The following is a 189,886-nucleotide window of genomic DNA, read 5'->3' as shown; positions in this document are numbered from 1 at the left end:
ACAACTCGAAACACTCGGCTACGGCGTCACCCTCACCGACCTCCCACAAGCCAGCTGAGAGGACCGTGACTGGGCTTATCTACGTACCAGTCGGCGCGTCATGACGCGCCGACTCGGCGTTGTTGACCGTGACGCGGATCACAGCTGCTCGTTGAAGCGGTCATGCGCCCGTTTCTGCTGAGCCTTCTCGCTGCTGTCGCACTCGTCCTGGTCCCGATCTCGCCATCCGCCGCGGCGGGGCCGAGCCGGACCGGGCTCCCGCTTCCGGGCTCGCCCTACGGCGATCCAGCCGGGTCCAACGACTGGGCGTGCGCGCCGTCGGCGGCCCGCCCGACGCCGGTGATCCTGGTGCACGGCACCTTCGGCGACCGCCGCTCGCTGCTGGATCCGATCTCGCTGGCCATGAAGCGGGCCGGCTTCTGCGTCTACTCGTTCGACTACGGCAACCGTGCGACCGGAGACATCCGGGACTCGGCCGCTCACCTGGGTGAGTTCATCGAGCGCGTACGCGAGGTCACCGACGCCGACAAGGTGTCCCTCGTCGGTCACTCCCAGGGTGGGATGATGCCGCGTTACTACATCAAGAACCTCGGTGGCGCCGCCCACGTCGAGGACCTGGTCGGCCTCGCCCCCTCCAACCACGGCACGACCATCGTCTTGGACGGGACGGCGTTCGGGGCCACTGGCCTGTGCCAGTCCTGTGCTCAGCAGGCAGCCGGCTCTCAGTTCCTCGCCGACCTGAATGCCGGCGACGAGACCCTGGGCGACATCTCCTACACCCAGATCGTCACCGCCACCGATGAGGTGGTCGTGCCCCACACCTCCGGCTTCCTCGCCGAGGGCCCGAACACCACCAACGTACGCATCCAGGACGCGTGCGCCCTCGACCTCTCCGACCACCTGCTCATCCCGATGAGCACCTCCGCCATCGCCTTCACCCTCGACGCGCTCACCCACGAAGGCCCCGCATCCCCGGCCCTGAAGACCTGCTGACCGTCGTTGGGAGAGCACGTCCCTGGCGACGTGGTCACCAGATGGTGTGGATGGAGTCGTATGCCTGCAGTCGGCTGTCCTTGGTCACCAGGGGAAGGTTCTCGAGCATGCTCTGAGCTGCGAGCATGCGGTCGAACGGGTCGCGGTGGTCCCAGTCGAGCTCTCCGGCGAGGCGTGAGTGGTTGAAATCCATCGGGAGCCGCTCGAGGACATGAAGACGTGTGCGGTCCTCGAAGGTGGCTTCCAGGGTCCCTCCGCCGGGGAGCTTGGTGAGCCGAGCCTTGGTGGAGATCTCCCAAAGACTTGCCGCCGAGACGAACACCTCGGTGTCGATGTCGATGACGGCCTCGTAGGCAGTGGTGCTGAGCCGGTCGGGGTCACTCACCAGCCAGATGTAGACATGAGTGTCGAGGAGGACCCGCTCATAGGTCTTCATCGAGCGAGCCCTCCCAGGCGGCGATCTCGTCGTCGGGGAGCGGGTCGAAGAACTCATCGGGGACGCTTACGCGCAGGCCGCCGAGAACCCGCCTGGTCGGCCGCTCGATCGGCACCAGGCGTGCGACGGCATGGTCGCCGCGGGCGATGATGACCTGGCCGCCCGCCTCGACCTCGGTGAGCAGGCTCGAGAGGTGTGTCTTCGCCTCCTGCACCTTCACGACATGTGCTGCATCCATGCGTCCACGGTAAGTTGGTCAACCAGGTTGGTCAACCCGTGGCCGCGGCCCGCTGAGGAGGACTGGATGCATCTGGATCTGGTGACGTTCGTCGTTCCCGACTACGACGAGGCAGTGGCGTTCTTCCGCGACGTTCTCGGCTTCGAGGTCACCGAGGATGCGCCTTCGACCACGAACGACGGCCGCCCGAAGCGATGGGTGGTCGTACGTCCGCCGGGCGGCGGCACCGGCTTTCTGCTCGCCCGGGCCGACGGGCCGGCACAGGCCGAGAGGGTCGGTGATCAGACCGGCGGCCGGGTCACTTTCTTCCTGCGGGTGGACGATTTCGCGGCGGCGTACGAGCAGCTGGTCTCCGCCGGGATCGAGCTCGTCGGGCCGGTGCGCGAGGAGCCTTATGGCACCCTCCAGGTCTTCAAGGACCCCTTCGGCAACCTGTGGGACCTGCTGGCGGGCTGACTCTCTACGGGGTGGGCGAGGCGTAGTAGCGGCAGCGGTGGTGCTCGGTGAAGCCGAGGCCCTCGTAGAGCGCGATGCCGGGGGCGTTGTTGGTCTCCACGTGCAGCCAGGCGGCGCGGGCGCCGCGTTCGGCGCCCCACTCGAGCAGGGTGGCGAGGGCCTTCGTGGCGAGGCCTTGGCGGCGGTGTGGCTCAGCGACCTCGAGGTCGTGGATGGCCAGCCAGTCGCGTTCCATCGTGCCCATGATCCGGGCGGTGTCGCCGAGGGTGATCAGGACCTGTGCGTCGTTCGCCTGGACCTCGACGCGGGCGTCCTCGACGGGCGGAGGCAGCAGGCGGCGGGTGGCGGCGAGCCCGGCGAGATGGAAGCCGACGGTCACGTCCTCGACCCAGCCGCGCGCGACCACGGCCTCCTCGACCGTCGAGCCGACCTCGATCTTCACCCGCGGGCGCTTGTGGCGGCTGCGGTAGTAGTTCTCGACCTTGTCGATCGCCACGCCCAGCCCGATGCCGGGGTCGCCGATCGCCAGCGCCGAGTTGGGGCGCCGGCGGACCGAGACCTCGTGGTCGAAGAGCACCCACTCGCCCAACGGCTCCGAGGTGGTGCCGGGGAAGATCGCGGCGCTGAGGAGTTCGGCCTCGCGTACCCCGATCCGCAGGCGTACGTTGGGCCGCTGCGGCACCGGTTTGCCGGAGACGATCTCGGCGACGGGCACGCTCACCCGCTCCCCGGACTCACGCTCGATGACGGCGGTGCCGTCGGCCCAGGACGTACAGACTCCGAGGATGTCGGTGAAGGCGGGACCGCCGGTGGGGCCGATCTCGCCGGGGACGAGGCGACGGATGACGATCCGCTTGCCGACGACATGTGGTCCCAGGAGATGAGCAGGCACGTGGGGATACTAGGCTGTTCCCTGAAGGGCCAGTCGTGCCCCTCTGACTTTCGTGATACCCCGCTTGGAGGAGCCCCGAATGACGTACGTCATCGCCCAGCCCTGTGTTGACGTGAAGGACAAGGCTTGCGTCGACGAATGTCCGGTGGACTGCATCTACGAGGGCAAGCGGATGCTCTACATCCACCCCGACGAGTGTGTCGACTGCGGCGCCTGCGAGCCGGTGTGCCCGCCCGAGGCGATCTTCTACGAGGACGACACCCCGGAGGAGTGGAAGGAGTACTACGACGCCAACGTCAAGTTCTTCGACGACCTCGGTTCGCCCGGTGGTGCCGCCCGCATGGGTGAGATCGACAAGGACCACCCGTTCGTCGCCGCGCTGCCCCCGCAGAACCAGGAATGATGCCGGCCTCGATCCCAGTCTCGCAGCGGCTGCCCGACTTCCCCTGGGACAAGCTCGCTCCCTTCAAGGAGAAGGCGTCCGCGCACCCTGACGGGCTGGTCGACCTCTCGGTCGGGACTCCGGTCGACTCGACCCCCGCGGTGGTGCAGAACGCGCTCCGTGCCGCCGCCGACTCCCCGGGCTACCCGACCACGATCGGCACGCCCGCGGTACGTCAGGCTGCGATCGACTGGCTCGCGCGCAACCACGGGGTCGACGGCCTCGGGCTGGACAACGTGCTGCCGGTGATCGGCTCCAAGGAGCTGATCGGCTCGCTGCCGCTGCACCTCGGCGTCGGGCAGGGTGACCTGGTCGCCTACCCGGAGCTCGCCTACCCGACGTACGAGGTATCCGCGGCTCTCGTCGGCGCCGACACCGTCGCCACCGACTCGCTGGTCGCGTTGGGCCCGAAGGCGCCGAAGATCCTGTGGATCAACTCGCCCTCCAACCCGAGCGGCCGGGTGCTCCCGGTCGAGCACCTGCGCAAGACGGTCGAGTGGGCGCGCGAGCGCGGCACGCTGCTGATCTCCGACGAGTGCTACATCGAGTGCGCCTGGGACGCTGAGCCGATCTCGGTGCTCCACCCGGACGTCTGTGGCGGATCCTACGAGGGCATCCTCGCCGTCCACTCGCTCTCCAAGCGCTCCAACCTCGCGGGCTACCGCTGCGCCTTCGTCGCCGGTGACGCCTCGGTCCTCGGTGAGGTCCTCGCGGTCCGCAAGAACCTCGGCCTGCAGATGCCCGGACCCCAACAGGTCGCCATGGTGACCGCGCTGGGCGATGACCAGCACGCCAAGGAGCAGCACGCCCGCTACGCCGCTCGGCGCGCCAAGCTCAAGGCGGCGCTGGAGTCGGCCGGCTTCCGCATCGATCACTCCGAGGCATCCCTGTACCTGTGGTCACGGCGCCCGATCTCCGGGGGCGACGAGGACTGCTGGGCCACCGTCGAATGGCTCGCCGAGCGCGGCATCCTCGCCGCCCCCGGCACCTTCTACGGCCGCGCCGGCCAGTCCCATGTCCGGATCGCCTTCACCGCCACCGACGAGCGCGTCGACGCGGCCGTCGCCCGCCTCACGGCATAGCCCGGGCGGGTTTGCCCCATACGTGAAGATTGGTGGAGTGAGCGCACAGCCGGGGACCCCGACGGGCCCGCCGACCATCCCGCCCCCGGGTCCGCGGCCTCCTGCGCCGGGCTCGCACGGGCCGAGGATCCCCGAGCCGGCGCGCAAGGCGCTGCGCAAGTCGGCGCGGGAAGCCCGCAAGCAGCTGCGGCCGGTGCGCAAGCACCTCATCGTCCTCGGCGTCGTGATCGCCGTCGCCCTGGTCTTCGCCGGCCTGCGGCTCCTCGGCGTCGGGGTCGGCGGCATCCCGGTTCTCGCCCGCGAGGTCTGCACCGTGACCTCCGAAGGCGAGACCTACGACCTCTCCTCCGAGCAGGCCGAGCGTGCCTCGGCGATCGCCGCCCAGGCCGTACGCCGCGGCCTCCCCGCCCGCGCGGCCTCTGTCGTGCTGGCGGTCGAGCTCGCCGACCACTCGCTCGAGCGGGATCCGGCGAAGGCGGCCGGCCTCTACGACCGGCTCTCCGGGGTCGCCGACTACCGCCAGCAGTCCGTCCCGGGCGTCGCCCAGCAGATCGGCGACGGCTCGCGCGACAGCTACCGCGACGCCGAGCCCGAGGCGCGGGCCCTGGCCTCGGCGCTGACCGGCAACACCCCTGAGGCGTTCTCGTGCGTCGTCAAGGGCGGCGCCGAGGAGGTCCCGGACAGGCTCAGCGGCGCCGGGCTCACCTCGCGTGCGGAGGCGCTGCGCGAGGACGTACGCAGTGTCTACGGGGGCGTCCCCGATGGCGGCTTCCAGCCCGGCGGCGTCACCACCGGACACATGGTCGGCTCGGCCCACTACGAGGGCCGCGCGGTCGACTACTTCTTCCGGCCCATCAACGCCCGCAACAACATCAGAGGCTGGTCGCTGGCGCAGTACCTCGTCGCCAACGCCGACCGCCTCGACATCGAGACCGTCATCTACGACGACCGCATCTGGACCAAGTTCCGCTCCGGCGCCGGCTGGCGCGACTACGAGGTCCCGCCCCGCGGCGGCGACCAGGCCATCCTCGAGCACCGCGACCACGTGCACGTCGACGTAGCCGACTGACGAGAAGTCCCCCGCGTCGGTCGAGAAGTCGCCCGCGTCGGTCGAGGCGTCACCCGCGTCGGCCGAGGCGTCGCCCGCGTCGGTCGAGGCGTCACCGGCGTCGGTCGAGGCGTCACCCGCTGCCATCTCGCGCGACCGGAGCGACGTCTCGCCCGACCTAACTGACGTCTCGCCCGACCTAACTGACGCCTCGCCCGACCTAGCTGACGTCTCGCGCGACGGGGGTGACGCCTCGGCAGGGTCAGGCGAGGGTGACGACGATCTGGTCGTCGTCGACCTCGGGGGTGTCGGCCCACTCCTCGTCCTTGCCGGCGGACCAGGTGCGGCCGTCGTAGGCGATGGAGGTGGCGCCGAACTCGCTGGCCCGGGCGAGTACGTAGTGCGCGACGGCCCAGCCGTTGCGCTGGCCGGTCTCGCCGGCGTCGACGGGGATGACCACCGTGCTGCCGTCGACCCGGGCTCGGCCGACCATCTGGCCGAGCAGCTGGTTGACCTCGGTCTTGGTGGCCTGGGGCTTGCCGGAGCCGGCCTCGGGCTCGTCGATCCGGCAGGTCAGTGCGGCGGGGGAGTAGCCGGTGATCGCGGAGGCGATGGCGCGGCCCTCGCCCTCGTGGTCGGCGTACGCCTCGGGGTAGGCCGAGCGCTGCACCTCCTGCGCCGCCTCGGTGACCACCATGTCCTCATAGCCCTCGATCTTCACCAGCGCGTCGTAGAACTTGTTGGTGGCGTAGACCGGGTCCTGGACCTGCTCCTCGGTGCCCCAGCCCATCGACGGGCGCTGCTGGAAGAGGCCGAGCGAGTCCCGGTCACCGTGGCTGATGTTGTAGAGCTTCGACTCCTGGATCGCGGTCGCGATCGCGATCGTCGCCGCCCGTGCGGGCAGGCCGCGCTTGAGCCCGAGCGCCGTGATCACGGCGGCGTTGCCCATCTGCTCGGGGTCGAAGCGCGCCTCGTACTCGCCCGCGACCGCCGTGCACTGCTGCAGGTCGGGCAGGATCGAGTCCAGCTTGTCCGTCGCGGCTTGGACCACCCAGTAGATGCCGCCGGCGATCACGCTGAGCACCACCAGGGCGGTGAGAAGCTTCTTCAACTCGGCACTCTGCTCTTCGGGCTCTTCGGTGAGAGTCAGTTGGCGTGGAGGGCGGCGTTGAGCTCGATGCCCTCGCCCTTCCACGGAACTGCCTCGATGGCGCCGCTGACCGAGTTGCGGCGGAAGAGGATGTTGGAGGCGCCGGAGAGCTCGCCGGCCTTCGTCACGGTGCCGTCGGGGAGCGTGACCTTGGTCCCGTACGTCACGTAGCACCCGGCCTCCACCACGGCGTCGTCACCGAGGGAGATGCCGATGCCGGAGTTGGCACCGAGCAGGCAGCGCTGGCCGATGGAGATGACGGCCTTGCCGCCACCGGAGAGCGTGCCCATGATCGAGGCGCCGCCACCGACGTCGGAGCCGTCGCCGACGACGACACCGCCGGAGATCCGGCCCTCGACCATCGAGGCGCCGAGGGTGCCGGCGTTGAAGTTGACGAAGCCCTCGTGCATCACGGTGGTGCCGGAGGCCAGGTGGGCGCCGAGACGGACGCGGTCGGCGTCGCCGATGCGAATCCCCGAGGGCACGACGTAGTCGACCATCCGCGGGAACTTGTCCACTCCGTAGACGGTCACGTGCTGGCCCGCGGCGCGCAGCCGGGCGCGGGTGAGCTCGAAGCCGTCGACGGCGCACGGGCCGGCGCTGGTCCACACCACGTTGGTGAGCAGGCCGAAGATGCCGTCGAGGTTCTGCCCGTGCGGCTGCACGAGGCGGTGGGAGAGGAGGTGGAGTCGCAGCCAGACGTCCTCGGTGGTCTCGGGCGCGGTCTCGAGGTCCTTGACCTCGACCAGGGCGACCCGCTGGGTGACCTGACGCACCTCGTCGGCGCCCTCGAGCGCGGTCAGCTCGGCCGGCGCCGTCGCGTCGGCGGGCTTCTCGCCAAGCTGCGGGGCGGGGAACCACACGTCGAGGACGGAGTTGTCGGCGGCGTACGTCACGAGGCCGAAGCCCCAAGCTGCATTCGTCACGGGGCGCAGTCTAGTGGCCGAGCCTGAGCGGTCCCTTATCGACGGTCTCGACGTGCGAACATGGACGGGTGAGCGAGCGTCAGCGAGTGAACCAACAAGACAACACGCGACCGCGTCCGTATTCTGGCGCCTGCGCTACGGAGGTGGTCGCGTGAGCAAGAAGAGTGCGCCGCCGATGCCCCAGCTCCTCCAGGCCGAGGACGGCACCTGGACCCTGGAGATCCCCGGCGTGGCGACCAGCAAGGGTCATCCGGCGCCGGAGTGGGCGATGGCCAAGGGCGTCGAGGTCGTCCGCCGCGCCGCCTCCGACATCGTCCGCAGCTGGATCAACGGCAAGCCGGTGAGCGACGCCGAGAAGCAGGTGGTCCTGCTCGTCACCCGAGGTGACTCGCAGGTGTACGCCTGGCTCGACGCCGCCTTCGCCGACGACAGCCCCCGCTAGACCGCTAGCAGCAGCGGGCCTGCGGGTTGTGCTCCTTCTCGTCGGCCCGGTGACGCTCGAACGCGCGCCGGCTCATCGGCTCGACGCAGTCGCGCTCGCACCGGGCGACGTACTCGTCCCACTTGGCCTCCCCGGTCGCCTGGCGGAGCAGCCGCCAGGCGCCGGAGACACGCTCGGCGAGCAGACTCATGAGACCGGCGCCTTCTGGGAGGCCTCCCACTCGCGTACAGCCTCCTTCTCCTCCTTGGTGGCGAAGAAGTCGGAGGGCGCGACGATCTTCGACTCGACCTTCGGGACCTCGGTGGTCGGCAGCCCGCCGGCGCGGATCGCCTTGACCACGGTCACCGCGGCACCGGCGACGATCACGATCACCAGCAGCGCGAACGCTGCCTGCAGGATGCCGGACTGGGTCGAGTTGTAGATGATCTGGTCGACGTCCGCGGGGGTCTTCGCAACCCCGTAGAGCTCACCGGCGTCGCGTGCCTCGCGCGCGGCGGAGGCCTGGGCGAAGTAGCCGATCGCGGGGTTGTCGCTGAACACCTTCTGCCAGCTCGCCGTCATGGTGACGATGAGGTCCCAGACCAGCGGGATGCCCGGCACCCACGCCCACTTGAGCTTGCCGTGCTTGATCAGCAGCGTCGTGGCCAGCGTCAGCGCGACCGCGGCGAGGAGCTGGTTGGCGATGCCGAAGAGCGGGAACAGCTGGTTGATCCCCCCGAGCGGGTCACCGACGCCGATCCAGAGCATGTAGCCCCAGGCCAGTACGACCAGCGCGGAGGCCGACCAGGCCGCCGGCCGCCAGGAGGTGTCGGCGTAGCGCTTCCAGACGTTGCCGATCGTGTCCTGGAGCATGAACCGGCCCACGCGGGTTCCGGCGTCGACGGCGGTCAGGATGAAGAGCGCCTCGAACATGATCGCGAAGTGGTACCAGAAGGCGGCCAGGCCGCCACCGAACGCCTCGGTGAAGATCAGCGACATCCCGAACGCCAGGGTCGGGGCGCCACCGGTGCGGGAGATGATCGTCTCCTCCACGCTGGCCGCGGCGGCCTCGAGGTCGGCCGGGGTGATCGTGAAGCCGAGCCCGTTGACGAAGGCGGCCGCGGTCTCCGGGGTGCCGCCGGTGGCGCCCAAGGAGGCGTTCATCGAGAAGTAGATGCCCTGGTCGATCACCGAGGCGGCGATGAGGGCGGAGATCGCGACGAACGACTCCATCAGCATGCCGCCGTAGCCGATCATGCGGACCTGCGACTCCTTGGCGACCATCTTCGGCGTCGTCCCTGAGGCGATCAAGGCGTGGAAGCCGGAGAGGGCGCCGCAGGCGATGGTGATGAAGACGAATGGGAACAGCTTGCCGGCGAAGACCGGACCCTCGCCGTTGGTGGCGAAGTCGGTGACGGCCTCGTTCTGCAGCACGGGGGCCGCGAGGACCAGGCCCACGGCGAGCAGCACGATGACGCCCACCTTCATGAAGGTGGAGAGGTAGTCACGCGGCGTGAGCAGCATCCACACCGGGAGGATCGAGGCGACGAAGCCATAGACGACCAGACAGATCACCAGCGTCTCGTGGGAGAGGGTCAGGGCGTTGGCCAGGCCCATCTCCTCGACGTACCCACCACCGATGATCGCCAGAAGCAGCAGCGCGACGCCGACGACTGTCACCTCGCTGACGCGGCCGGGGCGCAGGTAGCGCAGGTAGAAGCCCATGAAGAGCGCGATCGGGATGGTGAGACCGATTGAGAAGACACCCCACGGCGACTCCGCGAGCGCATTGACGACGACCAGCGCGAGCACCGCCAGGATGATGATCATGATCGCGAAGACGGCGATCAGCGCGGCCACGCCGGCGACGGTGCCGATCTCCTCACGCACCATCTGACCGAGGCTCTTGCCGTCGCGGCGCATCGAGAAGAACATCACGACCATGTCCTGCACGGCACCGGCGAAGATGACGCCGACGATGATCCAGATCGTGCCCGGCAGGTAACCCATCTGCGCGGCCAGCACCGGGCCGACCAGCGGGCCGGCGCCGGCGATCGCGGCGAAGTGGTGCCCGAAGAGCACTCGCCGGTCGGTGACGTCGAAGTCCTGCCCGTTCTCCAGCCGCTCGGCCGGGGTGGCCCGGGTGTCGTCGACCTTCAGCACCTTGTTGGCGATGAACTTCGAGTAGAACCGGTAGGCGATCGCGTACGAGGCCAGCGCGGCGAACAGGATCCACAGCGCCGAGACCTCCTCGCCTCGGGACAGGGCGAGCATGGCCCAGCAGACGGCGCCGACGACAGCGACGGCGGTCCAGATGAAGATGGCCCTCCAGTTACGGGGCGCGTTGGGCCCGGACCCTGGGCCCGAGCTGGTGGGGTTGGCGGTCGACGTCGACATGGTCTCCCTCTGATTCAGCGCGGTAACGGTCGTTGTGACCGCTGTCTCAGCCTAGTCTCAGGAAACCGCCCGGTGGGCGGGGGAGGGGCTACTGCCCGGTACGCCCGTCGATGACCTCGCGCAGCAGGTCGGCGTGACCTGCGTGGCGGGCGTACTCCTCGATCATGTGGACCAGGATGTCGCGGATGCTGGTCGGCTCGTCGCCGCGGCCGACGTCACGGGTCTCGCCGAGCACCGAGTCGTCGATCGAGTCGAGCCACTCGTCCGCCGCCGCGACCTGCTCGCGCCAGCTCGCGAACGCCTCGTCGACCGACTCCTGGGTCGGCTCCACCTTGTGGAACCCGCCGGTGGGGTCGTCGGCATCGAACCGCGGCAGCTCGAGGTTCTCCTTCAGCACCCGCTGGAACCAGCTGTGCTCGACCCGCGCCATGTGGCGGATCAGTCCGAGCAGACTGAGGTCGCTCGGCGGCACGCTCTGCTTGACCAGGTCCTCCGGACCGAGGCCCTCGCACTTGAGCTCGAGGGTGAGCCGGTAGTGGCGCAGGTAGTCCCGGTAGGTCGCCAGCTCCCCGACGGCCTGCTGGTCCTGGTGGCGTGGATCCTCGCCCTCGGGAAGCCAGATTCCGCCGAAGCCCACCTGTCGCTGATCACTGCTCATGGGCCCACCCTCGCGGAACGAGCGTCCCCGCGCCAAATGAATTCAGCGGCCAGCGACTTCAGCCGGTGAAGCTGGGCGGTCGCTTCTCCAGGAACGCGTTGATGCCCTCGCGGCCCGAGGCCGAGCCACCGAGCGCGGAGATCGACTGCGCCTCGCGGCGCAGCGCCGACTCGGGGTTGGGGTCGGCGACGTCGCGGATCAGGTGCTTGGTGCTCGCCAGCGCCTCTGGCGAGCCGGCGAGGAGGGTCGCGACGACCTCGTCGATCGCGGCGGCGAGCTCCTCGGCCGGTACGACGCGCGCGACCAGCCCGGCCTCGAGCGCCTCGGTCGCCGAGAGCATGTCGCCGAGCAGGGTCAGCCGCAGCACCCGGTGCAGGCCCAGGGTGTGCACGAGGAGCGACCCGCCGCCGTCGACCGACAGCCCCACCTTCGCGTAGGCCAGGCTGAACTTCGCCTTGTCGGCCGCGATCACGATGTCCGCGGCTGCGGCCAGCGGGAACCCGACCCCCGCCGCGGTGCCCTGGACGGCGCTGACCACGATCGCGTCGCAGCGTACGAGCTCGGTGATGATCCGGTTGGCGCCCTCGGCGAGCTCGAGGATGAACGGCCCCAGGTCGTCGGCGGCGGCGAACCCGGCCAGGTCACCGCCGACAGAGAAGTACCTCCCCTCCGCCGCCAGCACGATCACCCGCGCCGAGTCCGCCTTCGCGCGCAAGATCGCCGCCAGCATCTCCGCGCCCGCCTCAGGCTTGAACACGTTGCCCCGGTCCGGGTTGGTCATCGTGATGCGGGCGCAACCGTCGGCGTACTCGTAGCGAATCAGGCTCATGCGCGCATCCTGCCAGGTGCCCCGACGAGGTGTCCGAACTATGGTCGCGACGTGATCACGGTGCGCCGGGTGGCGGTTGAAGAGACGTATGCGCTGAGGGCGAAGGTGTTGCGCAACGGTGGGCCGCCGGAGGCGGCGAGGGTGCCGGGGGATGACGGCCCCGAGGTTGCTACGTACGGGGCGCTGGATGTGGACGGGAGTCTGATCGGGTGCGTCGGGCTCTTCCCGGAAGCATGTCCTGACCTGGCCGGACACCTCGATAAGGGGTGGCGGATCCGGGGGATGGCGACGGCGGACGGATGGCGCGGCAAGGGCGTCGGGGCCGAGGTGCTGCAGGCGGCGCTGGACCATGTCGCGGCCAGGGGCGGCGGGCTGGTCTGGTGCAACGCGCGTACGCCGGCGGCAGCCTTCTACAAGAGGGCCGGGTTCGTCGAGATCGGTGAGCCGTGGGATGACCCCGAGATCGGTCCGCACGTGCGGATGTGGCGCGCGGTGTAATCGGGTTCGCGTGGCGGGCGCCGGGCGGCGTACTCTCTTCCTTACAGGCGTTCGAGCCGTCATCAGCGGCGAGCCCCGGGAAGAAAGCCTCCAGGTAGATCGAAGGCAAGTAGAACCCGGCGGGAGTGGCCCGTCACAGCCGAGAATGAGTGGCCCTGGTTTCGACAAGCTCAACCACCGGTGGAGCATGACCGACCAGGACAAGCAGGGTGGTACCGCGGTCGAAAGATCGTCCCTGTGGTGAAGACAACCCACTACCACCCAGCAGGAGATGCGTCGATGGCCTATCCGAAGGTCAACTCAGCCAAAGTCCCGGCCAGCCCACGCTTCCCGGAGATCGAGACGCAGATTCTCGATTACTGGAAGAAGGACGGGACCTTCCAGGCGAGCATCGACAACCGTGACGCCGGGGAGAACGGCGAGAACGAGTTCGTCTTCTACGACGGGCCGCCGTTCGCCAACGGCCTGCCGCACTACGGCCACCTGCTGACCGGTTATGTGAAGGACATCGTCCCGCGCTACCAGACGATGCGCGGCAAGCGCGTCGAGCGGCGCTTCGGATGGGACACCCACGGCCTGCCCGCCGAGCTCGAGGCGATGCGCCAGCTCGGCCTGAAGACGACCGACGAGATCGTCGAGATGGGCATCGACAAGTTCAACGCGGCCAGCCGTGCCTCAGTGCTGAAGTACACCGGCGAGTGGCGCGACTACGTCACCCGCCAGGCGCGCTGGGTGGACTTCGACCACGACTACAAGACGCTCAACCCCGACTACATGGAGTCGGTGATCTGGGCCTTCAAGACGCTCTTTGACAAGGGCCTGGTCTACGAGGGCTTCCGTGTCCTGCCCTACTGCTGGCAGGACGAGACTCCGCTGTCCAACCACGAGCTGCGGATGGACGACGACGTCTACAAGGACCGCCAGGACCCAGCGGTCACCGTGGGCTATGCGATCGATGCCACCGGTGAGGACGAGGTCCTCGACAACGCCCACATCCTGATCTGGACCACCACGCCGTGGACCCTGCCGTCCAACCTCGCCGTGATGGTCGGCTCCGAGATCGACTACGTCGTGGTCGAGGGCCCGGTCCCGGGCACCGACAAGACGGCTAAGTACGTCCTCGCGGAGGCTCGCCTGGGGGCGTACCAGAAGGAGCTCTTCCCGGACGCCGACGAGGCGACGGTCCTGGGCCGCTACAAGGGCTCCGAGCTGCTCGGCCGCACCTATCAACCGCCGTTCTCCTACTACGCCGGTCACCAGAACGCCTTCCGGGTCGTGGCCGCCGACGACGCCGTCACCACCACGGACGGCACCGGGGTCGTCCACACCGCCGGTGCGTTCGGTGAGGTCGACAAGGAGGTGACCGACCGCGAGAACATCGAGGCGGTCATGCCGGTCGGCAAGGACGGGCGTTTCACCGCGCCGGTGGTCGACTACGCCGGTGTCCAGGTCTTCGACGCCAACTTGGCGATCATCGACCACCTCAAGGCGGTCACCCGCGGCGAGGCCGGCGGATCGGTGACCGAGGGCACGATCCTGCTGCGCCGCGAGTCCTACAACCACTCCTACCCGCACTGCTGGCGCTGCCGTCAGCCGCTGATCTACAAGGGCGTGAGCAGCTGGTTCGTCGAGGTCACCAAGATCAAGGACCGGATGCTCGAGCTCAACCAGCAGATCCGCTGGGTCCCCGAGCACATCCAGGACGGCCAGTTCGGCAAGTGGCTGGAGAACGCCCGCGACTGGTCGATCACCCGCAACCGCTTCTGGGGCTCGCCGGTGCCGGTGTGGAAGTCCGACGACCCGGCCTACCCGCGCCTGGACGTCTACGGCTCGTTCGCCGAGTTGGAGCGCGACTTCGGCACCCTTCCCAAGGACGCCGACGGCAACCCCGACCTGCACCGTCCGTACGTCGACGACCTGGTCCGTCCCAACCCGGACGACCCGACCGGCAAGTCGATGATGCGCCGGGTCTCCGACGTCCTCGACGTCTGGTTCGACTCCGGGTCGATGTCGTTCGCGCAGAACCATGTCCCGTTCGAGAACGAGGAGTGGTTCCAGCACCACTTCCCGGGCGACTTCATCGTGGAGTACATCGGCCAGACCCGCGGCTGGTTCTACACCCTGCACATCCTGGCGACCGCGCTCTTCGACCGTCCGGCGTTCTCGAGCTGCATCAGCCACGGCATCGTGCTGGGCTCCGACGGCCAGAAGATGTCCAAGAGCCTGCGCAACTACCCCGACGTCAACGAGGTCTTCGACCGCGACGGCGCCGACGCGATGCGCTGGTTCCTGATGTCCTCGCCCATCCTTCGCGGCGGCAACCTGGTCGTCACCGAGCAGGGCATCCGAGACTCCGTACGCCAGGTGATGATCCCGCTGTGGAACAGCTGGTACTTCTTCCAGCTCTACGCCAACGCGGCCAACGTGGAGACCACCGGCTCGACGGCGTCCACGGACCCGCTGGACCGCTACGTCCTGGCCAAGCTGCGCGACTACGTCGCCGAGATGACCTCGGCGATGGACGACTACTACGTCGCCGAGGCCTGCGAGGCGACCCAGCGGTTCATCGACGTGCTCACGAACTGGTACATCCGGCGTAGCCGTGAGCGGTTCTGGAACGAGGAGAAGGCCGCCTTCGACACCCTCTACACGGTGCTGGAGACGGTGAACCGCCTGGTCGCGCCGCTGCTGCCGCTGACCACCGAGGAGATCTGGCGCGGTCTGACCGGCGGCCGCTCGGTGCACCTGGCCGACTACCCGGTCGTCGAGGACCTTCCTGCTGATGACGACCTGGTCGCCCGGATGGACGCGGTCCGCGCGGTCTGCTCCTCGACCTCCGCGCTGCGGAAGGCGCGCAAGCTCCGCAACCGCCTGCCGCTCGCCGGCCTGACGGTCGTCGGTGCCGACATCGCCGGCTTCGAGGAGATCGTCGCCGACGAGGTCAACGTCAAGTCCGTCCGGCTGCTCGCGGCCGACTCGGAGGAGGCCGGCACCTACGGCATCGAGCAGCGGCTCGCCGTCAACGCCCGCGCCGCCGGGCCGCGGCTTGGCAAGGACGTACAGAAGGCCATCAAGGGCTCCAAGTCCGGCGACTGGTCGGTCGACGAGTCCGGTGTGGTCGTGGCCGGTGGCCTGACCCTGGAGGAGGGTGAATACACCCTGGAGACGGTCGCCGGTGCTGCTTCCGACGACATCGCCGTCTCGATGCTGCCCACCGGGTTCATCGTGCTGGACACGGTCGTCACCCCCGAGCTCGCCGCCGAGGGCCTCGCCCGCGACCTGATCCGCGCGGTCCAGCAGGCCCGCAAGGACTCCGGCCTCAACGTCGAGGACCGCATCACCCTGTCGGTGACCGGCTCCGAGACCGTACGCCAGGCAGCCACCACCCATGCCGACCTCATCGCCCGCGAGACCCTCGCCACGACGTACGACGTCGTCGACTCGCTCGAGGGCAACCCGGTCGACCTCGGTGACGGCGAAAAGGCCCAGCTCGCGGTCGCCAAGGCCTGACGATCGTTGAACCCTAGGAGGGCGAGTCACGCCAGACGTGACTCGCCCTCCTAGGGTTCCTCCATGTCGGAGCCGCTGGTCGGGGATGCACGAGGACTGCCGTTCGAGGAGGCCAGTCTGGACGTGGCACTTCTCCTCGGTCCGCTCTACCACTTGGCCGAGCGTGAGGACCGGCTGCGGGCGCTCGGGGAGGCGATCCGGGTGGTGAAGCCGGGCGGATGGGTCATCGCCGCTGCGATCCCGAGACTGGCAAGACTTGTTGCGATGTCAGGTGGGGCTGGTGTGCCGCGGGGGTGGAAAGACCTGATCGAGCATGGATCCTCGCCTGCGGTAGGACGATTCCCGGGCGGACATTTCCACACCAGCGGCCGAACTGGCAGGGGAGTTGAGCGATGCGGGGTTGCAGGAGGTCGAGGTGGTGGGCGTCGAACCACCTCCTCGCGATCGGCCGGCGACCTTAGGAAGGTCTGGACCCCTTACATGGGATAACTGGGAGTGTGGAGAACTCGGGGGTCACCAGCGGTCACGTGGATGTCTGGGAGCGGGAGCATGCCGCCAGGCTGATGGAGGCGCAGCGGCGCCAGCAGGACGGCGTGCTCAGCCATGCTCAGCTCACGGCAGGCGGGGTGACCCGGGCTGACCTGATCAGGATGCAGCGGCGCAAGGAGATCGTGCGGGTGCATCCGCGGGTGTACGTCGACCACACCGGTCCGCTCACCTGGCACCAGCGTGCCTGGTCCGCCGTGCTTTACGCCGGACCTGCCTACCTGTGCGGTCCGAGTGTCGAGGCGCCTCGAACGGAGAGGCCGCTCCAGCCCGGAATGCTCCCTGATCCGATCCACGTCGCGATCGACCAGTCCCGCCGGGTCATGCCCCAGCCCGGCATCGTGATCCACCGCCTCACCAACCTCGAGACCCATGCCCATGGCGGCGTCCCGCCACGTCTGAAGCTGGAGGACAACGCGCTGGCGATGGCGCACGACGCCCGCTCGGAGGTCGACGCGATTGCCAGTCTCGCCGACGTCGCTGCGCGGACTCATGTCACGGCCGGATCGCTCCGTGGGGCGCTGAGTCGGTTCCCGTCACTGCGCCGCCGTGCCTGGATCGCCAAGATCATCGACGATCTGGAGTCCGGCACGAACTCCGTTCTCGAGCACGGCTATCTCACCAAGGTCGAGCGTGTCCACGGGCTGCCACGGTCCGAGCGACAGACGGTCCGGGCGATGCCGAAGGGCAGTCAGTTCCGGGACGTGGAGTACGTGGCGTACGGGCTGGTCGTCGAGCTCGACGGAGCGTTGGGTCATGACACCTGGCGCGATCAGGCCCGCGATGCCGACCGGGTGCTCGACGACCTCGCAGCCACCGGCACCGTGACCGCGCGACTGCGCTGGCACCAAGTATTCGAGACACCATGCCGTACCGCACAGAGCATCGCGAGAGTCCTGGCATCTCGTGGCTGGACGGACTCTACGAGGGCATGTGGCGACGCCTGCCTGATACCGCGGCAACCCTAGGAGACTTGATCACGGCAGACGTGATCGGGTCTCCTAGGGTCATCGAGAACGACGGCGCGGATCACCTGTTCGCACCTATCGTTGAACCGTGGAGAGGCCCACGCTCAAGGAGCTCGCCGTCCAGGCGCTGTCGTCGGTGGAGCACGGCTACGACCTGCTGGCGCCGAAGTTCGACGCGACCCCGTTCCGGACGCCGGACTGGATGCTGGCCGCGACGATCACCGCGCTGCGGGAGTACGGGCCGTTCGAGCGAGGGCTCGATGTGTGCACCGGCACCGGGGCGGGGCTGGAGATGCTCGCGGAGGCGACCGCGGAGCGGCCGACGGGGGTCGATTTCAGCGTCGGGATGCTCGAGCAGGCCAGGGCCGCGCACCCCGACGCCGATCTGGTTCGGGCGGATGCTCGCGCGCTGCCGTTCGAGGCTGCGTACGACCTGGTGGTGAGCTTCGGGGCGCTGGGGCACTTCCTGCCGGAGGAGCGGCCGGAGCTCTTCGACGGCATCCGTCGGGCGCTGCGGCCGGGCGGGGTGTTCGCGCTGCCGGTCAGCAGGGCGCCGGGGCCGACCCACCCGGCCTACTGGCTGCTCTCCGGCTTCGACCTGGTGATGCGGGTGCGCAACGCGGTGTGGCGGCCGAAGTTCGTCATGTACTACCGCACCCATCCCAGGCCGGCGCTCTTCGCCGACCTGGCCAACGCCGGGTTCACGGTCACCACGACGCCGATGCCCGGTGTCGGCGAGCTGATCATCGCTCGCCGAGCACCGGGCTGACGTCCGCAGACATCTCAGGCGCGGCGCGGGTTGCGCTCCGCCAGCCGCGCGGCGATCACGGGGACGATCACGACCGCGGCGACGAGGTGGGAGATCACCAGCATGATGTTGGTGGCGTAGGAGTCGGTGACGGCGACCAGGCTGGGCACGATCGAGAGCGCGGTCAGGGTCCAGGCGGTGCGCTTCCAGGTGGAGCGGGGGCGCTTGGCGAAGCGGTCCAGGCACACGGCGATGATGATGCCGATCAGACCGAGCTCGGCGACGGCCCAGGCGAGCCCGGTCGCGGGAATCGCGGCGGGCTCGACGCCGGTGCCGGGGAGGGCGACGTTGAACGGCACCCCGACGGCACGGGCGAAGAACTCGAAGACGCCGGTCACCAGGGCGCCGACAAGGACGGCGGTGACGCTGACGAGCCAGACGGGCATCCGCGCTGCGAACTGACCGCGGGTGGAGGTCGTGGCCTGGGTGTAGGTGCTGGTGCTCATGGTGGTGCCTCTCGTCCTGTGGTGGTGGTTTGTCGCGGTCCGTGTGGCCGCTTCTCACTCACTCCACGAACGGCTCGACACCGATCCGACAGGTTCCCGGAAAAAAGTTCTGCACGACGAAGATCACACCCTCCGGGGCTTTCATCCGAAGGTAAGTTAGGTGAGCCTTAACCGGCATGACCCGCAAACCTCGGATCGCGAAGCTGCTGAGCCCCCTGATCGGGCTGTTCGGCCTCCTGTTCATCGCCAGTGGCGCCGCCACCTACTACCTGGCCCACACCCAGCTGAAGGCGCAGGAGATCACCGTCGCTGACGACGCCTCCTTCCTCGCCGGAGACAACGTCGACGGCCCGTTCTCGGCCTACGCCCAGGCAGCCACCGTCGAGAAGCACGCCCTGGGGATCACCAAGGGCAAGACGTACGCCGAGCTCGAACAGGAGGACCCGATCCGCGCACTCGCGGCGGAGTCGTCGTTCGTACGCGCCTCTCTGCTGACCGCGGTCACCGCCTTCGGCCTCTCGGCGCTGGTCGCGGGCCTGGGCGTCGTGCTGCTCTTCGTCGCCTTCGCGATCGGGTCGCTGACCCGAGCCGTCGCACCGGCGAAGAAGAAGTCCGCGGAGGAGCCCGACGGCCTCGAGCCGGCCACCGTCTGACCCCCACCCATTCGCCAATGGGCCCGGGAAGGCATCGCCTTCCCGGGCCCGTTCTCCCGTTCTCAGCCCAGGCGCCGGAACGCGCGGACGGAGAGCGGGACGAGGACCGCCAGCAGGACCGCGGGCCAGGCCAGCGCCAGGAGCGTCGCGTGGTCGGCGAGCACGCCGGAGGTGATCCCGGTCGGGTTGCCGAAGAGGTCGCGACAGGCCGTGGCGGTCGCCGAGACCGGGTTCCAGGCGGCCAGGAAGCCGAGCCAGCCGGGCATCGTCTCGGGCGAGACGAACAGGCTCGAGCAGAACCCCAGCGGCCACACCAGCACCTGCACCATCGTCAGCGCACCCTCCATCCGCAGGGTCAGCCCGAGGAAGATGCCCAGCCACAGCATCGCCAGCCGCAGCCAGAGCAACAGTCCGACCGCGGCGACCGCCTCGAGGAACGAGCCGTCGATCCGCCACCCGATCAGCAGCCCGCCGAGCATCAGGACGCCCAGCTGGACCGCCGAGTTGCCCAGGTCGGCGATCGCCCGCCCCAGCGGCACAGCGAGACCGCTCATCGGCAGCGAGCGGAACCGGTTGGTGACGCCGCGCTTGGTGTCCTCGGTGACCACGGCCATGGTGCCGTCGATGCCGAACATCATCGTCAGCGCGAGCACTCCGGGCAGCAGATAGGGCAGGTACGACCCGCCGCCCGGCATCTCGATCGCGCCGCCGAACAGGTAGCCGAAGATCAGCAGCATCATGATCGCGAACAGGATCCCGAAGACCGGTCCCCACGGCTCGCGCTGCCAGTGCTTGAGGTCGCGGAGCGTGATCACCCAGGTCTGGGTCACGGTCTGTCGGAGGGTTGATGCGATGGCCGTCATCGGGCGGCTCCTTCAGGATCGGGTACGTGGCCGGGGGCGGTCAGGTGGAGGAACACCTCGTCCAGGGTCGGTCTGCGCAGCAGCACGTCGTCGACCGTGATGCCGGCGGAGTCGAGGGTGCGTACGACCTCCACGACCGCGGCACCGCCGCCGGCCTCCCCGGCCTCGACGGTGACCTCGTGCCGGTCGGGGTCGACGACGGCGGCGGAGCCGAGGACGCCGGCCATCCGGGCGAGGTCGTCCGGCCCGGTCGCGGTGATGATCACCCGGTCGCCGCCGAGATCGCTCTTGAGGGCCGACGGGGTGCCCTCGGCGATCACTCGGCCCGCGCCGAGCACGGTGACCATGCCGGCGAGCTGGTCGGCCTCGTCCAGGTACTGGGTGGTCAGCAGCACCGTCGTCCCATCGGCGACCACCTGCCGCACCATCTCCCAGACCTCGTGACGGCCGCGCGGGTCCAGCCCGGTGGTCGGCTCGTCGAGGAAGAGGATCCGCGGACGGGTGACCAGGCCGGCGGCGATGTCGAGGCGCCGCCGCATCCCGCCGGAGTAGCCCGAGACCTTCCTGTCGGCGGCCTCGGTGAGGCCGAAGGCGTCGAGGAGCTCGCCGGCGCGGCGTACGGCATCGGGTTTCGAGAGGCCGTGCAGACGGCCGAACATCACCAGGTTCTCCCGGCCGTGGAGGGCCGCGTCGAGCGCGGCGCTCTGCCCGACCAGGCCGATCGTGGAGCGGACCCGGGCGGGGTGACGTACGGCGTCGTGGCCGCCGACGCGCACCTCACCGGCGTCGGGCCGGGTCAGGGTCGCGAAGACGTTCACCGCGGTCGACTTGCCGGCGCCGTTGGGGCCCAGCAGGGCGTGCACGGTGCCGGCGGCGACCTCGAGGTCGAGGCCGTCGAGCGCCTGGGTGTCGCGGTAGCGCTTGCGCACGCCGCGCGCGGACAGGGGAGTCGAGGTCATCGGCCCACCTCGATCCGGAACACGCCGCAGCGGCCGGTGACGGCCTCGAACGCCTCCGGCGTCAACGCCGTGACCACGCCGGCGTCGAGCATGATCTTCGCGCCGTCCGTCATCCGCTCCGGCCAGGCCCGGAGCACGGTCAACGCCTCCTCGCCCTCGACCTCCACGAGACACACCTCCTCGGTGTCCTTGCCGATCCGCAGGGTGGCGCGACCGGCGGCGGCACGTACGTTGCGGGCCCAGTCGGCTCCCGGAAAGCCCTCGAGCAGATAGCGGCGTCCGTCCAGGTCCAGGACCGAGAGCGGGGTGCTGCGGGGTTTGCCGCTCGCGCGGCCCGGCGCGGTGAGCACCGGCAGATCCTTCATCCCGATCCCGGTCTTCGACAGGGTCATGAAGACCTTGTTCATCGGCTTGAGCCAGCGCGGCGGCACTGGCTTCGCGTCGTTCGGCATACACGTTCCTCCAATTTCGTACGCTGTACGAAGATGTCAACGGAGTGACTGTAGCATTTGTTCCGTACGACGTACGAAATTATTTCGGATGAGGTTACGATGAGCGACGTGCCGGACCAGCCAGACCAGTCGGACCCCTCCCTGCGCCTGCTGTGGCGCCATCGGTCGGGTGCGCGCGAGGAGCCGAAGACCAAGCGCGGCCCGAAGCAGAAGGTGAGCGTCGACGAGATCGTCGACGCCGCGATCGACCTGGCCGACGCCGAGGGCCTTGCCGCCGTCACGATGCGCGCGATCGCGCAGCGCTTCGGCCTGGGGGCGATGACGCTCTACTCCTACGTGCCCAACCGGGACGCGCTGCTGGTGCTCATGGCCGACCAGGTGACCGGCCGCGCCGAGCTCCCGGAGCTGCCCGAGGATCCGCGCAAGCGCCTCGAGCTGGTCGCCAACCTCACCCACGACGAGCTCCGGGCCCATCCGTGGCTGCTCGAGGTGCAGGACGTACGCCCCTGGCTCGGGCCCAACATGAGCGACCGCTACGAGTGGCAGCTGCAGGCCGTCGACGGTCTCGGGCTCTCCGACCTGGAGATGGACCAGACGGTCGCCGTGCTGATCGGCTTCGCGGGCAACATCGCCCGCAGCGAGCTCATGAAGCGCCGCGCCGAGCAGGTCACCGGGATGACCGAGTCCGAGTGGTGGGAGGCCAACTACGACACGCTGAGCGAGGTCATGGCGGGCGCCCACTATCCGCTCGCCAACCGGGTCGGCACCGCCGCCGGCGAGGCCTATCAGGCGGCCAGCGACCCCGCGCGCGAGCTCGACTACGGGCTGGCCCGGATCATCGACGGCGTGCTCGCGCACGTCGGCCGCCGGTCGACCGGTGCGGCCGACGAACTCTCATGAAGGGCTGGTTGACTAGCGCCTGTGACAACCAGTCCTGACACTCCCGAGATCGACCTGACGACCGACGTGGTGACGCTGACCCGGCAGCTGATGGACATCAACTCGGTGAGCCTCGACGAGCTCGAGCTGGCCGACGCCGTGGAGCGGGCGCTGGCTGCGTACGACCACCTCGTCGTCGAGCGGCGCGGCAACTCGATCGTGGCGCGCACCGACCTCGGCCTCCCCGAGCGCGTCGTCATCGCAGGCCACCTCGACACGGTGCCGGTCAACGGCAACTTCCCGAGCCGCCTCGACGAGGCCACCGGCATCCTGCACGGCCTCGGCGCGTGCGACATGAAGTCCGGCGACGCGGTGATCCTCAAGCTCGCCGCGACCCTCCGGACGCCCAACCGCGACGTGACGTACGTCTTCTATGACGCTGAGGAGATCGAGGCCGTCCACAACGGCCTCGGCAAGCTCGCGGCCAGCGAGCCCGACCTGCTCGCCGGAGACTTCGCGATCCTGATGGAGCCCTCGAACGCCGGCGTCGAGGCCGGCTGCCAGGGCACGCTGCGGGTCGAGGTGCGCACCACCGGCGAGCGTTCCCACAGCGCCCGTTCGTGGCGCGGCGTCAACGCGATCCACAAGGCCGGCGAGGTGCTGCGTCGCCTGGAGTCGTACGTCCCGCGCAAGCCGGTCATCGACGGGCTGGAGTATCACGAGGGCCTCAACGCGGTCTTCGTCGCCGGGGGAGTGGCAGGCAACGTGATCCCGGACGAGTGCGTCGTCACCGTCAACTACCGCTTCGCACCGGACCGCAGCGAGGAGGAGGCGCTGGCGTTCGTGACCGAGTTCTTCGAGGGCTACGACATCACCCTGACCGACTCGGCCCCGGGCGCGCTGCCGGGCCTGGGCCGTCCCGCGGCCAAGGCCTTCATCGAGGCGGTCGGCGGCGAGGTCGGACCCAAGTTCGGCTGGACCGATGTGGCGCGGTTCACGGTTCTCGGCATACCGGCGGTCAACTATGGTCCAGGTGACCCGATGTTCGCCCACAAGGCCGACGAGCACGTGCGGATCTCCGAGATCACCGCGTGCGAGCTGGCCCTTCGTGATTGGTTGACCGCATGACCCGACGCAGCGGCTCCGGCCCACGCCCCACCAAGGGGCGCCCCGCCGGCAGCACCACCGACCAGCGACTGCTGGACAGCTCCGGCCACGGCGACTGGGTCCACACCGATCCATGGAGGGTCATGAAGATCCAGGCCGAGTTCGTCGAGGGGTTCAACGACCTCTCCGAGATCGGCCCGGCGATCAGCGTCTTCGGGTCGGCGCGCACGCCCCAGGACCACCCGACCTACGCCCAGGCCGAGGCGGTCGGCCGCGGCCTGGCCGAGGCCGGCTTCGTGGTGATCACCGGCGGTGGCCCGGGCACGATGGAGGCGGCCAACAAGGGCGCTCTCGAGGCCGGTGGCGAGTCGATCGGACTCGGCATCGAGCTGCCCTTCGAGGCCAGGCTCAACGACTACGTCAGCTTCGGGCTCAACTTCCGCTACTTCTTCGTGCGGAAGATGATGTTCGTGAAGTACTCCCAGGGCTACATCGTCATGCCCGGCGGGCTCGGCACCATGGACGAGCTCTTCGAGGCGATGACGCTCTCCCAGACCCAGAAGATCACCCAGTTCCCGATCGTGCTGATGGGCGTGGAGCACTGGCAGGGACTGCTCGACTGGATGCGCGAGACGATGCTGGCCGACGGACGGATCAAGCAGAGCGACCTGGACATGATCACCCTCACCGACGACGTGGACGAGGCGGTCGAGCTGATGTTGAAGGCGCGTGACTGAGGCGATGGGTTGGATCTTCGCGGCACTCATCGTGCTGGCTCTCGGAGGAGTCGCCCTCGTAGCCGCCGGGACAGGCGCGCCGATGGGGGAGGAGTACGGCGACCAGCCCGACGCTCTGGTGCCCCGCGACCGCGTCCTGGAGGCCTCAGACCTGCGTCACGTACGTTTCTCGGTGGCCTTCCGCGGCTACCGGATGGACGAGGTGGACGCGCTGATCGCCCGCCTTGCCGAGGAGGCAGAATGGCGTGAGTCGACCGCGGCCGGGGATACCGGAGCCGAGGTCGGAGTCGGGGGACTCACATCACATACGCCCGAGCCCGATTCGGGCTCGCCCGACGTCTAGGACAGAATCGCTGCCGTGAGCTTCGCTGCCGTACTCGTCTACGCCGTGACCGCCCTGGTCGCGGTGATCGTCGCGCTCACCTATCTGAAGCCACATCTCCTGCAGCCGCAGGAGGCGGGGCTGCCGCCCAAGATCCACCTGTACGCCGGCGCAGCCGGGCTGCTGATCTGGGTCCTCTTCCTCGCCTCGCCGTCGTCGTTCTTCCTCGGCGGCGACATCCCGGGCGTGATCGGGCTCTTCGGGATCTGGCTCGCCGCGATCGCGGGCCTCTACCTGCTCGCCCGCCGGCTCAAGGAGCAGCGCGCCGCAGCCTCCGGCCACGACGACTACGCCTATGACGACGGATACGACGACTACGCCGAGGAGTACGCCGAGGACGGCTACGCCTACGACGAGACCGGCTATGCAGAGGCCGGTTACGACGACTACGCCGAGCCCGACAGCCGGGCGGGCCACGCGGACCCGCGCCGACCGGTTCAGCAGCCTGTTCCTCAGCCCGTCGCGCAGCAGGGACGTCCGGCAGAACGCCGGCCCGAGCCCCGGCGAGCAGCCTCGGGTGTCGAGGAGACCGCCGTGATGGCGCCGATCGAGCGTGGCCCCTCGCCTGCGCCGCCGCCAGCCCCAGCCCCAGCCCCAGCCCCAGCCCCGGCCCCTGCCCCCGCTCCTGCTCCGACGCGGGACGGCCAGATCGGTCGCCGCGTGGCCGGGCGGCAGACACCGCCCCCGCCCGCACCGCAGCCCGCACCGCAGCCCCAGCCCGCCCCGCAGCGGCCTCCGCGACGGGCAGCCGCACCCCAGCCGCCGGCACCCCAGCAGCCCGTACGTCACCAGCCCGCGCCCCAGCCGCCGGTCCCGGAGGCTCCCGCCCGGCCGCGGCAGGACCGCCCGGCTCCCGCGCGACCCGCACAGGAGCGGCGAGCCCCGGAGCAGCCGATGCGTGAGCGTCCGGCACCCCAGCGACCCGCCCAACAGCGTCCCGACCCGCAGCGTCCCGACGCCCAGCGTCCGGCGCCTCAGCGTCCTGCGCCTCAGCGCCCGGCGCCCGAGCAGCCCCAGCCGAGTCAGGGCGAGCCGGGCCGGAGCGGCCAGGACCCGTGGGGTCGCCGTCAGGAGCCGCCGCAGCGCCGCTCGCGCGGCTACGACGATCGCTACGACGACCGCCGCAACGACAGCCACGACGAGTTCGCCGACCGCCGCTACCGGCGCGACAGCAGCTACTCCGACTACCCGGGTCAGCAGCAGCCCAGCCCGCCGCGCGCACCGCGCCCCGCACCCCGGCCCGCCCCGCAGCCGGCACCCCAACCCGCACCTGCGCCTGCGCCGCCGCCTGCGCCGAGCCGGCCGTCCGGCCGCCAGGCGGGGCAGCAGCCCGAGACGTACGATCCCTACTCCTTCGAGTCCTACGGACCGGGCGACCGGGACCGGGGCCGTGACCGGACCGAGCCCCCTGCCCCGACCCCGCCCGCGCCCGAGGCGCAGCCCCGTCCGCGGCGGCGGGACCAGGGCTACGACGAGCCGGCCCACGCCGGATACGAGCAGGGCTACGACCAGGCGTACGCGCAGGGCTACGACTACGACGAGGCCTACGACCGTGGCTATGACGAGCGCTACGACGAGCGTTACGACGATGCCTACGACGATGCCTACGACCGGTCCCTCGGAGGCGACCGCCGGGACCGGGACGGAGCTTTCCACGAGTCCCCCGCAGTGGCCATCGTGGTCCACCTCACGCTGGTGATCCTCGCGATCTGGCTGACCTGGGCCTACGGAACCTCGGTCATCTGACAGGTTCGAAGGCAGGTCAACCCGCCGAAACTCCCACCTTGCCGTCAGGTCTGCTGACCTGATGAGGGATAATGGACGTGCAATGCGCGCTCCGAGGCCATCCGGCAGGTGAGCGCCGACACGCGAGACACGGAAGAAGGTGCCGCATGGCGGCGATGAAGCCGCGGACGGGAGACGGTCCGCTGGAGGTCACCAAGGAAGGTCGGGGCATCGTGATGCGCGTCCCGCTCGAGGGTGGTGGCCGGTTGGTCGTCGAACTGAACGCCGAAGAGGCCGCTGCGCTCGGCGAAGAGATCAAAGGTCTTGGGCTGAACGCGTAGATGACCACAACGCTGCCGTCACCGGCTCTGCCGTCGCAGGTCGGGCCGCCCACCTTCACCCTCAATCCGCTCGGCCCGGAGAGTCTCGATGCCGAGATCATCGCGCTCCCGGTCATCCCGGGCGAGGACGAGTTGGTCATCGGTCCTGGGGCCGCCGACCTCGGCGACCACCACGACCTCCTGGGTCATCTCGAGTTCGAAGGTGCCACCGGCAGTGCCGGCGAGGTGACGACGTACGCCGTCACCGGCTCCGGCACCTTGCGGCAGATCCTCCTGATCGGTGTCGGAGCGCAACGTCGCGACGACTTCCGGCGTGCGGGGGCCGCGCTGGCTCGAGCCGTGCGGGATCGGTCCGAGGTGGTCACGACCATTCCGGCGGCCGACCCGGAGGTCGGGCTGGAGCCGTTCGTGGCCGGCGCGACGCTGGGGTCATTCCTCTTCCACTGGCGCTCCGAGGGTGCGCCGTGGAAGCCGGTGGAGACGATCACTCTGGCCGACCTCGGCGATGACCAGGCGGCAGCGTTGGACCGGGCCCAGGCGATCGCGCGCGCCAGCTGGCGCGCGAGGTTCTTCTCCTCGGTCCCGAGCAACTTGAAGAATCCGGGCTGGCTCGCAGATCAGGCGACGACACTGGCAGGCGAGACCGGCCTGAAGGTCACCGTCTGGGACGAGGACCAGCTCGCAGCGGAAGGCTTCGGAGGCATCGTCGCGGTCGGCCAAGGCTCGGCGACCCCGCCGAGGCTGATCCGGCTCGACTACACGCCCCGCAAGTCGGGTCGGTTGAACTCCTTGAAGACGGCCCCGACGGTGGTGCTGGTCGGCAAGGGCATCACCTTCGACACCGGCGGGCTCAACATCAAGCCCGGCGACGGCATGCTCAACATGAAGCGCGACATGACCGGCGGCGCGGTGGTGCTCGCGGTGATGTCGGCGCTGGCCGAGATCGGCTGCCCGGTCAAGGTGGTCGGCCTCATCGCTGCCGCCGAGAACGCCATCTCCGGCTCGGCGTTGCGCCCCGGCGACGTGGTCACCCACTACGGCGGCCGCACCTCCGAGGTCACCAACACCGACGCGGAGGGCCGTCTCGTGCTGGCCGACGCGATGGCGTACGCGGTGGACAAGCTCAAGCCGGCCGCCCTCGTCGACATCGCCACCCTCACCGGTGCGATGCGGGTGGCGCTCGGGCAGACGATGGCCGGCTACTTCGCCGACGACGACGCGCTGGCGACGCTGCTGGCCGAGGCGTCCGATGTCTCCGGCGAGACGCTGTGGCGGATGCCGTTGGTCGCCGACTACGAGGACAAGCTCTCCTCGAAGGTCGCCGACGCCGACAACGCCCCCGGCGGGCCCGGCGCCATCACCGCCGCGCTCTTCCTGCACCACTTCACCGGTGGCATCCCGTGGGCCCACATCGACGTCGCCTGCGGTGATGCGTACGCCGACGTCCACGAGCTCACCCCCGGTCCCACCGGTTTCGGTGCCCGGGTCCTCCTCAGCTGGCTGGCGAGCGCGGACCCGCTCTCCGGCGTCGGTTCCTGACGAGACGTCACCCGCGTCGGCCGAGAGGTCACGTACGTCGGCCGAGATGGCACCCAGGTGCCGCCTCGGCCGACGGGGGTGACGCTTCGCGCGGTTACTCCCCCGCTCGACCTCGCTCCGGTTGTCTCGGCTAGGACTTGCGGGCGAGCAGCAGGCCGTCGCCCACCGGTAGCAGCAGCGGTATCAGGCCGTCGTTGTCGGCGACCTGCTGGTTGAGCTCGCGGATGGTGGCGGTCTCCTCGTCGCGTACGGATGGGTCGGCCACCCGGTCGTGCCACAGCGCGTTGTCGAAGGCGACGACGCCGCCGGGACGGAGCAGGCGCAGGGCTTCCTTGAGGTAGGCCGAGTATTCGGTCTTGTCGCCGTCGACGAACACCAGGTCGTAGTGGTTGTCGGTGAGCCGGGGGAGTACGTCGAGGGCGGCACCGGCGATGCACCGCGCCTGCCGCTGGCCGAAACCGGCCTCGGTGAAGCTCTGGCGGGCCAGCCGCTGATGCTCGGTCTCGATGTCGACCGTGGTCAGGACCCCCTCGGGGCGCATGCCGCGCAGCAGCCACAGCCCGGAGACGCCTGTGCCGGTGCCGACCTCGACGACGTTCTTGGCGTCGAGGACGGAGGCGAGGAATCGCAGCGCCGCACCGCCGCCCGGCCCGATGGGTGCGACTCCGACCTCCTCGGCCCGGGATCGGGCGGCTGCGAGGAGGTCGTCCTCCGCGACGAACTCGTCGGCGTAGGTCCAACTTGCGGTCGAAACAGGGCTGGTCACACCGCAAAACCTAACCTGTTTCGCGCAACGGTGCGGGAACGCCTGATCCAACTTGTGCGTTGGAAGAGCACAGGAAGAGGAAAAATAGGAGCCTCACAGGCAACTCTCAGCCCTTCCGGTCCCGGGGGATCTAACGTAGGAGATGTCAGCGATCAGCGAGACGGACGACAGGAGCACCATGACCGCGGAGCCCACGCAGACCCCGACCGTAGAGCCGGGTGTTCCGACGTGGGACGAGATCGTGGAGAAGCACTCCGACCGGGTCTACCGGCTCGCCTACCGTCTCACCGGCAACCGCCACGACGCCGAGGACCTCACCCAAGAGGTCTTCGTTCGCGTCTTCCGCTCTCTCGACACCTACAGCCCCGGCACCTTCGAGGGCTGGCTGCACCGGATCACCACCAACCTCTTCCTCGACCAGGCCCGTCGTAAGCAGCGGATCCGCTTCGATGCCCTCTCCGACGAGCGCGCCTCGCGCCTGACGAGCAGCGGCCCGACGCCCGACGTGGCCTATACCGACCAGCGCTTCGATGACGACATCGAGCGTGCGCTGGCGACGCTGCCGCCCGACTTCCGGGCCGCGGTCGTGCTCTGTGACGTGGAGGGGCTCTCCTACGAGGAGATCTCCGAGATCCTCGGTGCCAAGCTCGGCACCGTCCGCTCGCGTATCCACCGCGGCCGGGCGATGCTCCGTGACAACCTCGCCCACCGCGCTCCGCGCGGCGGACGCCTGCGTCACTCCGGGCCCAAGGTGTTGTGGGGCGGGGCTTCATGAGTCTTCTCGGCAACCATCTCGGCGCACGCACCAGCGCTCTTCTCGACGGGCAGCTTCCCGCAGCGGAGGAGGAGCGCGCCTGGGCGCACGTGCACCAGTGCTGCGCCTGCCGCCGCGCCGTGGAGCGTGAGGGCTGGCTCAAGCGACGCCTGGCCGGTCTCAGCGTCGACCCCGGCGTCACCGCACCGGCCGACCTGAAGGGCTCGCTCCGCGGCGGTGCCCTGGCCGCCTCTGTGTGGCCCGCCGACGACCTGGACGAGACCTACTCCGACCCCCGGTCGATGCGGCGTACGTTGGTGATGGTCGCCGCCGGTGGCGGTGCTGTCGGAGCCGCCGTCTTCGGCATGTTCACCTTCGCCGCCGCGCCGGCCGACGCGCCGGTTCCCAGGAATCTCCCGGTCACCGCGGTCACCCAGGTCCCGGGCGCTCCGGGCGCTCCCGTCGTCGCCCACGTACGCCGCTGAGCACTGGTCCGGCGACCCGACACGAGACCCGGGCTGCCCATTGTTGGGGCGAGTGGGAAGAATGGGTGTCGTGACGCAGGAACCACAAGACGACCAGTCTCGGCCGATCTCCCGTTGGGCACCGCCCTCCGACGTGCCCCCGGCCGGGCAGTCGTCCCCTGACGACCTTGTCGACGACGAGCGGGACACGGCCGAGGTGCCGTTGCCGGGTATGCCGAGACCCGCCGTCGAGCCGGTTCCGGCCGCCGACACCGCTCCGCTGCCGCCCATGGTGCCGCCACCGCCGGGCGGTTCCCTGCCCGGGTTCGACACCCCGCCTGCGCCACCACCGTCCTCACCCCGGACCGACTCCTCGCAGCGACGCCGGATCCCCGGCCCGATCTGGGCGCTCGCGGCGGCCGTCGCGTTCCTGCTCGGCGTGCTGGGCGGCTATGCCGGCGGCGTACTCGAGGACCAGGACGACATGTCGAGCCTGGCCGGCGGTGGTCTCGACCCGGGCTCGATCGAGACCGACGCGCCCCTGGAGGGCGGCGACGCCAGCATCGTGAAGGTGGCCGCGACGCTGCTGCCCTCGACGGTGCAGATCTTCGCCGAGTACCAGGGTGTGGAGGACGCCGCGACCGGCTCCGGTTTCATCTTCGACCGGAACGGCCACGTGGTGACCAACAACCACGTGGTCGCCGACGCCGCCAAGGCCAAGGGCAGCATCGAGGTGGTCGACCACAAGGGCCGCCGCTACAAGGCGGACGTGGTCGGGCGCAGCGCGGTCTACGACCTCGCGGTCCTCGACGTGCCCGAGGTCAAGGAGCTCGAGCCGGCCTCGCTCGGCAGCACGTCACGGCTGAGGATCGGTGAGGGCGTCGTCGCCATCGGGTCGCCGCTCGGACTCAGCTCCACGGTGACCTCGGGCATCGTCAGTGCGCTCCAGCGCCCGGTGAGCACCGGGCAGACCGAGGACGACACCTCCTACATCAACGCCGTCCAGACCGACGCGGCGATCAACCCCGGCAACTCCGGTGGTCCGCTGGTCAACCTCGTCGGCCAGGTGATCGGGGTCAACTCGGCCATCGCGACCGCGGGCGGGGGAGAGGGCGGAGAGGGCGGCAGCATCGGCGTCGGCTTCGCGATCCCGATCGACCAGGTCAAGGTGACCGCCGCGCAGATCCTGAAGACCGGCAAGGCGACCTACCCGATCGTGGGCGCCTCCGTCGACGTGCAGGCCGCCGACCACAACGGAGCTCTGATCTCGGTGGTCGATGCCGGCTCGCCGGCCGCCGCCGGTGGGCTCAAGGACGGCGACCGGGTCACCAAGGTGGGAGACGTCACCGTCACCGACGGGATCGGCATGATCGTCGCCATCCGTGCTCACCAGCCGGGCGAGACGGTCGAGTTCACGGTGATGCGCAACGGCGCCCGCCACGAGCTCAAGATCAAGCTCGAGGCGCAGACCGAGAACCTCGCCTGACCAGTGGTGCGTCCCAGAAGTTCCTAGGCGCTTCGCGCCGCCATGGCACGCACTTGGCTGCGTTGGCGCCGCTCGGAAGACGCCGGTATGACTTCGCGGCGCCGCCTTGCCATGCACGCACCCTGACGACGCCAAGCATCCAGGAACTTCCAGGACGCACCACTAGAAAAGACGCGAAGAGCTGCTCGGCAGGATGCCCGGCAGCTCTTCGCGTTGTTGTGGGGAAGGTTTAGTTGTGGGGGTTGAGGTTGCTTTGACTCAAGAAGCGTCCGGCGTGGCGGCGGGCGCAGCAGGCTCGGCCTCGACGAACGGGTGGTCGGCCACAAAGGCCTTGGTCTGCGAGTACATGTCATCGATGAACTTCTCGAGGACGCTGGACTCAACGCGCCACTGGCCGCGCCCGCCGATCTTGATGGCGGGGAGCTCACCACGGCGGACAAGGGCATAGACCTGTGCGCTCGAGGTGTTGAGCACCTCGGCGACGTCGGCAAGAGTCAGGAAGCGGGGGGTACCAGACATAAGGATCAGTCTCCCAGACTCTGCAAGCGGCCGTAAACCATCGCGCCAACCTGTTAGTCCGCATTAGGTACAGTTGCGCTGCTTTGTGGATGCGTGGTGGGTGAACCGTGAAGCAGAGACGCGCTAGGCGGCGAACAGCAGATACAACCCACCAACAGTGAAGCCGACCATCGTGAGCAGAAGCGGGATCTGCCCGGTCACCAGGTGCTGCGGCGGAAGCACCTGGAGCGCTCGGATGTGGGCCGACCAGACTCCCAGCACGTGTCCGGTGATCACCGCTGCCACCTTGATGACGGCCAGCAGCGTGGCGTGGAAGGCGAAGAAGTAGGAGACCGGCATGTCCGCGGTTCCGAACCAGTCGCTTCCGTTTCCGAACGGATCCGAGGCGTTGCGCAGCGTCGCCAGCCCGCTCTCCCAGAAGTAGCTGAGGTAGTGGGCCACGACGTAGCCGACGATGATCGGCACCAGCGAAGGCGCCAGCTCGCCGGGCAGCGCCCGGCGTGGCACGTCACCGACACCGGTCAGCATCGTCCCGAGGCAATAGAACCCGGCCACGAGCAGCGGGAACGCGATCAGGGCGACGTTGCTGATCAGGTAGGCGGTGTTGGCCGACATCTCGGGGTTCTGTACGAACTGGAGCCACGTCGGCGACTCCCGATAGGAGTCGTAGACGATCGTGCCGAAGAGCACCGAGACGACCGCGACCAGCCCCGGGGTCGGACGCAGGGTGTCCAGGTTGCCGAGCGGCGTCCGCAGGACCAGGTTGCCGGCCCGCGTACGTCCCCACACCGACAGGCGCGCGGTCAGCGACGAGTAGACCTCGAACGGGTCGCAGCGCTCCAGGAACTTCTCGCCGAAGAGCACGCCGCCGAGGATCATCACGGCCAGGTAGACGGCCAGCCAGAGGCGTACGGGGCCGAGGTAGTTGTTCTCCGGGTAGACCAGCTCGAGCCAGGCGAAGGCGAGCAGCGTGAACGCCGCCGGCCAGTAGCCGAGGCGCTCGGGCAGGCGCAGCGGCGGATCGCCGGCGCCGCGCAGCCACGTCAGTCCGGCCACGATCGTGCGGGCCGGGCTGATCGCCCTGAAGACCCGTCCGAAGAGCAGGGAGAACGGGACGAGGCCGACCCACAGCCAGACGTACGTCATCCCGAAGATGGGGTTGTTGGCGTTGTCGGAGCCGGCGAAGGCGACCAGCACGAAGTAGGCGAAGATCAGCAGTCCGACGACGCGCCACAGTGCGGTCCAGGCGGGGGAGTCGACGACACGCCCGAGACGGGGGACCGGCCAGCCGCGTGGGTTGCGGCTCTGCGGATTTCCTGGGCCAACCAGTTGGCCCTCGGCGGCGCGCTTGGTGGTCAGCACCAGCAGCCCGAAGGAGACGAGAAGGGCGAGGACTGCGCCCGCGATGACGTACTCGAGCGGCAGTGGGAGGTCTTGGCGACCACCCACGCCGTGCGTGAGGATCCCCGAGGAAAGGTTCACTGCACCTCGAGGGTGACGATGGTCTTGCCGAGGGTGTGTGACTCCACCTCGTACTGACCAGGGATCTCGAACGCGCCCAGGCTGATCCGCGTGGTGCCCACGCCGTAGGCGGCAGACTGCTCCGGATCGGAGTGCACGTGGATCTCGCCGGCAGCGTCGGCGGTCACATCGAGCTCGACTCCGTGGCCGACGGGGACGTCGATCTGGGTCCCGTGCGGGTCGACCGAGTCACCGGAGAAGTTGATACCGACGACCACCGGGTCGCTGTCGTTGCTGGGCTCGGTGGCGACGTCGTTTCCGCAGGCTGTCGCGACGGACGCGATCCCGCAGATTGCTGCCACGACCGCGATTATCCGGGCCGTGAGGCGCATTGCTCCCCCGTTTCGTGGGCTAAGTTCAAGCTGGCGTCTGCCACAATCGCACATGAACCAAAGAGGGGGCTGAGAGGGCATGAGTGATCGGCTGAAGGCGCGCGAGGTGGCCTTCCTGGACGGGGAGACGATCGCCGTTCCGCATCAGGTGGCGAGCATCGAGATCATCGAGCCGAAGGCCGAGGGCTTCGACTACGGCGCCTTCCTCGAGCACGTCGAGGACAGGCTCTCCTTCGTGCCCCGCTACCGCCAACGGGTCCGTGTCGTGCCCGGCCGCATCGCCTACCCGGTCTGGGCGGACGACGACCGTTTCGACCTCACCTACCACGTACGCCGCTCCGCGCTGCCCCGTCCGGGCTCGATGGATCAGCTCCTCGACCTCGCCGGACGGATCGTCTCCCGGCCCCTGGACCGCTCCCGGCCGCTGTGGGAGCTGTACGTCATCGAGGGGCTGGCCGGCGACCGGGTCGCGCTGATCACCAAGACCCACCAGGCGCTGGTGGACGGCGCCGAGACCGTCGACCTGGTCCAACTGCTCCTCGACGACAAGCCCGAGGTCGGGCCGGTCGTGCCGGACCTGTGGGAGCCGCCCGAGCCGCAGTCGAGCGCGCGTCTGGTCGCCGGCGCGGTCTTCGACGCGGTCACCTCGGTCAGCGGCCTGACGGACACGGCACGCAGCCTGGGCGGCTCCGCCCTGGGCCGGGTCACCGGCGTGGCCAAGGACGTCCAGAACGCGGGCGTCGGCATCGCCCGGGTGCTCACCCGCCGGGCTCCTGAGCGGCCGACGCCGCTCAACGGGACGCTCTCCCAGCAGCGGCTCGTGGTCACGCTCCAGGCCGACCTGGCCGACTTCCGTCGCATCCGGGACACCCACGGCGGCACCGTCAACGACGTCATCCTGGCTGCCGTCACCGGCGGTCTGCGCGCCTGGCTGATGACCCGGCAGCAGTCCCTGGCCGGCGTACGCCAGGTGCCGGCGCTGGTGCCGGTCTCGGTGATCGACGAGGAGCTCGACCCGACCCAGCTCGGCTCCGCGGTGGCGCCCCACTTCGTGGTGCTCCCGGTGGCAGAGCCGTCGCCGGTGGTCCGTCTCCACCAGGTGTCGTACTCCTTCGAGCAGCACCAGGCCAACGCCCGCACGGTCAGTGCGCAGCGGCTGGCCGGGATCAGCGGCTTCGCCCCGGCGACCTTCCACGTGGTCGGCTCCCGGGTGGCCGCCGAGAGCGAGCACGACTACCTGCTCTCGGTGTGCAACGTGCCCGGCCCGCAGGAGCCGCGCTATGCGGCCGGCTCCCGGCTGGTCGCCTCCTATCCCATCCACCCGCTGGCCGAGGGGCACACCCTCGCGATCGGGGTGACCTCCTACGACGGCCAGGTCTTCTTCGCGATCACCGCCGACCGTGACCTGGTGCCCGATGCGTCACTGGTCGGACAGTGCATCAGCGAGGCCCTCGACGAGCTGCTCGACACAGTCTCCGGACGCCGCTTCCGTGCGCCCCGAGGTCTGCGTGTCGTCAAGAACTCCGGCGAGTGAGGCAGAATCCGACCCGTGACCCGTATCTACGTACCCGCCACGCTGGAGCTCCTCGCTGACTGGTACGCCAAGGGCGAGCTGCCCGGCACCGCCGACGGCTACGCGGCCCCCGACGACAGCGAAGAGGCAGAGTACGCCGCACTGATGAGCGCCGCCGACGACTCGGCGGCGCTCCTGGCCGGTCCCGGCCGCAGAGTCGTGGTCGTCATCGACGCTCCGGCCGCGCTGGGTGACCAGGTGGTGCCGCTCAAGCTCGTCGTCGCGGTCCATGCCGACCTGGCGGACCGGCCTGCCGACGCCGACCCCGACGAGGACCTGGGCTGGTTCGCGACCCAGGAGATCCCGCAGCTCATCGGGTGATCGACGCCGGCGCCGGCTCAGGCCGGGGTCACTCCTCCTCGCCCCACCAGGTCTCGGTGTCGACGCCCTGGTAGGGCGGGACCTTGACGGTGCGGGCACCGGCCTTGCCGCCGATGGTGATGGTGCGGTGGCTGACGTTGTTCGACCGGGTCCGCTCGTAGAGGTTTCCGTCGGGGTTGACGGTGACCTTGATCCGGTACGTACCGTTCTTGACCTTGCTCAGATCGAAGGCCTGGGTCTGGGCCTGATTGTAGGTGTCACCCCAGCCCGTCGGCATGCTCTCCCGAAGCCAGAGTGCGGACTTCTCGCCACAGGCCGACTCCAGACCGGTCTGGCTGGGCCGCAGCGTCGCGCCGGGCACGGTCAGGTCCACCGGGTCGGTGGGGGCGAGGCACCAGGACTGCTTGCCGCTCGTCGAGACGACCTTGTCCTTGGCGTCGACCAGCTCGTACTTGGCGAAGTCGAGGAAGTGCCAGTGGTTGTGCTCGGGCGCCTCGTGGAACTCCATGGTGCCCGTCTTCTTGATCCCGACCTGCTCGCCGTCGCGGTAGAACATCTGGTAGGCGTCCATCACCGGCGCGGTGCCGCGGCGGAAGCCCTCCACGATCATCGGTGCGGGGCCGGCGTTCCACTCGTTGGCGGCGAAGTTGAGGCGGTCGGTGCCGCCCTCGTCGACCTCGGTCGAGATCTGCCACGCGGGCAGCGAGACGAGGTCGGGCAGGGTGTCCTTCTTGGGCTTGCCCGGCTTGATGGCGCCGAGAGTGCCGCCCAGCGGGAGTCGGCCCCGACCGTTCTCGCCGCCCTCCAGCGACTCTCGCGGCACCACGGTGCGAGCGCCCTGGTCGTCATCGGCTCCGTGTGCCGCCATGATGCCCACGCCACCTTCGCCCTCGCCCTCGCAGCCGCCGTTGGGGCAGCCGTCGACGATGACCAGGTTCTGCTTGGCGCTGCGGCTGGCCTTCGGCAGCCCGAGGAAGTCGGCGACGGGCTTGCTGATGCTCATCGTCATCGTGAGCTTGGTCTCGCCCTTGGTCGCGAACTCGAGGTCGGAGACGGTCGGGACCGCCATGCCCCGCTCGATCCCGTACAGGATGCCCTTGGTGAACCAGTTGCCGCCGCAGAACTCGGGGTAGACGGGGCCGGTGGCGCCGTCGGTCTGCACGCGCTGGCGGTCGTAGCCGCCCGGACACAGCGGCCGGCTCTCGTCGAGGACCACCTTGCCGGCCTTGTTCTTGAGCGTGACCCGAAGGCCGTCCTTGAAGCCCTTCATCCCGTCGACGATCGAGGCGGGCGCGGTCGTGGTGGTGCGCTTCTTGCCCCGGATGACGGTCTTCGTCAGCTTGACCGGCTTGTCGTAGGCCGAGTGGCTGGCCCGGAACTCGAAGGCCGCGTCATAGGCGGCCAGCCAGACGGACGGCTGGATGTACGCCGTTCCCTCCCAGGCCTCCACCTCGACGGTGTCGGTTGCGGCGACGAGCTTCAGTGTTCCCTTGCCGGTGGTGCCGCTCGCGGGACCGGAGTTCGCCGTCACCGTCGTGGTGACGACGAGCGCGGCTGCCACCAGCCCGATGCCGGCCGAGACCAGCTGTCGCGTGCGAGTACGACGTTTGAGCATCGAGATGTCCCCTCATGAGTGGCCCGAATCCCTCCTGATCCGAGACCTGATGCCCGGCAATGTATTGCCGGGCACATATGGGGACGGTTAGCTTTTCAGCTCGGTTGCATCAGACCGGTGAGATTCTCACCGAGACAGGTACGCCGCGCCGACCGCCTGCTCGAGGTCGAAGGCCTTGAGCATCAGCTCCTCGACGTACTCCTCGAGCTTGGCTCCGACCAGCGGCACGGGCACCTTGATGTTCAGCCGCACGCTCTCGGTGGTGCGTCCGTCGGACTCGGACAGCGAGATGTTGCCGCGCAAGGTGGCCAGGCCGCCGGGGACGGTGATGTCGACGACGGCGACTGTGTCGGAGGACCAGACCTCGCTCTGATGGACGGTGAGATCGCCGGAGACGATTCGCTTCGCGAAGGAGGGTACGCCGACGGTCGACTGCACCCGGTCGATCCGGACCTCCCGCGGCGCACCGCCGACGGTCACCCGGCGACGGAGCGCTCCCTGAGCGTCGGCGACTCGCTCGCGGAAACCCGGGTCAGCGAGCATCGCGGAGACCTCGCCCATGCGGGCGTCGTACACGAGCTCGTGCTGAAGGGTCGTCGTCATTGCCGAATCCTTTGGGGCTTCTGCGGGTTGGGGCTGGGGATGAGGGGTCAGGCGGCGAGCCAGCGGGTGCCCACCTCGTGCTCCTTCTCGAGCGCCTTCTTGAAGATCGAGAGGATGAGATCCTCCAGCTTTCCGCTGACCAGGGGCACATTCACCGTAGCGGTCAGGGTGACCGTCTCGATGGTCTTCGTGCCGTTCTCGGCCACCCGGGCGATGCCTGAGAGCGAGCCCGGCTTGCCTGGCAGGGTGACCTTGAGGTCGCCGGAGGTGAAGTCGGCCGACCAGATCTCGTCCTGGTGGACCTCGATGGTGTCGCCGACGAACTTCTTCGCGAACCCGGGCACCCCGCTGACCGCCTGGGCGTAGCGGATGCTCACCGTCGAACCGGTGATCGCCACGCTCCTGGACAGCGCGCGCTGGGCGTCGCAGACCTGCTCGCGGAACGCCGCGTCGGCGAGCATCCCGGAGACGGCTGCGATCGGCGCGTCGTAGGCCAGATCGACCGACAGCTTTTTGCTCACGCGACCCCCTCCGTAGCGCAAGCGCCAGAATACGGACGCGGTCGCGTCGTGTTTTCGTCGTTCACTCGCTGGCGCTCGCTCATAACCACACATCATGACGCCTAGTGCGGCCAGAGTCATCAGCGGAGCGGCCGAGAGAACGGACACATTCCAGGAGTATGCTCTTTACCCCCAGGCCAGTGGGAGGTCGTGAGCCTATGACTCACATCGGCGATTCCTTCGGATGCAGCCGCCTACTCAGAGCCCTCGCGGGATACCGTGACAGGTGTGTCAACGGAGACGCATATCAAACCTGTCCAAGCTCAGCAGAACGTCCAGCAGTTCCGCCTGCCGAGCACCACCTACTTCCGCCACGTAGCCCCCGAGGAGCTCACCGGCCGCAGCGAGGCTGATCTCGCCGGCGCGGTGGGATCGCATCTGGCGCTGGCAGCGAACCGCCCGCAGGGCACCGCCGCCGTGCGCATCCTCACCCCGACCACCGCCGCAGACGGTTGGTCCGCCGGAGGCCGCAGCGTCGTCGAGATCGTCGTCGACGACATGCCCTACCTCGTGGACTCGGTCAAGACCGAGCTCTACCGTCGTGGCCTCGACGTACATCTGGTCGTCCACCCCGTCATCGACGTCGCCCGTGACGTGACCGGTGCGCTCGAGGGGGTGAACGAAGGCGACATCAGCGAGTCCTGGATGCACATCGAGATCGACCGTCTGGCCCCCGACGCCGCCAAGGAGATCGTCTCGGGCCTCGAGGGAGTCCTCGAGGACGTACGCGAGGTCGTCGAGGACGAGCCGAGGCTGCACCGCCGGCTGGCGGAGATCGCGGCCGGTCTGCGCTACACCCCGCCCAACAGCGTGCCGCGCGAGGAGGCCTCCGAGGCCGCCGAGCTGCTGGCCTGGCTGGCCGAGGACCACTTCCTGCTGACCGGCTACCGCGAGTACCGCCTCGACGGCGACTACCTGCGCGGTCGCTCCGGCACCGGCCTGGGCATCCTGCGCGCCGACCCGCCGCAGGCCCCCGACCACGGCAAGATGCCGCCCAAGGTCGCCGCCCACGCCCGCGACAAGGTCATGCTCGTCCTGGCGAAGGCCAACTCCCGCTCGACCGTCGGGGAGCCCGCCTACCTCGACCACGTCGGCATCAAGATCTTCAACGCCGCCGGTGAGGTGATCGGCGAGCACCGTTTCCTCGGCCTCTTCACCACCAAGGCGGCTCGCCAGTCGGTGACCCGGATCCCGGTCGTACGCGGCAAGGTCGCCGCGGTCCTCGACCACACCGGCTACGACGCCCGCAGCCATACCGGCAAGGCGATGCTCGACGCGATGGAGTCCTACCCTCGCGAGGAGCTGTTCCACGCCTCCACCGAGGAGCTGATGGACCTGGCCGAGGCCGCGCTGGGAGCGATCGAGCGTCGCATCCTGCGGGTGGCCGTCCGGCCCGACACGTACGGTCGCTATGTCTCGGTGCTCGTCTCGCTGCCGCGTGACCGCTACAACACGACGGTTCGCGAGCGGTTCTCGAAGGTGCTTCTCGACGCGCTCGGCGGCACCGACCTGGAGTTCACCGTACGCATCAGCGAGTCGACCACCGCCCGGGTGCACTTCGTGGTGCACGGCACCACCGAGTCGCTGGGGAAGGCCCTGGACACCCCGGGGCTGGTCGACAGCCTCGAGTCGCGGCTGCGCAAGGCCGCGCGGAGCTGGCGCGACGACCTGGTCAGCGCGGTCATCGCCCATGCCGGCGAGGACGGCGCGGCCCGGCTCTCGCACGTGCTCGACGCGTTCCCGGAGGCCTACAAGGAGGACTTCGACGCCGACACCGGCGCCGCCGACCTGACCCGGCTCGAGATGCTCTCGCACCAGGGTGAGGCGGTCGACTTCTCCTTCTACAAGGACCCGGAGAGCCCTGGCGGTTTCCGGATCAAGATCTACCGCACCGGTGGTCCGCTCTCGCTGTCCCTGATGCTTCCGATCCTGTCCTCGTTCGGCTTCGAGGTCACCGACGAGCGGCCCTACGATCTCGAGGGCGTCGGCACCTCCGGTTCGGAGGAGTGGTTCATCTACGACTTCGGCCTCGCCTACGCCGACACCCCGGTCGGCACGCCCACGCAGCTGGTCGCGGCGCTGCACCAGGCCTGGTCGGGACGCAGCGAGATCGACGGGCTGAACGCGCTCGTCCTGGCGGGACTCGACCACGGTCAGGTCACCATGCTGCGTGCCTACGGCCGTTACCTGCGCCAGGCCGGCACCCCGAACTCGTTCTTCTCGATCGGCAACGCGCTGTGCACCAACCCGGGGATCGCCCGGCAGATCGTGGAGCTGTTCGAGACCCGTTTCGACCCCTCGCTCACCACGCGTGACGAGACGAAGCGGGCCGAGGCGATCATCGAGGCTCTCGATGACGTTGCGAGCCTGGACCAGGACCGGATCCTGCGCAGCTACGTCTCCACGATCCTGGCGACGACGCGGACGAACTATTACCGCGGCCGGAGCTACCTCGCGTTCAAGTTCGACCCGCAGCAGGTTCCCGACCTGCCGCTGCCGCGGCCGGCGTACGAGATCTTCGTCTACTCGCCCGACGTCGAGGGTGTGCACCTGCGCTTCGACCCCGTGGCCCGTGGCGGCCTGCGGTGGAGCGACCGGCGCGACGACTTCCGCACCGAGGTGCTCGGGCTGGCGAAGGCGCAGCAGGTCAAGAACACCGTGATCGTGCCGGGCGGCGCGAAGGGTGGCTTCGTCCCCAAGGGCGTCGCCGGTCCGGACGCGTACGTCACGTTCCTGCGTGGCCTGCTCGACGTCACCGACAACCGGGTGGACGGTGAGATCGTGCCGCCGGCCGACGTGGTGCGCCACGACAGCGACGACTCCTACCTGGTCGTCGCCGCCGACAAGGGCACCGCGACGTTCTCCGACCTGGCCAACTCGGTCGCGGCGGAGTACGACTTCTGGCTCGGCGACGCGTTCGCCTCCGGCGGCTCGGCGGGCTATGACCACAAGGCCATGGGCATCACCTCGCGTGGGGCCTGGGTCTCGGTGCAGCACCACTTCAAGCGGCTCGGCATCGACCCGCAGACCGACGAGATCACCGCGGTCGGCGTCGGGGACATGTCCGGTGACGTCTTCGGCAACGGCATGCTGCGCTCGGATCGCATCCGGCTCGTGGCCGCCTTCGACCACCGGCACATCTTCATCGACCCCACGCCCGACGCGGCGGCGGGATTCCAGGAGCGGAAGCGGCTCTTCGAGATGCCCCGGTCGACCTGGGAGTCCTACGACAACTCACTGATCTCGGCGGGCGGCGGCGTGTGGTCGCGGCAGCTGAAGTGGGTGCCGATCAGCTCCGAGGTGCGACAGGCGCTCGGTCTGGCGACCGACGTCAAGCGGCTCACCCCGCAGGAGCTCATCAGCGCGATCCTGCGCGCTCCGGTCGACCTGCTGTGGAACGGCGGGATCGGGACGTACGTCAAGGCGTCCAGCGAGACCGACGACGACGCCGGTGACCACGCCAACGACGGGGTCCGTGTCGACGCCGCCGAGCTGCGGGTGCGGGTCGTCGGTGAGGGTGGCAACCTGGGCATCACCCAGGCCGGCCGCGTCGAGTTCGCCCGCAAGGGTGGGCTGATCAACACCGACGCGATCGACAACTCCGCCGGTGTCGGCACCTCCGACCACGAGGTCAACCTCAAGATCCTGCTGGACCGAGAGGTACGCGCGGGCTCGCTGACGCTGGCCGCGCGTGACGAGCTCCTCGAGGAGATGACCGACGAGGTCGCCGCGCTGGTGCTCGCTCACAACGAGGCCCACAACGTGACCCTCACCCGTGCGGTCGCCTCGGCCCCGCAGCTCCTGGAGGCTCACGAGCGCCAGATCGCGGAGTGGGTCACGGCCGGGCTGCTCGACCGCGAGGTGGAGGGCCTGCCCTCCTCGACCGAGGTCGCCCGCCGCCTGGAGGCGGGGGAGGGGCTCACCGCCCCCGAGCTGGCCGTGATGCTCGCCTGGACCAAGATCGTGCGCCGACGCGAGCTGGTCGCCGCGGGTCTTCCCGACCCGGCAGCGGATCCGGAGATGACGGAGCGTCTGGTGGCCTACTTCCCGACCGCGATCCGCGAGCGGTTCCCCGAGGCCATCGTGGATCACCCGCTGCGGTGGGAGATCTGGGCGACCTCGGCGCTCAACGAGGAGGTCAACCTCGCATTCGGGACGCTCGACGCGCTGTCACGGTGAGCACCGTGCCGGCGAGCAGGAGCGAGATGCCGAGCGCGGCGAACACCCACGACGGGCCGCCGGTCTCGGGCAGCGAGCTCTGAGGTGAGGTTTCCGTCGGCGGTCCCGGGGTCGGGGCCGTCGGCGGATTCTCATTTCCACCGGGGATCGGCACGTCGGTCGGATCCGGCGTCGGTGTCGGATCCGGAGTCGGGTCCGGGGTGGGCGTCGGGTCCGGCGTCGGGGTCGGGTCCGGCGTAGGAGTCGGGTCCGGCGTGGGGCTCGGCGAGGGGACCTCGTCGACCCGGAAGTCCTGTCCGCCTCGGATCTCGCCGGCCGAGGTGATCGTGACCGTACGCGAGGTCTCACCCACGACCCGCATCCCATCGGGTGCGGTGACGGTGATGGTGTAGTCGCCCGGCGGGAGGTCCTCGACGATGTAGCCGCCCGCCTCGTCGGTGGTGGCGGTGACCGGGCCATTGGGCCCCTCGACGGTGACGGTGACGCCGGAGACCGGGTCTCCGGTGGAGGCGTCGGTGACCCGCCCGGCGATCGTGCCGGGGCGGGTGAGGTCGAAGTCGACCCCGGTCACGTCGCTCGTGGCCACGGTGACGGGTCGCGTGGTGGCGCCGGTGTAGCCCTCGGGTGCCTCGATCTCGGCGGTGTAGTCGCCGGGCGGTACCCCGTCGAGCCGGTAGTTGCCGTCACCGTCGGTGACGGTGGTGATCGGGTCGCCGCCGCCCGCGGGGACCAGGCGCACCTGGACGCCGCCGAGCCCGCTGCCGCCGCCGGTCACGGTGCCGGAGACGCTGGCCAGCTGGTTGACCACGAAGTCCTGGTCCGTGATCGGGCCGTCGTCGACGGTGATGTCGGAGCGGGTCGTACCGTCGGGACCCGCGGTGTAGCCGTCGGGCACCGTCAGGGTCAGCGAGTAGCCGGTGTCGACCGCGTTGTCGTCGAAGAGATAGGTGCCGTCGGTGCCGGTGGTCGTGGTCGGGGTGGTCCCGTCGGGCCGGGTGAGGGTCACGGTCGCGCCCGGGACCGGAGCGCCGGCATCGTCGCGTACGGTGCCGCTGATCGCCTGCGGGATCACCTGCCGCACCTCGAAGTCGGCCCGGGAGGCGGGGTCGCCGTCCTCGCCGCGGTTGCTGGCGGTCGCCTCGGTCTGCCCGACGATCGCACATCCGTCGGGCCGGCTCAGCCGGACGGTGTAGCCGTCCTGGGTGGCGAACTCGCCGAAGGAGTAGGTGCCATCGGCGGTGGGGCTCGTGGTGGCCAGGGTCTCCCCGTAGGGCGAGACGAGGGTGAGCACCGAGCTCTCGACCGGGCACGACCCCGAGGTCGACACGTCGGAGACCATGCCGCCGATCGGCCGCGCCCGGCTCACGAACCAGGTCTGGTAGACCGGGAACCCGGCCCTGCGGGTGAAGACGAAGGTCAGGCTGGTGATCCGGATGTCGGGCTCGTACCAGCCGCTGGCGCCGTTCGTGTCGGTGGCGGTGGGGTTGCCGGTCAGCGTCGAGGTGGCCGGGTTCCAGGTCGGCTGGTCGGCGCCGCCGGCGTAGTTGAACGAACCCTGGAACCACGAGGAGATCTCCGCGGTCGGAACCTCCTCGCCGTTCTCGTCGGTCGCCTGGACCTGGACCTGGTCGGAGTCGATGTCACCGAGCACGAACGCCCAGCCGGTGTCGGGCGTGGGGCTCTCGAAGGCGTACGTCGTGGTCGAGGCGCCGGTCGGGGTGTCGGCCCTCGGGCGCAGGTTGATGTAGGCCGACCCGCGGCTCGATCCGTACTTCGCTCCTGGTGGCGTGCTGGCGTCGAGGAACGTGCTCGCGCCGCTGGGAAGGGCGACGTTGGCCCGGGAGTCGCTGGCCATCTGGGCCGCGGGGAAGCCCGCAGACCGCTGGGTCATCGTCGTGGAGTAGTCGTTGGACGTCCCGGAGATGGGCGCCCACTCGGCCCACGAGTCGGTCGCGGCATGAGCCGGTCCTGGAGACAGCAGCGTGACGAACACGCCGGCCAGAAGTGCCAACGCCAGACAGGCCCGGTTGAACATGCGAGGGGATCCTTTGCTTCCGAGGAGCAAAACGTTGCGTTGGGGGACTTGACGAAGGTTATCCCTGCGGAACCGCATTTTTACGCTCTGAAGCGCGTGTGTGGCCGAGGTTGTCGTCGTTCGAGGACAGGGACTGCCAGTCCGCGGGGCGCGGGATCGACCGCACGGAGCGAGCGAGTGTGGGGATGAGGGCGGCGAGAGCGACCAGCGCCGTGACCGCGAGGACCGCGGTGGTGCCGTCGGTGACGGCGAGCAGTGCCCCGGCCAGGGCGGGTGCCAGCGGGATCGAGAGCATGGAGACGAACTGGGCCGCTGACTGAACGCGTCCGACCAGCTCCGGTGGGGTGATCGCCATCCGGTACGCCGCGACGCCGGCGTTGCCTGCAGGGTTGAGGAAGAGGCCGACGGAGACCGCCAGAGCCATCACTGCGGGGTGGGTCCAGAACGCGAGGGGGATCGAGAGCGGCACGAAGCTCCACGCGACCAGGGCGGTGAGCCTGCCCGTCGGGATCTTGTCGATGAGCCAGGGAGCGACCAGCGCGCCGAGGATCCCGCACGCTCCGATCGCCGCCTCGGCCAACCCGATCTGCCAGGCCGGGAACCCGGCCTCGATCAGTCGCAGCAGGGCCATGAAGAAGAGCGCGTTGACAGCCAGGTTGGCGGCGGGCCCGAAGAAGAGCAGCGTACGCAGGAACGGCTGCTGCCAGCTGTAGCGCAGTCCCGCGACCAGGTCTGCCGAGGCCTTCTCGTGAGGCGCGTGGGCGCGGGCCGGCGGTGCCGAGAGGTCGGCTCGGACGCGTCCGAGGAGCAGCCAGCCGGCGGCGTACGCGATGGCATTTCCGGCGAACGGCGCCCAGCGGGTGAAGCCGAGCAGCACCCCGCCGAGCGGCCCGCCCAGGAGTCCGGCGATGTGCTGGCGTGCCTGCTGCTGGGAGAGGGCCGTCGGGAGATCGTCGGCCGCGACGACCGATCTGATCGCTGAGTTCTCGGCCGGGAGGAAGAGCCCGTTGAGCGCTCCGGTGAGGAGGGCGACGAGGAGCAGGTGGGGGAGGGTGAGCGAGCCGAGGATCCCGGCGATGGCCAGCGAGGCGAACAGGACGGTGCCCGAGCCGTGGGCGAACCGCATGATCCGCAGCCGATGGCGCCGGTCGGCGATCACCCCGGCGGGCAGCAGCATCCCCACCATCCCGACGAGATGGATCGCCTCCGCGGCCGCTGCCCAGAAGGCGGATCCGGTCATCGCGTAGGCGACCAGGGGCATCGCGAAGAGGCTCACCCGGGTGCCGAGCTCGGCGACGGTGGCACCGATCCACAGGGCGGTGAAGTCGTGGTTGCGGGCGAGCTCGCGATAGGAGGGCATACCCGCACCATAAGGTGCGCAACATCTGTTGCGCAATAAGTATTGCGGAATTCTGTAGACTGCCGACATGGCTACGTACGACGACCCGCGGATCCTGCGGGCGATCGCCCACCCGACCCGCAACCGGGTGCTGCACGAGCTGTCCGCTGCGGGGTCCCTCCGTGCCGCAGATGTCGCCCAGCGCACCGGCATCCCGGCCAACCAGGCCAGCTTCCATCTGCGGCAGCTGGCGAAGTACGGCCTGGTGGAGATCGACCCCGACGCCGGCCGGGACAAGCGCGACCGGGTCTGGCGGCTCACCGACGACGACATCACCATCAGCCCCAGAGACATGGTCCAGCAGCCGGGAGGCGAGGCGGCGTACACGGTGTTTCAGCGCAGCTCCGTCGCCTGGGGCCACCACCTGGTCGACGAGGCCTTCAAGGTCCCTCCGGAGACCGAAGACGATCCTGCCAAGCGGTACGTGTCGGAGTCGTCCCTGCGGCTGACCAGCGACGAGGCCCTCCAGCTGCAGCAGGAGCTGAACCAGGTCGTCGCGCGCTACCGCGACACCGGCCGCCAGCCTTCTGGCGAGGAGCGGGACCTCTACTCGGTCTACCAGATCGTCCAGCCGATGCCGGACCTGGCTGGTGAGGCCGATCCGGGGGTGGCGACGTGAGTCATGTCTCAACGCCTGCCTCAGGCCGACTCCTACTCGCGAGTCACCGAGAAGTTGGTTTACCGTCCGAAGTCGCGGCCATCCCAGGACGCCAGTAGGGAGATAGACGAACGATGAGCACGAGCCAGATCGCCGAGAAGCGCGAGGTCCGCGAAGCCAACCGAGTCGAGGGCCACAACGCCCGGTCCTGGCTCCTGGTCTCCGCCATGCGTACGGAGATTTTCGACGATGCCCAGCTGAGCCGAGCCGACCAGATCATCCTCGACATGGAGGACGCGATCGACACCTCGCTCAAGTCGCAGGCGCGCGAGAACGTGACCAGCTGGCTCAAAGGTGGCGGCCGTGCCTGGGTACGCATCAACGACTGGACCACCGAGGACTGGAGCGAGGACATCGCGGCGCTGGCCGGGATCGAGACGCTCGCCGGTGTGATGCTGGCGAAGACCGAGTCGCCCGACCAGGTGACCGACACGTTCCAGCGGCTCGGCGGGTCGACCCCGGTGATCCCGCTGCTCGAGTCGGCGCTGGGGATCGAGGACGCCGCGACGATCGCGCGCGCCCGCGGCGCCTACCGGCTCGCGTTCGGCTCCGGTGACTACCGCCGCGACACGGGTGCGGAGAACGACCCGCTCGCGATGGCGTACCCGCGGACCAAGCTGGTCCTCGCCTCGCGGATCGGCAACCTGTCCGGTCCGATCGACGGCCCGACGGTGGGCAGCAGCCACCCGCTGCTGCGTGAGCAGTCGGCCGACGGCGTCGCGATGGGTATGACCGGCAAGCTCTGCCTCGACATCGAGCAGCCCTCGGTGATCAACGAGTCGTTCAGCCCGTCCCCGTCCGATGTGACCTGGGCCCACGAGTTCCTCCAGAAGTTCGAGGAGGGTGGCCGCGTGATCCGCGACGGCAGCGACAAGCCGCGTCTGGCCCGCGCCGAGACGATCAAGCGCCGTGCCGAGCTGTTCAAGATCAAGCCGGACATCGAGGCCTACGACGCCCCCACCTCGGGGCCGAGCGTCTACTGATCGGCGCCGACTCGGCGCTCTGGGATGGGACAGACGCGCCGGGTCGGCACGGCTCGGCTAGCGTTGATGTCGTGGATCTGCAGCAGCGCATCAATGACCGGGCCGGTGAGATTCTCCTGTTCGCCGTCACCCCGCCGAGGGTGACGACGGAACCCGAGCGGGTTCAGCAGATCGCGGAGGTCACGCTCGAGCGGATCCGGCCCCTCGATGTCGACGGGCTGATCCTCTACGACATCGACGACGAGTCCGACCGCAACCCCGAGGAGCGGCCGTTCCCGTTCGTACGCACCCTCGACCCCGCCGAGTTCCTCGAGCGCAACCTCGCCGGCTTGGACGTGCCGGCCGTCGTCTACCGGGCCACGGGCAAGTACGACGAGCCGACGCTGCGTGACTGGGTCAAGACCCAGGACCCGGCCAAGGCGCTGTCGGTCTTCGTCGGCGCCTCCTCGGGCGAGAAGCGGGTCGCCACCAGTCTGCGTCGCGCCCAGCAGATCCGGAACGAGGCCAACCCCGACCTGCTCCTCGGCGCCGTCGCCATCCCCGAGCGGCACACGGCCAAGGGCGACGAGCACCATCGGCTGATCGCCAAACAGGAGGCCGGCTGCTCCTACTTCGTCACCCAGGTCGTCTACGACGTCAACGCCGCCAAGAACCTCGTCTCCGACTACCGCTACGAGTGCGAGTCCCGCGGCCTCCGGCCGGTGCCGATCGTGTTCACCTTCTCCGTCTGCGGCTCGATGAAGACCCTCGAGTTCCTCCGCTGGCTCGGCGTCGACGTACCGCGCTGGATCGAGAACGAGCTGCGCCACGCCACCGACACCCTCGACGCCTCGCTCGCGCAGGCCGAGGCGACGGCGATCGAGCTGATCTCCTTCTGCCGCCAGCTCGGCGTGCCGTTCGGCATCAACATCGAGTCCGTCTCGATCCGCAAGGTCGAGATCGAGGCCTCCGTACGCCTCGCCGAGCGGCTTCGCGGCAAGCTCGCGCGCTGAGCGCGAACGGTTCCGCTACAACTCGGTACGCATCGCCCACAGCTCGGGGAACAGGATGATGTCGAGTTGCTTGCGCAGGTAGGAGACACCACTGGTCCCGCCGGTGCCGATCTTGAACCCGATGATCCGCTCGACGGTGGTCACGTGCCGGAACCGCCAGACCCGGAAGGCGGTCTCGAGGTCGGTGAGCTCCTCACCGAGCTCGTAGAGGTCCCAGTGCTTCTCCGGGTCGCGGTAGACCTCGCCCCAGGCGGCCTCGACGGCGTCGGAGGCGGCGTACTCCTGCTTCCAGTCCCTGTCGAGGTGGTCGGCCGGGATGTCGAATCCGCGCCGGGCCAGCAGCCGCAGCGACTCGTCGTAGAGAGAGGGACGTCCGTACGCGGCCAGCACATCCTGCTCGTGCGGGCGTCCCTCGTGCACGCGGAGCGTGTAGGCGGCCTTGTTGCCGAGCGCGAACTCGATGCAGCGGTACTGCCACGACTGGAAGCCCGAGCCGGTGGCCAGATAGGGGCGGAACTTGTCGTACTCGGTCGGGGTCAGGGTCGAGAGCACGTCCCAGGCGTGCACGAGCTGCTCCATGATTCGCGAGACCCGGGCCAGCCCCTTGAACGCCGGGCGTACCGCATCCTCGGCGAGGAGCCGCTGCGCCTCGGTCAGCTCGTGCAGCGCGAGCTTCATCCACAGCTCCATCGCCTGGTGCTGTACGACGAAGAGCATCTCGTTGTGGTCGCCCGAGAGCGGATGCTGCGCGCCGAGCACCTCCGGCAGGTGGAGATAGTCGGAGTAGTCCATCGGAAGGTCCTGCGTGCTGCTCATGTGACTGCTCCTCGGGTCCAGAAGCGCTCGTCGCGCCATTCGTCGTTGTCCATCACCGAGACCAGGTGGTCGACGGCGTCCCACACGTCGACGTAGCGGGTGTAGAGCGGGGTGACGCCGAAGCGCAGGATGTCTCGCGACCCTGCTCGGAAGTCGCCGACGACGCCGCGCTCGATGAGCGCCTGCACGATCGCGTACGCCCCGTCGTCGGCGACGCTCAGCGACAGCTGGCTGCCTCGGCGGGTGTCGTCCAGCGGGGACTCGATCGTGAACCCGGGAAGCCGGGACGCGACGAGGTGGGCGAAGAGCCGGGTCAGCGCGAGCGACTTCTCCCGGATCGCCTCGAGACCGCCGTACGCCTCGGCCGCGAGCAGCGTGTCGACGCCGCACTCCAGGGCCGAGATGCCGATGACGGCGGGGGTGCCGGACAGGTAGCGCGAGACCCCCTCCGCGGGCCGGTAGCCCGGCGACATCTCGAACGGCGCCGCGTGACCCATCCAGCCCGACAGCGGCTGCTCGAAACGGTCGACGTGGCGAGGGCTGACCCACAGGAACGCCGGCGAGCCGGGGCCGCCGTTGAGGAACTTGTAGCCGCAGCCGATCGCGAAGTCGGCGTCGGCGCCTCGGAGGTCGACCGGCACCGCACCGGCCGAGTGGCACAGGTCCCAGACGGCAAGCACACCGTGCTCGTGCGCGAGCGCGGTCACCGCGGCCATGTCGTGCAGGTAGCCGGTGCGGTAGTTGACCTCGGTCAGCATCAGCACCGCGGTGCGATCGAGCAGCCCCTCGATCTCGTCGGGGGAGTCGACCAGCACCAGCTCGTAGCCGCGCTCGCGGCACAGCGAGGAGGCGATGTAGAGGTCGGTGGGGAAGTTGCTGCGCTCGCTGACCACGACCCGGCGATCGGGCGAGTCGACCGAGGCGATCGAGAGCGCCGAGGCGAGCACCTTGTAGACGTTGAGAGAGGTCGAGTCGGCGACCACGACCTCTCCCTCACCTGCGCCGATGATCCGGGCGATCTTGTCGCCGACGCGCTGAGGGAGGGTGATCCAGGAGGCGGTGTTCCAGGACTCGATCAGCCCCTGGCCCCACTCCTGCGTGACCACCTCGGCCACCCGGCCGGCGGTGGCGCGGGGGAGTGCCCCGAGCGAGTTGCCATCGAGGTAGATCGTCTTCTCGGGCAGGTCGAAGAGGTCCCGCAGCGGAGCCAGCGGGTCGGCCTGGTCGAGAGCGACGGCATCGTCGCGGTTCATTCGGCAGTCTCCTTGATCGGCCTGAGCACGGCGCGCACGGGCGCGGCGTCGGCGGTGGTGAGCTTGAGGGGGAGCGCGATCAGCTCGTAGTCGCCCGCGGGTACCTCGTCGAGCAGCAGGTTCTCCAGGATGCGTACGTCATGACGGTGGGTCGCGAAGTGGGCCGGAAGATCCTTCGAGGAGGACGGGTCCAGGCTGGCCGCATCGGTGCCGACCAGCTGCACCCCGTGGGCGGCCAGGAGGTCGATCAGGGCAGGGTCGAGGGCGCAGAAGTCGTCGTCCCAGGTCGTCGGCTGGGTGGCGTACGTCCGGAACAGCACGCGCGGCGGCAGGTCGGTGACGTCGATGTGGTCGACGGTGACCAGTGGGCGGACCCCGGACACGTCGACCACGCGGCACGGGCCGAGGAATGGTTCCAGTGCCATCTCGCCGGCCGGCGTGCCGCCGTCGGTGAAGTGCAGCGGGGCGTCCGCGTGAGCCCCGACATGCGCCGACACCGAGATCTCGGCGACGTTGACCGGGCAGCCAGGACCGATCCGGAACGTCCAGCCGACCTCGGTGGCATGGTCGCCGGGGAAGACCGGCGAGGATGCGTGGACCGGTGGGGAGATGTCCCAGAGTTGCGCCATGGCGCCAGGATAGGCCGCCCTCCGGCGGGGTCGGTCAGGCGGTGAGGAACTCGGCAGCGATAGGGGCCAGGGCATCCGCCTTGACCATGTGGTCCTGCCCGTCGAGGACGACGTAGCGGCCCTCGGGAACGGCCTTGGAGATGGCCTGCTGGGCGTTGGTCATGTAGGTCGGGCTCTTGCTGCCCGCCACCGACAGCACGGGCACCGACACGTTCTTGAAGTAGCCGCCGGGCAGGGGCAGCCCCTGCTGGAACGGCACGCACATGCCGAGGTCATAGACCAGCGTGTGCGCGATCGGGGTGAGCTTCTTGAAGGCCGGGGTGAGCCGCATCATCTTGACCGCGATCAGCGGCATGCCGACCACGCGCATGAAGAGCTCGACCGCGGCGGCTCGCTTGCCCTTCTCCACCAGGGCCTCGACCTGCTGCGCCAGGTCGGCGTCGTTGGGACGGTGGGTGTCGTCGAGGATGAGCGGCGCCTCGTAGGCGACGATCTTGTCGATCGGCAGCCCGGCTCGTGCGGCCTCCAGGGCGAGGAACGCACCCGAGCTGAGGCCCAGCAGATGGGCGTGCCCGCCGGCCGCCTCGATCACCGCGCCCAGGTCGGCGACCTCCTGCTCGACCGCCTCCATGGTGCCGGCGGCAGCAGGCTTGGCGATGTTGCTGTCGCCGCGGCCGCGACGGTCGTAGCGGTAGACGGTGAACCGGTCCGAGAACGCCTCGGCCAGCTCTTTCGACGGCCCGAAGCCGCGGTAGCACATCGCCCCGTCGACCAGGACGAGCGCCGGGCCGGTGCCGGTGACGTCGTAGGCGATGGTGGTGCCGTCGGCGGAGGTGGTGGTCTTGGTCATCGTTCTGCTCACTTCTGTCGCGGTGGTCGAGCCTGTCGAGACCCGGTTGATACTTACGCGTCGGACGAGATGTCGTCGCTTCGACACGCGGCCGCACGTTTCTCGAGAAGCTCCTGTTCCCCGGCGTTGGTGGTCAGCGAGGCCGCCTCGTCGAACGCCGCTGCGGCGTCGAGGTGTCGCCCGGCGCGGTGCAGGAGGTCACCACGTACGCCGGCGGGCAGATGCGATCCCGGAAGCGCTCCCTCCGGGAGCGCCGCCAGGATGGCCAGCCCGGCATCGGGACCGAAGGCGCGCCCGTGTGCCACCGCGCGGTTGACCTCGATGACGGCGCCTGGGACGCCGGTCGCGAGCATGTCGTAGAGGCGCGCGATCTCGGCCCAGTCGGTGTCCTCGGCCCGCCGGGCGCGGCCGTGGCACGCGGCGATCATCGCCTGCACCAGATAGCTCCCGCCGGGGGTGCCGGAGGAGGCCAGCGCCGTCGCCCGGTCGACCGCGGCCAGGCCACGCCGCAGCAGCAGCTGGTCCCAGCGGGTCCGGTCCTGGTCCTCGAGCAGCACCGGGTGACCCTCGGCGTCCGCCCGGGCCGCGAGCCGCGACCCCTGGATCTCCAGCAGCCCCTGCAGCGCCTGTGCGTCGGGGTCGCCCGGGGCGTGCGCGGCCAGCATGCGGGCCAGCCGCATCCCCTCCAGACACAGCTCGGGCCGGGTCCACGACGGCCCGGACGTCGCCGCGTAGCCCTCGTTGAACACCAGGTAGATCGTCTGCATCACGTCGCGCAGGCGTGCCGTCCGCTCCTCGCCGGTGGGCAGCTCGAACGACGCCCCGACCTCGGCCAGGGTGCGCTTCGCCCGCGAGATCCGCTGTCCGACGGCCGACTCCTTGGCGAAGTAGGCCCGGGCGATCTCGGCGGTCGTCAGCCCGCCCACCAGCCGCAGGGTCAGCACCGTGCGAGAGTCGGGAGCCAGCACCGGATGGCAGGAGAGGAACATCAGCCGCAGCACATCGTCCTCGATATGGTCGACCGCGGCAGCCAGGTCAGGCATCTCACCCTCCTCCAGTTCGTGGCCCAGCAGGGCGACCTTGCGGCGCAGCACCTCGTCTCGGCGGAACCCGTCGATCGCGCGCCGCTTCGCGATCGACATCAACCACGCGCCGGGGTTGCGAGGGATGCCCTCGTGCGGCCACTGTTCCAGCGCCGCGACAAGGGCATCCTGGGCGAGGTCCTCGGCCAGGTCGAGGTCGTGCGTCATCCGCGCCAGACCGGCGAGGAGACGTACGGACTCGTTGCGCCAGACCGCGACGATCGCGTCTTCGGTGGGCGAGCTCATTCAGCCGGGGTCGGCGGACCGAACAGCGGCCGCATCTCCACGGCTACGTCCTGCCCCGGCCACAGCTCCTCGTGGAGCTGGATCATCCGGCGGCCGAGCTCGACGGCCTCGTCGGGTGAGCGGACCTCGAAGAGCGAGAACCCGCCGGCGACCTCCTTGGCCTCCGCGAAGGGCCCGTCGATGTGGGTCACCTCCCCGGCGGTCAGCCGGATCTCCACCGCGGGGCCGAGCCCGTCGGCGTCGAGCAGGATGCCGTCGGCGTACTGCTGCTTGATCTCGGCCTCCACGGCCTCGATCAGCGCGGCTGGCGGCGGCCCGGCCTCGGGGTCCATCTTCACGAACATCATGTAGCGCATCGGCTTCTCCTTGCGTGTCGGCGTCGCGTCCGTTGCGCGTCGTCGCCTACGCGTCGAGAAGAGCCTGCCGCTTTCGACACGTCCGCACCAGAGAATTCGGTGCGTGTCGGTCGGGACGTCTCAGGACGCCTCCGACTTCTTGTCCTCGGCCTCCTCGGGGACCTCTTCGCCACGCGACTTCTTGGCCGCGGCGACCGAGCGCTGCAGCGCCGCGAGCAGGTCGACGACCTCGCCGGAGGTCTTGGTGGAGGTGGGGGTCCGCTCGACCTCGCCGCCCTCGATCTTGGCCTTCACCATCTCCTCGACGGCGCTCGCGTAGTCGTCGGAGAACTCCTCGGGATGGAAGTCGCCCGCGAGAGTCTCGACGAGCATGTTGGCCATCTTGATCTCGGAGTCCTTGATCTCGCCGGCCTCGACCTTGAAGTCGGGCACCCGGATCTCGTCGGGCCACATCATCGTCTGCAGCACGATCACGTCGCCGTTGTCGGTCGGCCGCACCCGCAGCGCCGCGACCGTGGTGCGCTGCCGCAGCGCGACGGTCACCAGGGCGACCCGGTCGGCCTCGAGCAGGGCCTGGCGCAGCAGCGCGTAGGGCTTGACCCCGGTGTTCTCCGGTTCCAGGTAGTAGCTCTTCTCGAAGAGCATCGGGTCGATCTGGTCGCTCGGCACGAACTTCTCGACCGCGATCTCGCGCGAGGAGGTGGTCGGCAGGTTGGCGAAGTCGTCGTCGGTGAGCACGACCATCTCGCCGTCCTCGGTCTCATAGCCCTTCGCGATCTCGGAGTAGGGCACCTCTTCGCCGTCGATCGAACAGATCCGCTGATAGCGGATCCGGCCACCGTCGGACTGGTGCACCTGGCGGAACGAGACGTCGTGGGACTCGGTCGCCGAATAGAGCTTCACGGGCACGCTGACCAGCCCGAACGACACCGCGCCCTTCCAGATCGCACGCATGGTGACTCCCTCCGCAACGGCAACGACTTCCCCAGTATCTGCCGGATTTCGCTTTCTCGGTACCCCTTAACCCCACCTGTCACACGGCGGGTGCGAGGAATGCACTCGCCAGGGTCTGCTCACGCGACGGCGGCGCCAACGGTCACAGGTCGCGACCGGTCCAGTGGTAGCGGCCGATGAGATACGCCGCCACGACCAGGCCGACCGAGCCTGCGAGCCACACGAGCGCCTCCGGGCGGCGTTCCTCAGGAGTGGTCCAGAAGCACATGTCCTCGGGGCGCAGTCCGGTCCCGCACGATGGTGCGTCGAGGGGCATGAGCCCGAAGTAGGCAGCGACGGCGGCGGCGATCAGCGCCGAAAAGACGAACAGCACACGTAGGTAGCTGGTCATGGGTCTGGGCCCCTCTCTCCCCGGTGGGTGCGAAGCGGAAACGGGCCCCCTCCGCCAACCCAACGGAGGGGGCCCACGGGTCGCTGACCCGCTACCCAGACGCTAGGCCTGCCTGGCCAGGCGCGGCGGCCGACCACAGGCCGAGGTACCCGATCTGGAGTAGCCGCTCAAAGACGGACCGCCCCCGGCATGCCTGTAACGAGCCCGGGGCGGCACCAGAGGCGGTAGCCCCGCAGGCATGCCGTGTCGACGTCGACCGGGCGTGAGGATCGGACCCGATCTGCCCGGTGCATCGACCTGGTAGAGGCAAGATGGGCGCATGCGTCCCATGCTCGCCACCCCTGGCGCCCACGTCCCGCCGGGGGAGGAGTGGGTCCATGAGGTCAAGTGGGACGGCATCCGCCTCCTCGGCGACAGCCCGGAAGGAGGTACGCAGACCCGGCTGACCACACGCAACGACAACGACGCGACCCCCGCGTGGCCCGAGATCGCGACGGGCCCGGAACGCGACATCGTCGTCGACGGCGAGGTGATCGCGCTCAACGACTCCGGGCTGCCCGACTTCCGGGTGCTGATGGACCGGATGCACAACCGCGACGTCCGTCGGGCCGCGCGGTTCGCGGAGAGGATCCCGGCGACGTACATGGTCTTCGATCTTCTCCGTCTCGACGGGCGGCTGCTCATCGAGGAGCCCTGGGCCGAGCGCCGCAAGATCCTCGAGGCCGTCCATGCCGATGGCGACCTGGGCTCGTGGCAGGTGCCGGCGACCTACGACGACGGCCGGATGCTCCACGAGGTGACGCGGGCGCAGGGGCTGGAGGGGATCGTGTCCAAGCGGCGCGGCAGCCGCTACCGGCCGGGGGAGCGGAGCAAGGACTGGATCAAGCTGGCTCACCGCTACCGGGCATCCCTGGTGGTCGGCGGCTGGCGGCCCGAGGTGGGCACCGAGGGCGGCACCGAACGACTTGGCGCTGTGCTCGTCGGGCAGCCGACGCCCGAGGGTCTGATCTACCGTGGGCGGGTCGGCAGCGGCATCACCGGCAAACGGGCCCAGCGACTCGGGGAGCTGCTGCGCGAGACCAGTCGGAGCCCCTTCGCCGGACCCGACGTCGACCCCGACGGGGGAGTGCCGTCGCTGGACGCTCGGGGCACCCACTGGGTCGAGCCGCTCCTCGTCGTCGAGGTGGAGACCCACGGCACCGCCGTCGCGGCGGCGAGCTACAAGGGCCGGCTGCGGCAGCCGAGCTTCATCGGCATCAGGGACGACGTCTCACCGGAGGATCTGTGATGGTCGAACGAGAAGAGGTACGTGTCGAGGTCGACGGCAGGGTCCTGACCCTGACCAGCCTCAGCAAGGTGCTCTATCCACGTACGGGCATGACGAAGGGCGAGGTGCTCAACTACTACGCCCAGGTCGCGCCGGCGCTCCTGCCGCAGCTCCAGGACCGCGCCGTGACGAGGATCCGCTGGCCGCACGGCGTCGGCGACATGTCGTTCTTCGAGAAGAACGCACCGGCCGGCACGCCCAGCTGGGTCCGTACGGTCGTCGTTCCGACGACGGGATCCCGAACCGCCAGCTCTGCTGATCGTCTCGGGCTTCGCTTCGACCGGAGGGAGGGAACACTCACCTTTCCGATCCTCGACAGCCTCGCCGCCCTCACCTGGGCCGCGAACCTCTCCGCGCTGGAGCTGCACGTCCACCAGTGGACGGTCGCTGGCGACGGCACCCCGGCCGGCGCGAACCGGATCGTGATCGACCTCGACCCCGGCGAGCCGGCCGGCCTGCAGGAGTGCTGCGAGGTGGCGCTGCTGGTGCGGGAGGCGTTGGGCGCCCGTGACCTCTCCGCGACTCCGGTGCTCAGCGGGAGCAAGGGCGTCCATCTCTACGCCGCCCTGCCGGAGCCCGTCGAGCCGGACGTCGCCACGGCGCTGGCCAAGGAGATCGCCGAGGACCTCCAGAAGGCGCACCCGCGCAAGGTCACTGCGACCATGACCAAGAGTCGCAGGTCAGGCAAGGTTTTCCTGGACTGGTCGCAGAACTCGGGATCGAAGACGACGATCTGTCCCTACTCGCTGCGGGGCAAGGGGATCCCCACGGTTGCGGCCCCGGTGACCTGGGATGAGGTCTCCGAAGGGGCCGAGGATCCCCTCGGTATCGACCAGATCGGACCTAACGATGTGATCACGCGCTTATCTGAAAGGGGGGATCTCTTCACAAGCCCTACGGGGCTGTAACTATTGTTCTCTTCATGTCGAACTCCGTGCTTGTCGTAGAAGACCAAGAGGACATCGCTGCTCCCCTGGTGCGCACGCTCCAGCGTGAGGGCTATGACGTCACCTGGGTCGACTCCGGCAAGAAGGCGCTGGAGCTGCTGGCACCTCCGTACGACGCCGAGCTGGTGCTGCTCGACCTGGGCCTTCCGGACATGGACGGGCTCGAGGTCTGCAAGGCCGCTCGCGACAACGGCTACGAGGGCGGGATCATGATCCTCACCGCCCGTGATGCCGAGATCGACCTGGTCGTCGGGCTCGACGCCGGTGCCGACGACTACCTGGCCAAGCCGTTCGCGCTGGCCGTCCTCCAGGCTCGGGTCCGCGCCCTCCTGCGCCGCTCGGGTCCGGTCGAGCCCGGCGCCGACGACGACGCCCTGCGCATCGACGTGGCTGCCCACCGGGTCTACGCCGGCGAGCGCGAGGTGACCCTGACCGGCAAGGAGTTCGCGCTGCTGGCCGTCCTGGCCGCGTCCCGCGACAAGGTCGTCTCCCGTGACCGGCTGATGGCCGAGGTCTGGGACGAGAACTGGTACGGCTCGACCAAGACGCTCGACGTCACCGTCGGACGCCTGCGTCAGAAGCTCGAGGCGGCCGGTGTCCAGGAGAAGGTCGTCGCGGTCCGCGGCGTCGGTTTCCGTCTCGAAGCTGCGGAGTAAACGCAAGTTCGACACGGTGTCACACGCGTGTTCAGTCCGTGAGATGTTTCACAAACGACGGCAAAGTCACGCGTGAACACGCGGATTGTGCTCCAGATTCGGCCATTCGGGATTGGATCCGTTCCAGATCGCGTGTCACCTTGGTTGAGCCGTGCAGAACGCACGACCGGCCCCGGTACACGCCGAATCCTGTCCCTCCGGACGCCGGCCCCAACTACTGAACCCCCTTTACCCTCACACTCAGCAGTACGTATGGGACAGGAGCGGGGGACCCAAGTTCCACGCGACTAACTCGGACGGTCGCTTGGGGTGAAGCCATCGCAGATGGCCGGGCAACCTTCTAGCCCGAACCCGACAGCTCACCTCGCAGGCGTGGGAAGGAACTCACGCATGTCCAAGTCCGTATCCAACCCTGCCCATCGAGGCGCGCCCCGCCCGTTCCGGTCGCCGAACGTCTCGATCGCCCGGTCGATCGCAGGATCTCCCTTCGACAAGCTCAGGACGACGCTCAGCGGCCACGGCAAGCTCATCGGCCGCGTCACCCTCGCCAGCGGCATCGCCGCCGGTGCCCTGGTGGCGGTGCCCGCCGCCAACGCCGCGCCAGCCTCCCATGAGACCACGACGGTCGAGTCGACCGTCGAGGCGGCCAAGGTGGTGGAGGCTCCGACCCTGGAGGCCTCGGCCACCCCCACCGCGATGCTCACCGACATCAAGCAGCTCGAGAGGGCTGTCGAGGTGCAGGAGCGCAAGGCGGAGGCAGCCCGCAAGGCCGCCGAGGCGAAGCGCAAGGCAGCGATCGCCGCCAAGCGGGCCGCGGAGGCGAAGAAGAAGGCCGAGGCCGAGGCGAAGGCCTTCGCCGCGAGCCAGGAAGGCAAGATCGAGCGGGCGATCAGCGTCGCCTCGGAGCAGATCGGCGACCCGTACGTCTGGGGTGCCACCGGCCCGAGCTCGTTCGACTGCTCCGGCCTGACGCAGTACGCCTTCAGCGCCGCCGGCATCGAGCTTCCCCGGGTCTCGCGGGACCAGGCCGCTGCGCTGCCGACGGTCCCGAACGACCAGATCCAGCGGGGCGACCTGATGTTCTGGGGCAGCCCGGTCTACCACGTGGGCATCTTCCTGCGCTGGGAGAATGGTCAGGCGATCATGCTGCACGCCCCCAAGCCGGGCGCGTCAGTTCGTGAAGAGGCTGCTTGGGACGGCTGGTTCGCCGGCTCGACCCACCAGGCCTGACCCCCCTTGGGTCCAGTCTCGGAACCCATATATCCCCCTGGCGCTCGCCCTCCGGTTCCCCTACCGGAGGGCGAGCGCATATTTTCCGAAGCGGAGCCCGAGGAGGTTCGGCACAGTGGGGTCCGCGAATCGGGCGCGGCACCACCGGTCAAGTAACCTGTAAGACGTGGCAGGCCCCGAATTCGACACCGAGATCAAGCAGCTCCAGGCAACGATGCAGACCATCGGCCAGGTGCTGGACCTGGACGCGATGCGCAAGGAGATCGCCGACCTCGGCGAACAGGTCGCCGCGCCCGACCTCTGGGACGATCAGGACAACGCCACCCGCGTCACCGGCCGCCTCTCCCTGCTGCAGAACGAGCTCAACAAGTTCACCGAGCTCCGCACCCGCATCGAGGACCTCGGCCTGATGGTCGAGATGGCCCAGGAGGAGGGCGACGCCGACTCGCTCGCCGAGTCCGAGGCCGAGCTGGGCCGGGTCAAGAAGGCCGTCGAGAGCCTTGAGATCCGCACCCTGCTCTCGGGGGAGTACGACGCCCGCGAGGCCCTGGTGACGATCCGCTCCGGCGCAGGTGGCGTCGACGCCGCCGACTTCGCCGAGATGCTGATGCGGATGTACGTCCGCTGGGCCGAGCGCAACAAGTACCCGGTGGAGGTCTTCGACACCTCCTACGCCGAGGAGGCCGGGCTCAAGTCCGCGACCTTCGCGATCCACGCCCCCTACGCCTACGGCACCCTCTCCGTCGAGGCCGGCACCCACCGTCTGGTGCGGATCAGCCCCTTCGACAACCAGGGCCGCCGACAGACCTCCTTCGCCGCGGTCGAGGTCGTGCCCGTGCTGGAGCAGACCGACGAGATCGAGCTCGACGAGAACGAGATCAAGGTCGACGTCTACCGCTCCTCGGGGCCGGGTGGCCAGTCGGTCAACACCACCGACTCCGCGGTCCGGCTGACCCACATCCCGACCGGCACCGTGGTCTCCTGCCAGAACGAGAAGTCGCAGCTGCAGAACAAGGCCGCCGCGATGATCGTCCTCAAGGCCAAGCTCCTCGCGCTGAAGAAGGCCGAGGAGGAGGCCCACCTCAAGGATCTCAAGGGTGACGTCGCGGCCTCATGGGGCGACCAGATGCGCAACTACGTGCTCAACCCCTACCAGATCGTCAAGGACCTGCGGACGACCTACGAGACCGGCAACCCGCAGGCGGTCTTCGACGGGGACATCGACGGTTTCCTCGAGGCCGGCATCCGGTGGCGCCGCGGCGCCGAGAAGGCCGAACAGAACTGACCTGATGGATGCGCTGACGCGCACCAGGCTTCCACTCCCGGGCCGGGGAGCGGCGTACGTCTATGACGCCTACGGTCCTGAGGACGGGGTGCCGATGGTGCTGTTGCACGAGCTCGGAGGCAGCGCGAAGAGGTGGCAGGGTGTGGTGCCGCCGTTCGCGGCCGGCCACCGGGTGCATGCCTTCGACATGCGTGGGCACGGGGACTCGGACTGGGCCTCGGAGTACTCCCACCGGCTCATCGCCGACGACGTCATCGTGGCGATGGACGCGCTCGGGATCTCGGGCGCCGTGGTCGTCGGACACTCGACCGGCGGCAACGTCGCCCTTCTGGTCGCGATGCACCGGCCCGACCTGGTCTCCCGGCTGATCATCGAGGACGTGGTGCCACCCGCGCCGCGCGAGCGCAGGTCGCCCGGGCGCGCGGCCAGGCCGATGCCCCACGACTGGGAGTGCATCGCGTCCCTGCTGGTCGAGGCGACGCTGTACGACGCGTGGATGTGGGAGCAGCTGGAGCTGCTGCCCATGCCGACCCTGATCGTGGCCGGTGGCGGCAACAGCCACATCCCGCAGTCGGACCTGGAGAAGGTCGCCCAGCGGATTCCGCAGGCCGACCTCGTTCATTTCGACGTCGGTCACTTCGTGCATCGCAACCAGCCCGACGAGTTCGCCGACACCGTCCTGGCGTGGCTCGCGTCGCGGTGCTGAATGCGACGCGTCCCGCGTCGCGGGTGGGATCCCCATCCCTAAGGACCCCACCCGCTCTCGCCGGCCGGCTCTGCTCTGACTCAGTGCCCGCGGCGGCGCGCGCCGCCCGGTGAGGTGCCTACCCGACCCGAGCGACTAAGTCGATTAAAGCACTAGACTTTAGATCGGCGCAAACGACACGCCGGGAGCGAGTCTCGATCGAGAGCCTCAGGCGTCAGCGGCGGCCGCGGTGAGGGTCACCAGGCACCAGCGGGAGGCGCGCTTCTGGACCGTCGCGGGCGCCTCGCCGGCCTTTCCGGTGAGCTCGCAGGAGAGCCAGGCGTCGCCGAAGAGGCCGCGGTGGACGACCTTCGTCTGCTTCTTCGCGTCGGTGCAGGTGAGCGCGACCGACGGCTTCCCGTACGCAGGGGTCGACGCGGCCTTGCAGCCCTTGGGCACGCTCTTGGTCATCTGCGTTGCCCAGTCCAGGGTGACCGGCGGCGCGAAGACCCAGGCCCGCGCCGAGGTGGCCGAGTTCTCCGGCCCGGTCCAGATGCAGCCGTACTCCTGCGAGACGTCGTTGACCTCGCCCGAGATGGCGGTCTGGTCGCCGTCGCCGTAGGCCTTCTTCTCGGCGGCGGCGCCGCCGAGGGCCTCGGTCGCGTCCTCGGTCGCGACGCGGTCGCAGAACGCGCCGCGGCGTACGTGCATCGTGGTGGTGTCCGCGGTGCTCAGGTCGCCCTTCACCTCGGCGACCTCGGGCTCGTCGTCTTTCAGGGTGAGTACGCCGACCCCGACCGCGATCGCGGTGAGGACTACGGCACCGATGAGGATCCGGACTGCAGAGCGCACGCCGTCAGAGTACAGGGGCAGGTATCTCTGAGCCGAAGTGCTGAGCCCACCACCGTTGCACTACCCTCGGTGCGGTGATCCGCTTCGAGAAGGTCAGCAAGGCCTACCCAGGGCAGGCGCGCCCCGCCCTCAACAGCCTTTCGATCGACATCCAGAAGGGGGAGTTCGTCTTCCTCGTGGGCCAATCCGGCTCGGGGAAGTCGACGGCGCTCAAGCTGATGCTGCGAGAGCAGCGCCCGACCACCGGTCGGGTCTACGTCGCCGGCAAGGAGATCAACCGGCTCGCCGGCTGGAAGGTGCCGCGGCTGCGCCGCCAGGTCGGCACGATCTTCCAGGACTTCCGCCTCCTGGCCAACAAGAACGTCGCCGAGAACGTGGCCTTCGCGATGCAGGTGACCGGTCATTCCAACCGCGAGATCCGGGAGCGCGTCCCGGAGACGCTCGAGCTGGTCGGTCTCGACGGCAAGGGCGACCGGATGCCCGACGAGCTCTCCGGTGGTGAGCAGCAGCGCGTGGCCGTCGCCCGCGCGTTCATCAACCGGCCGATGATCCTGATCGCCGACGAGCCGACCGGAAACCTCGACCCCGGCAACACCGTCGGCATCATGCGCCTGCTCGACCGCATCAACCGGTCCGGCACCACGATCGTGATGGCGACCCACGACGTCCAGATGGTCGACCAGATGCGCAAGCGCGTCATCGAGCTCGAGCACGGCCACCTCGTACGCGACCAGGTCCAGGGCGGCTACGGCGCTCAGTTCTGAGCCCCGGGCCCCCTCACCTTCGACCAGGTTCTTACAACCAGAAAAGGTTCCTCGACCCGCCATGCAGCTGCGCTATGTATTCACCGAGCTCCGCCAGGGGCTACGCCGCAACCTGTCGATGCACGTCGCGGTGGCCCTGACGCTGCTCGTCTCGCTCACCCTCGCCGGCGTCGGCCTGCTGCTGCGTGAGCAGGCCCAGCTGACCGAGGAGGTCTGGGGCGACGAGCTCCAGATCACCTTCTACATGTGCAACGGCGCCAACGACCGTAACCCGCAGTGCGCCGGCGCCGTCGACGACAGCCAGAAGAAGGTCATCACCGCCGCCCTCGATGACAACCGGTACGTCGACAAGATCGAGGAGGAGAGCCAGGAGCAGGCCTACGAGCGGCTGCAGGCCCTCGACGTCGAAGGCGTCAGCGGTCCCGACCCGGTGGTCAAGTCCAGCGACATGTGGGAGTCGTACTGGGTCACGATGACCGACCCGCACCACTCCGCCGAGATCATCGAGGCGGTCGCCGGCCTGGACGGCATCGATCACGTCGGTGACGTCCACGAGGTCACCGGGCCGATCCTCGCCGCCGTCGACGGGCTGCAGAGCGCGGCCCTGGTCGGCGCGATCGTGCTGGTGATCGCGGCGCTGCTGCTGGTCGCCAACACCATCCGGCTGGCGGCCTTCGCCCGCCGTCGTGAGATCGGGATCATGCGACTGGTCGGTGCCTCGACCCTCTACATCGCGCTGCCGTTCCTCCTGGAGTCGCTCGTGGTGGCCCTGGTCGGGATCGGACTGTCCGGGATCGCGCTGGCCGCGGTGATGTACTTCGGCGTCGAGCAGCGGCTCTCGTCCACCGCGGTGACCCAGTGGGTCGGCTGGGAGGAGTTCTTCAGCTCCTTCGCGATCGTCGCGATCCTCGGCATCCTGCTCACGCTCGTCCCGACACTCCTGCTCACGAGGAAATACATCAAGGTCTGATCCGGATCGCCTACCGTCTGTCGGTAACACTTCCCACAGACGAGGTTGATCCGTGCGCGCCTTCCCCCGTGCCGGTCGGCTGGCTGCTGCGCTCAGCTGCGCAGTGGTGGCTACCGTCCTGCTCTCACCCTCCTTGCCGTCCTCCGCGGACGAGAAGGACCGGCTCGAGCAGGAGCAGCGCGAGGTCCAGCAGGACCAGAAGGCCGCCGCCGAGGATCTCGAGCACTCCAGCGCCGGCCTGCGCGAGGCGTCGGCGACGTACGCTGCTGCCCGGAAGAAGCTCGACCAGGCCCAGACCCGTCTCGATGAGCTCAACGCCAAGCTCGTCGAGGTGCAGGCCGCACATACCAAGCTCGAGGCCGAGCTCGCCGAGCAGAAGCTGCTGCTCGCCGAGGCGAAGCGGGAGCTCGCCGAGGGCCAGGCCGAGGTGAAGGTGCAGCGCGAGGAGATGCGCGACGCGATCCTGACCCGGTTCACCGGCGGAGACCCGCAGCTCGCCCAGGCGGCGGCCCTGCTCTCCGGAGGCTCCCTCGAGGACCTGATGCGCCAGCAGACGTACGTCGACGCTGCTTCCGCGGGCCAGGACGCCACCCTCCAGCGGATGGAGGCGACCGAGACGATGCTCGTCGTCCGTGAGGGCGAGGTGCAGGAGGCGACCGACGCGATCGCGGCCAAGGAGAAGAAGGCCCGGCAGCTGGTCGCCGAGGTCGACTCGCTCCGGGACCAGGCCGCCGCGGCCCACGCCGAGATGTCCACGCTGGCCGACCAGGCAGCCACCGCGAAGCAGTCGGCCGAGGCGGCCAGGGCGGCGGACGCCGCCGAGCTGCGCAAGCTCGAGGCCGAGGAGTCGGCGCTGCGTACGAAGATCCGGTCGCTCGCCTCGGCGGGCTCCGGCTCCGACCGCAACGTCGGGTCGGTCGGCGGGCTCTTCGGGCAGCCGGTGACCGACACCTACGTCACCTCGCCCTACGGGATCCGCAAGCACCCGATCTACGGCTACGTCTCGTTGCACAACGGCACCGACTTCTCCGCACCCTGCGGCCGCCCGCTGCTCGCCGTCGACTCCGGGCAGATCATCTCGACCTCGTACTCCAGCGTGTGGGGCAACCGCCTGCACCTGTATCTCGGCAAGGTCAACGGGCGCTCCTACACCGCCGTCTACAACCACATCTCGAGCTATGCGAGGACCTCAGGGGCCGTGGGGCGCGGTGAGACCGTGGCGTACGCAGGGACCACCGGCTGGTCCACGGGCTGCCACCTGCACTTCACGATCCTGCGCGACGGGACCCCGGTCGACCCCGCCCCACTGTTGGGCTCGTAGCCGGGGCACGCTAAACGTTTCGCGGTCGCGACCGTCCTCCTGAGAGAATGGGGGAATGGCGAAGGAGCAGGGGCGCAAGATGATCGCGCAGAACAAGAAGGCGCGACACGACTACCACATCGAGGACACCTACGAGGCCGGCATGGTCCTGCAGGGCACCGAGGTGAAGTCGCTGCGTGAGGGTCGCGCCTCCCTGGTCGACGGCTTCGTCGACATCGACCGTGGCGAGGCCTGGATCCACGGGATCCACATCCCCGAATACCTCAACGGCACCTGGACCAACCACTCCGCCCGCCGCAAGCGCAAGCTGCTCCTGCACCGCGCCGAGATCGACAAGATCGAGCGCAAGGTCTCCGAGAAGGGCCTCACCGTCGTCCCCCTCGCCCTCTACTTCCTCAACGGCCGCGCCAAGGTCGAGATCGGCGTCGCCAAGGGCAAGAAGTCGTGGGACAAGCGCAACACCATCGCCGAGCGTACGGCCAAGCGCGAGGCCGAGGTCGAGGTCGGCCGCAAGCTCAAGGGGATGAAGGGGTAGCTGTCGTCTGCGGCGGCGATAACCGAGTGGGGAATGCGGGCAGGGGCCTGTAGTGTTCTCTTACTGCCTGGACAACGGGCATTGAAAACTCAAAAGGGGCTGATCGGTTTCGACTTGGGACGTTGCTCCCAGGGGAAGCGGGTCGAGGAGCCAGCGTCATCTCGTAAACGATCGCTGGAAACCAATAACTGCCAACGCTAAGCGCAGTTCCTTCGCTCTCGCCGCCTGAGCGGTGATCGAAGCGTCTGACCGAGTATCCGTCTCCGGCTCGGATCCAGGCGTCATCTAGGAGACTCAACCTCATGCACATGCCGACGGGGCATGAGGGACATCTAGTCGGCTGATCCTGTCGGGGACGTGTCTGCGTCGAGCCCCGGGGATGAGAGAACGCCACCCACAGACTGCACCCGGAGAAGACCTGGCACGGCGCTCGAGGACCGGGGTTCGATTCCCCGCAGCTCCACAAACCTTTGGCCGACGTGTGCCCTCCATTCGGAGGGCCACGTCGGTTTGTCATTTCAGGCGACGCTCCGCGGCGCGGCGGGGGCTTCGCCACCCGCACCCCCATTCCATGTGGCGCGTTGCTGGAGAGCCGTGTCGCGGCGGGGATATCCCCGCACCCCTTAGTTGCGCGTGGTTGGGGTTGTCGCTTCGTTCTGGGGTTTCGTCACTCTGCCCGTTCAGGTGGCTCGCTGTCGGTGGTTCGGCGAGCGTAAGACTTCCTGCTGTTCACCTCCCTGGCGGGACGACCTCTCTTGCGTGCGCGATAGGGTTGTGAGGCGTACGTCACATGGAGGTAAGGATGTTCGAGGAAGGACAGCTCTACTCACCCGTCACCGTGGGCGAGGATGGGCAGGTCGAGGTGCATCTGGGGGACAACCACCCCGGGTTCGCAGACCAGGACTACCGGGCACGACGCAGCGAGATCGCTGGTGCGGCGCTCGGTTGGAAGCCGGGGCAGCCAGTGCCCCGGATCGACTACACCGAGACGGAGAACGAGATCTGGCGCACGGTGTGCCGTGAGATCGCGCCGCTGCACGCGAAGTACGCCTGCCGCAACTACATCGCGGCCGTGGAGGCTCTCAACCTCCCGCAGGACCGGGTGCCACAGCTCGACGAGGTGAGCGCCGGCCTGAAGCCGCTGACGGGCTTCGAGTACGTCCCGGCCGCGGGCATCGTCCCGCTGGAGGAGTTCTACGGGAGCCTGGCCGACGGGCAGTTCCACTCGACGCAGTACCTGCGTCACCACGCCGTGCCGCTCTACACCCCGGAGCCCGACATCATCCACGAGGTGATCGGCCACGGGAACCTGCTCGCCGATCCTCAGGTCGCCGAGGTCAAGCGTCTCGCCGGCGCCGCCGCGCGTCGCGTCGAGACCCGGGAGGCGCTCCAGGTCGTCGCCGACGTCTTCTGGTTCACCATCGAGTTCGGCGTGCTCCGCGAGGACGGGGACCTGAAGGCCTACGGGGCCGGGCTGCTCTCCTCCTACGGCGAGATCGAGGAGATGCATGAGGTGGAGGTGCGTCCGATCGACTTCGCCCAGATGGCGACGGTCGACTACGACATCACCCACTACCAGCCGGTGCTCTTCGCGGCGGAGTCGTTCAGCCACATGGTCGATGAGGTAGGCAACTTCTTCGCGACCTGCGACGACGACACGCCACAGCGGCTCGGCGCCGTCTAGGCCGATTCGACCACTTCCGAGGCGTTAGCCTCGGATGATGATCGACAGCTACCGCAACCGCGCGCTGGAGGCGGCGCTCGCCGACGCCGACGCCGACGCGGTCGGTGCTGCGCTGCGTACGGGGCAGGTTGTCGTTCCCCAGCTCGATGAGGCCCGGATCAGGGTCTTCCCCGGGGATCGCGGCAACCGGCCACCGTACGAGGCGATGCTCTTCTCCTCCCAGGAGGCGCTGGAGACCTTCCTCGCCGAGGACACCCGCAGGCGTGCGCAGCTGCGCAACGCCGACGGGCTGCGGGAGTTCCTCACTGCCAACATCGAGGAGATCGCGTACGTCACCTTCGACCCGGCCGGGCCGAACCGGTTCCGCGCCGGCATCAAGGACGTGCTCAAGGCGATCGGCCCCAAGCCGCACGTCGACCTGCGGCTGCCGAAGGCGCAGGAGTGGTACGTCGTGGACATGTCCGACGAGGACGTGCGCGACTACCAACTCGCCGACCTGGCCGCCAAGGTCCTCCCGAAGGTGCAGCGGTCCAAGGTCGAGCAGCCCGACTGGGCCCAGTGGATGGCTGCCGCCAAGGACGCGGCCGTCGAGCAGGGTGCGGCGTTCCTGGCCTACTGGCTGCAGCGGGTCGGGCGGCGCCCGGCCGGCCTGGCGGTCGCGCTGAGCCGGCCGGCTCCGTTCGGCATGGTGCGGCACCCGCTGCAGGCCGAGACGACGACGGTGGGGGAGCGATGGGTGGCCTCGCCCGATCGGCTCTACGAGTCGCGGCTGATCTACTCCTTCCCGCACCCCGACCTCGCCGACCTGGCCCTGCCCACCGTCGATCTCGTGGTCGCGACACTGTCGTGGGGAGATGAGTCGTGAGCGAGCGTCAGCGAGCGAACCATGAGATCTACACGCCGCCGCGTCCCTACGATGGCGCTTGCGCAACGGAGGTGGCGGCGTGAGCTGTGTCTTCTGCGACGTCGTCGCCGGTGACCTCGCGGCCGAGGTGGTCTTCGAGGACGACGGCTTCCTGGCCTTCCTCGACCACCGGCCGGTGCAGAAGGGCCACATCCTGATGGTGCCCAGACAGCATCTCGCCACGCTGCTCGATCTCCCTCCTGACCTGCACGGACGCTTCGTCGCAAACGCCCAGCGCCTGGCCGCAGCGGTCGTGGAGGGGCTCGGTGCCCAGGGCAGCTTCGTGGCGATCAACAACGTGGTCAGCCAGTCGGTCCCGCACCTTCACCTGCACGTCGTCCCCCGCACCCGCGGCGACGGCCTCAAGGGCTTCTTCTGGCCGCGCCACAAATACCGCGAGGGCGAGCAGAAGGAGTACGCCGACCGGCTGCGAGCCGTGCTGGGCTGACTCCGGGCCTCTTCTGGGCCGAGTTCACCGAGGCGTACGGCTTCGGCCATCAAGAGGTCGGGGCGAGGTCGGGGAGGGCCGATTCACTCGAGATCAGTTGTTGTCCACTGATCCGGGGAGTGCGCAATGTCGCTGTCGTCCGTCGCGTCCAAGACCTTCACCTCAACACTGGCCGGCGTCGCGCTGGCAGCAGGCACGATGATCGTTCCGGTGGCGGTCAACGCCGTCGAGGCCAACCGGGCCGACGACATCACCGTCACCGCCCACCGTGGGGCGAGCTCGTACGCCCCCGAGAACACGCTCGCCGCCTTCGCCGTCGGCATCGAGCAGCGCGCCGACTGGATCGAGTCGGACGTGCAGGCCACCAAGGACGGCGAGCTCGTGCTGATGCACGACACGACCTTGTCGCGCACCACCGACGTCGAGCAGCGCTTCCCCGGCCGCTCGCCGTGGAACGTCAAGGACTTCACCCTCGCCGAGATCAAGACGCTGGACGCCGGCTCCTGGTTCGGCGAGAAGTACGCCGGCGAGCCGGTGCCGACGCTGAGGGAGATGGTCGAGCAGGTGCGGCCGACGCGGTCCGGGATCCTGATGGAGCTCAAGTCGCCGGGGCTGTACCCGGGGATCGAGAAGAAGGTCGCGGCCGAGTTCGACTCGTTCCCCGGCTACGTGCCCGCCGCGGTGGCCGCCGGTCGCCTCGCGGTACAGAGCTTCGACTTCGACTCGATGAAGACCTACAAGCGCGTCCAGCCCGAGATGCCGGTCGGTCTGCTCGGCACCCCGGCCTACGCCGACCTGGACAGCTACACCTGGGCCGACCAGATCAACCCGCACTTCGGCTCCTTCGACGCGGGCTACGTCGCCCGGGTGCACGCGCTCGGGATGCACATCCACTCCTGGACGGTCAACGACGCCGCGACCATGAGCGCCGTCCTTGACCGCGGTGTCGACGGCATCATCACCAACAACCCCGACGTGCTCCGCGAAGTGATCGCAGGGCGGCGTACGCCGTCCCTAGACTTGGGCGATGCTGCTTGAGGCGCTTCGGCAGATCGTCACGCCACGTTCACCGCACACCGGCCCCAGGGACTCCCGGGGCCGGTGTGATCGGGGCATGACCACGTTGAACCCCACCACCCGCATGCGTCGCGTCGGGCTCGCCCTGACCACCGTGCTCGTCGCCGGGACCGTTCTGGTCTCGAATCCTTCCTCGGCCGTCACCACCGCTGGCAACACGACAGCCGTCCAGGCGGGCAAGCACCACACCGCTGAGCCACTCGTCTTCGCCCACCGCGGTGCCTCGGGCCACCGTCCGGAACACACCCTGGCCGCCTACAAGCTGGCCATCGACATGGGTGCAGACGTCGTCGAGCCCGACGTCGTCTCCACCAAGGACGGCGTGCTGGTCGCCCGCCACGAGAACGAGATCTCCGGTACGACCGACGTCTCGGCGCGTCCCGAGTTCGCCGACCGGAAGACCACCAAGACCATCGACGGCGCCGCGCTGACCGGATGGTTCACCGAGGACTTCACCCTCGCCGAGCTCAAGACCCTGCGTGCCAAGGAGCGGCTGCCGCAGGAGCGCCCGGGCAACACCCGCTACGACGGCCTGTTCGAGGTGCCGACCATCGCAGAGGTCTTCGCCCTCGCTCAGCGCGAGTCCAAGCGCGCCGGCCGCATCATCGGCCTCGCTCCCGAGACCAAGCACCCGACCTACTTCGACTCCATCGACCTCTCCCTGGAGGAGCCGCTGGCGAAGCTGATCAAGCGCTACGGCTACGACCGCCGCAACTCACCCGTCTCGGTGCAGTCCTTTGAGATCAGCAACTTGAAGGACATCGACCGGCTGACCAAGGCCTCGCTCGTCCAGCTGGTCAGCAACTCCGGTGCCCCCTACGACCAGGTCGTGGCCGGCACCGGGCTCACCTACAAGGCGATGCTCACGCCCGGCGGCCTCGAGGACATCAAGGCGTACGCCACCTGGGTCGCCCCCGAGAAGAAGTGGGTGCTCCCGCAGGGTGCCGACGGCTATCTGACCAGCCCGACGGCAGTCGTGGGCGACGCTCACGACGTCGGCTTGAAGGTGGTCGTGTGGACCCTGCGCGAGGAGAACAAGTACATGGCGGCCGACTTCCGCAACGGCACCGACCCGCTGGCCAAGGGGGATATCGCGGCCGAGGTGACGGCGTTCCTCGACGCGGGCGTCGACGGCGTCTTCGCCGACTACCCCGACTCGGCCGTGCAGGCGCGCAACGCCTGGCTGGCTACCAATCAGTAGACACCTCGCGACACGACGTACGGCCCTCGCTATTGTCGGCGGGGGCCGCACGTGTTCGTGGGCCTCGTCACAACCAAAGGAGTTTGAGTCATGGGTCGTTTCGACGGACGCGTCGCAGTCATCACCGGTGCAGCGCGCGGGATCGGTTTCGGAGTCGCCACGCGTTTCGCCGAGGAGGGTGCCTCGGTCGCGATCATCGACCTCGACGAGGCCGCCGCCGCTGAGGCCGCCGCCAAGCTTCCGCTGGCCGAGGGTGCCAAGTCGGTCGGCATCGGCGCCAACGTCGCCAAGGCTGAGGACACCGAGGCCGCGGTCGCGCGCATCGTCGAGGAGCTCGGCGGCCTGCACATCCTGATGAACAACGCCGGCATCACCCGCGACAACCTGCTCTTCAAGATGACCGAGGACGACTGGGACCTGGTCATGAACGTCCACCTCAAGGGCCACTTCCTGATGTCGAAGGCCGCTCAGGCGGTCTTCGTGAAGCAGAAGTACGGCAAGATCATCAACGTCTCCTCCACCTCGGCCCTGGGCAACCGCGGCCAGGCGAACTACTCGGCCGCCAAGATGGGCGTGCAGGGCTTCACCCGCACCCTCGCGCTCGAGCTCGGCCCGTTCGGCGTCAACGTGAACGCCATCGCGCCGGGGTTCATCGCCACCGAGATGACCGACCAGACCGCGGCCCGCCTCGGGCTCGACGTGGACGACTTCCGCAAGCTCTCGGCCGACGCCAACCCGGTCAAGCGCGTCGGCGAGCCCGCCGACATCGCCGCCGCTGCTGCCTTCCTGGCCAGCGACGAGGCCTCCTACATCACCGGCCAGACCCTGTACGTCGACGGCGGCGCCACGGTCGCCTGAGCCTTCGAAGAAGAGAACCCCGGGCGCGGGCCCGTTGGGCGCAACGATTACCGTCTGTCACTCGTCTTGGTACTGAGCCGATGCAGATGGAGATCGATGATGCGTACGTCCCGCCCGGGGTTCCTCCTGCGGACAGCGGCAACGCTGGCCGCCGCGGGTCTGGTCCTGACCGGCTGTGGCTCCTCGGAGGAGCCGACGGATGCGAAGGCGTCGCCGTCCGCTCCGGCTGAGCCCGACCACGAGCCGTTGACGGGCGTCGAGCTCCCCGAGGGGCAGACCGCCGCACGCAAGCACCCTGCCTACATCGTCAAGATCGACAACACCTCGGCCAGCGACCCGCAGTACGGTCTCGCCAAGGCCGACATCGTCGTCCAGGAGCTGGTCGAGGGTGGCGTGACCCGGTTGGCCGTCGCGTACTACTCCCAGCTTCCGAAGGAGGCCGGTCCTGTCCGGTCGATGCGGGCGACAGACGCCGGGATCGCCGCGCCGATCGACGCCAAGATCATGACCAGTGGTGCGGCGCCGTACACCTTCGCGCAGCTGAAGAAGCACGATGTGGAGTGGATCGACATGTCCACCCCCTACGTCGTACGCGACACCAGCAAGCCCCATGACTTCCTGCACAGCGTGGTCGGCAAGGTCGCAAAGGCCGGCAACGCGGCCGCGAAGGAGAACAAGGCGAAGCGGCCCGGCGACTTCATGCCCTGGGGCGACACGACCACCGAGCTGACCGGTGGCAAGCCCGCCAAGGCTGTCGACGTGAAGTTCTCCCAGGCACGCACGGACAACTGGGTCTTCAAGGGCGGCAAGTACCGCCTGCAGAACAACTACATGTCCAAGAGCGGCCAGTTCCTCGCCGACACCGTCGTGGTCGCGCAGACCAAGACCACCATCGCCCCATACAAGGACCCGGGCGGCGCGATCGTGCCGGTCTCCCACTTCACCGGCCGGGGCAAGGCGTGGATCATGCGCGCCGGACAGATCGTCGAGGCGACCTGGGTGAAGAAGGGCGAGAAGGGTGCGGTGACGTTCACCGACGCCAGCGGCGCCGCGATCGAGATCCCGCCGGGCAAGGTCTGGCTGGACCTGATCCCGAAGGGCAACGGTCAGGTCGAGCCCGGTGGCGTGATCGTCAAGTAGTGCCCAGAGATCGGGCTCTCAGCGCATGTCCTCGACCTTGACGCCCTGCTTCGCCAGGGTCTGGACCCCGGTCAGCAGGTAGGTCACGGCCAGCTCGATGCGCTCGGCCGCGTCCTCGGGGTCGCTGGCCTCGGTGACGGACTCGCCGGCCGCCGACATCGCCCCGAAGAAGAGCCTGGCGAAGGTCGCGACCATGTCGTCGTCGACACTCCGGTCACCGGCCCGCAGGACGGCGGCGACGATGTCCTCGACGACGGCGAAGGTGGAGCGCTCCTCCTGCTCGCGGTAGCGCTGGTAACCGAGGACGGCAGGACCCTCCTGCACGACGATGCGGCGGTAGGTGGGTTGCTGGACGGCTTCCAGGAACGTACGCAGCCCGGCTCGGGCCTGCTCCCAGGGGTCCTTCGTCTCACGCATGGCGGCGTCGATGCTCTGCGCGGTGGCAGCCTCGACCTTCTCGAAGACGACCTCGTAGAGCGCCTGCTTGCCGCTGAAGTGGTGGTAGAGCGCACCCTTGGTGACCTCGGCCCCGGCCACGATGGCATCCAGCGAGGTGCTCGCGTAGCCGTGCTCGGTGAAGAGTCTCTCGGCGACCTCGACGAGAGACTTCTTGGTCGAGGCGGAGAACTGCTGCCTCCGTGACATCCCCGGCACCGACGGAAGCGGAGGAACCTTGGGGACGAGCTTGCTCACGGACGACTTTGCCACTCGTCCACTCTAACGGCCGTGTCCGGAATCACCGTCCCAGGTGTTGGCCATACCGTCAGTATGTCCAATACTATAGGTACGTACTCGCGGTATGTGAGTGCTCACCTTCCGCAAGGAGCCGACAAATGAGCTGGACCAGCCATCACAAGCGCGGGGAGATCCTCCGCGGCGTGGTCGCCGTGATCGACGAGCGTCGAGACGGTCTGCTGCCCATGGATCTTCCCGGCGTCACCGAGACCTTCGCCGACGAGCTCGATCTGCTCGCCGCCCTGCAGCTGCGCTGGCACACCCGCCTGTCCGGCCGCATCGAGACCGAGCTCGCCGGCCAGCCGATGGACCTGGAGGACGCCGTCGTCCGGGCCTGGCACAGCGCTGCCGATGACCTGCCCGGCATCCGTACGGTCCTCGACCGCTACCACGCCCCTCCTGTGGGCCAGCCTGTCGACGAGGCGATGGCGACCGCGCTGGCCAAGTCGCAGGCCAAGGAGCACCTGACCCTCGCGGTCATGGCCGGCCGCGGCGCCTTCGCCGACACCGAGTGCGTCCGTCTCGGCTCGATGATCGAGGCGCGTGCCCGGGCCGAGTACGTACCGGCCGTCGAGGTCGTCGAGCGCGGGCCTTTCGCCGGCCTCGTCGACATGTTCCGAGCGGTCCGCTCGGCAGCCTGAAGCTCGTACGGGCCGCCTGACCAGGCCCCGGGTGCCGGTGCGCTCCCTCCGCGGACTCCCTCCGCACCTCCCTAAGTGCCGGCCCCGGGGCCTTTTCCTGTCTCGATCCGACCGGCGTGCTTTGTTGGTTTCTTGTTGCGGCCGACGTGACCGGGGTGGTGCGATCATGGCGTCATGACGGAGCAGAGGGACGTACGCGCCGGGCGGCTGCTGGTAGCCACCCCGGAGCTTCGCGACCCCAACTTCATCGACACCGTGGTGCTCCTGATCGAGGTCAACGACGACGGTGCGCTCGGCGTGGTGCTGAACCGTCCCTCGCCCGTGCCGGTCGCCGAGGTGCTGCATCCGTGGGCGACCTCCGTCGCCGATCCCGACGTCCTCTTCCAGGGCGGCCCGGTGAGCAAGGACTCCGCGATCGCGGTCGCGCTCCTGGTCGACTCCGACGACCCGCCGCTGGGCTTCAGGCCGGTGGTCGGGCGCCTCGGACTGCTCGACCTCGACACGCCCGTCGAGCTGGTCGATGGCACCTTGTCGCGGCTGCGCATCTTCGCCGGATACGCCGGCTGGGGCGCGGCTCAGCTCCAGGGTGAGGTGGACGAAGGGTCCTGGTATGTCGTCGACGGCGAGCCGTACGACTCCTTCCTCGACGACGTGAGCTCGATGTGGGCCGCGGTGCTCCGGCGCCAGCCCGGTGAGCTGGCCTTCCACGCCACGCGACCGCCCGACCCCGAACTGAATTAGTGGCCTAGTAAGGTTGGGGGCATGGGCATCCTGGGATTCGGCACGAAAGAAGCCGTCAAGGAACGGGAGGACATCCGCGAGCAGGATGTCCCCACCGAGGAGGGTGACCACGACCGCTACTCCCATTACGTGGAGAAGGACAAGCTGACCGAGGCGATGGTCATGGGTACGCCCGTGGTCGCGCTGTGCGGCAAGGTGTGGGTGCCGAGCCGCGACGGGTCCAAGTTCCCGGTCTGCCCCGACTGCAAGGAGATCTTCGAGGGGATGCCGCCTAGCGGTGGCGAGGGCGACGACGAGTGAGTAGCGCCGACCTCCCCGGCGCCCTCACACCTGCGTGGCCCAACAAGGCCGCGTGGGGCACTGCGCCCAAGCTGCGCGCTTGGCAGCAGGAGGCGTTGTCCAAATACTTGTCCGAACAGCCCCGTGACTACCTCGCCGTCGCGACGCCCGGCGCCGGGAAGACGACCTTCGCGCTGACCGTCGCCGCCGAGCTCCTCGGCCGCAGGCTGATCGACCGGGTCACCATCGTCGCGCCCACCGAGCACCTCAAGGTCCAGTGGGCCGAGGCGGCCGCGCGGGCCGGGATCGCGATCGACCCGACCTACTCGGCCGGGCAGGGCAAGACCTCGGCCGACTACGTCGGGATCGCGGTGACGTACGCCGGGGTGGCGGTCAACCCGCTTGCGATGCGGATCCGCACGGAGCGGTTCAAGACGCTGGTGATCCTCGACGAGGTGCACCACGCCGGCGACGCGCTCTCGTGGGGCGAGGGGGTCCGGGAGGCCTTCGAACCGGCCGCGCGGCGGCTGGCGCTGACCGGCACGCCGTTCCGCTCCGACACCAACCCGATCCCGTTCGTCACCTACGCACCCGGGGATGACGGGATCCCGCGCTCGGCGGCCGACTACACCTACGGCTATGCCGAGGCGCTGCGCGACCACGTCGTCCGGCCGGTGCTGTTCATGGCCTACTCGGGGCAGATGCAGTGGCGCACCCGCGCCGGCGACGAGATCGCCGCCCATCTCGGCGAGCCGCTGACCAAGGACCTGACCTCGCAGGCGCTGCGGACCGCGCTCGACCCGGCCGGATCGTGGATCCCGTCGGTGCTCGCGGCCGCTGACAAGCGCCTGACCGAGGTGCGCCGCCACGTCCCGGACGCGGGCGGGCTCGTCATCGCGACCGACCAGGACTCGGCGCGCTCCTACGCCAAGACGCTGAAGACCATCACCGGGCAGAGTGCGACCGTGGTGCTCTCCGACGAGAAGGCCGGCTCGAAGAAGATCGCCAAGTTCTCCGAGTCCGACGACCGCTGGATGGTCGCGGTCCGGATGGTCTCCGAGGGCGTCGACGTGCCCCGGCTCGCGGTCGGCGTCTACGCGACCACCACCTCGACGCCGCTCTTCTTCGCCCAGGCGGTGGGGCGTTTCGTACGTGCTCGTACGCGGGGTGAGACCGCCTCCGTCTTCCTGCCGTCTGTCCCGAACCTGCTCGGCTTCGCCTCCGAGCTGGAGCTGCAGCGCGACCATGTGCTCGGCAAGAAGGTCACCAGCGAGGACGACATCTTCGCGGCCGAGGACGCGTTGATGGCTGCGGCCAACGCCGAGGAGGGCGCCTCCGAGGAGGAGCTGGGAGCCTGGGAGGCCATGGGCTCCGAGGCGCGCTTCGACCGGGTGCTCTTCGACGGCGGCGAGTTCGGCCACTCCGGCGAGGTGCACGTCGGCTCCGAGGAGGAGATGGACTTCCTCGGCATCCCCGGGCTGCTCGACACCGACCAGATGAAGACGCTGCTCCAGCAGCGGCAGAGCGACCGGGCTCGCAAGCAGAAGTCGGCCTCCGCGCCGGTCGCTGCCGACGAGCCCGTTGCCGCGGTCGCCGCCCACGAGCAGCTCGCCGTGCTCCGCCGCGAGCTCAACGGCCTGGTCGCCGCCTGGCACCACCGCACCAAGGCGCCCCACGGTGTCACCCACAACCGGCTCCGCAAGGAGTGCGGCGGACCGCCCGCCGCGGTCGCCAACGCCGACCAGCTCAAGGCCCGCATCGACACCCTTCGTGAGTGGGCCGCGCGCGGTTCAGCCTGATTCCGACTCGGCGGGAGGGTCGAGGAGTCGGGCACACTGTGTGCCATGAGGACGCGATGACAACGCTCGAGATCGCCGTGACGTCGGTGGCCGGGGCGCTCGCCGCGCGGGCGGGCGGGGCGAACCGGGTCGAGCTCTGCTCCGCCCTCGAGGTCGGCGGCGTCACGCCGTCGCAGGGGCTGGTCGAGGGAGTCCTCGATGAGGTCGGTGGCGTCGACGCCGCCGACGGCTGGCAGGGCGTCCACGTGCTCGTCCGGCCCCGGCCGGGCGGGTTCGGCTACTTGGACGACGAGCACGACCTCCTGCGGCGCGAGGTCGAGACGGTCCTGGAGGCTGGAGCCGACGGGATCGTGATCGGCGCGCTCACCCCGCAGGGGGAGCCCGACGTGGAGCTGGTCCGGGAGCTGGCGGATGCTGCCGCTGCGTACGAGGCGACGGTGACGTTCCATCGGGCGATCGACCTCAGCGCGGACCCGGTCGCGGCCATCCGGGCGCTGGATGGCGTGGTCGACCGGGTGCTGACCTCAGGTGGCGCGCCGGCCGCCGCGGCGGGGGCCGCGACGATCGCCGAGATGGTCGCGGTCGGCGGACCGGACGTACTGGCCGGAGGCGGCGTGACGGTCGACGCGATCAGGGCGCTCGCGGCCCTCGGCGTCGAGGGCGTGCATCTCTCCGCCAAGCGACGGGTCGTCACGGGCGGCCGGGTGGCGCTGGGAGTCGCCGACGACGGCGGGCACTGGGTGACCGATCCCGGCGTGATCGCCGCAGCGGCCGCCGCGTTGGTCTAGGCGGTGGGGTCGCCCTCGACCAGATCCCGCAGCACGGCGACGGCGCCCTCGAGATCGGCCTGGGTGCGGTGACGCGACTCCAGCCGCTCGGCGATGAGGTGGGAGATGCGCTCACGTACGTCGGCGAGGTCGGCGCGGCCGGCGTCGGTCAGGGTCACCAGGCTCGCCCGTGCGTCGGAGGGGTTGGGCTCCTTGCTGACCAGGCCGGTCTCCACCAGCTGGGCGATCTGGGCCGACATGGTCGGTTGCGAGCAGCCGTCGGCGCGGGCCAGGTCAGTGATGCCGAGCGGTCCGATGGCGTCGAGGATCGTGAGGACCCGGACGCTGGCCGGAAGGTCGAGCGCTCGGCGGACCAGGCGCATGAGGCGCGCCGCGTAGACGACGAGGTCGCTGGAGAGGTCCAGGGTCTTCGCCGCCGAGGCGGTCGGAGCTTCCGAGGGAAGCAGCTGCTGTGAAGGCATCGATCGGAATCCAGAGTTGGGGGTTGCGGCGCGGTGAACGGGTGGAGACTATCTGAGAATGACTACGGAACGGCACACCTGGATCGCGTTCCTGCGCGCCATCAACCTCGGCGCGAACCGGAAATTCCCGAAACAGGCGATCTCCGCCGCCGTGGTGAGGGCGGGCGGAACCGACGTCGAGACCTACATCAACACAGGCAACGTACGCTTCGACCACCCGGTCGGCGACCGGGCCGAGATGGAGGCGATCCTGGAGGAGGCCTTCGCGGCCGACCGCTTCTTCGAGGTGCCGACGATCTGCGTGACGCCCGCTGAGCTGAAGGTGATCGCCAACGACGCCGCCGCGGTCGGCATGGGGCACGAGGGCAAGCAGTACGTGTTCCTGTGCAAGGAGCTCACCGACTCCGGCTCCCGGGATGCGCTGGTCGCTCGGGCGGGGGAGGGCGAGCGGGTCTATGTCATCGGCCGCGCCGTGCACCTGCTCACCGACAGCTTCCAGCAGACGAAGATCACCAACGCCGTCGTCGAGCGCCACATCTCGATCAGCACCAACCGCAACCTCAACGTGATCCGCACGCTCGCCGACAAGTGGGCCTGAGACCTACTGCGCCTCGATGCGGTCGAGGTAGGCCCGGCGTACGTCTCCGTCGACGCGGGTGATCGCGGCGTCGTCGTGGACGGCGCGGCGGAGCAGCCGCATCACCGGCTCGGGGACGAGCGGGGCGCCGTTGGCGGCGAGGCCGACGTAGGACGGGACGGCGATCTCGGCGGCCCGGCTGCGGACCGACCTGACCACCGCGGCCGCGATGTCCTCGGGGTCGACCGCCGGGAGGACGCCGAGGTCGATGCCGGAGGAGAGCTCGGTGCGTACGGCGCTCGGTAGCACGGTGGTGAGCGACACCCCGGTGCCCTCGAGCTCGAGCCGGGTGGCCGCGCTGAGGCCGACGACGGCGTACTTGCTGGCGTTGTAGACCGCCAGGCCCTTGAGCGGAAACTTGCCTGCCAGCGAGGCGACGTTGACGACGTGGCCGTGGCCACGGGCGATCATCGCCGGCAGCGCGAGCCGCATGCCGTGGATGACGCCGTAGACGTTGACGTCCATGGTGAGCCGGTCGATCCGGTCCTCCTGGTCGAGGAAGGAGCCGTTGGGCATCACGCCGGCGTTGTTGACCAGTACGTCGACCTGCCTGCCGTGCGCCTCCTCCGCGGCGGCGAGGAAGTCGGCGTAGGACTGCTTGTCGGTGACGTCGAGCCGGTGGCCGCTGGCCTTCTCGCCGAGGCCTGCCGCGGCCTCGCGCGCCAGTGCGTCGTCGAGGTCGCCGAGCGCGACGTACGCTCCGGCGGCGACGAACTCCTTCGCCGTGGCGAGCCCGATGCCGCGTGCGGCCCCGGTGATGACGACGAGCGCGTCGTCGAGGTCGATGCTGGGATAGCGGGTCATGCGGAAACCTCGGTCTCGACAGGCTCGGGGCCACTTCGTTCAGACCCCGAGGGTCGAGCGATCTGGAAGTCGGTGGGCTCGAAGCGGCTGATCCGGCGGACCAGCTCGCTGGTGGACCACGGCCAGGAGAAGCTGTTGCGGCCGTTGGCGTCGATGAAGTAGCTGTGGCAGGACGCGCCGCTGTAGGCGGTGCCGGCGAGCGCGGCCTGCACCTCCTCGACGTACGCGGCCTGGGCCTGTCGGGTCACGTCGAACTGCCTCCAGCCCTGTGCGCGGGCGGTCGTGATGGCCTCGGTGATCATCGCCACCTGCGACTCGGCGACGGCGAAGGCCGAGCCGTGACCGGTGCCGAGGCTAGGGCCGAGCACCACGAACGCGTTGGGGAAACCGCTGACCGAGGTGCCCTGGTACGCCTCGGGGGAGCCGGCCCAGTGCTCGGCGAGCGCGCGGCCGTCGGCGCCTCGGATCAGGTCGGAGACCGGCATGTCGAGGATGTGGAAGCCGGTGCCGAGGATGATCGCGTCGACCTCCGCGGTGCTGCCGTCGGTGCCGATCACGCTCGCGCCCTCGACCCGCTCGACGCCGGTCGCGTGCACCTCGACGTTCGGCTTCGTCAGCGACTGGAGGTAGTTGTTGGAGAAGAGGATCCGCTTGCAGCCGATCAGGTAGTCGGGCGTCAGCTTGGTCCGGAGGTCCTTGTCCCGAACGGCGGCGCGCAGGTAGGCCTGACCGATCTTCTGCAGCCCGTGCATCAGTGGCTGCGGGCGACGGAAGGCGACGCCGACGGCCTCCATCGCGGCGTACTCGACCGCCCCGAGCGCCTTCTCGAAGAAGGGCACGTTGTGCTTGACCCACTTCTCCGCGTCCGGCACGGGATGGTCGACCTTGGGCAGGACCCAGTGGACGGTGCGCTGGAAGAGGTGCAGGTCGGCGACCTGCTTCTGGACCTCCGGCACGAACTGGACCGCCGACGCCCCGGTGCCGATCACGGCGACCCGCTTGCCGTCGAGATCGACGTCGTGGTTCCACCGGGCCGAGTGCCAGACCTCGCCGGGGAAGTCGGCCAGACCGGGCAGGTCCGGGATCTTCGGCTCGTTCCACGGGCCGGCGGCGGCAACCAGGAAACGGGTGGTGATCTCGCCGTCGCTGGTGTCCAGATGCCACCCGGCGGACTCCACGTCCCAGGTCGCGCCGCGGACCTCGACCCCGAACCGGGTGATGTCCTCGAGGCCGCGCTCCCGGGCCACACGGTCGATGTAGGCGAGGATCTCCGGCTGGTTGCCGTAGACCCGGGACCAGTCGCTGTTGGGTGCGAACGAGAAGGAGTAGAGGTTCGACGGTACGTCGCACGCGCACCCCGGATAGGTGTTGGCCCGCCAGGTGCTCCGTCGAGCGCGTCGAGCAGGGCCTGCGGTGTGCGGCCGGACCCGAGAGCCGCGACGAACTCCGAGCCCGCGGAGGTGCCGACGAGGACGTCGGCCGTGCGGGCGTCCCAGTTCAGAGCCTCCTCGAGAGCCCGCAGGGCGACGGCCGTCCAGGCGAAACCGAGGGTGCCGCCGCAGCCGATGGCGAGTGCGCGTCGATGGGTCATATTTCGAATACTAGCGGTATTCGAATACCGATGGTAGGTCGGACTGGTAAGATTTGGCTCGTGGGCCGGATAACGCGCAAGGAGTCGCACGCACAGACGCGGGAACGTCTCATCGAGACCGCACACCGGCTCTTCCTCTCGGACGGCTACAACGCGACCTCGCTCGACAAGGTCGCGACCGAGGCGGGCTTCTCGAAGGGTGCGGTGTACTCCAACTTCGCGACCAAGCACGATCTGGGCCTCGCCGTGCTCGACGTGATCCATCAGGAGCGGGCGCTGTCCCTGGCGAGCGCCGTCAGTGGGGTGGAGACCGTCGAGGGCCGGATCGACGCCTTCGCGGGGTGGGCCGAGGCCAACATCGGTGATGTCGGCTGGACCGCGCTCGAGGTGGAGTTCGCGACCAGCACCCGCCACGTACCGGGCGTGAGTCAGCAGCTCGCCATCAGGCGCCGCGAGCTCACCGCGGCCGTCGCCGGACTCATCGAGCAGCAGGCCGACGACCTCGGTCTGACGCTGCCCTCACCGGCCGAGGATGCCGCCGTCCAGCTGCTCTCCCTCGGCATCGGGCTGGGCGTGCAGCGTGCGTTCGACCCCGACCTCTCGGTCACCAGCCTGGTCGACCTGCTGCGCTCGCTGCTGGAGAGCGCGAAACCCTAGTGCCTCAGGCCTAGGGCCTGTTTGAGAACTCGGAAAGCGCCGGCCAGACGCCCAGCGCACGCCCTGGCGGCGTTGCCGCCTCTTGACAGACACGCGGTATGCCCTCGAGGCGGCGCCTGGCCAGGACGCACGCTGGACGACGTCTGGCTCGGCGCCGAGTTCTCAAACAGGCCCTAGTGGGCCGGGGCCCCGTTGCGCTCGGCGGAAGGGAAGGAGACCCGGTTCAGGCGGCGTACGGCCGGGCTCAGCAGCGTGGCGAGGGAGATCACCACGTAGGCGATGCCGGCGATCGCAAGCATGTTCTCGATCCCGTACGCAGCGGCCAGCGGCCCCATCGCCAGCTGCCCGACAGGGATGGCGATGTAGGTGCCGAGCTGGTCGTAGGACGACGCCCGGGAGAGCAGGTCGCTGGGGACGTTCTCCTGCATCGAGAGCTGCCAGCCGAGACTGAAGACCTGGATGCCGGCGCCGGAGAGGGCGGCCGCGGGCAGCAGCACGGCGAGCTCGGTGGAGAAGCCGAGAGCGGCGATCGGCAGCCCGAACAGGGCCATGCCGATCATGCCGTAGAACAGCGGCCGCTCGAGCCTGACCTTCATCAGCACGAGGGTCGCGGCGAGCACGCCGATCCCCTGGAAGGTGAGGATCAGGCCCCAGCCGCCCGCGCCCAGCCCTGAGCTCTCGGCCCGCTGCGGGCCGAGCGTGAGCAGCCCGCCCTCGTACAGCGCATTGAGCATGGTCGCGGCACCGACGCAGAGCCACAGCCAGGTCGTCGAGCGGAAGTAGTTCCAGCCAAGGCGCAGATCGCCGATGACCGAGGCCTTGCCGACCGCGCCGCTGATCTTGACCGGCAGCAGCAGCAGCGCGGCGACGATCCAGGTGGCGGCGTCCAGCGCGAGCGCCCAGCCCGCGCCGACGCTGAGGACGAGCAGGCCGGCGGTGCCGGGACCGGCGACCGCGACGATCGCGCGGGTCAGCGACATCAGCACATTGGCCTCCTGCAGCATGGTGCGAGGCACCACGAGCGGGATGATCCCCTGCTGGGCCGGCAGGCCGGCGGCGGAGACGATGCCGTTGAGCGCAGAGAGTGCGATCAGGTGCCACAGCTCGGCGACACCTGCGATGACGAGGACGGCGACGATCGCCTGGCTCAACCCCGAGACCAGGTTGGAGGCGAACAGGATCCGGGCTCGGCCCATCCGGTCGGCGAGCACGCCGCCGATGAGCATGAAGACGATCATCGGGATGGTGCGGGCCGCGAGGACGGCGCCGATCGCGATCGGCGCGTCACTGATCTCCAGGACCGCGAAGGCCAGGGCGACGGGCGCCATGAAGTTGCCCACCAGGTTGATGGAGCGGGACGCGAAGAACCAGCGAAAGTGGGGTTCGCGAAATGGGGCTGTCGCCGAGATCCGAGCCATTCGAGAGAGAATAGACCGTTGGGCGATTTCTATCTGCCCAAAATTCCCAATTCTGTCACGAGACCGTTATCCCGGCCGAGCGCATCTCCTCGATGGCAGCCGAGGTGCTCGCCGCCGCCACGCCGGCGGTCAGATCGGAGAGCAGCGTGGTGTGGAAACCGGCGGCTCGGGCGTCGAGCGCGGTGGCACGTACGCAGTAGTCGGTCGCCAGCCCGCACACGTCGACCTCCTCGACGCCGTGGGCCCGGAGCCAGTCGATCAGGGTGGCGCCACCGGTGGCCGCGCCCTCGAAGCCGGAGTAGGCCGCTGCGTACTCACCCTTGCGGAAGATCTCGTCGAAGGTGACCGGGTCGAGGTTGTGGTGGAAGGCCTCGCCGTCGGTGCCGACCACGCAGTGCGCCGGCCAGGAGTCGACGTAGTCCGGCGGGTTGCCGAAGTGGTCGCCCGGGTCGATGTGGTGATCCTTGGTCGCCACGACCAGCCCGTACGCCTGCTCCGGGTCCTTGCTCGCTGCCCGCTCCCGCAGCAGCTGACCGATGTCGTAGGCCACCCGGGCCCCGCCGTCGACCGGCAGGGACCCGCCCTCGCAGAAGTCGTTCTGTACGTCGACCACGATCAGTGCACGCGTCATGCCCGCCAGCCTAGACCGGCCCGGAGAGACCGGCCCCGCGAGACATCACTGGAAGAGCGTCGGGATCGCCGGATCGCCCTTCAGGAGCGAGTGGGCGATCACGGGGAGCTCGGCGACCGAGGCCCGGTGGCGCTCACGCGCGGTGTCGAGGGGCTCGCGGCCCACGACCTCGCCGTTCTTGACCAGCTGGGTGAGCAGCGGCCGGTCGTTGGCGTCACCGTCCGGAGGGATGCCGATGCCGATCACCTCGGCATCGGCGACATCCTTGCGGTTGCGGCGGCGCAGGGCGTACTTCCGGCCGCCGATCGACGCCTTGGACGCGCTCTTCTTGGCGACCGGCTCCAGCTCGCCCGACGAGCCCTCGCGGGCGACCAGCTTGTAGACGAAGCCGGCGGTCGGGTGGCCGGAGCCGGTGACCAGCTGGGTGCCGACGCCGTAGCCGTCGACCGGGGCGGCCGCGAGGCCGGCGATGGCGTACTCGTCCAGGTCGCTGGTGACGATGATCTTCGTGTCGGTGGCGCCGAGGCCGTCGAGCTGGCGGCGTACGTCGTGGGCGAGGAGCCCCAGGTCACCGGAGTCGATCCGCACCGCGCCGAGCTCGGGACCGGCGATCTCGACCGCCTTCGCCACGGCCTCGGCGATGTCGTAGGTGTCCACCAGCAGCGTGGTGCCCTTGCCGAGGGAGGCGACCTGGGCCTGGAAGGCCTGCTCCTCGGTGTCGTGCAGGAGGGTGAAGGCGTGCGCGGAGGTGCCGGTCGTGGGCACGCCGAAGCGGGCGCGGGCGGCGAGGTTGGAAGTGGCGGTGAAGCCTGCCACGTAGGCCGCGCGGGCGGCGGCGATCGCGGCCGCCTCGTGGGTGCGGCGCGAGCCCATCTCGATGCACGGGCGCTCGCCGGCCGCCATCGTCATCCGGGAGGCCGCGGTGGCGATGGCCGAGTCGTGGTTGTAGATCGAGAGGAGCACCGTCTCCAGGACGACCGCCTCGGCGAAGCTGGCCTCGACCACGAGCAGGGGCGAGTGCGGGAAGAAGGTCTCGCCCTCGGCGTACGCCCAGATGTCGCCGGTGAAGCGGTAGCCGGCCAGCCACTCCAGGGTCGGGCCGTCGACGACGCCCTCCAGGATGGCCAGCTGCTCCGAGCCGAAACGGAACGCCTCGAGGGCGTCGAGCGCCCGCCCGACCCCGGCCACCACGCCGTAGCGCCGCCCGCCGGCCAGGCGCCGGGGGAACAGCTCGAAGACGGCGCGACGCTCCGCGGTGCCCGCCTTCAGGGCGGCCTGGAGCATGGTCAGCTCGTAGTGATCTGTCAGGAGCGCGGTCGAGTCCGCTGTCGAGTCCACGGGCACATCGTGGCACCATCGGCGCAGTGTGTGAGTGCGCCCGCGCACAACAGACCAACTTGGAGTGCGGTATCGAGTCCTCCCGGGCATACGTGGCACGATGGATGTCATGAGCGCGCCAAGCCCCGTGGAGCTCGACGAGCCTGAGGTCGACGACCTCGTCGCGCCCGCGACCCCGTGGGTCACCATCGTCTGGAACGACCCGGTCAACCTGATGTCGTACGTCACCTTCGTCTTCCAGAAGTACTTCGGCTACTCCAAGAAGAAGTCGGAGAAGCTGATGATGGAGGTGCACAGCGACGGCAAGTCGGCCGTCTCGTCCGGGTCGCGCGAGGAGATGGAGCGTGACGTGCAGGCGATGCATGAGTACGGCCTGTGGGCGACGCTGGAGAAGCAGGATTGATGGGCGGGTTCAGCTACCACCGCCGCGGCAAGCAGATCATCGCGACCTTCTCCGGGTTCGAGGCCGATCTGCTTCGTTCGCTGGCCTCGCAGCTCGTCGAGCTGTTGCGCAACGAGGTCGCCGCACCGGCCGAGAGCGACGACCCGCTCGAGGCGCTGCTCGACTTCTCGGGGCCGACCACCGAGCCCGAGGACCCGGTCCTGAAGCGGCTCTTCCCCACCGCCTACGGGAACGACGAAGAGGCCGCCGGGGAGTTTCGGCGGTTCACCGAGGGTGGGCTGCGCGACGGCAAGGCGCGGGCGGCGTCCACGATCATCGACTCGCTCGAGGAGGCTGGGCTCCCGCCCGAGCTCGACGAGGACGGGCTGGTCATCGACGTCGAGCTCCCGATCCCCGACGCCGAGGCGTGGATGCGCTCCTTCACCGACATCCGGCTGGCGCTCGCGACCCGGCTCGGCGTCGAGGAGGGTGACGAGGACTTCTGGGACTCGCTGCCCGAGGACGACCCCGCGGGTCAGGTCTACGGGATCTACCAGTGGGTCGGGATCCTGCAGGAGACCATGGTCGAGGCGCTGTGGGCGGCGTCCTGACCGACGCGCCCTAGCGTCCGGCCGTACGACCCTCCAGCAAGGTGAGCAGGATGCGGGTGAGCGTCGCCCGGTCCTCCTCGGGCAGGGGTTGCAGGAGCTCGTCGGCGGCCTGCTGGCGGGCATCCTCGATCAGCCGTCCCAGGCGTACGCCCTCCTCGGTCGCGACCACGCAGACCGCCCGGCGGTCGGCCGGATCGGGCCGGCGCGCGACCAGGCCGTGGCCCTCCAGGCCGTCGACGACCTCGGTGGCCGACCTCGGGACGATGCGGAGTCGCTCAGCGAGGGCCGAGAGCCGTATCGGCTCGTCGGCGGCGAGCACGATCCGCAGGGCTCGGCCCTGCGAGGGGGTGATCCCCCAACGGGCGGTCGCCTCGCCGAAGCGGCGGCGAAGGGCGCGCGCCGCCGCCATCAGCAGGTCGGCGGTCTCGTCCACAGGAATAACCCTAACCCATCGTGCGTTAGCCTCATTGTGAGCCAACCTCAGTAAACAGGATCGAGGTGTTCGGATGAGTGACCCGCACCCTGACAAGTCTTCCGGCGAGTCCCGCCGCTCCGGCCGAGACCCCGGCTCCAAGCGCGCCGATCGTGCCCAGCTCGAGGCCCAGCCGGTCTCGCTGCGGCGGATCGCACGGCTCTTCGCGCCTTACCGTGGGCGCCTGCTTCTCGTCGTGGCGCTGATCGTGGTCAGCTCGGTGATCGGGCTGGCGCAGCCGTTCCTGGTCAAGCACATCATCGACACCGCCCTGCCCGAGGGTGACACCACTCTGCTCCTGCTTTGCGTCGCCGCGATGGTGCTCGTCGCCATCGCCTCCGCCGCTCTCGGAGTAGCCCAGACGCTGATCTCGACCGAGATCGGCCAGCGGGTCATGCACCGGCTGCGTACCGATCTCTTCGGGCACCTGCAGCGCCAGTCGCTCGACTTCTTCACCCGTACGCGTGGTGGCGAGGTGCAGTCGCGGCTGGTCAACGACATCGGCTCGATGCAGTCGGTGGTCACCTCGACCGCGACCTCGATCGCGGCCAACGTCACGGTGGTGGCCGGCACCGTGGTCGCGATGATGGCGCTCAACTGGCGGCTCGCGCTGATCTCGCTGGTGGTGCTGCCGCCGGCGGTGTGGACCACCCGCAAGGTGGCACAGATGCGCTACGCGGTGACGACGCAGCGTCAGGCGAAGATGGCCGACCTGCACGTGCAGGTCGAGGAGGGGCTCTCGGTAAGCGGCATCCTGCTGACCAAGACCCTCGGAGCCGCGCCGGCCCTGGCCTCCCGTTTCGAGCAGACCTCCCACGACCTCGTCGGTCTGGAGGTACGCAGCCAGCTCGCCGGGAGGTGGCGGATGGCGACCATGCAGGTGGTCTTCGCCGCGGTGCCGGCCGCGCTCTACCTCGCCGCGGGGTTCCCGGCGACCTCCGGTGCGTTGACCATCGGGACTCTGGTCGCCTTCGTATCGCTGCAGGGCTCGCTCTTCCGGCCGCTGATGGGGCTGCTCAACGTCGGGGTCGACGTGACCTCCTCCCTGGCCCTCTTCTCGCGGATCTTCGAATACCTCGACCTGCCGGTCGAGATCGACGACCCGGTCGCTCCGGTGCCGCTGGCCGAGGCTCGCGGTGAGGTCGTCCTCGACGACGTCGGGTTCTCCTACGACGGCGTGCGCCCCGTCCTCGAGCACATCTCGCTGCGGGTGCCCGCGGGCGGCTCGCTGGCGCTGGTCGGGGCCACCGGATCGGGCAAGTCGACGCTGGCGGGGATGATCGCGCGACTGCAGGACCCGACCTCCGGCCGGGTCCTGCTCGACGGGGTCGACGTGCGTGACCTGACCCTGGCCGACCTGGCCGCCAACGTCGGCATGGTCACCCAGGAGACGTACCTGCTCCACGCGAGCGTGCGCGACAACCTGCGCCACGCCCGCCCCGACGCGAGCGACGCCGAGATCGAGGCTGCTGCTCGGGCGGCCCGGATCCACGACGTGATCGTCGGGCTCCCCGACGGCTACGACACGCTCGTCGGCTCCCGCGGACACCGCTTCTCCGGCGGCGAGCAGCAGCGCCTGGCGATCGCTCGCACGCTGCTGCGCGACCCGCGCGTGCTCGTGCTCGACGAGGCCACCTCCGCGCTCGACAACACCACCGAGCGCGAGGTCCAGGCGGCCCTCGACCGTCTGGCGCAGGGGCGTACGACGATCACCATCGCCCACCGCCTCTCCACCGTCCGAGACGCTGACCAGATCGCCGTGCTCGACCACGGCCGGGTCATCGAGGTCGGCACCCACGAGGAGCTGCTGCTGCGGGCCGGTGCCTACGCCGACCTCGTACGTGGGGGCCTCACCGCGGCCGCCTAGCACGGTCGCTGGGTGGTGGCCGGCCGGAGTCCGAGGGTCGGTCACGTTCAGGATCCGGTCCGGGTCCGCCTAGGCTGATCCCGTGCTGACCATCGACCAGGCGACGTACGACGCGATCGTCGCCCACGCGAAGCGCGACCATCCCGACGAGGCGTGCGGGATCGTCGCGGGCCCTGAGGGCTCGGATCGGCCCGAGCGGTTCATCGAGATGATCAACGCCGCGGGCTCGCCGACCTTCTACGAGTTCGACTCGACCGATCTGCTCCAGCTCTACAAGGAGATGGACGCGAACGACGAGGAGCCGGTGGTGGTCTACCACTCCCACACGGCGACCGAGGCCTACCCCTCGCGCACCGACATCGGCCTCGCGATGGAGCCGAACGCGCACTACGTGCTGGTCAGCACTCGAGAGCACGGAAATGACGCGGGTCCGGTCGAGTTCCGGTCCTACCGCATCGTCGACGGCAACGTCACCGAGGAAGAAATCAGCATCGTCGCGACGTTGTCGTGATGCGCACCACCTACATCTAGGAGAACGAAGCCATGGCCATCGAGGTCAAGATCCCGACCATCCTCCGCACCTACACCGCCGGTGAGAAGGCAGTCAGCGCCGAGGGCAAGACCCTGAGCGCGCTCATCGACGACCTCGAGGCGAACCACTCCGGCATCAAGGAGCGCCTCATCGACAACGGCGACCTGCGCCGCTTCGTCAACGTCTACATCAACGACGAGGACGTACGTTTCATCGGCGGTCTCGACGCCGAGCTCAAGGACGGCGACCAGGTGGTAGTCCTCCCCGCCGTAGCCGGCGGCTGCTGAAACCTTCAGCCCAGAATGCCGCGGTCGTACGCTCGTGCGACCGCGGCTGCTCTGTCTGTGACGCCGAGCTTGTCGAAGATGTGGCCCAGGTGGGTCTTCACCGTCGCCTCGCTGACGAAGAGCGACGCTGCGATGGCGCGGTTGGTCGTTCCGCGCGCGACGAGGGTGAGCACCTCGCGCTCGCGGGGGCTCAGCTGGGCCGTCGGACCGGGTGAGCGCAGCCGGGAGGCGAGCCGGGTCGCGACCGCGGGGGAGAGGACCGTCTCGCCGGCCGCCGTCGCGCGGACGGCCTCGACCAGGTCCGGCGTCGGCGCATCCTTGAGCAGGTAGCCGGTCGCGCCCGCCTCGATCGCGGCGACCACGTCGGAGTCGGTGTCGAACGTGGTCAGGACCAGTACGCCGGCCCGTGCCTCCCCCGTCCGGAGCCGCTCGATCACCTCGACACCGCCGGTGCCCGGCATCCGGAGATCGAGGACGAGCACGTCCGGGTCGAGCTCCGCGACGAGTGCCATGGCCTGCTCGCCGTCTCCGGCCTGGCCGACCACCTCGAAACCCTGCGCTCGGAGCACGCCGACCACCCCGTCGCGTACGACGGGGTGGTCGTCGGCGACGACGATCCTGATCGGTGCGCTCATGCGGGTCCTCGGGAGAGAGCTGGGATGCTGGCGGAGACGGCGGTGCCGGAGCCGGGGGCGGACTCCAGGGTGAAGGTGCCGGTCAGGCGCTGGGCGCGGTCGCGCATCACGCCCAGCCCGAACGAGGACGAGCGGCGGGGAGCGGCTGGATCGAAGCCGGAACCGTCGTCGCGTACGTCGAGGATGACCTCGGACTCGTCGAAGGTGAGGGTGACGCCGACCCGTCGGGCGGAGGCGTGCTTGGCGACGTTGGCGAGGGCCTCCTGGGCGATCCGCAGCAGCGTCGCCTCGACCTCGGTGTGCAGTGCGGTGGCCTCGCCGACCACGACGAAGGAGGCCTCGACGCCGTGGTCTTCGCGCCAGCCATCCACCAGTCTCGACAGTGCGTCAGCGAGGCCGGCGTCCGCCAGCTCGGCCGGGGTGAGGTCCTGCACGGACCGCCGGGCCTCGACCAGCGCGGTGCGGGCCATCTCGGTGGCCCGGGCCACCCGGCGGCGTACGTCCTGGGCGTCCGCGGAGCCCTCGGCGGCCTGGAGCTGGGCCACGACGCCGGCCAGGGACTGGGCGATGGTGTCGTGGATCTCGCGGGCGAGGCGCTCGCGCTCGTCGCGTACGCCGCTTTCGCGGGACTGCGCTAGGAGCTGCTCCTGGAGGCGGGCGTTCTCGGCGAGGGCGTTCTCCAGCCGGACGATCGTGTCGGCCCGCTCCTGGCTGACGGTGTCGAGGTGAATGCTGTAGCGACCCATCAACGAGGCCAGCCCGAAGTTGACGACGAACAGCACCGGCCACAGCGCGCCCTGCCACCACTCGTCATACGGCGGTGGGCCGCCGACCTGCCCGGTGGCCATGATCAACGCGGTGGCCGCCATCGCCACCCACCGCCACCGGCCCCGGAACGAGTCGAAGGCGTCCAGGAACCCGATCCAGGCGAAGATGCAGAACAGCGGATGCAGCACGGTGAGGGCGGCGACCAGGAGCGTACGTCCGATGTAGCCGACCGGATGTGGACGGTCGTAGACATAGGTCCACCGCCAGGTCCACACCGCGGTCGCGGCCACGAGGACGCCGAAGACGATCCGCGTCGTGACGGTGACCGGCCCCATCGCAGGGAAGGTCGCGACGCAGACGACGGTGGCGAGCGCGAGCAGCACGAAGGGCAGCACCTTCAGGTTGCGGTCCCACTGCTGCTCGAGCTCGACGGCCGAGGTCATGGTCAGACCCTCTCATTCCCAGCGGAAGGCGCGCACGGCAATCAGGTAGAGCACGACCGTCCAGCCGCCCATCACCGCCAGGTCCACGAGCGCGGGGAAGGCGCCGCCGGCGGCGTCGTTGAGCGCGTTCGAGGCCGCCCCGTACGGCGTGAACGAGATGATGTCGCGCGCCGTGCCGCTGAAGTACTCGATCGGGACGTAGACCCCCGCGGTGAACATCGAGGGGAAGAAGACCACCATCCCCACGACCTGCCCGGTCTTCGCGTTGGGCGAGACCGCGGTGATCGCGGCGCCGATCCCGAGCGAGACGGCCAGCGCCAGGACATACGCGGCCACGTACCCGACCAGGGACTCCGGTAGCGGGGTCCCGAAGACCACCCTGCCGAGGGCCACCGCGATGACCGTGGAGGCGGCGACCGCGGCGGCGTGCACCAGCACCTGGCCCAGCAGGATCGAGGCGGGGCGGGCGGGGGTCGTGCCGAGCCGCCGCAGGACTCCGGTCTCGCGGTAGCCGGTCAGTGTCTGCGGCATCGTCATGATCGAGGCCATGATCATCGAGAGCAGCACGGCGACAGGCACATAGACGTCGATCAGCGCGCGGCCACCGTAGTCGGGGGTGGGTTCGCGGAAGGCCGGGATGGCCCCGAGCACCATGAGGATCAGGCTCGGGAACAGGACGATCCAGAAGAGGGCGAGCCGATCCCGGGTGAAGAGCCGGGACTCCGTACGAATCACGGCAACGGTCGGGCTGGTCATCGGATCGCCTCCATGGCGTCGGTGTCGGGCGAGGTGTCGGTGAGGTCGAGGTAGGCGGCGTCGAGGCTGCCCGCGGCGACCCGGAGCCGCTGCGGGGCCACGCCCTGGGTACGCAGCACCTCGACGACCGCGAGCGCCACACCTTCGGCGCCCTCGACGGTGACGATGGCGTTCTCGCTGCGCGCGGCGGTGACGCCGTCGAGGTCGCGCAGGGAGGCCAGGTCGATCGCGACCGAGGTCTCGAAGGTGGTGATCGTGGCGGCGGAGGCTGCGTCGATGAGCCCCGCCGGGGTGTCCAGCGCCCGGATCCGGCCGGCGTCGACGATGGCGATCCGGTCGCAGAGGGTCTGCGCCTCCTCCATCGAGTGGGTGACGAGCAGGACGGTCACACCCCGGTCGCGTACGTCCCGGATCAGGTCCCACACCTCGCGACGCGCTCGCGGGTCCAGGCCGGTGGTGAGCTCGTCGAGCACGACGACCCGCGGCCGGCCGATCAGCGCCAGCGCGATCGAGAGCCGCTGCTGCTGGCCGCCGGAGAGGTTCTCGAACCGCTGTCGCAGGTGCCCGCCGAGGCCGAGTCGCTCGGCCAGCGGCGCCCACGGCTCCGGGTCGGGGTAGAAGGCGCTCCAGAGCTCCAGAGCCTCCTGGACCGTGATCTTCGGCTGCAGCTTCGCCTCCTGCAGCTGTACGCCGAGAACCTCCGTCACCGCCGCCCGGTCGGCCCAGGGGTCGATGCCATGGACCCGGATCCGGCCCCGGTCACCGACCCGTAGCCCGGCGATCGACTCGACGGTCGTGCTCTTGCCTGCCCCGTTGGGCCCGAGGATGCCGAAGATCTCGCCCTCGTGGACGCTGAGGCTGATCTCGTCGACCGCCACCTTGTCGCCGTAAGTCTTGCGCAGGCCGTCCACGACGACCGCTGGTTCTCGCTCCTGATGCATACCTTCAGCCTGGTCGGTGACGCGGTCTCACGGATCGGGCGATCGGCGCGAGTGGGCATCAGCCGATCGGTTGATGCGACCATGGACCCCATGCGCTACGACAACCTGCTGGCGTCGGTCGGTGGCACTCCGCTGGTGGGCCTGCCCCGCCTCTCGCCCTCGCCCGACGTACGTCTGTGGGCCAAGCTCGAGGACCGGAACCCCACCGGCTCGATCAAGGACCGCCCGGCTCTTCGCATGGTCGAGGAGGCCGAGAAGGAGGGCAGGCTCCGCCCGGGCTGCACGATCCTGGAGCCGACCTCCGGCAACACCGGGATCTCGCTGGCGATGGCGGCCAAGCTCAAGGGCTACCGGATCGTGTGCGTGATGCCCGAGAACACCTCCGAGGAGCGGCGCCAGCTGCTGCGGATGTGGGGCGCCGAGATCGTCTCCTCGCCCGCCGCCGGCGGCTCCAACGAGGCCGTCCGGAACGCCAAGCGCCTCGCCGCCGAGCACCCCGACTGGGTGATGCTCTACCAGTACGGCAACGCCGCCAACGCGCGCGCCCACGAGGAGGGCACCGGCCCCGAGATCCTCGCCGACCTCCCCGCGATCACCCACTTCGTCGCCGGGCTCGGCACGACCGGGACCCTGATGGGCGTCGGCCGCTACTTCCGCTCCGCCAAGCCGGAGGTACGCATCGTCGCCGCCGAGCCCCGCTACGGCGAGCTCGTCTACGGCCTGCGCAACCTCGACGAGGGCTTCGTCCCCGAGCTCTACGACGCCTCCCTGATCGACGCCCGCTTCTCGGTGGGTCCGCGCGACGCGGTCCGCCGCGTCCGCGAGCTGTTGGAGCTGGAAGGCATCTTCGCCGGCATCTCCACCGGCGCCATCCTCCACGCCGCCCTCGCCCAGGCCGCCAAGTCCCTCAAAGCCGGCGAGAAGGCCGACATCGCCTTCGTCGTCGCCGACGGTGGCTGGAAGTACCTCTCCACCGGGGCGTACGAAGGCACCATCGACGAGGCCGAGGAAGGTCTCGAGGGCCAGCTCTGGGCCTGACCTCCGCTGGTCGAGCCGCCGGAGCCGCTAGGCGGAGGCGTGTCGAGACCAACACCTTCATCTGCCGCGAAACTGTCGGTGGTCGCGCCCAGAATCGGGTCATGCCCTACATGTACATACTCCGCTGCCGCGATCACATGCTCTACGTCGGAAGCACCCACGACCTGGAGAGACGCATCGCCGAGCACAACGCCGGCCTCGGTGCCGAGTTCACCGTCCGACGCCTCCCGGTGACCCTGGCGTACGCCGAAGAGCATCAGACGATCGTAGGTGCCTACCAACGTGAGAAACAGGTCCAAGGGTGGAGCCGGGCCAAGCGCGAGGCTCTGATAGCCGGGGAGCTCGATCGGCTGCACGACCTGGCTCGCCGTCGTGGCAAGCGGTCGCCGTAGACGACCGTGTTGGTCTCGACACGCCTCCGCCTAGCGGCTCCGGCGGCTCGACCAGCGGGGCCAACCGTCCACCTCCGCCTAGCGGCTCCGGCGGCTCGACGAGCGGGCCATCCGTACGTCTCGGCCTAGCGGCTCGGGCGGCTCGACCAGCGGGGCCAACCGTCGGTCGAGCCGCGAGCGCCAGCGAGCGTGTCGAGACCAACACGGCGCGTTCGAGCGCGCCTGGTGACCGTGTTGGTCTCGACACGGATTCGCTCGTACCTCACGAATCCGGCTCGACCACCGGTGGCGGGCGTCAGCGGCAGAAGGCGTAGACGACGAGGCCGTGGTCCTCGCCGGAGAAGACCTGGTCGAGGGCCTTGCCGGTGAGGTGGGCGTCGACGTAGCGCGGGGCGGGGCCGGTGGCGACGATGGCGTGGCCGGGGAGCCTGCCGGTCATGTCGCGCGGGGCCTCGGCGCTCCAGCAGTCGTGCTTCTCGATGAGGGCGGCGGGGCTGCCGGGGGCCATCGGGCGCCCCGACCAGACGCTGCCGGCCTCGGGCTCGGCGCCGAGCTGCACCAGCGCTACGGCGATGGCCGATGCGTACATCGCCCAGATGCCGAGCGCCAGGAACCCCTTGCGTCCGAGGAAGGCTCTCACTCCTGGACAACGCGGCAGCGGGCCCGGGAGTTACGGGCGGTGGCCGGGCTCGGTCACGTCGTGGTCGTGGATCCAGGCGAGATGACGGTCGTACGCATCGCCTGACCCGAGTCGCTTGTTGCGGGCCTGTGCGCGGGGACCGTCAGGGAGGTGGAGGACGTCGGCGGCGGCCAGCGAGGCGATCTGGATGCGGCGGGTGCGGTCGCGGCGGCGTACCTCGTAGGTCGTGCAGGCGCGGTCCCAGTCGTGGTCGGCGGCGAGGCAGTCGGCGAGGACGACCGCGTCCTCGATCGCCTGGGCGGCACCCTGGCCGTGGTGGGGAACCATCAGGTGGGCGGCGTCACCGAGCAGCGTGACCCGGCCGCGCGACCAGGTGGCCAGGGGCGGCCGGTGGAAGAGGCCCCAGTGCTCCGAGCACGGTGCCGCAGAGATCATCTGGACCACGGCCGGATGCCAGCCGGCATACGCATGGACGTGCTCGTCGGGGTCGGCCGGCCAGGACCACGAGTCCGGTGCCCAGGGGCCGAGCTGTCGTTTGACCAGCAGGAACGCGTGGTCGCCGTTGCCGACCGGGTGATGCATCAGGTGGCCGTCGGCGCCCGTCCACACCTGCACCCGGCCAGGGTCGGGGAGCAGGGTGAGCTGCGAGCGCGGGACGATCCCGCGCCAGGCGATGCAGCCGGAGAACTGGGCGTCGTCGTAGCCGACGACGTGCTCGCGCAGCATCGACCCTGCGCCGTCGGCGCCGATGACCAGGTCGGCCTCGACCGACTCGCCGCCGGCGAGCTCCAGGGTCACGGGGCCGTCGCCGGGGTCGGTGAGATCGACCAGGCGGTGGCCGAGGTGGAGCCCCTCGGTGCCGAACGCCTCGCTCAGGAGCGCGTGCAGGTCGGCGTGATCGATGCCGTAGCAGGGTGCCCCGGCGCGGTCGGCATACTCCGCGGCGGAGAGGACTCGGCCGATCGCGGCACCGGTGTGGCCGTCGCGCCAGACCCAGCCGTCGGCGGTCGCCGCCGCCTTCCCGAGATCGGGCTCGAGCCCGATGCGCTCCAGAAGCCTGGTCGCGTTGGCCGGGAGCAGCACGGCGTCGCCGGTGGGTCGCGGATCGGTCGCGGCCTCATACACCTCGACCTCGATGCCGCGGCGGCGCAGCTCGACGGCGAGGGTCAGACCGCCGATGCCGGCGCCGATGATCGTGACCCGCCGGGCACGACGGTCCCTGCGTAAAGCTGCCCGAGCCATCCGGGTGACTGACATCGCACGCTCCTTGGGGAGGTTACGTTCGAAACGTACCTCAGGGGCGTGTGTGCTCGTGGACGGTTACGGCAAACATCATTTGACGTCGAGCGTCTGCTGCTTACCGATGTCGCTGGTCCCGATGGGGCCGAGGCCGAGGAGATCGAGGGCGAGGTTGCCGAGGTCGGCGTTGCGTACGGGCTGGGGGCCTTCGTAGTCGGGCCGATCCTTACCGGGGTCGCGGTAGTCGTCGGCGTTGAGCTCGTAGAGGTCCGTGCCGGCGCCGGCGTCCGGCCCCCACACGATGAACGGGATCCGGTAGTTCTCGTAGACCTTCTCGGAGTGGTTGGTGATGCCCGGCTTGAAGCCGTGGTCGGCGGTGAGGATGACGTCGAGCTCCTTCGCCAGCCCGCGGTCGGCGTCGATGACGTCGAGGAACTCACCGACCTGGGCGTCGGACTCCTCGACGGCCCCCAGATACTCCGGCGACATCCCGCCCGAGGCGTGCCCGGCGGCGTCGGGAAGGGACAGATGTACGAAGGTGAGATCGCGCCGCTCGTCGGCGAGGTCCTCGACGGCCTCCGGGACCAGCTCGTCGTGGTCGTCGATCGGCACGTAGAGGTCGATGTCGTCCTCCCAGGCCCGCTGCCACAGCTCGAACTTCTGCTTCGTCACGAAGACCCCCGTGCTGAGTCCGGCCTCATGGGCGACGGTGAACATCGAGTTCTCGTTCTTCGAGATCGACTTCGACGGGTCGCCTACGTTCCAGGTGACCCCGTGGCCGCCGGCGTCGGCGTTGATCGGGTCGCTGGTGACCATGCTGGTGTGGTTGGGCAGGGTGATGTTCTTCTCGTAGGCGGTGCGGGCGTTGAGCGTCGAGGCGCCCTCGTCGATCAGCCGGTGGATGTTGGGCGTCTTCGCCGGTCCCAGCTTCGCCAGCGCATCCGGGTTGAGCCCGTCGATCGAGATCGCGAGCACCTTGCGGTCGACCTGGGTGGCCTCACGCTCCTTGCGCTCGCCGCCGCCACCGCCGCCACCGCCGCCACCGCCGCCACCGTCGCCACCGCCGCCGTCCCGGTCGGGCAGGGCGGTGAACGCCACGACGAGCACCACGACGACGAAGATGCCGAGGGAGACGAGAGGGAAGAGGCGACGCACCGGCACACCCTAAGTGAACCCGATGGCACCCCGGGCGAACGCTCAGCGAATGTCTAGTGACTGAGTTGAGTTCAGCGTGCTGCCGGGGATCGGGCCCAGGCCGAGCAGGTCCAGAGCCAGGTTGCCGAGGTCGCCGTTGCGGATCGGCTGCCTGCCGGCGTACGTCGGCCTGGTCGTCCCTGGCGCGAGGTAGTCGGGGTTGAGCCGGTAGAGCGAGGCGCCACGGGCGACTCGGGGACCCCACACGACGAACGGGATCCGGTAGTTGGAGTAGAGGTGGGCACCGTGGTCCCGGGCGGCGGCCTTGAAGCCGTGGTCGGCGGTGAGGATGACGTACGTCGACCGCTTCAGCGTCATCGAGGAGTCGATCGCCTTCAACAGCTTGCCGATGCGGGCATCGGTGCGGATCACCGAGGCACGGTAGGCCGCGCTCATCCCGCCGTCGCGGTGACCGTAGTGGTCGGGGGAGCCCAGGTGGACGAAGGTGAAGGCACGCTTGTCGGTCGTCAGGTCGGCGGCCGCGCGGCTGACCAGGTCGGTGTCGCTGTCGACCACGAACCGGTCGATCGAGGGCCAGGAGCGGTCGAAGAGGCCGAACTTCGACTTCGACGCGAACAGGGCACTGCTCCGGCCGGTGCGCTCGACCTGGCTGAAGACCGATGAGACCGGGTGACCGGCGGCCTCCTGCACCGTCATCCAGCGGCGGTCGTCGTTCCAGGTGACCCCGTGGCCGTGCGCGGACCGGGTGATCCGGCGGCCGGTGACCATCGAGGTGTGGTTGGGCAGGGTGACGTTCTGCTCGTACTCGCTGCGCGCCTGGCGGGTCGAGGCGCCGCCACGCATCAGCCGGTAGATGTTGGGCAGGTTGTCCGGGCCGAGCTTCTCGACCGCGGTCACGCTGAGACCGTCGACGGAGATCGCCAGCACTCGCGTCGTGGTCACCGCCTGCGCCGGCCGCCCCGGCAGCTCGACGACCGCGAAGGTGAGGCCCAGCAGGGTGATCAGGACCATCAGCACCAGCGAGCGCCGAGAAATCGTCATAACCGGACGTTAACAACACTGATCCGGCCCGCTCATGAACGTGAGATGGATCTCGGGTATGTGTCGAGTGACCCCCAGCACTGCGAAGTTGCGCTGTTTGGGCCTAGCCTTGACGATCGTGCAGTCCGTCTCGTCCCTGGGTTCGCCCTCGCCCCTGGGTTCAGCCCAGCCCGACCGCGACGCCCCGATCGGGATCTTCGACTCGGGCTTCGGTGGTCTCACCGTGGCGCGGTCGGTGATCGACCAGCTCGCCCACGAGTCGATCCTGTACGTCGGCGACACCGCCCGCGCGCCCTACGGGCCCAAGCCGATCGCCGAGGTGCGCGAGTACGCCCTGGAGTGCCTCGACCATCTCGTCGCGCAGGGCGTGAAGGCGCTGGTCATCGCATGCAACTCGGCCTCGGCCGCGATGCTGCGCGATGCCCGGGAGCGCTACAGGCCGCTGCCCGTCGTCGAGGTCATCCTGCCGGCGACCCGCCGCGCCGTCGCGGCGTCCCGCACCGGCCGGATCGGAGTCATCTGCACCCATGCGACCGCCGAGTCGATGGCGTACGACGACGCCTTCGCCGCGGCACCCCACGTCTCGCTGCACACCCAGGCGTGCCCCCAGTTCGTCCCGTTCGTCGAGGCCGGCATCACCGGCGGCGACGAGCTCCTGGCCGCCGCCCACGAGTATCTGGACCCGCTGACCAGCGCCGGAGTCGACACGCTGATCCTCGGGTGCACCCACTATCCGCTCCTGACTGGTGTGATCTCCTATGTGATGGGCGACAACGTGACGCTGGTCAGCAGCGCCGAGGAGTCGGCGAAGGACGTCTACCGCGTCCTCGCCGAACACGACCTGATGCGCGAGGGCGGCGAGCCGACCTACACGTTCCTCACCACCGGCAACCCCGCAGAGTTCAAGGCGATCGGTGCTCGGTTCCTCGGCCCGGAGCTCGCCGCCGCCCAGCAGTTCGCCGGGAGGATGGGATGACCTCCGGGATGCGGCTGACCGTCATCGGATGCTCGGGCTCCTATCCGGGGCCCGAGAGCCCCGCCTCCTGCTATCTCGTCGAGGCCGACGACGAGGCCGGACGTACGTGGCGGATCGTGCTCGACATGGGCAACGGTGCGCTCGGGGTCCTGCAGCGCTACATCGACCCGCTGCTGATCGACGCCGTCCTGCTCTCGCATCTGCACGCCGACCACTGCGTCGACATGACCTCCTACTACGTGCTCCGCAAGTGGCACCCGACCGGCCCCCAGCCGCCGATCCCCGTCTACGGCCCCAAGGGCACCGGCCGGCGCCTGGCGAAGGCCTACGATCTGCCCAAGCGCCCCGGGATGCGCGAGGAGTTCGCGTTCTCGACCTACACCGGGCCGATCCATCTCGGTCCTTATCGGATCATCCCGACGGCCGTGGAGCATCCGGTCGACGCGTACGGACTCCGGATCGAGGCGCACGGCAAGGTCATCGCCTACAGCGGTGACACCGCCGAGACCGAGGCGCTGCTCGACATCGCCACCGACGCCGACCTGTTCGTCTGCGAGGCCGCCTTCCGCGACGGCGTCGACAACCCGCCCGGCGTGCACATCACCGGCGTCCACGCGGGGGAGTACGCCACCAAGGCTCATGTGAAGAAGCTGGTCGTCACTCACGTCCCGCCCTGGCATGACTCCGCCGACGCCCTCCGCGAGGCGCGCTCGGCCTACGACGGGCCGACCGAGCTGGCGGCCACGGGCGCTGTCTACGACGTCTGATATCCCGCTGGTCGAGCCGCGAGCGAAGCGGAGCGTGTCGAGACCAACACGGTTCTTTCGAGCGCCGACGGGATCGTGTTGGTCTCGACACCGGCTCGCTGGCGCTCGCCGGGCTCGACCAGCGGGGCTCTAGACCAGACCGGCGTCGTGGACCGTGATCGCGATCTGGACGCGGTTGGTGGCGCCGAGCTTGTCGAAGAGGCGCGAGACGTGCGCCTTGACGGTCGGGATCGAGAGGTAGAGCTCCTTGGCGATCTCGGCGTTGCTCAGCCCGCGCCCGACCGCGAGGGCGACCTCGTGCTCGCGCTCGGTGAGCGCCTCGAGCCGGCGGCTGGCGGCAGCTGCGCGCTCGCCGGTCGGCTCGGCGCGGAGCCGGGTGATCAAGGTGCGGGTCGCCTTGGGGGAGAGGATCGGCTCGCCCGAGGCGACCGCGCGGATCGCCGCGACGATCTCGGGCGGGGGCGTGTCCTTGAGGAGAAACCCGTCGGCGCCGGCGGCGAGGGCGTCGACGACGTACTCGTCGGCACCGAAGGTGGTCAGCACGATGACCCTCGGTGACCGTGACTCGGTGAGCACCCGGCGGGTCGCCTCGAGCCCGTTGATCCGGGGCATCCGGATGTCCATCAGCACCACGTCAGGGGCGAAGGTACGCACCAGAGCGAGCGCCTCCTGGCCGTCGGTCGCCTCGCCGACGACTTCGATGTCGGCCTGACCGCCGAGCATCAGCCCGAGAGCCGAACGCACGAGCGGGTCGTCGTCGACGATCCCGACCTTGATCTTCACCGGACGCTCTGGGCTGGTCCCTGGGCTGCTCACTGGCCCCACGGTAGCCATGCTTCGAGAATGAAGACATCCTTTTCCGTACGGTGCGCGAGCCGTCCGCCCGCGAGGTCGACGCGCTCGGTGAGCCCGACCAGGCCCAGCCCGGCGCCTGGGGTGTTGGAGTCGAAGCCGAGCCGGTTGCGCAGCAGCACCTCGATCCCGTGCTCCTCGGAGCCCTGCAGGGACACCTTCAGGGCCGCCCCGGGCGCATGTTTGCGGGCGTTGGTGATGCCCTCCTGCACGACCCGGTAGATCGACCGCCCGACCGCCTCCGGCGGCGAGCCCTCGACGTCGTCGTCGAAGGTGATGTTCATGCCGCCCGCCCGGGCCTCCTCGATGAGGCGGCCGAGCTCGGCGTACGTCGGCTGGGGCGCGGTCTCGGGATCCTCGCCGTTGCCGCGGAGCACGCCGAGAACGGTCCTGAGGTCGTCGAGCGCCCGGTGGGCGCCGTCGCGGATGGTGCCGACCTCGGCCCGGACCTGGTCGGCGGAGAGGTCCTCGCGGTAGGCGAGCGCGCCGGCCTGCATGGAGATGTGGGAGATGCGGTGGGCGAGCACGTCGTGCATCTCGCGGGCGATCCGTCGCCGCTCGGTCTCGCGGGCCTGGGAGACGCGCAGCGACTGCTCGGCCTCGGCGGTCTCGGCGCGGAGCCGGAGGGTCGCGATGAGCTCACGGCGCGAGCCGATGTACATGCCCCATGCGACCATCGCGGCGATGATCACCACGTTCGCGCCGAGGTTGAACCCCCACAACGGGATGCCAGGGATCTCTTGGGCGGAGGTGGTCTCCATCACCGCGTACCAGAACATGCCTGCGGCGACGTTGAGCAGGGAGATCGGGATGATCTCGCGCCAGCGGCGCCGGGTCGCCAGCGAGACGAGGGCGAGGCTTGACGCTCCGGCGGAGAGGATCGAGAACGCCCCGGCGACGATGGTGAACGTGGCGATCGCCACCGGCCAACGGCGGCGCCAGAAGACCAGGACCATGGAGACGACGCCGAGGCTGAGATCGAGCAGGAAGCGCCATTCCGGCCATCCGTCGGTGCTGGATATCAACCCGAGGGCGCTGATCCCCAGCGCAAGCAGATACCGCCAGACGTGCCCCCACACGCTCAGGCGTGGCTGATAGGCCTCGGGCGACGGTTGCTGCACGGCGTACACGCTAGTCAACCGAGGTCGGGGACACAGGATCCCGCGGTCGTGCCCGGCCCCATACTTTCGTCGGGTTGCGGGTCATCCGTATGTCCGATGCAGTCTGCGCCGAATGCACGGCAGGATGTACGTCATGATCAAAGTCGAAGGACTGACGAGGGTCTATGGGACCTTCACCGCGGTCGACGACGTGTCGTTCACCGCCGAGGCCGGCAAAGTCACCGGCTTCCTCGGCCCGAACGGCGCGGGCAAGTCGACCTCCATGCGCATCATGGTCGGACTGACCAACCCCACCAGGGGTCGGGCAACGATCAACGGCAGCCTGTATGCCGACCTCCCCAACCCGGGCCGCCATGTCGGCGTGCTGCTCGACGCCAGCGCCCAGCACGACGGCCGCACCGGCCGCGAGGTGCTCACGCTCGCCGCGATGACGATGGGCCTGCCCAAGTCTCGCGTCGACGAGATGCTCGAGCTGGTCTCGCTGACGCCGTCGGAGGCGAAGCGCCGGATCAAGAACTACTCGCTGGGCATGAAGCAGCGTCTCGGCATCGCGCACGCGCTGATCGGTGACCCCAAGGTGCTGATCCTGGACGAGCCGGCCAACGGCCTGGACCCGGCGGGTATCCGCTGGATGCGTGGCCTGCTGAAGGAGTACGCCGACCGCGGCGGCACCGTCCTGCTCTCCTCCCACCTGCTGCACGAGGTCGAGCAGATCGCCGACGAGCTGATCCTCATCGGCAACGGCCGCATCGTGGCCGAGGGCACCAAGGACGCAATCCTCGCCGGCCAGGGCACCGCCGGCCAGTCGCTGGTCACCTCCCTGGACAACGAGGCGCTCACCGTCGCGCTGAAGGCCAAGGGCTACAGCGTCGAGCCGGTCGGCACCGGCATGCGCGTCTCCGCCGCCCCGGCGGAGGTGGGCAAGGCCGCTCTGGAGTCCAACGTCGTGCTCACCGACCTGCGTGACGGCGGCGCCGGGCTCGAGGACATCTTCCTGCAGCTCACCGCCGCAACCCAGCGCGAGAGCGTCGCACCCATCCAGGCAGAAGGAGTCTCCGCATGAGCGCCGTATCCGTAGCGCCCTCCACCCCGCTCCCGACGGCCACCAAGGTGCCGTTCGGCCGCCTGGTGCTGGTCGAGTGGCGCAAGATGACCGACACGCGTGCCGGGCGGGTCATGCTGATGATCACCGGTGGGCTGATCGCCCTGGTCGCGGGAATCATCCTGCTCGTCACGGCACTGTCCGACATGGCAGCGCTGCCCGCATCGACCTGGATGAGCGCCCTCTCGTTCCCGGTCTCGCTCCTGGTCCCGGTGCTGGCGATCATGATCGTGACCCAGGAGTGGGGCCAGCGCACCCACATGGTCACCTTCACCCTCGAGCCCAGCCGGCTCAAGGTCATCTTTGCGAAGCTCGTCGCGGTCTTAGTCCTGGGCATCGTGACCATGGCCATCGCGGTCGGGATCGGTGCGCTCGGGACGGTGGCGGGAGCGGCGATCGCCGGATCGGACGCGAACTGGAACGTCACCGGTGAGGCACTCGCGTGGACCCTGGCGACGCAGGTCCTCTACCTGCTCATGGGCTTCGGGTTCGCGATGCTGCTGCTCAACACCCCGGCCGCGCTGGTCATCTACTACGGCTACACGCTGATCCTGGAGGCGTCGGTCTTCAGCGCCCTCTACTTCATCTTCGACTGGGCCCAGAACATCTTCCCGTGGATCTCCATGCAGGTGGCGATGATGCCCTACATCGCGGAGAACGAGATGAGGGCAGCCGGACTCGCCGTCGAGGACGGAGCGCTCGGGTTCGCCAGGCTGGCCACCTCGATCGCCCTGTGGGTCGGGCTGCCGCTGGTGCTCGGCACGATGCGGGTCCTCAAGTCCGAGCTGAAGTAGTTCATCGGACTGTTGGCGACACGACACGCGGGGGTGGGTGCTTCGGCACCCACCCCCGTCACCGTTGGCCTCGGCGACCCGGCCGGTGAGGGTTGGCGAGGATGGACCGTGGTGGTCGAGCAGCAGCTCGCCGATGCGGTGGCGCACCGGCCCGAGGTGGCCTCGGGCATGGGTACGACCGAGTGGTGAGCCCTGGGGTGAGCAGAGCCGGGAGAGCGTTGCATAGGGTGGTCGCGTGACCACACGAGCTGACGGGCGCGCCGACGACGAGCTGCGCCCCATCAAGATCACCCGCAACTGGCTCGACCACGCGGCCGGTTCCGTCCTCATCGAGTTCGGCAAGACCCGTGTCCTGTGCGCCGCCTCGGCCTCCGAGGGCGTGCCGCGCTGGCGCAAGGGCTCCGGGCTGGGCTGGGTGACGGCGGAGTACGCCATGCTCCCCGCTGCCACCCACGAGCGCTCCTCGCGGGAGTCGGTGAAGGGCAAGATCGGCGGACGTACGCACGAGATCTCCCGCCTGGTCGGGCGCTCGCTGCGCGCCGTCATCGACTACAAGGCTCTCGGCGAGAACACCATCAACATCGACTGCGATGTGCTGCAGGCCGACGGCGGGACGCGCACGGCCGCCATCACCGGCGCCTACGTCGCGCTGGCCGACGCGGTCGCCTCGCTGGGCGTGCAGAAGGCGCTCACCGGCTCCGTGGCGGCGATCTCGGTCGGGATCATCGACGGTGTGCCGCGCCTCGACCTCCCCTACGAGGAGGACGTGCGCGCCGAGACCGACATGAACATCGTGATGACCGGCGAGGGCAAGTTCGTCGAGGTGCAGGGCACCGCCGAGGGCGTCGCCTTCGACCGCGCCGAGCTCGACGCCCTGCTCGCGCTGGGCGAGAAGGGCTGCGCCGACCTGACCAAGCTGCAGGAGGCCGCACTTGCCGGCTGAGCCCAAGAACGAGCCCAGCATCCACGTCGCCTCGCGCAACGCCAAGAAGCTGGAGGAGATGTTCCGGATCCTCTCGCCGCTGGTGCCCGGGGTCTCGGTCGTCGGCCTCGACGACGTCACCCACTACGACGAGCCGGTCGAGGACGCGCCTGACTTCGAGGGCAACGCGTTGATCAAGGCCAGGGCCGGTTTCAAGGCCACCGGCCTGCCGACCGTCGCCGATGACTCGGGGCTCTGCGTCGACGCGCTCAACGGGATGCCGGGGGTGCTCTCGGCTCGATGGGGCGGCCCTCCCAAGTCGGACTCGCGTAACAACGAGCTTCTCCTGGCCCAGCTCTCCGACGTACCCGACGAGCGCCGCGGCGCCCACTTCGCCTGCGCGATCGCCTTCGTCTGGGACGGTGGCGAGATCGTCGTCGAGGGCCGCATGGACGGCCGGATCATCCGCGAGGTCCGCGGTGACGGCGGCTTCGGCTACGACGTCCTGTTCGTCGCGGTCGACACCGAGGACGGACGTACGTCTGCGGAGCTGTCGATCGAGGAGAAGGACGCCATCTCCCACCGTGGTCGCGCACTGCGCGAGATCTCCCCGCAGATCGCCTCCGTCCTCGGCTAGGGCCTGGGAATCTCGGCGCGTGACCACCTTCGAGGCGCAGCACCGTCAGCACGCCTACCGGGTCCGGCTCGAATGGGGGCCGGTGGGCGCCGAGGCGATCGGGCCGGTGGACATCGCCGTCGTGGTGGACGTGCTCTCGTTCACCACGACGCTGACGGTCGCCGTCGAGCGCGGGATCGAGGTGTTCCCGTTCGGGTGGCGGGACGACCGAGCGGAGGCGTACGCACATGAGCACGACGCCGTTCTCGCGGTCCAGCGTCAGGATGCGGTGACTGGCCGGCCCTCGCTCTCGCCCGCGTCGCTGCGGGAGTCCGAGGGCGTCGAGCGGCTCGTGCTGCCCTCGCCCAACGGCTCGACGATCAGCAGCCTGCTCGCCGACGGCGGTGCCACGGTCGTCGGTGCCTCGCTCCGCAACCGAACCGCGGTCGCCGAGTGGCTCGCTCCGCGGTGCGCCGAGGGCGCGAGCGTCGCCTTCATCGCGTCGGGGGAGCGCTGGCCGGACGGCACGCTCCGCCCCGCGGTCGAGGACCTGTGGGGTGCGGGGGCGGTCCTGGACGCTCTCGACCCGGGCGACGTCTCGCCCGAGGCCGCGATGGCGCGTGATGCTTTCCGTGCGGCCGATCTCCCGGACTCGCTCCATGCCTGCGCGGGTGGCCGGGAGCTGACCGCGAAGGGCTATGCCGACGACGTGGTCGTGGCCTCCGAGATGGACGGCTCGTCGGTGGTGCCGCTCCTGCGAGGCCGGTCGTTCTCGCCGGCCACAGGCGCGCTCACTGATCCGTGCTGAGCCGGCCCTCCAGACCGATCTGCCAGTCGAAGAGCCCCTGCTCCACGAGCAGGGTGAGCAGGGCCTTGTCCAGCCCGGTCGCGATCGCGACGCCGATGAGCACCAGGACGACGCCGAGCACCTTGTGGAAGGCACCCTCGGGGTCGATCGCCCACCTGAGCCGGGCGATCAGCGCCCGTCCGCCCGCCATCACCGCGGCCAGCAGGAGTGTCAGGCCGGCGACGTACGCGAGCAGGTAGCCGAGCCCGCGCAGCGGCTCGACCGGAAGGATGGCGGCCACGATCAGGGCGTACGTCGGGCTGCAGGCGCTGAAGACCGGCCCCATGCTCGCGCCCAGGAGGATGTCGCCGCCGATCCCGCGACGGGTGCTTGCCCGGGCCATACGCTCCTGGGCGCGCGATCCGAGCCCGAGCCGGAACGCCACCGCGTCCCACAGCCGTGGCCAGATCATCACGACACCGAAGAGCGCCACGATCACACCGGAGACGACGCTCCAGAACCGTGGCGGAACATCGATCAGCAGCGTCGTCGACTTCAGCAGGATGCTGAACACGATGACGGAGACGCCGAGCGCCGCCACAGCCACCCACGGCCGGCGCTCGCCGGTCCCACGGGAGAATATGGCCGGCACGAACGCCACCACGCACGGGGCGAGCACCGAGAGCGCTCCGGCGAGGAACGATGCGAGCAGCAGCGTCACTGGGTGTTCTCGAGGATGGCGCCGACCGACTTGTCCTGGCCGTAGCCCGACCAGAGCTTGACGGTCTCGCCGGCGGGGTCGACGCGTACGAAGGTCGACTGGATCGTCACCCCGTGCTGCTTGCGCAGGTCGGTCGCGGAGTCGTAGTCGACCTTCAGGATCTGTGCCCCCTCAGGCACATCGCCGCCCTTGATCGCCTCCTCGAACCCGCGGCACTCGGGGCACCAGGGCGCGTGGAAGAAGAGGATCGTGTCGGTGTAGCACTCGTCGGCGACGGCCGCCTCGGAGTAGTCGGTGTAGCGGCCCGTTGCCTCGCACGAGGGGGACGGGTCGTTCGCCGCGGGGGGAGGCGACGTGGGTGGCACGCTCGCACTGGTGGTGGGCGATGCGGAGTCATCGGCGGTCTCCGCCGAGCCACAGCCGACGGTCACCGCGCAGAGGATGGTCAACAGGGCCAGGATTCGGGTGCTCACGGGCATGGGTTCGGAGCGTACGTTCCCGCGGACTGGTGGTGCACCGACCTCATTGAAGAGCAGCGGTCAGGCGCAGCACGTTGTCGACGTACGCCGCGATCTTCGGCCGCGCGAGCCACTCCTCGAGCAGCAGCTCGCGCGAGATGGCCCGGTAGCTGTCCTCGACCTTCCGCAGCTGTGCCACCGGTTCGCCGTCGAAGAGCATCAGCGAGATCTCGTAGTTGAGGGCGAAGGAGCGCATGTCCATGTTGCTCGAGCCGAGCACGGCGACCTCGTCGTCGATGCTGAAGTGCTTGGAGTGCAGGACAGCGGGCTTGGGGTAGAGATAGATGCGGACACCGGCCTCCAGCAGCGCCTCGTAGTAGGAACGCTGGGCGTGGTAGACCATGAACTGGTCCTTGCCCTCGCTGACGAAGAGCTCCACCTCGACGCCACGGCGGGCGGCCGTCGTCACGGCGTACAGCAGCGACTCGTCCGGCACGAAGTAGGGGCTGGTGATCGAGATCCGCTTCTTGGCGGCGTACATGAGATGGGTGAACGCGCGCAGGTTGTTCTCAGCGTCGACACCTGGCCCGCTGGGCACGATCTGGCCGGTCACGTCGCCGGCGCGCGGCGCGGTGGCGGCCAGCTCGGACCGCAGCAGCTCCCCGGTCTCGGTGTCCCAGTCGCTGGCGAACACGACGTTCAGCGCAGTCACCAGCGGACCCTCGATCCGGGCGTTCAGCTCGACCCACTCCCGGCCGGCCCGGTGGTTCTTGGGCTTGTTGTAGCCGGGCTCGATGAGGTTCTGCGAGCCCGTGAACGCGATCCGGCCGTCGACCACCAGGAGCTTGCGGTGGTTGCGCAGGTCGGGGCGGCGGATCTGGCCGCGGAGGGGGTCGATCGGCAGCAGCGGGTGCCAGTCGATGGCGGAGGCATCGAGCCGCTTCACGAGCTGTCGCCAGAACGGGATGCCGCGCGAGCCGAGGTGGTCGAGGAGGAGCCGGACGCTCACCCCACGCGCCGCGGCCCGGTCCAGGGCGTCGAAGAACGGCTCGGTCATGTGGTCGCAGGCGGTGATGTAGAACTGCGCATGCACGTACGTCTCGGCCTCGTCCACCGCGGCCGTCATCGCCTCGATCGAGGCGGCGTAGTCGTCGATCAGATCGATCCGGTTCCCCGCCCTGGCGGGCAGCGAACCGAGCCGCTCGTTCAGCTCGATCGTGGCTGCGTCGACCTCGGAGATCGTCTTCTGGTGCGGGGTTCTCGGCAGGCTGCGTACGTAGCTCAGCACCTCCTCGTTGAGCGCCCGTTGCCGCTCGTGACGCCGCCGGTCGAGCCGGGTCTGACCGAGCAGCAGGTAGCCGATCAGGCCGATTCCCGGGATGAAGAAGATGGCCAGCAGCCACGCCATCGCGCTGGCCGGACGCCGGTTCTTCGGCACCACCCCGAGCGCGATGACCTTGACCAGCAGGTCGATGATGTAGATCGAGGTCCCCATGACCCCCGCCACTGTCATGCGCATCAGCATGCACCACCGCCACTCGTGTGGGAATCTTCTGACATGGTTCGACTCTTCCCTGCCGCCCGCCGTGCCATCGCTGCCGAGGAGGCCTCGCCGCCGGTCTGGGAGGTCGACGTCGCCGCCCAGCGCGACCAGGCCCGCAAGCTGGCCGCGGCCGAGGCGAAGGAGGAGGTCGCGGAGGTGGCCGGGGTCGACGCCGACGGGGTTCCGTGCCGGCTCTACACCCCCGAGGACGTACGCGAGGGGGTGATCGTCCACCTCCACGGCGGTGGCTTCGTCTTCAACGACGTCGAGGTCCACGACGCCGCGTGCCGGAGGCTGGCCAACCGGAGCGGGCTGCGGGTGCTGTCGGTCGACTACCGCAGGCCTCCGGAGCACCCCTATCCCGCGGCTCCCGACGACGTCGACACGGTCGTCAAGTGGCTGGGCAACGACCCGCTCCTGAGCACGTTGCCGGCCTACGTCCACGGTGACAGTGCCGGCGGCAACCTCGCCCTCGTCGCGGCGCTGCGCAACCCGGGCGTCTTCGGCGCGATGGTGCTCGTCTACCCGTTCCTCGACCCGTCGATGAGCACCCCGGGCTACGCGATGGTGGACGGCTGGAACGAGGAGGCGGCGTGGTACTGGAAGCAGTACGCCTCGACCGAAGCCGATCTCCGCAATCCTGACCTCGGCCCCTATCTCGCCTCTGACCAGGAGCTTCGCGGCCTGCCGCCGACGCTGATCGTCAGCGCCGAGGGCGACATCCTGATCGACGAGAACGAGGACTTCGCGCTCCGGTTGGCCGATCTCGGCGTCGAGGTGATCGCCTTCCGTGCGGTCGGCCAGATCCACGGTTTCTGGCGCCACGGCCAGACCTTCCCGGCCGCGGAGTCGGTGATGGCGATGACTGCTGCCTTCTTTCGGGGACGCCGGTGACGGAGCCCTACGACGTCACCGAGGTCCGGGCCGCCTACGACTCCGTCTCCAAGGCGTACGCCGAGATCGTCGACCCTACGATCACCGAGACCTCCTTCGACGCCGGTGTCCTCGACACCTTCGTCAGCTACGTACGCAAGGACGGTGGCGGGCTGGTCGGCGACATCGGCTGCGGGCCCGGGCGGGTGACGGCCTATCTGGCCGAGCGGGGGATCGACGTCTTCGGAGTCGACCTGTCGACGGGCATGATCGCGCAGGCCAAGGAGCGGCATCCGGCGCTCCGGTTCGAGGTCGGCGACATGGCTCGTCTCCCGCTCCGCGACGGTGAGCTCGCCGGCGTGCTGGCGTGGTACTCGCTCATCCACACACCGCCTGGGCGCCGGCCCGAGGTGATCGCCGAGCTCGCCCGGGTCACCCGCCGCGGCGGCCGGTTCGTGACCGCGTTCCAGGTCGGGGACGAGCACGTACGCCACATCGGCGCCTACGGCCACGACGTCACCTTCGACGGCTATCGGCTCCCGGTCGAGGCGACCAGCGCCCTGCTCGAGGAGGCGGGTTTCGAGGTCACCGGGACGGTCGTGCGCTCCGCCGAGGACTGGGAGCGGACGCCGCAGGCGTATCTCGTCGCGCGCCGTCGCTGACGACCGATAGGTTGCGCGCATGACGCAGCAGCCGTACCACGTCCCCCGCTTCTTCCTCCGCCAGAAGGTCACGCCTTTCACCAACAAGTACGTCGCCCAGGCCGCCAACGCCGACGGCTCCGAGGGGCAGGTGCTCGCCTTCGCGCAGCAGAAGCGGCTGGCGTTCAAGGAGCAGGTGACCTTCTACGCCGACGAGTCGAAGTCGCAGGCCGTCTTCGCGTTCAAGGCGCGTGCGGTGATGGACCTCAACGCCGGCTACGACGTCACCGACCCGAGCGGTGCGGCGCTCGGCTTCTTCCGCAAGGACTTCGGCAAGAGCCTGCTCCGCTCGACGTTCCAGGTCGAGGGCCCCGGCTACGCCGGCACCGGTCAGGAACGCAACCAGCTGGTCGCCATCCTGCGCCGCTTCACCGAGTTCGACTTCATGCCGATCCATTTCGACTACGTGTCCTCGGAGAACCAGCCGCTGATCTCGATCGAGCGCCGCTTCGCCTTCCGTGACAAGTACACGGTCACCGTCCACGACCCGCGCGTCGACTTCCGGGTCGCCGCAGCCCTCGCGGTCGCGATGGACGCGCTGATGCAGCGCTGAGCCGCTCGGCTCAGGCTGGGCTCGTCCGGTCCGGGTCCGCCGCTGCCAGGTGCGGGCGGACAAGGTCCAGCAGCAGCTGGTGGGTGGCTGCGTCGGCCGCCGCGATCATCCCGCGGCCGGTGTGGATCGGGTCGCCGTTGAGGTCGGTGACGACGCAGCCGGCGGCCTGGCACAGCGCGATGCCGGCGGTGAAGTGGACGCTTCCCTCGAGGTGGCCATCGGTGACGTACGCCGCCCGCCGGCCCGCCGCCACCCAGGCGACCGCGAGGGTTGAGGACATCACGCGCGGGCCGAACTGGGCCCGCAGGCGGGGGTCGGCGACGAGCTGCCCGCCGACGAACGGCCGGTCGAGCGGGCCGTCGCACTGGATGTCGACGAGCCGGGTGCGCGGACTCGGAGCGAGGACCGTGTCGCCGCCGCCCTGGCGCAGCCAGGCGGAGGCGCCGTCGGTCCAGAAGATCTCTTCGCTGATCGGATCCGCCGAGACTGCCGTCTCGACGCCCTCGGGTGTCACGAGTGCGACATTCACCGCGGCGAGCGGGGTCTGAGCGGCATAGTTGAGCGTCCCGCAGAGCGGGTCGACCAACCATCGCCGCTCGCTCTCGCCGCTGCGCCCGGTCTCCTCACCCTCGAAGGCGTCGTCGGGCCGGTACGTCGCGATCGTCTCCCGGATCGCCTTCTCCGAGGCGATGTCCGCCTCGGTCGCGCTGCGCTTGTCTTTTTGGCGAGTCGGGGACTTGTCGAAGTGGCTCAGGGCGGTGCCGTACATCTCTCTGACCACAGCCGCCCCTGCGGTAGCGGCCGCGATCGCGACGGCCTGGTCCGGGAACGCTGCCCTGAAGGCGTCGATCGCTGGATCAGGGGACTCCTCCGGCTCGTCGTCGATGAAGACCGCCACCACCTCGGCCTCGGGATCCTCGGTCAGCGCCGGCAGGATCCTGTCGCGCCAGCTTCGTACGTTGGGATGGTCATACTCGACGTACGCCTCCGCGGGCGAGATCAGCTCGATCGCCCGCTCGAGCTCCTCTCGGGACAGCCGGTACGCCGCGGTTCCGCGCTTGTGTCCGACGACTGTTGCGATCACCACCGCCGGGAGGCGATGGCCGTAGGCGTTGACCAGGGGGAAATGCTCTGGCTTGTGGTCGGGTGCTGTCGACGGGCGGAGGCCTACGCCGTGGGCGTTCGGCGGCGTCCAGCCGTCGATCGCTGACTCGAACCTTGATCTTGCCGCGAGGATCTCGTCCATCGTTGTCCAGTGCTCCACGATCGGGGAATCTATCGGTGGGCTTGTCCTTTGGGGGAGTGCTTTTCGGTTGTTGCTTCGGGGTTGGGGTGGGCCGCCGACCCGGTCTTGAGGGTCTTCTCGACGGTCCCCGGAGTAAAGGACGGCCTGCGGTCCCAGCCCCGACAAAGAAACACCAACCACCAAATCCGAAGATCCAGCAGCGGTAGGAGAGGATGGGAGGCATGCGCGTCCACATCGGCTGTGACCACGCCGGTCTCGAACTGAAGTCCCACCTGACCAACCGTCTGACGGAGCTCGGCTACGAGCCTGTCGACCATGGCCCGTTCGTCTACGACGCACTCGACGACTACCCGGTCTTCTGCATCCGGGCCGCCGAGGGGGTGGCCCGGGACCGGGAGCAGGGGCTGGACAGCCTCGGGGTCGTGATCGGGGGCTCGGGCAACGGTGAGCAGATGGCGGCCAACAAGGTGACCGGCATCCGCTGCGCGCTCGCGTGGAGCGAGGAGACCGCCAAGCTCGCTCGTGACCACAACAATGCCCAGGTGGTCGCGGTGGGCGGCCGGATGCACAGCCTCGAGGACATGACGAAGTTCGTCGAGATCTTCCTGGCCGAGCCGTTCAGCGAGGAGGAGCGGCACGTACGCCGCATCGACCAGCTCCACGCCTACGACGCCCACGGCGTACGTCCGCCGCTTCCCGACTCGGCCAAGGGCCTGGGGCCCGCCGAGGACCAGGACTGATCCGGGGATGCCCGAGGGGCACACCCTCCACCGCCTCGCGCTCGATCTGAGTGACGCCTTCGCCGGCCAGCAGGTCCGGGTCAGCAGCCCACAGGGCCGGTTCGCCGACTCCGCCGCGCTGCTGGACGGCCAGATCCTCACCGGCGCCGAGGCGTGGGGCAAGCAGCTCTTCCTCGAGTTCTCGGGGGAGCAGTACGTCCACATCCATCTCGGCCTCTACGGCAAGCTCGACCTGAAGCCGCACGCAGGCGAGCCGCCGCTACCGATCGGCCAGGTTCGACTTCGCCTGGTCTCGACGAGCTCGAGCACCGAGGATGGGACGTACGCGGACCTGCGCGGCGCCAACACGTGCCACCTCGTCACCGCGGCCCAGCGCGACGCGGTGGTCGCGAAGCTCGGGCCGGACCCGCTGCGCGACGACGCCGACCCGGGCCGTGCGTGGCTGCGGATCAGCCGGAGCCGTACGACCATCGGCGCGCTGCTGATGGACCAGTCCGTCCTGGCCGGGGTGGGCAACGTCTATCGGGCCGAGGTGCTCTTCCGGCACCGGATCGACCCGATGCGCCCCGGGAACACCCTGCGCCGGCAGCAGTGGGACGCCATCTGGGACGACCTGGTCGGGCTCATGAAGCTCGGCGTCCAGCGGAACCGCATCGACACCGTCCGCGACGAACACACCCCCGAGGCGATGGGCCGTCCGCCCCGCAAGGACGATCACGGTGGCGAGGTCTACGTCTACCGCCGCCACGGCCAGCCCTGCCTGGTGTGTGGCACGAGCGTACGCACCACCGAGCTGCAGCAGCGCAACCTGTTCTGGTGCCCGAAGTGCCAGCGCACGTACCGGCCCCGGAGGACCGTAAAGAAGTAGCCCGCACTACTCTCCGGCCTGCGAGAACGACCACGCAGTCCCCACCCCGAGACCTAGAGTGAGGCCATGTCGAGCCATGCCTTCGCGGACCGCCTGCGGAGCAACGCGATCCGCCGCAGGTTCCGTGACCCGGAGCTGCGAGCGGTGCTGTGGCTCGGGCTGCTCACCATCGTCCTGACGTTCCTCGCGGCGGCTCAGACGGGCTGGCTGCAGGTGGTCCCGGTCGCGGTCCTCACCGTGCCGCTGCTGCTCGGAGCGGTGCTGCTCGGGCCGCGTACGCTCAGCTGGTTCGTGGTCTTCGTGATGGTGATGATCGTGGTCGCCGCCAGCCAGGTGACGCTCTCCGACCGGGACGCCGCCGCCATCGGCGTGCACTTTCTGCTCGGCGCGATCGTCCTGTCCGTCGCGATGCGCCGCACCTACCTCGGGGTGGGCGGCTTGAACGACGAGATGATGCTGCTCGACCTGACCCACAAGCTCGACCAGGGCGCGATCCCCCCGATGCCTCCCGGATGGCTCGCGGACTCGGCTGTCCTGCCGGCGGGCGGGACCCGGTTCACCGGTGACTTCGTGGTGGCTGCGCGGGAGGCCGACCGGCTGGAGATCGTCGTCGTCGATGTCTCCGGCAAGGGGGAGCGTGCGGGCACCAGAGCACTTCAGTTGTCCGGTGCGTTCGGCGGTCTCCTCGGCGCGGTACCGCCGGCCGAGTTCCTGCCCGCCGCCAACCGCTACCTGCTCCGCCAGGACTGGCAGGAGGGCTTCGCGACCGCGGTCTACCTCTCGATCGACCTGACCAATGGTGCGTACGAGATCCGCTCGGCCGGCCACCCGCCCGCCCTCCTACGCCGCGCCGCCACCGGCCGCTGGGAGGAGGCCGAGAGCAACGGCCCGGTGCTGGGACTCATCGATGACGTCGAGTTCGACGCCTGCGAGGGAGTGCTCGGGGTGGGCGACATGGTGATGCTCTACACCGACGGCGTCGTGGAGGCGCGAGGGGTCGATCTCGAGCGCGGCATCGGAAACCTGGTCGCCACCGCCGACCATCTCGCGGTCACCGGCAGGGGTGGGGGAGCGCGCCGCCTGCTCGAGGGACTGAGCGCCAGCTCCGACGATCGCGCGCTCGTCGCGGTCGGGCGACGGTGACCGAATCGACCCTGTGAACCGACCGGTAGGGGAGCCGGTTACAGGTGTGAGCCAGATCTATGGCAGGATTTCGCAGGTCGCACGAGGGCGTTGGCTCTCGCGTGCGCGGATGTAGCTCAATGGTAGAGCCTCAGTCTTCCAAACTGATTACGCGGGTTCGATTCCCGTCATCCGCTCCAAGAGCCATTCCCGCTGATTGGGGAGGGGCCCTTGACGGGGCGTAGCGTAGTGGCTAGCGCGCCTGCTTTGGGAGCAGGAGACCGCAGGTTCGAGTCCTGTCGCCCCGACATTCCATAGCCCTGCACGCGACATCATTCTCAGAAACAAACGACAGGAGACACCCTGTGAAGAGCGCCGTCGAGACGTTGAGCCCGACCCGGGCCAAGCTGACCGTCGAGGTGCCCTTCGAGGAGCTCAAGCCGAGCCTCGACGCGGCGTACAAGCAGATCGCCAAGCAGATCAACGTTCCCGGCTTCCGCCGGGGCAAGGTCCCGCCCCAGGTGATCGACAAGCAGGTCGGCCGCGGTGCGGTGCTCTCCGAGGCGGTCAACAACGTCCTCCCGCAGATGTACTTCGACGCCCTCCAGGAGAACTCGCTCGAGCCGCTCGCGCAGCCCGAGATCGAGGTCACCAAGCTCGAGGACAACGAGACCCTGGAGTTCACCGCTGAGGTCGACATCAAGCCCGAGATCACGCTCCCCGACTACGAGGGCATCTCGGCATCGGTCGAGGACATCGAGCTCACCGACGCTGACGTCGAGGAGCAGATCCAGGCGATGCGCGAGCGCTTCGGCACCCTCAAGGACGTCGAGCGCGCCGCCGCTGACGGCGACTTCGTGGTCATCGACCTGAAGGCGACCAAGGACGGCGAGGACGTCGAGGGCGCCGAGGCCGTCGGGATGAGCTACCAGGTCGGCAAGGGCGGCATGCTCGACGGCCTGGACGAGGCCATCGTCGGTCTGTCCGCCGGCGAGTCCAAGGACTTCAAGAGCACCCTCGTGGGCGGTGAGCTGATCGGCCAGGAGGTCGACGTCAACGTCACCGTCAACCAGGTGCAGGAGCAGGAGCTCCCGGCGTACGACGACGACTTCGCTCAGCTCGCCAGCGAGTTCGACACCGTCAAGGAGCTCGAGGAGGACGTCCGCGGCCGCCTCGGCAACGGCAAGCGCCTCGAGCAGGCCGCTGCCGCCCGTGACGCCGTCCTCGAGGCCCTCCTGGAGCAGCTCGAGATCCCGCTGCCGGAGAGCATCGTCACCGACGAGCTCAACGCGCGTCGTGAGGGCATCGAGCAGCAGCTCGGAATGGCCGGCCTCACCTTCGAGAAGTACCTCGAGGACGAGGAGCAGACGATCGAGGAGTTCGAGGCCGACCTCGAGCGCCGCGTTCGTGACGCCGTCGCCGCCCAGCTGATCCTCGACCAGATCGCCAAGGAGAAGGAGATCGGGGTCGAGCAGCAGGAGCTGACCGAGCACATGATGCGCCGCGCGCAGCAGTCCGGTCAGGACCCGCAGGAGTTCGTCAACCACATGCTCGAGCACAACCACGTGCCCGAGCTGGTCCAGGAGATCCTGCGCGGCAAGGCGCTCGCCCAGCTCGTCGAGGCCGCCAAGGTCACCGACGAGTCCGGCAACCACGTCGAGCTGAAGAACCTCCGCCCCGACGGCACCATCGGCGAGGACGAGCCCGAGGCTGAGGACGAGCCTGAGGCCGAGGCCCCCGAGGAGACCGAGAAGGCCGACGCCTGATCACCCTCAGACGTACGTCACAGCGCCCCTGCCTCACGGCGGGGGCGCTGTCGTTTTCGTGTGAGTCGGCGCTACTGGGCGTCGAAGTTGTCCGTCGGGTCGCCTGAGACCTCCAGATTCTTGGCCGCGCAGTCGGTCTTCGACAGGCCCTGCTCGACGCACCACTCCAGCGCGGGAGTGGAGGTGTCGCTGGGATGGGGGACCACGACGGCGTACATCCCCGGCTTCACGTACGAGCTCGGCCACTCGCCGGTGTCGAGGAGCAGCGCCTCGGGGTGGGCGGTCTTGATCTTCTGGTAGCGGGTCAGCGCCTGCTGCCAGTCGGCATCGCCGCCGTCCCCGGCGCCGACCGCCGCGAGCTGTGGGATCCAGGTGCCGATGAGCTTGGTGGCCGCGTCGGTGTCGAGGCGGGAGATGCGGAGCAGCTGATCCTCAGGCGGGGCGTTCGGGTCCACGGACGGCACGCTCGACGGCTTGCTCGTGGGGCTGGTCGAAGGCTCCGGCTCCGCCTCGGACTGCATGGGTCCGGTCCCGTCCTTGCCGAAGATGAATCCGAGCACGCCGGCGACGAGCACCAGTACCACGATCATCACCAGGATCGGTGCGGTGCGGCCCTTCCGTTGCGCCGGGGGTGGCGAGGCGGCGTCGTCGAAGAAGTACCCCCGGGTGCCGCGACCCGTGGTCGCATCGTCGCCGAGCTCGTCCACGAAGAGCGGACGGTGCCGCTCCGGGGGAGCCAGGAGCGGGGTGCCGCAGCCGATGCAGTAGATGGCCCCGGGCAGCAGATCATCGCCGCACGACTGGCAGTGTGATTCGTTCTCGTCGCTCACGCGCGGAAACCCCCTTCCGCATCCGACGGTAACCCGCGGAGACCGCTGTCGTCACGCAACACCAGTAACAACAGCATCACAGACACCAGACGCGTGAGTGAACGCAAACGTACTGAACGTGGTCGCGCCGGTGTGATCTGAGACACAGGCGGGTCGGACAGTGGGCACAGGTGATCCCGTCGGCCCAGGGTAGGCCCTACGCTGCCAGCGTGACCTCCAGCCCTGAGACCGTCCGCGCCGTGGTCCTGAACGTCGAGGACGCCCCGGTGGACCCTGACGCCGAGGAGCTGCTCGACCGCGGTCAGAGCAAGGTGGCCGGCATCGTCGGCCTGGCGAAGCTCGCCTGGCGCATCACGGCCTTCGCGCGTCGCCCGTTCGCGGCCCCGTTCGCGCTCGCGACCCCGATCATCCGCGGTGTCGTCAACACCGACTCCGGACCCGCCGTCGCGGTCCGGCACCAGGGCCGCATGGTCAGCCCGAAGGAGTGGGCCGCCGCCCAGCGGCAGGTCGGGTCGAGCCCTCGGATCCTGGTCCTGATCCCGCCTACGGGCAAGGACGAGACCGTCTGGGAGGAGGGCTCGCAGGCGACCGGTGCCACGTACGCAGACCGGCTCGCCGAGCTGCTCGGCTGGATGCCGCTGCACCTGCATGTGTCGGCCGGCAGCAAGTCGGTCCCCGCCGCGGTGGCGCTCAGCAGCAGGATCCAGGAGTGCGTCGACGCCCTCGCGGCGGAGCCGCGCATCGTCCTGGTCGGCTACGCCGGTGGTGGTCTCATCGCCCGCAACGCGCTCGGCGTGGCCACCGCGGGGGCGCGGCCGTGGACGACGTACGTCTCCGAGCTGATCGCCCTCGGCACGACGCCCTATGCGGTCACATCCGCCCCGATCTCGGGTGGGGTCGGCAAGCAGCTCGACGAGCACCTCGCCGGGATCGCGGTCGTCGGGGCCGACGAGGCGATGCTCCCGCCGCGACCGGATGTCGACTATCTGCTGGTCACCGACAGGGCGACCTCGCGCCCCAACCGGGTCGGGCGACTCTTCGGGGAGATGCTGTGGTGGCGGCACAAGACGCCGCTGCGGTCGCGGCGGGTCCGCGACCTGTTCCCGACGGCGGAGCGCTTCACGCTCTCGACCGCCGAGACGCCGCTGTCGAACCATCCTGCGGTCCACGACGCGCTGCTGCGCTGGCTGGCGTAGCCACGAGGATCGCGGCACCGCCCGGATTGCGACGCCATCGCCAATAGTTCTGCCGTCGGCGAACAATGGCACACCAGCCGTGGAACAACTGGATGTGGCGGCTAGTGTCGATCCTGTGAACATCGACTCCAGCGCGGCTGACGCTCATGCCGGTGCCCCAGGGCTCTCCCCGAGCCTAGGCGGCAACGGCGGCGGTCTGAGCCTTCTCGACGACAACATCTACAACCGACTGCTGCGGGAGCGCATCGTCTTCCTCGGCTCCGAGGTCCGCGACCAGAACGCCAACGCGATCTGCGCGCAGCTCCTGCTGCTCTCCGCGGAGGACCCCGAGGCCGACATCTTCCTTCACATCAACTCGCCCGGTGGCTCGGTGGATGCCGGTATGGCCATCTACGACACGATGCACTACATCCCCAACGACGTCGCCACCGTCGGCATGGGCCTGGCCGCCTCGATGGGCCAGTTCCTGCTGTGCGCCGGCGCGAAGGGCAAGCGCTACGCGCTGCCGCACGCGCGGATCATGATGCACCAGCCCTCCTCGGGCATGGGTGGCTCGGCCTCCGACATCAAGATCCAGGCCCAGCAGTCGCTGCACATCAAGAAGGTGCTGCTCGAGCTGATCAGCGACCACACCGGCCAGAGCGTCGAGCAGGTCACCACGGACGCCGACCGCGACCGCTGGTTCACCGCCGCCGAAGCACTCGACTACGGCCTGGTCGACCAGGTCATCAGGAGTGCCAAGGAAGCCTCCGACGAAGGCCGCCCCGCCCACAAGAAGGACTGAGGACATGAACTACTACATCCCGCAGTGGGAGGAGCGTACGTCGTACGGCGTCCGCCGGATCGACCCCTACGCCAAGCTCTTCGAGGACCGGATCATCTACCTGGGCACCCCGATCAGCGACGATGTCGCCAACGCGGTCATCGCCCAGCTGCTCTGCCTGCAGTCGATGAACCCGGACCAGGACATCTCGATCTACATCAACAGCCCCGGTGGCTCGTTCACGGCCTGCACCGCCATCTACGACACGATGCAGTTCATCAAGCCGGACGTGCAGACCGTCTGCATCGGTCAGGCCGCCTCGGCCGCCGCGATCCTGCTCGGCGCTGGTGCCCACGGTAAGCGGATGGCGCTGCCCAACAGCCGCATCCTGATCCACCAGCCCTACACCGAGGGCACCTTCGGCCAGACCTCCGACATCGAGATCCAGGCCAACGAGATCCTGCGGATGCGTGAGCTGCTCGAGAAGATGATCGCCGACCACAGCGGCAAGTCGATGGACGAGGTCAGCCACGACATCGAGCGAGACAAGATCCTCACCGCCGCCCAGGCGGTCGAGTACGGCCTGATCGACTCGGTGCTCGAGTCGCTCAAGACGCCGGCTCTCGTTTGACCATCGGGCCCCGCGCCGCTCCCACACTGAGGGCGCGGTGCGGGGTACCGTCAGTAACTATTCGGACCTAGCAGCACAAGTCGGGGAAGGAAGGCCACTCGTGGCACGCATCGGCGACGGAGGTGACCTGCTGAAGTGCTCCTTCTGCGGGAAGAGCCAGAAGCAGGTCAAGAAGCTCATCGCGGGTCCCGGCGTCTACATCTGCGACGAGTGCATCGACCTCTGCAACGAGATCATCGAGGAGGAGCTCAACGAGGGCTCCGAGGTGGAGATCGCCGACCTCCCCAAGCCGAAGGAGATCTTCGACTTCCTCAACTCCTACGTCATCGGCCAGGAGCAGGCGAAGAAGTCGCTCGCGGTGGCGGTCTACAACCACTACAAGCGCGTCCAGGCCGGCCTGCAGCCCGGCGGCCCGCAGGGCCCCGGCAAGCACGCCAAGGAGGAGCAGGTCGAGGTCGCCAAGTCCAACATCTTGGTGATCGGCCCGACCGGCTGCGGCAAGACCTACCTGGCGCAGACGCTGGCCCGGATGCTCAACGTCCCGTTCGCGATCGCGGACGCCACCGCGCTGACCGAGGCCGGCTACGTCGGTGAGGACGTCGAGAACATCCTCCTCAAGCTGATCCAGGCCGCCGACTACGACGTCAAGAAGGCCGAGACCGGCATCATCTACATCGACGAGATCGACAAGGTGGCCCGCAAGGCGGAGAACCCCTCGATCACGCGCGACGTCTCCGGTGAGGGCGTGCAGCAGGCGCTGCTGAAGATCATCGAGGGCACCACCGCCTCGGTGCCGCCGCAGGGCGGCCGTAAGCACCCGCACCAGGAGTTCATCCAGATCGACACCACCAACATCCTCTTCGTGGTGGGTGGCGCGTTCGCCGGTCTGGAGCACATCATCGAGCAGCGGGTCGGCAAGAAGACCCTCGGCTTCACCGCCGAGGTGCGCGGCAAGGCCGAGAAGGAGTCCGAGGACCTGCTGAAGCTGGTGCGTCCCGAGGACCTCACCAAGTTCGGGCTGATCCCGGAGTTCATCGGCCGACTGCCGCTGATCGCGAGCGTCGAGAAGCTCGACCAGGCCGCGCTCGTTCAGATCCTGACCGAGCCGCGCAACGCGCTGGTGAAGCAGTACCAGAAGCTCTTCGACCTCGACGGCGTCGACCTCGAGTTCACCGAGGAGGCGGTCACCGCCATCGCGGACAAGGCCCTCGAGCGCGGCACCGGTGCCCGTGGCCTACGGGCGATCATCGAGGAGGTTCTCCTCTACGTGATGTACGACGTGCCCTCCCGCGGCGACGTCGGCAAGGTGATTGTGACCCGCGAGGTGGTCGACGACGGCGAGATGCCGACCCTGGTTCCTCGCGAGAAGGAAACCAAGAAGAAGTCCGCGTAGCCCGTTTGGGTCATTTTCGCCGTCCGGGTCGGTATTGACCCGGGCGGTCGGACACAATACGCACTGATGATCATCTGTACCTTTCCAGCTCCGTCACTCGGTAGGGAAGTGGGCACGTGAGGTTCCAGAGGGGCCCGGTGATGGCCTATGCCGCCGTAGTGCTCATCGGCCTGCTCGTGGTCATCCAGACCCTCAGCCCGGACGTCTCCGCGCTGCACCGGGTGCCGCGTACGCTCTCGGGCCAAGCCGACTTCACCGTGATCCCGCCGGCGCCGTCTCCCGGTGTCTCCGGGGTGTCGACGATCCCCAGCACCACGCCCGATGCGGACCGCGGGACCGACCGCGAGGACCCCGCCCCGCCGAAGAGCCGCGAGGACGAGAAGCCGGACAAGGCGCCGTCCGCGCCCGCTGAGCAGCCCGACGCGCAGCCCTCCGAGGAGCCGACGACGCCCGCCGACCCCGGTGAGGGCGACGGCAACGGCAACGGCAAGCCGCCCACGCTGGTCCCGTCCGTGGGGCCGATCCCTGGGATCATGGCGCCGCTGTTGTGGCCGTTCGTCGCCGAGGAGGACGCTCGCCCCGTCGACGAGGCCGTGCCGATGTTCCTGCGGCAGCTGATCGCCGCCGACGCCGGCGTACCGGTCGAGGATCTTCCGCTGGAAGAGCCCAAGGAAGGCCGGGAGACCGATGAGGCGACCGCGGAGTCGAAGGAGCCCGACGCAGAGTCGGCCAAGGACGAGTCCGAGGCTCAACGGGTCATCGAGGACGCCTGCGAGCTCACCGCCGCGATCACCGAGGACGTGAAGACGCTGCCGGGAGCGAACGACGCTACCGAACCGGGGGCCACGCCGGAGTGCGACGAGGCGTGCGCTGAGCCGAAGACACCGGTAGGGTCGTCGCCCGCAGCCGAACCCGAGGTCACCACCGAATCCGCTGAGCCGTCCGACACTGAGCAGTCCGACGCTGAGACGACGGATACAGAGGGGCCGGAGCAGGAGCCGAAGGAAGGCAGCAAGGACGACCAGACTTGTGCCGAGGAGTCGGTGCAGTAGGGATCACTCCGATGGCGACTGCACCACGCCAGAGTGACCGGCCGAGCGAGTCCCCCCGGGCGCTTGGCTGGAGTGAGGGACGAAGCAGGCCCCGGAACCGCATCGCGGTCCGGGGCCTGCTCCGTCGTTGGGCTTCCGTCTGCCTGAGGCTCAGGCCTCCTCGGGAACCTCAGCCAGCTCAGCGCTGACGGAGATCTCGGTGGCGTTCTCATCCACGGTGAAGAAGAGGTCGCCGACGATGTTGCCGACCCGCTTGAGGTCCGGTGCGGCGGCCTCGGCGTCCTTGACCAGCTTGGCCGGGCCGGTGACCTCGGCCTTGGCCAGCGGGTGACGCATCTTCACCTTCGCGGTCGACTTCGCGCCCCGGATCCCGGTCAGGGTCGCCGCGACGGCGTCGAGCGCCGCCGGGTCGGCGGCGGCAGCGGTGCCGAGCTCGAGCTCACGCGGCCACGAGGAGGTGTGGATGGAACCGGTCTGCCACCACGACCAGACCTCCTCGGTGACGTACGGCAGGAACGGCGCCAGCAGGCGCAGCTGGACGTGGAGAGCCGTGGCGAGAGTCGCGCGCGCGGACTCGGTGGCGAGACCACCGTCCTCGTCGTAGGCCCGCTCCTTGACCAGCTCGAGGTAGTCGTCGCAGAACTCCCAGAAGAACTTCTCCGAGGCCTCCAGCGCCGTGGAGTAGTCGTAGGCCGTGAACGCGTCGGTCGCCTTGGTGATCGTCTCCTTGAGGCGGGCCATCAGCGCGCAGTCGACCGGCTGGGTGATCGCTACCGGGTTCAGCGTGGTCGCGCCGACGTTGCCGAGGACGAACTTGGAGGCGTTGAGGATCTTCATCGCCAGGCGGCGACCGACCTTCATCTGGGTCTCGTCGAACGGCGAGTCCATGCCCGGGCGGGTCAGCGCGGCACGCCAGCGAACCGCGTCGGCGCCGAACTTCTCGAGGATCTCGGTCGGGACGACGACGTTGCCCTTCGACTTCGACATCTTCTTGCGGTCGGGGTCGAGGATCCAGCCGGCGATCATCGCGTGGCTCCACGGGACGGTGCCGTCCTCGAGGTGGGCGCGGACGATGCGGCCGAAGAGCCAGGTGCGGATGATCTCGTGGCTCTGGGTGCACAGGTCCATCGGGTAGACCCGGCTGAACAGATCGGGGTCGGCCTCCCAGCCGCCGGCGATCTGCGGGGTCAGCGACGAGGTCGCCCAGGTGTCCATCACGTCCGGGTCGCCCTGGAAGCCGCCGGGCTTGCCGCGCTGCGCCTCCTCGTAGCCGGCCGGGACGTCCGTGGACGGGTCGATCGGGAGCTGGTCCTCGCTGGGCAGCAGCGGCTTGTCGTAGTCGGGGTTGCCCTCGGCGTCGAGTGCGTACCAGACCGGGAACGGGATGCCGAAGAAGCGCTGACGCGAGATCAGCCAGTCGCCGTTGAGGCCGCCGACCCAGTTGTCGTAGCGGTGGCGCATGTGCTCGGGCAGCCAGGTCAGCTCGCCGCCGCGGGCGAGCAGCTTCTCGCGCAGCTCGGGGTTGCGGCCACCGTTGGTGATGTACCACTGCCGGCTGGCGACGATCTCGAGCGGCTTGTCGCCACGCTCGTAGAAGTTGGCCATCCGCTGGGTCTTCTTCGGCTCGCCGTCGAGGTCACCGGAGTCGCGGATCATCGCGACCACGGCCTCGCGGGCCGAGTGGACGGTCTTGCCCTTCAGGTCCTCGTACGCCGCGACCCCCGCCTCGGAGGTGATCCACTCCGGGGTCTCGCGGGAGAAGCGGCCGTCGCGGCCGATCAGGGCGCGGGCGGGAAGGTTGAGCTCACGCCACCACTGGACGTCGGTGAGGTCACCCCAGGTGCAGGACATCGCGATGCCGGCGCCCTTGTCCATCTCGGCGGCCTCGTGAGGCAGGACCGGGATCTCGACCCCGAAGATCGGGCTGGTGACGGTGCTGCCGAACAGGTCCTTGTAGCGGTCGTCGTCGGGGTGCGCGATCAGCGCGACGACGCTCGGGATCAGCTCGGGGCGGGTGGTCTCGATGTGGACCGGGGTGCCGTCAGCGCGGTGGAAGGCGACGCGGTGGAAGAAGCCGGGGTAGTCCTTGGCCTCCAGCTCGGCCTGGGCGACCGCGGTCTGGAAGGTGACGTCCCACAGCGTCGGCGCCTCCTGCAGGTAGGCCTCGCCGCGGGCCAGGTTGCGCAGGAACGCCTTCTGCGAGGCGGTCTGGGAGACCTTGCCGATGGTCGTGTACTGCTGGTCCCAGTCGAAGGAGAGACCCAGCGTGCGCCACAGGTCCTCGAAGACCTTCTCGTCCTCGACGACCAGCTGGTTGCACAGCTCGACGAAGTTGGGCCGGCTGATCGAGATCTGGCGCTTCGGGTCCGGCTTCTCCGGCGGGGTGAAGTCGGGGTCGTACGGCAGGCTCGGGTCGCAGCGGACGCCGAAATAGTTCTGGACCCGGCGCTCGGTCGGCAGGCCGTTGTCGTCCCAGCCGATCGGGTAGAAGACCGACTTGCCGTTCATCCGCTGGAAGCGGGCGATCAGGTCGGGGTGGGTGTAGGAGAAGACGTGGCCGACGTGGAGGCTGCCGGAGACGGTCGGTGGCGGGGTGTCGATCGAGTAGACGTTCTCGCGCGGCTGGGTGCGGTCGAAGGCGTAGGTCTTCTCGTTCTTCCACTGCTCGGCCCACTTGGCCTCCAGGCCCTCGAGGACCGGCTTGTCCGGTACGGCGACTACGCGCTGCTCAGCGGGCGTAGTCGTCTCCGGTGCGGTCTGCGTGGGCGTGGTCTCAGTCATGGGACCAAATCCTATGGGCGCGCGGTTGCTGGGGCGAAACCCGGTTGAGACCGGCGCTGCGCACTCGCCATGCTTCGGTCATGGGCACCATCGACTTCTTCACCGACGCGGCCGAGTTCCTCGCCGTCGCTCAGGACTATCTCGCCGGGGAGCCGGTGACCGCCAATGTGCTCGCCACCAACGCGGAGAAGGCGATCCGGGTGGAGCAGGAGGGGCCCTACCGCTGGTTCGCGGTCGCTCGCGAGGGTGACCGGGTCGTGGGGGCGGCGATGCGGACGGCCAACTTCGAGCCGCACCCGCTCTACGTCTGCCCGATGCCCGAGCCGGCGGCACTCGAGCTGGCGCGTGCGCTGCATGCTCGGGGCGAGTATGCGGGCGGGGCCAACGGCGCGCTCCCGGCAGCCCGGACGGTGGCCGAGGAGACCGTCCGGCTCACGGGCGGGCGGGTGAGCGTCGCGATGGCGTCGCGTCTGCAGGAGCTCGGCACGCTGGTGATGCCGTCCGGCGTGCCCGGGCGCGCCCGCCCGGCGACGTACGACGACCTCGAGCTGTGCCGGGAGTGGCTGGCCGACTTCGGGCATGCCGCCCGGGAGCAGTCCTCGAACAAGGCGTACGCCCACGAGCACGCCGCAGTCGGGGAGGACGAGGTGCGGCGCCGGATCGACGAGGAGTTCCTGCTGCTGTGGGAGGTCGACGGCGAGGTCGTGTCCCTGGTCGGCGCGACCCTGCCGGCGCACGGCGTGGTCCGGATAGCGCCGGTCTACACGCCGAAGGAGCAGCGGGGTCACGGCTACGGCACCGCGGTGACCGCCGAGGCCTCGCGTCTCCTCGGTGCCGACGGCACCCGGTTGTGCCTGTTCACCGACGCCGACAACCCCGTCTCCAACCACGTCTACGCCAAGATCGGCTATCGCCCCGTGGTGGACATGGCCAACCACACGATCGTCCCCTGACGAGCGGACTCGGCGGGTCAGTCGACGGTGAAGCGGCGGCCGAGGTAGTGGTCGACGGCCGGCCAGATGTGGCCCTCCGACTCGGCGGCGTTGGTCCAGTGCAGGGACCAGCCGCCGCCGGTGGCGGTGGTGATGTCGGCGGAGCGGCGGCCGCTGCTGCTCTGCTTGAGATGGAGGGCGCGGATCTGGTCCCAGGGGACGTAGGCGGCGTTGGAGCTGGCAGCCAGCTCGGCTGGCGCCCTGTCCAGGGCGCGCTGGATCAGCTTCCTGCCGGGCGAGCCGGAGGTCACCGAGGCCAGGCCGGTGGCGAGGCGGTCGGAGCCGGAGGGCTTGAGCAGCATCAGGCCAGTTTCGGTGACCAGGAGCGTACGGAAGCCGTCGCCGGAGATCGGGGCCAAGGCGCCGATGTAGCCGTCGGGCTGCGTCGGCGACGGCGGCTCGGGATCGGCCTCCGGAGCGACCTTGGCGTCGAGCTGGTGCACCCAGGCGCGCAGCGCGGCGGCGTAGCCGGGGGAGCCGAGGGCCTCGTAGGCGAGCTCCTCGGGGTCGACCTCCTGGCCGGCGATGTCGACCAGCCGCCACGGACCCGCCCAGCTGAGCTCGTAGCGTGCCTTGTCCTCGCCGACCAGCTCGTGGGCGATGGCGGCACCGAGGAGCCGGGCGATGACCTTCCGTTTCGCCTCGGCGTGCTCCTCGGTCTCCGCTCCGGCGGTTGTGGGCTCGACGTCGACCAGGTCCAGGAGCGTGTCGAGGCTGCCGGAGGCGATCAGGTCGAGAGCGCCGCGGACGGTGGCCGGCACGATCTGGTTCTCCTGCATCGCGTTCAGGAGCGTCTCGGCGTTGATCGCCGCGGCACGGGCGCCGGCGACGCTCACGATCTCGGCCATCGGCGCCGGGGTCAGACCGGAGCCGGCGAAGGTCTTGTCCTCGAGGGCGAGGAAGTTCTGGGACGGGTAGCGCAGGATGCTGGCCGCGTTGCCGGACTTGTCGGCTCCGTCGGCTCCGTCGGCTCCCTTGGCGTCCTCCGCGGAGGCCATCGCCTCCAGCCGCCCGATCCGCTCCGAGAGCGGCGGGTGCGAGTCGTACGCCGACGTCTTCGCCTCGGGCGGCGCGGCGCTGATCCTGGCGAGCTCCTCGAGCCGCTCGGGGTCGCTCATCAGGTTCGTGAAGTTGTCGAAGAAGCGCGTGGGCCGCAGGCCGTAGTGGGTGCCGGCCTCGACGTACTGCTCCAGATAGATGTGCCAGGCGGCGTCGAGCGCGGGGAGGGTGCGCAGCGCGGTGGCCGCGGTCCGCGGCCCGGCGACCGTCGCGCTGAGCCGGTCGGCGTCGATCTCATGGGCGTGCGCGAGCGGGCGGGTCAGGGAGAAGAAGAGACGGGCGTACGTCCGGAACGGCCGTTTCACCAGCGGGTTGGAGAGGCCGGCGGCGACCTCGGCGATCGCCAGCCGGCTCCGGTGGATGAGGGCGCCGAGCCGGGTGTGGCTGGTGCTGTGGTGGCCGAGCTCGTGGGCGAGCACCGCGTGGAGCTGGTTGCGGGAGAGGCCCTGGAGGAGAGGTACGCCGAGGAACATGCGCCGGGTGCCGGTCCTGAGCCCGATGAGGCTGGTCTCCTCGCTGACCGCCGCGTTGACCTCCGGCACCAGCCGGATCTCATCGGGTGCGCGGGTCCCGGCGGAAGCTGCCAGCGCGCGGACCTCCGCCCACAGCCCGGGCTGTTCCTGCTCGGTGAGGACGAGCCCGCCGGGGTCTCTCGAGGTCCTGGCGCGGCGGCGCGGTGCCATCTGCTGACCGACCAGCGCGAAGGCAGCCAGGACGTAGGCAACGGCCAGGAACGAGACCGCGAGAGCAGCCCGGAGCGTACGCATGAATGGTGGACCTTGTGGGGGGATGGGGTTCAGTCCGAGATCAGTGGGAGGGTAGCGGGTCTGGCAATTCGCTGGGAAGCGCCGACGCCCGAAGCCCAGGTCCACCGCTCTCCGCCTGCTGCGCGCCACCATGCGGGCGCGCTGGCGGCGTTGACGCCGCTCAACAGACGCCCGGTATGCCTTCGCGGCGTCGCCTTGCCATCACACCCGCCTGGTGGCGCTCGCGACGGCGGCCATCGGCGGACCTGGGCTTAGACTCGACCCGATGACTGAGACTCCCGCGCCGCGCCTGGCGGCCACGATCGAGGAGGTCTGGGAAGCGCTGCAGTCGCGCTGGCCCGAGACCCGGCTCGAGCCTTCCCTGGACCGGATCCGCGCCCTGCTCGAGATCCTCGGTGATCCGCAGAACGCGTTCCGGATCATCCAGCTGACCGGCACCAACGGCAAGACCTCCACCTCCCGGATGATCGACACGCTGCTGCGGTCCCTCGACCTGCGCGTGGGGCGGTTCACCTCACCCCACGTGGAGCGGATCAACGAGCGGATCTCGATCGACGGCGAGCCCCTGACCGACGACGAGTTCGTGGCCGCGTTCAACGACGTCGCCCACTACCTCGGCATGGTCGACGACGACCAGCCACACCCGCTGTCGTTCTTCGAGTCGATGGTCGGGATGGCCTACGCTAAGTTCGCCGAGGCCCCGGTCGACGTGGCCGTGGTCGAGGTCGGGCTGGGCGGTGGCTGGGACGCGACCAACGTCGCGAACGCCGACGTCGCGGTGGTGACCCCGATCGCGGTCGACCACGCGAAGTATCTCGGTGACACCCCGGTCGCCATCGCGCGCGAGAAGGCCGGGATCATCAAGCCGGACTCGGTCGCCGTGATCGCCGAGCAGTCCGTCGAGGTCGCCGCGGTGCTGGACCAGCACGCGGCGGAGGTCGGCGCCCGGCTGCTGTGGGAGGGCACCGACTTCGGGGTCGTCTCCCGCACCCCGGCGGTGGGTGGACAGATCCTCACGCTGCGCGGGCTGCGGGGCGAGTACGAGGATCTCTTCCTGCCCCTCTACGGCGCCCACCAGGCGCAGAACGCGGCGACCGCGCTGGCCGCGGTCGAGGCGTTCCTGGGAGACACGGTGCTGGCCGACGAGCTCGTGCGCGACGCGTTCGCCAAGGTCGACTCGCCGGCGCGGCTGGAGATCATGCGGTCGTCCCCGACGGTCCTGCTCGACGCCGCCCACAACCCGGCCGGTGCCGAGGCGACGGTCGCCGCCCTCGAGGACTCCTTCTCGTTCTCCGGTGTCGTCGGTGTCATCGGGGTGATGGGCGACAAGGACGTCGAGGGCCTGCTCGCCGCCTTCGAGCCCCACCTCGAGCATCTCGTGGTGACCCAGAACTCCACCGAGCGTGCCCTTCCGGCCATCGAGCTCGCCAAGATCGCCGTCGACCTCTACGGCGAGGACCGGGTCTCGGTGGTCCCGCGTCTCGCCGACGCCATCGACGCCGCGATCGGCCTCTCGGAGTCCTCCGGTGGCGGGTCGATCTCCGAAGGCGCGGTGCTGGTGACCGGCTCCGTGGTGACCGCCGGAGAGGCACGTACGCTGCTGGGCTCTCGTGGCCCGGCCGCCCGGTCGGCTGCGACCGCCCGGGTCGTACCGACCGCCGACCCGGAGCTCGAGGCCTATCTGGAGGCGGACGCAGATGGCGAGTGAGCGGGAGAAGTCCCCGCGGCGCGGGATGTGCGCCGCGATCGTGTCGATGGAGGGACTCGCAGTCGCGCTGGCCGCGCCCGTGATGATCTCGATCGGCGGGGTCTCCGCCGGGCTGGCGCTCCCGCTGGGCCTCGGGTTCTTCGTGGCCTGCATCCTGGTGGCCGGAATGCTACGTCGCCCCTGGGCCTACTGGGTCGGCTGGGCACTGCAGGTCGTCGCGATCGCGATGGGCTTCCTGATCCCGATCATGTTCCTCGTCGGCGCGATCTTCGCGGTCCTGTGGGGCATGGCCGACATCCTCGGTCGCAAGATCGAGAGTGAGCGGGCCGCGGCCTTCGAGGCGTTCGACCGGATCGCCGCAGAGGAAAGCGCAGAGGAAAGCGCCTGGGAAAGCGCTGAGGAAAGCGCCGGGGAAGAGGCCGAGCCCAGGTAGGTTGGCTGCCGTGGAGGAGCGCGACGAGCTTCAGATGGCGACCGACGACGAGACCGCGACCGACTGGGCACTGTGCCCGGCATGCGGGAACGCGCTGGTGCTGCGGCGGCCGCGGACGCGTACGGCCCACTACGCGCACAAGGCCGGGGAGTCGTGCCGACTCGTCGGCGCGCAGCTGAGGCGTACCAGCTCCGGGTGGGTCGTCGGCGGTGGCGAGGACGACCCCGACAGCCTGGAGAACCTCTTCGACCTGATCGAGGACGAGGCGCCCGGGCGCTAGGCCCCGAGCGCGCCGGTGACCGCGGCGAGCGCCTGATCGAGCTCTGCGTCGGTCACTCCGCCGAAGCCGATCACCAGGCCGGTCAAGCCACTGGAGCGGGCGTAGGTGGAGAGCAGGTTGATCTCGAAGCCGGCGGCTCGGGCGGCGTCGCGGGCTCGGTGCGCATCCGTCTCGGGCAACAGCCAGGTGGAGTACATCCCGGCGAGCGGGCCGGCGAGCGTGGCGTAAGGGCTCATCGCCTCGGCCACCCTCGGGGCGCGCTCGGCGTAGACGCGGCGGGCGGAGCGTACGGCCCTGTCCAGCCAGCCGTCGCGAAGCAGCGTCAGCAGCGCGCGCTGCGAGGGCCAGGCGGCGCCGGCGTGGGTGATGGTGCGGCGGCGCAGGATCAGCTCGTGCAGGTCGGGCGGGGCGACCAGCCAGCCGAGACGGAGCGTCGGGACCACCGACTTCGCCGCGGTGCCGAGATAGACCACCCGGCCGCGGTCCAGCCGCGCCATCGCGGGCACCGGCGCGACGTCGTAGCGGAACTCCGAGTCGTAGTCGTCCTCGATCACCACCGCGTCCGCCCGTCGAGCGGCCTCCAGGAGGGCGAGCCGGTCGGCCGCCGGCATGACGCGTCCCAGCGGGTGCTGATGCGCCGGGGTGACGTACGCAGCCACCGCATCGCCCAGGTCGCCCACCGTCTCCACGGCGGGCAGGTCGATGACCTCACGTCCGTAGGTGAGCACCGTCTCGGCCGCGGCCCGGTATCCCGGGTCCTCCACCGCCACCGGCCCGGGGCGCATCTCGGGGAGCAGCGCGCGGAGCCCGTCGGTGGTGCCCGCGGTCACGACGATCTCGTCCGGATGGAGATCGAGGCCGCGGGTGCGTCCGAGCCTCGCTGCCAGCGCCTCGCGCAGCTCGAGCAGCCCCCGCGGATCGTCGTAGCCACGCGGGGGAGTGGCGACCGAGACCTCCCGCCACGCCCGCCGCCACCCCGGCTCCAGCCGCGGATCGAAGAACGGGGTGCCGGTGTCCAGCCCAGCGGTCGCCCCCGTCGGCCGAGGGAGTGACCGCGCGAAGCGCCGAGACGTCGCCCCCGTCGGCCGAGACGTCAGCTGGGCCGCTGCCGCGGTGGTCGTGGTGCGGGTCGCGGTGACGTACGTCCCGGACCCGCGGCGTGCCTCGAGCCAGCCCTCGGCGGTGAGCTGGTCGTAGGCCTGCTCGGTCACCGCGCGCGAGACGCCCAGGTCTGCCGCGAGCGCACGGCTCGAGGGCAGCCGGTCGCCGGTCCCGAGGGTGCCGGCGAGGACCAGGGCGCGGACCTGGCCGGCGAGCTGGGCGGGGAGCGGCTCGCCGGAGGTGCGGTCGAGGGTCACGGGAAGCATCGGTCGAATGGCCTGTCGGAGTGGGTCTGAATTGGCCCGTGCGTGCAGGCCACTTCGCTACCAGGATGGTGCCATGAGCACGACGTTGTCACCCACCCCACGCACCCGGATCAGTCGCGGGAAGAACCGCGCCGTCCCCGACCGCGAGCGCCTGCACACCTTCCTTGGTGAGGCACTCATCGCTCACCTGGGCGTCACCGTCGGGTCGGGCGAGGAGGCCCACCCGATCGTCCTGCCCACCGCGTACGGCTTCGATCTCGACGGTCCAGACGCAGGCGGGTCGCTCTACCTGCACGGCTCGGTAGCGGCTGGCTGGCTCGCGCGGGCGCTGGAGCGCGACGTGTGCGTCACGATCACAGAGCTCGATGGCCTGGTCGCGGCACGGAGCGGGTTCCACCACTCGATGAACTACCGCTCGGCCGTGGTCATCGGTCGCGCACGCCTGGTCGAGGGCCCGGAGGAGCGCGAGCACGCCCTCGCGCTGGTCGTCGACCAGATGATCCCCGGCCGCTGGGAGACGCTGCGCCCGGCCACCCGCAAGGAGCTCGCCGCGACCGCCGTGCTCGCCCTGCCGCTCGCCGAGGCGTCGATGAAGGCGCGTGCCGAGGGTCCGGTCGACGACCCCGCCGACATCGAGTCCGGTACCTGGGCGGGCGTGATCCCGATCCATCGCGTCGCCGGCGCCCCGGTCACCGCTGACGACGCGACCGGGCCGGCGCCGGAGGACGTCGTACGTCGTGCCGCCAGGCTCGGTGCCGCGGAATGTTCACCGAGGTAACTCGGTCAGCGCACGCTTCCTTCGTGGAGTTCCACGAAGGAAGCGTCACTTCACCGAGGTAACTCGGCGAACGAACGTCGGCTCAGCTGAGCCCGGCGCGCCGCAGCGCGTCGGCCATGGCGCTGTTGGCCGGAGCGGAGGAGCCGCGCCCGCCACCCTGGCCGCCACGGTTGCCACTGGGACGGCCGCCGCCCTTGCCGCCACCGTTACCGCCGCCCTTGGGTCCACCCTTGCCCTGGCCGCGCTGGCCACCACCGGGGCGACCCGAGCGGTCGCCGGACTCGCCCTTGGCCGGAGCACCCGCCGGAGCGTCGTCGTTGAGCCGGAGCGTGAGCGAGATCCGCTTGCGGGCCTCGTCGACCTCCTGGACCTTGACGCGCACCACGTCACCGGAGCGGACCACGTCGCGCGGGTCCTCGACGAACTTGTCCGACATCGCGGAGATGTGGACCAGGCCGTCCTGGTGGACGCCGATGTCGACGAAGGCGCCGAAGGCAGCCACGTTGGTGACGGTGCCCTCCAGGACCATGCCGGGACGCAGGTCGGCGATCACATGCACGGACTCGGAGAAGGTCGCCGTGCGGAACTCCGGACGAGGGTCGCGTCCGGGCTTCTCGAGCTCGGCGAGGATGTCCGTGACCGTCGGCAGACCGAACTTATCGTCGACGAGCTCCGAGGGCTTCAGCGACTTCAGCGCAGAGGTGTTGCCGATCAGCGACCCGATGTCCGCCGACGCCTTGTCGAGGATCCGGTTGACCACCGGATAGGCCTCCGGGTGGACGCCGGACATGTCGAGCGGGTCGTCGCCGCCGCGGATCCGGAGGAACCCGGCTGCCTGCTCGAACGCCTTCGGGCCGAGGCGCGCCACCTTGGTGAGCTCGCGGCGGGTGCGGAAGGGGCCGTTGGAGTCGCGGTGCGCGACGATCGCCGAGGCGAGCGACTCGGTGATCCCCGAGACCCGGCGCAGCAGGGGAGCCGAGGCGGTGTTGAGGTCGACGCCGACACCGTTCACGCAGTCCTCGACGACGGCGTCCAGGGACTTGGAGAGGCCGTATTCGGGCAGGTCGTGCTGGTACTGCCCGACGCCGATCGACTTCGGCTCGATCTTCACCAGCTCGGCCAGCGGGTCCTGAAGACGGCGCGCGATCGACACCGCCCCACGGATCGACACGTCGAGCTCCGGAAGCTCGGCGGAGGCGTAGGCCGAGGCGGAGTAGACCGAGGCGCCGGCCTCGGAGACCATCACCTTGGTCATCTTCAGGTCCGGCAGCAGCTTGAGCAGGTCGGCGGCGAGCTTGTCGGTCTCGCGCGAGGCGGTGCCGTTGCCGATCGCGATCAGGTCGACGGAGTGCTTCTTCGCCAGCTTGGCCAGCGTCGCCAGGGATCCGTCCCAGTCGCGCCGCGGCTCGTGCGGGTAGACCGTCGAGGTGTCGACCACCTTGCCGGTCGCGTCCACGACGGCCACCTTCACGCCCGTCCGGATGCCGGGGTCGAGGCCCATCGTCGCCCGGGTGCCGGCCGGCGCGGCCAGCAGCAGGTCGCGCAGGTTGTCGGCGAAGACCGCGATCGCGGCCTCCTCGGCGGCGGTGCGGATCCGGGTGCGCATGTCGAGCTCGAGGCGGAAGAGGATCCGCGTACGCCACGCCCACCGCACCGTCTCGGCCAGCCACTTGTCGGCCGGACGTCCGGAGTCCGTGATCCCGAAACGAGCGGCGATCGAGCGTTCGTAGTCGGTGACGACCCCGGCCTCAGGCTCCTCGGCGTAGGGCGAGAGGGTGACGTCGAGGACCTCCTCCTTCTCCGCACGGAGGACGGCCAGGGTGCGGTGTGACGGCAGCGAAGCGTACGCCTCGGAGAACTCGAAGTAGTCGGAGAACTTCGCCGCCGCCGGGTCGTTCTCGCGACCTTCCCGGACGCGGGTGACCAGCCGGCCGGCCGTCCACATCCGCTCCCGCAGCGTGCCGATCAGGTCGGCGTCCTCGCCGAACCGCTCGACCAGGATCGCGCGGGCACCGTCGAGCGCGGCCTTCACGTCGGGGACGTTCTCGCCGAGGAAGCCCTCGGCCACCACGGTCGGGTCCTGCGACGGGTCGGCCAGCAGCCCGTCGGCCAGCGGCTCGAGCCCGTTCTCACGGGCGATCATCGCCTTGGTGCGCCGCTTCGGCTTGAACGGCAGGTAGATGTCCTCCAGCCGCGCCTTGGTGTCGGCGGCGAGGATCGAGGCCTGCAGCTCCGGGGTGAGCTTGTCCTGCTTCGCGATCTCGGCGAGCACGGCGGCACGCCGCTCCTCCAGGTCGCGCAGGTAGCCGAGTCGCTCCTCCAACGTACGCAGCTGGGCGTCGTCGAGGCCGCCGGTCACCTCCTTGCGGTAGCGCGCGATGAACGGCACCGTCGAGCCCTCGTCGAGCAGGGCGACCGCTGCGGTCACCTGCGCCGGGCGCACCCCGAGATCTTCGGCGATGCGGGCCGGGATGGCGGCCATCGAGTCTGCGAGCGTCGGAGCTGATGGGGTTGTCGTCACGGGGCGCCATCCTGCCGCATCCCACCGACATGATCTCAACGTGGCCGACAGGTGCACGGCGGCGACCGGCCCGAACGTGCCCGGACGGGCCCTCCCCGATACGCTCGGCCCCATGACGCACCGCACGTTCGTGATCTTGAAGCCCGACGCCGTCCGCCGGGGCCTGGTGGGGGAGATCCTGTCCCGCTACGAGGCCAAGGGCCTCTCGATCGTGAAGCTGGAGCACCGCACCATCGACGCGGGCATGGCCGACGAGCACTACGCCGAGCACGTCGAGCAGCCGTGGTACCCGCCGCTGCGTGACTTCGTCACCTCCGGCCCGCTCGTGGCCGCCGTCCTCGAGGGCGACGAGGCGATCGAGGTCGTCCGCGCGCTCAACGGTGCCACCGACGGCCGCAAGGCCGCCCCGGGTACCATCCGCGGCGACCTCTCCCTCTCCAACCGCGAGAACCTCGTCCACGGCTCCGACTCGCCCGAGTCGGCCGACCGCGAGATCAAGCTCTGGTTCGGCGCCTGAGGCGAGCGAAAAAGCCTGACCCGAGATCGCGCCGGTACCACTACCGGCGCGATCTCTCATTTGCCCTGGAGGCCGCGTTCGCGGGCCTCTGTGAGCCGTTCCGCAACGCCCGGTGAATACAGGCATCCCCTGGTTCTAGGGCGTAGATGCACCCCGTATCGTTGCGGTTTCGGCGAGCCTCTCCGGATTGAGGCTCGGACCTTCGTAGCCTCGTCGGGAGGCCCGCATCCTGCAGCACAGATCCCCGACGCGGCGCCCCGGGAACGCGAGGACGCATGGCGAGCATCATTGGACGTGACATGGCGGTGGACCTCGGCACCGCAAACACACTCGTCTACGTCCGCGGCAAGGGTGTCCTTGTCGATGAGCCGAGTGTGGTCGCGCTCAACAAGAACACCGGCGAGATGGTCGCCGTCGGCCATGAGGCCAAGAAGATGCTGGGACGTACGCCTGACGACATCGTCGCGCTGCGGCCGCTGAAGGACGGCGTGATCGCCGACTTCGAGGCGACCGAGCAGATGCTCCGCTACTTCATCCATCAGGTCCACCGCCGCCGCTACTTCGCCAAGCCGCGGATGGTCATCTGCGTTCCGTCCGGGATCACCGCGGTCGAGATCCGCGCGGTGAAGGAGGCGGGCTACCAGTCAGGTGCCCGGATGGTGAACATCATCGAGGAGCCGATGGCGGCCGCGATCGGTGCCGGGCTCCCGGTGCACCTGCCGACCGGCAACATGGTCGTCGACATCGGCGGCGGCACCACCGAGGTCGCGGTGATCAGCCTCGGCGGCATCGTGACGAGCCAGTCGATCAGGACCGCCGGCCACCAGCTCGACAACGCGATCATGACCTGGCTGAAGAAGGAGCACGCGCTGCTCCTGGGCGAGCGCACCGCCGAGGAGGTCAAGATGACCCTCGGCTCGGTCTGGCCGCTGCCCAACGAGCCCGAGGCCGAGATCAGGGGACGCGACCTGGTCAGCGGCCTGCCGCGCACCGTGACCGTCTCGAGCGCCGAGGTGCGCAAGGCGATCGAGGAGCCGCTGCACGACATCTTCGACGCGGTCCGCTCCACCCTCGACCAGACGCCGCCCGAGCTGGCCGGCGACATCATGGACCGCGGCATCGTGCTGACCGGCGGCGGCGCCCTCCTGCGCGGGCTCGACGAGCGCCTGCGCCACGAGACCGGCATGCCCGTCCACGTCGCCGAGTCCCCGCTGACCTCGGTCGCGATGGGCGCCGGCCGCTGCGTCGAGGACTACGACGTGCTCCGCCCCGTCCTGGTCAACGAGAACAGGAGATGGTGACGTGTCGTTGCTGAGCCCCCGCCCCAGCGAACGTCTGCGCAAAGGGCTGGAACAACGCAAAGGGTCCAAACCCATGGTCCGTACGCCGCGGGAGAGGCTCAACCGCCGCGGCAGCCTCGAGACCAAGGCCGGCGGCGGTGGTCCGAAGCGCTCCTGGCTGATCGCGCTCATCCTGTGCTGCGCGACGCTGGCCACGCTCGACCAGACCCCCGTCCTCGAGCCGGCCCGCGCCGCCGTCGGTGAGGTGATGTCCCCGCTCGAGACCGGCGCGGCGCTGGTGGCCCGCCCGTTCACCGACATCCCGGAGTGGTTCGACACCCGCGACGCGCTGCGCGACCGGGTCGCGAAGCTCGAGGCCGAGAACTCCACCCTGCGCCGCCAGGTCGAGGTCACCGACTACGGCCGTGCCAAGCTCGCCGAGTACGAGTCGATCACCCGCGCTGCCGAGGACCTCGGCTACGCCATGGTGCCGGCGAGGGTCATCGCCTACGGCCCGGCCCAGACCTTCAACCGCACCGTCACCATCGACGCCGGCAGCGCCGCCGGGATCAGGTCCGACATGTCGGTCGTGACCGGCGACGGCCTGGTCGGCCGGGTGCTGCGGGTCACCAAGACCTCGGCGACGGTCCTGCTGATCGTCGATGCCGCCTCGGTCGTCGGTGGCCGCGTCGGCGGTGCCGACCGCAGCGACAAGAAGTCCGGCCAGGTCGGCATGGTCCGGGGCTCCGGCGCGGTCGCCGGAGGCGCGAACGCCGGTCTGCTGACCCTCGACCTCGTCGACCGGTCCACCACCCCGCTCAAGGGCGACACGGTCATCACCTGGGGTGACGGCCGGGCCGCTCCGTACGTCTCCGGGCTGCCGATCGGCGAGGTGACCGACAGCTTCGAGAGCGTGCGTGACTCCTCGCAGACGGTCCGGATCAAGCCGTACGTCGACTTCGGCTCGCTCGACGTCGTCGGTGTGGTGGTGCCGGGCGACACCATGAGCGACCGCGCCGTCGTCACACCGGAAGGGGAGCTGCGATGAGCGAGCGTCAGCGAGCGAACCAGACGACCAGCACGCCACCGCGTCCGTACTCTGGCGCTTGCGCTACGGCGGTGGGGGCGTGAGTCAGATGGAAGGCCGTGCCTCTGGTGCCGCTCCGGTGCTGCGCAACGTCCTGGTCGGCATGCTGGTCGTCATCGCGGTCGTCCTCCAGTTGAGCGTGGCGCCGGCCTTCGCCATCCGCGGGATCACCCCCGACCTGGCGCTCCTGGTCGTCATCGCGGTCGCGCTCACCCGTGGCGGGCAGGCCGGTCTGGTGACCGGGTTCGCCGCCGGCGCACTCCTCGATCTGGCGCCGCCCGCCGATCACACCGCGGGCCGGTGGGCGCTGGCCCTGCTGATCGTCGGCTACGTCGCCGGCCGTGTCCGCGAAGGCAGCATCGACGAGGGCAGCATCCACAGCGGCCGGGGCCGCCCCAACGCTATGACCGTGATGGCCACGGTGGCCACCTGCGCGTTCATCGGGGTCAGCATCTTCGCGGTCAGCGGCCTGATCCTCGGTGAGGCGCCGCTGACGCTGCTTCCGACCGTGGCGATCAGCGTGGGCTACGACCTACTGCTGGCGCCGTTGCTGATCCCGGCATTGCTGTGGCTGATCGGCAAGGGGGACATCTGACATGGCGGCGAGCCGACTCTCCACCGCGCAGGTCAGCCGGTTGCGGCTGATCGTGATCCAGGCGCTCGTCTTCTCGCTGCTTGCCACGCTCGGGGTCAGGCTCTTCTACCTGCAGGTACGCCACGGCGACGCCTATCAGGCCGCCGCGGCCTCGCAGTCCAAGCGCGAGATCGTGCGGCAACCGGTGCGCGGCATCATCGTCGACGCCCAGGGCCGCCCGCTGGTGACCAACCGCTCCGCCTGGGTGGTCAGCCTCGACCAGGGCGTGCTCGACGGGCTGGACGACGACGACAGGAAGACGCTGATGGAGCGCGTCGCCAGGGCCGTCGACGTGTCCCCGAAGAAGCAGAACGAGGCGATCGCCAACTGGTCCGGCACCCGCTACCAGCCGGTCCCGATCGCCACCGACGTCTCCGAGTCGACCGCGCTGCGCATCCTCGAGCAGCCGGAGGACTTCCCCGGCGTGGTCGCGGAGAAGCAGACGCTGCGCTCCTACCCGAGCCCCTTCGGCATCAACGCCGCCGGCGTGCTCGGCTATCTCTCCCCGATCACCGAGGACGAGAACGACAACGCCAAGGAGCGCGGCGACGAGTCGCTCAACAACACCTCGATGGTCGGTCGCTCCGGTGTCGAGAAGCAGTACGACCAGTGGCTGCGTGGGATGCCCGGCTACGACACCGTCACCGTCGACTCGCTCGGCCGGGAGATCGGGCGCGGCGACTCGGTCGCCTCCCAGCCCGGCGACACGCTGGTGACCAGCATCGACGCCAAGGTGCAGGGCCGTGCCGAGAAGCTGCTCGCCGAGTCGATCGAGACCGCGCGCAACACCTTCGACAAGATCTCCGGCCGCAACTTCGAGGCCGACTCCGGCTCGGTCGTGGTCATGGAGGCGCAGACCGGCCGACTGGTCGCGATGGCCAACCAGCCGACGTACGACCCCGAGGAGTGGGTCGGCGGGATCACCCAGAAGCAGCTCGACAGGCTCTACTCCGAGAAGGCGGGCTACCCGCTGTTGCCACGGGCGACGCAGGGTCAGTTCGCGCCGGGCTCGACGTGGAAGCCGTTCATGACGGTCGGCGCGCTCAACAACGGCTACAGCCGCGACACCCTGCTCAACTGCTCCAGCGGGCTCCAGGTGGGCAACCGGGTGTTCAAGAACTACGAGTCGGGCGCCTACGGGTTCATCGACTTCGCCAAGGCGCTCCAGGTCTCCTGCAACACGTTCTTCTACCAGGTCGGGGTCCACTACTGGCAGAAGTACGGCGCCAACCCCGCCGACGTCAACGCCAAGGACCCGCTGGTGGAGACCGCCAAGGCCTTTGGCTTCGGCAAGCGCACCGGCATCGACCTGCCGGGGGAGTCGACGGGCCGGATCGCGGACCGGAAGTGGAAGGCCGAGTACTACCAGGCCATGAAGGGCTACTACTGCCGGATGGACGAGAAGAAGAACGCCCCCACCGACTTCCTGCAGCTGTTCGCCCACGAGTTCTGCATCGAGGGCAACTACTACCGCACCGGCGACGCGGTGAACTTCTCCATCGGCCAGGGCGACACGATGGTCACCCCGATCCAGCTCGCTCGGGCCTACGCGTCCCTGGCCAACGGCGGCACCCTCTACGAGCCCAGGATCGGGAAGGCGGTCGTCAGCGGCGACGGGACGGTGGTCGAGAAGATCGATCCCAAGGTCGCCGGCAAGGTGAAGATGTCGGCCAAGAGCATCGACTACGTCAACGAGGCGCTGCTCGGCACTCCTCAGTCGGGCTCCCTGGCCTGGAAGTTCGGCGGGTTCCCGCTCGACGAGGTGAAGGTGCGCGGCAAGACCGGCACCGCCGAGGTCACCGGCAAGCAGACGACCGGATGGGTCGCGACGTACAACAAGAAGTACGTCGTCATCATGACGATCTCCCAGGGCGGCACCGGCTCGGGCTCGGTGGGTGATGCCGTACGCAAGCTGTGGGAGACGCTCTACGGAGTCGAGGAGGGCGGTGCGGAGGTGCGGCCCGGCAAGGCCGCGATCCGAGGCATCGACCCGCCGAGGAACCTGCCCGCGTTCGGTGCCGACGGCTCGATCGTCGCCCCGAAGGACTGAGGGGTTGAGGGGCAGAGCATGAAGAATGACGTGATGGCCTTCGTACGCCGCATCGACCTGGTCCTCCTGGGCGCGGTGCTGGTCCTGGTGTCGCTCTCGGTGCTGCTGGTCTGGTCCGCGACCATCCACCGCGACGCGATCACCGGCGGCGACACCACCGCCTACCTGCGCAAACAGGCGATCAACGTGGCTGCCGGGCTGGTGCTGATGGTGGGCGTGGTCGCGACCAACCACCGCTGGGTCCGGCTCCTGACGCCCGTGGCCTACCTGGCCGCGGTGGTCGGGCTGGTGCTGGTGCTCGTGATGGGCTCCACGGTCAACGGCTCGAAGTCGTGGGTGAATCTCGGGCCGGTCCAGGTCCAGCCCTCGGAGCTGGCCAAGCTGGCCGTGGTCATCGCGATGGCGCTGGTCCTGGCCGAGCGCAGCGAGGGCCGCTGGCGGGCACGGGTGTCGCTGGGCGACGTGGTCGCGATGATCCTGGTCGCGGCGGTGCCGATCGTCCTGGTCCTGCTCCAGCCCGACCTCGGGACCACGCTGGTGCTGGGTGTGACGGTCTTCTGCGTGCTCGCGGCCGCGGGGACACCACGGCGATGGCTGGCGCTGCTGGCGTTGGCCGGTGTCGCGGGTGCCACGACGGTGGTCGCGACCGGGGTGCTGAAGCAGTACCAGATCAACCGGTTCATGGCGTTCACGGATCCTTCGCTGGATCCTCGCGGGGCCGGCTACAACGTCCAGCAGGCGCGGATCGCGATCGGTGACGGCGGCATCTTCGGGCAGGGTCTGTTCCAGGGCTCGCAGGCCCGCGCGGGCTTCGTCCCCGAGCAGCACACCGACTTCATCTTCACCGTCGTGGGGGAGGAGCTCGGCCTGGTCGGCTCGCTGGTGGTGATCGGGCTGATCGGTGTCGTGCTGTGGCGCGGACTGCGGATCGCGGCGCGCACCGACGACCTCTTCGGGCGGGTCGCAGCGGCCGGGATCGTGTGCTGGCTGGGCATCCAGAGCTTCCAGAACATCGGGATGTGCCTGGGCATCATGCCGGTCACCGGGGTCCCGCTACCTTTGATCTCCTACGGCGGTTCCTCGATGATCGCGGCGCTGCTGGCGGTGGGCCTCTTGCTCGGCATCTCGGCCCGTTCGCGGCGCACCGGTCTGGACCGGTCCGGACCACTTCAGGACCTCCGCTCGCGTGATCGCCTGCAGGTTGCTGCAGTGCGAAAAGATGTCGCGTTTCATCGAAATTAAACTCGATTACGTTCCCTCCCGGTGCCCTACAGGGCATCTGTTACCCCTTGCAGCCCTCATCCCGAGGCTGCTTGACGACGGGAGCAGTAACCGTGAACAGACCCCACAAAAACCAGCGCCTCGGCGCACTGGCAGCAGCGACGGTCACCGCCGTCGGTGCGGCTACCACCATCCTGGCCATGTCCGGTCCCGCCGGCGCGGCAGACAGCCCGGCACCGCTGATCGGTGCCGAGAAGTCGACGGCCATCGACAACTCCTACATCGTCGTGATGAAGGGCAACGGTGCGGCGGCCAAGGCCAACGCCGCCGACGCCCGGGCGCTCGCCAAGGAGAAGGGTGGCTCGGTGAAGTACGCCTACGACAAGGCGGTCACCGGATTCTCCGCCACGCTCGACGCCGACGCGCTCGACGCGCTCCGCAGCAACCCCGATGTGGACTACGTCGAGGCCAACCAGGTCGTCAAGGCCAGCGGCGACCAGGCCAACCCGACCTGGGGGCTCAACCGGATCGACCAGCGCAACCTGCCGCTGAACTCGAACTACCACTACGACTACACCGGCTCGGGGGTGAAGGCGTACATCATCGACACCGGCATCCGTTCCGCGCACGCGGACTTCGGCGGCCGGGTGACCTCCGGCTACACCGCCATCGGGTCCAGCACCGAGGACGAGAACGGCCACGGCACCCACGTCGCCGGAACCGTCGGCGGATCGACGTACGGTGTCGCCAAGAACGTCACCCTCGTGCCCGTCCGTGTGCTCGACGCCTCCGGGTCCGGCACCACCGCCGGCGTGATCGCGGGTGTGAACTGGGTGACCTCCAACCACACCTCCGGTCCGGCGGTCGCCAACATGTCGCTCGGTGGCGGGGTCTCCTCGACCCTCGACTCCGCGGTCTCCAGCTCGATGGCGGACGGCGTCACCTACGCCGTGGCCGCGGGCAACGACTCCGGTGCGAACGCATGCAACGGCTCGCCCGCCCGGGTGGCCGGAGCCCTGACCGTCGGCTCGACGACCAACACCGACGCCCGGTCGAGCTTCTCCAACATCGGCTCGTGCGTCGACCTGTTCGCTCCGGGCTCCTCGATCACCTCGGCGTGGCACACCTCCAACACGGCGACCAACACGATCTCCGGTACGTCGATGGCGACCCCGCACGTCGCCGGAGTGGCAGCGCTCTACCTGCAGGCGAACCCGACGGCATCGGCCTCCGCCGTCGCCTCGGCGATCAACTCCAACGCCACCACCGGCGTGGTCACCTCGCCCGGGACCGGTTCACCCAACCGCCTCCTCTACTCGCTGTGGAGCGGTGGCACCGACCCGACGGACCCGCCGACCGACCCGCCGTCGGGCAACCTGCTGACCAACCCGGGCTTCGAGTCGGGCGCGACCGGTTGGAGCGCCTCCTCGGGCGTGATCGACAGCTCGAGCAGCGCCCCGGCCCGCTCGGGCTCCTACAAGGCGTGGCTGAACGGCTACGGCTCCGCCCACACCGACAACCTGTCGCAGTCGGTCACTCTGCCCACGACCGGCAAGACCCTGTCGTTCTACCTGCGGGTGATCTCCAACGAGACGACCACCTCGGTGGCTTACGACAAGCTGACTGTCAAGATCGGCTCGACGACCCTGGCGACGTACTCCAACCTGAACGAGTCCTCCTCGTACTCGTTGAAGTCGTTCTCGCTGGGTGCGTACGCGGGTAGCACTGTCACGCTCACCTTCACCGGCACCGAGGACTCCTCGCTCGGGACCAGCTTCCTGATCGACGATACCTCCGTCGCCTGATCTCGGGCGCTCATCTGATGGCCTGACCTGAGGCCTGACCACGCCGGGTCGCTCGCGTAACGCGGGCGACCCGGTGCGTTGGTTACAAGCCGATTTTCCCGCCTTGTTTATGGCCTGTTTACAGGCGTTCACCTTTGGTATCTGCACGTTGCTGCAATGCGAAGAGTTGGGTCGTTACGGGTCCTACGTAACGTGATTACGTGGTTGACCGAACGCTTCGGGTTGCGGCCGTAGGGAGGGCGCAGGGCGTTCGGCCGGCACGTGTGACGTCTGCGCGTGGGACCACCTACAGGCGGTTCCCAAGCCCGGTGCAATGAATGGTTGTGGCCCCATCGGGCCGCACGATGACGGGAGTCAGTTCGTGAACCGAACCATCAAGAACCGGGCCTTCAAGGCACCGGCAGTCATCTCCGCCGTAGCTGTTGGAGCAGCAGCCTCGGCGATCGCCTTCACCGTCCCGGCCGGTGCCGCGGACAGTCCGGCACCGCTGCGCGGCGCGGACGCCTCGACCGCAATCGAGGGTGAGTACATCGTCGTGATGGAGAAGCAGGGCCGCAGCGACATGGCCAAGTCGGAGGCCAAGTCGGTCCGCAGCGACGCCCGCGACGCCGGTGGAGACGTACGGGAGGTCTTCAACACCGCGTTCAACGGCTTCTCGGCCTCGCTCGACAAGGACGCGCTCGAAGAGGTCCGCTCCAACCCGGACGTCGCCTACGTGCAGGCCAACCACCGCTACACCACCCAGGGTGACCAGGCGGACCCGACCTGGGGCCTGGACCGGGTCGACCAGGCCGCGCTGCCGCTCGACAAGAACTACCACTACGAGCAGACCGGTGCCGGCGTGACCGCCTACATCATCGACACCGGCGTCGCGACCGACCACTCGGAGTTCAGCGGCCGGATCGGTGAGGGTTTCGACGCGATCGACGGCGACACCGACCCGACCGACGGCAACGGCCACGGCACCCACGTCGCGGGCACCGTCGCCGGCACCACCTACGGTCTGGCCAAGGAGGCCACGATCGTTCCGGTCCGCGTCCTCGACGACCAGGGCTCCGGCACCACCGAGGGTGTCGTCGCGGGCATCGAGTGGGTCACCGAGAACCACACCGACGGCCCGGCCGTCGCCAACATGTCGCTCGGCGGCGGCAACGACGCCGCTCTCGACGCGGCCGTCCAGGCCTCGATCGCGGACGGCGTGACCTACGCCGTCGCGGCCGGCAACGAGAGCTCCGACGCCTGCGGTTCCTCGCCGGCGGCCGTTCCGGAGGCGATCACCGTCGGTGCCACCGACGACACCGACGCCGCCGCGGACTTCTCCAACACCGGTGAGTGCCTCGACATCTTCGCCCCCGGCGTCGACATCACCTCGGCCTGGAACGACGGCTCGACCAACACCATCTCCGGTACGTCGATGGCGACCCCCCACGTCGCCGGTGCCGCCGCGCTCTTCCTCGAGGCGAACCCCTCGGCCACCCCGGCCGACGTCGCCACGGGCCTGACCGGCGCCGCCACCCCCGACGTGGTCACCAACCCGGGCACCGGTTCCCCGAACCTGCTGCTCACCAACCTGTTCTGAGCTGACGCTCTGAGCTGAGGTCGTTGGGGCCGTCCGGGAGGGGCGGCCCCAACGCCATGCCCGGCAGTCCGTCCCCACGCCGCGAGGTTTGGTGGGGGAGTCAGGGGGCGGCGTACGCTTGGGTTTGATCGTTCCCGAGCTTTGAGGTGCCCATCGTGACCGTCGCCCAGAGCGACCTCGTTCCTGAGTCCGTCTTCCCTCGGCTGGAGCCGCGCCTGGCGCTGGTGTCCAAGCCGATCCAGTACGTCGGTGGGGAGCTCAACTCGACCGTCAAGAAGTGGGACGAGGTCGAGGTGCGGTGGGCGCTGATGTACCCCGACGCCTACGAGGTCGGCTTGCCGAACCAGGGCGTCCAGATCCTCTACGAGGTGCTCAACGAGCGTGACTGGATCGCCGCCGAGCGCACCTACGCGGTGTGGCCCGACCTCGAGAAGATCATGCGCGAGGGCGACGAGCACGGGCCGATCCCGCAGTTCACCGTCGACGCCCATCGTCCGGTGAAGGCGTTCGACGTGTTCGGGCTCTCGTTCTCGACCGAGCTCGGCTACACCAACATGCTCAACGCGCTCGACCTCGCCGGGATCCCGCTGCACGCGGTCGACCGCGGCGACGACGACCCCGTGGTGCTCGCCGGCGGCCACGCCGCGTTCAACCCCGAGCCGATCGCCGACTTCCTCGACGCCGCCGTGCTCGGCGACGGCGAGGAGGTCGTGCTCAAGATCTCCGAGGTCGTGCGCGAGTGGAAGCAGGACGGTCGCCCCGGCGGCCGCGACGAGCTGCTGCGCCGACTGGCCGTCTCCGGGGCCGTCTACGTCCCGAAGTTCTACGACGTCAACTACGCCGCCGACGGCCAGATCGAGGCCGTCGTCCCCAACCGGCCCGACATCCCGTGGCGGGTGCGCAAGCACACCCTGATGGACCTCGACGCCTGGCCCTACCCGCGCAACCCGTTGGTGCCGCTCGCCGAGACCGTCCACGAGCGGTTCTCCGTGGAGATCTTCCGCGGCTGCACCCGTGGCTGCCGTTTCTGCCAGGCCGGGATGATCACCCGCCCGGTGCGCGAGCGCTCGATCACCACCATCGGCGACATGGTCGAGAACGGGATCCGGAAGTCCGGTTTCGAGGAGGTCGGCCTGCTCTCGCTGAGCTCGGCGGACCACACCGAGATCGGTGACGTCGCGACCGGCCTGGCCGACCGCTACGAGGGCACCAACGTGTCGCTCTCGCTGCCCTCGACCCGGGTCGACGCCTTCAACATCACCCTGGCCAACGAGTTCTCCCGCAACGGCCGTCGCTCCGGTCTGACCTTCGCCCCCGAGGGTGGCTCCGAGCGGATGCGCAAGGTGATCAACAAGATGGTCACCGAGGAGGACCTGATCCGCACCGTCGGTGCCGCCTACTCCCACGGCTGGCGCCAGGTGAAGCTCTACTTCATGTGCGGCCTGCCGACCGAGACTGACGAGGACGTCCTCCAGATCGCCGAGCTGGCGAAGAAGGTCATCGCCAAGGGCCGCGAGGTGTCGGGCCGCAACGACATCCGCTGCACCGTCTCGATCGGCGGCTTCGTACCCAAGCCCCACACCCCCTTCCAGTGGGCCTCCCAGCTCGACCACGAGACCACCGACGTGCGGCTGCAGAAACTGCGCGACGAGGTTCGCTCCGACAAGAAGTTCGGCCGCGCGATCGGCTTCCGCTACCACGACGGCAAGCCCGGCATCGTCGAGGGCCTGCTGTCTCGGGGCGACCGTCGGGTCGGCCGAGTCATCGAGCACGTCTGGCGCGACGGCGGCCGCTTCGACGGCTGGAGCGAGCACTTCTCCTACGACCGCTGGATGACCGCCGCCGAGACCGGTCTCGCCGGCACCGGCGTCGACCTCGACTGGTACACCACCCGCGAGCGTGAGTACGACGAGATCCTCCCCTGGGACCACCTCGACTCCGGCCTCGACAAGGACTGGCTCTGGGCCGACTGGGAGGACGCCCTCGCCGTCGCCGATGGCGAGGACATCGAGGTCGAGGACTGCCGCTGGACTCCCTGCTACGACTGCGGCGTCTGCCCGGAGATGAACACCGACATCCAGATCGGGCCCACGGGCAAGAAGCTGCTTCCGCTCTCGGTCGTCTGAGGCGAACGACTCGTCCGGGAGCCGTCACTCTCCTGCATGTGCATGGAAGTGACAGCGATCGGCGCGGCGACTTCAGCGGTCATTACCGCTCACACATGCGGGATTGTGACGGCCGTAGCTCGTCGGCGTACCCGATCTGACTGACCGGTCAGCTGATGGCGGCGGTGGCCTCGACCTCGATGAGTACGTCGGGGCGGAAGAGGCCGGCGACCTGCACCAGCGAGCTGGCCGGCGGGTTCGCGAGGTCGACGAACTCGTCGCGCACCGACCGGATCAGCGGCAGCTCGGTGGTGTCGACGACGAAGTAGGTCAGCTTCACCACATCCGCCCAGGCTGCGCCCGCGGCGGCCAGGGCCACGCCGAGGTTGACGAAGGTCTGCCGGGTCTGCGCCTCCCAGCCGTCGGCCACGGCGCCCTCGTCGGTGACGCCGACCTGGCCCGAGGTCACGATCAGCCGGGCGCCGGGGTCGGTGATCACCGCGTGGCTGTAGCCGGCGGGTGCGGGAAGGTCTTCGGGGGTCAGGAACTCCATCCGCTGAACGTAGACCCGACCCGGTCTCTTTGGCGACCGGTTACCGGCTGCTCAGCCGACCGGGCGGACCCAGCGGCGCCACTCGGCCTGCGACTCGTAGCCCGAGCTCTTCCACAGCGACTGCCCCAGGTCGTTGCCTTCCAGGACCATCGCGTCGATCCGGCCCGCGCCGAGCGCCACGAGGCGGGTCTCGGCGTGGTCCAGGAGGCGGCGGGCCAGCCCCCGGCGGCGTACGTCGGGGTGGACCGCGAGCCGGTAGAGGTGGGCGCGCCAGCCGTCCCACCCGGAGATCAACGAGCCGACGACCCGGCCCTCCTCGGTGACCGCGACCGTGCAGGCCTCCGGATCGCGCGCGATCAGCGACTCGACCTTCACCGCGGAGTCGGTCGGCCGCGAGTCGTTCTCGGCGGCCACCTCCCACAGCTCCAGAAGTGACGGGACGTCAGCAACAACCGCTGGGCGCAACTCGATCACGGCGGGAAGTCTCCCACGCGCTCGCTCGCCCACCGGTAGGTTGCCGCCATGTCGGACAACAGCGCACTTGCACGTAGCTATCTCCAGCTCCTCGATGCGCGGGACTGGGACGCCTTGGCGGCCGTGCTGGACGAGGACGTCGTCTACGACATGCCGCAGACCCGTGAGCTCATCATCGGGCGCGAGTCGTTTCTCGAGTTCAACCAGACCTACCCCGGCGAGTGGCACCTCACCCCGAAGATCGTGATCGCCGACGACGATCGGGCAGTGGTCTGGTTCGACTGGAGGATGGGTGACGAGTCCGGTGAGTCGCAGACGTTCCTCGAGATCGACGCCGGGCGGATCACGCGGGTCACTGACTTCTGGCCTGAGCCGTACGACCCCCCGAAGCGCGCCGTGAAGACCGAACGCTACTGACCCAGCAAGCCTGTGTCCGGGAACTCCCCGTCGTACCTCAGGATCGAAGCCTCAGCAGTCCGCGGCGCCGCGCATGGCGAAGTCGATGCTGACGGCGTGGTGGTCGGAGAGGCCGGTGGGGGTGACGTTGCCGTCGCCGGCGGAGAGCCAGGAGTTGGGGAGCAGGTAGTCGACGCGGCCGCCACCGTCGTGGCTGGAGCCCAACGAGGCGCCGGCGTCGGACAGCGTCGCCAGTGCGGCGCCCAGGACGCTGGAGCCACCGCCGGCGTTGAGGTCGCCGCCGAGGAGCTTGGCGCCGTCGTAGGCGTTCACCTTGGACATGACCGCACCGATCTGGGCCTGCCGCAGCGAGTCGGAGGTGTGGTCGAGGTGGGTGTTGAAGACGACCAGGCGCTGACCCTCGACGACGATGTTGGCCCTGAGCACGCCGCGCTGCTCCTTCCCGTCGCGGTTGGGCAGGTGGGTGTTGTCGTAGCCGTCGATGGGGTAGCGCGACAGGATCGCGGTGCCGTAGCCACCGCGATCGGTGATGTAGGCGTTGGCGCCGAAGACCGACTGCATCCCCAGGTGCGAGGCGATGATCGCCGGCTGGTCGACGTTGCCGGAGCGGCGGCGGTTCTGGTCGACCTCCTGGAGGAGCACGACGTCGGCACCAGAGGCCCGGATCACGCCGGCGATGCCGCCGAGCTCACCGGGGGAGACCCGGCCACCCTTGATGTTGAAGGTCATCACGGTCAGGTTGCGCGGGACCGCGCACGGGTCGATCTTGGGCTTCTTCGGGACCTTGTCGATCGCCGGCGGTGCGTCCAGCGTCTTGAACTTCGGCAGCGGCTCCGCCAATGCCGAGGCGGAGGCCGACGGGCTGGCCGCATCGGGTTCAGCGCTCGGCGAGGAGGAGGTGTCCGCGGAGGCCTGCCTGGAGTCGCTCAGCCGGGGTGCGAGGACGGTCAGCGCGGCGATGGCGCCGACCGTGAGGACCACCGCGAAGATCGGCAAAAGCTCCTTGAGGCGTACCGAGAACTTCCTGCTTCTGTGGTGGGTCACCGCGCGAGTCTCCCATTTTTGGTGTGCGAACCGTTACAGACCGTTCGCTTTCCATTCGCCGGATGGGTGATCGCGCCCCTGGACCGACATAATCGACCCGTGCGTCAACAGCCCGAACAGCAGGCCCCGCCGGTCCAGCGTCTCCGCATCCGCTACGCGAAGCGCGGCCGGCTCCGGTTCACCAGCCACCGCGACTTCAGCCGCGCCTTCGAGCGCGCGGTCGCCCGGGCCCGGATCCCGGTGGCCTACTCCTCGGGCTTCAACCCGCACCCGCGGATCTCCTACGCTGGTGCGGCTCCGACGGGAGCGGCGAGCGAGGCCGAGTACGTCGAGCTGGGACTGCGCGAGACGGTCGACCCTGCCGCGACCAAGGCTGCCCTGGACGAGGTCATGCCCGACGGTCTCGACCTGATCGACGTCGTGGACACCGCGACCTCGCCCAAGGGCGCGCTGGCCGACCTGCTCACGGGCAGCGAGTGGATCATCGACCTCCCGACGGCGCCGGAGGAGGCGGCTGCGGCGGTCGAGACATTCCTCGGCGCCGAGGAGGTCATCGTGTCCCGGATGACCAAGAAGGGTCTGCGGGAGTTCGATGCCCGAGGCGCGGTCGTACGCCTCGGCTCGGCGCCCCGCGAGGGTGGCTCCCGGCTGGAGCTCCTGCTCAAGCACGGCACCCCGACCGTACGCCCCGACGACGTCGTCACCGGCCTGGAGCGCATCGGCGGCCTGAAGGTCGGCCCCGAGCACGGTGGGCTGCCGCTCCTGACCCGGCTCAGCCAGGGGGTCTTCGACGAGGCTTCCGGCACGATCGGCGACCCGCTCCACTAACGTGCCTTGGGTGAGGCTCTGCCGATGAGAATGGTCACCGACCGTGAGCGCCGGGCGAGACTGGCCCGAAGGCACGGGCTCGCCCCCGACCACAGGTACGCCGACGTGGCGGCCGCGACGCAGGCGATGACCGCCTGGCACGCGACCGAGGCGGCGACCGTCCACCTCGGGCTGCATGCGCGGGTCCACGACCTCCGCATCGAGGACGTCGAGCGGGCGCTCTACGAGGAGCGCTCGCTGGTCAAGCAGCTGGCGATGCGGCGTACGCTCTTCGCCTTCCCGCGTGACCTGATCCCGGCCGCACTGGGGAGCGCCTCGGCCCGGGTGGCCGCCCAGGAGGAGAAGAACCTTTACAAGTGGCTGACTGCCGGCGGCATTCACGAGGACCAGAACGGCTGGATCGAGAAGGCGTACGCCGCGACGCTGGCCGCGCTGGCCGACGGAGAGCCGCGGACCACGACGCAGCTGCGCGAGATGGTGCCGGAGCTCGACACCCGCTTCCGGATGGGCACGCCCGGCAAGAAGTGGGGCGGAGAGTTTCCGATCGGGCGCTGGGTGATCGGCACCCTCGCCGCGCAGGGTCGGCTGATGCGGGCGACCAACCTCGGTCACTGGCGGCTGAACAAGCCTGCCTGGACGCTGACCGAGTCGTGGCTCGACGACGTGCCGGTCCCGCTCGAGTCTGCGGAGGGCTATGCCGAGCTCGTCCGCCGCTGGCTGGGGACCTTCGGTCCGGGCACCGAAGCCGACGTGGTCTGGTGGCTCGGGTCCACGAAGTCCGCCGTGAGGGCCGCGCTCGCCGCGGTCGGTGCCGTGGAGGTCGGGCTCGAGTGCGGCGGCATGGGATGGGTCCTTCCGGACGACCCGATCGCCACCTCGCCTGAGCCCGAGATCGAGCCCTGGGCCGCGCTGCTGCCCACCCTCGACCCCACCGTCATGGGCTGGAAGGAACGCGGGTTCTATCTGGACGCCGAGGATGTGGCGTACCTCTTCGACTCCAACGGCAACGCCGGCAACACCGCCTGGTGGGACGGCCGGATCGTCGGTTGCTGGGTTCAGGACGCGGACGCGACGGTGCAGGTGATCCTCCGCCACGACATCGGCGGCACGGGCCGGGCGGCCCTGGAGGTCGAGGCGGCGCGGTTGACCGCCTGGCTGGACGGTGTGGTGATCACCAACGTGTACGCCTCGCGGCAGATGAAGGACGCGCGGCTCCCCTAGGTGTGATGACCAGGCACGTTGGTCGAGATCCTGCGACGACACGGTCTGACTAGTAGATGGACGAAGGCCTCCCCGGTGTGGAGTGGAGCTGTCTAGGAACCAGTTCCGCCACCAGGAGAGGCCTTCGTGTCCCACGCTACCCACGCCAACGCTGCCCTGACCCCTCGCGCCCGGCTCAAGCTCGCGCGTCTGATCGTTGAACACGGCTGGCCGCCGGCCCGCGGGATGATCTGGCAGGTCCGTCCAGGGGCGTACGTCGTCCCGGATATCGATCTGTTGACAGGGTGTATGCGATACTCCGAGACGACTGCTCAAACAATCGGGCCCGTCCCGAGGAATGGACAGTCCGACGACGCCTCGCCGGCGTGGACCCTCCGGGGCCGCACTCCGGCACACAGGAGGTAGGGCGTCACCAGACCGCGACGCAGGCCTAGCAGGTCAGTGAGAGCGACTCGCCCGGGAAGGTCCCGGACGGCCGAGCGACCGCGGCAGGTGACGAACCGCTGCCTGTGACGCACCGCTGCGGAGGATGCCGCCGCCCTGACAAGCTTTGCGCCGCGACGCGGCTGCTACGTGGAAAAGTTCGATACTGCGCAGCGCCCGTTTCCCGGCACCTGACTATCCGGCACCTGTGAAGGTCCTGGATGAGGAGAACGACATGGCCGACGAGACCACTGTCGAGAACACCGAGAACGGCGCTGAAACGCCGCAGACTCCGGTGACCGACACCCCCACGACCGGCGCGGAAGCGACCGGCGAGACCGCCCCCGCGAAGAAGACCGCGGCGAAGAAGACCACGCGCAAGCGCACCACCAAGAAAGCCGCGGCCCCGGCCCCGACGGAGGCTGTCGAGGCTCCCGCCGACCAGAGCGCGGAGCCTGCTGCGACCACTGAGGCGGCCGAGGCCCCCGCCAAGAAGACGGCGGCGAAGAAGACGACCCGGAAGCGTACGACCAAGAAGGCTGCCGCCCCCGTGCCGGCCGAGGTCGAGACCCCCGAGGTCACCACCGCACCGGAGGCCGAGACCTCCGAGACCCCCGAGGCTCCCGCCGAGACCGTCGAGGTTCCGGCCAAGAAGACGGCGGCGAAGAAGACCACCGCCAAGCGGACCACCGCGAAGAAGACTGCCGCCAAGACGGCCGCCGCGCCCGTCGTCGAGTCCGTCGCGACCCCCGCCGAGGAGGTCGCCGACGAGAACCTCGAGGAGACCGAGGCCGAGCAGGCCGGTCCGCCGGCCCCCGCGGTGCTGTTCCAGGCGCCGACCAAGACGACCACCCGCCGGCGTACGCGCAAGACGGCGGAGCCGAAGCCTGTCGAGGAGCCCGCCGAGACGACCGGAGCGAGGTCGAGCGGCGAGCTTGCTCGTCCGCTCGCGCCGAGCGAGGGAGTAATCGCGCGAAGCGCGAAGGCGCCTGTCGAGGCGCCCGTCGAGGACGTGTCGCAGGCCACCGAGCCCGCCCCCGAGCCCGCCCCCGAGCCCGCCGCCGAGCCCGCCCCCGAGCCCGCCGCCGAGCCCGCCGCCGAGGCTGCGAAGGAGAAGGCCCCGACCCGGACCCGCAAGCGCGGCTCGCGCAACGCTGCCCCGGCCGAGGAGAAGCCCGCCGAGGAGGCGCAGCCCGAGGCAGAGGCCGAGCCTGAGACCGAGCCGGAGTCCGGCACCGAGTCCGACGACAGCTCGGCCGACGACGGTGAGGGCGGCGGCAACGGCCGTCGTCGCCGCCGCCGTGGCGGCCGTCGCCGTCGCAAGGGAGCCAACGGCGACGCCGACGGCTCCGACGCGTCCGAGACCGAGGACAGTTCCGAGGACGCCGAGGCCGAGAGCGACGACGCCGGCAAGGATGCCGACGCCGACCAGGGCGAGGGCAGCACCTCCTCGCGCCGTCGCCGTCGCCGCCGCCGGGCCGGCGAGGCCTCGGGCGACGCCGCCTCCGGGGACGACCCGGAGAACACCGTCACCAAGGTTCGCCAGAGCCGCACCGGTGATGACCAGATCACCGCGCTGGCGGGCTCGACCCGCCTGGAGGCCAAGAAGCAGCGCCGCCGCGAGGGCCGCGAGGCCGGTCGTCGTCGCGCCCCGATCGTGAGCGAGGCCGAGTTCCTGGCCCGCCGTGAGTCGGTCGACCGGGTCATGGTGATCCGTGAGCGCGAGGACCTCACCCAGATCGCGGTGCTCGAAGACAAGGTGCTCGTGGAGCACTACGTCGCCCGCGAGAGCCAGACCAGCCTGATCGGCAACGTCTACCTGGGCCGTGTCCAGAACGTGCTGCCGAGCATGGAGGCCGCGTTCATCGACATCGGCAAGGGCCGCAACGCCGTGCTCTACGCCGGTGAGGTCAACTGGGCCTCGCTCGGCTGGAAGGAGGGTCAGCCCCGCAAGATCGAGTCGGTACTGACCTCCGGCCAGAAGGTGCTCGTCCAGGTGACGAAGGACCCGATCGGCCACAAGGGCGCCCGCCTGACCTCGCAGATCTCGCTGGCCGGCCGCTTCCTGGTCTACGTGCCCGACGGCACCACCTCCGGCATCTCCCGCAAGCTGCCCGACACCGAGCGCAACCGCCTCAAGACCCTCCTGAAGGAGATCGTCCCCGACACGGCCGGCGTGATCGTACGCACCGCTGCCGAGGGCGCCGCCGAGGACGAGCTCACGCGTGACGTCGAGCGGCTCAAGGCGCGCTGGGAGGACATCGAGAAGAAGGCCAACGGCAACGCCCCGCAGCTGCTCTACGGCGAGCCCGACCTGACCCTCAAGGTCGTCCGTGACCTGTTCACCGAGGACTTCGCCAAGCTGGTCATCTCCGGTGACTCGTCGTGGGAGACCGTCAAGGACTACGTCCAGTCGGTGGCCCCCGACCTCGAGGAGCGGGTGGAGAAGTATGACGGCGAGGCCGACGCCTTCGCCGCGTACCGCATCGACGAGCAGATCGCGAAGGGTCTGGACCGCAAGGTCTGGCTGCCCTCGGGTGGCTCGCTGATCATCGACCGCACCGAGGCGATGACCGTCGTCGACGTCAACACCGGCAAGTTCACCGGCTCCGGGGGCAACCTGGAGGAGACGGTCACCAAGAACAACCTCGAAGCGGCCGAGGAGATGGTGCGCCAGCTCCGGCTGCGCGACATCGGCGGCATCATCGTCGTCGACTTCATCGACATGGTCCTCGAGTCCAACCGTGACCTGGTGCTTCGTCGCCTGGTCGAGTGCCTGGGCCGCGACCGGACCCGTCACCAGGTCGCCGAGGTCACCTCGCTCGGCCTGATCCAGATGACCCGTAAGCGGATCGGCACCGGCCTGCTCGAGGCCTTCTCCGAGAACTGCGATGCCTGCGGCGGTCGTGGCCTCGTGATCCACGAGCACCCGGTCGAGGCCGGCAAGTCCTCCGGTGTCGCGCCCGACGAGCCGCGCTCGCGCCGTCGTGGCGGTCGCGGTGGCCGCGGCAAGGGCAAGGACGAGATCGGCACCGAGCACCGCGCCGAGCCCGTCGAGGAGTCCGCCAAGACGCCCACGCCCGCCGAGTTCGCCGCGATGGCCGGACAGAGCGACAGCGTGGAGAAGGCCGACGAGCCGGTTGCTCAGGTCGAGCCTGTCGAGACCCCTGCCGAGCCCGCCGAGGCTACCAAGGTCACCACCCGCACGCGTTCGCGTCGGTCCAAGGCGTCGGCCCCGGTGGCCGAGCCGGTCGAGACCCCCGCGGAGCCCACGGTCGCCGAGCCTGTCGAGGCCGCGTCCGAGGCGGCGCCGGTCGAGGCTCCCAAGGTCACGACCCGCACCCGCTCGCGCCGCTCCAAGGCGTCGACCCCGTCGACCGAGCCGGTCACGACCCCTGCCGAGGCCCCGGCCGCCGAGACCCCGGCTGAGCCGCAGACCCCGGCCGAGCCGGAGGCCCCGAAGGTCACCACGCGTACGCGGACCCGCCGTACCGCCACGACCGGCCGTCCGGTCCTGGCCGCGGTCGTCGGCAGCTCGACCGAGTCGAAGCCGGAGCCGGTTGCCACTGAGCCGGTTGCGGCGGAGCCGGTCGCCGAGGAGGAGCCCGCTCCCGTGGCCCCGACCGAGCCCGAGGCGACCCAGCCCGAGGCGACCCAGCCCGAGGCGACCCAGCCCGAGACGAAGCCGGAGCCGATCGTGGCCGAGCCGGTTGCGGCCGAGCCGGTCGACTCCAAGCCCAAGGTGGTCACCCGGCAGCGCCGCGGCGCCCGTCGCGAGGTCGTGAGCACCGGCGAGGGCGCGGTGATGACCGCGACCAAGTCCGAGGCGCCCATCGTCAGCAACGGCACCGCCTCGACCCCGGCGCCGAAGGTCGTGACCCGCACCCGCGGTGGCGCCAGCCGCGACACCACGCCGTCCCAGGACAGCTGACGTACGTCCCAGGAGCCCCGGCAACCGCACCAGCGGTGGCCGGGGCTCCGGCGTTCCCGCCCGCGACTACCGGGCCGGCGAGGCCGGGGCGGAGCGCCGAATGCCAGGGGTGAGACCGATGGTGACCAGCAACGAGGCCACGGCCAGGAGCCCCATGGCATGGCCGGGGGACACGTGCGTGGCGATCGCGCCGCCGATGCCGGCGCCCATGGCTTGGCCGATCATCATGCCCTGGCCCTGGAGGCCGAGCGCTTGGCCCTGGATGTCGTCGGTGGTGTGGGTGATGAGGCGCTCCTGCAGCGGGAGCGACGCGGCGTAGCCGACCGAGGCGAGGAGCACCGCGCACACCGCGACCGGGGCAGGCGGGGAGAGCCAGAAGACGAGGAAGGGCGCGGCCAGGAGATAGCGCAGCGGGCCGATCAGACGATCGCGCTGGTGGATCGTCAGGAAGCGGCCGGCGCCCAGGTCGCCGATCATCATCCCGGCCGCCCCGGCGGCGAAGAGATAGCCCGCGAGCGCACCGTGACCGTAGGGAACGAAGAGCGCCTCGCAGCCGACGATCAGCCCGTTCGGCACCCACCCGGCGAGGTAGAGCGGCCGGGTGATCCGCGAGCCGAGGAGCAGCCGGTTGATCCGGCGGGTCCTGGCGACGACCCCCTCCGACGTACGTCCCGGGGCCGACCGGTCCTTGATGCCGAACCGCATCGTCAGCAGGCTGAGCAGGTTGACGATCGCCGCGACCACGAACAGCATCTGGGGCGAGAGCCACAGCAGCGCGACGCCGCCGAGGCCGTATCCGACGACCTGCATCCCGCCGACGGCGAGGTTCAGCGTCGAACGGCCCAGGGCGTAGGACTCGCCGGACATGATGTCCCGCAGCACGACCCACTGCGTGCCGGCGAGCATGGCATTCACCGCGTAGGGGATGGCCAGGAGCGCGAACCGTGCCTGCCACGGCATCCCCGGCACCGCCTGCAGGGTGTTGGCCACCAGCGGCCCGGCCATCTGCAGCATCAGCCCGGTGCGGGGTCGCAAGGTGTCGGAGAGCCCGAGAAACAGCTGTGAGACGACCAGCGAGACCAGCGGCCCGCCGAACATGGACAGCGCGCTGAGCAGGGCCGATCCCGTGGTCTCGTACATGATCGTCCCCAGGGCCAGCGACGAGGCAGCCACCGAGATCATCACCAGGCAGCGGTTGGCGAAGAGGACCCGGAACTCCGGGATCGAGAAGAGCTGCCCGTATGTCGTCGGTGCGGGCTGCGCGGAAGTGCTCGTCATGTTGTGAAGTCTGGGACGGTTGAGACCCTGATGGATAATGATTCGCACACACGCGAAAGGTCGTGGCAATGGGAACTTGGATCATCCCGGCAGATCTGCTGGCCGAGAGCCGGTTCGTGGTCTCCCCGCTCCATGAGACGGTGGCCGCGCTGACCGTCCTCAGCCGTCCCGACGCCAACGGTACCCCGTGGCAGCGATCCTTCCGCGCCTCCTACCTCGAGGCGTACCGGGACCTACTGGCCTCCGACCCGATGCTGAAGGCGCTCGACGCCACGATGTGGCGGCCTCGCCGCGGCGACAAGCCCGGATGGATGGCCGACTTCCTCACCCCGCCCCCGCTCGGTGACGGGGCCACCTTCGAGGACGAGCTCGCCCAGCTCCTCGCGTGGGAGGAGCCGCGCATGCGCGCCGAGCTCCGCGAGATCGCCGGCGACCTCCCGGTCGCCGCGGAGCGACCTGGGATCCGCGACGCCGCGACCGAGCTGCTCCGCTGGATCTGGACCGCGACCGTCCAGGCCGACTGGCCGCGTCGACGACGCGTGCTGGAGGCCGACATCGTGTCCCGCGCCAGTCAGCTCGCCAGCGAGGGCTGGGCCGGCGTCTTCGACACGCTCGGCACGAAGCAGAAGAAGTGGCTCGGTGACGGGGTCCTCCAGGTCAACGGCTACGACCTGCCCACCCGCGACCTCTCCGACGCCCACGAGCTCCGCTTCGTACCGGTCCACAGCGACGGCTCATGGCTGGCCTGGGACCTGCCGCGGCGCTACGCCGTCATCTACCCGGTCTCGGGGGCGCTCGCTGGAACCGGCAGCGATGGCGCCGACCCCGTCCGGGCCCTGGCCCGGCTGATCGGCGCCAACCGCGCCGGCGTGCTCGCCCTCCTCGACTTGCCACGCTCCACGACGCAGCTCGCGGCACTCACCCAGCTGCCCGTCGGCTCCGTCGGCAACCACTTGCGTGTGCTCCTCGATGCCGGGGTGGTGATGCGCCGCCGCGCGGGCCGTGAGGTGCTCTACTGGCGTACGGCACTGGGCGAGGAGCTGGCCGGCTCCGCTCTGCCGTCGGACACGAGACCTGAGTGAGCGCGTGCGAGAGCGACGGGACTACGGCCCCCAGGTCTCGAGGGTCTTGCGTGCCCCCACGGAGTGCAGGGACGCCAGCGCCTCGGCGTACGGCTCGGTGAACTCAGGGGAGTCGACGAGGTCGCCGAAGAGGTCGGGGTCGCGGAGGAAGGCGAGCGGGTCCTCGCGCTGCGCGATCGCGCGGGCCGTCACATCGGCCCGGCGCCGGTCGACGATGTCGATCGGCGCGCCCTGCTCGTCGACGCCCTCGGCGTAGCGGGCCCAGGAGGCGACGACGAGCGCCGACCGGCGCACGGAGCCGCCCGAGGCGAGCTGGGCCGAGATGACGGGTACGAGCCACTTGGGGATCCGGTCGGAGCTCTCCGCGCACAGCCGCGCCAGGGTGTCGCGGATGTAGGGGTTGGCGAAGCGCGAGATCAGCTCCCGCTGGTAGCCCGGCAGGTCCACGCCGGGCACCTGCGGCAGGGTCGGGGTGCCTTCCTGCGACATGTAGCCGAGCAGGAAGTCGACGAACAGCGGGTCGGTGCAGACCTCGTGGGCGTAGCGGTAGCCGGAGAGATAGCCGAGGTAGCACAGGGCCTGGTGGCTGGCGTTGAGGAGCCGCAGCTTCATCAGCTCGTACGGCTCCACATCCGGCACCATCTCGACCCCGGCCCGCTCGAACGGCGGTCGCCCCTGGGGGAAGTGATCCTCGAGCACCCACTGGGAGAAAGGCTCGCTGACCACCGGCCAGGTGTCCCCGATCCCGAATCGCCAGCCGACCTCCTCGACGTCGGCGTCGGTGGTGGCTGGGGTGATCCGGTCCACCATCGAGCTCGGGAAGGCCACCTCGGACCCGATCCAGTCACCCAGGGCCGGGTCGCGCAACGACGCGAACGCCGACAGCATCGCCCGGGCGACCTCCCCGTTGCCGGCGATGTTGTCGCAGGACATGACCGTGAACGGTGCGACACCGACGGCCCGACGGCGAGCCAGCGCCTCCACGACGTAGCCGAACGCCGTCGAGGGCACCGCACCCGGCCGCAGGTCCTCCTGGATGGCGGGGTCGGAGGCGTCGAAGCCACCGGTCGCCTGGTTGACGTGATAGCCGCCCTCGGTGATGGTCAGCGACACGATCCGGATCCGCGGGTCGGTGAGCAGCGCCAGCACGTCCGTGGGGGAGTCGGGGGCGAAGAGGTAGTCGATGATGGAGCCGATCACCCGCCCCCGCACGCCGCCGTCCGGCGCCCGCTCGACGAGCGTGTAGAGATGGTCCTGCGCGGCGAGAGCATCCCGCATGCGTACGTCCTGAGGCATCAGCCCCACCCCGACGATGCCCCAGTCGCGGACACCCGAGGCGAGCAGATCGTCGACGTAGCGCGCCTGGTGGGCGCGGTGGAAGCCACCGACCCCGAGATGCACGATCCCGGGGGCGACGGCGGAGCGGTCGTAGGCGGGGACGGCGACGGCCGCAGACAGCTCGCCGAGCCGGGCCGTCGTGAGTCGGGGATACGTCATTTGACCGCCCCGAGGGAGAGTCCCTGCACCAGCTTGTCCTGAGCCGCGAACCCGGCGATGAGCACGGGCAGCGAGATCAGTGTCGCCCCGGCGGCCAGCTCGGCGAGGTAGGCGTGCTCGGTCTGGATCAGGGTGTTCACGTAGACCGGTCCGGTCTGGGCGGCGACGCTGGTGAGCACCTTGGCGTAGAGCTGCTCGTTCCAGGCGAAGATGAAGCAGATCAGCGAGGTGGCCGCGACGCCGGGCATGGCGATCGGGGCCACGATGCGGGTCAGGATGCGGAACGTGCTGGCGCCGTCGATCGATGCCGCCTCGATGATCGCGGGTGGCACCTCGACCAGGAACGAGCGCATCATCCAGACCGCGATCGGCAGGTTCATCGCGGTGTAGATCAGGATCAGGATGATCACGTTGTCGGGCATGTTGATGACCTTCGTCGTGAACAGGTAGAGCGGCAGGATCCCCGCGACCATCGGCAGCATCTTGGTCGAGAGGAAGAAGAACATCACGTCCGACCACTTCCTCACCGGCCTGATCGCCAGGGCGTACGCGGCGGGGATGGCCAGAGCGAGCACGAGCAGCGTCGAGATCACGCTGGTGATCACCGAGTTGATCAGTGCCGGGGTGATCGGGTTCGCCGAGGTGAACAGGCCCGCGTAGTTGTCCAGGGTCAGCGGCGCACCCCAGCTCGGCGGGTACGTCTGGGCGTCCTGCGGTGCGTGCAGCGAGGTCAGGACCATGTAGAGGATCGGGATCACGAAGATGATGCCGACCAGCCACGCTGCGATCGGGATGACGATCTTCGCCACCCGTCGCCGGTTCCATGCGTTCATCGGCTTGCCTCCTCGTCGGTCAGCAGGGACGACACGACGCGCAGCGCGAAGGTCGCGATGATCAGTGAGCCGATGACCACGACGACGCCCAGCGCGGAGGCGACCCCGTAGTCCTTGGCCGAGTAGAACGTCTCGTAGACGGCGTACGGGATGTTGGTGGAGTTCAGCCCACCGGTCATGCCCAGGACCGAGTCGAAGTTCTGGACGACGAAGATCGTGCCGAGCACGATCGAGAGCTCGAGATAGCGGCGTACGTGGGGGAGCGTCATGTGCACGAACGTCTGCCACCCGCTGCAGCCGTCGATGCTCGCCGCCTCCAGCACCTCAGGATCCTGCGACTGCAGGCCGGCGAGCAGGATCAGCATCATGAACGGCGTCCACTGCCAGATCAGCTCGATCTCGATGGCGAGCTTCGGATGGTCGGTGAGGAACGCGATGTCCTGGGCACCCGGCACCCCGAGCTGACCGAGCACACCGTCGACCAGGCCGAACCCGGTCATCAGGATGCCGTTGCCCCAGAAGACCGCGGCCGCGATGGGCACGATCAGGAACGGCGCGATCATCATCGTGCGCACCAGACCGCGACCGATGAAGGCGTGGTTGAGCAGCAGCGCGATCCCGAGGGCGAGCACGGCGCTGACCCCGACGACGACCACGGTCATCTCGATCGTGTTCAGGACGGCCGTACGGTAGGCCGGCGTCGTGAACACGGTCTTGAAGTTGTCGAAGCCGGCGAAGCTGCGCCCCTCTGCGTCGGGCTGGGCGCTCCAGTTCATGAACGACATCACCAGCGTCGCCACGAACGGCAGCTGCGTCACCACGATCAGGAAGATCAGCGCGGGCAGCAGCGGCGCGCGCAGCTTCCACGACTCCCGGCCCCATTTCTTGTACGCCGCGGGCGGCCGGGTCGCCGTCGGTTCGGTCGATTCGCGGAGTGGTGCGGTCACGGTGGCCATCACTGCTTCTCCTTCTGGACGTCGCCGTACGCCTGGGCGAGCGACTGACAGCGGTCGAGTGCCGCGTCGGTGGTCTTCGAGCCCGAGATGGCGCTGCTGAGCTGCTTGGCGCACTCGGTGCCGAAGTCGGTGAAGCTCGGAACCCCGACGAACTGGATGCCGTTGTAGGGCCGCTTCTGGACGCCGGGGTTGTCGGCCTGCGCGTTCTTGATCGCGTTCATGGTCGGGGTCGCGAAGGAACCGGCCACCTCGAGGTACTCAGGGTCCGCATAGGTCGAGGCCCGCTTGCCCGCGGGAACGTTGGTCGGCCCGCCGGTGTCGTTCTCGGTGTCGGCCATCACCAGTTGCTCGTACTCCTTGCTGGAGGCCCAGGCGACGAACTTCTTGGCGTCCTCCTGGTGCCGCGACGCCTTCTGGATCGCCCACGCCCAGGTGTAGAGCCAGCCGGCGTTCTCGGTCTGGTCGTGCGGGGCGGCGACGTAGCCGACCTTGCCCTTGACCGGCGAGTCCTCGGCCTCGAGCGACCCGGCACCGGAGGTGGCGTCGTACCACATCGCGACCTTGCCCTGCTGCATGGCGTTGAGGCACTGCGGGAAGCTGAAGGTCGCGGCGCCGGCCTCGCCGTGCTCGCGGACCAGGTCGACATAGAAGTTGGCGGCCTTCTTGAAGCCGCCCTTGTTGACCTGGGCGTTCCAGTCCTCGTCGAACCAGGTGCCGCCCATGGTGTTGACCACCGTCGTGATCGAAGCGAGGTTGTCGCCCCAGCCGGCCAGGCCACGCAGGCAGATGCCGCGCATGTCGGCCTCGGCCTCGTTGATCTGGGCGGCGAAGCCGGCGACCTGCTCCCAGGTCGGGTTGGGCGGCATCTCGATGCCGTGCTTCTCGAACAGGTCCTTGCGGTACATCAGGAACGAGGACTCGCCGTAGAAGGGCTGGCCGTAGACCTTGCCGTTGGCCGAGAGCGCCTCCGTCATCGGCGGCAGGATGTCGTCCTGGTCGAACTCCGGATCGTTCGCGATGCTCTCCATGTCCGAGATCCAGCCGGCCTCGGCGTAGTAGGGGATCTCGAAGTTGGACAGCGTCGCCACGTCATAGATCCCGGACTGGTTGGCGAACTCGGTGCTCGCGGTGTCGCGCATGTCCTGCTCGACCTTGACCACGAAGTTCACCTCGATCCCGGTCTCCTCGGTGAAGTGCTCCGCGGTGAGCTCCTGGAGCTCGAGCATCTGGGGGTTGTTGACCATCAGCACCGTGATGCTGTGCTCACCCGCGCTCGTCCCGCCGGCGCCCAGTCCGCCGGTCCCGCATGCCGTCAACAACACGGTGGTCAATGAGAGCGCTGTCAGCGCTGCGGAGGTCCGTCTCCGTACCCGCATCGATCTGCCTCCTCGCAGTGTGACTGTCGTCACGGACCACGATGGCGTAATTCGGGCCAGACCCCCTAGCCCGGTCGGTGCGCCCGAAGCGCCCGGTTGCTGCCCGTTCTCAGCCCTCGTCTCAGGCCCGGATGACGCGGGGTCCGAGCGCCGAGAACCGGCGGGCCTCGGAGGCCGGCAGCTCGGTGCCGGTGATGAGCAGCTCGAAGTCGCGTACGCCCGCGAAACGGCACAGGCTGGAGGCCCCGAACTTGGTGTGGGCGCCGAAGAAGATCCGCCGCCTCGACCGCTCGATGGCGGTCCGCTTCACCGCGGCCACCGAGGGGTCCTGAGTGGTCAGGCCCTGCTCGCGGGAGATCCCGTTGGCGCCGATGTAGGCCAGGTCGATCACCAGGTCGGCGAGCATCCGGGTCGCCCACTGGTCCACGACGCCCCGGGTGATGGTGCGGACCCGCCCACCCAGGACGATCACGGTGAGGTCCGGGTCCGCGGAGAGACGTGTGGCCACCGGGAGCGAGGGAGTGATGATCGTCGCCGGCCCCTGGCCGAGGAGCTCCTCGGCCAGGAACTGCGGCATCGTGCCCTCGTCGATGTAGATCGTCTCCGCACCGTGCCGGTGCTGGAGCGCGGCCCGGGCGATCCGGTGCTTCTCGTCGACGTCGCGGCCCGCCCGGAACTCGAGCGAGGTCTCGAAGCTGCCGCTCTCCAGGGCGACCGCACCGCCGTAGACCCGCTCCACGACGCCGCGGTCGGCGAGCACCTTGAGGTCGCGCCGGATCGTCTCGACGCTCACCCCGAGATCAGGTGCGAGGTCGGTCACCGACACCCGGCCGGTCGTGCGTGCGCGCGCCAGGATCTCCTCCTGGCGGGCCTGGTTCGCGAGCGACGGTTCGGTGGACGTCATGGGCGCCATCATGCCCGGAATCGTGCCCGGTTCGTGGAGGTTGCCCTCTAACCGGGCGCCCGGTTGGCGTGATCGGGGCCTTCTGGGGCACCATGTCGCAGGCCCCCATGGCGACACTGTCGCGCGGACGGTGCCGCGGCGTTTTGCGGCTACCTCGCCGCGTACGTAAGATTGAATCTCGGCGTGCGCAGTGCGCCGTTCCTGCAGGCATCTGCTGGCACCTATCGCTTCGGGGTCCGGTCTGCCTTGCCGCGGGTCGACACAAGACTTTGAGTTCGGAGCAATGAAGGAGACCGCGGTGTACGCGATCGTGAAGGCTGGCAGCAAGCAGCAGAAGGTCGTTGTCGGCGACGTCATCGAGATCGACCGCCTCGACGGCGAGAACGGCTCGGCCGTCTCGCTGCCCGTGGTCCTCCTGGTCGACGGCGAGAACGTGACCTCGACCGGCCTCGACAAGGCTTCGGTTGCTGCTGAGATCGTCGGTGCCTCCAAGGGCCCGAAGATCATCATCCAGAAGTACAAGAACAAGACCGGCTACAAGAAGCGCCAGGGTCACCGCCAGAAGTACACCCAGGTCAAGGTCACCGCGATCAACGCCTGATTCCGGCGTTCTAGAGATACTTGAAGGACTGAGAAGATGGCACACAAGAAGGGTGCGGCAAGCACCAAGAACGGTCGCGACTCCAACGCCCAGCGCCTCGGCGTGAAGCGCTTCGGCGGCCAGGTCGTCAGCGCCGGCGAGATCATCGTCCGCCAGCGTGGCACCCACTTCCACCCCGGCACCAACGTCGGCCGTGGCGGCGACGACACCCTGTTCGCCCTGCAGCCCGGCGCGGTCGAGTTCGGCAAGCGCCGCGGTCGCCGCGTGATCAACATCGTTCCGGCTGACGCCTGAGCGACGCTTTTCGATGGGCCCTCTCCTGCGGGAGAGGGCCCATCGGCGTTTTCGGCATACCTTGATGAAGGATCAGACGTACGCCGCGCGAGCCGCGATCGCCTCGAAGGTCTCCCACGGGACCTCCCAGCGGGTCCCGGCACGCGGCCAGTGGATCGCGATGTCGGTGATCCCGATCTCGGCATAGGAGCCGGCGAGGTCCTCGAACGCGTCGGCCGACTCGGTCCACGGCTCGTCGGTGAAGCCGGACATGAACAGCTTCGGCATCGCGTCGTAGTCCCGCCCGCGCTTCTCGCACGCCTCCCGGAGCATCTCGAGCCGCTGGGCGACGTACGCCTTCGGGTCGTCGCTCTGCGGATTGGCGATCCACCCGTCGCCGACCTCGGCAGCGAGCCGGATCCCGCGCGGGCCGTTGCCGGCCAGCCACAGCGGGGTGCGGGGCTGCTGAACCTGACCGGGGGACACAGTGACCTCGTGGGTCTGCCAGTGCTCGCCGTCGATGGTCACCGGCGAGTCGCGCAGCAGCTGGTCGACGGTGCGGGTCCACTCCGCGAACCGGTCGGCGCGCTCGCGAGGCGTGAACTCCCGCCCGAGCACGTCGCCGTCGGAGGTGTGGTCGTCGCCGCCCGCACCGATGCCGATCGTGATGCGCCCGCCGGAGATCCTGTCGAGGCTGCGGATCGCCGCGGCGGTCGGGATCGGCGTACGGAAGTTCGGGGTGGTGACCAGCGTGCCCAGCCGGATCGTGGAGGTCAGAGCGGCCGCGGCCGCCATCGACGTGAACGCCTCCTCCCACGGGGTGTGCCCGCGCCAGGCCAGGTGGTCATAGACCCACGCCGTCTCGAACCCGAGCTGCTCGGCCTGCACCCAACGCTCGCCCATCGCCGGCCAGTCCTCGATCGGCCACATCACTGTTCCCACACGCATGCGCACAGTCTGCACCCGAGGTCGCGACGCGTCGCGCGGATAACAGGTGTGGGGCGTGCCGTCGGTAGGCTGGAGTCATGGCTGTACCCACCTTCGTCGACCGCGTCACCCTCCACGTCGAGGCCGGTCGCGGCGGACACGGGGTGGCGTCGGTTCACCGCGAGAAGTTCAAGCCGCTGGGCGGTCCCGACGGCGGCAACGGCGGCCCTGGCGGGTCGATCATCCTGCGCGTCGACCCCGACGTGACCACCCTGATCGACTACCACCACAGTCCCAAGCGCAAGGCCCCCAACGGCGGGCAGGGCGCCGGTGACCACAAGAACGGCGCCCACGGCGACGACATGGTGCTCTCCGTCCCGGACGGCACCGTCGTGACCGACATGAGCGGCAACGTCCTCGCTGACCTGGTCGGCCCGGGCTCCGAGCTGGTCATCGCCGAGGGCGGCCGTGGCGGGCTCGGCAACGCGGCACTGGCCTCCTCCAAGCGCAAGGCTCCCGGCTTCGCGCTCCTCGGCGAGCCGGGCGAGGCGCGAGAGATCGGGCTCGAGCTCAAGGTCGTCGCCGACATCGGCCTGGTCGGGTTCCCGAGCGCGGGCAAGTCGTCCCTGATCGCGGCCATCTCGCGAGCCAGGCCGAAGATCGCCGACTACCCGTTCACGACCCTGGTGCCGAACCTCGGCGTCGTGAAGGGCGGCGAGATCACCTTCACCGTCGCCGACGTACCGGGCCTGATCGAGGGTGCCGCCGACGGTCGCGGCCTCGGCCACGAGTTCCTGCGCCACATCGAGCGCTGTGCCGCGCTCGTCCACGTCATCGACACCGCGAGCATCGAGCCGGGCCGCAACCCGATAGACGACCTCGACGTCATCGAGAACGAGCTCTCCCGCCACGGCGGCCTCGAGGACCGGCCCCGGCTGGTCGCGTTGAACAAGGTCGACGTCCCCGACGGTCGCGAGATCGCCGAGATGACCATCGGCGAGTTCGAGAAGCGCGGGATGAGGGTCTTCGAGATCTCCGCCGCCTCCGGCGAGGGCACCCAGCAGCTGATCTACGCGATGGCCGAGATCGTCGCCGACTCCCGCAAGGACGTCGCGGTGGCGCCGCCGACCCGGATCGTGCTGCGCCCCGAGGGCGTGGAGGGCAAGAACGGGTTCACGGTCAAGGTGTCGAAGAACGGCGAATTCCTCGTACGCGGCCCGCAGCCCGAGCGCTGGGTGCGGCAGACCGACTTCGAGAACGAGGAGGCCGTCGGCTATCTCGCCGACCGCCTCAACCGGCTCGGCGTCGAGAAGCGCCTGGTCGAGCTCGGGGCCGAGGAGGGCGACACCGTCATCATCGGGGACCCGGCGAACTCGGTCGTCTTCGACTTCCGTCCCTCGATCGACACCGGTGCCGAGATGCTCGGCCGCCGCGGTGAGGACCAGCGCTTCTACGAGGAGCGGCCCGCTGCCTCGCGGCGACGCGAGATCGACGCCGGGATGGAGACCAAGGAAGAGTACGAAGCCCGCGCCGACGTCGCCCGCCGGCTGCGCGACGGGGCCGGCCCGGTGGCGTACGAGATCGGCGGGGACGACGACCCGGACTGGGCCGAGGCGGACCCGTCGGCGGACTCAGGAACCCGCTCGGGGGAGTAGCGGCCTCGCCCGACCAGCGGAAACCGGCGGAGCTAGCGGCGTCGGCGCCGGTAGGATCCGGCGCAGCGGAGAGCACAGGCTGACGTACGAGGGGGATCGGTGCAGCGCGAGGTCGTGACCGGGGCACGCCGGGTGGTGGTCAAGGTCGGGTCGTCGTCGTTGACGACGGCCGCAGGGGGCATCGACCCCGACCGGGTGAGCGCCTTGGTCGACGTGCTCGCCAAGACCCGGGCCACCGGCGCCGAGGTCGTGCTGGTCTCCTCCGGGGCGATCGCGGCCGGGCTGGCGCCGTTGGGGCTGGCCAAGCGTCCGCGGGCGCTTGCCAAGCAGCAGGCGGCGGCGAGCGTGGGGCAGGGGCTGCTCGTTCACCGCTACACAGACGAGCTCGCCCGGCACGGCATCATCGCAGGTCAGGTGCTGCTCACGGTCGACGACCTGAACCGGCGGGCCCACTATCGCAACGCCGACGCGACGCTGTCGAAGCTGCTCGACCTGGGTGTGCTCCCGATCGTCAACGAGAACGACACCGTGGCCACCTCCGAGATCCGGTTCGGCGACAACGACAGGCTCGCGGCACTGGTGGCCCACCTGGTCAAGGCCGACCTGCTGGTGCTGCTCAGCGACGTCGACGCGCTCTACGACGCGCCGCCGTCCCAGCCCGGCTCGCAGCGGATCGACGAGGTCGCCTCGCTGGCCGACCTCGACGGAGTGACCATCGGCAAGGCCGGTGCCGCCGGAGTCGGCACCGGGGGCATGGTGACCAAGCTGGAGGCCGCCCGGATCGCCGTCGACGACGGTGTCCCGGTCGTGCTGACCTCGGCCGCACAGGCAGAGGCCGCGCTCGCGGGCGAGGCCGTCGGCACCCTGTTCCATGCCGTCGGCAAGCGACGCCCCGCGCGTCTGCTCTGGCTTCAGCACGCGACCGAGCCGGTCGGTTCGATCACCGTCGACGCCGGTGCGGTCGCCGCGATCAGTCGCCGCGGCGCCTCGCTGCTCGCCGCGGGGGTCACCGGCTCCTCCGGCGCGTTCCATGCCGGCGACCCGGTCGACGTCGTCGACCCGTCGGGGGTGGCCGTCGCGCGCGGCCTGGTGAACTACGACGCCGACGAGATCCCACGGCTGGCCGGGCGGTCCTCCGGCTATCTCGAGGCCAATCTCGGAGCTGCGTACGCTCGCGAGGTCATCCACCGCGACGATCTGGTCGTGTTGTGAGCAGAGCCCGGTGGGTGCCGCTGGCGCTGGCGTGGGGAGTCCTGGTCCTCTGCGGCCTGCCTGCGCTGGCGATCACATTCTCCCGGGCGCTGGCGAGCACCGACCTGCGGGCAGTGCGCCTGGCCGCGTTCGCGCCCTTCGGTGTCGGGTTGTACGCCCTGTGCCTGGTCGCGGTCCTGGTGCTGGTCTGGCTGGCCACCGGTCCCGGGCGGATCCGGCTCGCGGTCGTCGCCGGGGCCGTCGCGCTGTTGTTGGCGGTCCACCTGACCTGGCAGGCGCCGCTCTACGCGGGCTCCCGGGCGACCAGCGCCGGCGAGCCGTTGACGGTGATGACCACCAACCTCTTCGAGGGCAAGGGCGACACCGACGCGGTGGTCGAGGCGGTGCGCGCGCACAAGGTCAACGTGCTCGCCCTCCAGGAGATCACCCCGGCTGCGTTCGCGAAGCTGTCGAGGACGCTGCGCGACCAGCTGCCCTACCGGATCGGCGAGGCCGCGCCCGGCACCGCTGGCACGATGATCTTCGCCGATCAGCCGATCACCAAGTCGCGCCGGATCGACACGGCGATGGGGTCGTGGGTCGCCGACGTGGGGGAGTGGCGGGTCGTCGTCGCGCACCCGGCGCCGCCTACGCTCGCAACCTGGCCTGCCGAGCAGGAGCTGATGATCGAGGAGGCGGCCGGGGAGAAGCCCGACCTCGTCCTGGGCGACCTGAACGCCTCGCTCGACCACCACACCGTCCGGCAACTGCTCGACGACGCAGACCTGCAGGACGCGGCCCGGGCCAGCAACGCCGGATGGCAGCCCACCTGGCCGACCGAGGGTTTCGCCGGCGTACCTCTTCCGCCTTCGACCGCGATCGACCATGTCCTGATCGGGGATGATCTGGTCGCGCTGGCGACGAAGACGGTCGAGGTGCCGGGCTCCGACCATCTGGCGCTGGTCGCCTACCTCGGCACTCCCGAGGAGTGACCGCTCGGCCGCTCCGCTAGTTTGTCCGGATGCGTGAATCGGGTTCCCCTGCCTGGCAGGAGTGGGAGCAGGAGCTCGCCAGGAACGGGCGGGTCGAACTCAAGGTAGGCAGGCGCCAAACATGGCTGCTCTTGCTCGGGGCGATCGGATTCACGGTCGTTGGCCTCGCGATATCTCTGAACTCGACCGCACTTGACGAACAGCTGGCTGGGTGGATGAGCGTTGCGTTCTTCGGAGTCATCTGCGTTCCGCTGTTCGTGGTGCAACTCCTGCGGAGTATTGCGATCGTTGTCGATGCGACGGGAATGCACCTGGTGACGGGAAGGCTCCACGGCAGTCTGATCCGCTGGCCGGAGTTGGTGCCGTGGTCAGCGATCCGGCACGCATCGGTGTTCGAGATGGCCAGTACGAAGGTCGTGAGCCTGCATGTCACCGAGGCGTTCGAAGCAGAGTATCTGGTTCAGCTCGGCCCCTGGCGAGGAGGATGATGGCCGCACAACGGCGGCTGCGAGGTGAGCCGAGCCTGGCACTGCCAGGGCCGCTCAAGGCCGACGCCGAGAACGTCGCGGCATGGATAGCGCATGGTGCCTCCCGTCGGTCGGTGGGATAGGCGACGGCTTCCGCCGCGGTCGACACGTCCTCCCTGCGGAGACTCGGTTCCGGTCAGGCCAGATCAGCCGACTGCACGATCGAGGAATTCGCTGACGGCGATCGCGAACGGCCAACGTGTTCGAGACCGACGACTAATCGCCGCGGCGGTGACCGAACCATTGCTCCGCGCCGTAGGCCTCGAACCGATGCACCTCGACGAACCCGAGCCTCCGGGCCAGGCGCAGGGAGCGCTCGTTGGCCACCTGGGTGGTGAGCACGACCGGCTCGCCCGGGAGCGTCTTCTCGATCCAGCCGAGCGCTGCCTGGGTGGCTTCCGTCGCGATGCCTTTGCCCCATGAGGTCTGAAGGAACTCGTAGCCGAGTTCGACCTCGTCGCCCTCCTCGCGTACGTGGTGCGCCCAGGCTCGATCGCGGCGCTGGATCGTGATCCTCCCGATGAACTCGCCCGCGTGCTCGACGGCGAAGATTCCGGGCCTGGTGTTGGGATCCTCGGGGATCAGCTTTTCCAGCTCTTCTCGGGTGTGCTGTGGTCCGCCTAGGTAGGCCTGCACGGTCTCGTCCGTGAGGAGCTCTACCAGTCCTGGTCTGTCCTCGGGCTTGGTCTCTCTCAGGATCAGGCGGTCGGTGACTATCGGGTCTGGGGGCCAGGGCACGTCGCCGAGGGGTTTCATCCTTGGACCGTAGTTGGGATTTGGGGTTGTGCAGGGGCCTTTTTGGCGTACGTGGGTGGTGGGCCTGGTTCGTTGGGTGCTGTGCTTCTTGGTTGGGGTGGGCCGCCGACCCGTTCTTCATGGTCTTCTCGACGGGCCCCGGAGTAAAGGACGGCCTGCGGCCGCCGGCTTCGCCGGCCGCTTCGCGGTCCTTGACACCGGGGCCCGTCGAGAAAGGATTTGGCTGGCTATCGGGGCGGCGGCCGGGGTGTGGCGCGGAGAGATCTTTGCTCGGAAGGTTGGGGTTGCTGGGGGTGGAAGGGTGGCCCCTTCGGGCCACTTACCATCCACAGATGCGAGGCCGTTCGCTCACCGCGAAAATGCATCCTGATCAGGGAAAATAGGTGGCCTGGCAGGGGTGGGAGGCGTAGAATCAGACCCATCACAGCACACCTCTGAAAGGCAAGGCGCGATGAGTCTCGAAGGCGGGATCGACCACTGGGGCACCAACCCCGGCGACGCGATCGACGCTGCCTTGACCGCCATCGAGACCGCCCTCCAAGAACTCCTCGCGACCGACCCCGCCTATTGGCTCACCGGGCAGAAGAAGGACCTGCTGGAACGAGTGGAGAAGCTCCAGGCCCAACAGGCTGCGTTGAAGCTGAGGGTGCTCGCGTCTGCGGGCGACATTGCCGAGGAGACCGGTGCCAAGGATGTGTCGGGGTGGCTGCGGACCGAGCTACTGGTCGACAAGGCGGTTGCTCGCTCCCAGGTGAAGCTCGCGGCGGCGGTGACCAAGTACGAACTCGTTGCTGATGGCCTCGCTGAAGGTGTCGTGTCCCAGAGCCAGGCAAGGGTGATCACCCAAGCCCTCGATGCCATTGAGACCGACCCCGCCGCCAGCGGCGAGGACCTGATCCTGGCCGAGAAGCTCCTGGTCGACTACGCGACCCGCCTGACGGCGAACGAGTTGAAGATCGTCGGGCGACGGATCCTCGCGGAGATCGACCCGGAGCGGTTCGAGGCCGCCGAGGCCCAGGCGTTGCAGCGCGAGGAGGAGCATGCGCAGCGGCGCACGTTCTTCTCCTCCCGTGACAACGGCGACGGGACCATCGACATCCACGCCCGGGTCTCCCGTGCCGTCGGGATGCGGTTGCGGACCCTGTTGGACTCGCTGGCGCAGCCCCGAAAGCTGTCAGCAGAGGACAAGGGTCGCAAGGCTCCGTATGACCGGCTCTTGGGCCAGGCGTTTGCCCGGGTGGTCGAGACCTATGACGTGGACCAGCTCCCCAGGCATGGTGGTCACGGCACCACGGTGTTCATCACCATGAGTGTCGAGGATCTCCGCAAGGACCTGGGCACTGCGGCCCTGGGTTTCGATGGTGAGCAGATCAGCGCTGCTGAGGCTCGCCGGATGGCCTGCAACGCCGATCTGGTCCCGGTGGTGTTGGGCACCGACTCCGAGATCCTGGACTTCGGCCGCACCGCCCGGTTGGCGTATCCGGTCCAACACCGGGCGCTCCGGTTACGGGATAGGTGTTGCCAAGCCGAAGACTGTGATGCACCAGCGGCGTGGACCGAGGCTCATCACTTGAAACCCTGGTCCGAAGGCGGCCTCACGAATCTGGCGAACATGGTCTTGCTCTGCGCGAGCGATCATCGCCGGATCCATGACCCCGACTACGGGTATGAACGACTGCCGAGCGGTCGGATCCGGTTCACCCGGCGCACCCGATCCACCTGATCCGGGCTGGGCTGGCTGGCTCCGCCGTGCCCGTATCCATGCCCGCCACTCGACGATCGCTGGTCTGTGTTCGCGCGTACCGTCGTGTCATGCCACTGCTGCGGGCAGCTGTCTGGTCTGTGACTTCTTCGGTAGGCCAGGCAGATCTGGGCCCCTGCATCTGGCGGTGCTGCCAGCCCTTGGCGTACTCGTCGCCAGCAGATAACCCTGCCCATTCGCCCCGTGCGATCGGTCTGAGAGCGGCTGGGGTCAGCTGAGGCGACACCTTGTGCCTGCCTGACCCCTCTCAGGGCACGCCTTGTGAAGCATTCACAAGGCGTCATCGTCTTGTAAAAGCACGAGGAAGCCCTCCGCCGCCAGGATCCACCGACCCGAGATCCCAAGCCCGTACCCAACCAAAGGAATCGGCGGCCAAGCCATTCGAGATCGAGCACCACGCAACACCCATCAACGCCCACACCCCACCTGCTTGACTGCGACCCATGACCGAAGCCGAAGCGCTGATTACGCCGATCAGCATGCTCTGGGAGTCGGCCGATCCAGAAGCCGCGCTGACCGAGCGGTTCGGCTTCGCCTCCGCGGCCGAGGCGACGGACTGGTTGACCGGCGTCCTGGCCGAGCACTGGGGTCTGAAGGTGGCCGGCTGCGAACGGCTGATGATCAGCGATGCCAACTGTCTGGCGTGGATCAGCGTCGACGACGATCGGATGATCGCCAAGTGGTCGATGCGGCCACGCGTGTTCGCGCGCTTGGCGGCGACCGCACGGCTCACGGTGTGGCTGGGAGAGCGTGGGATACCTGTGTCCATGCCGCAGGCGGCTCGTGACGGCAGGGTCCAGGTGGAGGTCGACGGGTTCTCGCTCGGGCTGCAGCGGGTGGTCGATGGTGAGCTGTTGGACATCACCGATCCCGAGCAGGTCAGGGCTGCGGGCGAGATGCTCGCGAGGATGCATGCGGCGATGGCCGACTACCCGGAGCTGATCCCCACCGACGATCCGCCGGCACCGGGCGCCCAGCTGGTCAGCAACGACTTCAGGTCGGCCAACATCCTCTGGTCAGGAGGCAAGATCGCGGCGGTCCTGGATCTGGAGGAGACCACGTACCGCCGCCGGGTGGACGACTTCGCTCAGGCCGCCGTCCTGCTCGGCACGCGCTACCACCAGTGGCGCCCGACACCGGCGGATGTGCGCGGGGCGTTCGTCGCGGCGTACGAGTCGGTTCTGCCCCTGGCGGGGGATGACGCCGGCGCGCTCGAAGACGGCATCGAGGCGCACCTGCGGCGTATCCCGTGGCCGGGCTGATCGGTCAGTCGCCGACGGCGTCGATGCCTCGCTGGACGATGAGGGGGTCGGGGGTGCCGACGACTTCGGGGTCCTTCTCGTCGTAGTCGTGGTGGGCGAGGAAGTAGCGCATCGCGTTGAGGCGGGCGCGCTTCTTGTCGTTGGAGCGGATCGTGGTCCAGGGCGCCCAGTCGGTGTCGGTGCGGCGGAACATCTCCTCCTTGGCGGCTGTGTAGGAGTCCCACTTGTCCAACGACTGCACGTCGATCGGGGAGAGCTTCCACTGCCGTACCGGGTCGATCTGGCGGATGATGAAGCGGGTCCGCTGCTCCGATCGTCCCACCGAGAACCAGAACTTCGTGAGCGTGATGCCTGAGTCGACGAGCATCTGCTCGAAGAGCGGCACCTGGTGCATGAACTGCTCGTACTGGTCGTCGGAGGCGAAGCCCATGACCCGCTCGACGCCGGCGCGGTTGTACCAGGAGCGGTCGAAGAGGACCATCTCGCCGGCGGTGGGCAGGTGCTGGACGTACCGCTGGAAGAACCACTGCTGTGACTCACGGTCAGACGGCTTGGACAGCGCGACCGTGCGGGCGTAGCGCGGGTTGAGGTGCTCCATGAACCGCTTGATCGTGCCGCCCTTGCCGGCCGCGTCCCGGCCTTCGAAGAGCAGTACGTGCTTGCCGCCGACGCGGTCGTTCCAGCGCTGGAACTTCAGCAGCTCGACCTGGAGAAGGTACTTCTGCTCGTCGTAGACCTCGCGGGCGATCCGCTCGGTGTAGGGATAGTTCTCGCGCCAGGTGTCGACTGCCTTGCCGGCCGGGTCCAGGAGTACGGGGTCGTCATCGTGATCCTCGCCGATCGTGTGACCCTCGGTGATCAGGTTGTCGATGTACTCGCGGAATCCCTGGGACATGCACACGACCTTAGGCAGCGGAGGTGAACGGGCGTCGACGTTTCAGCAAGCATCGCCATGGGGCCGTAACCTTGGTAGACGATGAATGCCCGGACCGTCTATCTGGACCACGCCGCCACCACTCCCATGGCCTCGGCGGCGATCGAGGCGATGACCGCGGAGCTGGCGCTGGTCGGCAACGCGAGCTCGCTGCACGCATCGGGTCGCCGCGCCCGCCGGGTGCTGGAGGAGTCCCGAGAACGGATCGCGGCGGCGCTCGGGTCCCGGCCGGGTGAGGTCGTGTTCACCTCCGGTGGCACCGAGGCGGACAACCTCGCGCTCAAGGGTGCCTACTGGGCCCGCCGCGGCCAGGACCCGGCGCGCACCCGCATCCTGGCCTCCACCGTCGAGCACCACGCCGTGCTCGACCCGCTGCACTGGCTGGAGTCGACCGAGGGCGCCCAGGTCGAGCTCGTCCCGTGCGACGCGACCGGCCGCATCGACCTCGCCGCGATGAAAGAGGCCATCGAGCGCGATCCCGCCTCGGTGGCGCTCGTCTCGGTGATGTGGGCCAACAACGAGGTCGGCACGCTGCAGCCCGTCGCCGAGATCGCCGAGATCGCCGCCGAGTACGGCATCCCGGTCCACTCCGACGCCGTCCAGGCGGTCGGCGCGGTGCCGGTCGACTTCGCGACCAGCGGCGTCGACGCGCTCTCGCTGACCGGGCACAAGCTCGGCGGCCCGGTGGGCGCCGGGGCGCTCGTCGTGCGCCGCGAGCTCGAGCTGACAGCGCTGGTCCACGGGGGCGGCCAGGAGCGAGACGTACGCAGCGGCACCCACGCCACCGCGGCCATCGTCGGCTTCGCGGCCGCCGTCGAGCTCGCGGTCAAGGAGCAGGAGGCGTACGCGACCAGGGTCGGGGCGCTGCGCGACCAGCTGGTCGAGCAGGTGCTGACGGTCGTGCCGGACTCCCACCTCAACGGCCCGCCCCTCGCGCCGCTGGGCCGCCATCGGCTGCCCAACAACGCCCAGATCGCCTTCCCCGGGTGCGAGGGCGACTCGCTGCTGATGCTGCTCGACGCCGCCGGGGTCGAGTGCTCGACCGGTGCGGCGTGCTCGGCCGGCGTACCTCAGGCCTCTCACGTGCTCCTGGCCATGGGCCAGTCGGATGAGCAGGCGCGCTCCTCGCTTCGCTTCTCGCTCGGGCACACCACGACCGCCGAGGACGTGGACCGGCTCGTCGCGGCGATCGGTCCGGCCGTCGAGCGCGGTCGCGCGGCAGGGCTGCAGCGCTGATGAGCACCGGAATGAGGGTCGTCGCCGCCATGTCCGGGGGAGTGGACTCCGCCGTCGCCGCCGCCCGCGCGAAGGAGGCAGGCCACGACGTCACCGGCGTCCACCTGGCGCTCTCGCGAAACCCGGCGTCCTACCGCACCGGCGCCCGCGGGTGCTGCACGATCGAGGACTCCAACGACGCCCGCCGTGCCGCGGACGTGATCGGGATCCCGTTCTACGTCTGGGACCTCTCCGACCGCTTCCACGAGGACGTGGTCGAGGACTTCATGTCGGAGTACGCCGAAGGGCGCACCCCCAACCCCTGCCTGCGCTGCAACGAGAAGATCAAGTTCGCCGCCGTGCTGGACCGGGCGCTCGCGCTCGGCTTCGACGCGGTCGCGACCGGCCACTACGCGACGCTTCGCAACGGCGCCGACGGGCTCGTAGAGCTGCACCGCGCGGTCGACACCGGCAAGGACCAGTCCTACGTTCTCGGCGTGCTCGACCAGGCCCAGCTCGAGCACTCGCTGTTCCCGCTCGGCGACACCCCCAAGCCGCTGGTGCGTGAGGAGGCGGCTCGCCGTGGCCTCCTCGTCGCCGACAAGCCGGACTCCCACGACATCTGCTTCGTCGCCGACGGCGACAACGCCGGCTGGCTGCGCGAGAAGCTGGGCGACCGGGCGCCCAACGAGTCCGGACCCATCGTCGACGAGACCGGTGAGGTCCTGGGCGAGCACCAGGGGACGTACGCCTACACGATCGGGCAGCGCAAGGGCCTCCGCCTCGGCAAGCCGGCGCCGGACGGGAAGCCGCGGTTCGTGCTCGACATCGAGCCGGTCTCTGCGACCGTCACCGTCGGGCCGCGCGAGCACCTGGCCGTCGGCGGGCTCTCCGGGATCCGGCCGCGCTGGGCCGGCCGCGCGCCCGAGGGCGTGCTGGAGGGCACGGTCCAGCTCCGCGCCCACGGTGACGAGCACCGCGCGCGGGTGACCGTGACCGGCGATGACGTCGAGATCGAGCTGCTCGATCCCGCCTACGGCATCGCGCCGGGCCAGGCCGCGGTCATCTACGAAGGCACCCGCGTCGTCGGCTCGGCCACCATCGCAGCGACCCGGCGGGCGGCTCTCGCGTGAGGGCCACCGGGATCGGGTCGATGCCGGGTGAGGACTTTGCGGAGACCTGCCGTGTCGTGCTCGGTGAGCTCACCGACCTTCCCCACCTGCCCGAGCTGCCCGCGCGTGGCGCGATCGCGAACATGACCGGCCGGGCGCTGGCGGTCCTCGAGGGGCTCGATGCCGACCTGCAGCCCGCGGGCTGGCGCCTGACCGGCACCTCCGGCTCCGCAGGGGTCGACCACCGGCGTGCCCGCAGCCTGCTCGCCCAGGACCTCGACACCGTCGAGGAGCTGGTCCAGGACTCTCCGCTCACCTCCGGCGGCGGCACGTTCAAGATCCAGGTCGCCGGACCCTGGACCCTCGCCGCCACCGTCGAGCGCCCGCGCGGTGACAAGCTGCTCGCCGACCACGGCGCGCGGCGTGACCTGGCGCAGGCGCTGGCCGACGGCGTACGCACCCACATCCGCGACGTACGCCGTCGCCTCCCGGGCGCGGACACGCTGGTCGTCCAGGTCGACGAGCCGGCGTTGAGCGCCGTGCTCAACGCCCAGGTGCCGACCGCCTCAGGATTCGGCAAGCACCGCAGCATCGACCTCCCCGAGGCCTCCCAGGCGCTGGAGTGGGTGCTCGGCGCGATCGCCGAGGAGGGTGCGATCCCGTGGGTGCACTCGTGCGCACCCGGGACCCCGCTGGACCTGCTCCGCAAGGCCGGGGCGAAGGGGATCAGCATCGACCTGACCCAGCTCACCGCCGCCGACCACGACGACCTGGCCACGGCCCTGGAGGCGGGCGACACGGTCGCGCTCGGCGTGGTCCCCGCGATCGCTCCGGCGGGCGCCGCACCCACCGACAAGTCGGTCACCGAGACCGTGGAGCGCTGGCTCGACATGCTCGGGCTGGACACCGCGTACGACATCGTCCTGACGCCCGCGTGCGGCCTCGCCGGTGCCGATGGGCGATGGGCCCGCACCGTCCTGCGGATCCTCACCGAAAGCGCACGTCACCTGGCGTAGGGCATGCCTGGCGAAGACACGGCGGCCGCGAGCGGCGTTTCGGGCCGATCTGGCAAGGCGGCGCTGCGAAGGCATCCTGGCGGCTGTCGAGCGGCGCCAACGCGGCCAGATCGGATGCGAAACGCCGCGTAGCGGGCGTGGATTCGCCAGACATGCCCTACATTCCCCTCATGCAAAGACGGGGGATGGCACTTCTGGCCGCGGCTCTTCTGCTCACCGGCTGTGGGAGCGACGACGTGAGTGAGGCGGCCGAGGCGGACGAGAAGGCCACGCCGACACAGGCAGCGAGCATCGACCCGGCCGATCTGCGGCCGGGAAACCAGCCGGCGACCCCCGAGGCGATCGCGGCGATCACGCTCCAACGGGTGCCCGTACAGCCGGAGGCGTTCGAGGGCGGCGACGTCTACTTCGAGCAGGACGAGGTCGGCACCGTGCTCCTGTGGGGAGACGACCATTCGTTGGAGGTCAAGGCCGGCGCGGTCGACGACGACCTGCTCTCGACCTGGTGCCACGACGGCATGTCGGGCTGTGTCGAGATGAAGGCCGCGACCGGCACGTCGACCGTCGCCTGGGACCTCGCCACCGACGACGGCACCCCTGGTCAGCTGATGGTCTCGCATGCGTCCGGGGGAGTGGAGCGCCGGGCCGCGTACGTCGGCGAGAAGATCACCGGCGATCCCCGCAAGCTCGATCTCGAGGTGAGCGTCGACGATCTGGTCGCGCTGGTCACCGACCCGCGCCTCGGCACGAAGACGACCATGAAGATGACGAAGGCGCAGGTCAGCGGCTTTCCCTCGGATGGCGCCAACGGCGCCGGCGAGGTCGCGCTGACCGCCGGGGCGATCGCGGCGGGACTGCTCGAGACCAAGGCGTACGCCGACATCGACTCCTTCGAGAAGGCCGACGCCTCGGCCTACGGCAAGGGCGCCTTCGGCGTCGTCGGCACCACCCCCGGCGGCGGCACCGTCACCGCGGTCCACGCCCCGAACCTGCCCGCCGCGCAGCGGAAGTGCCCCAAGACGCTCACCTGCTCCAAGGGCGACACCGACGGCTACGACGGCTGGACCGACGGGTCCGCCGAGACCGTCCGCTGCCATGAGGCGGAGGGCGACCTGCCCGCCTTCTGTGCGGTCATACGCCAGCAGGCGCCCGCACCGTTCCCCGGCGACGACCTCGACCCGGTCCTGTCCGGGCTCGAGGTGGCACTGGAGACGCTGTGGCCGACGGTTGCGGCCGAGACCGCCCGTCGGGGTGAGTCGCTGGTCTGAGAGCGCGTTCGACCGCGCTCAGCGTCCGGCGACCCGCTGGCCCTCGTAGGCCGGGCTGTCGTAGGCCTGACCCCGCTGGCTCGGCGGTGCGAACGACTCCGGCGGCCGCGGCTGGCGATAGGCGGGCTGCTGCTGGGGAGCCGCGTGCTGCGGTTCCAGGTGCTGGGGACCCGGCTGGCGGTGGCTCGGCTGGTGCGGAACCGGCTGGTGCGGAACCGGCTGGCGAGGAACGGCCTGTCGAGGAACGGCCTGGCGCGGATCAGGCTGGCGCGGACCTGGCTGGCGCGGACCTGGCTGGCGCCGGATCGGCTCCTGGCCCTCGGGTAGCCGGCGCGGGAGCGGAGGCTCGGGTCGGGACTGGGGCTGCTGGCGAGGGTGGGCCGGGTAGGGCCCCGACGCCTGTCGCGGGTCAGCGGGATACCGCGGGGCCTGGGCGTAGCCTGGCTCGTCCCACTCCTGCTCGCGCTTACGGCGTCCGGAGAGCATCGCGACGGCACTGGCCACGAGGGCGAGGACGATCATCGAGGCGACGATGATCCAGGTGAGGAGGCCGACGCCGCCCTCCTCGGCCGGTGCCGCCAGCTTGACGGCCTCTGTCTTCGGGGCGCAGCCGCTCTGGGCGCACTCGCCGTCGCTCGGGGTGCCGGTCACGACGAACGAGATCCCGCGGTTCACCGAGCCCTGGAAGGTGAGGGTGTGCTTGCCGAGGCCGATGTCCTTGGGGAGCCGGCCGGACCACTTCGCGATGCCGCGGCCGTTGGCCTTGACGCTGGTCGAGAGGACCAGCGGGGTCGAGTAGACGACGACCCGGATGCCGGTCTCGTTGGGCTTGAACCCGGAGGCCTGGGCGTGGATGACGTCCTCGGCGTCGACGGAGGCGTCATCGACCCCGGTGAGGCTCAGGCCCTTGGCCGTCGGCGGCTCCTCGGGGGCGGTCCACGGCTCCTTGGACGCCTTCTTCGTCGGCTTCTCGCCGGAGCCGGCCCCGGCTCCTTCGCCCGAGTCGCCACCTGCGGGCCGACCCGAAGACGTACCGCCGCCGGAGCCCGTGCCAGTGCCCGACCCGGATCCGGAACCGCCTGACGACCCGGTGTCGTCCGCGGGCTCCTCCGGGGTCGGTGTGCTGCTGGGCTCGGAGAGCGCGTGGAAGTCGAAGGGGACGCCCACCGCCCGCGAATCGGCAGAGTCGTAGAGGTCGCGGCCACCGCCACGCATCGTCATGATCTGGTAGTCGGTGTCGGGGTCGAGTTGGGCGACCTGCGAGGCGTCGAGAGTGAACGCGTAGGTCCAGTCGTCGGGGTCGTCGGGGTTGATCACGACTGACTTGACGAAGGTGCTCCTCGTGCCCGATCCGCGGTAGCCGACCGGATTGAGCGCGATCTCGATGCCCGGGTTCTCGCCGCTGTATTCGGTGCCGTGCACGTTGAGGACCACGCCGTCCTTGGACTGCTCGAGGATCGACACCTCGACCTCGGCGTCGGAGAAGACACTCCCCAGTCCGAGCGCGTGCGTAGCGCCGACCGGGGCCAGCAGGAGGGCGAGCGCCGCCAGCAGCGTCACCACGAGCCGAGAAACCACTGCAGACCTCACAAGGCGGTCATATGGGGGATTGGTGTCGGCCCGCCTTGCCCGACGCGGGAGGAACGTAGCCCGCTTTACCCACTTGTGGTGAGACCCGTCACCCAGGTGTTGATCGGTTGCATCGATATTGAGGGGGTTGCGTGTCGTTCGGGCCGGTGAAACGCCGAAAACGCCCGGGCGGGTATGCCGTTCGAATCTCGACCCGCTTCGCGGGTTCGCGAGCTCACCCGGCTGCGCTTGCTCGATCTCCTCTCGTTGCGGCGCAGCTCGTCCCTCGCTGTGCCGCAGGTTCGGAAAATTGTCGGCGGGACCAGGCAAGATGGTGCCCGTGAACGATGACGTGACCGACGCGGGCCCCGAGCAGAAGAACGAGCACCAGGAGCTCGCCGAGCAGATCGAGGACGCTCGCTACCGCTACTACGTGCTCGACGACCCGACGCTCTCCGACGCCGACTTCGACCAGAAGTGGCGCCGGATCAACGAGCTCGAGGAGCAGTTCCCCGAGCTGCGCACGCCCGACTCGCCGACCCAGAAGGTCGGTGGCACGTTCTCGACGGAGTTCACCGCGGTCGACCACCTGCAGCGGATGGAGTCGCTCGACAACGTCTTCTCGTTCGACGAGCTCGCCGGCTGGCATGCCCGGATCGCCAAGGACGGCGCCGGCGAGGCCGAGCTGCTGTGCGAGCTCAAGGTCGACGGCCTGGCGATCAACCTGCTCTACGAGAAGGGCCGCCTGGTCCGGGCGCTGACCCGCGGCGACGGCCGCACGGGCGAGGACGTCACCCCGAACGTACGCACCATCAAGTCCATCCCGCACCGGCTCACCGGCACCGACGAGTTCCCGGTGCCCGACCTGGTCGAGGTGCGCGGCGAGGTCTTCTTGTCGATCGAGGCCTTCGACAAGCTCAACGCCTCCCTGGTCGACGCGGGCAAGCCGATGTTCGCCAACCCGCGCAACTCCGCCGCCGGGTCGCTGCGCCAGAAGGACCCGCGGGTCACCGCGACCCGCGAGCTCGGGATGGTCTGCCACGGCATCGGTGCCCGGCAGGGCTTCCAGCCGGTCGCCCAGTCGCATGCGTACGACGCCCTGAAGGCCTGGGGACTGCCCACCTCCAAGCGGGTCAAGGTGCTCAAGACCCTCGCCGAGGTCGAGGAGTTCATCAGCTACTTCGGCGAGCACCGCCATGACGTCACCGAGCACGAGATCGACGGTGTCGTCATCAAGGTCGACGCGATCTCGTTGCAGCGCCGCCTCGGCTCGACCAGCCGCGCGCCACGGTGGGCGATCGCCTACAAATACCCGCCGGAGGAGGTCAACGCCAAGCTGCTCGCGATCGACGTCGGCGTTGGCCGCACCGGCCGGGTCACGCCCTTCGGCGTCATGGAGCCGACCAAGGTCGCCGGCTCGACCGTCGAGCGCGCGACGCTGCACAACGCCCACGAGGTGAAGCGGAAGGACGTACGCCCCGGCGACACCGTCATTCTGCGCAAAGCAGGCGACGTGATCCCGGAGATCCTCGGTCCGGTGCTGCCGCTGCGACCCGAGGGGCTGCCGGAGTGGGTGATGCCCACCGAGTGCCCCGCGTGCGGCACCACGCTCGCCGAGCAGAAGGAGGGCGACAAGGACCTGCGCTGCCCCAACCACCGCGGCTGCCCCGCGCAGGTGCGGGAGCGGGTCTTCTTCGCCTCCGGTCGGGGTGCCTTCGACATCGAGGGGATGGGCTACGAGGCGGCGGACGCGCTGCTGGCCGCCGAGGTGATCACCAACGAGGGCGACATCTTCTCGCTCGACGAGGCCAAGCTCGCCACCACCGCCTTCTTCACGCGCGCGGCGAAGAAGGCCGAGAAGGAGGCCGGGGCCGGCGACCGCGTGCTCAACGCCAACGCGCTGGGGTTGCTGCGCAACCTCGAGGAGCGCAAGCAGGTCCCGCTGTGGCGGGTGCTGGTCGCGCTGTCCATCCGCCACGTCGGCCCGTCCGCGGCCCGGGCTCTGGCCACCGAGTTCGGATCGCTGGACGCCGTCTGGGCGGCCTCGCAGGAGGAGCTGGCCGCCACCGAGGGCGTCGGCGGGATCATCGCCGAGGCCATCGTCGAGTGGCGCCAGGTCGACTGGCACCAGGAGATCGTGGAGAAGTGGCGTACGGCCGGGGTCTCCCTCGCCGACGAGCGCGACGAGTCGGTGGCGCGGACCCTCGAGGGCCTGACCATCGTGGTCACCGGCTCGCTGGAGGACTTCTCCCGCGACGGCGCCAAGGAGGCGATCATCAGCCGCGGCGGCAAGGCCGCGGGCTCGGTCTCCAAGAAGACCGACTACGTCGTGGTCGGTGAGAGCGCGGGCTCCAAGGCAGCCAAGGCCGAAGAGCTGGGCCTCCCCATCCTGACCGAGGCAGCCTTCAAGGCCCTCCTCGAAAACGGCCCCGCCGAGACGCCAGTTTCTGACGCCGAGTAGTCAGAGTTCGACGTCTCGGCGCCAGAAATCGACCTCCCGGTCGGGGCTCTGGACTTGGTCACCGATACCCCCCCCATAGTGTGACGCCGTGCTCGACGCTGGTCCGGTCCGGCGGCTGGGACGAGTGGTGCATCACCGAGGACGCCGAGCTGTCGCTGCGGCTGCTGAAGATGGGCTACAACGGCATGCACGTCGACCGCTCCTACGGCCGCGGCGTGATGCCGCTGACCTTCGAGACGCTCAAGAAGCAACGGTTCCGGTGGTGCTTCGGCGGCATCCAGATCCTGCGTATGCACTGGCGCTCGCTTCTGCCCGGGCGTCGCACCGAGGACAACCAGATGACCCTGGCGCAGCGCTGGGCCTACCTCGTCGGCGGGCTGCAGTGGTTCGGCGACCTCGCTGGAGCCCTGTTCACCTTCTTCCTGATCTCGGGCGCTCTCGACCTGATGCTGGGCGGGGGACTTGTCGTACGCCGCCTCTCGGGACTCCTCCTGTTCGCCACCGTCGCGCTGGTGCTCTTCGGCGCGGCCCGTTCGATCGCGCTGGTCCGCCGCCTGCGCAGCGGGGCCTCCTGGCGCGACGCGATCGGTGCCTTCGGGCTGTGGCTGGCGCTCGCGGCGACCGTCGCACGTGCCTCATGGCTCGGGCTGGTCTCGCGCGAGGGCACCTTCCTGCGTACGCCGAAGATCAAGGGGCGGCCGCGGGTGCGAGACGTGGTTCGGGGCAACCTGGTGGAGACCTTCGCCGCAGTCGCCTGCCTGGCCATGGCGGTCCTGGTCGGCGCACTCGGCGGGTCGACAGGGCTCGCCATCGCCGCGCTGCTCGGCTTCCAGGGGATCGGCTACGCGCTGGCCCCGATCAACAGCTGGGCGGCGATCCACAGCGACCTGCCCGCCGACCTGCGGCGCCGTCGCGAGCGGATCTGGGCCTGGAGCGCCGCCGCGGCGCCCGCTGCTCGGCGTGGGGGACTGGTGCTCGCCTTCAGCTCGGTGATGCTTGCCGGGCTCGTGGCGCTCGCGGCGCCGGTGGGCAGCCCGGAGGTACCCGAGGTCGGCGATGTCCACGGTGCGCTCGAGAAGAAGCCGCGTGGCGAGGAGGGCGGACCCTCGCCCGCGCAGAGCCCGGCTCCGGAGCCGACCGCGGACCCGACTCGGGCACCTGAGCCTTCGCCGAGCCGGGCCGGCGCCACGGCCGGCACCCAGCCGACCCAGGCCGCCGAGCCGACCCCGTCGACCGACCCCACCCGTGGGGCCGACCCGACCCAGGCGGCGCCCGCTCAGCCGAGCTCGGCGGGCAGGCCGACCGACAAGCCGTCCAACGGCGGCGGCCCGAACAAGGCCCCGTAGACGTCATCTGCTCGCCTCGGTGTATCCGAGGTGAGAGTTGGGGCCGCTGACACCTAGGATGTGCGCATGCCAGAAATCACCCGCGACGAGGTCGCGCACCTGGCCGACCTCGCCCGCATCGACCTCAGCGACGCCGAGCTCGATCACCTTGCCCCGCAGCTTCAGGTGATCCTCGAGTCCGTCGCCTCGATCCAGGGGCTTGCCGGCGACGACGTGCCTGCCACCTCCCACCCGCTTCCGCTGACCAACGTCTTCCGTGAGGACGTCGTGACCCCGTGCCTGACGCCGGAGCAGGCGCTCTCCGGTGCGCCTGCCGTCGAGGACCAGCGATTCTCGGTGCCGCGGATCCTGGGGGACGAGCAGTGAGCGAGCGTCAGCGAGCGAACCATGAGGCCGTCATCGCGCTGCCTTCGTACGCTTCACCTGTTCTCACGGAGGTAGCGCGATGAGCGACCTCATTTTGAAGTCGGCCGCCGAGCTGGCCGACTCCCTTGCCGCCGGCGAGACCACCTCGGTCGAGCTGACCCAGGCCCACCTCGACCGGATCGCCGCGGTCGACGGCGACGTTCACGCCTTCTTGCACATCGACGCCGAGGGCGCGCTGTCCCAGGCCGCCGCCTCCGACGCCCGCCGGGCCAACGGTGACGCGCTGCATGCCCTCGACGGCGTACCGATCGCGGTCAAGGACGTGCTGACCACCACCGGCCTGCCGACGACCTGCGGCTCCAAGATCCTCGAGGGCTGGATCCCGCCCTACGACGCGACCGTGGTCAAGAAGATCAAGGAAGCCGGTCTGCCGATCCTGGGCAAGACCAACATGGACGAGTTCGCGATGGGCTCCTCCACCGAGCACTCCGCGTACGGCCCGACGAAGAACCCCTGGAAGCTCGACCGGATCCCCGGCGGCTCCGGTGGTGGCTCGGCCGCGGCCGTCGCCGCCTTCGAGGCGCCGCTGGCGCTCGGCACCGACACCGGCGGCTCGATCCGCCAGCCGGGTGCCGTCACCGGCACCGTCGGCGTGAAGCCGACCTACGGGTCCGTCTCCCGCTACGGCCTGGTCGCCCTGGCCAACTCGCTGGACCAGGTCGGTCCGGTGACCCGTACGGTCCTCGACAGCGCCCTGCTGCACGAGCTCATCGGCGGCCACGACCCGCTCGACTCCACCTCGACGACCACCCCGGTGACCGGGCTCGTCGACGCCGCCCGCGCCGGCGCGACCGGTGACCTCAAGGGTCTCAAGGTCGGCGTCATCAAGGAGCTCGCCGGCGAGGGCTGGGCGCCCGACGTGATGCGCAAGTTCAACGAGTCGGTCGACCTGCTCACCAAGCTGGGTGCCGACGTCGTCGAGGTCTCCACGCCGAGCTTCGAGCACGCGATGGCGGCCTACTACCTGATCCTGCCGGCGGAGTGCTCCTCCAACCTGGCCAAGTTCGACGCGATGCGTTACGGCCTGCGCGTGACCCCCGACGGCGACCCGTCCGCCGAGGACGTCATGAAGGCGTCCCGTGACGCCGGGTTCGGCGACGAGGTCAAGCGTCGCATCATCCTCGGCACCTACGCGCTGAGCAGCGGCTACTACGACGCCTACTACGGTCAGGCGCAGAAGATCCGCACGCTGATCATCGAGGACTTCAAGAAGGCCTTCGAGCAGGTCGACGTGCTGGTCTCGCCGACCTCCCCGTCGACCGCGTTCCCGCTGGGGGCGAAGCTCGACGACCCGCTGGCCATGTACATGCAGGACCTGGCCACCATCCCGGCCAACCTGGCCGGCACGCCCGGCATCTCCATCCCGGCCGGGGTCTCCGACGTGGACGGGCTGCCCGTCGGCGTACAGCTCCTCGCTCCGGTCCTGGAGGACGCCCGTCTCTACCGCGTCGGTGCCGCCCTCGAGGGCGCCATCGGTCCGGTGCTCTCGATCGACAAGCTGGAGGTGGCCCGATGAAGGCTGTATCCGATTCTTTGGCTCTCGTGGAGTTCGACGAGGTGCTGGAGCGCTACGACCCGGCCTTCGGGCTCGAGGTGCACGTCGAGCTCAACACCAACACCAAGATGTTCTGCGGCTGCCCGGCGACGTTCGGTGGCGAGCCCAACTCCCAGGTCTGCCCGACCTGCCTCGGCCTGCCCGGCTCGATGCCGGTCGTGAACGCCAAGGCGGTGGAGAGCGCGATCCGGATCGGTCTCGCGCTCAACGGTTCGATCGCGGAGTGGTGCCGGTTCGCCCGGAAGAACTACTTCTACCCGGACATGCCGAAGAACTTCCAGACCTCGCAGTACGACGAGCCGATCGTCTACGACGGCTACCTCGACGTCGAGGTCGAGGGGGAGACCTACCGGATCGACATCGAGCGCGCCCACATGGAGGAGGACACCGGCAAGACCACCCACATCGGTGGCGCGACCGGCCGCATCCACGGCGCCGACTACTCGCTGGTCGACTACAACCGGGCGGGCATCCCGCTGATCGAGATCGTCACCCGCCCGATCCTCGGCACCGGTGCCAAGGCTCCGCTGGTGGCGAAGGCCTACGTCGCCGCGCTGCGCGAGATCCTGCTGGGTCTGGGTGTCTCCGACGTACGCATGGACCAGGGCTCGATGCGCTGCGACGTCAACCTGTCGCTCTCCCCGAAGGAGACCGGGACCCTGGGGACGCGCACCGAGACGAAGAACGTCAACTCGCTGCGCTCGGTCGAGCGGGCCGTACGTTTCGAGATGTCGCGCCACGCCGGGATCCTCGACGCGGGGGAGGCGATCTTCCAGGAGACCCGCCACTTCCACGAGGACACCGGCACCACCTCGGCCGGCCGGCCGAAGTCGGACGCCGACGACTACCGCTACTTCCCCGAGCCCGACCTCGTCCCGGTCGCGCCGTCGCGCGAGTGGGTCGAGGAGCTGCGGGCGAGCCTGCCGGAGCGCACTGCTGACAAGCGGGCCCGTCTGCAGGTCGAGTGGGGCTACTCCGACCTGGAGATGCGCGACGTCTGGGCCGCCGGCGCTCTGTCGCTGATCGAGGCGACGGTCGCCGAAGGAACCTCCCCGCAGGCCGCCCGTAAGTGGTGGATGGCTGAGCTCTCCCGCAGCGCCAACGACCGTGGCGTCGAGCTCGCCGAGCTCGGTGTCACTCCGGTCCAGGTCGCCGAGGTGCAGAAGCTGGTCGACGCCAAGACGCTGACCGACAAGCTGGCCCGCCAGGTCTTCGAGGGCCTTCTCGCAGGTGAGGGCACGGTTTCGGAGATCATCGACGCCCGCGGGCTCGCCGTGGTCTCCGACGACGGCGCGCTCGGCGCCGCCGTCGACGAAGCCATCGCCGCCCAGCCCGCGGTCGCCGAGAAGATCCGCGGCGGCAACCAGGCCGCGGCCGGTGCGCTCATCGGCGCGGTCATGAAGGCGACCGGCGGCAAGGCCGACGCCAAGCGCGTCCGCGAGCTGATCCTGGAGAAGCTCGCCTGACCTAGCGACTGTGTTGGTCTCGACACGCTCGGCCGCAGGCGGCCTCCCGGCTCGACCGACGGGGCCCGCCGTCGGTC

General features: G+C 69.5%; 186 protein-coding genes, 2 tRNA genes, 1 other RNA gene and 1 riboswitch. Of the genes, 118 read left to right on the top strand and 71 right to left on the bottom strand.

Annotated features, from left to right (window positions below; all coding sequences use genetic code 11):
- Positions 1-162 precede the first annotated feature (162 nt).
- The gene (locus ACFWQC_RS12270; RefSeq protein WP_378677715.1) at positions 163-993 is read left to right on the top strand and encodes an esterase/lipase family protein; all 831 of its coding nucleotides are present in this window, start codon (positions 163-165) and stop codon (positions 991-993) included.
- Between the two features lie 34 nt (positions 994-1,027).
- On the opposite strand, the gene ACFWQC_RS12265 is transcribed toward ACFWQC_RS12270, so the two are convergent.
- Together ACFWQC_RS12265 and ACFWQC_RS12260 are read right to left on the bottom strand one after the other, a co-directional pair.
- On the bottom strand, positions 1,028-1,429 hold the full coding sequence (locus ACFWQC_RS12265; protein WP_378677713.1) for a type II toxin-antitoxin system VapC family toxin: 402 nt from the start codon (positions 1,427-1,429) through the stop codon (positions 1,028-1,030).
- A complete protein-coding gene (locus ACFWQC_RS12260) occupies positions 1,416-1,667 on the bottom strand; it encodes a type II toxin-antitoxin system Phd/YefM family antitoxin (RefSeq protein WP_378677710.1) in 252 nt (83 codons plus the stop codon). The genes ACFWQC_RS12265 and ACFWQC_RS12260 overlap by 14 nt, the downstream gene beginning before the upstream one ends.
- Positions 1,668-1,733: 66 nt before the next feature.
- Here ACFWQC_RS12260 and ACFWQC_RS12255 point away from each other — a divergent pair, with 66 nt between their 5' ends.
- The gene (locus tag ACFWQC_RS12255) at positions 1,734-2,123 is read left to right on the top strand and encodes a VOC family protein (protein ID WP_378677708.1); all 390 of its coding nucleotides are present in this window, start codon (positions 1,734-1,736) and stop codon (positions 2,121-2,123) included.
- Between the two features lie 4 nt (positions 2,124-2,127).
- On the opposite strand, the gene ACFWQC_RS12250 is transcribed toward ACFWQC_RS12255, so the two are convergent.
- Positions 2,128-3,015, bottom strand: a complete 888-nt coding sequence (locus tag ACFWQC_RS12250; protein WP_378677705.1) for a GNAT family N-acetyltransferase — start codon at positions 3,013-3,015, stop codon at positions 2,128-2,130.
- 79 nt (positions 3,016-3,094) lie between these two features.
- Between ACFWQC_RS12250 and fdxA the strand changes: the two genes are divergently transcribed.
- From fdxA to ACFWQC_RS12235, 3 genes are read left to right on the top strand one after another with little or no spacing between them, the layout of a single operon-like run.
- Positions 3,095-3,418 carry a ferredoxin gene (fdxA, locus tag ACFWQC_RS12245; protein WP_355018589.1) on the top strand — a complete coding sequence of 108 codons (324 nt, stop codon included), beginning with the start codon at positions 3,095-3,097 and terminating at the stop codon, positions 3,416-3,418.
- Positions 3,418-4,539 (top strand): succinyldiaminopimelate transaminase, encoded by a 1,122-nt coding sequence (gene dapC, locus ACFWQC_RS12240; protein WP_378677701.1) that lies wholly within the window; start codon positions 3,418-3,420, stop codon positions 4,537-4,539. Before fdxA ends, dapC begins: the two co-directional genes overlap by 1 nt.
- A gap of 37 nt (positions 4,540-4,576) precedes the next feature.
- Positions 4,577-5,608 carry a hypothetical protein gene (locus ACFWQC_RS12235; protein WP_378677698.1) on the top strand — a complete coding sequence of 344 codons (1,032 nt, stop codon included), beginning with the start codon at positions 4,577-4,579 and terminating at the stop codon, positions 5,606-5,608.
- A gap of 241 nt (positions 5,609-5,849) precedes the next feature.
- Here the strand turns inward: ACFWQC_RS12235 and ACFWQC_RS12230 are convergent, their stop codons facing one another.
- Together ACFWQC_RS12230 and dapD are read right to left on the bottom strand one after the other, a co-directional pair.
- Positions 5,850-6,698: a hypothetical protein gene (locus ACFWQC_RS12230; protein WP_378677696.1), complete on the bottom strand. Its 849-nt coding sequence runs from the start codon at positions 6,696-6,698 to the stop codon at positions 5,850-5,852.
- A 35-nt stretch (positions 6,699-6,733) separates the two neighbouring features.
- Entirely contained in the window at positions 6,734-7,663 is a 930-nt protein-coding gene (gene dapD / locus ACFWQC_RS12225; RefSeq protein ID WP_378677693.1) for a 2,3,4,5-tetrahydropyridine-2,6-dicarboxylate N-succinyltransferase, read from the bottom strand.
- Between the two features lie 151 nt (positions 7,664-7,814).
- On the opposite strand from dapD, the gene ACFWQC_RS12220 reads away from it, so the two are divergent.
- Positions 7,815-8,105 carry a hypothetical protein gene (locus ACFWQC_RS12220; RefSeq protein WP_355225889.1) on the top strand — a complete coding sequence of 97 codons (291 nt, stop codon included), beginning with the start codon at positions 7,815-7,817 and terminating at the stop codon, positions 8,103-8,105.
- A gap of 4 nt (positions 8,106-8,109) precedes the next feature.
- On the opposite strand, the gene ACFWQC_RS12215 is transcribed toward ACFWQC_RS12220, so the two are convergent.
- The 4 genes from ACFWQC_RS12215 to ACFWQC_RS12200 form a co-directional block, all read right to left on the bottom strand.
- On the bottom strand, positions 8,110-8,295 hold the full coding sequence (locus tag ACFWQC_RS12215) for a YbdD/YjiX family protein (protein WP_378677690.1): 186 nt from the start codon (positions 8,293-8,295) through the stop codon (positions 8,110-8,112).
- Positions 8,292-10,481 (bottom strand): carbon starvation CstA family protein, encoded by a 2,190-nt coding sequence (locus tag ACFWQC_RS12210; protein WP_378677687.1) that lies wholly within the window; start codon positions 10,479-10,481, stop codon positions 8,292-8,294. The genes ACFWQC_RS12215 and ACFWQC_RS12210 overlap by 4 nt, the downstream gene beginning before the upstream one ends.
- Positions 10,482-10,569: 88 nt before the next feature.
- Positions 10,570-11,139, bottom strand: coding sequence for a DinB family protein (locus tag ACFWQC_RS12205; RefSeq protein WP_378677684.1), 570 nt, complete (start codon positions 11,137-11,139; stop codon positions 10,570-10,572).
- A gap of 58 nt (positions 11,140-11,197) precedes the next feature.
- Positions 11,198-11,968 carry an enoyl-CoA hydratase/isomerase family protein gene (locus ACFWQC_RS12200; protein WP_378677682.1) on the bottom strand — a complete coding sequence of 257 codons (771 nt, stop codon included), beginning with the start codon at positions 11,966-11,968 and terminating at the stop codon, positions 11,198-11,200.
- Positions 11,969-12,019: 51 nt separating this feature from the next.
- On the opposite strand from ACFWQC_RS12200, the gene ACFWQC_RS12195 reads away from it, so the two are divergent.
- From ACFWQC_RS12195 to ACFWQC_RS12175, 5 genes are all read left to right on the top strand, one after another.
- Positions 12,020-12,466, top strand: coding sequence for a GNAT family N-acetyltransferase (locus ACFWQC_RS12195; RefSeq protein ID WP_378677680.1), 447 nt, complete (start codon positions 12,020-12,022; stop codon positions 12,464-12,466).
- 279 nt (positions 12,467-12,745) lie between these two features.
- Positions 12,746-15,976 carry an isoleucine--tRNA ligase gene (gene ileS, locus ACFWQC_RS12190; protein WP_378677678.1) on the top strand — a complete coding sequence of 1,077 codons (3,231 nt, stop codon included), beginning with the start codon at positions 12,746-12,748 and terminating at the stop codon, positions 15,974-15,976.
- Between the two features lie 63 nt (positions 15,977-16,039).
- On the top strand, positions 16,040-16,465 hold the full coding sequence (locus ACFWQC_RS12185; protein WP_378677675.1) for a class I SAM-dependent methyltransferase: 426 nt from the start codon (positions 16,040-16,042) through the stop codon (positions 16,463-16,465).
- Positions 16,466-16,473: 8 nt separating this feature from the next.
- Entirely contained in the window at positions 16,474-17,490 is a 1,017-nt protein-coding gene (locus tag ACFWQC_RS12180) for a hypothetical protein (RefSeq protein ID WP_378677673.1), read from the top strand.
- Positions 17,491-17,578: 88 nt separating this feature from the next.
- Positions 17,579-18,259 carry a class I SAM-dependent methyltransferase gene (locus tag ACFWQC_RS12175; RefSeq protein WP_378677671.1) on the top strand — a complete coding sequence of 227 codons (681 nt, stop codon included), beginning with the start codon at positions 17,579-17,581 and terminating at the stop codon, positions 18,257-18,259.
- Between the two features lie 14 nt (positions 18,260-18,273).
- On the opposite strand, the gene ACFWQC_RS12170 is transcribed toward ACFWQC_RS12175, so the two are convergent.
- Positions 18,274-18,744, bottom strand: a complete 471-nt coding sequence (locus ACFWQC_RS12170) for a DUF6069 family protein (RefSeq protein WP_378677669.1) — start codon at positions 18,742-18,744, stop codon at positions 18,274-18,276.
- A gap of 176 nt (positions 18,745-18,920) precedes the next feature.
- Here ACFWQC_RS12170 and ACFWQC_RS12165 point away from each other — a divergent pair, with 176 nt between their 5' ends.
- A complete protein-coding gene (locus ACFWQC_RS12165; RefSeq protein WP_378677666.1) occupies positions 18,921-19,397 on the top strand; it encodes an aromatic ring-opening dioxygenase LigA in 477 nt (158 codons plus the stop codon).
- A 62-nt stretch (positions 19,398-19,459) separates the two neighbouring features.
- Here ACFWQC_RS12165 and ACFWQC_RS12160 read toward each other — a convergent pair whose 3' ends face one another.
- Genes ACFWQC_RS12160 through ACFWQC_RS12150 form a run of 3 tightly spaced genes read right to left on the bottom strand, consistent with a single transcriptional unit; the run spans position 19,460 to position 21,671 of the window.
- Entirely contained in the window at positions 19,460-20,260 is an 801-nt protein-coding gene (locus tag ACFWQC_RS12160) for an ABC transporter permease (protein WP_378677664.1), read from the bottom strand.
- Positions 20,257-21,219, bottom strand: coding sequence for an ATP-binding cassette domain-containing protein (locus ACFWQC_RS12155; RefSeq protein ID WP_378677661.1), 963 nt, complete (start codon positions 21,217-21,219; stop codon positions 20,257-20,259). The genes ACFWQC_RS12160 and ACFWQC_RS12155 overlap by 4 nt, the downstream gene beginning before the upstream one ends.
- Entirely contained in the window at positions 21,216-21,671 is a 456-nt protein-coding gene (locus ACFWQC_RS12150) for a nitroreductase/quinone reductase family protein (RefSeq protein WP_378677658.1), read from the bottom strand. Before ACFWQC_RS12150 ends, ACFWQC_RS12155 begins: the two co-directional genes overlap by 4 nt.
- Before the next feature lie 108 nt (positions 21,672-21,779).
- Here ACFWQC_RS12150 and ACFWQC_RS12145 point away from each other — a divergent pair, with 108 nt between their 5' ends.
- The 7 genes from ACFWQC_RS12145 to ACFWQC_RS12115 all read left to right on the top strand — a co-directional run bounded on the left by ACFWQC_RS12145 (position 21,780) and on the right by ACFWQC_RS12115 (position 28,381).
- A complete protein-coding gene (locus ACFWQC_RS12145; RefSeq protein WP_378677655.1) occupies positions 21,780-22,571 on the top strand; it encodes a TetR/AcrR family transcriptional regulator in 792 nt (263 codons plus the stop codon).
- A 21-nt stretch (positions 22,572-22,592) separates the two neighbouring features.
- Positions 22,593-23,678, top strand: coding sequence for a succinyl-diaminopimelate desuccinylase (gene dapE / locus ACFWQC_RS12140; RefSeq protein WP_378677653.1), 1,086 nt, complete (start codon positions 22,593-22,595; stop codon positions 23,676-23,678).
- Positions 23,675-24,394: a TIGR00730 family Rossman fold protein gene (locus tag ACFWQC_RS12135; RefSeq protein WP_378677650.1), complete on the top strand. Its 720-nt coding sequence runs from the start codon at positions 23,675-23,677 to the stop codon at positions 24,392-24,394. The genes dapE and ACFWQC_RS12135 overlap by 4 nt, the downstream gene beginning before the upstream one ends.
- Complete coding sequence (locus ACFWQC_RS12130; RefSeq protein WP_378677647.1) at positions 24,387-24,737, top strand: DivIVA domain-containing protein; 351 nt, start codon at positions 24,387-24,389, stop codon at positions 24,735-24,737. The genes ACFWQC_RS12135 and ACFWQC_RS12130 overlap by 8 nt, the downstream gene beginning before the upstream one ends.
- A 15-nt stretch (positions 24,738-24,752) precedes the next feature.
- Entirely contained in the window at positions 24,753-26,522 is a 1,770-nt protein-coding gene (locus ACFWQC_RS12125; protein WP_378677645.1) for a hypothetical protein, read from the top strand.
- Between the two features lie 146 nt (positions 26,523-26,668).
- On the top strand, positions 26,669-26,842 hold the full coding sequence (locus tag ACFWQC_RS12120; protein WP_008358749.1) for a DUF3117 domain-containing protein: 174 nt from the start codon (positions 26,669-26,671) through the stop codon (positions 26,840-26,842).
- Entirely contained in the window at positions 26,843-28,381 is a 1,539-nt protein-coding gene (locus tag ACFWQC_RS12115; RefSeq protein ID WP_378677642.1) for a leucyl aminopeptidase family protein, read from the top strand.
- A 130-nt stretch (positions 28,382-28,511) separates the two neighbouring features.
- On the opposite strand, the gene ACFWQC_RS12110 is transcribed toward ACFWQC_RS12115, so the two are convergent.
- Positions 28,512-29,147: an O-methyltransferase gene (locus ACFWQC_RS12110; RefSeq protein WP_378677639.1), complete on the bottom strand. Its 636-nt coding sequence runs from the start codon at positions 29,145-29,147 to the stop codon at positions 28,512-28,514.
- A 178-nt stretch (positions 29,148-29,325) separates the two neighbouring features.
- Here ACFWQC_RS12110 and sigE point away from each other — a divergent pair, with 178 nt between their 5' ends.
- From sigE to ACFWQC_RS12095, 3 genes are all read left to right on the top strand, one after another.
- Positions 29,326-29,922, top strand: coding sequence for an RNA polymerase sigma factor SigE (gene sigE / locus ACFWQC_RS12105; protein WP_378677636.1), 597 nt, complete (start codon positions 29,326-29,328; stop codon positions 29,920-29,922).
- On the top strand, positions 29,919-30,386 hold the full coding sequence (locus ACFWQC_RS12100; RefSeq protein WP_378677634.1) for a hypothetical protein: 468 nt from the start codon (positions 29,919-29,921) through the stop codon (positions 30,384-30,386). The genes sigE and ACFWQC_RS12100 overlap by 4 nt, the downstream gene beginning before the upstream one ends.
- 70 nt (positions 30,387-30,456) lie before the next feature.
- Positions 30,457-31,851 (top strand): S1C family serine protease, encoded by a 1,395-nt coding sequence (locus ACFWQC_RS12095; RefSeq protein WP_378677631.1) that lies wholly within the window; start codon positions 30,457-30,459, stop codon positions 31,849-31,851.
- Between the two features lie 258 nt (positions 31,852-32,109).
- On the opposite strand, the gene ACFWQC_RS12090 is transcribed toward ACFWQC_RS12095, so the two are convergent.
- The 3 genes from ACFWQC_RS12090 to ACFWQC_RS12080 form a co-directional block, all read right to left on the bottom strand.
- Positions 32,110-32,370, bottom strand: coding sequence for a helix-turn-helix domain-containing protein (locus ACFWQC_RS12090; RefSeq protein WP_355018617.1), 261 nt, complete (start codon positions 32,368-32,370; stop codon positions 32,110-32,112).
- Between the two features lie 123 nt (positions 32,371-32,493).
- Positions 32,494-33,852 carry a hypothetical protein gene (locus tag ACFWQC_RS12085; protein WP_378677627.1) on the bottom strand — a complete coding sequence of 453 codons (1,359 nt, stop codon included), beginning with the start codon at positions 33,850-33,852 and terminating at the stop codon, positions 32,494-32,496.
- Entirely contained in the window at positions 33,849-34,193 is a 345-nt protein-coding gene (locus ACFWQC_RS12080; protein ID WP_378677624.1) for a hypothetical protein, read from the bottom strand. Before ACFWQC_RS12080 ends, ACFWQC_RS12085 begins: the two co-directional genes overlap by 4 nt.
- A 109-nt stretch (positions 34,194-34,302) precedes the next feature.
- Between ACFWQC_RS12080 and ACFWQC_RS12075 the strand changes: the two genes are divergently transcribed.
- Together ACFWQC_RS12075 and ACFWQC_RS12070 are read left to right on the top strand one after the other, a co-directional pair.
- Positions 34,303-35,757: a wax ester/triacylglycerol synthase family O-acyltransferase gene (locus ACFWQC_RS12075; RefSeq protein WP_378677621.1), complete on the top strand. Its 1,455-nt coding sequence runs from the start codon at positions 34,303-34,305 to the stop codon at positions 35,755-35,757.
- A 15-nt stretch (positions 35,758-35,772) separates the two neighbouring features.
- The gene (locus tag ACFWQC_RS12070) at positions 35,773-36,117 is read left to right on the top strand and encodes a DUF6912 family protein (RefSeq protein WP_378677619.1); all 345 of its coding nucleotides are present in this window, start codon (positions 35,773-35,775) and stop codon (positions 36,115-36,117) included.
- 28 nt (positions 36,118-36,145) lie between these two features.
- Here the strand turns inward: ACFWQC_RS12070 and ACFWQC_RS12065 are convergent, their stop codons facing one another.
- From ACFWQC_RS12065 to ACFWQC_RS12055, 3 genes are all read right to left on the bottom strand, one after another.
- Positions 36,146-37,732 carry a lysyl oxidase family protein gene (locus ACFWQC_RS12065; RefSeq protein WP_378677617.1) on the bottom strand — a complete coding sequence of 529 codons (1,587 nt, stop codon included), beginning with the start codon at positions 37,730-37,732 and terminating at the stop codon, positions 36,146-36,148.
- A 126-nt stretch (positions 37,733-37,858) separates the two neighbouring features.
- A complete protein-coding gene (locus ACFWQC_RS12060) occupies positions 37,859-38,335 on the bottom strand; it encodes a DUF2505 domain-containing protein (RefSeq protein WP_355018624.1) in 477 nt (158 codons plus the stop codon).
- 47 nt (positions 38,336-38,382) lie between these two features.
- Positions 38,383-38,856, bottom strand: coding sequence for a DUF2505 domain-containing protein (locus ACFWQC_RS12055; RefSeq protein WP_378677614.1), 474 nt, complete (start codon positions 38,854-38,856; stop codon positions 38,383-38,385).
- Between the two features lie 267 nt (positions 38,857-39,123).
- On the opposite strand from ACFWQC_RS12055, the gene ACFWQC_RS12050 reads away from it, so the two are divergent.
- The gene (locus ACFWQC_RS12050; protein ID WP_378677612.1) at positions 39,124-43,074 is read left to right on the top strand and encodes an NAD-glutamate dehydrogenase; all 3,951 of its coding nucleotides are present in this window, start codon (positions 39,124-39,126) and stop codon (positions 43,072-43,074) included.
- On the opposite strand, the gene ACFWQC_RS12045 is transcribed toward ACFWQC_RS12050, so the two are convergent.
- Both ACFWQC_RS12045 and ACFWQC_RS12040 read right to left on the bottom strand, forming a co-directional pair.
- Entirely contained in the window at positions 43,034-45,109 is a 2,076-nt protein-coding gene (locus ACFWQC_RS12045; protein WP_378677610.1) for a collagen binding domain-containing protein, read from the bottom strand. The two genes, ACFWQC_RS12050 and ACFWQC_RS12045, sit on opposite strands and share 41 nt — an antisense overlap.
- A 58-nt stretch (positions 45,110-45,167) precedes the next feature.
- Positions 45,168-46,469 (bottom strand): MFS transporter, encoded by a 1,302-nt coding sequence (locus ACFWQC_RS12040; RefSeq protein WP_378677607.1) that lies wholly within the window; start codon positions 46,467-46,469, stop codon positions 45,168-45,170.
- A gap of 67 nt (positions 46,470-46,536) precedes the next feature.
- Between ACFWQC_RS12040 and ACFWQC_RS12035 the strand changes: the two genes are divergently transcribed.
- From ACFWQC_RS12035 to ACFWQC_RS12025, 3 genes are all read left to right on the top strand, one after another.
- The gene (locus ACFWQC_RS12035) at positions 46,537-47,127 is read left to right on the top strand and encodes an ArsR/SmtB family transcription factor (protein ID WP_378677605.1); all 591 of its coding nucleotides are present in this window, start codon (positions 46,537-46,539) and stop codon (positions 47,125-47,127) included.
- A gap of 113 nt (positions 47,128-47,240) precedes the next feature.
- Positions 47,241-48,149: an HpcH/HpaI aldolase/citrate lyase family protein gene (locus tag ACFWQC_RS12030; RefSeq protein WP_378677602.1), complete on the top strand. Its 909-nt coding sequence runs from the start codon at positions 47,241-47,243 to the stop codon at positions 48,147-48,149.
- 71 nt (positions 48,150-48,220) lie between these two features.
- The gene (locus ACFWQC_RS12025; protein ID WP_378677599.1) at positions 48,221-49,141 is read left to right on the top strand and encodes a methylenetetrahydrofolate reductase; all 921 of its coding nucleotides are present in this window, start codon (positions 48,221-48,223) and stop codon (positions 49,139-49,141) included.
- A 15-nt stretch (positions 49,142-49,156) separates the two neighbouring features.
- Here the strand turns inward: ACFWQC_RS12025 and kynA are convergent, their stop codons facing one another.
- The 8 genes from kynA to ACFWQC_RS11985 all read right to left on the bottom strand — a co-directional run bounded on the left by kynA (position 49,157) and on the right by ACFWQC_RS11985 (position 55,718).
- Positions 49,157-49,957: a tryptophan 2,3-dioxygenase gene (gene kynA, locus ACFWQC_RS12020; RefSeq protein ID WP_378677596.1), complete on the bottom strand. Its 801-nt coding sequence runs from the start codon at positions 49,955-49,957 to the stop codon at positions 49,157-49,159.
- Positions 49,954-51,210: a kynureninase gene (gene kynU, locus ACFWQC_RS12015; RefSeq protein WP_378677593.1), complete on the bottom strand. Its 1,257-nt coding sequence runs from the start codon at positions 51,208-51,210 to the stop codon at positions 49,954-49,956. Before kynU ends, kynA begins: the two co-directional genes overlap by 4 nt.
- A complete protein-coding gene (gene kynB / locus ACFWQC_RS12010) occupies positions 51,207-51,839 on the bottom strand; it encodes an arylformamidase (RefSeq protein WP_378677591.1) in 633 nt (210 codons plus the stop codon). The genes kynU and kynB overlap by 4 nt, the downstream gene beginning before the upstream one ends.
- 34 nt (positions 51,840-51,873) lie before the next feature.
- The gene (locus ACFWQC_RS12005) at positions 51,874-52,689 is read right to left on the bottom strand and encodes an alpha/beta fold hydrolase (RefSeq protein ID WP_378677588.1); all 816 of its coding nucleotides are present in this window, start codon (positions 52,687-52,689) and stop codon (positions 51,874-51,876) included.
- Positions 52,690-52,742: 53 nt separating this feature from the next.
- Positions 52,743-54,017 carry an RNA polymerase sigma factor gene (locus tag ACFWQC_RS12000; protein ID WP_378677585.1) on the bottom strand — a complete coding sequence of 425 codons (1,275 nt, stop codon included), beginning with the start codon at positions 54,015-54,017 and terminating at the stop codon, positions 52,743-52,745.
- Positions 54,014-54,373: a YciI family protein gene (locus ACFWQC_RS11995; protein WP_378677582.1), complete on the bottom strand. Its 360-nt coding sequence runs from the start codon at positions 54,371-54,373 to the stop codon at positions 54,014-54,016. Before ACFWQC_RS11995 ends, ACFWQC_RS12000 begins: the two co-directional genes overlap by 4 nt.
- 120 nt (positions 54,374-54,493) lie before the next feature.
- Complete coding sequence (locus ACFWQC_RS11990; protein ID WP_355018638.1) at positions 54,494-55,327, bottom strand: Ku protein; 834 nt, start codon at positions 55,325-55,327, stop codon at positions 54,494-54,496.
- Positions 55,328-55,469: 142 nt separating this feature from the next.
- Entirely contained in the window at positions 55,470-55,718 is a 249-nt protein-coding gene (locus tag ACFWQC_RS11985) for a hypothetical protein (protein WP_378677580.1), read from the bottom strand.
- Between the two features lie 319 nt (positions 55,719-56,037).
- On the opposite strand from ACFWQC_RS11985, the gene ACFWQC_RS11980 reads away from it, so the two are divergent.
- From ACFWQC_RS11980 to ACFWQC_RS11955, 6 genes are all read left to right on the top strand, one after another.
- Entirely contained in the window at positions 56,038-57,006 is a 969-nt protein-coding gene (locus ACFWQC_RS11980; RefSeq protein ID WP_378677578.1) for a DNA ligase, read from the top strand.
- Entirely contained in the window at positions 57,006-57,953 is a 948-nt protein-coding gene (locus ACFWQC_RS11975; protein WP_378677576.1) for an ATP-dependent DNA ligase, read from the top strand. Before ACFWQC_RS11980 ends, ACFWQC_RS11975 begins: the two co-directional genes overlap by 1 nt.
- A gap of 14 nt (positions 57,954-57,967) precedes the next feature.
- A complete protein-coding gene (locus ACFWQC_RS11970; protein ID WP_176884042.1) occupies positions 57,968-58,648 on the top strand; it encodes a response regulator transcription factor in 681 nt (226 codons plus the stop codon).
- A gap of 213 nt (positions 58,649-58,861) precedes the next feature.
- Positions 58,862-59,033, top strand: a riboswitch (cyclic di-AMP (ydaO/yuaA leader).
- Positions 59,034-59,038: 5 nt separating this feature from the next.
- Positions 59,039-59,878: a C40 family peptidase gene (locus ACFWQC_RS11965; RefSeq protein WP_378677573.1), complete on the top strand. Its 840-nt coding sequence runs from the start codon at positions 59,039-59,041 to the stop codon at positions 59,876-59,878.
- Positions 59,879-60,044: 166 nt separating this feature from the next.
- On the top strand, positions 60,045-61,163 hold the full coding sequence (prfB, locus tag ACFWQC_RS11960; RefSeq protein WP_355018644.1) for a peptide chain release factor 2: 1,119 nt from the start codon (positions 60,045-60,047) through the stop codon (positions 61,161-61,163).
- Positions 61,164-61,167: 4 nt separating this feature from the next.
- A complete protein-coding gene (locus ACFWQC_RS11955; protein ID WP_378677571.1) occupies positions 61,168-61,869 on the top strand; it encodes an alpha/beta fold hydrolase in 702 nt (233 codons plus the stop codon).
- A gap of 207 nt (positions 61,870-62,076) precedes the next feature.
- Here ACFWQC_RS11955 and ACFWQC_RS11950 read toward each other — a convergent pair whose 3' ends face one another.
- Entirely contained in the window at positions 62,077-62,700 is a 624-nt protein-coding gene (locus ACFWQC_RS11950) for a hypothetical protein (RefSeq protein WP_378677568.1), read from the bottom strand.
- Positions 62,701-62,774: 74 nt separating this feature from the next.
- On the opposite strand from ACFWQC_RS11950, the gene ftsE reads away from it, so the two are divergent.
- The 12 genes from ftsE (at position 62,775) to ACFWQC_RS11890 (ending at position 73,602) form a co-directional block, all read left to right on the top strand.
- Complete coding sequence (ftsE, locus tag ACFWQC_RS11945) at positions 62,775-63,464, top strand: cell division ATP-binding protein FtsE (protein WP_008358693.1); 690 nt, start codon at positions 62,775-62,777, stop codon at positions 63,462-63,464.
- A 61-nt stretch (positions 63,465-63,525) separates the two neighbouring features.
- A complete protein-coding gene (ftsX, locus tag ACFWQC_RS11940) occupies positions 63,526-64,434 on the top strand; it encodes a permease-like cell division protein FtsX (protein ID WP_350664163.1) in 909 nt (302 codons plus the stop codon).
- A gap of 52 nt (positions 64,435-64,486) precedes the next feature.
- A complete protein-coding gene (locus ACFWQC_RS11935) occupies positions 64,487-65,755 on the top strand; it encodes a peptidoglycan DD-metalloendopeptidase family protein (RefSeq protein ID WP_378677564.1) in 1,269 nt (422 codons plus the stop codon).
- Positions 65,756-65,810: 55 nt separating this feature from the next.
- The gene (gene smpB, locus ACFWQC_RS11930) at positions 65,811-66,290 is read left to right on the top strand and encodes an SsrA-binding protein SmpB (RefSeq protein WP_350716188.1); all 480 of its coding nucleotides are present in this window, start codon (positions 65,811-65,813) and stop codon (positions 66,288-66,290) included.
- 95 nt (positions 66,291-66,385) lie between these two features.
- Positions 66,386-66,756: a transfer-messenger RNA gene (ssrA, locus tag ACFWQC_RS11925) on the top strand.
- A 336-nt stretch (positions 66,757-67,092) separates the two neighbouring features.
- Positions 67,093-67,974, top strand: coding sequence for a phenylalanine 4-monooxygenase (locus ACFWQC_RS11920; protein WP_378677562.1), 882 nt, complete (start codon positions 67,093-67,095; stop codon positions 67,972-67,974).
- Between the two features lie 37 nt (positions 67,975-68,011).
- Positions 68,012-68,839, top strand: coding sequence for a hypothetical protein (locus tag ACFWQC_RS11915; RefSeq protein WP_378677559.1), 828 nt, complete (start codon positions 68,012-68,014; stop codon positions 68,837-68,839).
- Between the two features lie 79 nt (positions 68,840-68,918).
- The gene (locus ACFWQC_RS11910) at positions 68,919-69,326 is read left to right on the top strand and encodes an HIT family protein (protein WP_378677556.1); all 408 of its coding nucleotides are present in this window, start codon (positions 68,919-68,921) and stop codon (positions 69,324-69,326) included.
- 126 nt (positions 69,327-69,452) lie between these two features.
- Positions 69,453-70,364 carry a glycerophosphodiester phosphodiesterase gene (locus ACFWQC_RS11905; protein WP_378677553.1) on the top strand — a complete coding sequence of 304 codons (912 nt, stop codon included), beginning with the start codon at positions 69,453-69,455 and terminating at the stop codon, positions 70,362-70,364.
- Positions 70,365-70,440: 76 nt separating this feature from the next.
- A complete protein-coding gene (locus ACFWQC_RS11900; RefSeq protein WP_378677551.1) occupies positions 70,441-71,604 on the top strand; it encodes a glycerophosphodiester phosphodiesterase in 1,164 nt (387 codons plus the stop codon).
- A 90-nt stretch (positions 71,605-71,694) separates the two neighbouring features.
- Positions 71,695-72,462, top strand: a complete 768-nt coding sequence (locus ACFWQC_RS11895; RefSeq protein WP_355226015.1) for a 3-oxoacyl-ACP reductase FabG — start codon at positions 71,695-71,697, stop codon at positions 72,460-72,462.
- A gap of 99 nt (positions 72,463-72,561) precedes the next feature.
- Positions 72,562-73,602, top strand: coding sequence for a DUF3048 domain-containing protein (locus tag ACFWQC_RS11890; protein ID WP_378677548.1), 1,041 nt, complete (start codon positions 72,562-72,564; stop codon positions 73,600-73,602).
- Between the two features lie 18 nt (positions 73,603-73,620).
- Here ACFWQC_RS11890 and ACFWQC_RS11885 read toward each other — a convergent pair whose 3' ends face one another.
- The gene (locus ACFWQC_RS11885; protein ID WP_378677545.1) at positions 73,621-74,310 is read right to left on the bottom strand and encodes a TetR/AcrR family transcriptional regulator; all 690 of its coding nucleotides are present in this window, start codon (positions 74,308-74,310) and stop codon (positions 73,621-73,623) included.
- Between the two features lie 125 nt (positions 74,311-74,435).
- Between ACFWQC_RS11885 and ACFWQC_RS11880 the strand changes: the two genes are divergently transcribed.
- The 5 genes from ACFWQC_RS11880 to ACFWQC_RS11860 all read left to right on the top strand — a co-directional run bounded on the left by ACFWQC_RS11880 (position 74,436) and on the right by ACFWQC_RS11860 (position 78,585).
- Positions 74,436-74,978, top strand: a complete 543-nt coding sequence (locus ACFWQC_RS11880) for a hypothetical protein (protein WP_378677543.1) — start codon at positions 74,436-74,438, stop codon at positions 74,976-74,978.
- Positions 74,979-75,152: 174 nt separating this feature from the next.
- The gene (locus ACFWQC_RS11875) at positions 75,153-75,719 is read left to right on the top strand and encodes a YqgE/AlgH family protein (RefSeq protein ID WP_378677540.1); all 567 of its coding nucleotides are present in this window, start codon (positions 75,153-75,155) and stop codon (positions 75,717-75,719) included.
- A gap of 21 nt (positions 75,720-75,740) precedes the next feature.
- A complete protein-coding gene (locus ACFWQC_RS11870; RefSeq protein WP_160024715.1) occupies positions 75,741-76,019 on the top strand; it encodes a DUF3039 domain-containing protein in 279 nt (92 codons plus the stop codon).
- The gene (locus ACFWQC_RS11865) at positions 76,016-77,797 is read left to right on the top strand and encodes a DEAD/DEAH box helicase (RefSeq protein ID WP_378677536.1); all 1,782 of its coding nucleotides are present in this window, start codon (positions 76,016-76,018) and stop codon (positions 77,795-77,797) included. Before ACFWQC_RS11870 ends, ACFWQC_RS11865 begins: the two co-directional genes overlap by 4 nt.
- Positions 77,798-77,853: 56 nt before the next feature.
- Positions 77,854-78,585, top strand: a complete 732-nt coding sequence (locus ACFWQC_RS11860) for a copper homeostasis protein CutC (RefSeq protein ID WP_378677533.1) — start codon at positions 77,854-77,856, stop codon at positions 78,583-78,585.
- Here ACFWQC_RS11860 and ACFWQC_RS11855 read toward each other — a convergent pair.
- Positions 78,582-79,046: a MarR family winged helix-turn-helix transcriptional regulator gene (locus ACFWQC_RS11855; RefSeq protein ID WP_378677530.1), complete on the bottom strand. Its 465-nt coding sequence runs from the start codon at positions 79,044-79,046 to the stop codon at positions 78,582-78,584. The genes ACFWQC_RS11860 and ACFWQC_RS11855 overlap by 4 nt on opposite strands.
- A gap of 58 nt (positions 79,047-79,104) precedes the next feature.
- Between ACFWQC_RS11855 and ACFWQC_RS11850 the strand changes: the two genes are divergently transcribed.
- Entirely contained in the window at positions 79,105-79,644 is a 540-nt protein-coding gene (locus ACFWQC_RS11850; protein ID WP_355018661.1) for a DUF1697 domain-containing protein, read from the top strand.
- Positions 79,645-79,647: 3 nt separating this feature from the next.
- Here the strand turns inward: ACFWQC_RS11850 and ACFWQC_RS11845 are convergent, their stop codons facing one another.
- A complete protein-coding gene (locus ACFWQC_RS11845; protein WP_378677528.1) occupies positions 79,648-80,487 on the bottom strand; it encodes an SDR family oxidoreductase in 840 nt (279 codons plus the stop codon).
- Entirely contained in the window at positions 80,484-81,983 is a 1,500-nt protein-coding gene (locus ACFWQC_RS11840; protein ID WP_378677726.1) for a flavin-containing monooxygenase, read from the bottom strand. The genes ACFWQC_RS11845 and ACFWQC_RS11840 overlap by 4 nt, the downstream gene beginning before the upstream one ends.
- A gap of 155 nt (positions 81,984-82,138) precedes the next feature.
- Between ACFWQC_RS11840 and ACFWQC_RS11835 the strand changes: the two genes are divergently transcribed.
- Positions 82,139-82,735: a TetR/AcrR family transcriptional regulator gene (locus ACFWQC_RS11835; protein ID WP_378677525.1), complete on the top strand. Its 597-nt coding sequence runs from the start codon at positions 82,139-82,141 to the stop codon at positions 82,733-82,735.
- Between the two features lie 173 nt (positions 82,736-82,908).
- Here ACFWQC_RS11835 and ACFWQC_RS11830 read toward each other — a convergent pair whose 3' ends face one another.
- From ACFWQC_RS11830 to ACFWQC_RS11820, 3 genes are read right to left on the bottom strand one after another with little or no spacing between them, the layout of a single operon-like run.
- Positions 82,909-84,153: an MFS transporter gene (locus ACFWQC_RS11830; RefSeq protein WP_378677522.1), complete on the bottom strand. Its 1,245-nt coding sequence runs from the start codon at positions 84,151-84,153 to the stop codon at positions 82,909-82,911.
- A 55-nt stretch (positions 84,154-84,208) separates the two neighbouring features.
- The gene (locus ACFWQC_RS11825; RefSeq protein ID WP_378677519.1) at positions 84,209-84,784 is read right to left on the bottom strand and encodes an isochorismatase family protein; all 576 of its coding nucleotides are present in this window, start codon (positions 84,782-84,784) and stop codon (positions 84,209-84,211) included.
- Between the two features lie 45 nt (positions 84,785-84,829).
- Positions 84,830-86,122 (bottom strand): nicotinate phosphoribosyltransferase, encoded by a 1,293-nt coding sequence (locus tag ACFWQC_RS11820; RefSeq protein WP_378677516.1) that lies wholly within the window; start codon positions 86,120-86,122, stop codon positions 84,830-84,832.
- 109 nt (positions 86,123-86,231) lie between these two features.
- Between ACFWQC_RS11820 and clpS the strand changes: the two genes are divergently transcribed.
- Complete coding sequence (gene clpS, locus ACFWQC_RS11815) at positions 86,232-86,525, top strand: ATP-dependent Clp protease adapter ClpS (protein WP_378677513.1); 294 nt, start codon at positions 86,232-86,234, stop codon at positions 86,523-86,525.
- Positions 86,525-87,115, top strand: coding sequence for a DUF2017 domain-containing protein (locus ACFWQC_RS11810; RefSeq protein WP_378677510.1), 591 nt, complete (start codon positions 86,525-86,527; stop codon positions 87,113-87,115). The genes clpS and ACFWQC_RS11810 overlap by 1 nt, the downstream gene beginning before the upstream one ends.
- A gap of 10 nt (positions 87,116-87,125) precedes the next feature.
- Here the strand turns inward: ACFWQC_RS11810 and ACFWQC_RS11805 are convergent, their stop codons facing one another.
- Complete coding sequence (locus tag ACFWQC_RS11805; RefSeq protein WP_378677508.1) at positions 87,126-87,548, bottom strand: MarR family winged helix-turn-helix transcriptional regulator; 423 nt, start codon at positions 87,546-87,548, stop codon at positions 87,126-87,128.
- 73 nt (positions 87,549-87,621) lie between these two features.
- Between ACFWQC_RS11805 and ACFWQC_RS11800 the strand changes: the two genes are divergently transcribed.
- The 3 genes from ACFWQC_RS11800 (at position 87,622) to ACFWQC_RS11790 (ending at position 90,273) form a co-directional block, all read left to right on the top strand.
- Positions 87,622-89,454, top strand: coding sequence for an ABC transporter ATP-binding protein (locus ACFWQC_RS11800; RefSeq protein WP_378677505.1), 1,833 nt, complete (start codon positions 87,622-87,624; stop codon positions 89,452-89,454).
- An 82-nt stretch (positions 89,455-89,536) separates the two neighbouring features.
- A complete protein-coding gene (locus ACFWQC_RS11795) occupies positions 89,537-89,965 on the top strand; it encodes a Mov34/MPN/PAD-1 family protein (RefSeq protein WP_378677502.1) in 429 nt (142 codons plus the stop codon).
- 32 nt (positions 89,966-89,997) lie between these two features.
- A complete protein-coding gene (locus ACFWQC_RS11790) occupies positions 89,998-90,273 on the top strand; it encodes a MoaD family protein (RefSeq protein ID WP_008358635.1) in 276 nt (91 codons plus the stop codon).
- Between the two features lie 5 nt (positions 90,274-90,278).
- Here the strand turns inward: ACFWQC_RS11790 and ACFWQC_RS11785 are convergent, their stop codons facing one another.
- The 4 genes from ACFWQC_RS11785 to ACFWQC_RS11770 are packed head-to-tail and all read right to left on the bottom strand — an operon-like array spanning position 90,279 to position 93,816.
- Positions 90,279-90,908, bottom strand: a complete 630-nt coding sequence (locus tag ACFWQC_RS11785) for a response regulator (protein ID WP_378677499.1) — start codon at positions 90,906-90,908, stop codon at positions 90,279-90,281.
- A complete protein-coding gene (locus ACFWQC_RS11780) occupies positions 90,905-92,119 on the bottom strand; it encodes a sensor histidine kinase (RefSeq protein ID WP_378677496.1) in 1,215 nt (404 codons plus the stop codon). Before ACFWQC_RS11780 ends, ACFWQC_RS11785 begins: the two co-directional genes overlap by 4 nt.
- A 12-nt stretch (positions 92,120-92,131) precedes the next feature.
- Positions 92,132-92,875, bottom strand: a complete 744-nt coding sequence (locus tag ACFWQC_RS11775) for an ABC transporter permease (RefSeq protein WP_378677493.1) — start codon at positions 92,873-92,875, stop codon at positions 92,132-92,134.
- Positions 92,872-93,816, bottom strand: coding sequence for an ABC transporter ATP-binding protein (locus ACFWQC_RS11770; protein ID WP_378677490.1), 945 nt, complete (start codon positions 93,814-93,816; stop codon positions 92,872-92,874). Before ACFWQC_RS11770 ends, ACFWQC_RS11775 begins: the two co-directional genes overlap by 4 nt.
- A 90-nt stretch (positions 93,817-93,906) precedes the next feature.
- On the opposite strand from ACFWQC_RS11770, the gene ACFWQC_RS11765 reads away from it, so the two are divergent.
- Together ACFWQC_RS11765 and ACFWQC_RS11760 are read left to right on the top strand one after the other, a co-directional pair.
- The gene (locus ACFWQC_RS11765; protein ID WP_378677487.1) at positions 93,907-94,854 is read left to right on the top strand and encodes a PLP-dependent cysteine synthase family protein; all 948 of its coding nucleotides are present in this window, start codon (positions 93,907-93,909) and stop codon (positions 94,852-94,854) included.
- 101 nt (positions 94,855-94,955) lie between these two features.
- A complete protein-coding gene (locus tag ACFWQC_RS11760; protein WP_378677484.1) occupies positions 94,956-95,246 on the top strand; it encodes a GIY-YIG nuclease family protein in 291 nt (96 codons plus the stop codon).
- A gap of 295 nt (positions 95,247-95,541) precedes the next feature.
- Here the strand turns inward: ACFWQC_RS11760 and ACFWQC_RS11755 are convergent, their stop codons facing one another.
- From ACFWQC_RS11755 to ACFWQC_RS11740, 4 genes are all read right to left on the bottom strand, one after another.
- A complete protein-coding gene (locus ACFWQC_RS11755) occupies positions 95,542-95,886 on the bottom strand; it encodes a hypothetical protein (protein ID WP_378677481.1) in 345 nt (114 codons plus the stop codon).
- 30 nt (positions 95,887-95,916) lie between these two features.
- Positions 95,917-97,143: an FAD-dependent oxidoreductase gene (locus ACFWQC_RS11750; protein ID WP_378677478.1), complete on the bottom strand. Its 1,227-nt coding sequence runs from the start codon at positions 97,141-97,143 to the stop codon at positions 95,917-95,919.
- 75 nt (positions 97,144-97,218) lie between these two features.
- Positions 97,219-98,280, bottom strand: coding sequence for an alkaline phosphatase family protein (locus tag ACFWQC_RS11745; RefSeq protein WP_378677475.1), 1,062 nt, complete (start codon positions 98,278-98,280; stop codon positions 97,219-97,221).
- Between the two features lie 42 nt (positions 98,281-98,322).
- The gene (locus ACFWQC_RS11740; RefSeq protein ID WP_378677472.1) at positions 98,323-99,321 is read right to left on the bottom strand and encodes an alkaline phosphatase family protein; all 999 of its coding nucleotides are present in this window, start codon (positions 99,319-99,321) and stop codon (positions 98,323-98,325) included.
- A 118-nt stretch (positions 99,322-99,439) separates the two neighbouring features.
- Here ACFWQC_RS11740 and murI point away from each other — a divergent pair, with 118 nt between their 5' ends.
- Together murI and ACFWQC_RS11730 are read left to right on the top strand one after the other, a co-directional pair.
- Positions 99,440-100,297: a glutamate racemase gene (gene murI / locus ACFWQC_RS11735; protein ID WP_378677469.1), complete on the top strand. Its 858-nt coding sequence runs from the start codon at positions 99,440-99,442 to the stop codon at positions 100,295-100,297.
- The gene (locus ACFWQC_RS11730; RefSeq protein ID WP_378677467.1) at positions 100,294-101,064 is read left to right on the top strand and encodes an MBL fold metallo-hydrolase; all 771 of its coding nucleotides are present in this window, start codon (positions 100,294-100,296) and stop codon (positions 101,062-101,064) included. The genes murI and ACFWQC_RS11730 overlap by 4 nt, the downstream gene beginning before the upstream one ends.
- 129 nt (positions 101,065-101,193) lie before the next feature.
- Here ACFWQC_RS11730 and ACFWQC_RS11725 read toward each other — a convergent pair whose 3' ends face one another.
- Positions 101,194-101,880: a response regulator gene (locus ACFWQC_RS11725; protein WP_378677464.1), complete on the bottom strand. Its 687-nt coding sequence runs from the start codon at positions 101,878-101,880 to the stop codon at positions 101,194-101,196.
- Positions 101,877-103,037 (bottom strand): sensor histidine kinase, encoded by a 1,161-nt coding sequence (locus tag ACFWQC_RS11720; protein ID WP_378677462.1) that lies wholly within the window; start codon positions 103,035-103,037, stop codon positions 101,877-101,879. Before ACFWQC_RS11720 ends, ACFWQC_RS11725 begins: the two co-directional genes overlap by 4 nt.
- A gap of 133 nt (positions 103,038-103,170) precedes the next feature.
- Here ACFWQC_RS11720 and ACFWQC_RS11715 point away from each other — a divergent pair, with 133 nt between their 5' ends.
- Genes ACFWQC_RS11715 through ACFWQC_RS11690 form a run of 6 tightly spaced genes read left to right on the top strand, consistent with a single transcriptional unit; the run spans position 103,171 to position 107,279 of the window.
- Entirely contained in the window at positions 103,171-104,100 is a 930-nt protein-coding gene (locus tag ACFWQC_RS11715) for an ABC transporter ATP-binding protein (protein WP_378677460.1), read from the top strand.
- The gene (locus ACFWQC_RS11710; RefSeq protein ID WP_378677457.1) at positions 104,097-104,933 is read left to right on the top strand and encodes a hypothetical protein; all 837 of its coding nucleotides are present in this window, start codon (positions 104,097-104,099) and stop codon (positions 104,931-104,933) included. Before ACFWQC_RS11715 ends, ACFWQC_RS11710 begins: the two co-directional genes overlap by 4 nt.
- 12 nt (positions 104,934-104,945) lie before the next feature.
- Positions 104,946-105,122: a hypothetical protein gene (locus ACFWQC_RS11705; RefSeq protein WP_378677454.1), complete on the top strand. Its 177-nt coding sequence runs from the start codon at positions 104,946-104,948 to the stop codon at positions 105,120-105,122.
- 46 nt (positions 105,123-105,168) lie between these two features.
- Complete coding sequence (rph, locus tag ACFWQC_RS11700; RefSeq protein ID WP_378677451.1) at positions 105,169-105,876, top strand: ribonuclease PH; 708 nt, start codon at positions 105,169-105,171, stop codon at positions 105,874-105,876.
- Positions 105,866-106,492: an RdgB/HAM1 family non-canonical purine NTP pyrophosphatase gene (rdgB, locus tag ACFWQC_RS11695; protein WP_378677448.1), complete on the top strand. Its 627-nt coding sequence runs from the start codon at positions 105,866-105,868 to the stop codon at positions 106,490-106,492. Before rph ends, rdgB begins: the two co-directional genes overlap by 11 nt.
- 19 nt (positions 106,493-106,511) lie before the next feature.
- A complete protein-coding gene (locus ACFWQC_RS11690) occupies positions 106,512-107,279 on the top strand; it encodes a 2-phosphosulfolactate phosphatase (protein ID WP_378677445.1) in 768 nt (255 codons plus the stop codon).
- Here ACFWQC_RS11690 and ACFWQC_RS11685 read toward each other — a convergent pair.
- The 3 genes from ACFWQC_RS11685 to cls are packed head-to-tail and all read right to left on the bottom strand — an operon-like array spanning position 107,263 to position 109,950.
- Positions 107,263-107,979: a cytochrome c biogenesis CcdA family protein gene (locus ACFWQC_RS11685; RefSeq protein ID WP_378677442.1), complete on the bottom strand. Its 717-nt coding sequence runs from the start codon at positions 107,977-107,979 to the stop codon at positions 107,263-107,265. The two genes, ACFWQC_RS11690 and ACFWQC_RS11685, sit on opposite strands and share 17 nt — an antisense overlap.
- Complete coding sequence (locus tag ACFWQC_RS11680) at positions 107,976-108,458, bottom strand: thioredoxin family protein (protein ID WP_378677439.1); 483 nt, start codon at positions 108,456-108,458, stop codon at positions 107,976-107,978. The genes ACFWQC_RS11685 and ACFWQC_RS11680 overlap by 4 nt, the downstream gene beginning before the upstream one ends.
- A gap of 43 nt (positions 108,459-108,501) precedes the next feature.
- Complete coding sequence (gene cls, locus ACFWQC_RS11675; protein ID WP_378677436.1) at positions 108,502-109,950, bottom strand: cardiolipin synthase; 1,449 nt, start codon at positions 109,948-109,950, stop codon at positions 108,502-108,504.
- A 45-nt stretch (positions 109,951-109,995) separates the two neighbouring features.
- On the opposite strand from cls, the gene ACFWQC_RS11670 reads away from it, so the two are divergent.
- From ACFWQC_RS11670 to ACFWQC_RS11660, 3 genes are read left to right on the top strand one after another with little or no spacing between them, the layout of a single operon-like run.
- Positions 109,996-110,874 carry an alpha/beta hydrolase gene (locus ACFWQC_RS11670; protein WP_378677433.1) on the top strand — a complete coding sequence of 293 codons (879 nt, stop codon included), beginning with the start codon at positions 109,996-109,998 and terminating at the stop codon, positions 110,872-110,874.
- On the top strand, positions 110,871-111,515 hold the full coding sequence (locus ACFWQC_RS11665; protein WP_378677430.1) for a class I SAM-dependent DNA methyltransferase: 645 nt from the start codon (positions 110,871-110,873) through the stop codon (positions 111,513-111,515). Before ACFWQC_RS11670 ends, ACFWQC_RS11665 begins: the two co-directional genes overlap by 4 nt.
- 19 nt (positions 111,516-111,534) lie before the next feature.
- Positions 111,535-112,107: a hypothetical protein gene (locus ACFWQC_RS11660; RefSeq protein WP_378677427.1), complete on the top strand. Its 573-nt coding sequence runs from the start codon at positions 111,535-111,537 to the stop codon at positions 112,105-112,107.
- Positions 112,108-112,117: 10 nt separating this feature from the next.
- On the opposite strand, the gene ACFWQC_RS11655 is transcribed toward ACFWQC_RS11660, so the two are convergent.
- Positions 112,118-113,371, bottom strand: a complete 1,254-nt coding sequence (locus ACFWQC_RS11655; RefSeq protein ID WP_378677425.1) for an inositol monophosphatase family protein — start codon at positions 113,369-113,371, stop codon at positions 112,118-112,120.
- Between the two features lie 203 nt (positions 113,372-113,574).
- Between ACFWQC_RS11655 and ACFWQC_RS11650 the strand changes: the two genes are divergently transcribed.
- From ACFWQC_RS11650 to tig, 6 genes are all read left to right on the top strand, one after another.
- A complete protein-coding gene (locus ACFWQC_RS11650) occupies positions 113,575-114,093 on the top strand; it encodes a ribose-5-phosphate isomerase (protein WP_378677422.1) in 519 nt (172 codons plus the stop codon).
- A gap of 7 nt (positions 114,094-114,100) precedes the next feature.
- Complete coding sequence (locus tag ACFWQC_RS11645) at positions 114,101-114,961, top strand: Fpg/Nei family DNA glycosylase (RefSeq protein WP_378677419.1); 861 nt, start codon at positions 114,101-114,103, stop codon at positions 114,959-114,961.
- A 66-nt stretch (positions 114,962-115,027) separates the two neighbouring features.
- Positions 115,028-116,104 carry a PP2C family protein-serine/threonine phosphatase gene (locus ACFWQC_RS11640; protein ID WP_378677417.1) on the top strand — a complete coding sequence of 359 codons (1,077 nt, stop codon included), beginning with the start codon at positions 115,028-115,030 and terminating at the stop codon, positions 116,102-116,104.
- 105 nt (positions 116,105-116,209) lie between these two features.
- Positions 116,210-116,283: transfer RNA gene (locus ACFWQC_RS11635), tRNA-Gly, on the top strand.
- Positions 116,284-116,318: 35 nt separating this feature from the next.
- Positions 116,319-116,391: transfer RNA gene (locus tag ACFWQC_RS11630), tRNA-Pro, on the top strand.
- Between the two features lie 57 nt (positions 116,392-116,448).
- Positions 116,449-117,849: a trigger factor gene (tig, locus tag ACFWQC_RS11625; protein WP_378677415.1), complete on the top strand. Its 1,401-nt coding sequence runs from the start codon at positions 116,449-116,451 to the stop codon at positions 117,847-117,849.
- Positions 117,850-117,920: 71 nt separating this feature from the next.
- Here the strand turns inward: tig and ACFWQC_RS11620 are convergent, their stop codons facing one another.
- A complete protein-coding gene (locus ACFWQC_RS11620) occupies positions 117,921-118,679 on the bottom strand; it encodes a hypothetical protein (protein ID WP_378677412.1) in 759 nt (252 codons plus the stop codon).
- Between the two features lie 209 nt (positions 118,680-118,888).
- On the opposite strand from ACFWQC_RS11620, the gene ACFWQC_RS11615 reads away from it, so the two are divergent.
- The 5 genes from ACFWQC_RS11615 to ACFWQC_RS11595 all read left to right on the top strand — a co-directional run bounded on the left by ACFWQC_RS11615 (position 118,889) and on the right by ACFWQC_RS11595 (position 123,714).
- A complete protein-coding gene (locus ACFWQC_RS11615) occupies positions 118,889-119,875 on the top strand; it encodes a hypothetical protein (RefSeq protein WP_378677409.1) in 987 nt (328 codons plus the stop codon).
- A gap of 121 nt (positions 119,876-119,996) precedes the next feature.
- Complete coding sequence (locus tag ACFWQC_RS11610; protein WP_373292318.1) at positions 119,997-120,659, top strand: ATP-dependent Clp protease proteolytic subunit; 663 nt, start codon at positions 119,997-119,999, stop codon at positions 120,657-120,659.
- 4 nt (positions 120,660-120,663) lie between these two features.
- The gene (locus tag ACFWQC_RS11605; protein ID WP_091049270.1) at positions 120,664-121,269 is read left to right on the top strand and encodes an ATP-dependent Clp protease proteolytic subunit; all 606 of its coding nucleotides are present in this window, start codon (positions 120,664-120,666) and stop codon (positions 121,267-121,269) included.
- Between the two features lie 100 nt (positions 121,270-121,369).
- Positions 121,370-122,662 carry an ATP-dependent Clp protease ATP-binding subunit ClpX gene (gene clpX / locus ACFWQC_RS11600; RefSeq protein WP_091049272.1) on the top strand — a complete coding sequence of 431 codons (1,293 nt, stop codon included), beginning with the start codon at positions 121,370-121,372 and terminating at the stop codon, positions 122,660-122,662.
- Between the two features lie 116 nt (positions 122,663-122,778).
- Positions 122,779-123,714: a hypothetical protein gene (locus tag ACFWQC_RS11595; protein ID WP_378677406.1), complete on the top strand. Its 936-nt coding sequence runs from the start codon at positions 122,779-122,781 to the stop codon at positions 123,712-123,714.
- A gap of 150 nt (positions 123,715-123,864) precedes the next feature.
- Here ACFWQC_RS11595 and valS read toward each other — a convergent pair whose 3' ends face one another.
- Positions 123,865-126,495: a valine--tRNA ligase gene (gene valS / locus ACFWQC_RS11590; RefSeq protein WP_378677403.1), complete on the bottom strand. Its 2,631-nt coding sequence runs from the start codon at positions 126,493-126,495 to the stop codon at positions 123,865-123,867.
- An 80-nt stretch (positions 126,496-126,575) separates the two neighbouring features.
- Here valS and ACFWQC_RS11585 point away from each other — a divergent pair, with 80 nt between their 5' ends.
- On the top strand, positions 126,576-127,448 hold the full coding sequence (locus ACFWQC_RS11585; protein WP_378677400.1) for a GNAT family N-acetyltransferase: 873 nt from the start codon (positions 126,576-126,578) through the stop codon (positions 127,446-127,448).
- Between the two features lie 17 nt (positions 127,449-127,465).
- Here ACFWQC_RS11585 and ACFWQC_RS11580 read toward each other — a convergent pair whose 3' ends face one another.
- Positions 127,466-129,313 (bottom strand): M48 family metallopeptidase, encoded by a 1,848-nt coding sequence (locus ACFWQC_RS11580; RefSeq protein ID WP_378677397.1) that lies wholly within the window; start codon positions 129,311-129,313, stop codon positions 127,466-127,468.
- A 265-nt stretch (positions 129,314-129,578) separates the two neighbouring features.
- On the opposite strand from ACFWQC_RS11580, the gene ACFWQC_RS11575 reads away from it, so the two are divergent.
- From ACFWQC_RS11575 to ACFWQC_RS11565, 3 genes are read left to right on the top strand one after another with little or no spacing between them, the layout of a single operon-like run.
- On the top strand, positions 129,579-131,021 hold the full coding sequence (locus ACFWQC_RS11575) for a bifunctional folylpolyglutamate synthase/dihydrofolate synthase (RefSeq protein ID WP_378677395.1): 1,443 nt from the start codon (positions 129,579-129,581) through the stop codon (positions 131,019-131,021).
- Positions 131,011-131,454 carry a DUF4233 domain-containing protein gene (locus tag ACFWQC_RS11570; RefSeq protein ID WP_378677392.1) on the top strand — a complete coding sequence of 148 codons (444 nt, stop codon included), beginning with the start codon at positions 131,011-131,013 and terminating at the stop codon, positions 131,452-131,454. Before ACFWQC_RS11575 ends, ACFWQC_RS11570 begins: the two co-directional genes overlap by 11 nt.
- Positions 131,455-131,464: 10 nt before the next feature.
- Positions 131,465-131,734, top strand: a complete 270-nt coding sequence (locus ACFWQC_RS11565; RefSeq protein WP_378677389.1) for a competence protein CoiA family protein — start codon at positions 131,465-131,467, stop codon at positions 131,732-131,734.
- Here the strand turns inward: ACFWQC_RS11565 and ACFWQC_RS11560 are convergent.
- Positions 131,731-133,101, bottom strand: coding sequence for a PLP-dependent aminotransferase family protein (locus tag ACFWQC_RS11560; RefSeq protein ID WP_378677386.1), 1,371 nt, complete (start codon positions 133,099-133,101; stop codon positions 131,731-131,733). The two genes, ACFWQC_RS11565 and ACFWQC_RS11560, sit on opposite strands and share 4 nt — an antisense overlap.
- A gap of 73 nt (positions 133,102-133,174) precedes the next feature.
- On the opposite strand from ACFWQC_RS11560, the gene ACFWQC_RS11555 reads away from it, so the two are divergent.
- On the top strand, positions 133,175-133,879 hold the full coding sequence (locus ACFWQC_RS11555) for a pyridoxamine 5'-phosphate oxidase family protein (RefSeq protein ID WP_378677383.1): 705 nt from the start codon (positions 133,175-133,177) through the stop codon (positions 133,877-133,879).
- Between the two features lie 82 nt (positions 133,880-133,961).
- On the opposite strand, the gene ACFWQC_RS11550 is transcribed toward ACFWQC_RS11555, so the two are convergent.
- Entirely contained in the window at positions 133,962-136,400 is a 2,439-nt protein-coding gene (locus ACFWQC_RS11550; RefSeq protein WP_378677380.1) for a Tex family protein, read from the bottom strand.
- A gap of 112 nt (positions 136,401-136,512) precedes the next feature.
- Here ACFWQC_RS11550 and ndk point away from each other — a divergent pair, with 112 nt between their 5' ends.
- The 9 genes from ndk (at position 136,513) to ACFWQC_RS11505 (ending at position 148,699) form a co-directional block, all read left to right on the top strand.
- Entirely contained in the window at positions 136,513-136,917 is a 405-nt protein-coding gene (gene ndk, locus ACFWQC_RS11545; protein ID WP_378677377.1) for a nucleoside-diphosphate kinase, read from the top strand.
- Positions 136,918-137,192: 275 nt separating this feature from the next.
- The gene (locus ACFWQC_RS11540; RefSeq protein WP_160024659.1) at positions 137,193-138,218 is read left to right on the top strand and encodes a rod shape-determining protein; all 1,026 of its coding nucleotides are present in this window, start codon (positions 137,193-137,195) and stop codon (positions 138,216-138,218) included.
- A gap of 73 nt (positions 138,219-138,291) precedes the next feature.
- Positions 138,292-139,245, top strand: coding sequence for a rod shape-determining protein MreC (gene mreC, locus ACFWQC_RS11535; protein ID WP_378677373.1), 954 nt, complete (start codon positions 138,292-138,294; stop codon positions 139,243-139,245).
- Between the two features lie 88 nt (positions 139,246-139,333).
- Positions 139,334-139,879: a rod shape-determining protein MreD gene (gene mreD / locus ACFWQC_RS11530; RefSeq protein WP_378677724.1), complete on the top strand. Its 546-nt coding sequence runs from the start codon at positions 139,334-139,336 to the stop codon at positions 139,877-139,879.
- Between the two features lies 1 nt (position 139,880).
- A complete protein-coding gene (gene mrdA, locus ACFWQC_RS11525; RefSeq protein ID WP_378677370.1) occupies positions 139,881-141,968 on the top strand; it encodes a penicillin-binding protein 2 in 2,088 nt (695 codons plus the stop codon).
- An 18-nt stretch (positions 141,969-141,986) separates the two neighbouring features.
- Positions 141,987-143,210 carry a rod shape-determining protein RodA gene (gene rodA, locus ACFWQC_RS11520; RefSeq protein WP_378677368.1) on the top strand — a complete coding sequence of 408 codons (1,224 nt, stop codon included), beginning with the start codon at positions 141,987-141,989 and terminating at the stop codon, positions 143,208-143,210.
- A 92-nt stretch (positions 143,211-143,302) separates the two neighbouring features.
- Positions 143,303-144,994, top strand: a complete 1,692-nt coding sequence (locus ACFWQC_RS11515) for a S8 family peptidase (protein ID WP_378677365.1) — start codon at positions 143,303-143,305, stop codon at positions 144,992-144,994.
- Between the two features lie 361 nt (positions 144,995-145,355).
- Entirely contained in the window at positions 145,356-146,573 is a 1,218-nt protein-coding gene (locus ACFWQC_RS11510) for a S8 family peptidase (protein ID WP_378677362.1), read from the top strand.
- A gap of 155 nt (positions 146,574-146,728) precedes the next feature.
- Complete coding sequence (locus ACFWQC_RS11505) at positions 146,729-148,699, top strand: TIGR03960 family B12-binding radical SAM protein (protein ID WP_378677359.1); 1,971 nt, start codon at positions 146,729-146,731, stop codon at positions 148,697-148,699.
- A 148-nt stretch (positions 148,700-148,847) separates the two neighbouring features.
- Here the strand turns inward: ACFWQC_RS11505 and ACFWQC_RS11500 are convergent, their stop codons facing one another.
- Both ACFWQC_RS11500 and ACFWQC_RS11495 read right to left on the bottom strand, forming a co-directional pair.
- Positions 148,848-149,231 carry a RidA family protein gene (locus tag ACFWQC_RS11500; protein ID WP_378677356.1) on the bottom strand — a complete coding sequence of 128 codons (384 nt, stop codon included), beginning with the start codon at positions 149,229-149,231 and terminating at the stop codon, positions 148,848-148,850.
- Positions 149,232-149,282: 51 nt separating this feature from the next.
- The gene (locus ACFWQC_RS11495) at positions 149,283-149,705 is read right to left on the bottom strand and encodes a GNAT family N-acetyltransferase (RefSeq protein WP_378677353.1); all 423 of its coding nucleotides are present in this window, start codon (positions 149,703-149,705) and stop codon (positions 149,283-149,285) included.
- 48 nt (positions 149,706-149,753) lie between these two features.
- Between ACFWQC_RS11495 and ACFWQC_RS11490 the strand changes: the two genes are divergently transcribed.
- Positions 149,754-150,122 carry a nuclear transport factor 2 family protein gene (locus tag ACFWQC_RS11490; protein WP_378677350.1) on the top strand — a complete coding sequence of 123 codons (369 nt, stop codon included), beginning with the start codon at positions 149,754-149,756 and terminating at the stop codon, positions 150,120-150,122.
- Between the two features lie 51 nt (positions 150,123-150,173).
- On the opposite strand, the gene ACFWQC_RS11485 is transcribed toward ACFWQC_RS11490, so the two are convergent.
- Complete coding sequence (locus ACFWQC_RS11485; RefSeq protein ID WP_378677347.1) at positions 150,174-151,166, bottom strand: endonuclease/exonuclease/phosphatase family protein; 993 nt, start codon at positions 151,164-151,166, stop codon at positions 150,174-150,176.
- 99 nt (positions 151,167-151,265) lie between these two features.
- Between ACFWQC_RS11485 and ACFWQC_RS11480 the strand changes: the two genes are divergently transcribed.
- The 3 genes from ACFWQC_RS11480 to ACFWQC_RS11470 all read left to right on the top strand — a co-directional run bounded on the left by ACFWQC_RS11480 (position 151,266) and on the right by ACFWQC_RS11470 (position 157,569).
- Entirely contained in the window at positions 151,266-151,994 is a 729-nt protein-coding gene (locus ACFWQC_RS11480) for a TIGR03936 family radical SAM-associated protein (RefSeq protein WP_378677344.1), read from the top strand.
- Positions 151,995-152,018: 24 nt separating this feature from the next.
- Positions 152,019-153,215 (top strand): winged helix DNA-binding domain-containing protein, encoded by a 1,197-nt coding sequence (locus ACFWQC_RS11475; RefSeq protein ID WP_378677341.1) that lies wholly within the window; start codon positions 152,019-152,021, stop codon positions 153,213-153,215.
- A 658-nt stretch (positions 153,216-153,873) separates the two neighbouring features.
- Positions 153,874-157,569 (top strand): Rne/Rng family ribonuclease, encoded by a 3,696-nt coding sequence (locus ACFWQC_RS11470; RefSeq protein WP_378677338.1) that lies wholly within the window; start codon positions 153,874-153,876, stop codon positions 157,567-157,569.
- 66 nt (positions 157,570-157,635) lie between these two features.
- Here ACFWQC_RS11470 and ACFWQC_RS11465 read toward each other — a convergent pair whose 3' ends face one another.
- Entirely contained in the window at positions 157,636-158,847 is a 1,212-nt protein-coding gene (locus ACFWQC_RS11465) for a hypothetical protein (RefSeq protein ID WP_378677335.1), read from the bottom strand.
- A gap of 68 nt (positions 158,848-158,915) precedes the next feature.
- On the opposite strand from ACFWQC_RS11465, the gene ACFWQC_RS11460 reads away from it, so the two are divergent.
- Positions 158,916-159,929 (top strand): helix-turn-helix domain-containing protein, encoded by a 1,014-nt coding sequence (locus tag ACFWQC_RS11460; protein WP_378677332.1) that lies wholly within the window; start codon positions 158,916-158,918, stop codon positions 159,927-159,929.
- 21 nt (positions 159,930-159,950) lie between these two features.
- On the opposite strand, the gene ACFWQC_RS11455 is transcribed toward ACFWQC_RS11460, so the two are convergent.
- The 5 genes from ACFWQC_RS11455 to ACFWQC_RS11435 form a co-directional block, all read right to left on the bottom strand.
- Positions 159,951-161,426 (bottom strand): mannitol dehydrogenase family protein, encoded by a 1,476-nt coding sequence (locus ACFWQC_RS11455; protein WP_378677329.1) that lies wholly within the window; start codon positions 161,424-161,426, stop codon positions 159,951-159,953.
- Positions 161,423-162,259 carry a carbohydrate ABC transporter permease gene (locus ACFWQC_RS11450; protein WP_378677326.1) on the bottom strand — a complete coding sequence of 279 codons (837 nt, stop codon included), beginning with the start codon at positions 162,257-162,259 and terminating at the stop codon, positions 161,423-161,425. Before ACFWQC_RS11450 ends, ACFWQC_RS11455 begins: the two co-directional genes overlap by 4 nt.
- Positions 162,256-163,215, bottom strand: a complete 960-nt coding sequence (locus ACFWQC_RS11445) for a carbohydrate ABC transporter permease (protein WP_378677323.1) — start codon at positions 163,213-163,215, stop codon at positions 162,256-162,258. The genes ACFWQC_RS11450 and ACFWQC_RS11445 overlap by 4 nt, the downstream gene beginning before the upstream one ends.
- The gene (locus tag ACFWQC_RS11440; RefSeq protein WP_378677320.1) at positions 163,215-164,537 is read right to left on the bottom strand and encodes an ABC transporter substrate-binding protein; all 1,323 of its coding nucleotides are present in this window, start codon (positions 164,535-164,537) and stop codon (positions 163,215-163,217) included. Before ACFWQC_RS11440 ends, ACFWQC_RS11445 begins: the two co-directional genes overlap by 1 nt.
- Before the next feature lie 175 nt (positions 164,538-164,712).
- Positions 164,713-165,495, bottom strand: a complete 783-nt coding sequence (locus tag ACFWQC_RS11435; protein WP_378677317.1) for a DeoR/GlpR family DNA-binding transcription regulator — start codon at positions 165,493-165,495, stop codon at positions 164,713-164,715.
- A gap of 298 nt (positions 165,496-165,793) precedes the next feature.
- On the opposite strand from ACFWQC_RS11435, the gene rplU reads away from it, so the two are divergent.
- Positions 165,794-166,096: a 50S ribosomal protein L21 gene (gene rplU, locus ACFWQC_RS11430; RefSeq protein WP_160024636.1), complete on the top strand. Its 303-nt coding sequence runs from the start codon at positions 165,794-165,796 to the stop codon at positions 166,094-166,096.
- A gap of 36 nt (positions 166,097-166,132) precedes the next feature.
- Positions 166,133-166,390: a 50S ribosomal protein L27 gene (gene rpmA / locus ACFWQC_RS11425; RefSeq protein WP_141803598.1), complete on the top strand. Its 258-nt coding sequence runs from the start codon at positions 166,133-166,135 to the stop codon at positions 166,388-166,390.
- Positions 166,391-166,462: 72 nt separating this feature from the next.
- On the opposite strand, the gene ACFWQC_RS11420 is transcribed toward rpmA, so the two are convergent.
- Positions 166,463-167,317 (bottom strand): LLM class flavin-dependent oxidoreductase, encoded by an 855-nt coding sequence (locus tag ACFWQC_RS11420; protein ID WP_378677314.1) that lies wholly within the window; start codon positions 167,315-167,317, stop codon positions 166,463-166,465.
- Positions 167,318-167,394: 77 nt separating this feature from the next.
- Here ACFWQC_RS11420 and obgE point away from each other — a divergent pair, with 77 nt between their 5' ends.
- The 4 genes from obgE (at position 167,395) to ACFWQC_RS11400 (ending at position 171,622) form a co-directional block, all read left to right on the top strand.
- Positions 167,395-168,951 (top strand): GTPase ObgE, encoded by a 1,557-nt coding sequence (gene obgE, locus ACFWQC_RS11415; RefSeq protein WP_378677312.1) that lies wholly within the window; start codon positions 167,395-167,397, stop codon positions 168,949-168,951.
- Between the two features lie 99 nt (positions 168,952-169,050).
- Positions 169,051-170,163, top strand: a complete 1,113-nt coding sequence (gene proB / locus ACFWQC_RS11410; RefSeq protein WP_378677309.1) for a glutamate 5-kinase — start codon at positions 169,051-169,053, stop codon at positions 170,161-170,163.
- A complete protein-coding gene (locus ACFWQC_RS11405) occupies positions 170,160-171,134 on the top strand; it encodes an endonuclease/exonuclease/phosphatase family protein (protein WP_378677306.1) in 975 nt (324 codons plus the stop codon). The genes proB and ACFWQC_RS11405 overlap by 4 nt, the downstream gene beginning before the upstream one ends.
- Before the next feature lie 29 nt (positions 171,135-171,163).
- On the top strand, positions 171,164-171,622 hold the full coding sequence (locus ACFWQC_RS11400) for a hypothetical protein (protein WP_378677303.1): 459 nt from the start codon (positions 171,164-171,166) through the stop codon (positions 171,620-171,622).
- Between the two features lie 255 nt (positions 171,623-171,877).
- Here the strand turns inward: ACFWQC_RS11400 and ACFWQC_RS11395 are convergent, their stop codons facing one another.
- Positions 171,878-172,417 carry a GNAT family N-acetyltransferase gene (locus tag ACFWQC_RS11395; protein WP_378677299.1) on the bottom strand — a complete coding sequence of 180 codons (540 nt, stop codon included), beginning with the start codon at positions 172,415-172,417 and terminating at the stop codon, positions 171,878-171,880.
- Between the two features lie 514 nt (positions 172,418-172,931).
- Here ACFWQC_RS11395 and ACFWQC_RS11390 point away from each other — a divergent pair.
- Together ACFWQC_RS11390 and ACFWQC_RS11385 are read left to right on the top strand one after the other, a co-directional pair.
- The gene (locus ACFWQC_RS11390; RefSeq protein WP_378677296.1) at positions 172,932-174,140 is read left to right on the top strand and encodes a DUF222 domain-containing protein; all 1,209 of its coding nucleotides are present in this window, start codon (positions 172,932-172,934) and stop codon (positions 174,138-174,140) included.
- A gap of 482 nt (positions 174,141-174,622) precedes the next feature.
- The gene (locus tag ACFWQC_RS11385; protein ID WP_378677293.1) at positions 174,623-175,441 is read left to right on the top strand and encodes a phosphotransferase enzyme family protein; all 819 of its coding nucleotides are present in this window, start codon (positions 174,623-174,625) and stop codon (positions 175,439-175,441) included.
- 4 nt (positions 175,442-175,445) lie between these two features.
- Here the strand turns inward: ACFWQC_RS11385 and ppk2 are convergent, their stop codons facing one another.
- Positions 175,446-176,336 carry a polyphosphate kinase 2 gene (gene ppk2 / locus ACFWQC_RS11380; RefSeq protein WP_378677291.1) on the bottom strand — a complete coding sequence of 297 codons (891 nt, stop codon included), beginning with the start codon at positions 176,334-176,336 and terminating at the stop codon, positions 175,446-175,448.
- An 81-nt stretch (positions 176,337-176,417) separates the two neighbouring features.
- On the opposite strand from ppk2, the gene ACFWQC_RS11375 reads away from it, so the two are divergent.
- The 4 genes from ACFWQC_RS11375 to ACFWQC_RS11360 all read left to right on the top strand — a co-directional run bounded on the left by ACFWQC_RS11375 (position 176,418) and on the right by ACFWQC_RS11360 (position 180,986).
- Positions 176,418-177,611 (top strand): cysteine desulfurase family protein, encoded by a 1,194-nt coding sequence (locus ACFWQC_RS11375; protein WP_378677288.1) that lies wholly within the window; start codon positions 176,418-176,420, stop codon positions 177,609-177,611.
- An 11-nt stretch (positions 177,612-177,622) separates the two neighbouring features.
- Complete coding sequence (gene mnmA / locus ACFWQC_RS11370; protein ID WP_378677720.1) at positions 177,623-178,723, top strand: tRNA 2-thiouridine(34) synthase MnmA; 1,101 nt, start codon at positions 177,623-177,625, stop codon at positions 178,721-178,723.
- Positions 178,720-179,718 (top strand): methionine synthase, encoded by a 999-nt coding sequence (locus tag ACFWQC_RS11365; protein ID WP_378677285.1) that lies wholly within the window; start codon positions 178,720-178,722, stop codon positions 179,716-179,718. Before mnmA ends, ACFWQC_RS11365 begins: the two co-directional genes overlap by 4 nt.
- Positions 179,719-179,888: 170 nt before the next feature.
- Positions 179,889-180,986: a hypothetical protein gene (locus ACFWQC_RS11360; RefSeq protein WP_378677282.1), complete on the top strand. Its 1,098-nt coding sequence runs from the start codon at positions 179,889-179,891 to the stop codon at positions 180,984-180,986.
- 18 nt (positions 180,987-181,004) lie between these two features.
- Here ACFWQC_RS11360 and ACFWQC_RS11355 read toward each other — a convergent pair whose 3' ends face one another.
- Entirely contained in the window at positions 181,005-182,564 is a 1,560-nt protein-coding gene (locus ACFWQC_RS11355) for a hypothetical protein (RefSeq protein WP_378677279.1), read from the bottom strand.
- A gap of 322 nt (positions 182,565-182,886) precedes the next feature.
- On the opposite strand from ACFWQC_RS11355, the gene ligA reads away from it, so the two are divergent.
- The 5 genes from ligA (at position 182,887) to gatB (ending at position 189,809) form a co-directional block, all read left to right on the top strand.
- Complete coding sequence (ligA, locus tag ACFWQC_RS11350; RefSeq protein WP_378677717.1) at positions 182,887-185,016, top strand: NAD-dependent DNA ligase LigA; 2,130 nt, start codon at positions 182,887-182,889, stop codon at positions 185,014-185,016.
- 80 nt (positions 185,017-185,096) lie between these two features.
- A complete protein-coding gene (locus ACFWQC_RS11345; RefSeq protein ID WP_378677276.1) occupies positions 185,097-186,362 on the top strand; it encodes a glycosyltransferase family 2 protein in 1,266 nt (421 codons plus the stop codon).
- Between the two features lie 66 nt (positions 186,363-186,428).
- Positions 186,429-186,728: an Asp-tRNA(Asn)/Glu-tRNA(Gln) amidotransferase subunit GatC gene (gene gatC, locus ACFWQC_RS11340; protein WP_355020599.1), complete on the top strand. Its 300-nt coding sequence runs from the start codon at positions 186,429-186,431 to the stop codon at positions 186,726-186,728.
- A 79-nt stretch (positions 186,729-186,807) separates the two neighbouring features.
- A complete protein-coding gene (gene gatA, locus ACFWQC_RS11335) occupies positions 186,808-188,304 on the top strand; it encodes an Asp-tRNA(Asn)/Glu-tRNA(Gln) amidotransferase subunit GatA (protein WP_378677272.1) in 1,497 nt (498 codons plus the stop codon).
- Positions 188,301-189,809: an Asp-tRNA(Asn)/Glu-tRNA(Gln) amidotransferase subunit GatB gene (gene gatB, locus ACFWQC_RS11330; RefSeq protein ID WP_378677269.1), complete on the top strand. Its 1,509-nt coding sequence runs from the start codon at positions 188,301-188,303 to the stop codon at positions 189,807-189,809. Before gatA ends, gatB begins: the two co-directional genes overlap by 4 nt.
- Positions 189,810-189,886 lie beyond the last annotated feature (77 nt).

It is taken from the genome of Nocardioides sp. NPDC058538 (genome assembly GCF_042719275.1).
Classification (GTDB): Bacteria; Actinomycetota; Actinomycetes; order Propionibacteriales; family Nocardioidaceae; genus Nocardioides.
This window is presented reverse-complemented; position numbering and strand designations above follow the sequence as displayed.

Coding starts and splice junctions, on each gene's coding strand:
- ACFWQC_RS12270 (WP_378677715.1), top strand. CDS start 163: ATGCGCCCGTTTCTGCTGAGCCTTCTCGCTGCTGTCGCACTCGTCCTG.
- ACFWQC_RS12265 (WP_378677713.1), bottom strand. CDS start 1,429: ATGAAGACCTATGAGCGGGTCCTCCTCGACACTCATGTCTACATCTGG.
- ACFWQC_RS12260 (WP_378677710.1), bottom strand. CDS start 1,667: ATGGATGCAGCACATGTCGTGAAGGTGCAGGAGGCGAAGACACACCTC.
- ACFWQC_RS12255 (WP_378677708.1), top strand. CDS start 1,734: ATGCATCTGGATCTGGTGACGTTCGTCGTTCCCGACTACGACGAGGCA.
- fdxA (WP_355018589.1), top strand. CDS start 3,095: ATGACGTACGTCATCGCCCAGCCCTGTGTTGACGTGAAGGACAAGGCT.
- dapC (WP_378677701.1), top strand. CDS start 3,418: ATGCCGGCCTCGATCCCAGTCTCGCAGCGGCTGCCCGACTTCCCCTGG.
- ACFWQC_RS12215 (WP_378677690.1), bottom strand. CDS start 8,295: ATGAGTCTGCTCGCCGAGCGTGTCTCCGGCGCCTGGCGGCTGCTCCGC.
- ACFWQC_RS12210 (WP_378677687.1), bottom strand. CDS start 10,481: ATGTCGACGTCGACCGCCAACCCCACCAGCTCGGGCCCAGGGTCCGGG.
- ACFWQC_RS12205 (WP_378677684.1), bottom strand. CDS start 11,139: ATGAGCAGTGATCAGCGACAGGTGGGCTTCGGCGGAATCTGGCTTCCC.
- ACFWQC_RS12200 (WP_378677682.1), bottom strand. CDS start 11,968: ATGAGCCTGATTCGCTACGAGTACGCCGACGGTTGCGCCCGCATCACG.
- ileS (WP_378677678.1), top strand. CDS start 12,746: ATGGCCTATCCGAAGGTCAACTCAGCCAAAGTCCCGGCCAGCCCACGC.
- ACFWQC_RS12185 (WP_378677675.1), top strand. CDS start 16,040: ATGTCGGAGCCGCTGGTCGGGGATGCACGAGGACTGCCGTTCGAGGAG.
- ACFWQC_RS12170 (WP_378677669.1), bottom strand. CDS start 18,744: ATGAGCACCAGCACCTACACCCAGGCCACGACCTCCACCCGCGGTCAG.
- ACFWQC_RS12165 (WP_378677666.1), top strand. CDS start 18,921: ATGACCCGCAAACCTCGGATCGCGAAGCTGCTGAGCCCCCTGATCGGG.
- ACFWQC_RS12160 (WP_378677664.1), bottom strand. CDS start 20,260: ATGACGGCCATCGCATCAACCCTCCGACAGACCGTGACCCAGACCTGG.
- ACFWQC_RS12155 (WP_378677661.1), bottom strand. CDS start 21,219: ATGACCTCGACTCCCCTGTCCGCGCGCGGCGTGCGCAAGCGCTACCGC.
- ACFWQC_RS12150 (WP_378677658.1), bottom strand. CDS start 21,671: ATGCCGAACGACGCGAAGCCAGTGCCGCCGCGCTGGCTCAAGCCGATG.
- ACFWQC_RS12135 (WP_378677650.1), top strand. CDS start 23,675: ATGACCCGACGCAGCGGCTCCGGCCCACGCCCCACCAAGGGGCGCCCC.
- ACFWQC_RS12120 (WP_008358749.1), top strand. CDS start 26,669: ATGGCGGCGATGAAGCCGCGGACGGGAGACGGTCCGCTGGAGGTCACC.
- ACFWQC_RS12115 (WP_378677642.1), top strand. CDS start 26,843: ATGACCACAACGCTGCCGTCACCGGCTCTGCCGTCGCAGGTCGGGCCG.
- sigE (WP_378677636.1), top strand. CDS start 29,326: ATGACCGCGGAGCCCACGCAGACCCCGACCGTAGAGCCGGGTGTTCCG.
- ACFWQC_RS12100 (WP_378677634.1), top strand. CDS start 29,919: ATGAGTCTTCTCGGCAACCATCTCGGCGCACGCACCAGCGCTCTTCTC.
- ACFWQC_RS12090 (WP_355018617.1), bottom strand. CDS start 32,370: ATGTCTGGTACCCCCCGCTTCCTGACTCTTGCCGACGTCGCCGAGGTG.
- ACFWQC_RS12075 (WP_378677621.1), top strand. CDS start 34,303: ATGAGTGATCGGCTGAAGGCGCGCGAGGTGGCCTTCCTGGACGGGGAG.
- ACFWQC_RS12065 (WP_378677617.1), bottom strand. CDS start 37,732: ATGCTCAAACGTCGTACTCGCACGCGACAGCTGGTCTCGGCCGGCATC.
- ACFWQC_RS12060 (WP_355018624.1), bottom strand. CDS start 38,335: ATGACGACGACCCTTCAGCACGAGCTCGTGTACGACGCCCGCATGGGC.
- ACFWQC_RS12045 (WP_378677610.1), bottom strand. CDS start 45,109: ATGTTCAACCGGGCCTGTCTGGCGTTGGCACTTCTGGCCGGCGTGTTC.
- ACFWQC_RS12040 (WP_378677607.1), bottom strand. CDS start 46,469: ATGCCCTCCTATCGCGAGCTCGCCCGCAACCACGACTTCACCGCCCTG.
- ACFWQC_RS12035 (WP_378677605.1), top strand. CDS start 46,537: ATGGCTACGTACGACGACCCGCGGATCCTGCGGGCGATCGCCCACCCG.
- ACFWQC_RS12030 (WP_378677602.1), top strand. CDS start 47,241: ATGAGCACGAGCCAGATCGCCGAGAAGCGCGAGGTCCGCGAAGCCAAC.
- kynA (WP_378677596.1), bottom strand. CDS start 49,957: ATGAGCAGCACGCAGGACCTTCCGATGGACTACTCCGACTATCTCCAC.
- kynU (WP_378677593.1), bottom strand. CDS start 51,210: ATGAACCGCGACGATGCCGTCGCTCTCGACCAGGCCGACCCGCTGGCT.
- kynB (WP_378677591.1), bottom strand. CDS start 51,839: ATGGCGCAACTCTGGGACATCTCCCCACCGGTCCACGCATCCTCGCCG.
- ACFWQC_RS12005 (WP_378677588.1), bottom strand. CDS start 52,689: ATGACCAAGACCACCACCTCCGCCGACGGCACCACCATCGCCTACGAC.
- ACFWQC_RS12000 (WP_378677585.1), bottom strand. CDS start 54,017: ATGAGCTCGCCCACCGAAGACGCGATCGTCGCGGTCTGGCGCAACGAG.
- ACFWQC_RS11995 (WP_378677582.1), bottom strand. CDS start 54,373: ATGCGCTACATGATGTTCGTGAAGATGGACCCCGAGGCCGGGCCGCCG.
- ACFWQC_RS11990 (WP_355018638.1), bottom strand. CDS start 55,327: ATGCGTGCGATCTGGAAGGGCGCGGTGTCGTTCGGGCTGGTCAGCGTG.
- ACFWQC_RS11985 (WP_378677580.1), bottom strand. CDS start 55,718: ATGACCAGCTACCTACGTGTGCTGTTCGTCTTTTCGGCGCTGATCGCC.
- ACFWQC_RS11980 (WP_378677578.1), top strand. CDS start 56,038: ATGCGTCCCATGCTCGCCACCCCTGGCGCCCACGTCCCGCCGGGGGAG.
- ACFWQC_RS11975 (WP_378677576.1), top strand. CDS start 57,006: ATGGTCGAACGAGAAGAGGTACGTGTCGAGGTCGACGGCAGGGTCCTG.
- ACFWQC_RS11970 (WP_176884042.1), top strand. CDS start 57,968: ATGTCGAACTCCGTGCTTGTCGTAGAAGACCAAGAGGACATCGCTGCT.
- ACFWQC_RS11965 (WP_378677573.1), top strand. CDS start 59,039: ATGTCCAAGTCCGTATCCAACCCTGCCCATCGAGGCGCGCCCCGCCCG.
- ACFWQC_RS11955 (WP_378677571.1), top strand. CDS start 61,168: ATGGATGCGCTGACGCGCACCAGGCTTCCACTCCCGGGCCGGGGAGCG.
- ftsX (WP_350664163.1), top strand. CDS start 63,526: ATGCAGCTGCGCTATGTATTCACCGAGCTCCGCCAGGGGCTACGCCGC.
- smpB (WP_350716188.1), top strand. CDS start 65,811: ATGGCGAAGGAGCAGGGGCGCAAGATGATCGCGCAGAACAAGAAGGCG.
- ACFWQC_RS11920 (WP_378677562.1), top strand. CDS start 67,093: ATGTTCGAGGAAGGACAGCTCTACTCACCCGTCACCGTGGGCGAGGAT.
- ACFWQC_RS11915 (WP_378677559.1), top strand. CDS start 68,012: ATGATCGACAGCTACCGCAACCGCGCGCTGGAGGCGGCGCTCGCCGAC.
- ACFWQC_RS11905 (WP_378677553.1), top strand. CDS start 69,453: ATGTCGCTGTCGTCCGTCGCGTCCAAGACCTTCACCTCAACACTGGCC.
- ACFWQC_RS11900 (WP_378677551.1), top strand. CDS start 70,441: ATGACCACGTTGAACCCCACCACCCGCATGCGTCGCGTCGGGCTCGCC.
- ACFWQC_RS11895 (WP_355226015.1), top strand. CDS start 71,695: ATGGGTCGTTTCGACGGACGCGTCGCAGTCATCACCGGTGCAGCGCGC.
- ACFWQC_RS11890 (WP_378677548.1), top strand. CDS start 72,562: ATGCGTACGTCCCGCCCGGGGTTCCTCCTGCGGACAGCGGCAACGCTG.
- ACFWQC_RS11880 (WP_378677543.1), top strand. CDS start 74,436: ATGAGCTGGACCAGCCATCACAAGCGCGGGGAGATCCTCCGCGGCGTG.
- ACFWQC_RS11875 (WP_378677540.1), top strand. CDS start 75,153: ATGACGGAGCAGAGGGACGTACGCGCCGGGCGGCTGCTGGTAGCCACC.
- ACFWQC_RS11870 (WP_160024715.1), top strand. CDS start 75,741: ATGGGCATCCTGGGATTCGGCACGAAAGAAGCCGTCAAGGAACGGGAG.
- ACFWQC_RS11860 (WP_378677533.1), top strand. CDS start 77,854: ATGACAACGCTCGAGATCGCCGTGACGTCGGTGGCCGGGGCGCTCGCC.
- ACFWQC_RS11855 (WP_378677530.1), bottom strand. CDS start 79,046: ATGCCTTCACAGCAGCTGCTTCCCTCGGAAGCTCCGACCGCCTCGGCG.
- ACFWQC_RS11850 (WP_355018661.1), top strand. CDS start 79,105: ATGACTACGGAACGGCACACCTGGATCGCGTTCCTGCGCGCCATCAAC.
- ACFWQC_RS11845 (WP_378677528.1), bottom strand. CDS start 80,487: ATGACCCGCTATCCCAGCATCGACCTCGACGACGCGCTCGTCGTCATC.
- ACFWQC_RS11830 (WP_378677522.1), bottom strand. CDS start 84,153: ATGGCTCGGATCTCGGCGACAGCCCCATTTCGCGAACCCCACTTTCGC.
- ACFWQC_RS11825 (WP_378677519.1), bottom strand. CDS start 84,784: ATGACGCGTGCACTGATCGTGGTCGACGTACAGAACGACTTCTGCGAG.
- clpS (WP_378677513.1), top strand. CDS start 86,232: ATGAGCGCGCCAAGCCCCGTGGAGCTCGACGAGCCTGAGGTCGACGAC.
- ACFWQC_RS11810 (WP_378677510.1), top strand. CDS start 86,525: ATGGGCGGGTTCAGCTACCACCGCCGCGGCAAGCAGATCATCGCGACC.
- ACFWQC_RS11800 (WP_378677505.1), top strand. CDS start 87,622: ATGAGTGACCCGCACCCTGACAAGTCTTCCGGCGAGTCCCGCCGCTCC.
- ACFWQC_RS11790 (WP_008358635.1), top strand. CDS start 89,998: ATGGCCATCGAGGTCAAGATCCCGACCATCCTCCGCACCTACACCGCC.
- ACFWQC_RS11785 (WP_378677499.1), bottom strand. CDS start 90,908: ATGAGCGCACCGATCAGGATCGTCGTCGCCGACGACCACCCCGTCGTA.
- ACFWQC_RS11780 (WP_378677496.1), bottom strand. CDS start 92,119: ATGACCTCGGCCGTCGAGCTCGAGCAGCAGTGGGACCGCAACCTGAAG.
- ACFWQC_RS11775 (WP_378677493.1), bottom strand. CDS start 92,875: ATGACCAGCCCGACCGTTGCCGTGATTCGTACGGAGTCCCGGCTCTTC.
- ACFWQC_RS11770 (WP_378677490.1), bottom strand. CDS start 93,816: ATGCATCAGGAGCGAGAACCAGCGGTCGTCGTGGACGGCCTGCGCAAG.
- ACFWQC_RS11765 (WP_378677487.1), top strand. CDS start 93,907: ATGCGCTACGACAACCTGCTGGCGTCGGTCGGTGGCACTCCGCTGGTG.
- ACFWQC_RS11760 (WP_378677484.1), top strand. CDS start 94,956: ATGCCCTACATGTACATACTCCGCTGCCGCGATCACATGCTCTACGTC.
- ACFWQC_RS11750 (WP_378677478.1), bottom strand. CDS start 97,143: ATGTCAGTCACCCGGATGGCTCGGGCAGCTTTACGCAGGGACCGTCGT.
- ACFWQC_RS11740 (WP_378677472.1), bottom strand. CDS start 99,321: ATGACGATTTCTCGGCGCTCGCTGGTGCTGATGGTCCTGATCACCCTG.
- ACFWQC_RS11730 (WP_378677467.1), top strand. CDS start 100,294: ATGACCTCCGGGATGCGGCTGACCGTCATCGGATGCTCGGGCTCCTAT.
- ACFWQC_RS11715 (WP_378677460.1), top strand. CDS start 103,171: ATGATCAAAGTCGAAGGACTGACGAGGGTCTATGGGACCTTCACCGCG.
- ACFWQC_RS11710 (WP_378677457.1), top strand. CDS start 104,097: ATGAGCGCCGTATCCGTAGCGCCCTCCACCCCGCTCCCGACGGCCACC.
- ACFWQC_RS11680 (WP_378677439.1), bottom strand. CDS start 108,458: ATGCCCGTGAGCACCCGAATCCTGGCCCTGTTGACCATCCTCTGCGCG.
- cls (WP_378677436.1), bottom strand. CDS start 109,950: ATGACAGTGGCGGGGGTCATGGGGACCTCGATCTACATCATCGACCTG.
- ACFWQC_RS11670 (WP_378677433.1), top strand. CDS start 109,996: ATGGTTCGACTCTTCCCTGCCGCCCGCCGTGCCATCGCTGCCGAGGAG.
- ACFWQC_RS11660 (WP_378677427.1), top strand. CDS start 111,535: ATGACGCAGCAGCCGTACCACGTCCCCCGCTTCTTCCTCCGCCAGAAG.
- ACFWQC_RS11650 (WP_378677422.1), top strand. CDS start 113,575: ATGCGCGTCCACATCGGCTGTGACCACGCCGGTCTCGAACTGAAGTCC.
- ACFWQC_RS11645 (WP_378677419.1), top strand. CDS start 114,101: ATGCCCGAGGGGCACACCCTCCACCGCCTCGCGCTCGATCTGAGTGAC.
- ACFWQC_RS11640 (WP_378677417.1), top strand. CDS start 115,028: ATGTCGAGCCATGCCTTCGCGGACCGCCTGCGGAGCAACGCGATCCGC.
- ACFWQC_RS11605 (WP_091049270.1), top strand. CDS start 120,664: ATGAACTACTACATCCCGCAGTGGGAGGAGCGTACGTCGTACGGCGTC.
- valS (WP_378677403.1), bottom strand. CDS start 126,495: ATGACTGAGACCACGCCCACGCAGACCGCACCGGAGACGACTACGCCC.
- ACFWQC_RS11585 (WP_378677400.1), top strand. CDS start 126,576: ATGGGCACCATCGACTTCTTCACCGACGCGGCCGAGTTCCTCGCCGTC.
- ACFWQC_RS11580 (WP_378677397.1), bottom strand. CDS start 129,313: ATGCGTACGCTCCGGGCTGCTCTCGCGGTCTCGTTCCTGGCCGTTGCC.
- ACFWQC_RS11575 (WP_378677395.1), top strand. CDS start 129,579: ATGACTGAGACTCCCGCGCCGCGCCTGGCGGCCACGATCGAGGAGGTC.
- ACFWQC_RS11570 (WP_378677392.1), top strand. CDS start 131,011: ATGGCGAGTGAGCGGGAGAAGTCCCCGCGGCGCGGGATGTGCGCCGCG.
- ACFWQC_RS11560 (WP_378677386.1), bottom strand. CDS start 133,101: ATGCTTCCCGTGACCCTCGACCGCACCTCCGGCGAGCCGCTCCCCGCC.
- ACFWQC_RS11555 (WP_378677383.1), top strand. CDS start 133,175: ATGAGCACGACGTTGTCACCCACCCCACGCACCCGGATCAGTCGCGGG.
- ndk (WP_378677377.1), top strand. CDS start 136,513: ATGACGCACCGCACGTTCGTGATCTTGAAGCCCGACGCCGTCCGCCGG.
- ACFWQC_RS11540 (WP_160024659.1), top strand. CDS start 137,193: ATGGCGAGCATCATTGGACGTGACATGGCGGTGGACCTCGGCACCGCA.
- mreC (WP_378677373.1), top strand. CDS start 138,292: ATGGTCCGTACGCCGCGGGAGAGGCTCAACCGCCGCGGCAGCCTCGAG.
- mreD (WP_378677724.1), top strand. CDS start 139,334: ATGGAAGGCCGTGCCTCTGGTGCCGCTCCGGTGCTGCGCAACGTCCTG.
- mrdA (WP_378677370.1), top strand. CDS start 139,881: ATGGCGGCGAGCCGACTCTCCACCGCGCAGGTCAGCCGGTTGCGGCTG.
- rodA (WP_378677368.1), top strand. CDS start 141,987: ATGAAGAATGACGTGATGGCCTTCGTACGCCGCATCGACCTGGTCCTC.
- ACFWQC_RS11500 (WP_378677356.1), bottom strand. CDS start 149,231: ATGGAGTTCCTGACCCCCGAAGACCTTCCCGCACCCGCCGGCTACAGC.
- ACFWQC_RS11490 (WP_378677350.1), top strand. CDS start 149,754: ATGTCGGACAACAGCGCACTTGCACGTAGCTATCTCCAGCTCCTCGAT.
- ACFWQC_RS11475 (WP_378677341.1), top strand. CDS start 152,019: ATGAGAATGGTCACCGACCGTGAGCGCCGGGCGAGACTGGCCCGAAGG.
- ACFWQC_RS11470 (WP_378677338.1), top strand. CDS start 153,874: ATGGCCGACGAGACCACTGTCGAGAACACCGAGAACGGCGCTGAAACG.
- ACFWQC_RS11465 (WP_378677335.1), bottom strand. CDS start 158,847: ATGACGAGCACTTCCGCGCAGCCCGCACCGACGACATACGGGCAGCTC.
- ACFWQC_RS11460 (WP_378677332.1), top strand. CDS start 158,916: ATGGGAACTTGGATCATCCCGGCAGATCTGCTGGCCGAGAGCCGGTTC.
- ACFWQC_RS11455 (WP_378677329.1), bottom strand. CDS start 161,426: ATGACGTATCCCCGACTCACGACGGCCCGGCTCGGCGAGCTGTCTGCG.
- ACFWQC_RS11450 (WP_378677326.1), bottom strand. CDS start 162,259: ATGAACGCATGGAACCGGCGACGGGTGGCGAAGATCGTCATCCCGATC.
- ACFWQC_RS11445 (WP_378677323.1), bottom strand. CDS start 163,215: ATGGCCACCGTGACCGCACCACTCCGCGAATCGACCGAACCGACGGCG.
- ACFWQC_RS11435 (WP_378677317.1), bottom strand. CDS start 165,495: ATGACGTCCACCGAACCGTCGCTCGCGAACCAGGCCCGCCAGGAGGAG.
- rpmA (WP_141803598.1), top strand. CDS start 166,133: ATGGCACACAAGAAGGGTGCGGCAAGCACCAAGAACGGTCGCGACTCC.
- ACFWQC_RS11420 (WP_378677314.1), bottom strand. CDS start 167,317: ATGCGTGTGGGAACAGTGATGTGGCCGATCGAGGACTGGCCGGCGATG.
- obgE (WP_378677312.1), top strand. CDS start 167,395: ATGGCTGTACCCACCTTCGTCGACCGCGTCACCCTCCACGTCGAGGCC.
- ACFWQC_RS11400 (WP_378677303.1), top strand. CDS start 171,164: ATGCGTGAATCGGGTTCCCCTGCCTGGCAGGAGTGGGAGCAGGAGCTC.
- ACFWQC_RS11395 (WP_378677299.1), bottom strand. CDS start 172,417: ATGAAACCCCTCGGCGACGTGCCCTGGCCCCCAGACCCGATAGTCACC.
- ACFWQC_RS11385 (WP_378677293.1), top strand. CDS start 174,623: ATGACCGAAGCCGAAGCGCTGATTACGCCGATCAGCATGCTCTGGGAG.
- ppk2 (WP_378677291.1), bottom strand. CDS start 176,336: ATGTCCCAGGGATTCCGCGAGTACATCGACAACCTGATCACCGAGGGT.
- ACFWQC_RS11375 (WP_378677288.1), top strand. CDS start 176,418: ATGAATGCCCGGACCGTCTATCTGGACCACGCCGCCACCACTCCCATG.
- mnmA (WP_378677720.1), top strand. CDS start 177,623: ATGAGGGTCGTCGCCGCCATGTCCGGGGGAGTGGACTCCGCCGTCGCC.
- ACFWQC_RS11360 (WP_378677282.1), top strand. CDS start 179,889: ATGCAAAGACGGGGGATGGCACTTCTGGCCGCGGCTCTTCTGCTCACC.
- ligA (WP_378677717.1), top strand. CDS start 182,887: ATGGTGCCCGTGAACGATGACGTGACCGACGCGGGCCCCGAGCAGAAG.
- gatC (WP_355020599.1), top strand. CDS start 186,429: ATGCCAGAAATCACCCGCGACGAGGTCGCGCACCTGGCCGACCTCGCC.
- gatA (WP_378677272.1), top strand. CDS start 186,808: ATGAGCGACCTCATTTTGAAGTCGGCCGCCGAGCTGGCCGACTCCCTT.
- gatB (WP_378677269.1), top strand. CDS start 188,301: ATGAAGGCTGTATCCGATTCTTTGGCTCTCGTGGAGTTCGACGAGGTG.